This window comes from Streptomyces sp. NPDC006294, assembly GCF_042870895.1.
GTDB lineage: Bacteria > Actinomycetota > Actinomycetes > Streptomycetales > Streptomycetaceae > Streptomyces.
The window spans coordinates 170,007-398,636 of sequence record NZ_JBIAHV010000001.1 but is presented as its reverse complement, the minus strand read 5'-3'; the positions used below and the strand labels follow the sequence as shown (position 1 = coordinate 398,636).

The window sequence follows — 228,630 nt, the reverse complement described above, 5'->3', positions numbered from 1 at the left end:
GATCGACGGGTACGCCCGCTGGGGCTCGCCCAGCACGTCCATCAGCGCCTCGATCCGGGCGACGGAGGGCTCCAGCTTGGTCTCGCCCCAGCGCGTCGCCAGATCGGCCTCGACCTCCCGCAGCGCCTTGTCCACCTCCGGGTCCGCGGGCCGGGCGGGCACGTGGTCGGCCTGCGGCATCCCGGCCTGTGCGCGCAGCGTGCGGCTGCCGGCCTCGATCACCGCCAGGTCGGGGTCGCGGTCTCGCCCCGCGGCAGCGGATGATGTCTCGCCGGCGTCGACGATCTTGTCGAAGGTGTCGGACGCGTGGGACTCGTCCTGGTCGTTCTGCTCGTCGAAGGCGTCGGACTCGTCGAAGGGATCGGGGTGCTCGCTCACGGCTCCAGTCTACGGACGGGCACCGACAGAAAAGGCCGAGGCCCCGGGGAGTCCCCCGGGGCCTCGGCCGCAGCCGTCCGTCAGCTCGCGGGCAGACTGCCGAGCTGGCTGTTGATCCGCGCGATGTCCTCCTCGGCCTTGGCGAGCCGGGTCCGGATCTTGTCGACCACCTGGTCCGGGGCCTTGGCGAGGAACGCCTCGTTGCCGAGCTTGGCGGTCGCCTGCGCGACCTCCTTCTGCGCCGCGCCCAGGTCCTTCGTCAGCCGCTTGCGCTCCGCCTCGACGTCGATCGTGCCCGACAGGTCGAGCGCCACGGTCGCACCGGCGACCGGGAGGGACGCGGTGGCGTGGAAGCCCTCGCCCTCCGGCTGCAGACGCAGCAGCTGACGGATCGCGGCCTCGTGCGGCGCGAGCGCCGTGCCGTCCAGGGTGAGCCTGGCCGGGACCTTCTGGCCGGGCTGCAGACCCTGGTCGCTGCGGAACCGGCGGACCTCGGTGACGACCTGCTGGACGAGCTCGATCTCCCGCTCCGCGGCCGCGTCGCGGAAGCCGCTGTCGGCGGGCCAGTCGGCGACGACCAGCGACTCGCCGCCGGTCAGCGTCGTCCACAGCGTGTCGGTGACGAAGGGGACGACCGGGTGCAGCAGTCGCAGCATCACGTCCAGGACCTCGCCGAGGACCCGGCCGGACACCTTCGCCTGCTCGCCGCCCGCGAAGAAGGTCGTCTTGGACAGCTCGACGTACCAGTCGAAGACCTCGTCCCAGGCGAAGTGGAACAGCGTCTCCGAGAGCTTCGCGAACTGGTAGTCCTCGTAGTACGCGTCGACCTCGGCGACCGTCGTGTTCAGCCGCGACAGGATCCAGCGATCGGTGGACGACATCTCCTCGGGCGTGGGCAGCGGGCCCTCGACCGTGGCGCCGTTCATCAGCGCGAAGCGGGTGGCGTTCCAGATCTTGTTCGCGAAGTTCCGCGAGCCCTGGACCCAGTCCTCGCCGATCGGGACGTCGACGCCCGGGTTGGCGCCGCGGGCGAGCGTGAACCGCAGCGCGTCGGAGCCGTACTTGTCCATCCAGTCCAGCGGGTTGACCGCGTTGCCGAAGGACTTGGACATCTTCTTGCCGAACTGGTCCCGGACCATGCCGTGCAGGGCGATGGTGTGGAACGGCGGGGTGCCGTCCATCGCGTACAGGCCGAACATCATCATCCGGGCGACCCAGAAGAAGAGGATGTCGTAGCCGGTGACCAGGACGGAGTTCGGATAGAACTTCGCGAGGCTCTCGGTCTGCTCGGGCCAGCCGAGCGTGGAGAACGGCCACAGGCCGGAGGAGAACCAGGTGTCGAGGACATCGGTCTCCTGGTGCCAGCCCTCGCCCGTCGGGGGCTGCTCGTCGGGGCCGACGCAGACGGTCTCGCCGTTCGGGCCGTACCAGACCGGGATGCGGTGGCCCCACCAGAGCTGGCGCGAGATGCACCAGTCATGGAGGTTGTCGACCCAGTCGAAGTACCGCTTCTCCATCTCCTGCGGGTGGATCGTGACCCGGCCGTCGCGGACCGCGTCGCCGGCGGCCTTCGCCAGCGGACCGACCTTGACCCACCACTGCATGGAAAGACGCGGCTCGATGGTGGTCTTGCAGCGCGAGCAGTGGCCGACGGAGTGGACGTACGGGCGCTTCTCGGCGACGATCCGGCCCTCGGCGCGCAGGGCGCCGACGATGGCGCTGCGCGCCTCCAGCCGGTCCAGGCCCTCGAACGGGCCCGGGACGGTGATGACGGCGCGCTCGTCCATGACCGCGAGCGACGGCAGGTCGTGCCGCTGCCCGATCTCGAAGTCGTTCGGGTCGTGGGCGGGCGTCACCTTGACGGCGCCGGTGCCGAACTCGGGGTCGACGTGCGTGTCCGCGACGACCGGGATCGTACGGTCCGTCAGCGGCAGCTTGATCCGCTTGCCGATCAGGTGCCGGTAGCGCTCGTCGTCGGGGTGGACGGCGACGGCGGTGTCACCGAGCATCGTCTCGGCGCGAGTTGTGGCGACGACGATGGTCTCGTCGCCCTCGCCGTACGTCATGGAGACGAGCTCGCCGTCGTCGTCCTGGTACTCGACCTCGATGTCCGAGATGGCGGTCAGACAGCGGGGGCACCAGTTGATGATGCGCTCGGCGCGGTAGATCAGCTCGTCGTCGTAGAGCTTCTTGAAGATGGTCTGGACGGCCTGGGAGAGCCCCTCGTCCATGGTGAAGCGCTCGCGCGACCAGGCGACGCCGTCGCCGAGGCGGCGCATCTGGCCGGAGATCTGACCGCCGGACTCGCCCTTCCACTGCCAGACCCGCTCGATGAACGCCTCACGGCCCAGATCGTGGCGGGACTTGCCCTCCTTGCCGAGCTCGCGCTCGACGACGTTCTGGGTGGCGATACCGGCGTGGTCCATGCCCGGCTGCCACAGCGTCTCGTAACCCTGCATCCGCTTGCGGCGGGTGAGGGCGTCGATCAGCGTGTGCTCGAAGGCGTGGCCCAGGTGGAGGCTGCCCGTGACGTTCGGCGGCGGGATGACGACGGTGAACGGAGGCTTGTCGCTCTTCGCGTCGGCCTCGAAGTAACCCCGTTCTACCCAGCGCTCGTACAGCGGCCTCTCCACCTCGGCCGGCGCGTACTGAGTCGGCAGTTCGGAAGGGGGCGCTGTCTGCTGCTGAGTCTTCTCGGTCACCCGGCCAGTTTAGAGGTGTCACAGTGCCGTACTGAAACCCGATTCTTCCGTAACGGTGTGGGCCCCCGCCGCCCACCAGGACGCGGCCTTGGGACAGGATGTTCGCAACACGTAAACATCACGAGGGGACCACCCGTAATGAGCTACAACCAGCCGGGCCCGTACGGCGGGCAGCAGCCGCAGCAGCCCGGACCGTACGGCCAGCCGGGGCCCTACGGCCAGCAGCCGCAGGGCCAGCCGGGCCCTTACGGCCAGCAGCCGCAGACCCCGCAGCCCGGTTACGGGTACCCGCAGCAGGCCCCGCAGGGCGTGCCGCCGCAGCAGCAGCAGCCGCCCTACGGCTACCCGCAGCAGCCCGGCCAGCCCGCCCCGTACGGCCAGCAGCCCCAGTACGGCGCGCAGCAGCCGGGCGGCTACCCGCCCCCGCCGCCGGCCCAGGGCGGTGGCGGCAAGAAGACCGGCCTGATCATCGGCGCCGTGGTCGTCGCCCTGGCGGTCATCGGCGGCGGCGGTTACCTCCTGCTGGGCGGCGGTGGCGGCCTGGAGGACGACGGCCCGCACAAGCTGACGGCACCGGCGACCATCATCGGCGGCGAGTACAAGCGCGCCGTCAAGGACGAGCCGAAGCCGCAGCCGGCGGACAAGGACAGCAAGACGATCCTGGCCGCCAGCGGGGTCACCGACCCCATGTCGATCGGCAGCACGTACTCGACCATCGACCTGACCGGCATCACCCCCGGCGATCCCGAGGCCGCCGAGAAGGTGTCGAAGGCGAAGAACCTCGTCTTCATCGGCGTCTACGGCAAGATCGAGGACCCGGAGAAGGTTCTCGACGCGACGATGGCCGAGTTCAAGAAGAACACCAAGGGATCCGAGACGAAGATGATCGGGGACCCCAAGGAGGTCGAACCCGACGGTCTGAACGGTGCTGTGATGAAGTGCCAGCAGGCCGAGAGCAAGAACAAGCTCACCGGGGTCGTGCAGAACACGCACATGTGCCTCTGGGCGGACTACAGCACGATCGGCATCGTCGAGCCGATCCAGGGTGCGGCCGGCACCTCGCTCGACGAGGCGGCGAAGCTCGCGGCCGACGTCCGCAACGAGGTCCGCGTCAAGGCGTAACACCGCCCGTCACGCGAAGGGGCGCCCGGTCAGTGACCGGGCGCCCCTTACGTGTTCACGCGGCGAGCGCTACGCGCTCTTCTCGTGGCGGCCGTTGCCGTCGTCCTTGACGATGCGCGGGACCAGCGTCGGGTTGACGTTGTTGCGGACGACGTCGCGCGTGATGACGACGCGGGCCACGTCCTTGCGGGACGGGACCTCGTACATCACCGACTGGAGGACCTCCTCCATGATGGCGCGCAGACCGCGCGCGCCGGTGCCGCGGAGGATGGCCTGGTCGGCGATGGCCTCCAGGGCCGGGAGGTCGAAGTCCAGCTCGACGCCGTCGAGTTCGAACAGGCGCTGGTACTGCTTGACCAGCGCGTTGCGCGGCTCGACCAGGATCTTGAGGAGGGCCTCGCGGTCCAGGTTGTGGACCGAGGTGATGACGGGGAGGCGGCCGATGAACTCGGGGATCATGCCGAACTTGACCAGGTCCTCCGGCATGACCTCCTGGAACTGGTCGCTCGCCTCGATCTCGCGCTTGGAGCGGATCGTCGCGCCGAAGCCGATCCCCTTCGCTCCCGCGCGCGACTCGATGATCTTCTCGAGGCCGGCGAAGGCGCCGCCCACGATGAAGAGCACGTTCGTCGTGTCGATCTGGATGAACTCCTGGTGCGGGTGCTTCCGGCCGCCCTGCGGCGGGACCGAGGCGGTGGTGCCCTCAAGGATCTTGAGGAGCGCCTGCTGGACACCCTCGCCGGAGACGTCCCGGGTGATCGACGGGTTCTCGCTCTTACGGGCGACCTTGTCGATCTCGTCGATGTAGATGATCCCGGTCTCGGCCTTCTTGACGTCGTAGTCGGCCGCCTGGATCAGCTTGAGCAGAATGTTCTCGACGTCCTCGCCGACATAGCCGGCCTCCGTGAGCGCCGTCGCGTCCGCGATGGCGAACGGGACGTTCAGCATACGGGCGAGGGTCTGCGCGAGGAGCGTCTTGCCGGAGCCCGTGGGGCCCAGCAGAAGGATGTTGGACTTGGCGAGCTCGATCGCGTCGTCCCGGCCCTGCGCTCCGCCGTTCTCGCCGGCCTGGACGCGCTTGTAGTGGTTGTACACCGCGACCGAGAGGGCCTTCTTCGCGGGCTCCTGCCCGACGACGTACCCCTCGAGGAACTCACAGATCTCGCGCGGCTTGGGGAGCTCCTCCCACCGCACCTCGGAGGTCTCGGCGAGCTCCTCCTCGATGATCTCGTTGCAGAGGTCGATGCACTCGTCGCAGATGTACACCCCGGGGCCTGCGATGAGCTTCTTCACCTGCTTCTGGCTCTTTCCGCAGAACGAGCACTTGAGCAGGTCGCCGCCATCACCGATGCGTGCCACGAGGTGCTTCCCCAATCGCCTGGGAGCGGCTTGGTTCAGCCGGCTCCTGGTGCCTCATATTCGACGGTACCTTGCCGAGCCCTCGGTTCGGGCCCCCCTTGGCGCGGTTCACACATTGTCGTGTACCGCGCCAAGGGCCGTCGTACGTCAGGCGGCCGCTCCGGCCGCGCTCTTACGCGTCGAGACGATCTGGTCCACGAGGCCGTACGCGAGCGCGCCGTCGGCCGTGAGGATCTTGTCCCGCTCGATGTCGTCCCGGATCTTCTCCAGCGGCGTGGTGGAGTGCTTCGCCAGCATCTCCTCCAGCTGCTCACGCATCCGCAGGATCTCGTTGGCCGCGATCTCCAGGTCGGAGAGCTGCTCGCGGCCGGTCTGCGAGGACGGCTGGTGGATCAGGACACGGGCGTGCGGCAGGGCCATCCGCTTGCCGGGCGTGCCGGCGGCGAGGAGCACGGCCGCGGCGGACGCCGCCTGGCCCATGCAGACCGTCTGGATGTCAGGCTTCACGAACTGCATCGTGTCGTAGATCGCCGTCAGCGCGGTGAAGGAGCCACCGGGGCTGTTGATGTAGATCGAGATGTCACGGTCCGGGTCCATCGACTCCAGGCACAGCAGCTGCGCCATGACGTCGTTCGCGGACGCGTCGTCGATCTGCACGCCGAGGAAGATCACGCGCTCCTCGAAGAGCTTCGCGTACGGGTCGTACTCGCGCACGCCCTGCGAGGTGCGCTCGACGAAGCGCGGGACGACGTAGCGGCTGTCCGGCTGCGGGCCGGTGTAGAGGCCGCTCGCGGAGAAGTTGCTCATGTGGGTGTTCACCATCCTGGTGGCGTTCTGCGGGCTCGGGAGGGGGCTCGGTGCGGTGCGGCTCAGGCGCCGGTGCCGCCACCGCCCGGGACGCCCGAGGCGGCGGAGATGATCTCGTCGATGAGGCCGTACTCCTTGGCCTCTTCGGAGGTGAACCAGCGGTCGCGGTCGCCGTCGCGGATGATCGCCTCGACGGTCTGGCCGGAGTGCTGGGCGGTGATCTCCGCCATGCGCTTCTTCGTACGGAGCAGGTACTCGGCCTGGATCTTGATGTCCGAGGCGGTGCCGCCGAGGCCGGCCGAACCCTGGTGCATGAGGATGTCGGTGTTCGGCAGCGCGAACCGCTTGCCGGCCGCACCGCCGGTCAGCAGGAACTGGCCCATGGAGGCGGCCATGCCCATGCCGATCGTCACCACGTCGTTCGGGATGTACTGCATGGTGTCGTAGACCGCCATGCCCGCCGTCACCGAACCGCCGGGGCTGTTGATGTAGAGGTAGATGTCCTTGTCCGGGTCGGCGGCAAGGAGCAGCATCTGCGCGGTGATCTTGTTGGCGATGTCGTCGTCGACCTGCTGGCCCAGGAAGATGATGCGTTCACCGAGCAGCCGGCTGTAGACCTGGTCGCCGAGGCCACCACCGATGGAGGGCTCGCCGGCGGCTGTAGGCATCAGATTCGTCACGTATTCCACCTGCTCGTCTCTGACGGCTTCGGCCGTCTCAGCGTCTTCGTACCGGGGGCGGGGGACTCCCCTGCCCTCGTATTCATGGACCCTAACGCGCAGGTCGGACAGAGCCATCCCGCTTCCCGAACTGTTCGCTCGGAGCGCAAGGTCCACACCGTCCGCCCCGCCGTCCCCAGCGGGTCCACGGCGGCCGGGAACGGGCCTGTGGGGCTTGCGGTGGTACGCGTACGGGCTCCGGGCGCCGCAGTGGCGTCCGGAGCCCGTAGCAGGGTCAGCGCGAGGCTCAGGCCTCGGTCTTCTCCTCGCCGTCACCCTCGACGGCGGCCTCGACCGTCTCGACGGCGGCAGCGCTGTCGGAGGGCTCTTCCTCTTCGTCCTCGAGGTCGACGACCTCACCGTTGGTGTCGAGGACCTTGGCGGCCTCGACGACCACGGCCAGCGCCTTGCCGCGGGCGACCTCGCCGACGAGCATCGGCACCTGGCCACCCTCGACGACGGCCTGGGCGAACTGGTCGGGGCTCATGCCGGAGGACTGGGCACGCCGCATGAGGTGCTCGGTGAGCTCCTCCTGGTTGACGTTCAGCTTCTCCTTGTTGACCAGCTCGTCCAGAACGAACTGGGTCTTGATGCCCTTGACCGCCTGCTCCTTGGTCTCGGCATCGAACTCTTCCTCGGTCTTGCCCTGGATCTCCAGGTACTTGGCGAGGTCGAGACCCATCTGGCCCAGCTGGTGGTTGACCAGGTTGTGCTTGCGGGTGTTGATCTCGTCCTCGAGCAGCTTCTCGGGGACGGGGACCTCGACCAGCTCGAGCAGCTTCTCGAGGACACGCTCCTGGGCCTGCGTGGCCTGGTCGTACTGCTTCATGTTCGCAAGGCGCTTGCGGCTGTCCGCCTTCAGCTCCTCGAGAGTGTCGAACTCGCTCGCCATCTGGGCGAAGTCGTCGTCCAGCTCGGGGAGCTCCTTGGCGGCCACGGCGGTGACCTTGACGCTGACCTCGGCGTCCTTGCCCTCGGCGGAGCCGCCCTTCAGCTGCGAGGTGAAGGTGGCCTCGCCGCCGGCCTCCAGGCCGGTGACGGCCTCGTCGATGCCCTCGAGGAGCTCGCCGGAGCCGATGGTGTACGAGACACCCTCGGCGACACCGTCGGGCAGGACCTCGCCGTCGACCTTGGCCTCGAGGTCGAGCGTGACGACGTCGCCGTCGGCGGCGGCGCGCTCGACGGGGTTGGTGGAGGCGAAGCGCTCACGCAGCTCCTCCACCGCCTTCTCGACGTCCTCGTCGCTGACCTCGACGGCGTCGACGGTGACCTCGATACCGGAGTAGTCCGGGATCTGGATCTCGGGACGGACGTCGACCTCGGCCGTGAAGGCCAGCGTCTCGCCGTCCTTCAGCTCGGTGATGTCCACCTCGGGCTGGCCCAGCGGGTTCAGCTCAGCCTCGTTGACCGCCTCGGTGTAGAGCTTGGGAAGCGCGTCGTTGACCGCTTCCTCCAGCACCGCACCACGGCCGAACCGCTGATCGATCACTCGGGCAGGGATCTTGCCCTTACGGAAGCCCTTGACCGTGACCTGCTGGTTGATCTTCTTGTACGCCGCGTCGAGGCTGGCCTTGAGCTCCTCGAAGGGCACCTCGACAGTGAGCCGAACCCGGGTCGGGTTCAGGTTCTCCACGGCGCTCTTCACGGTTCGGTCTCCTTGGTGGCTGACATCTTGGGGTTCTGCTGCACCGAAAACGGCGATTCAGCGGATCGAGCCCGGCACATCAGACACACGGGCACGCAGCTTGCATAGTAACGGCAAGCGGGAGGCGCCTCACAACGTGATCTTGCTGGTGGTCGGGGTGGCCGGATTCGAACCGACGACCTTCCGCTCCCAAAGCGGACGCGCTACCAAGCTGCGCCACACCCCGTCGGTGCGAACCGTAGGGTACATGCCCGGCGGGCGGGCGCCGCGCGTTTTACCGCGCGACGGAAGGGGTGTGCGCCGAGCGCCCCGGACCCGCTACGATGCTTCTCGTGCCGCGGGCCACGTGACCTGCGGTGCGAGCGTGCGGGCGTAGCTCAATGGTAGAGCCCTAGTCTTCCAAACTAGCTACGCGGGTTCGATTCCCGTCGCCCGCTCCACACGGCTCAGGGCCAGGCCGGAGGTTCGTCCTCCGGCCTGGCCCTGACGCGTTTCCGGTCCTCGCCGCCGTCCGCGCACCCGCACGTGTGCGCGGGCTCGCTCTTTCCCTCACGCGCCAGGTGCGCGCCCGGCGGCGGGGCGGGTCAGAAGCTGATGCGGTTGATCGTCTCGGCTATCGAGTTCATGAACCTCTCGATCGACGGCGCCATGCCCGTCGAGGCGACGAAGAAGCCGAAGAGGGCCGCCACGATGGCGGGCCCGGCCTTGATGGAGCCGCCGCGGATCAACACCACGAGGACGATCGCCAACAGAAGCACCACTGACAGTGAAATGGCCACAACTGATCACACCCTCGGTCGGTCCGCCTACCGGCCCGGAGCGCGCGGCCCAGCACGCTCCCGCCCGCACCATCGTGCCATCAACCCCCTTGCCCCTGTGGCCGGCTGACGAACCGTCCTGGACAAGATCACGCCATCACGGATGCGGGGCGCGGCGGTTGCCGTCGCGTCTGCGGGGCCGCCCGGGTGAAATGCGAAAAGGAATTACCCTTGATCGTTTCACTGTCCCCACACTTCTGTCACGAGAAATTCGAAGCGCCTTCGTGAGGTAATTCACGCGACCGTGACGTGTGGGCGATTTGCACTGTTCAAGCGGGTCCAACCCGGACATATCGGCCCGTCGGTGCGGGCGTCGTATTCGAATGAGCCAGGTGTGCGGCATGTTTTGCGCAGCGAATTGCGGGGGCTAGTGTGCCTTGAATGTTCCACGCTGCGCATGGGTACGAGAGGACGCCTGGGCCCGAGGTCAAGGAGTCGGAGACCACCCCGGAGAACCGGACGGCGACCGCTGTCGCCCCGGCCGCGAGTGGCCTGAAGTCCGCCCCTCAGGGGGCTGCCAAGGCCACCGGTCGGGACGCCTACTTCGACAACGCGAAGTATCTGGCCATCGTGCTGGTGGCGGTGGCGCACGCCTGGGAGCCGGTGATGGAGGGCAGCAGAGCAACGCGTGCCCTGTACATGCTGATCTACACCTTCCACATGCCGGCCTTCATCATCGTCTCCGGCTACTTCTCCCGGAGTTACCGGGGCAAACCGCATCAGCTCAGACGACTGCTGACGGGCATCGCCCTGCCGTACGTCGTCTTCGAGGTGGCCTACTCGCTGTTCGCCCGGTACGCGAACGACGATCCGTCGCGGTCGATCAGCCTGCTCGACCCGTTCTATCTGACCTGGTTCCTGGCCGCGCTGTTCATCTGGCGGCTGACCACCCCGCTGTGGCAGACGGTGCGGTGGCCGATGTCGATCGCGCTCGCCATCGGTCTGCTGGCGTCGCTCACCCCGGGCATCGGGGCGGACCTCAACCTCACGCGGGTGCTGCAGTTCCTGCCCTTCTTCGTGCTGGGCCTGTGTCTGAAGCCGGAGCACTTCCAGCTGCTGCGGCGGCCCGAGGCGCGGCTGCTGGCCGTGCCCGTCCTCGCGGGGGCGCTGCTCTTCGCGTACTGGGTGGCCCCCCGTATGAACCTGAGCTGGTTCTACCGTTCCGGCAGCGTGCAGGAGCGGGGCTGGCCGTGGTGGTCGGGCCTGGTGGTGGTCGTCGCGCTCTTCGGGTGCGCGCTGGTGCTGAGCGCCGCGTTCCTCGCGCTGGTGCCGAGCCGCCGGACCTGGTTCACGGCCCTGGGCGCCGGGACCATCTGCGGCTACCTGCTGCACGGCTTCGCGGTCAAGGCCGGTGACTACTGGGGGCTGTTCGAGAGCCAGGCGTGGCTCGGCGGCCCGGTCGGTCTGGTGGTGCTGACGCTGGGCACGGGCGCCATGGTGACGCTGATGTGCTCCCCACCCGTACGCCGGGCCCTGCGGTTCGTCACGGAGCCCGAGATGAAGTGGGCGTTCCGCCAGGACGCGACCGAGTCGAGCCCGCGCCGGTGAGCACCCGGCCGGGCCGGCTCTAGTCGGCGGTCAGGCCCAGCAGTTCGCGGGTCCTGGCGTACTTGGCGGTCAGCCTGTTCCGCGTCGCCTCGTCGAGCACGGCGAGGCGCGCGGGATCGGCGTTGTGGGCCAGGTCGGCCTGTTTGACGAGCAGCGCGCCGGGGGTGTCCAGGATGCGCCGCGTATAGACCTCGAGGTCCTCGTCCTCCCCTTTGGTGAGGGCGAGGACCATGTCCTTCACGTGCCGCGGCAGAGCGGCGTCCTCGAGCCAGGCGCGGCTCAGCACGCCGTCCTCGACCGCGTCGTGGAGCCAGCCCGCGGCGATCTGGTCGTCGCTGCCGCCCCGGGCGCGCACGCCCTCGGCGACGGCCGCGATGTGTTCCGCGTACGGGCGGCCTGCTTTGTCCTGCTGTGCGGCGTGCGCCTCGCGGGCGATCGCCTCCACCTCGGCCAGGGTCAGCCTCTGCTCCGACATGGGACGACTGTACGCGCGTGCAGCGGTGTCAGACCTGGCGGCACAGCAGCAGCAGCGCCCGGTCGTCGTTGACGTCCTTGGCCACCGCCTCGATCAGATGCCAGGCCGCGCCCTCGAACCCGGACGCGACATAGCGGTCGGCCTCGCCGGTGAGCCGGTCGATGCCCTCGCTGATGTCGCGGTCCGACGCCTCCACCAGCCCGTCGGTGAACAGCATCAGCACGTCGCCGGAGCGCAGGGAGCCCTTGACCGGGTCGAACTGCGCCGCGTCGTAGACGCCGAGGAGCGGGCCCTCGGCGGACTTCTCCTCCCAGCGCCCGCTGCCCGCGTGGAGCTGGAGCGCGGGCAGATGCCCGGCGGAGAACAGTTCGTAGTCGCCCGAGTCGAGGTCGAGCACGAGGTGGATGGACGTGGCGAAACCCTCGTCCCAGTCCTGGCGCAGCAGATAGCCGTTGGCCGCGGGCAGGAAGCCGTGCGGCGGCAGCGAGCCCAGCAGCCCGCCGAACGCCCCGGACAGCAGCAGTGCCCGGGACGCCGCGTCCATCCCCTTGCCGGAGACGTCCGTGAGGACGACCTCCAGGGTGCGGCCGCCGTTGGTGCGGGCGGCGACCGTGAAGTCGCCGGAGAAGGACTGGCCGCCGGCCGGGCGGAGCGCCATCTCCTGGTGCCAGCCCTTCGGCAGCCGCGGCAGGGCGCTCTGCACCCGGATGCGCTCGCGCAGGTCGAAGAGCATGGTGCCGCCGCGCCGCCACGGCACGCCGACCCTCGCCCTGAACTGGGCGATGAGCAGCCCGAAAAGACCGCATGCCGCGACGACGAGGACCGTGCCGGGGGTGACCCTGGCCGGGCCCTCCAGATACGGGCCGAGCACCAGGGACTCGACGATCAGGGCGCCCGCGGCGGCCGCGTAGAGACCGAGCAGGCTCGCGGGCCGCAGCAGCAGCCCGCCGGCGACGATCGGCAGGACCAGCGCCACCGGTGAACACCACACCGGGGCGGCGATCGTTCCCCAGGTGATCGCGGGGACCGTGAGCAGCAGTCCGACCAGGGCGAGCCAGTCGGAGCCGTCGCCGCGGAAGTAGTCGACGGCGGATCGGCGCAGCGTCGTACGGGCCCGGTGCACGGCTTTGCGCATCCGGGCCGTGAACGAGTCTGCTGCAGAGCCGTGGGCCATTGCGGGGACCTTATCCACCCGCCGCCCCGCCGTGCAGGGGGACCCCACGACATTGCGTTCGAAATCGGGTCGCGAAGCGCCGTGAGCGGCTGGTAGGGATGGCATATGACGACAGATCTGAGGGTGCTGCGGCAGTCCGAGTGGGACCGGTGGTACGCGAGTCTCGAACGCGCCTTCGGAGGGGTCGCGGAGACCCGGCCGGAGCGCGAGCTGTGGGAGTCGCTCACCGAGACCGAGCGCTCGATCGGCGTCTGGGAGGGCGAGGACTGCGTGGGCACCGCCGGGGCGTTCACCTTCTCGGTGTCCGCGCCGGGCGGCACGTTCGTGCCCGCGGCGGGAGTGACCATGGTCAGCGTCGCGGCCACCCACCGGCGGCGCGGCATCCTCACGTCCATGATGCGCCGTCAGCTCGACGACGTCCGTTCGTGGGGTGAGCCGCTCGCCGTGCTGACGGCCTCCGAGCCGGAGATCTACGGCCGGTTCGGCTACGGCATCGCCACCCGTCAACTGTCCGTCGAGATCGACTCCTCACGGGTGCGCATCGCCGTGCCGGCGGGCGGCGAGGACGTCCGGCTGCGGTTCGTCCCGGTCGCCGAGGGCGCAGAGGCGTGCGAGGAGGTGTACCGGCGCACGATCAGCGCGCGGCCGGGGATGCTCGCGCGCCGTCCGGGGTGGGAACGGCTGCCGCTGCTCGACCCGCCGAGCGAGCGGCAGGGCGCGTCCCCGATGCAGTGCGTGCTCGCCGAGCGGGACGGGCGGGTCGTGGGCTACGCCCGGTTCCACAACAAGCCGGACTGGACCGCGGCCGGTCCCGACGGCTCGATCTCGGTACGGCACATCGACGCGCTCGACCCGGTGGCGTACGCGGTGCTGTGGCGGTTCCTGTGCGACATCGACCTGACGTCGGCCGTCCGGTCCCGCAACCGTCCGGTCGACGACCCGCTGCTGCACCTCGTCAGCGACATCCGCCGCTGCGACGTGCGGGTGCGGGACTCGCTGCACGTCCGGCTGGTCGATGTCGGCGCTGCGCTGGAGGCCCGGAGGTACACGGCGCCGGTGGACGTGGTGTTCGAGGTCGACGACGCGTTCTGCCCGTGGAACGCGGGGCGCTGGCGGCTGACCGGCGACGCGAAGGGCGCGACGTGCGCGCGGACGCGGGACGCGGCGGATCTGGAGCTCGGGGTGGGCGAGTTGGGCGCCGCGTATCTCGGAGGCGTGTCGCTGACGTCGCTGGCGGGGGCGGGACGGATACGGGAGATGCGGGAGGGGGCGCTGCGGGAGGCGTCGGTGGCATTCGGGTCGGATGTGGCGCCGTGGTTGCCGCACGGGTTCTAGCGGGAGCGTCTCGAGGGGGCGGGGGCGCCTGCGGCGGGCTTGTTCCCCTACCCTCCCCCTCCCCGTCCCCCTGCGGCCTGGCGGCCGCGGTGGGACCCCCGCCTTCCCGTAACGGGGGCTCCGCCCCCGAACCCCCGCGCCTCAATCGCCGGCGGGGCCGGATGTGCCCGGCGCCGTAGCATTCAGCGCTGCGGCTGGCAGGTGGGGCACCAGAAGAGGTTGCGGGCCGAGAGCGGGGCCGTGCGGATCTGCGTCGTGCAGATGTGGCACGGCATGTTCGCCCGGCGGTAGACGTAGACCTCACCGCCGTGGTCGTCGACGCGCGGTGGGCGGCCCATCGCCTCGGGCAGGTGCTCCGGGCGGACGGTGTCGATGCGGTTGTTGCGTACGCCCTCGCGCATCAGGGCGACCAGATCGTCCCAGATGGCATCCCATTGGGCGCGTGTGAGGTCCCTGCCGGGTCGGTAGGGGTCGATGCCGTGGCGGAAGAGGACCTCAGCGCGGTAGACGTTGCCGACGCCCGCGACGATCTTCTGGTCCATCAGGAGCGCGGCGATCGTCGTGCGGGAGCGGGAGATCCGCGACCAGGCCCGGTCCGAGGTGTCGGACGGTCGGAGCGGGTCGGGGCCGAGGCGGTCGTGGATCGCCTGCTTCTCGCCGTCGGTGAGCAGCGCGCAGGCCGTGGGGCCCCGCAGGTCGACGTAGGACGTGGCGTTGGCGAGACGCAGCCGGACCGTGTCGGTGGGCGGCGGCGCCGGCGCGTCGCCGAAGGTGACCTTGCCGAACAGGCCGAGGTGGATGTGGACCCAGCCGAGCGGCCCGAACCCGAGGAAGAGGTGCTTGCCGTGGGCGTCGGCGTACTCGAGCGCCTGGCCGTCGATCAGCGCCGCGCTGTCGGAGAACTTCCCCTGCGGGCTCGTCGCACGCACGGACCGGCCGCCGAACCTCTCGCGGTGGTCGGCGGCCAGCCGGTGGATCGTGTGCCCCTCGGGCATTAGCCCTGCTGCGGGTGGTGGGCCGGGATCGGGGGCAGGTCGCCGGTGGTCTCGTACGCGGAGAGCATCTCGATGCGGCGGGTGTGGCGCTCCTCGCCCGAGTACGGGGTGTTCAGGAAGATCTCGGCGAACTTGGTGGACTCCTCCAGGGAGTGCATCCGGCCGCCGATCGCCACCACGTTGGCGTTGTTGTGCTCGCGGCCGAGGGCCGCGGTCTGCTCGCTCCAGGCGAGCGCGGCACGCACGCCCTTGACCTTGTTCGCGGCGATCTGCTCGCCGTTCCCGGAGCCGCCGATCACGATGCCGAGGCTGCCCTCGTCCGCGGCCGTCCGCTCGGCGGCGCGCAGGCAGAACGGCGGGTAGTCGTCCTGTGCGTCGTAGATGTGGGGACCGCAGTCCACGGGCTCGTGGCCATGGGCCTTGAGCCACTCGACGAGGTGGTTCTTGAGTTCGAAGCCGGCATGGTCGGAGCCGAGGTACACGCGCATGGTCCGAGTGTGGCATGTGGGACCGGAGCGATCCGGCTCGGGGCGGGAAAACGGGCGGCGCGGGTCGGCGGCGGCAGGGAGCAATACCTGACGGCGTCTGTCGGGTATTGCGGGGAGGCTCGCCGGGACGTCCGCAGAGGAACGAACGGAGAGCTCCCCCATGTTTTCCACCGCCACCACCGTCCTGCGCCCCGGCGACGAGGGGTACGAGGGTGAACTGGCCGGATTCCAGACCGGTTTCACCCGGCGCCCGGACCTCGTCGTCGCCGCACGCGACGCCGAGGACGTGCGCGCGGCGGTCGCGTACGCGGCCGCGCACGGTCTGCCGGTCCGGGCGCAGGCCACCGGGCACGGCACCCCCGGGCCCGTCGCGGGCGGGGTGCTCGTCAGCACCCGCCGGATGGACGGCGTGGCGGTGGACGCCGCGGCCCGCACCGCGCGGGTGGCGGCCGGCGCCCGCTGGGGGCAGGTCGTCGCGGCGGCCGCCGGGCACGGGCTCGCGCCGCTGAACGGCTCGGCGCCGGGCGTCGGCGCCGTCTCGTACACCCTCGGCGGCGGTCTGGGCATTCTGGCGCGGGAGTTCGGGTACGCCGCCGATCACGTCCGCTCGCTGGAGATCGTCACGGCGGACGCCGGGCTGCGGAACGTCACCGCCGGCAGTGACCCCGAGCTGTTCTGGGCGCTGTGCGGCGGCGGGCACGGTTTCGGTGTGGTGACCGCCATGGAGATCGATCTGGTGCCGGTGGCGCGGCTGTACGGGGGCTCGCTCGTCTTCGACGGGGACCTGGTGGACCGGGCGCTGGAGGTCTGGCTGCGCTGGACGGCCGGTCTGCCGGACCAGGTGACCTCGTCGGCGGCGCTGGTGCGGTTCCCGGACCTTCCCGTGGTGCCGGAGCCGATGCGGGGCCGCTACACCGTGTCGGTCCGGGTCGCCTTCACCGGGGACGCGGAGGAGGGCGGGCGGCTGGTTGCCCCGCTGCGGGAGATCGGGCCCGCCCTCGCCGACTCGCTGCGGGACATGCCGTACGCCGAGAGCCACACCATCCACAGCGACCCGGACTTCCCGCACGCCTACTACGGGGACAGCGCGATGCTCGGCGGTCTCGACGCGGGCCGGGCGCGCGAGGTGGTGCGGCTCACCGGGCCGGACGCGCCGGTCATGTCGGTGGTCCAGATCAACCACTTGGGCGGCGCGACGGCCAAGGAGCAGCGGAACGCGGTGCCGTTCCGTTCGGCCCGGTATCTGCTGCGGGTCCTCAACCCGCTGGGCCGGGACACGCAAGCGGGCGTCGTGGAGGCCCTGCACGCGCGGGTGTTCCAGGTGCTGGAGCCGCTGACGCTGGGCCGCTCGGTCAACTTCGCCTTCGGCTGCGGCAGCCGTACGCGAGGGCTGCACGAGCCCGGGACGCACAAGAGGCTCGCCGGTCTGCGGTCGGCGTACGACCCGGCGAGCCTCTTCCGCGATCGGGACGATCGGGACTGAGTGTCAGCCGCGGCGGCCGAGGAGCTTCCAGGTGGCGGGCAGCACGCCCATCGCCAGGGCGGCCTTCAGCGCGTCGCCGATCAGGAACGGCAGCAGGCCCGCGGCGACCGCTTCGCCGAGGGACATGCCGGTGGCGAGCGCCAGGTAGGGCACGCCGACCGCGTAGATGACCGCCGAACCGGCCGCCATGGTGCCCGCCATGCGCAGCACCGAACGGTCGCCGCCGCGGCGGGCGAGCTGACCGACGACGCCCGCGGCGAGCAGCATCCCGAGGATGTATCCGAAGGACGGCATCGCATAGCCGGAGGCGCCCTGGGCGAACCACGGCATGCCGGCCATGCCGGCCACCGCGTAGAGGGCGAGCGACAGCAGACCGCGGCGGGCGCCGAGCGCGGTGCCCACGAGGAGGGCGGCGAAGGTCTGGCCGGAGACGGGGACCGGGGAGCCGGGGACCGGGAGGGCGATCTGCGCCGCGATGCCGGTGAGAGCGGCGCCGCCGACGACCAGGGTGATGTCCCGTACACGGGAGGCGGGGAGCAGGTCGGCGAGGACGAGCCCCGGTCGGACGGGGGCGGCAGCAGTGCTCATCGGGACTCCGCGAGGGTGTGGGCGGTTCGGGACACGGCGACGGTAGCCCACGGGAGATCGCCGGATCACGAGCAGCCGCCCACAAAGCGACGGTTGACGGCTTGGTGGGGTTCGCACAAAGAGCCGGGATCATGCGACGGATGACGTGATGCTTGTCACTGAGGTCCGGGGCGCAGCGGGCGTTTTGCACAGTGGGCCCCCGCTCAGGGAGACTGTAGGGAATCCATAACTCGCACCGGGTGAACTGCGCACTGGAACCTCGGCGCGAGGAGGCATGTGACCGGCGCCACCGAGAGGTGGAGCTCGTGTGCACGGCCCCTGACCTTGTGTGAGCATCGTGACCGTATAGCGGACATCCGTTCCTTGTGAGCGGTGCCATGACCACACTTGGTCACTCCCCCGTCTCAGCTCAGAACAGGGCACGCCCATGTCTCGGACCACCGCGCCCGCGAAGGCCGACCAGCAGGCCGACGCCGCTGCGGACGCCACGCTCACGCACGGCCTCAAGCAACGCCATCTGTCGATGATCGCCCTCGGCGGTGTCATCGGCGCCGGGCTCTTCGTCGGCTCCGGGGCGGGCATCGCCGCGGCCGGCCCGTCGATCGTCGTCGCCTATGCGCTCTCCGGTCTGCTCGTCATGCTGGTGATGCGCATGCTGGGCGAGATGTCGGCCGCGAACCCGGCCTCCGGCTCCTTCTCGGTGCACGCCGAGCGCGCGATCGGGCCGTGGGCGGGATTCACCGCCGGCTGGGCGTTCTGGTTCCTGCTCTGCGTGGCCGTCGGCCTGGAGGCGATCGGCGCCGCCGGGATCATGACGGGCTGGTTCCCGGGCACGCCCGAGTGGGCCTGGGTGGCGCTGTTCATGATGGTGTTCTGCGGAACCAACCTGGCGGCGGTGAAGAACTTCGGCGAGTTCGAGTTCTGGTTCGCCGCTCTCAAGGTCGGCGCGATCGTGCTCTTCCTCGGCATCGGCGTGCTCGCCATCGCCGGCGGCCTGCCGGACGTCCAAGCCCCCGGCACCGCCAATCTGACCGGCGACGGCGGATTCATGCCCAACGGCGCCGAAGGTCTGATCGTGGGTCTGCTCGCCTCCGTCTTCGCCTACGGCGGTCTGGAGACGGTCACCATCGCCGCCGCCGAGTCGGAGCACCCGGTGCGGGGCGTCGCGAAGGCCGTGCGCACCGCGATGTGGCGGATCGCCGTGTTCTACATCGGTTCGATGGCGGTCATCGTCACGCTGGTGCCCTGGCACGACCCGGCGGTCGAGAAGAAGGGCCCGTACGTCGCGACCCTGGACCACCTGGGCATCCCCGGCGCGGGCGGGATCATGAACGTCGTCGTGCTGGTCGCCCTGCTCTCCGCGATGAACGCCAACATCTACGGCGCCTCCCGCATGGCCTGCTCGCTGGTCGCCCGCGACCAGGGTCCGAAGGCGCTGGGCCGGATCTTCGGCGGCGTGCCCCGTGTCGCCGTCGTCGTCTCCTCTCTCTTCGGGTTCCTGTGCGTGCTGCTGTCGTACTGGCGGCCGAACGACATTTTCATGTGGCTGCTCAACACGATCGGCGCGATCATCCTGGTCGTCTGGTTCTTCATCGCCGTCTCCCAGCTCGTCCTGCGCCGCCGCACCGAGCGCGAGGCGCCCGAGAAGCTGGTCGTGAAGATGTGGCTGTTCCCGGGCCTGACCTGGGTGGCGCTGGCGGGCATGGCGGCCGTGTTCGTACTGATGGCGCGCGAGGAGGGCACCCGGGTCCAACTGCTGTGGACGGGCGGCCTGACGCTGCTGCTGGCGGCGCTCGGCCACCTGATCCAGCGGGGGCGCGGCGCCCGCGCCCCGCTCGACTGAACCGCGCCGCACGACGACGGAGGGACCCCTGGGCCGTCATGGCCCGGGGGTCCCTCCGTCGTTCGGTGCTGTCGTTCGGTGTGTCCGGGAACCGCTCAGTCGAAGATCGGGCCCGTCGTCCGGGTCCGCTTGATCTCGTAGAAGCCCGGGATCGAGGCGACCATCAGCGTGCCGTCCCAGAGCTTGGCCGCCTCCTCGCCCTTGGGGGCGGGGGTGACGACCGGGCCGAAGAAGGCGATCTGCTCGCCGTCGGCGCCCGGGACCGCGATGACCGGCGTGCCGACCTCCTGGCCGACCTTGTCTATGCCCTCCTTGTGGGAGGCGCGCAGCTGGGCGTCGTACGTGTCCTTGTCCGCGAAGTCGGCAAGGGACGCCGGCAGACCGGCCTCCTCGAGGGCGGCGACCACGGCCTCGCGGACGGGGCCCCGGCCCTCGTTGTGGAAGCGGGTGCCGAGGGCGGTGTAGAGCTTGCCGACCACCTCGTCGCCGTGCTCCTGCTGGGCGGCGACGACGACCCGCACCGGACCCCACGCCTGGTTCTCCAGCATGTCCCGGTACTCCTCCGAGACCTGGTCGAGCTTGTCCTCGTTGAGTACGGCGAGGCTCATCACATGCCAACGCACCTCTACGTCGCGGACCTTCTCGACCTCGAGCATCCAGCGGGAGGTCATCCAGGCCCAGGGGCACAGCGGGTCGAACCAGAAGTCCACGGGCGTCTTGCCGTCGTGCGACATATCACTCCTCGGAAAAGGGGCGGCGCCCTGCGCGCCTGCCGTGGCAACGCCGTCGAGGGCCCCGTCGATTCCCGTGGGAGGATCACTTCTGTTCGAACGAGACACGAAGGAGTGCTTGTGCCCGGTGAGAATCTGTCCCGCGACGAGGCCCGGTCCCGGGCCGGACTGCTGTCCGTCGACGGGTACCAGGTGGCCCTCGACGTGCGTTCCGCGGTCGGGGAGCCCGAGAACTCCTCCGGGACGCGTACGTACCGCTCCGTGACCACGATCCGGTTCCGTGCCGCGGAGCCGGGCGCCTCGACGTTCGTGGACCTGGTGGCCCCGGCCGTGACGGCCGTCACCCTCAACGGCAAACGGCTGGACCCGGCCGCCGTCTTCGACGGCTCACGCATCACGCTCGACGGCCTGGCCGCGGAGAACGTGCTGGTCGTCGACGCCCAGTGCGCCTACAGCCGCACCGGCGAGGGCCTGCACCGCTTCGTCGACCCCGAGGACGGCGAGGTCTACCTCTACACCCAGTACGAACCGGCCGACGCGCGGCGGGTCTTCGCCAACTTCGAGCAGCCCGACCTGAAGGCACCGTTCCGCTTCGAGGTGACGGCCCCCGAGGGCTGGACGGTGTGGAGCAACCGCGAGGGCGCGCGCGCCGAGGACGGGACGTGGCGGTTCGCCGAGACCGCGCCCATCTCGACGTACATCACCGCGATCGTCGCCGGTCCGTACCACTACGAGACCGATGTGTACGAGCGCGAGCTGGCCGACGGCACGGTGCTGCGGATCCCGCTGGGCGCCATGTGCCGCAAGGGGCTCGCCCGGCACTTCGACGCCGACGACATCTTCCTCGTCACCAAGCAGGGCCTGGACTTCTTCCACGAGCACTTCGACTACCCGTACCCCTTCGGAAAGTACGACCAGGCGTTCGTGCCCGAGTACAACATCGGCGCGATGGAGAACCCGGGCTGTGTCACCTTCCGCGAGGAGTTCGTCTTCCGCGGCAAGGTGACGCAGGCGTCGTACGAGCGCCGGGCCAACGTCATCCTGCACGAGATGGCGCACATGTGGTTCGGCGACCTGGTCACCATGCAGTGGTGGGACGACCTGTGGCTCAAGGAGTCCTTCGCGGACTTCATGGGCTCGTTCTCGATGGTGGAGGCCACCCGCTTCACCAATGGCTGGGTCACCTTCGCCAACAACCGCAAGGCGTGGGCGTACCGGGCCGACCAGCTGCCGTCGACGCATCCGATCACCGCCGACATCCGTGACCTCGAGGACGCCAAGCTCAACTTCGACGGCATCACGTACGCCAAGGGCGCGTCCGTCCTCAAGCAGCTCGTCGCGTACGTCGGTCGGGACGCGTTCCTCGAAGGCGCGCGGCGCTACTTCAAGCGGCACGCGTACGGGAACACCCGGCTCGGCGACCTGCTGTCCGTGCTGGAGGAGACCTCCGGGCGCGACATGAAGACCTGGTCGCGCTCCTGGCTGGAGACGTCCGGCGTCAACTCGCTGACCCCCGAGGTCGTCCTCGGGGACGGCGGCCGGATCGCGGAACTGGCGATCGCCCAGGACGGCGCGACGCTGCGGCCGCACCGGGTGGCGGTCGGCCTGTACCGCCTCCAGGACGGCGAACTGGTGCGGTACGCGCAGACGGGAGTGGACGTCACCGGGGCGCGGACGGTCGTCGCCGGGCTCGCCGGCGAGGAGCGGCCGGGGCTGGTCCTGGTCAACGACGAGGACCTGACGTACTGCAAGCTCCGCTTCGACGAAGGGTCACTGGAGACGCTGCGGGCGTCCCTCGGCGACATCACCGACCCGCTGGCGCGGGCGCTGTGCTGGTCGGCGCTGTGGAACCTGACGCGGGACGCGCTGATGCCGGCGCGGGACTTCGTCGGCCTGGTGCTGAAGTTCGCCGGCCGCGAGTCCGACATCGGCGTCCTGCAGATGCTGCACGCGTGGACCCGTTCGGCCCTCGTCCACTACGTCGCGCCCGACTGGCGCGAGGAGGGCGGCCGGCTGGCCGCGGAGGGCGCGCTGCGGGAGCTGCGGGACGCCGAGCCGGGCAGCCAGCACCAGCTGACGTGGGCGCGGTTCTTCGCGTCGGTCGCCGCGTCCGACGCGGACCTGGGGCTGCTGGGCGGTCTGCTGGACGGCACCGCGAAGATCGACGGGCTGGACGTCGACCAGGAGCTGCGCTGGTCGTTCCTCGAACCGCTGGCCGCGCACGGCGTCGCCGACGAGTCCGCGATCGCGGCGGAACTGGCGCGCGACGACACGGCGTCGGGCAAGCGGCACGAGGTGCGCTGCCTGGCGTCCCGGCCGTCGGCGGCGGTCAAGGACCAGGCGTGGGCGGCGGTCGTCGAGTCCGACGCCCTCTCCAACGCGCTGGTCGAGGCGACGATCTCGGGCTTCGTCCAGCCGTCGCAGCGTGCGCTGATCGCGCCGTACACGCAGAAGTACTTCGAGGCGATCGAGCGCGTGTGGGCGCAGCGGTCGATCCAGATCGGGATGGACGTGGTGCGGGGCCTGTACCCGTCCCTGCAGGACTCCCCCGCGACGCTCGCCGCGACGGACGAGTGGCTCGCCGCGCACCCGTCGGCGGCGCCGGCGCTGCGGCGGCTGGTGGTCGAGGCACGGGACGATTTGGCGCGGGCGCTGGGGGCGCAGGGGCGGGACGGGGGCTGACGGCTCCGGGGGCGGGGGCGGGGGCCGCTGCGCGGAGCTGTCCCCCACCCCGCCCCTTCCCGAAACCGGGCTCCGCCCGGACCCAGACCGCCCGGTGGGCGGGGGGCCGGGCTCCGCCCGCGCCCGGTACCGCGCTCCGCGCGGTGGCCTCAAACTCCCCCTACGACCTGGCGGCCGTGGGAACTTCCCCCAGGCCGGGCTGGAAATGCCGCTGCGCGGCACCCACCCCAAGCCGGGCAACTCCAGCCCCGCCGGCGATTGAGGCGCCGGGCTCGGGGCAGCGCCCCGACAAGCGGCAGGCTCCCGGCGCGCGGGACGCGGTGTCGGCAGTCGAACGGACGTACTTTAGGGCAGGGTCGTCCCGAATTGTCGACGAGCTTGTAACAGCGGTTAGGCCGGTCCGGGGACGCGGGCACATCATCGGCATGAGTCAGCCCGACGCTTCCCTCTCCTCTCTTCCGCTCCCTCTCCCCTCCGCGTCCCACCGCGTCGTGTCCGGCGCCCAGTTGCGGACGCACGGTGTGACGCCCTCGCGGGTCGCGGAGCAGTGCCGGCCCGGTGGGGCGTGGCAGATGCTGCTGCCGGGGGTGTACCTGCTGCACCCGGGGCCGCCCACCGGGACCGAGCGGCTGCACGCCGTGCTGCTGTACGCCGGCCGGCCCGTCCTGCCGGCGCAGCGGCAGGAGCGGCACGACTCGGCGCCGTACGGCGACGCCATGGTCACCGGACTCGCCGCGCTCGCGCTGCACGGGTTCTCGGCCGTGCCGTCGCTGACGGCGCTCGAGGTGATCGACGTGCTGGTGCCGCGGACACGGCGGCTGCGGTCGGCGGGGTGCGCCCGGCTGCTGCGAGGGCACGCGCTGCCGCCGGCGGAGGACATCGGCGGCCTGCCCGTCGCCCCCGCGCCCCGTGCCGTCGCCGACGCGGTGGCACAACTGGACGACGCGCGGCTGGCCGGCCGGCTGCTGACGGAGGCCGTGCGCGGCGGGCACTGCGAACCGGCCGCGCTGGTACGCGAGTTGAACGACGCCGGACTGCTGGACCGGCCGCACGTCGTCAGCGCCGTCGACGACCTGCTCGCGGAGCGCCGCGCGCTGGCCGAGGGCCGGCTGTACCGGCTGGTGCGCGACGGCGGTCTGCCCGACCCGTTGTGGAACGTGGAGCTCCGCCTGCCCGGCGGGCCGCGGCTCGGCGGGGTCGACGCGTACTGGCCCGAGCAGGCCGTCGCCGTGGAGCTGGACACCCGCACCCCGCGCCGGGACGAGGACGCCGAGTGGTCGCGGTACGCCCGCAAGCGGGACCACCTGGAGCGCCTGGGCGTCACGGTCGTGCACCTCACGCCGCGCAAACTGCGCGACGCCCCCGAGCAGCAGGCGACCGTGGTGCGTACGGCACTGATGGCCGCGGCCGACCGCGATCCCGCCGCCTACGTGGTGGTCCTGCCCCGCTGAACCGCCCTGCCGAGCGCGGGCCTGGAGCGCCACAGTTCCAGGCCGACGTCGACGAGTTCCACCCGGTCGAGGCCCGGCACCGCCGCCAGGGGGTGCCAGGCGGCCAGGTCCGTCGAGCCGTTGACCTCGTTGCGCAGCTCGCCGCCGGTGATCCGGCCCTCGTACACGATGCGCAGGCCCTGGAAGTCGGCGAACGCGCCGAGTCTGCGCGGGTAGCGGCGGCTCAGCGAGTCGAGTCCGAGCAGGGCCGTCATCTCGGAGACGTACCCGGTCTCTTCCGCCACCTCGCGCACGACGGTGTCGAGGGGGTCCTCGCCGTGGTCCATGCCGCCGCCGGGGAGCGTCCACTTCTTGGTTCCGTCGCGCGCGACCCAGCGGGCCAGCAGGATCTGCTCGTCCCGGACGCACACGGCGTACGCCGCGACCCTCAACTCCTTGTTCATCCGGTGAGATTACCGGCGCGCCGGGCGGACGAGGGAGATACGCACCGATTCGTTCCCTGTGGCGGACTGTGCACGGTGGCGGATGTGCGCCATGCGCAGATCCGCCTCGATCAACCCTCCACAAACCCCTGTCATTTACGAAAGGCTGAGCGGTCATCCGGCACCGTATTCCGGACCCTCTCTTTCACGAACAGGGATACTGATGACCCCCCAACCCGAGAGCTCCGCAACAGGACGCTCGACGCCAGGGCACAGACGCGTGGCGCGCGTCGCGGCCGCCGCCTCCATGGTGGCCGCGCTCGTCGCCGCCGGCATCGCCCCGGCTGTCGCCTCCACACCCGCCGACGACCCGGCGGGCACCAAGGAGATCAAGGCCGCCAAGTCCTCCGACAAGATCGGCAAGGCCGACGAGGAACTGCTGGCGGAGGCCGAGGCCAAGGGCGAGAAGAGCGTCACCGTCATGGTGGCCACCGCCCCCGGCAAGACCGAGCAGGTCACGGACCGGCTGAACGCCGTCGAGGGCGCAGTCGTCGGCCGGACCTTCGACGAACTCGGCTATGTGAGTGCCACGCTGCCCACGGACAAGGCGAAGGCGGCCCTCAACTCGGCCGCCAAGCTGTCCAGCGTGCAGGGCATCGACCTCAAGCACGAGATCAAGCTGGACGACCCGACCCCGGCAGCGGACGCCGTCGCGTCCGCAGGGACTGCCGAGGCCCAGGTCGAGCAGTACCCGGCGCCCGGGGAGGGGACGCCGGCCAAGAACCCGTACAACCCGTCGTTCGAGACGGGAGCGGTGGACTTCGTCAAGAAGAACCCGAAGGCCGACGGTCGCGGCGTGACCATCGGAGTCCTCGACTCCGGTGTCGACGTCGCTCACCCGGCGCTGCAGAAGACCACCACCGGCGAGCGCAAGATCGTCGACTGGGTCACCGCCACGGACCCGGTGGCCGACGGCGACCGCACCTGGCTGCGGATGAACACGGCCGTCTCCGGCCCGACGTTCGCCGTGAACGGGCGCACCTACAGCGCCCCGGCAGGCGACTACCGCTTCAACCTGTTCGCCGAGGCCGCCACCAAGGGCGGCGACATGGCGGGCGACCTGAACCGGGACGGCGACACCACCGACGTCTGGGCGGTCCTCTACGACGAGGGCACCCGCACGGCGCGGGTGGACCTGAACAACAACGGCGATTTCGCCGACGACACCCTGATGAAGCCGTACAAGAACGGCTTCCAGGTCGGCTACTTCGGCGAGGACGACCCGAAGACCGCGATCGCCGAACGCATCCCGTTCGTCATCGAGGTCCGTACCGACGTCGTCTACAACAGCGCGGGCGCGACCGCCGACTTCGTCAACATCGGCGTCATCGAGGGCTCGCACGGCACGCACGTCGCCGGCATCACCGCCGCCAACAGCCTCTTCGGCGGCCGGATGAACGGCGCCGCGCCCGGCGCGAAGATAGTCTCCTCGCGCGCCTGCACCTGGAGCGGCGGCTGCACCAACATCGCGCTCACCGAGGGCATGGCCGACCTGGTCATCAACCGCGGCGTGGACATCGTCAACATGTCCATCGGCGGTCTGCCGGCGCTGAACGACGGCAACAACGCGCGCGCCGCGCTCTACAACCGGCTCATCGACACCTACGGCGTCCAGCTGGTGATCTCCGCGGGCAACTCCGGCCCCGGCATCAACACCCTCGGCGACCCGGCCGTCGCGGACAAGGTGATCTCCGTCGGCGCGTCCATCTCCAAGGAGACCTGGGCCGCCAACTACGGCTCCGGCGTCGAGAAGAAGTACGCGATGCTGCCCTTCTCCTCGCGCGGCCCGCGTGAGGACGGCGGCTTCACGCCGACGCTGACCGCCCCGGGCGCGGCCGTCAACACCACCCAGACCTGGGCGGCCGGCGGACCGGTCAAGGAGGCCGGCTACGCGCTGCCGCCCGGCTACTCGATGATGCAGGGCACCTCGATGTCCTCGCCGCAGGCCGCCGGCGCGGCCGCGCTGCTGCTCTCCGCGGCGAAGCAGCGTGACATCGAGCTCACCCCGGCGCAGCTGCGCACCGCCCTGACCAGCACCGCCGACCGCATCAGCGGTGTGGCGGCACACGAGCAGGGCGCGGGCCTGATCGACGTCGTGGACGCCTGGAAGCAGATCCGGCGCGGCGTCGCCGCCCACGAGTACACGGTCAAGGCGCCGGTCGACACCTCGATCGACTTCGCGCTGAAGACCCCGGGCTTCGGCACCGGCCTCTACGACCGCGAGGGCGGTCTGCAGGTCGGCAAGAGCCGGACGTACGACGTCACCGTCACGCGCACGACCGGCCCGGACCGGGCGGTCGAGCACACGCTGCGCTGGAAGAACAACGACGGCACCTTCCGTCTGCTCGGCGGCTCCAAGGTCAGGCTCCCGCTGAACCAGCCGGTCACCGTCACCGTCCAGGCGCGGCCGAAGACGGCCGGCGTGCACAGCGCGATCCTCGAGGCGAACGACCGCCGCACCGTCGGCGTGGACAAGCAGATCCTGGCCACCGTGGTCGTCTCCGACGAGCTCGCGAAGCCCGGGTACACCGTCTCGAAGTCCGACTCGGTGCAGCGCAACAGCCACAAGTCGTACTTCGTCACGGTCCCCGAGGGCGCCAAGAACCTCGAGGTCGCGATCGGCGGGCTCGACGAGGGCAGCCAGACCCGGTTCATCGGCATCCACCCGTACGGACTGCCGGTCGACCCGACCTCGACGATCAACTGCTACCCGAACTACGACAACCCGGCGAACACCTGCCGTCCGGACGTCCGGTCCTACGAGAACCCGCAGCCGGGCGTGTGGGAGATCGAGGTCGAGTCGCGGCGTACGTCCCCGCTGCTGGACAACCCGTTCAAGCTGGACGTGACGGTGCTGGGCGCCACCTTCGACCCGGCGGTCAAGACACTCCCCGAGGCGAAGATCGGCACGCCGACGGCCGTCGAGTGGGACGTCACCAACGGCTTCGGCGCCATCGACGGCAAGCTGGCCGGCGGTTCGCTCGGCTCGGCGAAGGTCGCCCGTCCGTCCATCGCGGACGGTGAGTCGCAGGAGTCCACAGTCACCATCGGCGAGGGCGTGGAGCGCCTCGACGTGGCGATCGGCGCGACCTCCGACAACGGCGCCGACCTGGACCTCGTGGTCCTCAAGGACGGCGCGGTGGTCGGCCAGTCCGCGGACGGCGACTCGGAGGAGGCGGTGAGCCTGATCAAGCCGGCCGCCGGCACCTACACGATCGTGGTCGACGGCTACTCGGTCCCGGCCGGGACCACCGAGTACGACTATCGCGACGTGTTCTTCTCCTCGTCGCTGGGCACCGTGAAGGTCGACTCCAACAAGTCGATCAAGCTCGCGAACGGCGCGTCGGCGCAGGTCAGCGCCGAGGTCCTGGTGAGCGGCGCGGCTCCCGAGGGACGTCAGTTCTTCGGTGAGGTGCAGCTGCTGAACGGCCGCGGCACCGTCGCGGGCGCGGGCAGCGTGGTGATCGGCAAGGTCACCGAGTAGCACCTCGGCGCTGGACGGTACGGGGCGGGGATCCGGTGCGGGTCCCCGCCCCTTCTTTATGTCCGTGCAGGTCAGACGGCATGAGGAGTCTCACATGTCCCGCCACTCGGACAACCGATTGGACAAGCCGAGTGGGGACATACGCATCATGGAGCGGCACAGGGCCGCAAGAACGTACGGAGGAGTCCCCGTGAAGGTCGGAATCGTCGGAGCCACCGGGCAGGTCGGCACGGTCATGCGCAAGATCCTTGCCGAACGGAAGTTCCCGGTGGACGAGCTGCGGCTGTTCGCCTCGGCCCGGTCCGCGGGTTCCACCATCGAGTGGGAGGGCCGGGAGATCACGGTCGAGGACGCCTCCACCGCCGACTACACCGGCCTGGACATCGCGATCTTCTCCGCCGGCGGCGCGACCTCCAGGGCGCTCGCCGAGAAGGTCGCGGGCCAGGGCGCGGTCGTGATCGACAACTCCTCCGCCTGGCGCCGTGACCCCGAGGTGCCGCTGGTGGTGTCCGAGGTCAACCCGCACGCGATCAAGGACCGCCCCAAGGGGATCATCGCCAACCCGAACTGCACCACGATGGCCGCCATGCCGGTCCTCAAGCCGCTGCACCGGGAAGCGGGCCTGGTCTCGCTGGTCGCCACCACCTACCAGGCGGTCTCCGGCTCGGGCCTCGCGGGCGTCGCGGAGCTGGACGACCAGGTCAGGGCCGCGGCGGACCGCGCCAAGGAGCTCACCCACGACGGCGAGGCCGTCGCCTTCCCCGAGCCCGGCGTCTACAAGCGCCCGATCGCCTTCAACGTGCTGCCGCTGGCCGGTTCGATCGTCGACGACGGCTCGCACGAGACCGACGAGGAGCAGAAGCTCCGCAACGAGTCCCGCAAGATCCTCGAGATCCCGGAGCTCAAGGTCTCCGGCACCTGCGTCCGCGTCCCCGTGTTCTCCGGTCACTCGCTGCAGGTCAACGCCCGCTTCGCGAACCCGCTGGCCGTGGAGCGCGCCTACGAGCTGCTGAAGGACGCCCCGGGCGTCGAGCTCTCCGAGATCCCGACGCCGCTGCAGGCGGCCGGCAAGGACGTCTCGTACGTGGGCCGCATCCGGGTGGACGAGACCGTGGACAACGGTCTGGCGCTGTTCCTGTCGGGCGACAACCTGCGCAAGGGCGCGGCGCTGAACGCCGTGCAGATCGCGGAGCTCGTCGCGGAGGAGCTGCGCGGCTGAGCAGGATCTCCTGGGGGCGGGCGCCGGTGCGGCGCCCGCCCCTTCGGCGTGCTCGAGGTCCTCGCGGGGGCGGGGCCGCGGTGGCGGATTCTCCCGGGCGGGTGGCGCACCCCGCGTGGAAGGATGTGCCGCAACCATCACATACCGAGGAGATGACCGGGTGCCTGGCACAAACCTGACCCGTGAAGAGGCGCAGCAGCGCGCGCGCCTGCTCACCGTTGACTCGTACGAGATCGACCTCGATCTCTCCGGGGCGCAGGAAGGCGGGACCTACCGGTCCGAGACCACTGTGCGTTTCGCGTCCGCGGAGGCGAACGCGGAGACGTTCATCGACCTCGTCGCACCGGCCGTGCACGACGTCGTACTCAACGGCAAGCCGCTGGACGTCGCCGAGGTCTTCAGGGACTCGCGGATCGCGCTGAAGCGGTTGCGCGAGGGCGACAACGAGCTGAAGGTCGTCGCCGACTGCGCTTACACCAACACCGGCGAGGGGCTGCACCGCTTCGTCGACCCGGTGGACCAGCAGGCTTATCTGTACACGCAGTTCGAGGTGCCGGACGCGCGGCGGGTCTTCGCCAGCTTCGAGCAGCCCGACCTGAAGGCGACGTTCGCCTTCACCGTGAAGGCCCCCGAGGGCTGGACGGTCGTCTCGAACTCGCCGACGCCGGAGCCCGACGGCACCATCTGGCGCTTCGAGCCGACGCCGCGGATCTCCACGTACATCACGGCGCTGATCGTCGGTCCGTACCACGCCGTCCACAGCTCGTACGAGAAGGACGGCCATTCCGTCCCGCTCGGCATCTACTGCCGCCCGTCGCTGGCGGAGTTCCTGGACGCGGACGCGATCTTCGACGTCACCCGGCAGGGCTTCGAGTGGTTCCAGGAGAAGTTCGACTACGCGTACCCGTTCGCCAAGTACGACCAGCTCTTCGTGCCGGAGTTCAACGCCGGCGCGATGGAGAACGCGGGCGCCGTCACCATCCGCGACCAGTACGTCTTCCGTTCGAAGGTGACGGACGCGGCGTACGAGGTGCGGGCGGAGACGATCCTGCACGAGCTCGCGCACATGTGGTTCGGCGACCTCGTCACCATGGAGTGGTGGAACGACCTGTGGCTGAACGAGTCGTTCGCCACCTACACCTCGATCGCGTGCCAGGCGTACGCGCCGGGCTCGAAGTGGCCGCACTCGTGGACCACGTTCGCGAACTCGATGAAGACGTGGGCGTACCGGCAGGACCAGCTCCCGTCGACGCACCCGATCATGGCCGAAATCCGTGACCTCGACGACGTTCTCGTGAACTTCGACGGCATCACGTACGCCAAGGGCGCGTCGGTCCTCAAGCAGCTCGTCGCGTATGTCGGCATGGACGAGTTCTTCCGCGGTGTGCAGGCGTACTTCAAGGCGCACGCGTACGGCAACACCCGTCTGTCCGACCTGCTCGGCGCGCTGGAGGAGACCAGCGGACGGGATCTGAGGACCTGGTCGAAGGCATGGCTGGAAACAGCCGGTATCAACATCCTGCGTCCCGAGATCACCACGGACGGCTCCGGCGCCGTCACCGCCTTCGCGGTACGCCAGGAGGCCCCGGCGCTTCCCGCGGGCGCCAAGGGGGAGCCGGTGCTCCGCCCGCACCGGATCGCCATCGGCCTGTACGACCTGGACGGCGCCGGCAAGCTGGTGCGCCGCGAGCGGATCGAGCTGGACGTCGACGGCGAGCTGACGGACGTGCCGCAGCTCGTGGGCACGGCGCGTCCGGCGGTCGTGCTGCTCAACGACGACGACCTGTCGTACGCGAAGGTCCGCCTCGACGAGGAGTCCCTGCGCAACGTCACCGCGCACCTGGGCGACTTCACCGAGTCCCTGCCGCGCGCGCTGTGCTGGGCCTCCGCGTGGGACATGACCCGCGACGGCGAGCTCGCCACCCGCGACTACCTGGCGCTGGTCCTGTCCGGCATCGGCAAGGAGTCGGACATCGGCGTCGTCCAGTCGCTGCACCGCCAGGTCAAGCTCGCCCTCGACCTGTACGCGGCGCCCGGGTGGCGCGAGGCCGGCCTCACCCGGTGGACGGACGCCACGCTGGCGCACCTGCGGGCGGCGGCCCCGGGCAGCGACCACCAGCTCGCCTGGGCGCGGGCGTTCGCCGCGACGGCCCGCACCCCGCAGCAGCTCGACCTGCTCCAGGCGCTGCTGGACGGCACCGAGACGATCGAGGGCCTGGCCGTCGACACCGAGCTGCGCTGGGCCTTCGTCGAGCGGCTGGCCGCGACCGGCGTCCTCGACGAGGACGACATCGCGGGCGAGTACGAGCGGGACAAGACCGCCGCGGGCGAGCGCCACGCGGCGACCGCGCGGGCCGCGCGCCCGACCCCGGAGGCGAAGGCGGAGGCGTGGGCCTCCGTCGTCGAGAGCGACAAGCTCCCGAACGCCGTGCAGGAGTCGGTGATCGCGGGCTTCGTCCAGACCGACCAGCGTGAGCTGCTGGCGCCGTACGCGGACAAGTACTTCGCGGCCGTCAAGGACGTCTGGGAGTCGCGCAGCCACGAGATGGCGCAGCAGGTGGCGATCGGTCTCTACCCGTCGCTGCTCGTCTCCCAGGACACGCTGGACGCGACGGACGCGTGGCTCGCCTCCGCCGAGCCCAACGCGGCCCTGCGCCGCCTCGTCTCCGAGTCCCGCGCGGGCGTCGAACGCGCCCTCCGCGCCCAGTCGGCGGACGCGGCGGCAGCCTGACGCCCTGGCCGGTCCCGGCCCCACGCTCGGCAGGGGCCGGGACCGGCCACCGGGCCGTCGCCGCCACGGTGGCGGCGACGGCAGCGGACCACGCCACACCCGGTGCCGACCGGACCGCCGGCCACCGGTGCACGCCCGGCCGCCCACGACCCGGGGGCCGGGCCCTCACTGGCCCGCCCCACACGTCGCCCCACGGTGGCGGTCCCATGCCGCGTCGGCTGCCGGCCCGGGCCCTCGCCGCGCCCACGGCAGCCACCCGGACCCGCGCCAGGGGCAACGGCTCCTGCCCCACCGGTGCCGGCCGGCCTGCCCGTCACCGGCACACGCCGCGGCACGTCACCGCCACCCATCGCCCGGGCCCGGACCCGTCAGTGGCGGCAGCGGCATGCCGACCGATTCCGCCGGCACACGCCCCCGCCGCGCCGGCTCCCACCGCCCATGCCCGAACCCGGGCAACCGGCGGTGGCGGTGGCGGTGGCCGTCCATACCGCGCCGGCTCCCAACGCACCCACGGCAGCCCACCCCGGCCCGCGCCACCGGCGGCAGCGGCCATGCCGCCCGGCCGCGCCGGCGGCGGATCGCCCGCCCCGGGCAAGGGGCGAAGCCCGCGAGGAGCACCGCGCCCACGCACGCTCCCACTCCCACAACGCCGCCCAAGTGCGGGCATGACCCGTCGCGGGACCGCAGCTCCCCGAACCGGGGGCGGGCGGGTGCCGCCCTGCCCCGGCGGCCCGGCGGCCCGGCGGCCCGGCGTGCGCGCGACCAGTCGCCGGACCACAGCTTCTCCGACACGCGTGCGGGCGCAGGTGCCTGTGCCGGGCGGACCACCGGAGCCCGCCACCGTGCGGACGAGCCGCGGGCTCCGCCGCAGGAGCGGGACGGAGCGCCGCCCCGCCCCGGCCGGTCCAGCGGCCGAAGCCACCTGCGTGTGCCCGACCGGTTCGCCTGCCCCACGGGTGGGTGGGTTCATGTTCTTTGTGTGAACACGGCGCGTCGGGTTGCCATTTCAGTCGCATACGTCACCCCGAACTCATGACCCACCGTCAAAAGCCTCTGGGGAAACGGGATATGCTCCCGATTGTCTTATGATCTTGCACGTTCGATTCTGAGGATGCCGATGGTTCGACAGGGAACGTCGACCGGAAGTCCGCGGCCCCCGGCCGGCCGCCTCTGGCAGCTGCCCGTAGTGGCGACCCTCGCGGTCGCGGTCGCGGCCGTGTTCCTGGTCCCGGCTTCGGCCCGCAACCCCGTGGCCCTGATCGGCGTGGTCGCGGTCGCCGCGGTCGCCGCCGCCTGCGCCGAGGTCGTACGGCGCGGCAGAGTGGTGGCCCGGCTGCGCCGCACCGTCGCCGACCAGGACGCGACGCTCGCCCGGCAGGCCGCCGAGAGCAGCCGTCTCGCCGGTGAGCTGCTGCCCCAGGTGGTGGAGCGGCTCCGCAAGGGCGAGTTCCCCGAGGACGTGCTCGCCTCGATCGACGCCCCGGCCGAGCACCGCGCGGTGCTCCGCTCGGTCGTCGAGGCGGTCAGCGCCGAGGAGGATCTGCGCGAGTCCGCCCAGCGCGCCTTCGTGAACATCGCCCGCCGTGTGCAGGCCATCGTCCACCAGCAGGCGCAGGAGCTGCGCGAGATGGAGGACCGGCACGGCCAGACCCCCAGCGTCTTCGGCGACCTGCTGCGGATCGACCACGGCACGGCCCTGATCGGCCGTCTCGCGGACTCCATCGCGGTGCTCGGCGGCGCCCGACCGGGCCGTCAGTGGAGCAGGGCGGTGCCGCTGTACAGCGTGATGCGCGGTGCCATGTCGCGGATCCTGGACTACCAGCGGGTGGAGCTGCACTCGGTCTCCGAGGTCGCCGTCGTCGGCACGGCCGTCGAGCCGCTGATCCACGCGCTGTCGGAGCTGCTCGACAACGCCACCCGCTACTCGCCGCCGCAGACCAAGGTCCATCTGACCGCGGTCGACGTACAGTCCGGCATCGCGATCGAGATCGAGGACGGCGGCGTCAGCATGAGCGAGGAGGCACGCCTGCGGGCCGAGCGCATGCTCCGGCAGGCGCAGCAAGGCATCGATGTCAACGACCTCGGCGAGACCCCCCGGCTGGGTCTCGCGGTGGTCGGCCGGCTGTCGCAGGCGTACGGCTTCCAGGTCTCGCTGCGCTCGTCGGCGTACGGCGGCGTGCGGGCCGTGCTGGTCGTGCCGCAGGACCTGATCACCACGGTCTCCTCGGCGACCGGCCTGGCGCACGGCATCGGCACCGCTTCCGGTCCCCGCGCCGCCGGTTCGGAGACCCACGAGCGGCTGCCGAGGCCGGTCACGGGTCCGACGGCCCCGGCCGGCGACGACGTGCCGGAGGTGACCGAGCGGACCCCGACCGGTCTGCCGCAGCGGCGCCGCAAGGCCCGCGCGGTCGCGCCTTCCGCACCGGCCGCGCCCGCCACTCCGACCGCTCAGGCGGCGCAGGCCGCACCCGAGACCGGCGAGGCGGGCTCCGCGACCGCCGCCGGGACGGCGTCCGCACCGGCGGTGCAGCCCGGGATGTGGCTGGCCGCGTTCCAGAGCGGCCTGTCCGGTGACACCACCCAGCCAAGCAAGGGGAACAAGCAGCCATGATTCAGCGGCAGTCCAACCAGACCAACATGGACTGGATGCTCAAGGACCTCGCGGAGGGTGTTCCGCAGACCCGTAACGTCGTCGTCCTGTCCGCCGACGGTCTGCGCATGGCCCAGTACGGTGCGGACACCGACACCGCGGACCGGCTGGCCGCCGCCTGTGCGGGGCTGCAGAGCCTGGCGGCCGCGGTGGCCTCCGAACTCCCGCAGGGCGACGGGCGGATGCGGCTGGTCGTCATCGAGATGGACGGCGGCTTCTTCTATCTGATGGCGGCCGGCGAGGGCGCGTACCTCGCGGTGCTGGCCGACGAGGGAGTCGACGCCGGGCTGATGGGCCAGCGGATGCGGGACCTCGTGCTGCGGATCGGCGAGCACCTGAGCACGCCGCCGCGGCACGACGGGCAGACCGCGTGAGCGACGCGGGCGGGGACTGGGAGGAAAACAGTCCCGAGCGGCTCTACGTCATCACTGGCGGCCGCAGCGGCTCGTCCGCGCCCGCCACGCTCGATCTGGTCACGCTGATCGTGGCCAGATCGGGCCCCGCGCCCGGCATGCAGCCGGAGCACGCGGCGATCGTCCGCATCTGCCAGGCCCCGCTGTCGGTGGCCGAGATCTCCGCCTACCTGGGCCTCCCGGTGAGCGTCGTGACCGTGCTGCTCAGTGACCTTCTGGCCGAGGACAAGGTGCTGGCACGCGCACCCGTCCAGGCCGCCCGTCTCCCCGACCGCGCTTTGATTGAGGCAGTGATCGATGGACTTCGAAAGCTCTGAGCAGGCCGTCGGGCCCAGGAGCGAGGACGTGCTGCCCGGGACGGCCACGACCGCCGTCAAGGTGGTCGTCGTGGGTGGTTTCGGCGTCGGCAAGACGACACTCGTCGGCTCGGTGAGCGAGATCCGGCCGCTGACGACGGAAGAAACGATGACCCAGGCCGGGGTCGGCGTCGACGACACCCAGGGCGTGGAACGCAAGACCTCCACGACCGTCGCGATGGACTTCGGCCGCATCAGCATCAACGAGGAGCTGGTGCTGTATCTGTTCGGCACCCCGGGCCAGGAGCGTTTCTGGTTCCTGTGGCGCGGCCTGTTCGAGGGCGCGCTGGGCGCCGTGGTGCTCGTCGACACCCGCCGGCTCGAAGTCAGCTTCGACGTGATCGGCCGGCTCGAGGAGCGCGGCGTGCCCTTCGTGGTCGCCGTCAACACCTTCCCCGACGCGCCCGAGCACCCTCTGGAGGAGCTGCGCGCCGCGCTGGACCTGCCGGCGGCGGTGCCGATCGTGCAGTGCGACGCACGGCTGCGCGGCTCCAGCCGGGACGTGCTGATGACGCTGATGCGCTATCTCCAGACTCTCGCCACGACGCAGGAGGCGTCATGACCACCACCCCCGGCCCGACCGGCCCCGTCCCCCCGACGGGCTGCCCCGCCCACGGCATGGCGCCGGAGGCGCTGCGCCGGCTGTACGGCGCGCAGGCGGAGGCGGACCCGCGCGCCCTGTACGAGCTGCTGCGCAAGGAGCACGGCCCGGTGGCGCCGGTGCTGCTGCACGGCGATCTGCCGGCGTGGCTCGTCCTGGGGCACCGGGAGAACCTCGAGGTGATGCGTTCGCCGGCCCGGTTCTCCAACAACTCCCGGCTCTGGTCGATGTTCCAGCAGGACCAGGTCGGCCCGGACTCCCCGCTGCTTCCCATGGTGGGCTGGCAGCCCATCTGTGTCTTCGCCGACGGCGCCGACCATGAACGGCTGCGGTCCGCGGTGCGGGACGGACTCGAGCAGTTCGACCGACGCGGCATCCGGCGCTATGTGATCCGGTACACGAACCAGCTGGTCGACTCCTTCGCGACGAACGGGCAGGCGGACCTGATCGGCCAGTTCGCGGAGAAGCTGCCGATGCTGGTCATGACCCAGCTCTTCGGTATGCCGGAGGAGTACGGGCCGCAACTGGTGGACGCCGCGCTGGACCTGATGAAGGGCAGCGAGACCGCGCTCGCGAGCAACGAGTTCGTGGCCGGCACCCTGCGGACGCTGGTCGAGCGGAAGAAGATCCAGCCCGGTCACGACTTCACGAGTTGGCTGATCACTCATGAGGCCGGCCTCTCCGACGACGAGGTGATGGAGCATCTGCGGCTGGTCCTCGTCGCCGCGAACGAGACAACGGTCAACCTCATCGCCAACACGCTGCGCATGGTGCTGACCGACAGGCGGTTCCGCGCGAACCTGGCCGGTGGTCACATGACGCTGCCGGACGCCCTGGAGCAGGTGCTGTGGGACCAACCGCCGCTCTCCGCGATCACCGGCCGCTGGGCCACCGGTGACACCGTGCTCGGCGGCAAGCAGATCAGCGGGGGCGACATGCTGTTGCTGGGCCTGGCGGCGGGCAATACGGACCCTGCCATCCGGCCCGACCTGAACAAGCCGTTGCTGGGGAACCGGGCCCATCTCGCCTTCAGCAGCGGTCCGCACGAGTGCCCGGGGCAGGACATCGGCCGGGCCATCGCGGACACGGGGATCGACACGCTGCTCGCCCGGCTGCCCGACCTGCAGCTCGGTGTCCCGGAGACGGAGCTGCGCACCAGTGCCTCATGGCTGTCACAGCGTCTGGAGTCGCTGCCGGTGCGGTTCAGCCCGCCGTTCAAGAGGGGGGCCCCGTCGCGGCCCGAGGAGCTCGCCTCGACCATGCCGGGACCCCTGCCGGCCACCGTGCCTGTCGTCTCCCGAGCCGAACCGGAGGCCGGACCGGCGGGTGAGGCGGGGCGGACGCCGTGGTGGAAGTCACTGCTCCGTTCCTGACGGAGGCTGTCGCGGAGGACCGATGTGGCCGGATTGCCAGCAGATGATCCTATTGGATCAGCCATTGCGGCTGAGTACTATGCGCAATAGTTGATCATTTCTGGGGTGCGTGTTGCCCATGTGGCAGTGGCATTGCCCCACGGCACCCGACATCGAGAGGCAGGCCTGAGTGGAGCCCGAGCTGTCCGTTCCGCCGATCTTCTCTCCCATCCCGCCGGCGATCCATCCCCGCCACGCCGACATCGATGTCCAGACGGCGGCCTGGGCGGAAACGTTCCGCATCGGCTCGGAAGAACTGCGCGGAAGGCTCGTCACCCAGGAGGTAGGCACCTTCTCCGCGCGCATCCTGCCCGAAGGGCGGGAGGAAGTCGTCTCACTCCTCGCGGACTTCGTCCTGTGGCTCTTCGGCGTAGACGACGGGCACTGCGAGGAGGGCGAGCTCGGACACAGACCGGGCGACCTGGCCGGTCTCCTGCACCGCCTGATCCGCGTCGCGCAGAACCCCGAGGCCCCGATGATGCAGGACGACCCCCTGGCCGCGGGCCTGCGCGACCTGCGGCTGAGAGTCGACCGTTACGGCACCGCCGGCCAGCGGGCCCGCTGGGTGGACGCCCTGCGGGAGTATTTCTTCTCCGTCGTGTGGGAGGCCGCGCACCGGCGCGCGGGCACGGTCCCGGACCTCAACGACTACACCCTGATGCGCCTCTACGACGGCGCCACGTCCGTGGTGCTGCCGATGCTGGAGATGGGGTACGGCTACGAACTCCAGCCCCACGAACGCGATCGTACGGCGGTACGTGCGGCGGCCGAGATGGCGTCGTTCATCATCACCTGGGACAACGACATCTTCTCCCACCACAAGGAACGCAGGTCACCGGGTTACTACCTCAATGCCCTGCGGGTGCTGGAGCAGGAGGGGCTGTCCACCGAGGAGGCCCTCGGCGTGGCGATCGCCCAGCGCGACCGGGTGATGTGCCTCTACATGCGCCTGACCGAGCAGTTGTCGGCCGACGGCAGCCCACAACTGCGGCAGTATCTGAGCAGTCTCTCCAGCTTCATCCGTGGCGCGCAGGACTGGGGCATCAGCTCCGTCCGCTACACCACGCCGGACGACCCGGCGAACCTGCCACCGGTTTTCGGCGACACGCCTACGGACGACCGGCACGAACCGCTCGACATCCCGGCCGTCGCCTGGTGGTGGGAGCTCGTCCCCGCGCCCGCCGAGCGGATCACCGCACGCCGGCCCGTCAAGCAGACCGTCTAGGGCCTTTCGTTCGGACCAGGCCGCATCGGCGAGCGGGGTCGGTGAGGGCACGCGAGCCCGGCAGGATCCGAACCCCTGGATCCGCCTGCAGCACCCAGACCCGCCTACAGCAAAGGATTGTCCGGTGTCAGTCGGTACGCAGTCAGCCGCCTCGCGGTCGGTGCCCGTCGCCCCCGGTGCGATACCGCTCCTCGGCCACGCCCTGAAGCTGTGGCGCGACCCGCTCGGCTTCCTCAAGTCCCTGCGCCTGAGCGGCGACCTGGTCCGGGTGAACCTGGGCACCATGCCGATGTATGTGGCCACTTCGGCGGAGCTGATCCATGAGGTCACCGTGCGTCAGGCCCGGAGTTTCGAGAAAGGCCGCTTCTTCGACCGCCTGCGTCCGCTCGCGGGCGACGGTCTCGCCACGGCCAACGGCGAGGTCCACCGCAGACACCGTCGGCTCATCCAACCGATGTTCCATCCGCATCGGATCACCCTCTACGCGGAGGCGATGAGTTCCAACGCCCTTTCCCTGGCGGACTCCTGGACGGCGGGGCAGGAGATCGAGATGGAACAGGCGATGGCGCAGTTCGCCATCGAGACGCTCGCGACGACGCTGTTCTCCACCGACATCGGGCAGCCCGCGGTGGTCGCCATCCGGGAGAACCTGCCGGTGGTCCTGGAGAATCTCCTGATACGGGCGGCGTCCCCCAAGTTCCTGGACCGTCTCCCGATCCGCCCCAACCGCGAGTTCGACGCTGCGGCGGCCCGACTGCGCTCAGTGATCGACGAGGTCGTCGCGACCACCCGCAGCTCGGGCCCGAGCGAACACAACGACCTGCTCTCCGTGCTGCTCGACGCCCGGGACTCGGAGACGGGAGAGTCCCTCTCCGACAGGGAGGTGCGGGACGAACTGAGCACCATACTCTTCGCCGGCGCGGAGACCACGGCATCCACGCTGTCCTGGACGTTCCACCAGCTGGCAGAGCACCCGCACGTCGAGGCGGAGCTGGTGGCCGAGATCAAGACCGTGGTCGGGGACCGCCCGGTCACCATCGAGGACGTCCCGAAGCTGGAGGCCGTGCGGCGCGTCCTCGACGAGGTGATCCGCCTGCACGGCGTCACCATGCTGATGCGGCGGACCACGGCGCCCGTCGAACTGGGCGGCCATCTCCTGCCCACGGGCGCCGAGGTCGGCTTCAGCCTCTACGCGATGCACCGGGACCCTGCGCTCTACGACGACCCGGACCGCTTCGACCCCGACCGCTGGCTGCCGCATCGGCGTGGCGACATCACACGCCAGGCGTACATACCGTTCGGCGCGGGCAACCGGAAGTGCATCGGAGACGCCTTCGTGTGGACCGAGGCGACCATCGCCCTCGCGACGGTCCTGACCCGCTGGCAGCTGCGTCCCGCGCCGGGCCACACGCCGAAGGAGGTCGCCTCCGCGGTGGCCCATCCGGACCGTATGCCCATGATCGTGACGCCCCGGGGCTCCTGACCGCTCGCAGCGCCCGCACCGCGGCGTCACCCCTCCCGCTCCGCCGCCTCCGCCCGCAGGGCGGCCAGCACCCCGGAGACGCCGGGGGCCGACTCCGAGCCGCGCCGGACCGCCGCCACCACATGGCGGCGGGGCCGGTCGGCACCCAGGGCGCGCATCACCACTCCGGAGCGCCGCTCGGCCGCCATCCGGGGCACCAGCGCCACGCCCATCCCGGCCTCCACCATCGCCAGGATCGCCGCCCAGCCCGCTGCGGAGTGCGCCTGCTCGGGCACGAAACCGGCCGCTTCGCAGGCGGTGAGGGTGATCTCGGACCACGGCCCGCTGCCGCCGAAGATCCACGGCTCGCCGGACAGATCGGCCAGCCGCAACTCCGGGGAGCGGGCCAGCCGGTGACCGGCGGGCAGCGCCACGTCCAGCGGGTCGGCCAGCAGCGGCACCAGGGCGAACCGCGGATCGCGCGCCGTCGGGGCGTGCGCGGCGAGCGACAGGGCCAGGTCCACCCGGCCCGACGACAGCAGTTCGTACGCCTCCGCGGCCTCCGCCTCCCGGATGCGGACGTCGAGCCCCGGGTGGCCGTCGCGCAGCCGTCGCAGGGCCGGTACGACGAGCGCGGGCACGGCCGTGGAGAACGCCCCGACCCGCACCAGCCCCACCTCGCCCCGCACGTACTGCGCCAGCTCGGCCTCCGCGCGCTCCAGTTGGGCGAAGACGGCCTCCGCGTGCCGCAGCACCAGATGCGCCGCGTCCGTGAGCCGCACCCGCCGCCCATGGGACTCCAGCAGCGGCACCCCGAGCTGTCTGGCCAGGTTGGAGAGCTGCTGGGAGACGGCCGACGGGGTCATCAGCAGCGCCCCGGCCGCGGCCGTCACGGTCCCGTGCTCGCCGAGAGCACGCAGGATCCGGAGCTTCTTGATGTCCCAGTCGGTCATGGGCCGCACGTTATCCGGCCGACCTCCCGCGCGGCGCCGGCCGGTCCCCGCCCCGCTGGACGGACGCCAGGACCACCCCGCCCAGGATCAGCGCCATGCACCCGACCTGGACGGCGCCCATCGTCTCGCCCAGCAGCGCGTAGGAGAGCAGCGCGACACAGACGGGCTGCAGGTAGTACACGATGCCCGCCCTGGCCGCGCCGATCAGGGCGATCGCCCTGTTCCAGGCGAAGAACGCGAGCGCCGAGGAGAACACGCCGACGTACACCAGCGGTCCGACGGTGCCGGCCGTCGCCGGGAAGCCGCCCTGCACGGCCACGCTGACCAGATGCGCGGGCAGCAGCATCAGCGCCCCGAGCAGGAACGTGGTGAACAGCAGGGCCGGTCCCCCGAGTTCTGCCGGGCGGCGGCGCAGCAGCGCGGTGTACGAGGCGAAGCTGAGGGCGGCGCCGAACATCCACAGGTCGCCGGGGGCGAAGTCGAACGTCGGCGACCCGTCGCCGACGAGGAGCAGGACGCCGCAGCAGGCGGCGGCCGTTCCGAAGGTACGGCGCATCCCGAGCCGGGCGCCGCCCACGCGCTCGTACGCCGCCATCACGACGGGCGAGGCAGCCATGATCATGCCCATGTTGCCCGCGGAGGTGGTGAGGCCGGCCTGGTTGACGAGGGTGTTGTAGACGGTGACGCCGAGGAGGGAGGCGGCGGCCAGAAAGCCGAGGTGGCGGCGGATCAGGGCCCGCTGCCGCCAGGTCTGCCGCAGGGCGAAGGGGGCGACGGCGGCGATCGCGACGATCCAGCGCCAGAACGCCGCCTGCACGGGCGGCACCGAGTCGTGCAGCGCACGGGAGGTGACGAAGCTCCCCGACCAGACGACGGTCGCGACGGCGGCGAGCAGCAGCCCAGGTCCCACGGCGCCGCGCGCCCAGCGGGCCGTCTCTCTTCCTTCGGTCGGATCCGCGTCTCGCGCCTTCGTCGTCACGGCCATCCTGTGTCTCCTCCGCCCTCAGTGGGCCTCGCCGGCAGTGGGCTCAACCGTCACACGGGAGGAAACATCAGGTCCATCGAATGTTTTCGACGGATCTTTGAAGGAGAACTGAACGATGCACGTGGGCAGCGGGCGGGCATGACAAAGGCGCCCCGGATGCGATGTGCACCCCGGGCGCCCTCAGGACGGGTCAGTCCTGTGTCAGCTCTGCTTCCTGGACTTGTCGAGCACCATCACCAGGCCGGCGATCACCACGAAGAGGGCGATCGGTGCCACCACGTACAGGCCGAGGGTCTCGGCCACGCTCAGGCCCGGACCCGGGTCGTCGCCGTCGTCCGGGGTGAGCGCGAGGGCCGGGGACGACATGAGCAGCATCATCAGCGTCGTACCGGCCGCGACGGCGCCGGCGCGCAAGGCGTTCTTCTTGTCCACGGTCCCCAACGTAGCGAACGGCTATGACAGCCGCGCGTCCGGGGGTGCCGTACGGGACGTGAAGACGTCCAGCAGGCGGTGCAGCCGCGGCGAGGCGGCCAGCTCCTCCAGGCTCGTCGGGCGCCCCTCGGCGTCGGACACGGGCAGCCGCCAGTTCGGGTACTGGTCCCAGGTGCCCGGCAGGTTCTGCGGGCGGCGGTCGCCCACGGCGTCCGGCAGCCAGATGCCGACCATCCGGGCCGGTGTGCGCAGCAGATACCGGTACACGGCCCGGATCGCGCCCTCCTCGTCGTCCGGGCCCTCCGGGAGCAGGCCGAGGCCGCCGAGCAGACCCAGCCATTCGGTCACGTCGGCCGCGTCCTCGGTGCGCTCCTCCTCCAGGGGGCGGGCCAGCAGTCCGAGCCGGTGGCGCAGCTCCACATGGCCGCCGGTCAGCCGGGCCGCCGTGGAGGGCAGGTCGTGCGTGGTGGCGGTGGCGACACAGCCCTCGCGCCACTTCCCGGGCGGCAGCGGGCGCCCGTCGCGGTCCCAGTCCCGTTCGAACCAGAGCACGGAGGTGCCGAGCACGCCCCGCCGGGAGAGGGCCTCCCGCACGCCGGGCTCCACGGTGCCCAGGTCCTCGCCCACGACGACGGCCCCCGCGCGGTGCGCCTCGAGGACGAGCACCGCGAGCATCGCCTCCGCGTCGTACCGGACGTAGGCGCCTTCGGTGGGCGGGCTGCCGGCCGGCACCCACCAGAGCCGGAACAGACCCATCACATGGTCGATGCGCAGCGCCCCCGCGTTGCGCAGGATGCCGCGCAGCAGGCCCCGGTACGGGGCGAACCCCGACGCGGCCAGGGCGTCGGGCCGCCAGGGCGGCAGGCCCCAGTCCTGGCCGTGGGCGTTGAACGCGTCGGGCGGGGCGCCGACCGACATCCCCGCTGCGAACGCGTCCTGCTGCGCCCAGGCGTCGGCGCCACCGGGGTGCACGCCGACCGCGAGGTCGTGGACGATCCCGATCTCCATGCCGGCCTCGCCCGCCGCGCGGCCGGCGGCCGCCAGCTGCTCGTCGGTCAGCCACACCAGCCGGCTGTGGAAGTCGATCCGGTCGGTCAGCTCGGTCCTGGCCGCCGCGGTGAGCGGTGAGCGCGGGTCGCGCAGCGCGGCCGGCCAGTCGTGCCACTGAGGGCCGTGCACCTCGGCGAGCGCGCACCAGGTGGCGTGGTCCTCCAGCGCGCGGCCCTGTTCGGCGAGGAAGGCGCAGTAGGCGGCGTGGCGGCCGGGCCCGAGAGGGACGCGGTGCAGGATCTCCAGCGCCTCCCGCTTGAGCTCCCAGACGGCGTCCCGGTCGATCAACGCCCCCTTGGCGAGCACCGACTCACGCAGCTCGGCCGCCTTGTCGCGCAGCTCCTCCAGCCGCTGCCGGGCCGCCGGGTCCGCGTACGCGTACTCGGGGACGTCCTCGACGCGCAGATGGACGGGGTCGGGGAAGCGCCGGGAGGAAGGGCGGTACGGGGACGGGTCGGTGGGGGCGCCCGGCACTCCCGCGTGCAACGGATTCACCTGGACGAAGGACGCGCCGAGGGACCGCCCGGACCAGGCGGCCAGCTCGGCGAGGTCGCCGAGGTCGCCCATGCCCCAGGAGCGGGCGGTCAGGAGCGAGTAGAGCTGCACCAGGAAGCCGTGCGAACGCCCTTCCGGGACCGGCGCGCGGTCCGGGGCGACGACGAGGGCGGCACGGGCGGAGCGCCCGTCCGGCGCCTCGGCGTGCAACCGGTGCACACCGAGCGGCAGTTGCCGCCACGGCGCGGTGTCCGCGCCGTCACCGGGGCCGGCTTCCCGCCCGGTCCGTTCCTGACCGGCCGGGGCGGCGGCGCCCGGTGGAGACGGGGGCGTCGCGGCCGTCCGGTACCGGTCCGCCGGCGGACGGGCGGAGGCCGTGTCCGGGGACGCGGGGGCCGTGTCCGGGGGCGCGGGGGCCAGGTCCGGGACCGCGGGGGCCGTCCAGTCGACTTCCTGGCCCGACTCCATGGTCAGCCAAAGTCGCGTGCCGGCGGGGAGGCCGGCCAGGTCCGGCGGGATCGCCGGCCCTCCGCCGTCGGGGCCCCGCCATACGACCACCGTCGGCGGCAGCAGCCGCTCCGCGGCGGCCCGCTCGGCGCGCTCCAGCGCGGCGCGTACCGCCTCCGGCGTGGACGCGTCGATGTCCAGCGCGGCGAGAACAGCCACGACGGTGGCATCCGGGACTGCGGCGGTGACGCCCCTGGCGGGCGAGAACGCGGTGGCGACTCCGTGCAGCTCGGCAAGCCGGGCAAGACCCATGCGGACTCCTTAGACCCCTGGCGACTCCGCACCGCCTGCCGTGCCGTGGGCGGTCGGCTCGCTCGTGAGGGGCGCGATGTCGGCGAGCGGGGGCTCGCTGGTGAGGGGGGCGGCGTGAGCGAGCGGCGGCTCGCTCGTGAGAGGAACGTCATAGGCGAGCGACGGCTCGCTGGTGAGCGGCGCCTCGTGGTCGAGCGGACAGGCGGTCGGTGCCGGTTTCGACGGGCCAGGGAGCTGTCCCGAAACCTGTTTGGACAGGGCGGAGAGCAGCAGGTGAGCGGATGCGGCCACGGTGATCACTCCAAGCAGACATGAGGGGTCACAGCAGCCCTACCCAGCGGGCGGAACCGCAGACGTACCCGATCGGCCGACGTGTTCCGTGTCACATTCCGCTCCCCGTCCGGCAGTCGTCTCCGATCATTCACCACATCCGGCAAAACACCCACAACGGCCACGCACATTGACACTCCGACGGTGGTGGTGGTGGGCTCGGGCCGACCGGAACGGCAGTGGCGCGACGAGGGGAGAAAGCCGTGCGGCTCGGGGCCAGGAGACGTACCGCGGCAGCCGTCGCTGTGGCCGTCATCGGCGGCCTGCTCGGCGGAGCGGGAGCGGCACACGGCGCGACCCTCCAGCCGCAGGAGCCGGGCTCCCCCGCAGGCACCGCGCAGGACCCTCAGGGCTCCGTCGCCACCCCGGCGGTGTGGCCACGCCCGCAGTCGCTGCGCGCCCAGGGAGAGGCGGTACGGCTCGGCGACGAGGTGACCGTCGCCGCCGGACCCTCCGCCGACCCGCACGCGGCCGCGCTGCTGACGGAACTGCTGCACGCCGCGGGCGTGCGGACCGTGCACACCGCGCTGCCGGGACGCGGCCCCGTGGTGCACCTCGGCGGTGGCGAGGCCGCGTCGGCGCTGCGCGCCCTGCGTGCGCCGGAGCGTGCCGACCTCCCCTCCGGGGGCTACCGGCTCGCCGTCGGCCGCGTCGCGGGCCGCGACACCGTCGCCCTCGACGGGGTCGGGGACGACGGCCTCTTCCACGGGGTGCAGACCCTGCGCCAGCTCATCGAACGGGGGACCGTCGCGGGCGTCGTCGTGCGCGACTGGCCCGGGACCGCCGTGCGCGGCACCACGGAGGGGTTCTACGGGCAGCCCTGGAACCGCGAGCAGCGGCTGGCGCAGCTCGACTTCATGGGCCGCACCAAGCAGAACCGCTATCTCTACGCCCCCGGCGACGACCCGTTCCGGCAGGCCCGCTGGCGCGACCCGTATCCGGCGGCCCAGCGGACCGAGTTCCGCGAACTGGCCGAACGGGCGCGCCGCAACCACGTCACCCTGGCCTGGGCCGTCGCGCCCGCGCAGTCGATGTGCCTGGCCGACGACGCGGACGTGAAGGCGCTCACCCGGAAGATCGACGCCATGTGGGCGCTCGGTTTCCGCGCCTTCCAGCTGCAGTTCCAGGACGTCAGCTACAGCGAGTGGCACTGCTCGAAGGACGCCGAGACCTTCGGGTCCGGCCCCCGGGCGGCGGCGCGGGCGCACGCGCGGGTCGCGGGCGCGGTGGCGCGTCACCTGGCGGAGCGGCACCCGGAGGCGGAACCGCTGTCGGTGATGCCGACGGAGTTCTACCAGGAGGGCGCGACCGACTACCGGCGCGCGCTCGCCGAGCAGCTGGACGGCGGCGTCAGCGTGGCCTGGACCGGCGTGGGCGTGGTGCCGCGCACCATCACCGGCCGCGAACTGGCGGGCGCGCGGGACGCCTTCGAGCATCCGCTGGTCACCATGGACAACTATCCGGTCAACGACTACGCGCAGGACCGGATATTCCTCGGCCCGTACACCGGCCGGGAGCCCGCCGTGGCCACCGGTTCCGCCGCGCTGCTCGCCAATGCGATGGAACAGGCCGCGGCCTCCCGTATCCCGCTGTTCACCGCCGCCGACTACGCCTGGAACCCGAAGGGTTACCGGCCCGAGCCGTCCTGGCAGGCCGCGCTGGACGACCTGTCCGGCGGCGACGCGGACGTACGGGAGGCGCTGCACGCCCTCGCGGGCAACGACGCGTCGTCGATCCTGAGCCCCGACGAGGAATCGGCGTACCTGCGGCCGCTGCTGGACAGGTTCTGGCGCTCCCGTACCGCGTCCGACGCCAAGGAGCGGGACCGTGCCGCGGCCGCCCTGCGCGCCGCCTTCACGGTGATGCGCCAGGCCCCGGACCGGCTGGCCGACACCGCGGACGGCCGGCTGGCGGCGGAAGTACGGCCGTGGCTGACCCAGTTGGCCCGTTACGGACGCTCCGGCGAACTGGCGGTCGACATGCTCCAGGCGCAGAGCCGGGGCGACGGCGAGGCAGCGTGGCGCGCCTCGCTGGCGCTGGAGCCGCTGCGTGCGCAGGCCGCGGCCGGCCGGGCCACGGTCGGCAAGGGCGTGCTGGCGCCGTTCCTGGACCGGGCGGTGAAGGAGTCGCAGGCCTGGACGGGCGCCACCCAGGCGGCGGCGGGCAAGCCCGGCGAGGACGTCGTACGCCTGGACCGGCCCCGGCCGCTCACCGCCGTCACCGCGATGACCGCGCCCGTCAACGGCTCCTCCCGGTCCGCCGAGTCGGCGGGCCGGCTGGAGGTGCACGTCCCCGGCGAGGGGTGGCGTTCGCTCGGGCCGCTGTCGGCGGGCGGCTGGACGCAGGCCGACGCCAAGGGGCTGCGGGTGGACGCCGTACGCGTCACGGCGGGCGGCGACCTGCCGGCCGTACGCTCCCTGGTGCCGTGGTTCGCGGACGAACCGGCGGCCGGACTGGACCTGGTCCGCGACACGACCGACGCCGAGATCGGCGGCAAGCCGCAGCGCGTCGGGGTCCGGCTGACCGCGCAGCGGCCCGGCGAGGTCCGCGGCGAGCTCACCGCGAAGGCGCCGGCGGGCATCGAGGTCACCCTCCCCGAGCGGACGACGGTGCCGCGCGGGCAGCGCACCACGGTGCCCGTCGAGGTGACCGTGCCCAAGGACACGCCCGCGGGCGAGTACCGGGTGCCGCTCTCCTTCGCCGGCCAGGAGCGCACGCTGACCGTGCGCGCCGTCCCGGCGACCGCGGGCGGCGACCTGGCGCGCCAGGCGGGCGCACGGGCGTCCTCGTCCGGCGACGAGACACCCGACTTCCCGGCCGCCGCCGCGATCGACGGCGACGCCGGCAGCCGCTGGTCGTCCCCGATCGGCCCGAGCGCGTGGTGGCAGGTGGAACTCCCCCGCTCGGCCCGGGTCGGCCAGGTCAGACTCCACTGGCAGGAGGCGTACGCGACCCGCTATCGCGTCCAGGTCTCCGCCGACGGCAAGGTCTGGCGCACGGCGGCGACGGTCACGGACGGCAGGGGCGGCCGCGAGTCGGTCGGCATGGACGCGAAGGACACGCGTTTCGTCCGGATACAGGGGGACGAGCGGGCGACGGAGTTCGGGTACTCGCTGTTCTCGGTCGAGGCGTACGGGGTGGCCCCAGCGTCCTGAGGTGCCGGGGGCTCTGCCCCCATGCCCCCGCGCCTCAATCGCCGGCGGGGCTGGAACTTGCCCCTCCCGGCGGTGCTCCGCCCCCAACCCCGCGCCTCAAACGCCGGCGAGGCTGAAGCTGCCCGTCCTGACGGACTCGCCCGGCCACCTGCCCCCCCGCCTCAGCCGCCGGGGGCTTGGGCACCCGGCCGAGCCGGCTCCCCCGGTCCAGCGGAAGCCGGCCCGGGCCGGGGGCGGTTTGCCGCGCGGCGGGATTCTCAGCCCGGCCTGGGGCCGGCAGGCCGTAAAGGGGAAACCGAGGCCACCGCGCGGAGCGGTACCGCGCCAGGGAGGAGCCCGGACCGCCCAGCCACCGGCACGGAGCCGACGGCCCGGTCGCCCACCGACGCACCACGGCCAGACCCCGCCGCCCGGCGGGCCCGGCGGGCCGTCACGCCGAGATGCCGTCGATCCGGGTGATCGCGTCGTCCGCCCCGTACGGCTGGAGGTACGGCAGCCACCGCGGGTCCCGGTGCCCCGTGCCGATGATGCGCCAGGCGAGCCCGCTCGGCGGAGCCGGCTGGTGGCGCAGGCGCCAGCCGAGTTCCCGCAGGTGACGGTCGGCCTTGACGTGGTTGCAGCGGCGGCACGCGGCGACCACGTTGTCCCATGCGTGCTGCCCCCCGCGGCTGCGCGGGACTACGTGGTCGACGCTGGTTGCGATGCCACCGCAGTACATGCAGCGCCCGCCGTCGCGGGCGAAGAGCGCTTTGCGGGTAAGAGGAACGGGCCCCCGATAGGGGACCCGCACGAAACGTTTGAGTCGCACGACGCTGGGCGCGGCGATGACGCGGGTCTCACTATGCATGAAGGCGCCGGACTCCTCGAGGCAGAGAGCCTTGTTCTCCAGTACGAGGACGAGCGCGCGGCGGAGCGGTACGACGCCGAGGGGCTCGTACGACGCGTTGAGGACCAGGACGTGCGGCACGGGGATGCCTCCTTGTACGCCGGCGGCGCGTGGCTCGCGCCGGGACGATCTGCCATCAGTTTCTACTCATCGCCGCTTTCTGCGCCACCACGTATGCGTAACGGGCTCGAGGTGTTTTCCGCCACAAGGGTGACGCGCCCCCTTGAAACCGGCGGTGGTGAGCCGCGTCTCTCGCGTCCGGAAGAGGCCGGAGGAGCCCGGATGCCCGGTTAATGTTATTGGTCTGTCACCGCAAGCTGGAGGTTCCTTCCCGTGACCGCCTTCTGGTCCTCCTGGTCGTCCCCGCTGCTGGAGAACGACCCCTCGCCGAGCCCCGTCACCCTCGACGAGGCCGCGAAGCGTGCGGAGAGCGCGGCCGGCTGGGTGGAGGAGAACTGGTCCATCTGGCTGAACACCGGGCTGCGTATCGTGCTGATCCTCGTGGTGGCGCTGGCGCTGCGGGTGCTGGTGCGCCGGGCGCTGACGAAGCTGATAGCACGGATGAACCGTTCCGCGCAGGCCGTGGAGGGCACGACACTCGGGGGACTGCTGGTCAACGCCGAGCGGCGGCGCCAGCGATCCGAGGCCATCGGGTCCGTGCTGCGATCGACCGCCTCGTTCCTGATCCTCGGCACCGCGGGTCTGATGATCCTCGGCGCTTTCGAGATCGATCTGGCCCCACTGCTGGCCTCCGCGGGTGTGGCCGGCGTCGCGATCGGTTTCGGCGCGCGCAATCTGGTGACCGACTTCCTCTCCGGCGTTTTCATGATCATGGAGGACCAGTACGGGGTCGGGGACTCCATCGACGCCGGTGTCGCCTCCGGAGAGGTGATCGAGGTGGGGCTGCGGGTCACCAAGCTGCGGGGCGAGAACGGCGCGATCTGGTACGTGCGCAACGGCGAGATCAAGCGGATCGGCAATCTGAGCCAGGGCTGGGCGACCGCGGCCGTCGACGTCACGGTTCGCCCCTCCGAGGACCTGGACCGCGTGAAGTCGGTCATCGCCGACGTCGCGGACGGCCTGGCGAAGGACGAGCCGTGGAACGAGCAGCTGTGGGGCCCGCTCGAGACGCTGGGCCTGACCGAGGTGCTGCTGGACTCCATGACGTTCCGGGTCTCCGCGAAGACGATGCCGGGCAAGGCGCTCGGCGTCGAGCGGGAGGTCCGGTGGCGGATCAAGCGGGCGTTCGACGAGCGGGGCATCCGTATCGTCGGCGGGCTGCCGCAGCAGGCCGAGGAGTCCCCCGCCGACCCGACCGCCGGAATGGCGGCCCCGTCGGCCTTCGCGTCGGAACGGTCGCCGCAGTCGATCGCCGCCTCGCCGATCACTCCGCCCGCCAACCTCACGAAGTGAGCCCGGGCCGGGGCCGGCCCGCCGGGCGGTTCCCCGCAGGCAGGTCGACCGGTCGGAACGGATGACACACCACGCCCCTCGGGTAACGCTTTGGTTGCCCGAGGGGTGTTTGCCATTGACGGGCACCCGACCTGCGGCTTACTTTCGTCCCAGGCCGATAGGAAACTTTCCTAACAGTCCAGGTCCGAGAGGCCGCTCCGAGAGGCAGGTGCAACCGTCGTGGCCGGAACCACGCCCGGTACTCCGCGCGTACTGCGCGCCATGAACGACCGGGCCGCGCTCGATCTCCTGCTGGAGCACGGCCCGCTCTCCCGGACCAGGATCGGCAAGCTGACCGGACTGTCCAAGCCGACCGCCTCCCAGCTGCTGGCCCGGCTGGAGGCCGCCGGTCTCGTCGTCGTCACCGGCACCACGGAGGGGCGGCCCGGCCCCAGCGCCCAGCTGTACGCGATCAACGGACGCGTGGCGCACGCCGCCGGTCTGGACGTCACCCCCGAGCGCATCCGGGCCGCCGTCGCCGACGTGGCCGGGGAGACCGTCGGCGAGTTCGAGCTGCCCACCCCGGGGCGCCGCGCCGACTCCGTCGTACGGCAGGTGACCGACGCGCTCGACGGCGCGGTCAAGGCCGCCGGTCTGACCCGCGCGGACGTCCACCGCCTCGTCATCGGCACTCCCGGCGCCTTCGATCCGTCCACCGGACGGCTGCGGTACGCCTCCCACCTGCCCGGATGGCACTCCCCCACGCTCCTCGGCGAGCTGGCGGCCGCTCTGCCGATGCCCGTCGAGTACGAGAACGACGTCAATCTCGCCGCCGTCGCGGAGCAGTGTCTCGGCGCGGCGCACGGCCACGACAACTTCGTCCTGCTGTGGAACGAGGACGGCCTCGGCGCCGCTGTCGTCATCGGCGGCAGGCTGCACCGCGGCTTCACCGGCGGCGCCGGCGAGGTCGGTTTCCTCCCCGTGCCCGGCACCCCGCTGGTGCGCCAGGTGACCAAGGCGAACAGCGGCGGCTTCCAGGAACTGGCGGGAGCCCAGGTGCTCCCCCGGCTGGCCCGCGAGCTGGGCCTCGCCCCCGAGGACATCGGCAGCGGCGCGCACGCCGAGGTCGCGACCGCGCTGGTGGCCAGGGCCGCGGAGAACGACTCCGGGGCGTACGGGCAACTGCTCGACGCGTACGCGACAGGGCTGGCGACCGGTCTGGCCTCCATGGTGGCCGTCCTCGACCCGGAGCTGGTGGTGCTGTCCGGCGAGGCCATCGTCGCGGGCGGCGAGCCGCTGCGGGCGCGCGTCCAGGCGGAGCTGACCGAGCTGGCCGCGTCCCGGCCGCGTCTCGTGCTCGGGTCCGTACGCCGGCAGCCGGTGCTGCGCGGCGCGCTGGAAAGGGCCCTGGCCATCACCCGCGACGAGGTCTTCGACACCTCCCACTGATCCAGCGACTGCCCTCCCCCACCTGCACCCCCGCGTTCTGTTTCTCCCCTTCCCCCGACCCGTCCTTGTCACAGGGAGACATCGTCATGCCCAAGAACAGCCGGACCACGGGTGTCGCGCTGGCCGCGACCGCCGCGATATCGCTTCTCGCCACGGCCTGCACGGGATCCGCCGACAGCGGTGCCACGGACGATCCGAACGCGCGGACCACGCTCACCTTCTGGCACGGCTGGTCCGCGCCCAGCGAGGTCGAGGCGATCGAGGCGAACATCAGGTCCTTCGAGAAGAAGCACCCGAACATCAAGGTCAAGACCGTCAAGGGCATCACGGACGACAAGCTCAACCAGGCGCTGCGGGCGGGCGGTTCGAACGCGCCGGACGTCGTCTCCTCCTTCGCCACCGACAACCTGGGCCGGTTCTGCACCACGGGCGCGCTCGCCGACCTGAAGCCCTTCCTGGCGAAGTCGGGGATCGACCCGGCGAAGACCTTCCTGCCGCAGATGGCCAAGTACACCGAGCACGAGGGCGACCGGTGCGCGGTGCCGCTGCTGGGTGACGCGTACGGCCTCTACTACAACAAGAAGGCGTTCAAGGAGGCCGGGATCACCGCGCCGCCGAAGACGCTCTCCGAGTTCGACGAGGTCGCCGAGAAGCTCACCAAGACCAGGGGAAGCGGCTACGAACAGCTCGGATTCATGCCCGACTTCCAGGGCTACGAGACGACGTTCGAGCACTACGCGGCGCAGTTCGGCGTCCAGTACTTCGACGCGCGGGGGAAGTCGAACCTGTCGAAGGACCCGGCCGCGAAGGCCCTGTTCACCTGGCAGAAGAACCTGGCCGACAAGCTCGGCGGGTTCCAGAAGCTGGAGAAGTTCCGCACCGGCCTGGGCGACGAGTGGGGCCCCAAGCACCCCTTCCACACCGGCCAGGTCGCCATGCAGCTCGACGGCGAGTGGCGCGGCAAGATGGCCAAGGACGCCGGTCTGGACTTCGAGATCGGCGCGGCGCCCTTCCCCGTCCCCGACGAGCAGGCCGCCGACTACGGCAAGGGCTGTCTGTCCGGCACGATCCTCGGCATCGCCCAGGTCAGCAAGGTGCAGAACGCGGCCTGGGAGCTGGTGAAGTACCTCTCCACCGACACCGACGCGGTCGTCTCCTTCGCCAACGCCATCCACAACGTGCCCTCCACGGTGGCGGCGCTGAAGTCGCCGGAGCTGAACGACGACCCGCTGTACCGCACGTTCGTGGACATCGCCCAGCACCCGAAGAGCGCCCACGCCCCGTCCTCCGTCAACGGCGGCGCGTTCCTGCTGACCGCGCAGGACCTGGGAGTTCGCTACGAGGCCGGCCGGGAGAAGGACCTCGACGCCGGACTGCGCAAGACCGACACCCAGGTCGACAAGGACAACGAGCAGGCCCGCTGATGGCAGCCACCGCGCTCCACCCGGCCGTCCGCGCGCTGCGGTCCAAGCGCCGCAGGTCCGCGCTGCGGACGCTCGGGTTCCTCTCCCCCTGGCTGATCGGCTTCACGGTCTTCTTCGTCTATCCGCTGGTCTCGACCGTCTACTTCTCCTTCATGAAGTACGACGGGTTCGCCCCGCCGACGTGGGTGGGCCTCAAGAACTGGTCGTACGTCTTCAACGACTACCCGCATCTCTGGCCGGCGCTGCGCAACACGCTGTGGCTGGTGGCCGTCATGGTGTCCCTGCGGGTCCTGTTCGGCATCGGCATCGGGCTGCTGATCACGAAGATCAAGACGGGACCCGGGGTCTTCAGGACCTTGTTCTACCTGCCGTACCTGGCCCCGCCGGTCGCCGCCACCATGGCGTTCGTCTTCCTGCTCAACCCCGGTACGGGACCGGCGAACACGATCCTCGAGGGGATGGGGCTGCCGGCCCCCGGCTGGTTCAACGACCCGGCCTGGTCCAAGCCGTCCCTGACGATCCTGGCCCTGTGGGGCATCGGCGATCTGATGGTGATCTTCATGGCGGCGCTGCTGGACGTGCCGAAGGAGCAGTACGAGGCGGCGGAGCTGGACGGCGCCAGGGCCTGGCACCGGTTCCGTTACGTCACGCTGCCGAACATCTCGCCGATCGTCCTCTTCGCCGTCGTCACCGGGGTGATCGCCACGATGCAGTACTACACGGAACCGCTGGTGGCGGCGAAGGTGGCGAGCGGGGTGATCGGCGGCTCCGGTCAGCAGTTCGAGCCCGGATACCCGGACAGGACGACGCTCACCGTCCCGCAGACCGTCTACAACCTCGGCTTCCAGCGCTTCGACACGGGCGCCGCCTGCGTGGTCGCACTGGTGCTGTTCGCCCTGGCCATGACGTTCACGGCGTTCCTGATGCGCCGGCGTTCCGGCTTCATGTCGGCGGAGGACTGAGCGATGACCACCATGACACCCAGCCCGGCCCGCACGTCCGTCCGCGAGGCGGCCGCCCCGGGCAGCGGGAGCACCGCTGCCCGGCGGGCCGCGCGGCGGCGGGCCGCGCTGGAGTGGATCGCGGTCCACTCGCTGGCGATCGCCGCCGCGCTGTTCTTCCTGCTGCCGTTCGTCTTCGTGTTCCTGACCGCGGTGATGAGCGACGACCAGGCCCTGACCCGGGATCTGTGGCCGCGCACCTGGGAGTGGGACAACTTCGCCACCGTGTGGAACACCCCGGGGTTCCTCGTCTGGTGGCGCAACACGCTGCTCTACGCGGGGCTCGGCACCGTACTCGCCGTCGGCTCCAGCATCCCGGTGGCGTACGCGCTGGCCAAGTTCCGTTTCCGCGGCCGGAATCTGGCGATGATGCTCGTCATCGCGATGATGATGCTGCCGCCGCAGGTCGTCATCGTGCCGATGTACCTCTTCTGGGCGAAGCAGCTGGACCTGGCGGGCACGCTCTGGCCGCTGATCATCCCGTTCGCCTTCGGCAACGCGTTCACGATCTTCCTGCTGCGCCAGTTCCTGCTGACCATTCCCAAGGAGTACACGGAGGCGGCCAGGATCGACGGCTGCGGCGAGTTCCGCACGATGGTGCGGATCGTGCTGCCGATGGCCAGGCCGGCCATCGCGGCCGTGGCCCTCTTCCATTTCTTCTACTGCTGGAACGACTACTTCGGTCCGCAGATCTACGCCTCGGAGAATCCGGCCGCCTGGACCCTGAGCTACGGCCTGGAGTCCTTCAAGGGCGCCCATCAGACCGACTGGAACCTGACCATGGCCGCCACCGTGATGATCATGGCGCCGGTGATCGTGGTCTTCTTCTTCGCGCAAAAAGCCTTCATCGAAGGCGTCACCCTGACCGGAGTGAAGGGCTAGAAAGGCAGTTCATGAAGCTCGCTGTCGTAGGGGGCGGTTCCACGTACACCCCCGAACTCATCGACGGTTTCGCGCGGATGCGCGACACCCTGCCGATCGAGGAACTCGTCCTCGTCGACCCCGCGGCCGACCGGCTCGAACTGGTCGGCGATCTCGCCCGGCGAATCTTCGCCAGACAGGGCCACCCGGGCGAGATCGTCACCACTTCGGACGTCGACGCCGGCGTCGCGGGCGCCGACGCCGTCCTGCTGCAACTGCGCGTGGGCGGGCAGGCCGCCCGTCAGCAGGACGAGACCTGGCCGCTGGAGTGCGGCTGCGTCGGTCAGGAGACCACCGGCGCGGGCGGTCTCGCCAAGGCGCTGCGGACCGTGCCGGTCGTCCTCGACATCGCGGAGCGGGTGCGCCGCGCCAACCCCGACGCCTGGATCATCGACTTCACCAACCCGGTGGGCATCGTCACCCGTGCGCTGCTGCGCGCCGGGCACCGGGCCGTCGGGCTGTGCAACGTCGCCATCGGCTTCCAGCGGAAGTTCGCCGCGCTGATGGACGTGGCGCCGGCCGAGATCCATCTCGACCACGTCGGGCTCAACCACCTCACCTGGGAGACCGCCGTCCGCCTCGGCGGCCCGGAGGGCGAGGACGTCCTGCCGCGGCTGCTCGCCGACCACGGTGACGCCGTCGCCGGCGATCTGCGGATGCCGCGGGAGTTGATCGACCGCCTCGGCGTCGTCCCCTCGTACTACCTGCGCTACTTCTACGGCCACGACGAGGTCGTACGGGAGCTGCGGACCAAGCCGTCACGGGCCGCCGAGGTCGCGGAGATGGAGCGCCGGCTCCTGGAGATGTACGGCGATCCGCAGCTCGACGAGAAGCCGGAGCTGCTCGCCCGGCGGGGTGGCGCCTTCTACTCGGAGGCGGCCGTGGACCTCGCCGCGTCGCTGCTCGGCGGTGCGGGCTCGCCGTACCAGGTGGTCAACACGTACAACAACGGCACGCTCGACTTCCTGCCGGACGACGCCGTCATCGAGGTGCAGGCCGCCGTGGGAACGAAGGGCGCGACCCCGCTGCCGGTGGGCGGCCTCGACCCGCTGTACGCCGGGCTGATCGCGAACGTGACCGCCTACGAGGACCTGGCGCTGGAGGCGGCGCTGCGCGGTGGGCGCGAGCGGGTCTTCAAGGCGCTGCTGGCGCATCCCCTCGTCGCGCAGTACGAGTACGCCGAGAAGCTGACCGACCGCCTGATCGCGCACAACCGGGAGCACCTCGCGTGGGCGTGACCGAGTCCTCCGGGGGGAACCGCGCGAGGACCGCCGCGGCCGTCCTCGCCGTCGACGCGGGGAACAGCAAGACCGACGTGGCCTTCGTCGGCGCCGACGGCTCCGTGCTGGCCTCGGCCCGCGGGCCGGGCTTCCAGCCGTCGAAGGCCGGTGTCACGGCGGCGCTCGACGCCCTCGCGGCCACGGTCGACAAGGCCAGGGCCCAGGGTGGGATCACCGGCGCGGTCGAGCATGTCTCCGCGTGCCTCGCCAACGCCGACCTGCCGGTGGAGGAGCGGCAGTTGACCGACGCCCTGCGCGAGCGGGGCTGGGGGCGCACCACTCAGGTCTACAACGACACGTTCGCGATCCTGCGGGCCGGGGTGGACGAGCCGCGGGGCGTGGCCGTCGTGTGCGGCGCGGGCATCAACTGCGTCGGCATGCTGCCCGACGGCCGCACCGCCCGCTTCCCCGCGCTCGGGAAGATCTCCGGGGACTGGGGCGGCGGCGGGGGCCTCGCGGACGAGGCCCTGTGGCACGCGGCGCGGGCCGAGGACGGGCGCGGGGAGCCGACGGCACTGGCCACGGCCCTGCCCGCGCACTTCGGGGTGGACTCGGTGTACGCGCTGATCGAGGCCCTGCATCTGGGCCGTATCCCCGCGGGGCGCAGGCACGAAATGGCTCCCGTGCTCTTCGCGACGAGCGCGGACGGCGATCCGGTGGCCCGGTCGCTGGTCCACCGGCAGGCGGAGGAGGTCGTGGCGATGGCGACCGTCGCCCTGGAGCGGCTCGGACTCCTCGACGAGGAGGCCCCGGTGCTGCTCGGCGGCAGTGTGCTCGCCGCCCGCCACCCCGAACTCGACGGGCGCATCCGCGAACTGCTCGCGGTCCGGGCGCCGAAGGCGGTCGCCGAGGTGGTGACGACAGCGCCGGTGCTGGGGGCGGTGCTGCTGGGACTGGACCGCGTCGGGGCGCCGCCCGAGGCGATGGCGGCGCTGCGGGAGCACTACGCGTAAGGGTGCCGATACGGGACGACGCCGCTGCGCCCTCCGGGGAGACGGGCGGTGTCGTCCCGTGCCCCTCATGACGCTGTGGGGCCGGGGCGGCTGTCGTACCGTCATGACGCTGTGGGGCAGGGGCGGCTGCCGTACCGTCACGGCTCACTTCTCACACCGGTGCCCCGCGAGGGAACCGATCAAGGCCGGGAAACGTATTCATGGTGGGGACACTGTGGGGAATGTGCGAAGAGGGCGACGGCCTGGCGTCCGGCCAGTAGCAAGATCGCGTCAATTGTGGTGTGAGAGAGTCCCCTGCGGCCATACTTCTGGCCGGGAGCAGTCCCAGGACCCGCCGGAGGGGGGCGGGCCGACGTCAGCGACCAAGGGGGAGGTCACGTGACACACCCGCCGAATGTGCGCACAGCGCCTCAGCCGGCTCGGCAGCCTGCGCCGCCCGCGCAGCCGCCGGCCCAGCCGCCCCTGGCGCGTGGCGCCTGGGACGAGGGCCGACGCAGGCTGCGTGCCGCGGCGACGACGGAGCCGGGGCGGCTGCAGATCATCGGCGCCGTTCTCGCGGTGCTGGTGGTGGCGTTCGGTGCGGTGACGGCGTTCGAGATCTCCGCCCGGGCGGACGCCGCGGACGACGTGGTGAGCCGCAGTCAGCCCCTGAGCGCCGACGCCGCCTCGATCTACCGCTCGCTGGCCGACGCGGACACGGCGGCCTCCAGCGGCTTCCTGGCCGGCATCGAGGAGCCGCCCGAGGTGGCGAAGAGGTACGACGACGACATCGCACTGGCATCCAGGCTGCTTGTCAAGGCGGCGACGAACACCGGCAGTTCGAGTGAATCCGGACAGCAGATAGCCCTGCTGAACGAGGCCCTGCCGCGCTACACGGGACTGATCGAGAGCGCCCGTGCCAACAACCGGCTCGGCCGGCCGCTGGGTGGCGCCTATCTCCGCTTCGCCAACGACCGCATGTCCAGGGACCTGCTGCCCGCCGCCCAGAAGCTGTACGACGCGGAGACCGCGAGGCTCGAGCAGGACGACGAGGACGCCCGGTTCTGGCCCGTCCTCTCCCTGGCGGCCGGCGTGGTGGCGATCGGCGTCCTGGTGTGGGCGCAGCGGCGCAACTACCGCGCCACCAACCGGGTGTTCAACCACGGCCTGGTCGCGGCGACGGCGGGTTCCATGGTCCTGCTGCTCTGGCTCGCGGTGGGGCACACGGTCGCCCGCGCCCAGCTGGACGACGCCGACCTGCACGGACAGCGGTCCCTCAAGGTCCTCGGCGACGCCCGGATCAACTCGCTCAAGGCCCGGGCCAACGAGAATCTGACCGTGGTGGCCCGCGGCGCGGTGCTCACCAACGACGGCAAGAGCGACAAGTACGAGACGGACTACGCAACCGGCATGAAGCAGCTCGGCGAGCAGCTGCACCGGGCGGAGCTGCTGGCCGACGACGAGGACGGCCGCGCGCCCGTCAGGGCCGCGATGTCGGCGGTGTCGGAGTGGCAGGAGCGTCACCAGGACGTCACCAGGACCGACCGGGCCGGTGACTACGACGGCGTGCTCCGCAAGGTCATCGGCGCCGAGGGTTCCACCGGCGAGTCCTTCGACAAGGTCGACGCCGCGCTGAAGAAGGCGCTGGCGCACGAGCAGCGCGAGTTCACCGAGGCGGCCGAGGACGGCCGCGGGGCGCTGTCCGGGCTGCCGGCCGGGGCCGTCGCCCTGGGTGTGCTCGGCGCGGCGGGAGCTGTGCTGGGCATCAACCGCAGGCTTTCGGAGTACCGGTGAGAGGAGGAGCGATGTCGGACACGAAGGCACGTCCGAGCGGCCGGCGCGGCCCGCGCGCTCCGCGCCGGCTGCGCGGCTGGGGCGGCGTCGCCTCCATGGCCGCCGCCTGCGCACTGACCGCCGCCGTGACCCTGCTGCCGCTGTCGCGCGGCGGCGCGGACGTCCTGACGGAGGGCACCGGCCCGGCCGTCACCTCCGCCGTGTCCGCCAAGGCGGACAGCTGCGAGGACCCCGAGGCGTCCCTCACCCCGTCGAGCGCCGACGGGCCCACCGTCGACGCGATCAAGAAGCGGGGCAAGCTGATCGTCGGGGTCGACCAGAACAGCTACCGCTGGGGTTACCGCGACCCGGTCACCAAGAGCCTCGAGGGCTTCGACATCGATCTCGCCCGCGCCATCGCCGACGAGATCGTCGGCAGCCCGGACGCCGTCATCTTCCGCGCCATACCCACCAACCAGCGCATCCCGGCCCTCGAGAACGGCACGGTGGACATCGTGGTGCGCACGATGACGATCAGCTGCAGCCGTATCGAGCAGGTCGCCTTCTCCACCGCCTACTTCCAGGCGGGCCAGCAGGTGCTGGCCCCCAAGAGCTCGAAGATCACCGGGTACGACGCGTCGCTCACGGGCAAGCGGATCTGCTCGGCGGAGGGCTCGACCGCGTACGAGGCGCTGGAGAAGAACAGCTTCGGCGCGACGTTCAAGGACAAGCACGACGGCCTGCCCGACGACGAGGACCTGTTCACGGTGCCCAACCAGCTGGACTGCCTGGTGAGGCTCCAGCAGGGCCTGGTCGACGCGATTGTCACCGACAACGCGCTGGCGGCCGGTCAGGCCGCTCAGGACCCGGCGGTGGAGCTCAAGGGCGACAAGCCCTTCACCACCGAGTACTACGGCGTGGCCGCCAGACTCGGCCACGACGACCTGGTCCGCCGCATCAACAAAGTCCTGGTCGACTACCGCAAGAGCGCCTGGAAGAAGGCGTACGACCACTGGCTCTCGGCCGACCTGCCGGGCATAGCCGGGCCGCCGCAGCCCAAGTACCGGGCGGACTAGGCGGGCAGGTGCAACGCGCCGGACAGGTGTCCACGGCGAGCAGGTTTCCAGCACGACTCGGGCGACGAGAAGAACGGAGAGGTGATCGATGGGCGTCGCGGGACCCTTCCCCGGCTCGGCGGGGAGTCCGCACGGGCCGGTGATGGACCGGGACGAGGTGGACCGTGCGCTGGCGCGGCTCGGGGCCGAGCACGAGGCGGTGGAGACGTCGCTGCTGGCGCTCCAGGACCACGCGGGCCGCAGGCTGCTCGAGGGCGCCGAGCTGACCGGTGTGACGAAGGACCGCTGGGCCGCCGCGGACCGGCAGATCACCCTGCTCTGGTTCTACTTCGACGCCTACACGGCCGCGTTGAACGACATCCGTGAGCTCCGTGCCCGCAGGCGCTGGTCCAGCCGCGAGGACCTGGCCGCGCTGACGGAGCGGCTGCGCGGCCGCAGTGTCACCGTGGCGAGCCCGCCCGGCCACCTGGGGCCGCAGCTCGCCGGCCCGGTCAAGCTGGCGGAGGAGTTCACCCTCGATGAACTCGTCAGCCGGATGAACGAGCTGTACGCGTCGTCCCTGGACATGGTGGTGGCCGCCGACGCGGTGTGGTCGGCGCTGCCCGCCCGTATCGACCTGCTCTCCGCCGAACTGCGGCGCACCCGCTCGCTCGCGCACTCCGTGGGCGTGCGGCCCGGGGAGCACCCCTCCGGCGACGAACTGGAGTCCATCACCCACGAACTGGCCACGCTGCGGGCGCAGGTGGTGTCCGATCCGCTCGCCTTCTGGCGGCCGGGACCCGGCAGCGCCGCGCCCGGAGGCGGCCGGCCGGACACCGAGCGCTACGACCGGGCGGCGCGTGCCCTGGAGGACGTGCGCCGCGAGATCGAGGCGGTGCTCCAGGTCCGGCAGGACTCGGAGGAGCGGCTGATGCGGCTGCGCGACCTGCTCTCCCGCGCCGACCGGACGCTGACGGAGGCCCGCGCCGCCCGCGGGGAGGTCCTCGCCAAGATCGCCGCGTCGGAGGTGCCCGCCGTCAGCGGCCCGCCGACCGCGCTGCAGGAGCGCCTCGCCACGGCCGCCGAGTACCGCAGGCACGCGAAGTGGCACCGGCTCTCGCCGCTGCTGGAGTCCCTGGAGCAGGAGGCGGAGGACGAACTGCGCCGCGCGCGGGAGTCGTTGACGGCCGTCACCGCGCCCCTGGCGGTCCGCGCCGAGCTGCGCGGCCGGCTGGACGCCTACAAGGCCAAGGTCGCACGCCACGGCATGGCGGAGGACTCCCTGCTGATCGAGCGGTACGACGCGGCGCGCCGGATGCTGTGGAGCGCGCCGTGCGATCTGCGCGCCGCGGAACAGGCCGTGCTGCGGTACCAGCACGCGGCGGCGGAAGTCCTGGTGCCCAGGCAGGCCGCGCCGGAGTCGGGGCCTGCCGACCGCGGAGAGGGTTCATGAGCGAGATCAGAAACTGCCAGCGCCCCGGCTGTGACGGCGCGTACGAGGACATGGGCGGCGGCGAGCTGTACTGCGGCACCTGCGGCCTCGCCCCGGTGGTGTCGTCCACCGGCATGGTCTCGTCGCCGCCCACCGGCATCGCCGCCGACGGCCGGGACTCCTCGTCGGCGCGCAGCAGTGCGCGCTCCTCACGGGCGTCCGCGCGTTCTTCTTCGTCGCGCCGGTCGGTGTCGGGGCGGCTGTCGCGTTCGCTGACCGGCGGCAGCACCTCGGCCCGGTCGGTCTCGGTCCGCAGCTCCGGCTCGTCGACGGGGTCGTCGGCGCGCAACCGGCTGGGCGCCGGGCTGGTGACCGTGCCGGACGTGCCGCGGCCCGACCCGCGGTCCGCCGTCATGGCGAACCCCGAGGTGCCCGAGCGCAAGCGGTTCTGCTCACGCTCGGACTGCGGCGCCCCGGTGGGCCGGGCGCGCGGCGACCGGCCGGGACGCACGGAGGGTTTCTGCACCAAGTGCGGCCACCCCTACTCGTTCGTGCCCAAGCTGGGCGGCGGCGACATCGTGCACGGCCAGTACGAGGTCGTGGGCTGTCTGGCCCACGGCGGTCTGGGCTGGGTGTATCTGGCCGTGGACCGGGCGGTCTCCGACCGGTGGGTGGTGCTGAAGGGCCTGCTGGACACGGGCGACCAGGACGCGATGGCGGCCGCGATCTCCGAACGGCGTTTCCTCGCCGAGATCGAGCACTCCAACATCGTCCGGATCTACAACTTCGTCGAGCATCTCGACCAGCGCACCGGCTCCCTCGACGGGTACATCGTCATGGAGTACGTGGGCGGCAAGTCGCTCAAGGACCTCGCCAACGAGCGGCGCGGGCCGGACGGGCGGCGCGACCCGCTCCCGGTCGAGCAGGCCTGCGCGTACGGCATCGAGGCGCTGGAGGCGCTCGGTCATCTGCACAGCAGAAACCTTCTGTACTGCGACTTCAAGGTCGACAACGCCATCCAGCAGCAGGACCAGCTCAAGCTGATCGACATGGGCGCGGTCCGCCGGATGGACGACGACGAGTCCGCCATCTACGGCACGGTGGGCTACCAGGCCCCGGAGGTCGCGGATGTCGGCCCCTCGGTGGCCTCCGACCTCTACACGGTGGCGCGGACGCTCGCCGTGCTGACGTTCGACTTCCAGGGCTACACGAACGTGTTCGTCGACTGTCTGCCGGACCCCGAGAACATCGAGGTCCTGCGGACGTACGAGTCGTTCTACCGCTTCCTGGTGCGCGCCACCGACCCCGATCCGGCACGGCGGTTCGCGTCCGCGCAGGAGATGAGCGAGCAGCTGACGGGCGTGCTCAGGGAGGTCGTCGCCATGCAGACGGGCCGCCCGCGTCCGGCCGTGTCGACGCTGTTCGGCCCGGAGCTGCGGGTGACGGACACGGGCCTGTTCGCCGAGCACGCGGGGGACGTCTCCCGGCTCGGCGCCCGGACCGCCACGGGACGCGGCGGACGTCTCGCCCCGGCCGCGGCCGCCCCGCCGATCCCTCCCGCGCAGACCCCACCCGCGCCGCCGGCCGCCGGTGCGTACGGGGCGGTGCCCGCACCCCGTACGGCCGGCGCCACCGCGCCTGACGCGCCGCCGGCGGGCCCGGCCCCCGCCCCGTATCTCGCCGTCCTCGACACGCGGGCCCACGCGCTGGCGCTGCCCCTGCCCAGGGTCGACCCGAGCGACCCCAACGCGGGCTTTCTCGCCGGGCTGATGGCCGCCGCGCCCGCCGAGCTGATCGCGGCACTGCACACGGCGGCCACGAGCTCCCCCGAGACCAGGCTGCGCGAACTGCGTGCCCGGCTGGAGGCGGGCGACCTGCTGTCCGCGACGACCGCGCTCGCCACCATGGAGACGCAGCAGCCCGACGACTGGCGGGTGGTCTGGTACCGGGGCGTCACCTCGCTGGTGACCGGCGATCACGCGGCCGCGGCGGTGTCCTTCGACGCGGTCTACGACGCGTTTCCCGGCGAGCCCGCGCCGAAACTGGCCCTCGGACTGTGCGCGGAGGTGCTCGGCCAGCTGGACAACGCCGCGGACTACTACCGCCTGGTGTGGACGACCGACCCGAGCCATGTGAGCGCGGCGTTCGGTCTCGCCCGGGTCCAGCTCGCGGCGGGCGACCGCACCGGAGCCGTCCGGACCCTGGAGTCGGTGCCGGAGGCCTCGATCCACTACACGGCGGCGCGAGTGGCGGCCGTACGGGCGAGGTTGCGGCGACGCGCCGTGCACGAGCCGCTGCTGGCGGACCTGTCGGCGGCTGCCGCGCAGGTCGCCGCCCTCGAGCAGCTCGGTCTCGACGCGGTGCGGCGCGAGCAGTTGTCCACAGAGGTACTCGGCACCGCGCTGGACTGGGTACTCTCCGGAAGTCCCGGAAGCGGGCCGTCCGTTCCGCACGCACCGAGCGCACTGCTCGGGAGCGCGCTGGACGAACGCGGTCTGCGCTTCGGGCTGGAACGCTCCTTCCGGGTGCTCGCCCGGCTCGCCCAGCGCGGCGAGGAGCGCATAGAGCTGGTGGAGCGGGCCAACCGCTACCGCCCCCGGACGTGGGTGTGATTGATGGCGCAACAGCACCAGCCGGCCGTCGGGTCGACCTGCCCCGGCTGCGACGAACCTCTGGAGCCCGGTGACCGGTTCTGCGGGGCGTGCGGATACGACCTGTCGGCCGTGCCCGCCGCGGCGCAGGACCGCCCGACCGTGGCCATCAGCACCCCGGTCGACTGGCCGGCGGCCACCGGCACCGACACGACGGGCACCCCTACCCCGACGCAGCGTGCCGCCGACGTTCCCGGCACCGACTCCGACGGCGGAGACCTGCCTCCGACGACCGGTCCCGCCACGGCCGGCCCGGCCGCTCATGTCGACAGCTCCGGCCCGGCCGCCCATGTCGGCACCTCCGGGAGCGCCGAACCCGGGCCGGGGCACGTTCCGGCCGCCCGTCCGGCGGGGCACGGCGAGCACGAGCGGGCCGGTGAGGGCGTGACCGCCGCCGGCGGCCCCGCCGTCCCCGACGGTCCCGGCGCGGGCCCCCCGCCCGCCCCGGTCGTGCGGTTCGACAACCCGCCCTCCGGCGACTTCGAGCTCGCCGCGCCGACCCCGGCGGCCGCGCCCGCTCCGTCCTCCGTGTCCGCTCCCGTCCCGTCCCCCGCCGCCGATCCGCGTGCGGCGGCCGCGACCGGGGCCGCCGTCGCACCGCCCGGCACAAAGGTCTGTGTGGCCTGCCGGGCCGGCCGTGTCGACACGGACGGCTACTGCGAGAACTGCGGCCACGCCCAGCCCCGCGAACGCGACCACATGGAGGCGGAGATCGGTCCCGTCGCCGCGGTCAGCGACCGGGGGCTGCGGCACCACCGCAACGAGGACTCGTTCGCCGTCTCGTCCACCGCCCTGCCGGACGGCTCCCCGGCCGTCATCGCCGTGGTCTGCGACGGGGTGTCGTCGGCGACCCGCCCCGACGAGGCGTCGGCCGCCGCGGCGACCGCGGCCAACGAGCGGCTGCTGGAGGCGCTGCCCCGGGGCACGCACCCGCAGCAGGCCATGCACGACGCCATCGTGGCCGCGGCGGAGGCGGTCAACGCCCTGGCCCAGGAGCCGGAGCCCGGCCCCGGCGACGAACCGCACCGGCACCAGAACGCGCCCGCCTGCACCATCGTCGGCGCGGTGGCGGCAGGGGAACTGCTGATCGTCGGCTGGGTCGGCGACAGCCGCGCCTACTGGGTCCCCGACGACCGTTCGGGGCCGCCCGCCCGGCTGACCGAGGACGACTCGTGGGCCGCGCAGATGGTGGCGGCCGGCCTGATGAACGAGGCGGAGGCGTACGCGGACGAGCGGGCCCACGCGATCACGGGCTGGCTCGGCGCCGACGCGTACGAACTGGAGCCGCACACCGCCGCGTTCAAGCCGGACCGCTCCGGCGTGGTCGTGGTCTGCACGGACGGGCTGTGGAACTACGCGGAGGGGGCCGAGGACATGGCCCGGGCCATCCCCGCGGACGCGTCCGAACGGCCCCTGCACAGCGCGCAGATGCTGGTCGGCCATGCCCTCGACGGCGGCGGCCACGACAACGTAACAGTGGCGGTGCTGCCGTTCGCCGTACCGCGGCAAGGGGCAGGATCGGCCTACGACATGGCTTGACCCGCCCGAGAGGCCGGCCCCGGCCCTCCCGTCGGGGCCCCGGCCGCCTCTCGTCCGCCGCCCGTCAACCTGCCCACCATGCCAACCCCGCCCGCGCAGCCGCTGCCCGCTGCCCGGGCGGAGTCACAAGGAGCCGATCGGATGGCCGTTTTCTCCAAGTCCCAGGTGCCGCAGTTCTCGGTCGAGGTGTACCAGAACGAATACCTCCCGGAGGGCGGCCGCGAGGTCAACGCGATCGTCACGGTCACCTCCACCGGCGGTGGCACCACCGGCGGGGTTCCGCTGCGGGACGCACCGGCGCGGCCGGCCGCCGGGTCGGACCGGGGACCGTCCGCCGGCGTGGTGATCATGGTCGACTGCTCGGGCTCCATGGACTACCCGCCGGAGAAACTGCGCAACGCGCGGGACGCGACGGCCGCGGCGGTCGACACCCTGCGGGACGGTGTCGCCTTCGCGGTGGTCGCCGGCACCCACAAGGCGCTCGAGGTGTACCCGGGCGGCGGGCGGCTCGCCGTCGCGGACCCGGCCACCCGGGCACAGGCCAAGGACGCGCTGCGGAGGCTCACGGCCGGCGGCGGCACCGCGATCGGCACCTGGCTGCGTCTGGCAGACCGGCTGCTGTCCTCCGCCGACCTGGCGATCCGGCACGGCATTCTGCTCACCGACGGGCGCAACGAGCACGAGTCGCCCGAGGATCTGCGCGCCGCTCTCGACGAGTGCGCGGGCCGTTTCACCTGTGACGCCCGCGGGGTCGGCACCGACTGGGAGGTGAAAGAAGTCACAGGCATCGCCTCCGCGCTGCTCGGCACTGCGGACATCGTCGCCGATCCGGGCGGCCTGTCCGCGGACTTCACGCGGATGATGGAGGACGCGATGGGCAAGGAGGTCGCGGATGTCGCGCTGCGGCTGTGGACCCCGGTCGGCGCCGAGATCGCCTTCGTCAAGCAGGTCGCGCCGACCGTCGAGGACCTCACCGGGCGGCGTACGGAGGCGGGCCCGCGCGCGGGCGATTATCCGACCGGCTCCTGGGGCGACGAGTCCCGCGACTACCACATATGTGTGCACGTCCCGCAGGCCGGAATCGGTCAGGAGATGCTGGCGGCACGGGCCTCGCTGATCATTCCGGCCGCGGACGGCGGCACTCCCCAGGTCCTTTCGCACGGGCTCGTACGGGCGGTGTGGACGGACGACGCGGTCGCCTCGACGGCGATCAATCCGCAGGTCGCGCACTACACGGGCCAGGCGGAACTGGCGCAGGTGATCCAGCAGGGCCTCGAGGCCCGGAAGTCCGGTGATCTCGGCGGGGCCACCGCGAAACTGGGCCGCGCGGTGCAGCTGGCGGCACGTTCCGGGAACGAGGACACTGCGAAACTGCTTTCGAAGGTGGTGGACGTCGTCGATGTGGCGACGGGTACTGTGCGACTGAAGGCGAAGGTCGCGGACGCGGACGAGATGACTCTCGAAACCCGCTCCACCAAGACCGTTCGCGTCAAGAAGTAACCACGCACGGACACGAAGTGAACGGCCCTCGGGCCGGATGAGGAGAGGGGGAAGCGCCGACATGCCGACCTGCCCGAACGGACACCAGTCGGGTTCCGACGACTGGTGCGAGGTCTGCGGCCACCGCATGGCTCCTCCCGGCGCTCCCTCGGGAGCCGTACCGCCGCCTCCACCGCCGCCGCCCGGCTACGGCTATCCCGGCCCGGCCGATCCGAACGCGACGGCACAGGCGGAGCTCTGCCCGCAGTGCCGCACCCCGCGCGAGGCCATGGCCCCGTTCTGCGAGGAGTGCCGGTACAACTTCCTCACCCACACGGCGACGTCGTACACGCCGGCGGCGCCGCCCCAGCCGCAGGGCGGGCTCAACCTCCCGCCGGGGTTCCAGTCGCAGCCGGGTCCGCCCGCACCGCCGGCCCAGCAGGGCCCTCCTCCGCCGCCGCCTCACCAGCAGCAGCAACAACAACGTGATCCTTTCGATTACCAGGGTTCGCGGCCCTCGCAGATGAACCGGCCCGCGGAGCCGCTGGGCCAGGAGCAGCCCGGCGACCACCGGCAGCAGCAGCCCGGGGCCTTCCAGCCGCAGGGCGGTCCGCCGCCTCCGCCGTCACCGTTCCAGCAGCAGCCCGGACCTCCGGCCCCGCCCGCCTTCCAGCAGCCGGCGCCGCCCGCGCCGCCGCAGCCTCAGCAGACCGGCGGCGACGACTGGATGCTGCCCCCGCCGTCCCGTACCCAGTCGCCCCCGCCCCCGCCGGGACCGCGGGATCACGGACAGCACGGCCAGGGACCGCAGGGCCAGGGACCGCAGGGTCAAGGTCCGCAGGGTCAAGGCCATCAGCAGCCACAGGGGTACCAGGAGCCGCAGGGGTACCAGGGGCAGCAGGGCCACCAGGGACCGCCGCCGTTCCCGCAGCAGTCGGCGCCCGGCCGGCACCAGCAGGACCCGGGCATGCAGGGCACGCACCCCGGCCAGCCGCAGGCGCCCCGCCACGACGCCGCACCGGCGGGGTGGACTGCCGTGGTCGGGCCGGACCGTGAGTACTTCATGGCGATGATGCAGCGCAGCGGCCCCGAGGCGACCGGGCTCAATCTGCCCGCGTACTCCCCCGAGCAGCATCTGCCGCTCACCGGGGGGCAGATCACCATCGGCCGCCGCCGGCAGTCGACGGGCGAGTCGCCGGACATCGACCTGTCGGTGCCCCCGGAGGACCCGGGTGTCTCGCACCAGCACGCGGTGCTGGTGCAGCAACCGGACGGCTCCTGGGCCGTCGTCGACCAGAACTCGACCAACGGCACCACGCTCAACGGCGCCGAGGACCCGATCCAGCCGTATGTCCCCGTGCCGTTGAACGACGGCGACCGGGTGCACGTCGGCGCCTGGACGACGATCACCGTCCGCCGCGGCTGAGCCCAGCCGCGGCGGCGGCGATCCTGCTGCCGACAACCATGGATACGCGGCCCGCGCCGCGAGCGTTCAGACGCCGGACAGCCCGAGGGGCCAGACGTAGGACCCCTCGGGATCGTCCAGCCACGCCCACTGCCGCTCGCCGCGCACCGTGACCCCGAAGCGCTCGCGCCCGGGCCGGTGTTCCCGCTCCCACAGGGACAGCGCCTCACGAGGGTCGAGCGAGCCCGCGCTCAGGCTCAGCAGGAAGCGGAAGAGGTCGTCCTCGGCCACTCCCCTGGGCAGGCCGCCGGTCCGCACCTGCTCGGGCAGGGCTCGGCCGCGCAGCGGCACGAAGTACGCCGAGGTGGGCAGGAAACGCCCCTCGGCGAAGCGGGCGCCCGCGCCGTGGCCCACCCGCAGGGCGATGATCCCGGTGGACAGCGGCGTGACGATACGGGCGCCGTCGGTGCACTGGGCGGGCCATGCGGAGGGCACCGACGTCAGGGCGCACGTCGCGATGACGCCGTCGAAGGGGGCGCGCTCGGGACACCCACGCGCCCCGTCGCCGGTGACCACGGTGGGGTGGTATCCGGCGGCCGACAGGTGCACACGGGCGGACTCGGTGATCTCCGGGTCCAGGTCGACGGTCGTGACCGCCGCGTCGCCGAGCCGGTGCGCGAGCAGTGCCGCGTTGTAGCCGGTGCCCGCGCCGATCTCCAGCACGCGGTCCCCGTCGGCGACCTCGAGCGCGTCCAGCATCAGGGCCATCAGGGACGGCTGGCTGCTCGACGAGACGAGATCGCCGTCACGCAGCCGTGTGGCCAGCGGCTCGTCCTTGTACGCGCCGCGCAGCCATCCGGCCCGGCGCCCCGGGTCGGGGTCCTCGCACCACAGGCGCTCGTAGGCGCCGGCGCGGGCGGTGAAGTAGTAGGGCACGAACAGATGCCGGGGCACCTCCTCGAACGCCGCCCGCCAGGCCGGATCGGCCAGCTCTCCCGCGGCCGCGATCTCGCGCACCATGGCCCGCCGCGCCTTCGCGGCGGGCTCGGCGAAACGGTCCACGGCCTGTCCCATACGCCCACTTTCCTGCGCAGTCGCCCGGGAAGCGAGCCACCGTGCCGTACGGGACGGGGAGTCCTAGGCCCTCGGTCCTCGGCCGGTGGGTCTGAGAGCATGGGGTGCGTGAATGAGATTCCGCGCGGAACGCTTCAGGAGCAGACCTTCTACGAGCAGGTCGGCGGCGAGGAGACCTTCCGGCGCCTCGTCCACCGCTTCTACGAGGGCGTCGCCGAGGACCCGCTGCTGCGGCCGATGTATCCGGAGGAGGACCTGGGCCCCGCCGAGGAGCGGCTCGCGCTCTTTCTGATGCAGTACTGGGGCGGGCCGCGCACCTACAGCGACCGCCGCGGGCACCCCCGGCTCCGGATGCGCCACGTCCCCTTCACCGTCGACCGCGCCGCCCACGACGCCTGGCTGCGGCACATGCGTACGGCGCTGGACGAGCTGGGCCTCGCCGAGGAGCACGAGCGGCAGCTGTGGGACTACCTCACGTATGCCGCGGCCTCGATGGTGAACACACCCGACTGACCGACCGTCCCTCTGCCCGTACCGCCCCACGCCACAGCGGCCACCTGTCCCATGCCGCCCGCCGCGTCACGAGGCCGACGCGACGGGCGCGGAATCCGGCGATCGGTCGCCGGATAACGGTCACGATCGGGTCAAGGTCCTGCCGCAAGCGGTTTCCACGAACGGGTGTGCTCTGAAAGCATCCGGGGACAGTGGGGCGTCCGGGGACGCCGCCGGGCGGTCCGGGTGGGGGATGGGTGACGGGGTTCGTACTACTGCGCGTCAGAGCGCACCGGCTGCTGCTCGCGGCGGCGCTCCTCGCCGTGCTTCTCACGACGTGTGTGCTCGCCTCGCTCGCCGCGTTCTCCGGTTCCGTCGGGGACGCCGCGCTGCGGCACACTCTCGGCGGCCGGGACGCGGCCGCCGCCGCGCTGACCGTCACCGCCAAGGTCCCGCCGGAGCGCCGCGAGGCGGCCGAGGAGGCCGTCGTCCGAGGGGCCGAGCGGTCCTTCGACGGGCTGCCCGTGACGGTGCGCGGCCTCCAGCGCTCCGGGCCGTACGCCCTGCCTCGGTCCCTCCAGGACCCGGCTGCCCGCAAGGGCGAGCCCGACCTCACCCATTTCGCCGCTCTCGACGCGACCCGGGTCACGATGGTGTCCGGGACCCGCCCGGGTCCCGCGGACGCCGGGGCGGTGCCGGTCGCACTGCCGGAGGTGGCCGCCCGGCAGCTGGACCTGAGGCCCGGCGCCCGCCTGACCCTCACCGACCGGCTCTCCGACAAACCGATCGCCGTCCGACTGACCGGCCTCTACCGGCCGGCCGACACCACGGATCCGTACTGGCAGCTCGACAGCCTCGGCGGCCGCGGCGTGCGGTCCGTGGTCTTCACCACCTACGGACCGCTCCTCGCGCATCCCTCGGTCCTCACCTCCGGCCGAGTCGCCGCGGGAGACACGGCGTGGCTGGCCACCGCCGACTTCCGCACCGTCACCACCGACCGCATCGGCGCGCTGCGTGCCACCGCGACGAGCGGCCCCGAATCACTGACGAAGGAACCGGCGTTCGCGTCCGGCGCGACCGTGCGCACCTCGCTGCCGACCGTGCTGGCCCAGAGCGAGCGGGCGCTGCTGGTCGCCCGGTCCACCCTGCTGATCGTCGCGGTGCAGCTGGTGCTGCTCGCCGGGTACGCGCTGCTGCTGGTGGCCCGGCTCCTCAGCACGGAACGGTCCGGCGAGACCGATCTGCTGCGCGCCCGCGGCGCGTCACGCGGGCGCATCGTCTCGCTGGCCTTTGTCGAGGCGCTCCTGCTCGCCCTTCCGGCGGCTCTCTGCGCGCCGCTGCTCTCGGGGCCGTTGACGCGGCTGCTCGCCGAGCACTCCGCCCTCGCCAGGAGCGGTCTGCGGCTCGGCGAGGCGCCGACGGCGCAGGTGTGGCTGGTGGCCGCGGGCGTCGCGGTGTGCTGCGCGGCAGCCGTCGTGGCACCGGCACTGGCCGCCGCGTCCGGCGCGCTGCGGCTGCGGCGTGCCCGCGGCGGCGCACTGCCGGCGCCGGTCCGGGCCGGGGCCGACGTGGGGCTGCTGGCCGTCGCGGCCGTCGCGTACTGGCAGTTGGACCGGCAGACCGGTTCAGCCGGCGGCGGGGCGATCAGCGGTGACCGCGAGGGCGACCTGGGCATCGACCCGCTGCTGGTCGCCGCTCCGGCCCTCGCGCTGCTCGCGGGCACGGTCCTGACGCTGCGTCTGCTGCCGCCGGCGGCCCGGCTCGCGGAGCGCCGCGCCGCAGGCGGCCGGGGGCTGCCCGCCGCGCTCGCGGGCTGGCAGTTCAGCCGCCGCCCGTTGCGCGGCGCCGGGCCCGTGCTGCTGCTGGTGCTCGCGGTGGCGATGGGCATGCTGGCGATCGGGCAGAGCGCCTCCTGGGACCGGTCGCAGAGCGACCAGGCCGACTTCCGGACAGGCGCGTCGGTGCGGGTGGCGGACAACGGGACGGGCCGGCCGGGAGACATCGGCCTGTACGCGTCCGTGCCCGGGGTGCGGGAAGCGGCTCCCGCCCACCGCGCTCCCCTGGTGCTGTCCGGCAACCGGACCGCGACCGTGCTGGCGATCGACACGGCCCGCGCGGACGAGCAACTCCTGCTGCGGGACGATCTCGCGGACGAGCCGCCCGGCTCGCTGCTCGGGGCGGCCACCGCCGCGAAGACGGTCCGCCCCGGCGTGGTGCTGCCCGACGACGCCCGCCGGCTCGCCCTCGACCTGCGGATCGCCGACGAGACCCCCTCCGATGGGTCGCTCCCGGGGGTGGCGCCGCAGGTCACGGTCATCGTCGAGGACCGCTACGGCCTGGCGTACCGGATGCCGGCCGGGAGGGTGGCCGCCGACGGCCGCGTCCGCACGGTGACCTTCGCCCTGGACCAGTCCTCCTCCCGAGGACCCACCGCACCCGCCGGCCCGCTGGCCCTGACCGGACTGCGCCTCGACGGCGAGATCCCGGACGGACCCCGCAGGACGCACCGCCTGACCGTCGAGCGGCTGCGCACCACCGGCGCCGACGGGACCGTGCGCACCGTCACGGCACCGGCCGACCCGCGCTGGGAGGGCGGCTACACCGAGATCCCGGACGGCGAGCCGGGGACCTCCCGGCCGCTGCGCCCCACCGCTTCCGGATCCAGGCCGCTGAGCCTCGGCTACGGCATCGGGCCGGCCCCGAATGCGGTGAACGCCTGGGGCCACCCCGTCCCTTCCGATTTCAGCGTTCTCGTCAGCGCCACGCGGCCGGCCCCGCCCCCGCAGATCGCGGCCGTCGCCACCGACGCGTTCCTGCGCGCGTCCGGAGCCGAGCGTGGCGACGTCATCGACGTGACGCTGGCGGGTGAGTCGCTGAAGGCCGAGATCGTCGGAACCGCGCGGGCCCTGCCGACGACCGGACCGGGTGTCACCGGCACCGTGGCCGCGGACGGCGAAGAGACCGCGGCCGACCGGCAGAACGCCGACGGCGGAGCCCTCCTGCTGGACCTGCCGACGGTCAACACCGCGATCGCCGCCCGGGGAGGTTCGTCGCTGAGGCCCACCGAATGGTGGCTGAGCACCGAGCCCGGCAAGGCCGGGGAGGTCGCGAAGGCCCTGCGTGAGCGACCCGACGCCGACCCCGGTGAGGTGCTCGTACGGGACGAGGCCGCGGACGAACTGCTCGGCGACCCGCTCGGCGCCGGGCCCCGCTCCGCGCTGATGGCGGTGGCCCTGGCCGCGGCGGCGCTCGCCGCAGTCGGGTTCGCCGTCAGCGCGGCCGGTTCGCTGCGGGAACGGAGCGCCGAACTCGCCGTACTGCGCGCCCTGGGCGCACCGCGCCGTCAGCTCGCCCGGCTGGTCGCGGCGGAGCAGAGCGTGTTGATCGGCATCGCGCTGCTGGTGGGCATCGCCCTGGGGGCCGTGCTGACCCGGGCCGTGGTGCCGCTGATCGTCCTGACCGGACAGGCCACCCAGCCCCTTCCGCGGGTGCTGGTCGAACTTCCCGTGGACCAGGTGGGTCTGCTCCTCGCCGGGGTCGCCGCACTGCCGCTTCTGATCGTCGCCGTCATCGCCCTGCGTCGCGCGGACCCCGCGGTGACTCTGCGCCACCGGGGGGACAACTGACATGAACCCGCGCTCCAGCAACCCCGGCGGGCGTGCCCGTACGGTGGCCCCGTGGGTCAGGACCCGGCTGCGCACGGCACCCGGGGCGGCCGTCGCGTTCGGTGTGCTCGTCCTGCTCACGTCGTTCCTCGCTGCCGCGTTCCCCCGCGCCGTCGACGCGTACGAGAACCACGGCCTGCGGTACGACCTGACCGACGCCTCCCCCTCCCGCAGCGTGCTGGAGGTGAGCACACCGCAGCCACCGCTCGGGATCCCGGAAGCCGCCAGGGAGGAGTCGCTGCGCCCCAAGCGGCTCGCCGACGCCCACCGGGCCGTGGCCGGGATGTTTCCGGAGCCGCTGCGCGTGGACCCCGCGCAGTCCGCGCACGGTGTGGAGACCGCCAAGCCCCTGGAGGGGATGGACCCCTGGCTGCCGCGCCCCCAGGGCGCGTCGCCCGAGTTCGCGCTCGTGGCGCAGAACGGGCTCGCGGCGCACTCCGCCGTACGTGAGGGCCGGCTGCCGAAGGCCGACGGCCGGGTCACGTCCGCCACCAAGGACCTCGAGGCCGCGGTCACCGCTGAGACCGCGAAGGCGCTGGGCCTCGAGGCCGGCTCCGTGCTGCATCTGGGGGAGCCCGGGCCCGCCGCGCTGACCGTACGGATCACGGGCATCGTCGACCCGCGCGACCCGCGGGGCAGTTACTGGTCCGCCGACCCCCGGCTGCGCGCCCCGGGGCTCCTGGTCCAGCCCGGGAGCAGCCCGCCGACGGTCTACTGGAACGCCTCCCTGCTGATCGCGCCCGCCGCCGCCCCCGCGCTGCTGGGCACCCTCGGCGAGCCCCAGCCGTACTGGCGCTTCGCCCCGGCCACCGGGCACCTCACCACACACGACGTCCCGGCCCTCACCGACCGGATCGCGTCCCTCGAAGGCGGCCCCGCGCTGCTCGAGATCAAGGGCGCCGTCGACGTGAACGCCGCCCTCACCACCGACATGGACGGCATCCTCGCCTCCTACACCACGATGCGCGACGCCATCGCACCGGTCGTCGCCGTCGCCGCCGTCGGGATCGGCGCCGTCGCCGCCGTCGTGCTGGCCATGACGGGCGGGCTGTTCGCCGCCCGGCGCCGGGCCGAACTGGCCCTGCTGCGCTCCCGCGGCGGCTCGCTGCGCGGCATCGGCCGCCGACTGCTGGCCGAGACCGCCGTCGTCGCCCTGCCCGCCGCGGCGGCCGGCCTGGTCCTCGCGGTCCTCGTCGTCGGCGAGGCGAGACTGCTGCCCGCGGTGACCGGAACGGGTGCCGTCGCGGTCATGGCCTGCGCCGTGCTGCCGGTGCGCGCGGTCACCCGGCACCGCAGACCCCGCGTGCCCGGCGAACGCGACGACGTGGTGCTCGCCAGACCGTCCACGCGCCGCACGGTCGCCGAACTCACCCTGCTGATACTGGCCGTCGGCGCGGTCGTCGCACTGCGGCGGCGCGGCACCTCCGACGGCGCCGACCATCTCGTGAGCGCCGCGCCCGTGCTGGTCGCCCTGATCGCCGCCGTCGTCCTCGTACGGCTCTACCCGCTGCCGCTGAGGTGGGCCGCGCGGCCCGCCGGCCGGCTGCGCGGGGCGGTCGGCTTCCTCTCCCTCGCCCGTACCGGGCGCTCCTCCGCCGGCGGCGCCCTTCCGCTGCTGGCCCTGCTGGTCGCGCTCAGCACGGCCGCGTTCGGCGGCTCGGTCCTCGCGGGTGTCGCGGACGCGCGGGACCGGGCGTCGATTCTGGCGACGGGCGCGGACGCACGCGTCTCCAGTCCCGGTGACACGGTGCCGCTCCCGAAGGGAGCGGAACGGGCCGTGGCGGGGGTTCCCGGCGTCCAGGACGTGACAGCGGTCCAGATCGAGCACGCGCTGACCCTGCCCGCCCGGAACCAGGCCGACCGGTCCACCCCGCTCGCCGTCTCACTCGTCGGCGCCGACCCCGGCGCCTACGCCCGCCTCGCCCGGGACCTGGGCCTCGGGGCCTTCCCCGCCGACGCGCTCAGGACCGCACCGGCCGGCAGCTCCGGGGGCGAGCCCGTCCTGCGTGCAGTCGCCTCACCCGGCGTCGCGGAAGTGCTCGGCAAGGGGACGCACCGCATCGACTCGATCGCCGGCGCCTTCACCGTCCGGATCGCCGCCGTACGGCCCAGGACCCCGGCCGTGTCCTCGGCGGAGTTCCTCGTCGTCGACGGCTCACAGCTCACCCACCGCGCGCCGACCGCACTGCTGGCCACCGGCACCGGCATCAACGGCAAGGCACTGCGCGCGGCCGTCCGGGGCATGGACGACGACCTCACTGTCCGGCTGCGCACCGAGGCACGGGCAGCCTTCACCGACTCGCCGCTGCAGTCCGGCGCCGAACGGATCTACGCGGCCGCCGTCGCCGCCGGCGCGGGCTACGCCGTGCTCGCCCTGCTGCTCTCGCTCATGCAGGCCGCGCCCGAACGCGCCACCCTGCTGGCCCGGCTGCGCACCATGGGCCTCACCACCCGGCAGGGCCGCCAACTGCTCGGCCTCGAAGCGCTCCCCCAGGCGCTGCTCGCCGCGGTGGGCGGCGTGCTCGTCGGCTGGGCCACGATCCAGCTCCTCGCGCCGGGAGTGGACCTGGTACGGCTGGCACTCGCGGCCGCGCCCGGTCTCGCCCCCGTGGACAGCGCGTCGCTGCGGGCCGACCCGTGGTCCCTGGCGGTCCCCGCGGCCGCCGTGGTGCTGCTCGCGGGAACGGTCGCCACCGTGCAGGCCTGGTGGGCGGGGCGCCGCGGATCGATCACCGAACTCAGGGCAGGAGACACGCGATGACCGACACCACCCTGGAGCAGCTGGAGAAACGCGCCGCTGCCCACCGCGACCGGCCCTCCTACGGGCACGACGCGCTGATCACCTGCGACCGCCTGGTGCGGATCTTCGCCTCCGACGGGGTGGAGGTACAGGCCCTTCAGGGCCTCGACCTGCTCGTCAAGGACGGCGAACTGATGGCCCTCGTCGGCGCGTCGGGCAGCGGCAAGTCGACCCTGATGAACATCCTGGCCGGCCTCGACGTCCCCTCCGCGGGCGCCGCGAGGGTTGCCGGCTGCGACCTGCTCACCATGGACGCCAGGGCCCGGCTGCGCTACCGCCGCGAGGTCGTGGGCTTCGTCTGGCAGCAGACCGCCCGCAACCTGCTGCCGTACCTGACGGCCGCGCAGAACGTCGCCCTGCCCATGCAGTTGCGCGGCGGCGTCGACCGCCGGCGCAAGGCCGAACGCGTCCAGGAACTGCTCGCCATGCTCGGCGTCGCCGACTGCCGCGACCGGCGCCCCCACCAGATGTCCGGCGGCCAGCAGCAGCGCACCGCCATCGCCGTCGCCCTCGCCAACTCGCCCGCCGTGCTACTCGCCGACGAGCCGACGGGCGAACTGGACTCGGCCACCGGCGAACAGGTCTTCGCCGCCTTCCGCCGCGCCAACGAGGAGCTCGGCACGACCATCGTGATCGTCACCCACGACCAGGCGGTCGCCGGCGAGGTCCGCCGCACGGTCGCCATCCGCGACGGCCGCACCTCCTCCGAGGTCCTCCGGCGCACCGAGATCGACGCCGAGGGCCAGGAGTCGGTGGTCGCCCGCGAATACGCGATGCTGGACCGCGCCGGCCGCCTCCAGCTGCCCGCCGACTACACGGCGGCCCTGGGCATGGAACACCGCGTGATGCTCGAACTCGAACAGGACCACATCGGCGTCTGGCCCGACGACGCCCCCGACCGCTGAGGCGCTTTGGCGGGGCCGGTGGGCGGTGCGGCGCCCCCGCGGGGCCGGTGGGGGGTGCGGCGCCCCCGCGGGGCCGGTGGGGGTCCGGCGCCCCAGCGGGTCCCTGCCGGGTGGGTGGTGCGGGGGGGCGGGGGCCCGGGGGGGTGTCCGGACACCGAACGACACGGACCGGGCAGGGCCCGCAAGCACAACCAGGCCGGCCCGCGCCCGGACACGCAACCAGGACCGTCCGGGCCACGCCCCGGAGACGTACTCCGGAGCCGGGGCCCGCCCGGAAACGCCGGGACCGCTACCCGTGACTCGGGCTGAGCGTGAGCCCGCCGAGCGGCCCGCCCGTGCGGACCGCGACCGACCCGAACGGCGTGCGCAGCCTCAGCCACGTCCCCGTAGACAGCAGCTCCACCGGCGCCCCGGCCCGCAGGAACCCGAGCGACTGCGCCGCGTGGACCGCACGCAACGGCAGACCCGTCCCGCCGACCGTGCGCGACCAGATCTCGCGGCCGATGCGGTCCCGCTCCGCACGGGTGCGCCGCTCCGCGGGAAGCGCCTCGTCCCGCTCGCGGAACTCGGCGACCGCCGCCGCGACCGCGCCCCGCATCGCGGAGGCGTCCGGCAGTCCGGGCACTGCGCGCCAGCCGCCGCGCGGCGGGAGGACGCCCGCCCACGGCGGGCCGGTGACCGCGCCCGGCACGGCGAACTCCGCGCCGCCCAGCGACTCCAGCAGTTCGCCCGCGGAGACGGTGACGTCCAAGTGGGCCGCCTCCACGAGCCGCGCCGTGCGAATGGCGAGGACCTCGAAGGACGGCGGACGCCCGAACACCGCGAGCGCCGGCCCCTGGGCCTGCAGCCGCACCGCGGCGGCGCGGTCGTAGTGGATCAGCCGGGCGAGGAAGGCGGAGAGGTCCTCCGCCTCCCTCTCGTCGGCGAGCCGCAGACTCTGCACGGGTACGGACATGGGCGTGCTCATGCGACGAGGGCGGCCTTGCCCGCGTCGTCGAGGTACTGCTCGAGGAAGGACTTCTCCTCGGCGGTGATCCGCCGGGGCCGCTGCGCCTCGAGGTCGAACGGCACGACGACGGTCGAGGCCCGCACATACACCTGCGCGGGATCCGCCTTCGCGGGATCGTCCGCTTCCTTGACCTCGTACGCGATGGTCAGGGACGCGGCGTTGATCTTGGTCACCCACGACTCGATGATCACCGGCTCGTGCCGATGGACCAGCGGCCGCACGTAGTCGATCTCGTGCCGCGCGACCACCGAGCCGCCGGAGAACGACGGCGAGCCGTCCCCCGGCGCCAGCCGGAACATGAAGTCGATCCGCGCCTCTTCCAGATAACGCAGGAAGACGACGTTGTTGACGTGCCCGAAGGCGTCCATGTCCGACCAGCGGAGCGGGCAGCGGTAGATGTGACGGGCCATGCTCGGCATCAGCCCCGGGTGAGCTTCTTGTAGGTGGCGCGGTGCGGACGGGCCGCGTCGGCGCCGAGGCGGTCGATCTTGTTCTTCTCGTACGACTCGAAGTTGCCCTCGAACCAGTACCACTTGGAGTCGCCCTCGTACGCCAGGATGTGGGTGGCGACCCGGTCGAGGAACCAGCGGTCGTGGGAGATGACCACGGCCGCGCCGGGGAACTCGAGCAGCGCGTTCTCGAGCGAGGACAGCGTCTCGACGTCGAGGTCGTTGGTGGGCTCGTCGAGGAGCAGCAGGTTGCCGCCCTCCTTGAGCGTCAGCGCGAGGTTCAGGCGGTTGCGCTCACCACCGGAGAGGACACCGGCCGGCTTCTGCTGGTCCGGGCCCTTGAAACCGAACGCGGAGACGTACGCGCGGGACGGCATCTCGACCTGGCCGACGTTGATGTAGTCCAGCTCGTCCGACACGACGGCCCAGAGGGTCTTCTTGGGGTCGATGTTGGCGCGGGTCTGGTCGACGTAGGAGATCTTGACCGTGTCACCGATCTTGATCTTGCCGGAGTCCGGCTCCTCGAGGCCCTGGATCATCTTGAACAGCGTGGTCTTGCCCGCGCCGTTCGGACCGATGATGCCGACGATGCCGTTGCGGGGCAGCGTGAAGGACAGGTCGTCGATGAGGACCTTGTCGCCGAAGGCCTTGCTGAGGTTCTCGACCTCGACGACGACCGAGCCCAGCCGCGGGCCCGGCGGGATCTGGATCTCCTCGAAGTCCAGCTTCCGCATCTTGTCCGCCTCGGCGGCCATCTCCTCGTAACGGGCGAGACGGGCCTTGGACTTGGACTGGCGGCCCTTGGCGTTGGACCGGACCCACTCCAGCTCTTCCTTGAGCCGCTTGGCGCGCTTCTCGTCCTTGCGGCCCTCGACCTTGAGGCGGGTCGCCTTCTTGTCGAGGTACGTGGAGTAGTTGCCCTCGTAGGGGAGCGCGCGGCCGCGGTCGAGCTCGAGGATCCACTCGGCGACGTTGTTCAGGAAGTACCGGTCGTGAGTGACGGCGACGACGGCGCCCGCGTACTTCGACAGGTGCTGCTCCAGCCAGTTCACCGACTCGGCGTCGAGGTGGTTGGTGGGCTCGTCGAGGAGGAGCAGGTCGGGGGCCTCGATCAGCAGCTTGCAGAGCGCGACGCGGCGCTTCTCGCCACCGGAGAGGTTGACCACCGGCCAGTCGCCGGGCGGGCAGCCCAGGGCGTCCATGGCCTGCTCCAGCTGGGCGTCGAGGTCCCAGGCGCCTGCGTGGTCGAGGTCTTCCTGGAGCTTGCCCATCTCTTCCATGAGCGCGTCCGAGTAGTCGGTCGCCATGAGCTCAGCGACCTCGTTGAAGCGCTTGAGCTTGCCCATGATTTCCGCGGCGCCGTCCTGGACGTTCTCCAGCACGGTCTTCGACTCGTCCAGCTTCGGCTCCTGCATGAGGATGCCGACGCTGTAGCCGGGCGAGAGGAACGCATCGCCGTTGGAGGGCTGCTCCAGTCCGGCCATGATCTTCAGCACGGTGGACTTACCGGCGCCGTTGGGGCCGACCACACCGATCTTCGCACCGGGCAGGAAGCTCAGCGTCACGTCATCGAGGATGACCTTGTCGCCGTGCGCCTTGCGCGTCTTGCGCATCGTGTAGATGTACTCAGCCAAGAGAAACCGTCCGGCAGGAAGTGGGTGGGCAGATACACCCATCTTGCCGTACGCCGCCCCTCGGACGGAAACCGCGCCCACGGCCCGCCGGCGCCCCGCCGCCGTACGCGCAGGCCGGGGACGCGCCGACGGGCCCGGACCTCGGGTCCGGGCACGGCAGAGGGCCCGGCACACCCGTGCCGGGCCCTCTTCTCAGCCTGTTGTCACTGTGCGCGGCACAGCCGTCACGCGCCGGTCGTCGTCTTCTTCTTACGGAGGAAGAAGACCGCGCCGCCACCGGCCAGCATCATGGCGATCGCGATACCCGCGATCATCGGGGTGGCGCCGGAGCCGCCCGTCTCCGCGAGGTCGCCCTGCATGCCCCCGGAGGTGCCGCCCGCCGAGGCGGGGCTGGGCTCGGACGACGGAGTCTCGGTGCCCGGCTCCTGCGGCGCGCTCGACGTCTTGCAGTCCAGCACGCCCTTGAAGTTCTTCTCGAAGCCGCCCGGTCCGGTGATCGTGAAGTCGTACGCCTGGTCCTCGGCGACCGGGACCGTCACGGTCCGCGACTCCCCGGCCCCGATGGTGTGCTCGAAGCCGGCCAGCGAGAAGGTGAACGGGGCGTCGCCCTTGTTGCTCGCCGTGACGTCGACACCGCCCTTGGCGCAGTTCTTCTCGACGGAGACCGCCGGTATCGCGCCCTGCTTCGCCCAGGTCGCCGTGGCGGTCGCGGAGACCGTGGACTCGCTGGAGCCGGCGAGGATCTGCGTCTGGCTCTTGGTCGCGCTGGCGAAGGCGCGGCCCACCGGCACGGACATGCCCGCCTGGACGCTCAGGGCGGCCGTGCCGTCCGCGGCGTCCTCGGGGACGTCGAAGTACAGCTTGGCGCCGTCGGTGGCGGTGGTGACCGGCTTGCCGGCCTCATCCGTGATCTTGATGCCGCTGGCCACCGCGTCGGCGGGCGGCGTCACCGCGACCTCCCCGGCGTCGGTGCGGACCGTGACCGGGCCGAGCCGGCTGCCCGGCTTGCCGGAGACGGCGCTCGGCTCCAGGCTCAGCGACGCCTTGGGCTCGGCCAGGTTCTCGGCGGACTTCTCCAGCCAGTCGGCGAGCTGCTCGGCGGCCGGATCGGAGGCCGTCACGTCCGCCTTGTCGGAGAAGCGCCAGATGGCCACCTGCGTGCCGGCGGCCGCGGTCCTGTCCGTCAGCGTGCCGTCGAGCTCGGCGCTCTTGGCGAGCGCGGCGAGGTCGTTGACCTGAGGGAACGAGTTCTGCAGGATCCAGCGGATCTTGCCCGCGTTCGCGTTGTCGTTCAGCGACGTCTGTGCCCAGGGGGTCTCCAGGTACTTGGCCTGCTCCTGGGTCGGGTTGTGGATGTCGATGCAGTAGGTCTGCAGCTGACCGCCGCCGTCGACCGTCATTTCGAAGAGACCCGCGAGGATCTCCTGGTCCTTGCCATTGGTGTGCAGCACCGCCTGGTGGTACGTCTGCAGACCGTCGAGCGTGGCGACTGCGCCACCCTGGTGCTGGATGGCGTCGTCGGCGACGGCCGCCCCGGCGCCGGCTATGGAGCCGGCGGCCATCAGGCCTGACGCCACCGCCACTGCGGCAAGGCGTCGAACAGCGCGCCGCCTGCGTACGACAGACGCAGAGAACACAGCAAACACAGCAGAATTCCCCTCCGGGCGAGACCTTTCGCGTGCGACGCGTGGGGGAAGTGTCTCGCCAGCAGACTCAAGTGCCCCGTGAGTACCCGGGAATCCTATGGAGGGCGCGCAGCCCGATCCCCGATCATGCCGTCAGATAACCGTTCCGACTCAAAATCGTTATCCCGGCCGGTCAGTTCACCCCCGATCGCCGCTTTCACCCCGGCTCCGGCGTGCGGCGAAATCGCCCCGGTTTCCCCAACTCCCCATCACCGCACGGCTCCTGCCGGCTCCGGACGGACTCCGGCCTCACCGCCTTCCGCGGCCGGGCTCCCTTCCGCGGGGTCCGGCCGGCTTCTGGCCACCCGACGGAAAGCCGAGGTCCCGCGGGTCAGATCGTGTCCCACCGCCAGCGCGTCGATGTCGACGAACGTCCGCCGTCTGCCGTCCGCTTCCTCCTCGCGCACCTTCAGCCGGCCGTGCACGAGAAGCGGTTCCCCCACCGAAACGGAACCGGTGAGATTCTGCGCGAGCGACCGCCAGGCGAAGACCGTGTAGAAGCTCGTCGGCCCGTCCGTCCAGTTACCGCTCCGGCGGTCCCAGCGCCGCGACGGCACCGCGAAACGGAATCGCGCCATCCCTCCCGTGGCCGTTTCCCGGTACTCCACATTCGTGGCGACATTCCCCACCACCGTCACCATGGTGTCGTTCATGACAGTCACCTCCCCGTCCGGCTGTGTGCTCCCGGTCGCTGTCGACCGGTCTCCATGCTGGACCGGACGGCGGAATCCCGCCGACGCCTGTGGACGAGCCCGCCGTTGTGGAAAACCCCCTCACCCGATACGGGTACGCGTCCTTCCCGGCACCGCCCCGGGCCCCGGCTTCGCCGAGCCGGAGACCGCCGCGTACTGCTCCCGCACCTCCCGGTAGCGCATGAGCTCCGCCGCGACCGGATCGAGCACCTTGGCCCGCCCGCACCCGGCCGCGGCCTCGTGCAGGCGGCGCCGGGCGTCCTGCCCGTACCGCCGCGCGGGCCCCTTCGTCGCCGCCGCGCACGCCCACTCGACCAGCGGGCCGCCCACGATTCCCGCGAGCATCACCAGCACCGGCGGGATGAGACCCGGCTCCAGCACCCCGACGATCTGGCCCACCAGCCACAGGCCGCCGAAGATCTGCAGCAGCGTCATCGACGCCTGCGTGAGCACCGCGGCCGGCCACCACGCGGGCCGCAGCGGCCGCCCCCTGGTCTCCGCGGCCTCACGCGCCGCGAGCTCGTCCAGTGCCTCCGGGAGCCCTTGGGCCCCCCGCGCGGCCGCCTCCCGTACCGCCTGCGCCCATGGCGCGGGCAGACCGCGCGCCGCCTCGCCCGCGACGGTGCGGACCGCCTGCTCGACCCGCTGGCGGGCCGTCGGCTCTTCCTCCGTGGGCGCCGGGGGCTCCTCCGACGCGGCCCCCGGCATGCGCTTGGACTCGTACCAGCGCCACAGCCGCAGCCACGGAGTGCCGCACGCCCGTCCGGCGTTCCTGCGCCACTCGCGCTCCGCCGCCTCACCGGCCGCGGTCGCCCCGATCGCCTCCGCGAGACGCGCCGAGAAGTCCTCGCGGGCCCGCTCGTCCAGACCGGTCCGCCCGTCGGCGACGTACACGGACCGCAGTTTCGCCGCCGCCGCGTCGACGTCGGCGGACAGCCTGCGCGCCGCGGCGCTCCGCTCCTGCACGAACGCGCCGACCATCTCGCGCAGTTCGCCCACGCCCTCCCCGGTGAGCGCCGACACGGCCAGGACGGTGGCGCCCGGATCGCCGTGCTCCCCCAGCGCCATGCCGTCCTCGTCCAGGAGCCGCCGCAGGTCGTCCAGGACCTGGTCGGCTGCCTCGCCGGGCAGCCGGTCGATCTGGTTGAGCACGACGAACGTGATCTCGGCGTGTCCGGCGAGCGGCCGCAGATAGCGTTCATGCAGGGCCGCGTCGGCGTACTTCTCCGGGTCCACGACCCAGATCACCGCGTCGACCAGCGCGAGCACCCGGTCCACCTGCTCCCGGTGCCGTACGACGGCCGAGTCGTGGTCCGGCAGGTCGACCAGTACGAGACCGTGCAGCTGCTCGTCGCCGTCGCCGCCCGCCAGCGGCTTGCGCCGCAGCCGGCCGGGGATGGCGAGCCGGTCGAGCAGCCCCGCCGACCCCTCCGACCAGGTGCAGGCGATCGGCGCGGACGTGGTGGGCCTGCGCAGCCCGGTCTCGGCGATGCGGACCCCGGCGAGCGCGTTGAACAGCGTCGACTTGCCGCTCCCCGTCGCCCCGGCGATGGCCACGACGGTGTGGCGCGACGACAGCCGCTGCCGCGCGGCGGCCTCGTCGAGCACGCGCCCCGCCTCCGCGAGGGTCTTCCCGTCGAGCCTGGTCTGCGACAGGCCGAGCAGCTCGCGCAGGGCGTTGAGCCGGTCGCGCAGCGGTCCGCCGTACGTGCCGCCGATGGGCAGGTTGTCGTCGCCGGCCTGGACGCTCCCGTCGAGCCCCCGGTCGGCCCCGCCTTCCGCCGCCGCGCCCGCTCCGTCGCCCGTCTCCGGCGACTCACCGGCCCGGCGGGCGATCAGACCGTCGTCCCAGCGGCCACCGGTCTCGTTCTGGTCGTCCGTGATGGCGGTCACCCGCGTCACCTCTCCTTCTGCAGTAGGGACAGCGCGGCAATCAGCTCGGCCTGCGGTTCCGGGCTCACCTCGAGCCCGTCGAGGGGCGCGAGGCGGCGTTCGCGCTCGCCGTTCAGCACATCGTCGATGTACGTCGTCGCCAGCTCGCTGCCCTTGTCGCGCAGCCGCAGAGCGCTCTGGGCGCCGATCCGTTCGGCGAGCCGTTCACCCGCACTGCGCGCCCGCCGGCCGCCCAGGAGCGAGGCCGCGAGAAGTGCGGCCACCGTCTCCGGGTCGGGTGCGGCATTGCGCTCCATGCCCCGCACCTCTTCCTCCGCGAGTTCCTCCAGGACCCGCCGCCAGCGCCGTACGGCCATGCCGATCCGCTCCCCCACCTCCAGGTCGCGCCGGCGGCCCGGCGTGACGGCGGCGGCCGCGGGCTCACGCCGCCAGGCGTTCTCGACCTGCTCGTCGGCGGCGGCGACGGCGCACTGCAGCAGGGCGGACAGACTGGCGACGAGGGAGTCCAGCAGCTCGCCGGCCGAACTGTCGCGCGGATAGCCGCGCCAGCGCGTCCGCGCGTCACCGGCCAGCACCGCGCCGGCCCGCAGCTGCCTGCGCACCCGCTCGCGCTCCGCCTCGTACGCCTCCTCCACCGCGCCCGTGAGCCGTACGGCGGCCGCGTACTGGGCGGCGACGGCGCTCGCGAGCTCCGGCATCCGCACTTTGAGTGAGTCGATCACACCACCGGCCGTACGACCCATGGCCTGCTGACGTGCCGCCGGGTCCTGCGCCCGGTGCGCGAGCCAGGAGAACAGGCTTGCCACGGCCGTGTTCGGCAGCAGTCCGTGCGCGCCGCCTGCCGACTCCGGGAGCTCGGGGATCGTGAACCGCGGCACCTCGCCGAGCCCCGCCTTCGTCAGCAGCGCCGCGTACTGCCGCGACACCTCCTCGATCACCTGGTGCGGCACCCGGTCGAGCACGGTGACCAGCGTGGCGTTGTACTCCTTGGCCGTACGCAGCAGGTGCCACGGCACGGCGTCGGCGTAGCGGGAGGCCGTCGTCACCATCACCCACACGTCGGCGGCGCAGATCAACTCCCCCGCCAGCAGCCGGTTCTCGACGACGAGGGAGTCGATGTCCGGCGCGTCGAGCAGCGCGAGCCCGCGCGGCAGGGAGGACGCCGTCTCGATCCGCAGCGCCTTCTCGTCGGCCGCGCCCCCGCCGCCCGTCCTGCGCGTCAGGTGTTCCTCCTCCGCCTCCTCCTGGGGCGGCAGCCAGATCCGGGTCAGCCGGGGCAGTACCCGCATCCCCGCGAACCAGTGGTGGTCGTCGGGATGGCACACCAGCACCGGCGTACGGGTGGTGGGCCGCAGCACCCCGGCCTCACTGACCCGTCGCCCCACAAGGGAGTTGACGAGCGTGGACTTCCCGGCACCCGTGGACCCGCCGATGACGGCGAGCAGGGGGGCTTCGGGCTCTTTGAGGCGGGGCACCAAATAGTCGTCGAGCTGCGCGAGCAGTTCGGCCCGTGTCTGCCGCGCTCTTGACGCCCCCGCGAGGGGGAGCGGCAGACGCACGGCGGCGACACGGTCGCGCAGGGCGGAAAGTGCGTCGATGAGCTGAGGCCGTGCATCCAAGGTCACCACAAGCGAAGAATGCCCAATTTTGGAGGCTTTTTGAAGCGTATGGGGATCTCTGCGCGCCGATCTTGCATACGGGACACACGGGACGAGTGGGACGCAGGCATAACGAGTGCACAACACCCGCGACGTGAGACGTCAAAAGCGATGCACGAATCGCGCCTGCCTGCGATTATCGGTTCGCTTCACTGAACCTCCACATCGTGCCACGCAGGTGAAGCAACCGGGCCAAGGGGATCGGAGCCCTATCCTTGTGCCCGGCAAGGTCACGGACCACCCGAGTGGGGCTCCAGGCCACCGGCCGCCACACCGGCCCCCGTAGCTCAGTGGATAGAGCAGGCGCCTTCTAAGCGCTTGGCCGCAGGTTCGAGTCCTGCCGGGGGCGCATACCGCGCACCACCGTCAGGCCCTCCTACCCGGAGGGCCTTTTCGCTGGTCAGCGGCACATTAGCGGGTGGCGCGTAGAGAACGCGTAAGCACCGGACCGGCCTGGCGCCGCGCGCCGGCCGCTGTGCCAGACTCCCGCGCATGGGACTCGACCAGGAACTCGTGGACGCAGCCATGACCCTGCTGAACCGACGCTGGCCCGCGGAGGAACCCGGCGGAGCAGCGGCCGTACGCCTCGCCGACGGAGGAATTCTCAGCAGCATCGGCCTGGACAACATGAATGGTTCCGTCACGCTCTGCCACGAGACCGGGGCCTTCATCCAGGCGTACACCCAGGACCGGGCCGTCACGGCATCCGTCTGCGTCTGCCGGGACCTGGATCACGACAGGGTCCTGATCCTGCCACCCTGCGGCATCTGCCAGGAGCGGCTCGCGCTCTGGGGGCCGGCCGTCGAGGTCGCCGTCCCGAGGGAGGACGACCCGACCCGCTGGGAGCCGCGCACCCTCGCGGAGGTCAATCCCCATTACTGGGGCAGGCAGTTCGCCGACGGCACATGGCCCACGACCGCGCAGCACAGCGAATGACGTACGCGACGGGAGCCCTGTCGCCATGCTGAACCTCGACGCGCAGGACCCGCTCGCCGTCGCCGTGACTCACGCCGTCCGGACCGGCGATCTCGACACCCTCAGGCGGCTGCTCGACGAGAATCCGGGGCTGGCGCGGGCCCGGATCACCGAGTCTCGCGAGGGGTGCGGGCCGGGCGGGCGGAGCCTGTTGCACGTCGTGGCCGACTGGCCCGGGCACGTGCCCGGCGGGCCGCGGACGGTCGCGGTGCTGGTGGCCGCCGGGGCGGACCCCGACGCGCGGTTCAGCGGCGTGCACGCCGAGACGCCGCTGCACTGGGCCGCCAGCAGCAACGACGTCGCGCTCGTGGACGCCCTCGTCGGAGCCGGGGCCGGCATCGAGGCGGCCGGGGCCGTCATCGGGGGCGGCACGCCGCTCGCCGACGCCTGCGGCTTCGGGCAGTGGGACGCCGCGCACCGGCCCGTCGGACTCGGGGCGCGCACGACGCTCGGGGAGGCCGCGACGCGCTGGACGACACGCGGGTACTGGCGGGCGTACTGCGCGGCTCCCTCCAGGAGGCCGCCCGGCTGGACCTGCCGCTGCCGTTCGTGACCTGCCCGCCCCGGCAGAACGCCCAGTTCACGCCGAGCCCCCGAAGACACCGTGCGGCTACCGCAACCCCGGGCGGATGGCGGCCGGCGGCCCGCTGGTGCAGGGCATGAAGATCGCGCCGAGTTGTACCGCCGGGGCTCCCGGTGGCGCTTCCGTGCCGTCGGGCAGGGCTACGACCACGGGCTCGCGGCGCTGGCACGCGGTTACGGGGGTCGATGTCGCGGACTGATCCCGCTCCATGGCACGACTCGGCCAGGGCCCCCGTACAACCGGGCGCGGGGCCCTGCGCGTTGTCCGGCCCGGGCACGTACAGCGGTGCCTGGCACCTCCGTTGCGAGGGCGCGTTGAACAGTCCGGCTCCCACGCCCGTACTGACCCCTGTGTGCCGTGCCAGCCGCCACAGCAGCTCCCCGAGTGCCGTACAGCAACTGATTTCTCAATGCCGAGCCGGGAGGCATCCATGCATTCGAACCGACGCGCAGCACGTTCCGGGATCTCCATGCGGATCGTCGCAGTCGTCACGGCCGCCACGGCCGCGATCGCCCTTGTGGTCGTTCTGCTCCAGACGGGCAGCGGAGAGGCCACCGCCGGGACCACGGCGGCGAACGGGTCCGCGCAACACGGGGCCGGTCACGCGGGCGCCGCGACGGCCGCGGAGGTTCAGGGACCGCAGAAGGTCACCGAGATCGACCGGACGTTTCTCGTGAAGGTGCGCCAGGCCGGGCTGTGGGAGATCCCCGCCGGCCGGCTCGCTCAGACACACGCCTCGAGCGAGGCCGTGAAGCGTGCCGGACTGCACCTGATCGACGGTCACAGCAAGCTCGACCAACTGGTGCGCGAGGACGCCAAGATCCTGGGCGTCGAACTTCCCAACGAGGCCACCGAGGAGCAGCAGGGCTTCGTCCGGCAGATGGAGAACGCCCAGGGCGCGGAGTTCGACAGGATCTTCGCGAACCTGCTGCGCTCGTCGCACGGCAAGATCTTCGCGACGATCGGCGAGGTCAGGGCCGCCACCCAGAACGACCTGATCCGCCGTCACGCCCGTCAGGCGAACCAGACCGTGCTGGACCACCTCGAGGTCCTCGAGGACACGGGGCTCGTCGACGAGGCGACGTTCACCGAGGTCGAGGCCGCGGTGACGCCCAAGTAGTCCGCGCCCGCCGCACCGCACGGGCCATGCCGCACCGTGCCGGACCGCCGCGGACCGCCGCGGACCGACCGACCGGCCGACTCGACACGGATCGGTCGGACCGGCACGGATCGGCACGGGCCGGACCGGATCGACGCGGGCCGGGAACACACGGCCCGGCAGTGGGGCACAAAATCCCTTGCACTGTGCAATGCTTCCCGTGGTGGAGGACCCGGCTCCCCGCCGGCCTCTGTCCGGGAGCGGCACTGGCACGGTGACGCAGCTCGACCACCACATGCCGGCGATGTCGACCGGGTCCTCCCCGTCCTGCCTCGCCCCGCCGCACCAGGGCGGGCGGCTTCAGCGCGTGGAGCCCGGACCCCGGTCCGACCAGCCGAGCGGGTACAGCCCGCCGTCCTCGTCAGGGACCGCCGGTTCGCCGCCGGCTTCAGTGAAGGCCGCCAGGGCGTCGACGAGTGCGGCCCGCTGGGCCGGACCGAGCCGTTCGACGATGTCCGCGATTTCCTTGCGGCGCTGGGCGGTGACATCCTCGACGATGCGCCGGCCCTCCTCCGTGAGCCTCAGCACCGTCTCCCGCCGGTTCTCCGGGTTGACCTGCCGGTCCGCGAGGCCCGCGGCGATCAGCCGGTCCACCATCCGCATGGCGGTCGACGGGTTCACCCCGAGCCGGTCGGCGAGAGCGACGAGCTTCGCCGGCCCCTCCAGCGAGAGCACGACGAGCAGCCGGAACTGCGGCAGCGTGACCTTGTCCTCGACCGCCGCGAGCGAGCGTGCGGAGAGGGCGACGAGCAGTCGGGACGCGGTCAGCACCGCGCGGGTCACGGCGTCGACGTCGTCCATCCCTCGTGCGGAGTACGAGGAGTTCGCTGGTTCGGTCATTTCTTCTTTGTACCGTGCGCCGGCCGCACATCGTGCGCCGGCCTCGCGGCAGCGCCCCGCCCGTCGCGTGCCCGTCGCCGGCCGTGCCGCGGGCCTTCGTCCGTCTTACGCCCGGCGGTGGCGGATCAGCAGCATCGCGGCGTCGTCGTGCGGTGGCGCCTGCGCGTACTCCTCCAGGTCCGCGCGCAGCGCCCCGAGAGCCGCTTCCGGGTCGTGGGTCTTGAGCAGGTGGCCGCGTTCACCGAGGGGATAGAAGCGGCCGGCCGGGTCGCGGGTCTCCGTGACGCCGTCCGTGTAGAGGAACATCTGGTCCCCCGGTGCGAAGTCCGTCACGAACGGCTCCGGGCCGCTGGTGCCGTGGATGCCCAGCCCGAGCGGCAGGGCGCGCCGGGGCGGCTCCGCGAAGGTGACCGTGGCGTCGGCGCGCACCACCATCGGTGCCGGGTGCCCGTAGTTGAGCAGAATGACCTCTCGGTCCGCCGCCAGTTCCGCCAGGACCGCTGTGACGAACTTCTCCCCGCCCTGGAGCTCGCGTTCGAGTGCTCTCTCCAGCCGCTCGCCGACGCCCGCGAGCTCGTCCTCCTCGTGGGCGGCCTCGCGGAACGCCCCGAGGACGACGGCCGCCGTCTCGACCGCTTCGAGGCCCTTCCCCTGGACGTCGCCGACGATGACCCGTACACCGCCGGGCGAGATGACCACCTCGTACAGGTCGCCGCCGATCCGGGCCTCCGCGAGCGCCGAAGTGTACGAGACGGCCACCCGCAGATGGCCGGCCGTGCGGGGCACGGGCCGCAGCAGTACGCGCTGCGCGACCTCCGCGATGGAGCGCATGCTGGCGAGCTCGGCCTCCCGCCGCTGCCGCATCACGGCCGCCGCGATGCCCGCGCCGGTCACGCCGGCGACGGAGGCCATGGCGGAGTACCAGCGGCGGTCGCCGAGCACGTCGTCGTAGATCCCGAGGCCGATGCAGGACACCAGGGACAGGACGCCGATCAGGGCCGTGCGCCGCCAGCCGCCGACCAGTCCGGCGAAGGCGGGGCCGAGGGAGACGAGCGCCAGGTATCCGACGCCCGGTCCGGCCGTCACGTCGACCACGACCACGATGCCCATCACCAGGAAGGGCAGGGCGGACAGCAGTCCGAACCGTGACTGCTTCTCGTCGGCCACATCGGACTCCGGCGGTTGATCGGGCCGGCATCGGGCCGGCAGGGGCGGGAACGGGGCCCCGCCTGCGGCGCTGCCGCACACTCGGCCGGGCGAGCGGTCGGACGGTCGGGCGAGGGCCGGTGGGCGGCGACGGTCAGCCTCCCCGTCGGCCTGGCCACCACTTTTAGACTATGCAAAGGTTGCACAGTCGAATCGTCCTGTTCCGCCCCCGTTACCGAATCGAAGCCGCTCTCGGCGAACTCGTCGCAGGATTTCTCCGCTCGCTCCCGCCCCCGGCCGACGCCCCCTCACCACCGCACACGAGAGGCAGGTCCGTGACCCGTCCGCACTCGGCGCCGCAGCGCCCCCCGCTCCCCCGCGGCTGGAAGCGCTCCGTGGCCCGCCTTCCGGTCCATCTGTACCGAATCGGTCTCGGGCCCCTGTTCGGCCGGCGTCTGCTTCTGCTGATCCACACCGGCCGTATGTCCGGTCTGACCCGCAAGACGGTCATCGAGGTCGTGGAGCACGACCGCGTGGGCGGCTCGTGGACGGTCGCCTCGGGCTTCGGACCCGAGGCGCAGTGGTACCGCAATCTGCTGCACACGCCGCAGGCCACCATCCAGGTCGGCCGCCGCTACTACCCCGTGACCGCGCAGCCGGTCACCGCGGAGGAGGGCGGCCGGCTCATGGCCCGCTACGCGCCCCGCCACCCCTTCGCCGCCCGGCAGCTCTGCCGGTTCATGGGATACGACGTCGACGGCAGCGAGGCGGACTACCGGCGGGCGGGCGAGTCCATCCCGTTCCTGCGCCTGGAGGCGGCGCCGGGCAGCTACTGAGGCGGCCCGGTCGCCCGTCGTCGCCCTCACACGGTCGCGGCACACACCAGAAGCACGAAGGCGGCGAGGGCGAGCACGGTACGGACCAGGTGGAAGGCGTTCCACCGGGACTCGAAGGCCGCCCGCGCCTCGCGGTCGGACACGGACGGCGCGGAGGTCCCGGGGGCCGCGGTGCCCTCCGACGCCGCCAGGGCGTTGTTCAGCGGGACGTTGCCGGCGACGGTGACGAGATGGCCGGCGACCGCACACACGAGCGCGGCGACGACCAGCCACCGCTCGGTCGCCGTACGGTCGTCGACCGGGACGAAGAGGGCGGCGGCCGGAAAGCCGACGCTGCCGAGGAAGACCAGCAGGAACGTGGCGCGCGGCACCTTCTCGTTGATGCGCCGCATCGCGGCCGTGAACTGCTCGTCGGACAGGCGCGCGAGCGCCGGCATGATGCCGGTCAGAAAGATCAGGTAGAAACCCGCGTACAGACCTGTGGTGACGACGGCGAGCATGAACAGCAGGGTGGCCATGCCGTTCATGATGACGTGACGGGAATCCTGACGCGTCGTCTTTTCGTACGCGGAGACGGCGCGGGGCGGTACCGGACCGGCTCGCATCGACCCCGTACCGCCCCCGTACCGCCCGTCCGCGGTGCTCAGTCGCGCGAGCGCCGCTGCGCCTGGCCGATCGCGTCCGCCAGTTCGCGGACCGCGCTGTCCTCCGTCGTCGCGGCCAGCGCCCGTGCCCGCTCCTCCAGCGCCGCCAGTCCCGGCGCGCCCGGCATCGAGCCGCCGCGCAGCGACTCTGCGAAGTACGCGGCGACCGCTGTGATCTGAAGCCGCTTCGACGGCGCGTCCCACAGGGCGCCGTCGACGGCGTCGGTCTCGACCGAGCCGCTCGCCTCGTGCGGCGCCCGTGTCCTCGGGTCGAGCCAGCGCACGGTCGCGGTCGCGACATGACCGCTCGCGCCGTCCCGCAGCCGTACGGCGTAGAGCGCGGTGACGGCGTGGCCGGGGCCCACCTCGCCGCCGTCCACCCGGTCGTCACGGAAGTCCTCGTCGGCGACCTCTCGGTTCTCGTAGCCGATGAGCCGGAACTGCTCGACGGTCTGCGGGTCGAACGCGACCTGGGCCTTGGCGTCCCGCGCCCGCAGTTCCAGGTGACGGGGGAGCTGCTCGACGAAGACCTTGCGGGCCTCGGCCTCGGTGGACACGTAGGTGGTGTGGCCGTCGCCCTTGTCGGCGAGGCGTTCCATCAGGTCGTCGCCGAAGGAGCTGCCGACTCCGACGCCGAACAGGGTGATGCCGTGGTCCCGGCGGGCGTCCTCGATCCGTTCGAGGATGGCTTCGGCCTCCGTCTCGCCGGTGTTGGCGAGGGCGTCCGACAGGAGCACCACGCGGTTGGTGGCGCCCTTCCTGCGGCCTTCCACCGCCTCTTCGTAGCCGGTGGTGACGCCCGCCTCCACATTGGTGGAGTCGGAGGGCTCCAGCTCGTCGATGATGGAGTGGATGCGGTCGCGGTTGCCGTCGACGCGGGTCATCGGCAGCCTGGTCTCCGCCTCGCCGCTGAAGGTGACGACGGCGATCGAGTCGTTGCCGCGCAGCTGCTCGGTGAGGGTGCCGAGGGACTTCTTCACGAGGTCGAGCCGGCCGGGCTCCGCCATGGAGCCGGAGATGTCGATCACGAACGTGAGGGCGGCGGGAGGCCGTTCGGCCTCGCGGTCGGTGGGCCTGGTGGAGAGCCCGACCCTGACGAGGGACCAGTTGCCGTCCTCGTACCCCTCCGTGCCGCCCCCGGAGGCCTTGATCTCGCCGTCGGCGCCCCCGTTCGGGCGTGCTCCGTCGACGGTCACCGAGAAGCCGTCGCCCTTGGGGCGCGGGTAGTCCTGCCGGAAGCTGTTGACGAACTCCTCCGGGCGGACCTGCCGCGGCGCCGGTGCACCGCCCTCTTTGAGGAGGCGGCGCGTGTAGTCGTAGGAGGCGGTGTCCACGTCGAGGGCGAAGGTGGACAGATAGTCGGCGGGCGGCGCGAAGTCCCGTTGCGCCTCCCCGCTCCGGTCGCCCTCCTGGCTCGGTGCGCCCTTGCCGCCGTCCGGCACGACGGGCGCGGGCGCGCCGTCGGGCCGCCCTCCGTCGTAGCGCGAGTCGGTGGCCCGGCGCTCCGAACCGCTCCCGCAGCCCGCGGTCAGGAGTACTCCGCCGGCCAGGGCCGCCGCCACGACCGCCCTGCCCATCCTTGAACCGGCGCCTGCACCCGCACCTGTACGGAACGTCATCCGGTCTCCCCCCTCGGGTCGTCGGCATGTGTGCATGTGACGTCCCAGTCGGCGGGAAGGAGCCGTCCGTGGAGTTGCGGAAGGGTCTCGATGCGGCAACAGGACCGCTCGTCGACCGTTATGACCCACGATGTCCGGCAGCGAGACTGTCGGCGCTGCCCTACGACACGATGTCCTTGCGGGCGAAGTTGCGGAACGCGAGCGCGAACAGCACCAACGCGTAGGAGACGGAGACCGCCGCCCCCTTGAGCATGCCGCTCCACTCCAACTGCGGCTGCAGCGCGTCGATCCAGGCGAACTGCCAGTGCGCCGGCAGCACCTCGCGCCAGTCGCCCAGTGCCGTCACCGCGTCGAGCACATTGCCGATGATGGTCAGGCCGACGGCCCCGCCGACCGCGCCCAGCGGGGCGTCGGTCTTGGTGGACAGCCAGAAGGCCAGTCCCGCGGTGACCAGTTGGGAGACGAAGACGAAGGCCACGACGAGACCGATACGGGCCAGGGTGTCACCCGCCGCCAGCGAACCGCCGGCCGGCAGCTTCAGCGGCCCCCAGCCGTAGGCGATGGTTCCCGAGACCAGCCCGACCAGCGGCAGCAGCAGCATCGCCGCCGCGCTGAAGCCGAGCGCCACGGCGAGCTTCGACCACAGCAGCCTGGTGCGCGGCACGGGCGCGGCCAGCAGATAGCGCAGCGAGGACCAGTTGGCCTCCGAGGCGACCGTGTCGCCGTGGAAGAGGGCCACCGGCACCACCAGGAGGAAGCCGGCGGACACGAACAGGCAGGTGGCGGCGAAGTTCGCGCCAGAGGCGGTGGCGGTGTCCATCAGGTTGATCCGGCCGCCTTCGCGGCCGCCCGGGGAGCCGCCGATCGCGAAGGCCACGATCAGGATGAGCGGCAGCGCGCCCAGCATCCCGGCCATCACCAGTGTCCGGCGGCGTTTCAACTGCCGTACCGCCTCGACCCGGAGCGGCAGGGTGTGCCGGGCCCGGTAGCCGGGGGCGGACTCGACGAGCACGGCGGTCGACGTGCCGGTCTCCACGGGCGCGCTCATGCGGAGCCTCCGATCAGGGTGAGGAACGCGTCCTCCAGGCGGCGGTGCGGGCCGACGCCCGTCAGGGGCACGTCCAGCCGCACCAGTTCGGCGATGAGGGCTGTGGCGGTGGCTCCGTCGAGCCGTACGAGCAGTCCGTCGTCCGTACGCGCCGCCGAGCCGATCCCGGGCACCGCCGCGAGCTTCTCGACGACCGCTTCCGGCACCTCGCCGTCGGTGGTGACGAGCAGGGTGTCGCTCCCGCCGGTGATCTCGGCGACCGGCCCGGCCTGCACGAGCCGGCCCTGGTCCATGACCACCAGGTGGGTGCAGGACTGTTCGACCTCCGAGAGGAGGTGGCTGGAGACGATGACGGTCCGGCCGCCGGCGGCGTAACGGATCATCACGTCCCTCATCTCGCGGATCTGCGGGGGGTCGAGCCCGTTGGTCGGCTCGTCGAGGATCAGCAGGTCCGGCATGCCGAGCATGGCCTGCGCGATGGCGAGCCGCTGCCGCATGCCCTGCGAGTACGTGCGCACGGCGCGGGCCAGCGCGTCCCCGAGGCCCGCGATCTCCAGGGCCTCCTCGATGTGCGCGTCGGCCGCGGGGCGGCCGGTGGCCCGCCAGTACAGCTCCAGGTTGTCGCGCCCCGAGAGGTGCGGCAGGAATCCCGCGCCCTCGACGAACGCGCCGACCCGCGAGAGCACCGGCGCGCCGGGCCTGATCGCGTGGCCGAAGACCCGGATCTCGCCCTCGTCGGGCCGGATCAGGCCCATCAGCATCCGCAGCGTGGTCGTCTTGCCGGCGCCGTTGGGACCGAGGAGGCCGAGCACCTGGCCCTTCTCGACGCGGAAGGACAGGTCCCGCACCGCGTACCGGTCGGCGGACCTGGCGTACCGCTTGGTCAGCCCGGTGATCTCCAGCGGCACGTCGGCGCGCTCCGGATCGGGGGCGGGCGCCACGGTGCGGCGGTGAGCGGTCAGCAGCAGCGCCGCGGCCACCAGCACGCCCGCGGCGGGCAGCCCCCAGACCCACCACGGCAGACCGGCCGCCTGGGTCCGCACGTCGGGCGCGGTGGGCACGGAGAGCGGACCCGCGAGGGAGACGGTGTAGGTGGCGGGGGCGGCGGGAGAGGCGTAGCCGAGGTCGGTCGCCGAGAGCACGAGACGCAGCCGGTGCCCGGCGTCGACCTCGTGGTCCACGGCCGGCAGGGTCAGTTCGACCTCCTTGCCGCTCTTGGCGTCCTCGACGAGGACCGGGGCGACGAGCTGGGCGGGCAGCACCTGCTGCCGCCCGTCGGGGCCGACGTCGTAGACCTTGCCGAACAGGACGGCGTCACCGCTGTCGGAGGCCACCTTCACCCTGACCGTGGGCGAGCCGGTGATCCGGGTGGAGGCGCCGAGCGGCTCGGACTCGAAGCTCGCGAACTGGCCGGGAAAGTCGAGGGACAGACCGACGCCGAGCGAGGAGAGGGTCCCCGCGCCGCCGCTGAGACCGGGGACCGCCGAGATGGCGGGTGGGGTGCCGCCGGCCGGGTTGGAGAAGCGCTGCTCGCGGCCGGCGAGCGTGAACTCGCGGGCGCCGGCGGTCAGACCGGGGTAGGCGGGACCGGTCGCGCCGCGCAGCAGCGCCTGGCCGTCGGTGGAGTCGACACCTCCGGTACGGCTGACGCGGAAGGCGGGGCCGGTGCCGGCGCTCTCGTCCTGCTTCAGATACCGGTCGAACCAGTCGCCGATACGGGCCTCGACCCGGGCGGTCTCGCGGTCGCCGCCGTCGTGGCCGCCGGCGATCCAGTCGACGGCGACGGGTGCGCCGTTGGCGCTGATCGTCCGCGCCATGGCGTCGGCGTGGGTGAGGGGGAAGAGCGAGTCGGACTGGCCCTGCACGACGAGCGCGGGCACCTTGATCCGGTCGCCGACGGCGGAGGGGCTGCGGCTCTCGAGGAGTTTCCGTGCCTCGGCGTCGGGCTCGCCGGCGACGGCGACACGCTCGTACATGGCGCACAGCACGGGCTGGAACCGCCCGCATCCCTCGGGGTTCACGGGCGCGGCGGTGCGGCCGGAGGCCGCGGTGGTCCGTGTGCCGCTGCCGGCGGCGGCCGGCGCGTCCGAGGCGCCCGGGTCCGCGCCGTCCTCGACGCCGCCCGAGCCCGGCGCGGGAGCGCCGGATGCGGCGACGGAGGCACCGGTCCAGGCACCGGAACCGGCCGGGGCGGGCGCGTCCGCGCGATCCTCACCGGCCGCGCGGTCCTGGCCGGCCGCGCGATCCTGGCCGGCCGCGCGATCCTGGCCGGCCGGGGCTTCGCCCGCGGGCGGTTCGGCCGGCTCGCCGGGGTCGGCGGGCGGGCGGCCTCCCGGGGCGGTGCCGCCCATCGAGGCCGTCGAGCCGGTCGAGAAGAAGATGCCGGCCCAGAGCTTCTTGAAGACGCCGTCGGGGAAGAGCGCGTCGGCGAGGTTCCAGTAGGTGATCTGGGGCGCGATCGCGTCGACCCGCCGGTCGTACGCCGCCCCCAGCAGCGAGATCGCGCCACCGTAGGACGAGCCGCTCATGCCGACCCGCGGGTCGCCGTCCGCGTCGAGCTGCACCTCGGGGCGCTTCGCCAGCCAGTCGATGAGCCGGGAGACGTCCCTGACCTCGTGGTCGGGATCGTTCAGCCCGATCTGCCCGGTGGACCGGCCGAAACCGCGGGCCGACCAGGTGAGCACGGCGTACCCGTCGCGGGCCAGCTGCTCGGCCTGCGCGCGGACGTCGTCCTTGCTGCCGCCGAAGCCGTGGCCGAGCAGCACGGCGGGCCGGCGGCCGTCGCCGCCGCCGGTGAAGTAGGAGGTGTCGATCTTCGCCCCGGGCATGTCGTGCACCCGGTCCTCGCGGTGCACGGCGGGCGCGGTGTCGTCGGCGACGGCGGTCCACGTGCCGGCGCCGGCGAGGACGGCGAGGGCGGCGGCGCCCGCGAGCCAGCGGCCCCGCGGCCGGGGAAGTCGGATCTGCATGAGGGAAACCCTATGCGCCCGGCCGCCGGACGACGGCTGCCGCCAGGCGGAGCCGGTACGCCTCCCCGGGTAGTACGACGCCGCGGCGCCGTACACCAGGCGCGGTATCCGCCGCGTCCCGAGACGGGAACGGCGGCCGTGGCAAAGGCCGTGACGGGGGTGGGGAAGGACCGGGAAGAAGGGCGGATCAGGGGCCGGTCCTGAGGGCCGATCAGAGGCGCGGCGAACACCGGACATTCCGGACCGTGACGGCGGACACACAAGATCCACACGCAATGAACGCCTCTCAGAACGGGTATGTTTCCGGCCAGTTACCCACCAGTCGCCCACCTGTGGCGCAGGTCACATCCCCCGGCCCTGGCTCTCATAGCCGCACGTCCTGGCACCATGCACGCCCGTACTTGCCCGTAACAACCGGTCAACGAAAGGTCAGGTGCACGAGATGAGAGCCACTGCCCGTCGCGCCGGGGCGCTGATATCAGCAGTCGCCGCCGCGACCGGTCTCCAGTTCGCCGTATCCCCCACCGCGCACAGCGCGTCCGTCGGCGACATCCGTCTCGCTCCCACTGCAACTGCCGTCCCGGGCAGCTGGATCGTCGTCCTCAAGGACGGCACGACCCGCGCCGCCGACCTCGGAGTCGCACCCAGGCACACCTACCGCAGCGTCCTCTCCGGCTTCTCCGCCGCGATGTCGTCCGCCAAGGCGAAGGCGCTCGCGGCCGACCCGCGGGTCGCCTACGTCGAGCAGAACTCCACGGTCCGGCTGAACGACACCCAGCCGAACGCGACCTGGGGCCTCGACCGCATCGACCAGCGCGACCTGCCGCTGTCGAAGACGTACACCTACGACACGTCGGCGTCGAACGTGAACGCCTACATCATCGACACCGGCATCCGCACCTCCCACAGCGATTTCGGCGGACGCGCGAGCGTCGGCACGGACACGGTGGGCGGCGGTCAGAACGGCCAGGACTGCCAGGGCCACGGCACCCATGTCGCGGGCACCGTCGGCGGCAAGAACCACGGCGTCGCCAAGAGCGTCAACCTCATCGCCGTACGGGTCCTCGACTGCGACGGCTCCGGCACCACCGCCGGTGTGATCGCGGGCGTCGACTGGGTCACCGCCAACGCTCAGATGCCCGCCGTGGCCAACATGAGCCTGGGCGGCAGCGCGAGCGCGTCGCTGGACGACGCCGTGAAGAAGTCCATCGCCTCCGGCGTCAGCTACTCCGTCGCGGCGGGCAACGGCCTCCCGATCCTGGGCATCCCGGCGAACGCGTGCAACTACTCGCCCGCCCGCGTCCCCGAGGCGATCACGGTCGGCGCGACGGACAGCTCCGACCGCAGGGCCTCGTTCTCCAACTACGGGACCTGCCTCGACCTGTTCGCACCGGGCGTGGACATCACCTCGGCCTGGAAGGACAGCGACACCGCCACGAGCACCATCTCGGGCACCTCGATGGCGGCCCCGCACACCGCGGGCGCTGCCGCGCTCTATCTCTCGTCCCACCCGACGGCGACCCCGGCGCAGGTCCGGGACGCCCTGGTGACGGGCGCGACGAGCGGCAAGGTGGTCAATCCGATGTGGGGGTCACCGAACAAGCTGCTGTACTCGCGGTTCTAGGGAGGCAGGGACACCTGACGCACGGCGCGGTGCGCGGCCCCCGGCCGCGCACCGTGTCGTGCGCCGTGTCGTGCGGTGTGTCGCGTCAGTGGTTCCGGGGGAAGCCCAGGTCCACACCGGCCGGGGCGTCGGCGGGGTCGGGCCAGCGGGTGGTGACGACCTTGCCGCGGGTGTAGAAGTGCACGCCGTCATTGCCGTAGATGTGGTGGTCGCCGAAGAGCGAGTCCTTCCAGCCACCGAACGAGTGGTAGCCCACCGGCACCGGGATCGGCACGTTCACCCCGACCATGCCGGCCTCGATCTCCAGCTGGAAACGGCGCGCCGCGCCGCCGTCCCGCGTGAAGATCGCCGTTCCGTTGCCGTACGGGGAGCCGTTGATCAGCGTCACGCCGTCCTCGTACGTCTCCGCGCGCAGTACGCACAGCACCGGGCCGAAGATCTCGTCGCGGTAGGCGTCGGAGTCGGTGGAGACCTTGTCCAGGAGGGACAGGCCGATCCAGTGGCCGTCCTCGAAGCCGTCGACCGTGTATCCGGTGCCGTCGAGGACGACGTCCGCGCCCTGGGCGGCGGCCCCCTTGACGTACGAGGCGACCTTGTCGCGGTGGGCGGCGGTGATCAGCGGACCCATCTCGGACGCCGGGTCGTCGCCCGGACCGATCTTGATCTTCTCGGCGCGCTCGCGGATCTTGTCCACCAACTCGTCGGCGATCGCGCCGACCGCGACGACCGCGGAGATCGCCATGCACCGCTCGCCCGCCGAGCCGTACGCGGCGGAGACCGCCGCGTCGGCGGCAGCGTCCAGGTCGGCGTCGGGCAGCACCAGCATGTGGTTCTTCGCGCCGCCGAGCGCCTGGACCCGCTTGCCGTTGGCGGAGGCGGTGGTGTGGATGTACCGGGCGATCGGGGTCGAGCCGACGAACGAGACAGCGGCGACGTCCGGGTGCTCCAGCAGCGCGTCCACGGCGACCTTGTCGCCGTGGACGACGTTCAGCACACCGTCCGGCAGACCGGCCTGGGAGGCCAGCTCGGCGAGGAGGTTGGCGGCGGACGGGTCCTTCTCGCTCGGCTTGAGGACGAAGGTGTTTCCGCAGGCGACGGCCAGCGGGAACATCCACATCGGCACCATCGCCGGGAAGTTGAACGGGGTGATGCCGGCGACGACGCCCAGCGGCTGGCGGATCGAGGCGACGTCCACCCGGTTGGAGACCTGGGTGGACAGCTCTCCCTTGAGCTGGGTGGTGATGCCGCAGGCGAGCTCGACGATCTCGAGACCGCGGGCGACCTCCCCGAGCGCGTCGGAGTGCACCTTGCCGTGCTCGGCGGTGATCAGGGCCGCGATGTCGTCACGGTGCGCGTCCAGCAGGGCGCGGTAGCGGAAGAGGACCGCGGTGCGCTGCGCGAGCGACGAGGCGCCCCAGGTCGTGTACGCCTCGCGCGCCGCGGCCACGGCCGCGCCGACCTCGTCGGCTGAGGCGAGGGCGACACGCGTGGTGACGGCTCCTGTCGCCGGGTCCGTGACCGGCCCCCAGTTGCCCGACGCACCCTCGACGGTCCTGCCACCGATCCAGTGGTTGACGGTCTTCGTCATGACGAAATACTCCTTCACAGATGGCGGCGTCGGGCTGCGGCCTGCCGGTCGTACTCCTCCCGGGCCTTGACCGCCGACGGACGGGTCGCGGTCTCGGCCACCGGAACATCCCACCACGCCTGTGCTCCGGGCGGGCCCGACACTGTGTCTGCCGTTTCGGTCTCGACGTAGACACATGTGGGCACGTCGGCGGCGCGTGCCTCGGCCAGTGCTTCACGCAGGTCACGCACGCTGCGGGCGCGGATCACCCGCATGCCGAGGGAGGCGGCGTTGGCCGCGAGGTCGACGGGCAGCGGGGCGCCGGTGAAGGTGCCGTCGGCGGCCCGGTGGCGGTAGGCGGTGCCGTAGCGCTCGGAGCCCACCGACTCGGAGAGGCCGCCGATGGAGGCGTAGCCGTGGTTCTGCAGGATCACCATCTTGATCGGCACGCCTTCCTGGACGGCGGTGACGATCTCGGTGGGGTTCATCAGATACGTGCCGTCGCCGACGAGGGCCCACACCGGGCGGCCGGGGGCCGCCATGGCGACGCCGATCGCGGCCGGGATCTCGTAGCCCATACAGGAGTAGCCGTACTCGACGTGGTACTGGTCGGCGGAGCGGGCGCGCCACAGTTTGTGCAGGTCGCCGGGGAGGGAGCCGGCGGCGTTGATCAGGATGTCGTCGTGCGTCACCAGGGCGTCGAGCGCGCCGAGGACCTGCGACTGGGTGGGCGGCAGCCCGGGGTCGGGGGCGGTGAACGCCGCGGTCACCCGCTGTTCCCAGGCCGCTTTGGCCTCGCCGTACTCCGCCGCGTACGCGGCGTCGACGCGATGGCCCCCGACGGCGGCGGTGAGCTCCTGGAGCGCCGCACGGGCGTCGGCGACGAGGGAGAGGCCCGACATCTTGTGGGCGTCGAAGGCGGTGACGTTGATGTTGACGAAGCGGACCTGTTCGCCCTGGAAGAGGGTCGAGGAGGCGGTGGTGAAGTCGGACCAGCGGGTGCCGACACCGATCACCAGGTCCGCGGTGCGGGCCAGGTCGTCGGCCGTGGCGGTGCCGGTGTGGCCGATACCGCCGATGTCGCACGGGTGGTCGTACGGCAGCGAACCCTTGCCGGCCTGGGTGGAGGCGACCGGGACGCCGGTCGCCTCGGCGAAGGCCCGCAGCGCGTCCTCCGCCTCCGAGTGGTGGACGCCGCCGCCGGCGACGATCAGCGGGCGGCGGGCCTGGCGCAGGGCGGCCGCCGCTTGCGCCGTCGCCTCGGCGTCGGGGCGGGAGCGGGGGACGTGCCAGACGCGCTCGGCGAAGAAGTCCTCCGGCCAGTCGTACGCCTCCGTCTGGACGTCCTGCGGCAGCGCGAGGGTCACCGCACCCGTCTGGGCCGGGTCGGTGAGGACGCGCATCGCCTGGAGCGCTGCGGGGACGAGGGCCTCCGGGCGGGTGATCCGGTCGAACCAGCGGGAGACGGGGCGCAGGCAGTCGTTCACCGACACGTCGCCCGCGTACGGCACCTCGAGCTGCTGGAGAACGGGGTCGGCGGGGCGCGTGGCGAAGGTGTCGCCGGGGAGCAGCAGGACGGGCAGATGGTTGATGGTGGCGAGGGCGGCGCCGGTGACGAGGTTGGTGGCGCCGGGACCGATGGAGGTGGTGACGGCCTGGGCGGCCAGCCGCCGGGACTGGCGGGCGTGTCCGACGGCGGCATGGACCATGGCCTGTTCGTTGCGGCCCTGGAGATACGGCATGTCCGTCGCGGACTCCAGCAGCGCCTGGCCGACGCCCGCCACGTTGCCGTGGCCGAAGATGCCCCAGGTGGCGCCGATCAGGCGGTGACGCCGGCCGTCGCGCTCGGTGTACTGGCGGGCGAGGAAGGCGACGAGGGCCTGGGCGGTCGTCAGCCGCCGGGTCGTCAGCTGCCGGGCCGTCGGCGGCGGTGAGCCGGCCGGGCGCGGGGTGGTCACCGGTATCCCTCCGTGTGGTCGGGGTGGAAGCGGATCAGCCACGCGCGCTCTGCGCCGGGGCCCGCCATCACATTGAGGTAGTACATGGTGTGGCCCGGCTCCGCGATGGACGGGCCGTGCCAGCCGTCGGGCACGAGGACGGCGTCGCCGGTGCGGACCTCGGTGAGGAGGTCGGCGCCGCCGGGCCGGGACGGGGAGATGCGCTGGTAGCCGAGGCCGCCGCCGTCGATCTCGAAGTAGTAGATCTCCTCCAGTTCGCTCTCCTCGCCGGGACGGTGCTCGTCGTGCTTGTGCGGCGGGTAGGAGGACCAGTTGCCGCCGGGGGTGAGCACTTCGACGGCGATCAGCCGGTCGCAGGCGAAGGCGCCGGCCGCGGCGAAGTTGTGGACCTCACGGGCCTGGCTGCCGCTGCCGCGGGCCTCGACGGGTACCTCCGGCGCGGGGCCGTAGCGAGCGGGGAGTCTGCGCTCGCACCTCGCTCCTGCCAGGGCGAAGCGGCCTCCCGCGCCGGAGGCGATCTGGGCATGGGCGTCGCGCGGCACATAGGCGAAGTCGCTCACTCCGCCGAACACGCTGTCCCGCCCCTGCAGTTCAAAGGTCTCGCCCTGCGTCCGCACGGTGCAGCCGCCGGTGAGCGGCAGCACGATCCACTCGCTGTCACCCGCGGTCAGCGAGTGCGAGGCGCCCGGCTCCAGCTCGAGCACCCGCAGGGCGCAGTAGTCCCAGCCGGCCTGCTCCGGGCTGATGCTCACGGCGTACGGCGCGCTCGCGGCGCTGCCCGCGGGGACGTGGAGACCCTGCGGCTCGTCGTTGTCTTCCATGCTGTGTCCGTACCCCCTAGAGCAGTCCGACGGCCGTGTCGACCGCCGCCGCGACGTCACCGTCGGCCGGATAGAGCAGTGAGCGGCCCACCACCAGACCCTGGACGGTGGGCAGTCGCAGCGCGCCGCGCCATTTCTCGTACGCGCGGTCCTGGTCGTCTCCTATGTCGCCGCCGAGCAGCACCGCCGGGAGGGTGGAGGTCTCCATCACCGCCCGCATGTCGTCCGCGTCGTCGGTGACGGGCACCTTCAGCCAGGTGTACGCGGACGTGCCGGCCAGTCCTGAAGCGATGGCGATGGACCGGGTGACGGCCTCGGCGCTGAGATCGTTGCGGAGCCGGCCGTCGGTCCGGTGACAGATGAACGGCTCTACGAAGACGGGAAGACGGCGCTCGGCCATCTCGTCCACGGCGCGGGCCGCGGCGGCCAGCGTGTCGAGGGATGCGGGATCGCCGTAGTCGATCCGCAGGAGCAGCTTGCCCGCGTCGAAACCGAGCCGTTCGAGGTCGCGGGCGCGGTGGCCGGTGAACCTGTCGTCCAGCTCGAAAGCGGCCCCGGCGAGCCCCCCTCGGTTCATGGAGCCCATCACGACCTTGTCGTCGAGGGCGCCGAGGAGCAGGAGGTCGTCGAGGATGTCGGCGGTGGCGAGGACGCCGTCGACGCCGGGGCGGGACAGCGCGAGGCAGAGCCGTTCCAGCAGGTCGAGGCGGTTGGCCATGGCGAGAGGGCGGTCGCCGACGCCGAGGGCGCCGCGCGCGGGGTGGTCGGCGGCGATGACCATCAGCCGTCCGCTGTCGCCGACCAGCCGGGGCCGCCGCCGCCGGCGGACGGCCGCCTCCGCGACCGCTTCCGGGTGCCGGGCCCGGATCCCGACGAGCTCGGAGACGTCGACCCGGCTCACGACGACTCCCCGGGGGCGCCGGGGGCCTGGTCGGCGGGGGCGGGCTCAGCCCGGTCGGGAGCGGCCGGGCCGCGGGCGCGGCCCGCGGCGGGGGCGCGGCCCGCGGCGGGGGCGCGGCCCGCGGCGGGGGCGCGGCCCGCGGCGGGGGCGCGGCCCGCGGCGGGGGCGCGGCCCGCGGCGGGGGGCGGCGCGGCGGGGGGCGGCGCGGCCGGGTCCGAGCCCGGGGCCCGGTCCGGACGTGCGCCGCCGTCCGGTGGCGCGCTCGGGTCCGGCGGGGGCGGGCCGCCCGCGAGGACGGTCTCCACCTCCTCCGCGTACGGCATCGCCGTCGAGCACGCGAGCCGCGACGCCACGATCGCGCCCGCCGCGTTGGCGTACCGCATCGTCTGCTCCAACTCCCGTCCGGCCAGCAGCCCGTCGCACAACGCGCCGCCGAACGCGTCCCCCGCGCCGAGGCCGTTGACGACGTCGACCGGCACGGGCGGCACCACTGCTTGCGTCCCGTCCCGGTGCAGGGCGAGCACCCCCTTGGGGCCCTGCTTGACGACCGCGAGCTCGACTCCGGCCGCCAGCAGGGCGCGGGCCGCGGCGTACGGATCGCGCTCGCCCGTGGCGATCTCGCACTCCTCGAGGTTGCCCACCGCGACGGTGGCGTGGGCCAGCGCCCGGGCGTAGTACGTCCTCGCCTCCTGCGGGTCCGGCCAGAACATCGGCCGCCAGTCGAGGTCGAACACGGTGATCCCCGACCGGTCCCGGTGGGCCAGCGCCGCGAGCGTCGCCGACCGGCTCGGCTCGGCGCACAGGCCCGTACCGGTCATCCAGAAGACCCGTGCGTCGCGGATGGGCGCCAGGTCCAACTCGTCTTCCCGGATCTCGAGATCGGGCGCCTTCGGCAGCCGGTAGAAGTAGAGGGGGAAGTCGTCCGGCGGAAAGATCTCGCAGAAGGTGACCGGGGTCGGGTACGCCTCCACCGCGGTGACCCAGCGGTCGTCGACGCCGAACTCACCGAGCGCCTGGTGGAGATAGTCGCCGAAGGCGTCCCGTCCGGTCCTGGTGATCACCGCGGTCCGTCTGCCGAGCCTGGCCGCGGCGACGGCGACGTTCGTCGCCGAACCGCCCAGGAACTTCCCGAACGTCTCGACCTGCGCCAACGGGACCCCGGCACGCAGCGGATAGAGGTCGACCCCGATCCGGCCCATCGTGATCACGTCATACGGCTGAGGCATGCGCGTCCCTTCGGTTCGAACCCGCCGGTGCCGGCTGACACAAGGTCTAGCCCTCCCCGACGAACCCTGTCAACATTTTGTCCTTACATTCGGACCAAGTCTTGACACCCTTCTCCGGCGGCCGGAAAGCTGGCCGGCATGACCTCATCCGCCCCCGCCCTGAACCGCATCCGGGTCGGCTCGGCCCCCGACTCCTGGGGGGTGTGGTTCCCCGATGATCCCCGCCAGGTTCCCTGGCAGCGCTTCCTCGACGAGGTCGCCCACGCCGGTTACGAGTGGATCGAACTCGGCCCGTACGGCTATCTGCCGACCGACCCCGCCCGCCTCACGGAGGAGACCGCGCGGCGTGGCCTCAAGGTCTCGGCCGGGACCGTCTTCACCGGCCTGCACCACGGTCCGGCGGTGTGGGACGAGACCTGGGCGCATGTCTCCGGCATCGCGGCGCTGACCCAGGCGATGGGCGCGTCCCACCTGGTCGTGATCCCCTCCTTCTGGCGCGACGACAAGACGGGCCGGGTGCTCGAGGACCGCACCCTCACCCCGGAGCAGTGGCGCGATCTGACGGAGCAGACGGAACGGCTCGGTCACGAGGTGCGCGAGCGCTACGGCCTGGAGATCGTCGTCCATCCGCACGCAGACACCCATATCGACACCGAGGAGAACGTCACCCGCTTCCTCGACGCCACCGACCCCGACCGCGTCTCGCTCTGTCTGGACACCGGGCACTACGCCTACTGCGGCGGTGACAGCGTCAAGCTCATCGAGACCTACGGGGAACGGCTCGGCTACCTCCATCTCAAGCAGGTCGATCCCGAGATCCTCGCCCAGGTCGTGGCCGACGAGGTGCCGTTCGGGCCCGCGGTGGGCCGGGGCGTGATGTGCGAACCGCCGGCCGGCGTGCCCGCGCTCGAACCGGTGCTGACCGCTGCCCAGTCGCTCGGCGTCGACCTCTTCGCCATCGTCGAGCAGGACATGTATCCCTGCCCGCCGGACAAACCCCTCCCTATCGCCGAACGTACGCGCGGTTTTCTGCGCTCCTGCGGCGTCTGACGCCCTGCATCACGTCTGTCACTGTTGTCACCCGCACATCACACATGTCGCCATTACTCGGGCTTTTCGTCACAGACCCTCAACAGACGCCCCCCTCCGGCCACTCCGTGTCGTTCAACGGGCAAACGCTCAGTGATCGCCAGCGTCCGCGCGGCAGCTCCCCCGACGGCATACCGACCGCCTCTGCTGCGCGCGCAGGGAGGTGCCACCCATGACGGACAGAAGGCTCTGGTCCTACAAGGACATCGCCGCGCACATCAAGGTGCAGCCGGACACCGTGCGCTCCTACCGCAAGCACGGCCTGTTGCCGTCCCCGGACCATGTGGAGTCCGGGAAGCCGTACTGGTACGCGGACACGATCCGCCGCTGGGTGGCCAACCGGCCCGGGAACAGAGGCCGTAGAGAGTGAGGCACAGCGCGCCGTGAGCGCGGCGGCCCCGCACCGGAGGACGGTGCCGGGGCCGCCGCCTCACGTCGTGGGGCCACCGCCCTGTCAGACCGTGACCCCGTCCCGCTCGGCCTCGTCCCGGTCAACTCCACCCCGCTCGGTCCCGTCCTTCTCCGCCCCGGCCGAAGCAGCGCCCGCAGATGGTGCGCCGGCCGGCGAACCGCCCTTGGGCGGCGGGGGTATCTCGCCCTCGCTCAGGCCGAACCGCTCGTGGAAGCGGCGCAGCGGCCGCGGCGCCCACCAGGTCGCGGCACCGGTCAGTTTCATCACCGAGGGGACCAGAAGGCTGCGCACCACCATGGCGTCCATCAGAACGGCGAGCGCGATCCCCAGGCCGAGCATCTTGGTGTTGGTCACCCGGGACGTGCCTATGGCGACCATCACGACCGCGAGGATCACGGCCGCGGCGGTGATCAGTCCACCCGTGCGCTGGAGCCCGAACCGTACGGAGTGCTCGTGTTCGCCGGTGCGGTCGTGCTCCTCCTTGATCCGGGACAGCAGGAACACCCCGTAGTCCATGGAGAGCCCGAAGGCGATGCAGAACATCAGCACCGGCAGAGTCGTCTCGATGTCTCCTGTGGAGGTGAAGGAGAGCAGCCCGGACAGGTTCCCGTCCTGGAAGACCCAGACGACCGCACCGAACATCGCGGTGAGACTCAGGGCGTTGAGCACGACGGCCTGGACGGGAATGAGCACGCTCCCGGTCAGCAGGAAGACCAGCAGCAGGGTCGCCACGGCGATGATTCCCAGCGCGAGCGGCAGCCGGTCGGCTATGGCGGACTTGGAGTCCTCCAGGACCGCCGCCCTGCCCGTCACCGACGTCTCGAACGGGGCCGGGACGTCGCGCAGTTCATGGACGAGCCGCTGCGCCCGCTCCCCCACCGCCTCCCCTTCGGGCAGCACCGTGAAATACGCCGAGCTGCCCGCGGTGACGGGGCCGTCGACCCTCAGGACGTCCGGGAGGGCGGCGATCCGGTCTCGGTACTGCCCGTACTGGGCGGGCGTCGGCCCGGACGCCGCGCCCGCGGCCGGCTCGGCGAACACCTCAAGGCCGCCGGTGGGGCTGCCCAGGAAGCCGTCCCGTATCTGCTGCTGGACGACGTGGGACTCGGCGGTCGACGGCAGCTGACGGTCATCGGGCGTACCGAACTTCACGCCCAGGAAGGGCAGTCCGAGCAGCATCAGGCCGGCGACGGTGGCGAAGGCGAAGAACGGGGCCCGGCGCATCACCAGCCCGGCGACCCGCCCCCATCCGGCGCCCTCCTCCGCGGCCGTGTCCCGGACTCCGGGCGCGTCCCCGGCTCCGGGCACGGCATCGACGGCGCCGCGGCCTCGACGGGAGGGGCCCCGGCGGAAGAGGCGCCGCAGATCCAGGGAGTTGACCCGGTGGCCGAGGATCATCAGCGCGGCGGGCAGCAGGATCAGCGCGGCAGCGGCGGCGAGCAGCACGACCGCGATTCCCGCGTAAGCGAAGGAACGGAGGAAGTACTGCGGGAAGACCAGCATCGCGGCCAGCGACACGGCCACGGTCAGGGCTGAGAAGAGGACGGTGCGCCCCGCAGTGCGCAGCGTCGCGCCCACCGCCCCACGTACGTCCGCGCCGCCCGCCAGTTCCTCCCGGAAGCGGCGGACGATGAACAGCGCGTAGTCGATGGCGAGCCCGAGGCCGAGCGCGGTGGTGAGGTTCTGGGCGAAGACGGAGACGTCGGCGAATTCCGTGATGCCGCGCAGCACCGCGTTGGTCCCCAGGATGGCGACGATGCCGACGCCGAGCGGCAGGAGCGCCGCCACCGCACTGCCGAACACCATCACCAGCAGCACCAGCGTCACGGGCAGGGCGATCATCTCGGCGCGGAGCAGGTCCTCCTGAATGATCGTCGTCATCTCGTGCTGCACGGCGACCGGGCCTCCGAGGGCGACCTCCACGGGGCCGTGCCCACCCCGGTAGGTGGGCGCGATCCGGTCCAGCACCTCGGCCGCGGTCTTCTCGTCACCCTCGATCCGGGCCGCGATCAGCGCCTGCGTCCCGTCCTCCGCGCGCAGGGCGGGCGCCTTGCTCTGCCAGTACGAGCCGACTCCCGTGATGCCGTCCTCGGCGGCGAGCCGCTGCGCGAGGCGGGCGGCCTCCGCGCCGACCGCCGGGTCGTCGACACCGGCCTCGCCGGCGTCGACGAGCAGCAGCAGGTTCGCCTGCGAGCCGGGGAACACCCGCTCCAGGGCCTCCGTCGCATACGTCGACTCGGCGGCGGGGTCCTCCCAGCCGCCGCTGCCCATGCGGTCGGCGACGCCGCCGCCGGCGAAGACGGCCAGGGCGGTCAGCACGAGAGCGGCCAGCAGGGCGAGGCGCGGCCGCGCGGTGACGAGGCGAGTCCATCCCCCGACGCTCGCCGCGCCGCCGGACCCGTCCCCGCCCTGGCGCCGCGTGCCACCGCGGGCGGGCCCGCCGGACCCGGACGAACCATCCGCGCCGGACGAGACGCCAGGGCCGGCCGGGCTTCCGGCGCCCGCCGGACCGCCGTCGCGGGAGACCCCCGCAGGGCGGAGTGGGCCGTTGACTTCGGACATGGTGCGGTGTCCCCTTCACCGTGACCCGTGCGCAGGCTTCCCGGCAGGCAGCATGGGTCGACCATTGCCATAGACTGGCAAACACGAGTCATCACTCGCGTTAATCAAGAATGCGAGTGAGTGCTCGCGTTTGTCAACCGCGTCAGGAAGCTGGGGACAACACGTGCCGGAGCAGACCAAGCCGGAGCCCGCGAACACACCGGGAGGCGAGTTGCCGGAGCCCTCGAACACACCGGAAAGCGAGTCACCGGAGGGCGAGTCGCAGAACGCCCGGCCGCGCCGCCGCCAGGCCCGCGGGGAGCGGCGCATCGCCCAGCTGCTCGACGCCGCGGCCAGCGTCTTCTGCACCACCGGCTACACCGCGGCCAGCACCAACGCGATCGCCCGCGAGGCCGGCGTGTCCCCCGGCACGCTCTACCAGTTCTTCCCCAACAAGGAAGCCATCGCGATCGAGCTGGGCGACCGCCTCCTCCACCAGTGGCGCGACTCCCACGGCGCCGCCCTCGTCGCGGCGGACCAGGACCTCCCGCTGGAGCAGCTCCTCAAAGCCGTGCTCGATCCGCTGATCACGTTCAACGAGGAGAATCCGGCCTTCGCCGTACTGATGCACGGCCCGGACATCCCCGGGCGCATCACCCAGGAGTTCGACACCGTCCACGCGGGCCTGCTCGAAAGGATCGAGGAGATCCTCGCGGGCTACCTCCCCGACGCCCCCGCCGAGGAGGTCCACCGGGTGTCGACCATGACCTTCGCCGTCTTCAAGGCCGGCCTCGACCTGATCCTCGCCCACGAGGGGGCGGAGCGCGTGGCGTACAGCCAGGAGCTCAAGACGATCATGTTCCGCTATCTGCATCCCGTCATCGACGGGGCGGACACTCCGATTCATACCCCCTAGGGGTATAGTGGGTTGCACGGCAGGAGGATGCGGTCGCCCGCAGCCCCCTGGCGCACCGTGCCCGGACCCGCGTACGCGTCACCCACGTACGCGTCGAACCCCTCGAAGAGGAGAACGCCATGACCGCGGAGACGAACACCGCCATCGAGATCGAGGACACCAAGGCGGCCGGTTCCTGCTGCTCGCCCACCGGCTCCTGCCACGACACCGCCGCGGCCCCGCAGGACGGCGTGACCACCGTCTACCAGGTCACCGGCATGACCTGCGGCCACTGCGAGGGGGCCGTCAGCAGCGAGATCTCCGGGATCGCCGGCGTCACCTCCGTGACCGCCGTCGCCGCCACCGGCCAGGTGACCGTGGTCTCCGACGCGCCGCTGGACGAGGACGCGGTGCGCGCGGCCGTCGACGAGGCCGGCTACGAGCTCGCGGGCAAGGCCTGAGCGGCACCCGGGAACGGATGCCCGGACCGAGCGCGGGCCGGGCCGTACCCCATCGCAGGAAACCGGCGGGGTACGGCCCGGACCGGCCGCGTGGAGCCCTGAAGCGGAAACGCCCGGGGCAGAGCCCACCATCGGTGGCATGACCTGCGCGGCTCGCGTCGAGAAGAAGCCGAACCGCATGGACGGCGGCAGCACCCACGGCCGACCACGCGAACGAGAAGCCCCACGCCTCCCGCCCGGCGGACCTCCGGTCGCGAACCTGATCGCGACCGTCGTGGAGACCGGCCATACGGGCGAGGACCCACCGAGGCCGGTGTAAACGAGGTGTACGCCGAGGTCCCGCCCGAGCAGACGGTCCCGGGTCGCCGAACGGCTGCGGGCCGGCGCCGCACTGCCGCGATGCTCGGCGACGGGATCAACGACGCCGCCGCACGGGCGATCGCCGATCCGGGGCTGTCGATGCGCACCGGTACCGATGCGGCGATCGAGGCGGGAGACCTCACGCTTGTACGGGGTGATCTGCGTGTCGCAGCCGTCGCGATCCGTCTCGCAAGGCGGGCTCCGGCCACGACCAAAGGCAATCTTTACTGGGCCTTTGGCCAGAACGTCGCCGCACCACCGCCGACGGCATCAGGCCTGCTCAACCCCATGATCGCCGGTTTTATCATGGCCTTATCGTCCGCATTTGCGGTACTCGACAGCCTGCGCCCGCGCTCCTTCTCGTGACTACAAACAGGTCACAAGACCTTCACAACGAGACCTAGATCACAGATATTTGGGGGTAACCATTCAGGCTCGCCGCGAGTCTAGATGGGCGATGCCGAGAACGTCTTGGGGGACGTTCATGGGATGTCTTGGGGGACGTCCCAGGCAAGCGTTGGCCGGGGCACGTGCACCGGGGAGCTTTGAGCGGCCCTCCCGTACGTACCCCGGCATACCGCGGTGAGGTTTCCGCGGTTCACAGACGCCCGGCCGGATCCCGTGGGGGGAATCCGCTGTCGGGGAAATGGGAAGCGCCCCGCCCGCCGACCCGTGGGGGGATCGGCAGCGGGGCGCTTTCCACTGCTCTGTGTTCCGGGGCCGAAGCGGCCCCGGAACAGGCGGGCCGAGCCTCAGCGGCCCGGCCCGGACGGTGAGCGGCTCAGCGGGCCTCCACCGGAACGAAGTCGCGCAGGACCTCGCCGGTGTAGATCTGGCGCGGGCGGCCGATGCGGGAGCCGGGCTCCTTGATCATCTCGTGCCACTGGGCGATCCAGCCGGGCAGCCGGCCGAGCGCGAACAGCACGGTGAACATCTCGGTCGGGAAGCCCATGGCGCGGTAGATCAGACCCGTGTAGAAGTCCACGTTCGGGTAGAGGTTGCGCGAGACGAAGTAGTCGTCGGAGAGCGCGTGCTCCTCGAGCTTCAGCGCGATGTCGAGCAGCTCGTCGGACTTGCCGAGGGCCGAGAGGACATCGTGCGCCGCCGCCTTGATGATCTTCGCGCGCGGGTCGAAGCTCTTGTAGACCCGGTGGCCGAAGCCCATCAGCCGGACGCCGTCCTCCTTGTTCTTCACCTTGCGGATGAAGGACTCGACATCGCCGCCGTTGGCCTGGATGCCCTCGAGCATCTCCAGCACCGACTGGTTGGCGCCACCGTGCAGCGGGCCCCACAGGGCGCTGATGCCGGCGGAGATCGAGGCGAACATGTTCGCCTGCGAGGAGCCGACCAGGCGCACGGTGGAGGTGGAGCAGTTCTGCTCGTGGTCCGCGTGCAGGATCAGCAGCTTGTCGAGCGCGGAGACAACGACCGGGTCGAGCTCGTACTCCTGCGCCGGGACCGAGAAGGTCATGCGCAGGAAGTTCTCGACGTACCCGAGGTCGTTGCGCGGATAGACGAAGGGGTGACCGATCGACTTCTTGTAGGCGTACGCCGCGATCGTCGGCAGCTTGGCCAGCAGCCGGATCGTCGACAGATGGCGCTGCTTCTCGTCGAACGGGTTGTGGCTGTCCTGGTAGAACGTCGACAGCGCGCTGACCACGGACGACAGCATGGCCATCGGGTGGGCGTCGCGCGGGAACCCCTGGAAGAAGCGCTTGACGTCCTCGTGCAGCAGCGTGTGCTGCGTGATCTCGCCCTTGAACGACGCCAGCTCGTCGACGGTCGGCAGCTCACCGTTGATCAGCAGCGACGCGACCTCGAGGAAGGTGGAGCGCTCGGCAAGCTGCTCGATCGGGTACCCGCGGTAGCGCAGAATGCCCTGCTCGCCGTCGAGGTAGGTGATGGCGGATTTATAGGCGGCGGTGTTGCCGTATCCGCTGTCCAGGGTGACCAGACCGGTCTGGGCTCGGAGCTTCCCGATGTCGAAGCCCTTGTCGCCGACGGTGCTATCGACCACCGGGTAGGTGTATTCACCGTCCGCGTACCGCAGTACTACAGAGTTGTCGCTCACGTCATCCCTCACCGACGTAGTGCCTCTTCTTCGAGGTGCCCTGACTGTCTCTACCATCCCCCATTTGGCTCAGGAGAGTGCACTCGGGGTCGACCATTGGGCCTATCGGCGGCACTCAGTGCCGCCAACCTGCTCATCTTGCCCCGTTCGCCCCGGTTCCGGAAGCCGGGGTGGGGTCGAGGTGGTGTTTCCCACCCCCGAGGGTGCCCCAATCGTCGCGTCGGCGGGCGGTACGGGCCGGCGGCGGTCAGCCGGCGAGCCGGTGCGCGAGGGCGGTGCACCGTCTGCCTGCGGAAACGGTCCGGACCGCCTGGGCTATCGCCTTGCGTGACCCGACGAGGACCACGAGCCGCTTGGCCCGGGTGACCGCCGTGTAGAGCAGATTCCGCTGAAGCATCATCCAGGCTCCGGTAGTGACAGGGATCACCACCGCCGGATACTCGCTGCCCTGCGAGCGGTGGATCGTCACCGCGTACGCGTGTGCCAGTTCGTCCAACTCGTCGAAGTCGTAGGCGATCTCCTCGTCCTCGTCGGTCAGGACGGTGAGCCGCTGGTCGTCCGCGTTCAGCGAGGTGACGACGCCGACCGTGCCGTTGAAGACGCCGTTGAGCCCCTTGTCGTAGTTGTTGCGGATCTGGGTGACCTTGTCGCCGACACGGAAGACCCGGCCGCCGAACCGCTTCTCCGGGAGCTCGGGCCGGCCCGGCGTGATCGCCTGCTGAAGCAGCCCGTTGAGCGTCCCGGCGCCGGCCGGGCCACGGTGCATGGGCGCCAGCACCTGCACATCGCGACGCGGATCAAGACCGAATTTCGCGGGGATTCGGCGCGCCGCCACATCGACCGTCAGCCGGCCCGCGTCCTCGGTCTCCTCCTCCACGAAGAGGAAGAAGTCCTCGAGCCCCGTGGTGACGGGCTGCAGCCCGGAGTTGATCCGGTGGGCGTTGGTGACGACACCGGACTGCTGGGCCTGCCGGAAGATCCGCGTGAGACGCACGTTCGGTACGGGCCCGCCGTCGGCGAGCAGGTCGCGCAGCACCTCACCGGCGCCGACGCTCGGCAGCTGGTCGACATCCCCCACCAGCAGCAGGTGTGCGCCCGGTGCCACGGCCTTCACCAGCTTGTTCGCCAGCAGCAGGTCGAGCATCGAGGCCTCGTCCACGACGACCAGGTCGGCGTCGAGCGGCCGGTCCCTGTCGTACGCCGCGTCGCCGCCGGGCTTCAGCTCCAGCAGCCGGTGCACGGTCGACGCCTCCGCCCCGGTCAGCTCGGCGAGACGCTTCGCGGCGCGCCCGGTGGGAGCGGCGAGCACCACCTTGACCTTCTTCGCTCGCGCCAGCTCCACGACGGAGCGGACGGTGAACGACTTGCCGCAGCCGGGTCCGCCGGTCAGAACGGCGACCTTGCTGGTGAGCGCCAGCCGCACCGCCGCCTGCTGCTCGGGCGCGAGTTCGGCCCCCGTACGCTCCGCGAGCCAGGCCAGCGCCTTGTCCCACGCCACGTCCTGGAAGGCCGCCATGCGGTCGTCCTCCGCCGTCAGCAGCCGCCTCACCTGCCCGGCGAGGGACAACTCCGCACGGTGGAAGGGGACCAGATACACGGCCGTCACCGGCTCGCCCCCCTCCGGGCCGGGCACCCGCTCCCGTACGACGCCCTCGTCGTCGGCAGCGAGCTCGGCAAGGCAGTCGATGACCAGGCCCGTGTCGACGGCGAGCAGCTTCACGGCATCCGAGATCAGCTGCTCCTCGGGCAGGAAGCAGTGCCCCTGGTCGGTGGACTGGGACAGGGCGTACTGCAGCCCGGCCTTGACCCGCTCCGGGCTGTCGTGGGGTATGCCGACCGCCTGGGCGATCCGGTCGGCGGTCAGGAAGCCGATGCCCCACACGTCGGCCGCCAGGCGGTACGGCTGGTTCTTCACGACGGAGATCGAGGCGTCACCGTACTTCTTGTAGATCCGCACCGCGATGGATGTCGACACGCCCACGCCCTGGAGGAAGACCATGACCTCCTTGATGGCCTTCTGCTCCTCCCAGGCCGCGCCGATCATCCTGGTCCGCTTCGGTCCCAGACCCGGCACCTCGATGAGCCGCTTCGGCTCCTGCTCGATGACGTCGAGCGTTCCGGTGCCGAAGTGGTCGACGATCCGCTCGGCGATCTTCGGCCCGATGCCCTTGATCAGCCCGGAGCCCAGATACCGCCGTATGCCCTGGACGGTGGCCGGGAGGACCGTCGTGTAGTTCTCCACGGTGAACTGCTTGCCGTACTGCGGGTGGGAGCCCCAACGGCCCTCCATCCGCAGCGACTCGCCGACCTGCGCGCCGAGCAGTGAGCCGACGACGGTGAGCAGGTCACCGCCGCGCCCGGTGTCGACACGCGCGACCGTGTAGCCGTTGTCCTCGTTGGCATACGTGATCCGCTCGAGGACGCCCTCGAGCACGGCGGGTTGGAAGACGGGCGGATTGGACATGACCCGACGTTATCGCCACGGTCCGACACCGCGGCGGGCCTGTGGAAAACCCGGCCCCGGCAAGCCAAGGGGGCCCGATCGACGACCGGGCCCCTCGCGCTCCCCCACCGTCAGGTCCGGTGCCCTCCCCCCGGATGGCCCCCCGTGGACCCGACGACACATACGACACCGGTCACGCAAATATGGTTGCACGATCGCGGGGAGTAGTTTTCGCCATGTTTCCCGCACACTTCCGGCCACCGGCCGTGCAACCCGTGCTACCCCTGCCGGATCGGGCGCCCCCGCCGGGCCGGCGTCACCGCCCGAAGCCGTCCATTCCCTCGAAGTGCTGTTCCACCAGCACGGAGCCGTCGCCCGCGTACGCCGTCACCGTCCAGCCCCCGAGCTCATGGTCCACGTCGCCGAAGGCGTAGTACGTACCCCAGTCCACGTCATCCGGCAGACGAAGGGCGGAAGTCGAAAGCCGCTCGCCCGATGCGAGGCGGACCTGGACCCTGGCGGGGACCGTGTCCGTACGAAAGGCGCCCCAAAAGAGGGGGCGTCCGTCTCCGCTGTTCAGTCCCGAACTGACGCTGTTCGGCCGGATGCTGTCGCCCGCGTACTGCCTCTTCTCCTCCACGGCCTGGCGGAGATCGCCCGTGTCCACTACGTAGTTCTGCCTGCCCTCCGGCAGCAGCGCCATGCTGTACCCGTCACCGAGCGGCACCGGTTCGTACGGCCGCACCGTGCGAACTGCCGGCGGTGGGGCGGGCTCCGGCGGCGGCGTCGGGGCCGCCGTGGCCGGGGGCGCCGCGTCCTGGGCCGGAGACCGGCCGCCGAGGGTGCCGAGGGTCAGCAGCGCGGCCACCGCCGTGGCCGTCCCTGCCAGCACGGCCGTGCGCCGGCGGCGCGCCGTACGCCCCCGGCGCACCACGTCCTCGACCGGCGGCGAACCGTGCGGCACCGTGTCCGCCTCGCGGCGCAGCGCGTCCCGCAGTCGCATGTCGTCGTTCACGGCCGCCGCTCCCCCATCGCACTGACCGGTACCAGCCCCGGCTGCTCCCGCAGCTTCTTCAGCGCCCGCGCCGTATGGCTGCGTACCGTACCCACGCCCGTACCCAGCAGCCGTGCCACCTCGCTCTCGCTGCGGTCCTCCAGATAGCGGAGCACGACCACCGCGCGCTGTTTCGCGGGCAGTCGGGCGAGCGCGGCGAGAACGGCACTGCGTTCGGCGCTCCGTTCGGCGACGGCGTCGGCGCGTTCCGGCCCCGGCGAATCCGGGAAGCGGGTGGTCAGCCACTCGCGCAGCCGCATCCGCCGCAGCCGGTCCACATTGGCGTTGATCATGATGCGCCACACATAGGAGTCGGGATCGTCGGCAGTCTGTATGCGCTCCCACTTCACATACGCCTTGGCGAGGGCGGCCTGCACCAGGTCCTCCGCGTCGTGGTGATGTCCGGTCAGGAGATGGGCGGTCCGCAGCATCCGCGGCCAGCGGCTGACCACGAACGCCCGGAACTCCGCCTCCGTGCTGCTCTTCAATCGAGTCCTCGGGTCCGCCGTCCCGTCAGGCCCACGCCACGCTGTCGTGCCGCTCCCTCGTCGCCGGCACGACAGCGTGACATGACCGCGCTCGGGCGGCTGTGTCGTCTGTCAGCGGCCGGCGAGGAAGGGCTTGAACGACAGCGTCGCGAGCACCGCGCCGTCGGCGCCGTACGCGGTGATCTCGGTGCTCTCCTGCGGGGCTCCGGCCCCGGCTGCGTCGAGGTGGTACGTGCCCCAGCCGGGCTCGCCCGGCAGCATGAGCACGCCGGCGTCCCGCTCCGGGCCGGCGTCGACGCGGACGGTGATGCGCGCCGGCGCCGTGTCGGTACGGAACGCGCCGGTGAACAGGGCGTCGTCACCGTCGGTGTGCAGCCCGCCGCTGAGGCTGTTGGGGCGGATGCTGTCCCCCACGTACTTCTTGGCCTGGGCGACCGACTCCGCGAAGCCGTCCCCCCAGGCCACCACATAGTTCTGCCTGCCCTGCGGCAGCAGCCCCATCCTGGCGCCCTGGCCTATCTCCACGGGTTCGTACGGCTGCACGACGCGCGGCCCGGACGCCGCGGCATCGGCGGCCTCGGCCGGTGCGGCATCGGTGTCCGCCTCCGACCCGGTAGTGGCGCTGTCGGTCGCGGCCTCGGGGGCCCCGGCCGCAGCCTCCGCCGGCTGGGCCGGGCCGCCGAGGGCGAGCGCCGTGCCGGCGCCACCCGCGAGAGCCGTCGCCATGACCCCTGCCATGACGAGCCTCTTGGTCTTCATGTGTCCTCCGCTGATCGGGGCTTGCCTTCACGTCTCAGACGACGGGCTGCCCGCGGATCTATGTCAGCGGCGGGGAACTTCTTCGCGGAGAACTTCTTTTCGGGTCACGAAGCGGCGGCCGCCGGTGCTCAGAACACCTCCGACACGAACCGCTCCGCCGTCTCCTCCAGCACCCCCACCCCATCCCGCGCCCACAGCCCGTCGTTGAACAGCTCCACCTCGATGAAGCCCGTCCAGCCCGTGGCCTGCACCCGCTCCCGCCACTCGCGCATGTCGATCGCGCCGTCGCCGAGCTGGCCGCGGCCGTTCAGGACGCCGGCGGGCAAGGGGGTGGTCCAGTCGGCCAGTTGGAAGGAGTGGATGCGGCCGGCGGCTCCCGCGCGGGCCACGGCCGCCGGGGCCCGGTCGTCCCACCAGATGTGGTAGGTGTCCACGACCACGCCCACCTGGTCGGCCGGGAAGCGCTCCGCCAGGCCGAGGGCCTGGTCCAGGGTGGAGACGACGCAGCGGTCGGACGCGAACATCGGGTGCAGGGGCTCGATGGCGAGACGGACCCCGCGTTCGGCCGCGTAGGGCGCGAGCGAGGCGAGGGCGTCCGCGATGCGTTCGCGGGCCGCGACCAGGTCGCGGCTGCCCGGCGGGAGGCCGCCCGAGACCATGACGAGCGTGTCCGTGCCCAGGGTCGCCGCCTCGTCGATCGCGGCCCGGTTGTCGTCCAGCGCGCGGGCCCGGCCGGCGGCGTCCTGCGCGGTGAGGAAGCCGCCCCGGCACAGGGACGTGACGGTCAGGCCGGCGTCCCGTACGAGCTTGGCCGCGGCGTCCAGCCCGTACGCGGCGACCGGTTCGCGCCACAGACCCACGGCCGGGACGCCGAGCCGGACGCACGCCTCGGCCAGTTCGGGCAGGGACAGCTGCTTGACCGTCATCTGGTTGATGCTGAAGCGGCTCAGGTCAGGGCTCACCGGGGGACTCCGTACACGTCGAGCAGGGACTTCATGCGCTCCTCGGCGAGCGCCGGGTCCGGGAACAGACCCAGGCCGTCGGCCAGTTCGTACGCCCGGGCCAGGTGGGGCAGCGAGCGCGCCGACTGGAGGCCGCCGACCATCGTGAAGTGGGACTGGTGGCCCGCCAGCCAGGCGAGGAACACCACGCCCGTCTTGTAGTAGCGGGTCGGCGCCTGGAACAGGTGGCGGGACAGTTCGACGGTCGGGTCGAGGAGCTTGCGGAAGCCTGCCGTGTCGCCCGTGTCCAGGCCGCGTACGGCCTCAGCCGCCAGCGGGCCCAGCGGGTCGAAGACACCCAGCAGGGCGTGGCTGAAGCCGCGTTCGTCGCCCGCGATCAGCTCGGGGTAGTTGAAGTCGTCGCCGGTGTAGCAGCGCACGCCCTGCGGCAGGCGGCGGCGCAGCTCCACCTCGCGTCGCGCGTCCAGCAGGGAGACCTTGATGCCGTCGACCTTGTCGGGGTGCGCCGCGATGACCTCGAGGAAGGTCTCCGTGGCGGTGTCCAGGTCGGACGACCCCCAGTAGCCCTCCAGTGCCGGGTCGAACATCGGGCCCAGCCAGTGCAGGACCACCGGTTCGGCCGCCTGCCGCAGCAGGTGCCCGTACACCGCGAGGTAGTCGTCCGCCGAGGCCGCCGCAGAGGCGAGGGCGCGGGAGGCCATCAGGATCGCCTGCGCGCCGGTGGACTCGACCAGGGCGAGCTGCTGCTCGTAGGCGTCACGCACCTGGTCGAGCGAGGCCGGCCCGGTGAGCTGGTCGGTGCCCGCGCCGCAGGCGATGGCGCCGCCGACGGCCTTCGCCTCCGCCGCCGAGCGACGGATCAGTTCGGCCGCGCCCGCCCAGTCCAGCCCCATGCCGCGTTGCGCCGTGTCCATGGCCTCGGCCACGCCGAGTCCGTGCGACCACAGGTGGCGGCGGAACGCGAGCGTGGCGTCCCAGTCGACGGCTGCGGCCGCGTCGGGGCTGGTGTCGGCGTACGGGTCGGCCACCACATGGGCGGCGGAGAAGACCGTACGGGAGGTGAGCGGGGCGCCGGGAGTGAGGCTCAGGGGCTCGGCGCGCGGCTCGTACGAGAACAAGGACCCGTCGGCGCGCGGCAGTCCGATCGTCACAGCGTCAGCTCCGGTACGTCGAGGCGCCGGCCCTCGGCGGAGCTGCGCAGGCCGAGCTCGGCGAGCTGCACGCCGCGCGCGCCCGCCAGCAGGTCCCAGTGGTACGGCTCGTCGGTGGCGACGTGGCGCAGGAACAGCTCCCACTGGGCCTTGAAACCGCCTGGGAACTCGGCGTTGTCCGGGATCTCCTGCCACTGGTCGCGGAAGGACTCGGTGACGGGCAGGTCCGGGTTCCACACCGGCTTCGGCGTGGCGGAGCGGTGCTGGACACGGCAGTTGCGCAGCCCGGCGACGGCCGAGCCGTGCGTGCCGTCGACCTGGAACTCGACGAGCTCGTCGCGGTTGACCCGTACGGTCCAGGAGGAGTTGATCTGGGCGACGGCGCCGCCCTCCAGCTGGAAGATGCCGTACGCGGCGTCGTCCGCGGTCGCCGCGTACGGCTTGCCCTGCTCGTCCCAGCGCTGGGGAACGTGCGTGGCGATGTGCGCGTTGACAGAGGTGACGCGGCCGAACAGCTCGTGCAGCACGTACTCCCAGTGCGGGAACATGTCGACGGTGATGCCGCCGCCGTCCTCAGCGCGGTAGTTCCAGCTCGGCCGCTGGGCCTCCTGCCAGTCGCCCTCGAAGACCCAGTAGCCGAACTCGCCGCGCACGGAAAGGATCTCCCCGAAGAAGCCGCCGTCGATGAGGCGCTTCAGCTTCAGCAGGCCGGGCAGAAAGATCTTGTCCTGGACGACGCCGTGCTTGATGCCCCCGCTCCGGGCGAGGCGGGCCAGCTCGAGCGCGCCGGCGAGGTCGGTGGCGGTCGGCTTCTCGGTGTAGATGTGCTTTCCGGCCGCGATGGCCTTCTTCAGCGCCTCGACGCGGGCCGAGGTGACCTGCGCGTCGAAGTAGATGTCGATGCTCTCGTCGGCGAGGACGGCGTCGAGATCGGTGGAGACCTCCGTCAGCCCGTGCCGCTCGGCGATCTCGCGCAGCGCGTGCTCGCGCCGTCCGACGAGCACCGGCTCCGGCCAGAGCACGTCGCCGCCGCCGAGGTCGAGACCGCCCTGTTCACGGATCGCGAGTACGGAGCGCACCAGGTGCTGGCGGTAGCCCATCCGACCGGTGACGCCGTTCATGGCGATCCGCACTGTCCTGCGTGTCACGAAGTGCCTCCATCTTTCATCTCGGTTCTCCCGAGTTCCCTCGATACGAGCGTAGCAAGCGCTTTCTACGCGATATGAAGCTAGCCTGCCGACAGCGGCCCGGACAAGGGGGTCGCCCCATCTCCTGCGGAGGAAAGCGATGACAGTCACCCTGGCGGATGTGGCGGCCCGCGCCCGGGTGTCCCCGGCGACGGTCTCGCGCGTGCTGAACGGCAACTATCCGGTCGCCGCGTCCACGCGTGAACGGGTGCTGCGCGCGGTGGACGAGCTCGACTACGTCCTCAACGGCCCGGCCAGCTCGCTCGCCGCCGCGACGTCCGATCTCGTCGGCATCCTCGTCAACGACATCGCCGACCCCTTCTTCGGAATCATGGCCGGCGCGGCGCAGACCGAGATCGGCGGGCAGGAGGGCACGGGCCGGGGAGGTGGCGAGAAACTCGCCGTCGTCTGCAACACGGGCGGTTCACCCGAGCGTGAACTCACCTATCTCACCCTGCTCCAGCGGCAGCGCGCCGCGGCCGTCATCCTCACCGGCGGCGCGCTGGAGGACCCCGGCCACCTTCAGGCCATGACCGTGAAACTCGGCAGGCTCGCCGACGCGGGGACGCGGATCGTGCTGTGCGGTCGCCCGCCGCTGCCCGGCAGCGACGCGGTCGTCGCCTCGCTCGCCTTCGACAACCGGGGCGGCGGACGGCGGCTCACCGAGCATCTGATCTCGCTCGGCCACCGGCGCATCGGTTACGTCGCCGGCCCCGCGGAACGCACCACGACCCGCCACCGGCTGGAGGGCCACCGGGCCGCGATGGCCGCGGCCGGGCTCGGCGGGGACGCCGCCGAGCAGGAACGGCTGACCGTGCACGGGCCGTACGACCGCCGGTCCGGCTACGACGCCACCCTCGAACTGCTGCGCAGGGATCCGGACCTGACGGCGATCGTCGCCGCGAACGACACCGTCGCGCTGGGCGCGTGCGCCGCGCTGCGCGACCAGGGCCTGCGGATACCCCAGGACATCTCCGTCGCCGGTTTCGACGACCTCCCCTTCTCGGCGGACGCGGTCCCGTCGCTGACGACGGTCCGCCTCCCTCTTTTCGAGGCGGGCGCGCGGGCCGGGCGCCTGGCCATGGACAACGAGACGCCCCCGCCGGGGGGCATCGCCACGATCGCGGCGGAACTGATGGCCCGGGACTCGACGGCGGCGCCGCGCGAGCGGTGACGGGGCCGCGGGGCCGGGCGGGCTGTGACGCGCCGGGGACCGGCCCGGCACGGGGCGGGCGCCGGGCCGGGCCACGGGGCCACGGGGCCTCGGCGCCTGTGGGAAGGCGGTGACCGGGCGACGTTACGGGCACGGGCAACGGGGTCGAGCGCGTGGCCCTCGGTCCCGTCCGGGCGGGGCCCGGGGCACCGGCGGGGTGGGCGCGGCGCCCCGCGCGGTAGCGGGCGGGCGCACCGGCAGCCATCCGCGCGGTGACCGGGCGTCGGGGCGCCTTGCGGGAAGCAGCCGAAGTCCCGCTGCGCAGGCACGGCACCTGCGCCTGCGCCTGCGACGGGACCGGGCGGGCTCGCCCGGACCTCGCCCCGGCGACGACGGCCACGGTTCGGGGCACCGACGGGACCGGGAGCCACGCCGGGGTCGCCCTGGGAACAGCCGGGTATGCCGGTTCGGTCGGGCACGACGCCTGCCACTGCCACGCTCACCCGCCGACGTGGCGGACTACCGCGCCGACTCCGGAGTCGGGTCACGCCGCGCGCCCTGCGCGTAGGCCGGTGCGTCCCACCGGGCGGGGCCCGCGGGGCGACGGCCCCGCCGACGACAGCCACGGGCCCGGTCCGGTACGACGCCCGGACGGTATCGGGCGGTGCGCACCTGGCGTGGCGCCCGGTGACGGACACGCCCCCGCCCACCACCGCGCCGGCGCGGCGCCGGCGCGTCACCCCATCGGCCCGTACCCGGTCGCCGCCCCTGGGGCCCGAACGCACGCTGGAGCCCTTGCTCCGCGAGGACGGAGCCGGAAGGACGGAGAACGGACATGGCCAACGCAACCCGAGGCTCCCATCACACCGCGGACACGGGAGGCGCCGGGCGCGCCTGGGCGTCCGGCGGCACGGTGTTCGCCGGCGTCCTGCTGCTGATGGAAGGCATCCTCGGCATCGTGGCCGGGATCGCCGCCATCGCGGAGGACGACGTGTACACGCGGGTCGGCGACTACGTATTCGAGTTCAACCTCACCACGTGGGGCTGGATCCATCTGATCCTCGGTGTCCTGCTGGCCGTCACCGGCTGGGGCATCCTTCAGGGCGCCGCCTGGGCGCGGGGGCTCGGCGTGGGACTGGCCGCGCTGGCCGTCGTCTTCCAGTTCATGTGGCTGCCGTACCAGCCGGTGTGGGCGGTCGTGTCCATCGCGATCGGCGTGTTCGTCATCTGGGCGCTGTGCACCGACCGCGGCCCCACGGGCGCGCGCTGACCCGGCGCCGTCGGTCGACGGGGCGCGAGCCGGGCGCGGCCAGGGCCAAAGCCAAGGGCCCCGGGCCGTGCCGCCCGTCGTCCCCCGTCGCGTGAGGGAGCCATGACGCGCGAAGCACCGCCACCCGGCCCGTCCGCCGCCGTGTCGCACGGGCGGCTCTGGCCGCGGCAGGCCCGCGCTCTCGTCCCGCTCGTGCTGCCGGCGCTGCTCGGGACTCGTACTCCTCGGCGTCAGCCGACTCGCGGAACGGGTCCAGCACTGGCTCTGGCAGGAGCTGCCCCACGACCTCGGCGTCTCCCCCACCTCGGCGCTCTGACGCTGTCGGTCCTCACCGCGGCCGGGCCGGCCGCGGGCCTGATCGTCTGGAGGTTCCCCGGCGGCACCGGTCCCGACCCCGCCACCCGCGGCCCGTGGTGACGCCGCGCCGCCGGAGCCGGTGCTGCGCGGGCCCGGCCCGGGTGACCTGGGGTGGAGGGTCCAGCGGCACGGCGCGCTGTACGCCGCGGAGTACGGGTGGGACGCCGGCTTCGAGGGCCTGGTCGCCCGCATCGCCGCGGATTTCGCACAGGACCACGATCCGCTCCTGGAGCGGGTGCGGATAGCCGAACTGGACAGCCGGCCGGTCGGCTCGGTGATGTGCGTACGGGACGAGGCCCCGGCCACGGCCCGGCTGCGGCTGCGGCTGCGGCTGCGGCTGCGGCTGCGGCTGCGGCTGCGGCTGCGGCTGCGGCTGCGGCTGCGGCTGCGGCTGGTCGAACCCGAGGCGCGCGGACACGGGCTCGGCGACCGGCTGGTGCGCACGGCGGTGGATTTCGCGCGCGAGGCCGGGTACCGGGACATGGTGTTGTGGACCAATGACGTACTGACCGCGGCCCGCCGGATCTACGAGCGGGCCGGTTTCACCCTCGTCGCCGAGGAGCCGCCTCGCTCGTACGGAGCGGATCTGATCGGTCAGGATTGGCGGCTGGAGCTACAGGAAGGAACGGATCGATGAAATTCGCCTTCTCGACCCTGGGCGTGCCGGGCAGGCCGCTGAGGGAGGTGGCCCGTCTCGCCGCCGACAGCGGATACCAGGGCGTCGAGCTGCGGGCCCACCCGGAGGAGCCGGTGCATCCGGGCATCGGCACGACGGAACGGGCGGAGGCGATCCGGGAGTTCGAGCGCGCTGGCGTCGAGATCCTGACCGTCGCCGGGTATGCGCGGGTCGCGGCGGCCGGCGACGACGGCCCCGTGATCAAGGAGATGGAGGGCCTCTGCCGACTGGCCAAGGACCTCGGCGCCTCCTTCGTCCGCGTCTTCCCCGGCGGCGGCGACCTGGACCAGGCGGAGGCCGACGCGATCGCGGCCCGCCGGCTCGGCGCCGCCGCCGAGACCGCGGCCGGTCTCGGCGTACGGATCCTGCTGGAGACGCACGACTCGCACCGCAGGGGCGCCGACGTCAGCCGGGTCCTCGGCCTGGTCGGCCACAAGCACGCGGGCGCGCTGTGGGACGTGATGCACACCTGGCTCGGCGGTGAGGAACCAGAGGTGAGCCACGCGGCCCTGAGCCCGTTCCTCGGCTGCATACAGGTCAAGGACGTGGCCTCGCGGGACGACCTGACACCGCTCCCGCTGGGCCGGGGGGTGCTGCCGCTGGCCGAGTGCCTGGCCCTCGCGGACCCGGACGGCTGGGTCTGCTGGGAGTACGAGAAGCGCTGGTACCCCGCGGCGCAGGAGCTGCCGGGCCTGCTGACGGCGGGCCGGGAGCATCTGCTCGCGGTGACCTGAGGGCGGGGCGCCAGGGCGGTGCGTCGGCCGCCGAACCGCCCGGCGCGCGGCGGCCGCACCCGTCCCCGGTACGAGCGCGAGCCGGCGGCCCTTCGGGTCGCCCAGTACGGCCAGCTGGGCGCTGACACGGGCCTCGTCCGCCAAGGACATCGGGCGGTTGCCGTTGCCCTTTCGGGATGCCCTGGGATCGGCCCGCACGCGGTACGGCCGCTGCGCTTCCGCGGGACGGGCCCTCGCCCACACGGCGCCGCGCCTGCCGCCGCGGCCGGCCGGCCGGTACGGCGAGGTCATCGCCGCAGCGAGCGGCCCCGGGAGGGATCAGACCCGGCCGGCGGTCGGCGGCTCCTGCCGTACGGGGCCGCCGTTACGGCGGCGGTCCGCCAGGGGCGCGAGGGCGACCCCGCCCACCAGCAGCGCCGCCGCGCACCACCGCAACGGGCTCACTGGCTCATCAAGGATCAAGAACCCGCCGACATGCCGAAGGCCGTATGAGGAGGGCGAACAGGGCCACCGAGGACGCCGGGTGGCGCCGGAAGCAGCCACCCCCTGGGGACGTGGAGGACGACACCGGCCGCCCGTCCGGTCGAGCCGGGACCGGGACGGTGCTGACCCACACCATGAAGTTCAGGGGTCCGGCGGGGATGCCTTGCGGGGCGGGACGGTGGAGACCGCCTCGGCGACGAGTCCGGGACGCCCTCGACAGCGGCGCCGATCCGATACGGCCATGCCCGCGAACCTCGCCCGCCCCGGCTGTTCGCCGAGTGCGGCGAACGCGGACAGCGCCCAGCCGGCGGCGACCCGGGCGGCGGGGCAATACGACATCGTGTAGCACCGGGCGTATTCGTTCATGGTTGGATGAAGCGACGCTAATGGAATGCTGGTGAAGACGCGTCGAAAGGAGAGCGGCCATGCTCGACCTCGGCCGGCTGCGCGCTCTGCACGCCGTCTCCGTCCACGGCACGGTCGGCGCGGCGGCCGCCGCGCTCGGCTACACGCCCTCCGCGGTCTCGCAGCAGATCGCCAAGCTCGAGCGCGAGACGCGCACCACGCTCCTCGAACGCGAGGGCCGCGGCGTCCGGCTGACCGACGAGGCAACGCAATTGGCGGCCACCGCCCAGCAGTTGCTGTCCCTGGTCGAAGAGGCGGAGGTGCGTCTCGAGGAGCGGCGCGGCGAGCCGGCCGGGCGGCTGTCCATCGCCTGTTTCGCCAGCGCCTCCCGCGGGCTGATGCCGCGCGTGCTCGCGGATCTCGCCCGCCGCCACCCCGAGCTGGACGCCCGGCTCCACGAGGTCGACCCGCACCTGTCCGTCGATCTCGTCGCCCGCGGCGCGATCGACCTGGCGGTCGCGCACGACTGGGACATCGCCCCGCTGCCGGCCCCGCCCGGCGTGGAGCAAGCCGTCATCGGCGACGACATGTGCGACGTACTGGTCCCGGCGGACCACGCCCTCGCCGCGGCCGACTCCGTGCGGCGCGAAGACCTGACGGACGAGCGGTGGATCACCCAGCCGCCCGGCACGGTCTGCCACGAGTGGCTGCTGCGGACCCTGCGCGCGGCCGGCTGTGAACCACTGATCGCGCATCAGGCGGAGGAGAACCACACCCAGGTGGCTCTCGTGGCCGCCGGGCTCGGCGTGGCGCTGGTCCCCCGGCTGGGGCGCGGGCAGCTACCGCCGCAGGTCGTGGCCGTACGACTGGCCCCCGTGCCGACCCGCCGGCTGCACGCACTGTGGCGTACGGGGGCGGCGAGGCGGCCCGCGATCACCGAGACGGTACGGACGCTGCAGAAGCTCTGGCCGGAGGTCGCCACCGCCACGTGAGCGCGCCCCGCGCGAGCCTGCCGTGCCCGCCCGCGCCCCACAGGTCGGCCGCTCCGCGCAGCCACGGCCCATACGCCCGCCACAGCCCGCCGGTGACGGCCCCTCAGCGCGGACCGTACGCCCGCCACTGACAGCGTCCGGGCGCAGCGCCCGAGCGCTGCCCCGAACCCCACGCTTCCAACTCCCCAGCAGGCTGACGGCCGTGGGAGGCGCCCCGGCGAGGCTGGATGGGCCCGGCTCGGGCTGGTCGCCGCGCAGCGGCATTGCCGGCCCCGCCGGCGTTTGAGGCCCAGCGCGCGAAGCGCGGTACCGGGCCTGGGCGAAGCCCTGCCCGGTACCCGGAGGGCGGTACGGGTCCGGGCCCTGCCCGCCGCGCTTGCGGAGCCGCACATCCGGTACAGCGGGAAGGGGCGCGGGCACGGCCTCGGCCTCCGGCGCGGGCTTTGGCACGGCCGCCGGGCACGGGTTCCGCCCCCGGGCAACGGTTCCGGGGACCCGCTCCGCCCCGCCGGTCCGGTGATGTTTGTGCGCGGGGCCTTGACCTGGCAGTTAGTTTCCGGATATCCGTGACACCTTGGAAGTTTCCTTCAACTCCCTTGTGCAACGCCCCTGTCGAGCATGTCCAGCAAGGCCCGGAAGGAGCACCAGTGCACGACCGGAACCTCTCCAGACGCACCCTTCTCACCGCGACGGCTGTCGCCGCAGGCGCGATCGCCACGGCAGCGCCCAGTTCGGTGGCGGCCGCGGCGGCCGCCACCGCGTCCCACGGCACACGGCACCGGCTCGAGCGGATCATCTCGGGGATGAGCCTCGAGGAGAAGGTCGGCCAGCTCTTCGTGATGAGGGTCTACGGCCACTCCGCCACCGACCCCGACCAGGCCGACGTCGACCTCAACCTCGCAGAGATGGGGGTGCGCAACGCCGCCGAACTCGTCGCCGAGTACCACGTCGGCGGCATCATCTACTTCGCCTGGGCCCACAACACCCGCGATCCGCACCAGATCGCCGGGCTCTCCAACGGCATCCAGCGTGCCGGGCTCGCCCAGCCCACCCCGTTGCCGCTGCTGATCTCCACCGATCAGGAGCACGGCATCGTCGCCCGGGTCGGCAGGCCGGCGACCCTGATGCCGGGCGCGATGGCGCTCGGGGCCGGCGGGTCGGCCTCGTCCGCCCGCAAGGCCGCGCAGATCGCGGGCGCCGAGCTGGCGGCGATGGGCATCGTCCAGAACTACGCGCCCGTCGCCGACGTGAATGTCAACCCGGCCAACCCGGTCATCGGCGTACGCTCCTTCGGCGCGGACCCGGCCGCGGTGGCCCGGATGGTCGCCGCGCAGGTCAAGGGCTACCAGAGCGCGGGCATCGCGGCGACGTCCAAGCACTTCCCCGGGCACGGCGACACCACGGTCGACAGCCACACCGGCATCCCGGTCATCTCGCACACCCGCCAGGAGTGGGAGGAGATCGACGCGCCGCCGTTCAGGGCGGCGATCGCGGCCGGGATCGACTCGATCATGACGGCGCACATCCAGTTCCCCGCCCTCGACCCCAGCAACGACCCGGCGACGCTGTCCCGCCCCATTCTCACCGGCATCCTGCGCGAGGAGCTGGGCTACGACGGCGTGGTGGTCACGGACGCCCTCAACATGCAGGGCGTGCGGGAGAAGTACGGGGACCACCGGGTGCCGGTGCTCGCGCTGCTCGCGGGCGTGGACCAGCTGCTCAACCCGCCGGACCTGGCGGTCGCCTGGAACGGCGTGATGGACGCGGTCAGGAGCGGTGAGGTCAGCGAGGCCAGGCTCGACGAATCGATCCTGCGCATCCTGCTGCTCAAGGAGAAACTGGGCCTGTTCCGCGACCCGTTCGTCTCCGGGCGGGAGGTGGACCGCACCGTCGGCGCACCCGCGCACCTGGCCGCCGCCGACCGGATCGCCGAGCGCACGACCACGCTGCTGGCCAACCCGGACGGGCTGCTGCCGCTGAGCCGCCGCAGCCACGGCGACGTCCTGGTCGTCGGCCCCGATCTCGCGTCGCCCAGCGGGACGACCGGGCCGCCGACGGCCGTACTGGCGGACGCCATGGGCGAGTTGGGCTTCCGGGCGACCGCCCTGCCGACCGGGACCGCGCCGAGCAGCACGAAGATCGCGGAGGCGGTGGCCGCCGCAGAGGGCAAGGACGTGGTCGTCGTCGGCACGTACAACGTCTCGGCGACCAGTTCGCAGCGCACGCTGGTGGCCCGGCTGGTCGCGACGGGCGTGCCGGTCGTGGCGCTGGCCCTCCGCAATCCGTACGACATCGCACGGCTCGACGGGGCAGCGGCGGCGCTCGCGGCCTACGCGTGGACGGATGTCGAACTGCGCGCGGCGGCGCGGGTGATCGCGGGCAGCGCGGAGCCGGAGGGACGCCTGCCGGTGCCGGTGCAGCGGGCGGACGACCCGTCGCAGGTGCTGTTCCCGGTGGGCCACGGGCTGTCCTACCGCTGACGAAGGCCGACGGGACCGTGCCCCGCCACTCGTGACGAGCGGCGGGGCACTGTCAGGGGAGCACGGCCGGCAGAGCGCACGGACAGTGGCACGTCAGCACAGGATCCACCCGGTGGAGCGGGAGACCCCTGAGACCGAACCGGTGGCTCGGACACAGCGGTTGAGGGAGTGCACGGTGACCGGTCCGGCCTGCCGGGTGAATCTGCCGCTGTCGTTGGCGGCGCGGCCGCCGCGGGGCTGGAGGGACACCGCCATGGAGCGCCTGACGCCGGGCCGCTTGGCGAGGGTGACGGCGCAGGCGTAGTCACCGCGCTCGTAGACGCGCAGCTCACCGGTCGAGAAGGAGACCGTCTTCGCCAGCCGGCCCGGGCAGGGCGACGCCGCCTCTGCCTGCGGGACGGCGGGGGCGGCCACGGTCAGCGCCGCGACCGCCGCGACCAGCGCCAGCCCGCGCGCCGCGCGCCCCGGCCACCCTGTGCTCCTGCTCCATGCCCCACCGAACACACTCGCCCCCAACTGCCACTGCTCCGTACATGCGTACGACGCGAAGGAGCCGTGATTGGTTGCGCCCCCACCCGCGGCCGTGCGCCCCGCGCCCCGGCCACCGACCCGCGGACCGCGACCGCCGATCCGCCGCGCCCCCACCGCTCCGGGCCCCCGCCGTCACACCGCCGCCGGTTCGTCCTCCCCAAGCCCCTCTATGCCCTCGCCGATGAAGGTGCGCCACAGCGCGGCGTACCGCCCGTCCAGGGCGAGCAGTTCGTCGTGGGTGCCGTCCTCCGCGACCCGGCCGTGGTCCATCACGACCACCCGGTCGGCGCGGGCGGCGGTGGTGAGCCGGTGGGCGACGACCAGGGTCGTACGCCGGCCGGTCAGCCGGTCCGTCGCCTGGTTGACCTGCGCCTCGGTGGCCAGGTCGAGCGCTGCCGTCGCCTCGTCGAGCAGCAGCACGTCCGGGGCGACGAGTTCGGCGCGGGCCAGGGCGATCAGCTGCCGCTGGCCGGCCGAGAGGTTCCGGCCGCGCTCGGCGACCTCGTGGAGGTAGCCGCCTTCGAGCGTGGCGATCATGTCGTGCGCGCCGACGGCCCGTGCGGCGGCCTCCACCTCGGCGTCGCTCGCGCCGGGGCGGCCGTAGGCAATGGCGTCACGGACGGTGCCGGGAAAGAGGTACGCCTCCTGCGGGACGACGCCGAGCCGGTGCCGGTACGCGGTCAGGTCCAGGTCCCGCAGGTCCTTGCCGTCGACGGTGACCCGGCCGCCGGTCGGGTCGTAGAAGCGCGCCACCAGTTTGACGACGGTCGACTTGCCCGCGCCGGTCTCGCCGACGAAGGCGACGGTCTGGCCGGCGGGGATGCGCAGGTCGACGCCGGTCAGGGCCTCCTCGTCGTCGCCGTAGGCGAATGACACGTTCTCGAAGGCGATGTCGCCGCGCAGTGCCCGCACCTCTTCCGGCTCGCGCGGCGCGACCGTCGAGGGCGGCTCCTGCAGCAGTTCCTGCACGCGGCGCAGCGACACCGCCGCCTGCTGGTAGCCGTCGAAGACCTGGGAGAGCTGCTGCACCGGTGCGAAGAACAGCTCGATGTAGAGCAGATAGGCGACGAGCGCGCCGGTGGTCAGCGTCCCCGCCTCGATCCGGCCCGCGCCCACGATCAGCACGAGGGCGGTCGCGATCGCCGCGAGCAGTTGGACGAAGGGGAAGTAGACCGAGATCAGCCACTGGCCGCGGACCCGGGCCTGGCGGTAGCTGTCGCTGCGGGCCGCGAAGTTCTCGCGCCCGGCGCGTTCCCGCCCGAACGCCTGCACGATCCGCAGCCCGGCGACGGACTCCTGGAGGTCGGCGTTGACGACGCCGATGCGCTCGCGCGCCAGCTCGTACGCCTTGACGCTCTGCCTGCGGAAGAAGTAGGTGCCGAAGATCAGGACGGGCAGGGTCGCGAAGACCACGAGGGCGAGCCCCACGTCGATGACGACGAGGGCGACCATGATCCCGAAGAAGGTGACGACCGAGACGAAGGCGGTGACGAGACCGGTCTGCAGGAACGTCGACAACGCGTCCACGTCCGTCGTCATCCGGGTCATGATCCGGCCGGTGAGCTCGCGCTCGTAGTAGTCGAGGCCGAGCCGCTGGAGCTGCGCGAAGATCTTCAGGCGCAGGGAGTACAGGACGCGTTCGCCGGTGCGGCCGGTCATCCGCATCGCGCCGATCTGACCGGCCCACTGGACGACGACGGTGACCAGCGCGAGGGCGGAGGCCGCCCACACGGCGCCGAGCGCCATCTGCTCGACGCCCTCGTCGATGCCGTGCCGGATCAGCACGGGCAGCAGCAGCCCCATGCCGGCGTCGACCGCGACCAGGGCGAGGCTGAGCAGCAGCGGCAGCCCGAAGCCGCGGAGCACGCCCCGCAGCCGTCCGCTCTCGCCGGCCGCCGCGCCCGCCGGTTCGCGGCGCGTCGCCGCTGCCTCGTCGATGTCGGGGGTGTCGGTGGCCGGCGGCAGGGCTTCGACCTGCGCGAGCAGTTCGGGGGTGGCCCCCGTGTCCTCCTTGGCCTCCTCGGCCCGCTCGTCGCGGACCCACAGCCGGGGTGTGATGCCGCGCTCCACGTCGAACTCGGCGTCCAGCTCGTCCCGTACGGTCCGGTCCTCGTCCGGCTCGCGACCGGTGGGCGGCAGGATGTGCCCGGGCGAGACGCCGCCCAGCTCGTCCGGGTCGGTCAGCAGCCGCCGGTACAGGGCGGAACGCCGCTCCAGCTCCTCGTGCGTGCCGATGTCGGCGAGCCGGCCGCCGTCGAGGACGGCGATCCGGTCGGCGAGGTTGAGCGTCGAGCGGCGGTGCGCGATGAGCAGCGTCGTACGCCCCGCCATGACGCGCGCCAGCGCTTCGTGGATCTCGTGCTCGACCCGGGCGTCGACGGCGGAGGTCGCGTCGTCGAGCAGCAGCAGCCGCGGGTCGGTGAGGATGGCGCGGGCGAGGGCGATGCGCTGGCGCTGGCCGCCGGAGAGCGTGAGCCCGTGCTCGCCGACCCTGGTGTCGTAACCCGCGGGGAGATCGGCGATGAAACCGTCGGCCTGGGCGGCGCGGGCCGCAGTCTCGATCTCCTCCTGGGTGGCGTCGGGGGCCCCGTAGGCGATGTTCGCCCGGACCGTGTCGGAGAAGAGGAAGCTGTCCTCCGGGACGAGGCCGATGGCAGCCCGCAGCGAGTCGAAGGTCAGCTCGCGCACATCGTGGCCACCGACCAGGACGGCGCCGCGGGTGGCGTCGTAGAAACGGGGCAGCAGCATCGACACGGTGGACTTGCCGCTGCCGGACGCGCCGACGACGGCGACGGTCTCGCCGGCGGCGATCTCCAGCGAGAAACCGTTCAGGACCGGCTTGCCGTCCGCGTACTCGAAGCCCACGTCGTCGAACTCGACGGTGGCAGGGGCGTCCGCCGGAAGCTCCTTCGTCCCGTCCTTGATGCTCGGTTCGGTGTCGATCAGCTCCAGGACCCGCTCCACACCGGCCCTGGCCTGCTGGCCGACGGTCAGCACCATCGCGAGCATCCGGACGGGACCGACGAGCTGTGCGAGATAGGCCGAGAAGGCGACGAACGTGCCGAGCGTGATGTCGCCCTTGGTGGCCAGCCAGCCGCCCACGGCGAGCATCGCGACCTGGCCCAGGGCCGGCACCGCCTGCAGTGCGGGGGTGTACACGGCATTGAGCTTGATCGTCCGGAGCCTGCCGGCGAAGAGCTTCCTGCTGACCTCTCGCAGCTTCCCGGTCTCCTGCTCCTCCTGCCCGAAGCCCTTCACCACACGCACGCCGCTGACGGCTCCGTCGACGACGCCGGCGACGGCCGCGGCCTGGCTCTGCGCGTACCAGGTGGCGGGGTGGAGCCGGGTGCGGCTGCGCTTGGCGATGATCCACAGGGCCGGGGCGACGGCGAGTGCGATCAGGGTCAGGGGCATGGACAGCCAGGCCATGACGGCAAGAGAGATGGCGAACAGGAGGAAGTTCCCGATCGTCATCGGGAGCATGAAGAGCAGGCTCTGGATCAGCTGGAGGTCGCTGGTGGCCCGGCCGACCACCTGACCGGTGGACAGCTCGTCCTGCCGCCGGCCGTCGAGCCGGCTGATCGTCCCGTACATGTCGGTGCGCAGGTCGTGCTGCACATCGAGGGCGAGCCGCCCGCCGTAGTAGCGGCGGATGTACGTCATGACGTAGACGGCCACGGCGGCGGCGACCAGCAGCCCGGTCCACGTGGTCAGCGACCGCGTCCCTGCGGTGATCACATCGTCGATGACGACCTTGATGATCAGCGGCACGAGCGCCATGACGGCCATGCCGCCCAGTGACGAACCGAGCGCGAGCACGACGTTCGTCCGGTATCGCCATGCGTACCCGGACAGCCGCCGTGCCCATCCCTGCGCTGCTGGCTCCGCCACCACGTGGTTCCTCCCCGTCGGTTCTGCGTACGGCCCGTCAAGACCTGATCTTCCGGAATGAACCAACACGGCCGGCCCCGGATTTCATCCCGCCACGGCCAAGACCGGCAAAGACCGGACCCCAGACCCAGGACCCAGGGGCCGGTCCGGTCCGGTCCCGGTCCGGGCCGGTCCGCGGAGGGCACCGGGTCGCCGGACACCGAGTCTTCACTTCTCCTCCACACGGACACCCTTCGGGCGCTACGGTTCACAGCGTGCGCACCAAGAGTGCGAACGACGTCACAGATGACGCATGGGGGCCGCTTCGGCGTGCCCGGATGCGGCCGAGCCTGGGGGCTTCCATGCAGGAAATGGCCAAGGGATCCAACGTCGGCCTGGCGGCCCTGAGCGAAGACACCGACTCGGTGGTCGTGAGCCTGCGCTGGAACAGTTCGACCGGGGACGGCGACGCCGACGTCTCGGTCCTGCTCGTCGACCGCGACGGCAAGGTACGCGGCGACGCGGACTTCTTCTTCTACAACAACCCGGCCGCGCCCGACGGCAGCGTGCAACTGCTGGGCAAGAAGCCGACCGACGACGGCAACGAGGACCGCATCAGCCTGGATCTGACGGCTGTGCCGGCCGACGTCGACCGGATCGTCGTCGCCGCGAGTCAGTACGGGGGCTCGACCTTCGGGGAACTGAACGACCTCAGGGTGACCGTCGCGGACCGAACAGGGGAACCGCTGCTCGGCTTCTCGATCACTGACGCGACCGTGGAGAGCGCGTTCATCTTCGGTGAACTCTACCGGCGGGCGGAGGACTGGAAGTTCCGCGCGGTCGGACAGGGTTACGAGACCGGACTGGCGGGCCTGGCGACGGACTTCGGCATCACCGTGGACGAGGAGGAGGCGGCGGAGGAGCTCACGGAGGAACCTCCCGCCGCCTCCGACCCCCCGCCGGCCGCCGAAGCAGCGGCCGAGCCACCAGTGGTCCTCCCGGAACAGGCCGGTTCAGCGGCCCGGCCGGCCAAGGAGGCCACACCGACGCGGGCCCGCGGCCCCCGTACGAGCAAGAAGAAGGTCACGCTGCCCAAGACGGTCAGGCCGTCGCTCGCCGAGAACGACTCGTGGAGGACCGCCCGGCTGTTTCCGGCGTCGTCGCTCAAGAGCGACAAGGAGCGTGAGACGCGGGCCACGTCGGTGCTGCTGTCGGTCATGGCCGAGGTCCCCGAGCTGGGACGCCGGCTCACCGCCGCGTTCGGTGCGCCGGCCGGGCGCACGCAGACGTTCACCGAAGTCTCCCTTCCGCACGGGGACGCCCCGAAGCGCCCGGATGGCGTCATTCGTGTGGAGCGTGCCGGCAAGCTCTGGACGGCACTGGTCGAGACCAAGACCAACGGGAACGCGCTCAAGTCCGAGCAGGTCCAGAACTACATGGACATCGCCGCACGGCGCGCGTACGAAGCAGTGATCACGCTGTCCAACGACGTGGCGCTGGAGGGCCGGCCGCTCGTCGAGGTGCGGACCGACGGGCGGCGCAAGCACAAGGTCGCCCTCTGGCACCTCTCCTGGGCGGAGGTGGCCCACCAGGCGCAGCTGCTGATCCGCCACGAGGGAGTCGGCAACGCCACGCACGCGTGGCTCCTCCAGGAACTGCTGCACTACCTCCAGCACGAGAACTCGGGCTGCCACGGCTTCCAGAACATGGGCCGCGCCTGGGTGCCCGTACGCAACGGCATCGACACGGAGACGCTGTGCCAGGGGGACCAGCGGGCGCTCGAAGTCGTGGAGAGCTGGGAGCAGCTCGTACGGCAGGTTTGTCTGCGCCTCGGCGGCGAACTCGGCCGCAAGGCCCTTCCCGTGCAGCGCGCCAAGCGCGGCGCCGATCCGCAGGCGCGACGGCTCGCGCTGGCGGACCAACTGTGCGACGACGGCCGGTTGACGGCCGAGCTGCGCATCGAGGACACCCCGGGGGTCCTCGCCGTCGTCGCCGACCTGAGGACCGGCAAGCTGCGCACGTCAGTCGATGTTCAGCCGCCGGAGGGCGGCTCCCCCCTCACCTCGGCCAAACGCCTCGTCCGCGCGCTGTCCGAGGCCCCGGCTGACCTCCACGTGGAGACCCTGGTCGAGGACGGCAAGGGCCCGCGCGGCACGCTGGAGCGTCTGCGTCCCGAGCCGGGCGACCTCGTCCCCAGGGACGGATCACGCATCACCGGCTTCCGGCTCTCCCTGTTCAAGGGCATGGGCGCCACGCGCGGGAACACCGAATCGGGGTTCATCCGCAGCGTGGACGACGCCGTCGACCGGTTCTACGCCACGGTCGTGGCGCAGGTCTCCACCCTCGAACGCCGGGCGGCGAACCGGTCCGGGGGCGCGCGCCCCGGGGCCGTCGCCTGACCGCCTCGGTTACGCCGGCGAAGGGGCGACTGCCCGGATGCCTTGACCTCAAGCGAACTTGAGGTATCAGGCTTGCAAGCATGGACCCCCACACCTTCGCCGGAACGACACCAGACATCGGACGGATGCGGCAGGAGCTGCGCGCCCTGACCGACCGCGCCGAGATCACCGACCTGTTGGACCGCTATCTGTGTTCCTTGGACGAGGGAGAGCTGAACGAGCAGTGGGCCCGGTCCTTCCATACTGAGGACGTCACCGCCGAGATGCCCGTCGGCACCGTCAGCGGGCGGGACGCCCTCCTTGTGACCGTCCGGCGCGCGATGGCGCTGTTCGACCAGACCGTGCACCTGGGCACCAACCCGGTCATCGAGCTCGACGGCGACCGGGCCACCGCTCGCGGGGCTCAACTCAGCACTCATGTCCTGGCGGACGGCTCGGGAGAGGTATTCGTCTCCGCCGGCCGCACCGACACCCACCTCCGCCGGACCCCCGACGGCTGGCGCATCTCGGCGACATCGCTGCGTGTGGTGTGGACCCAGGGCACGCCCCCGCAGCTGCCGGCGCGCGATGAGTCCGGGCCGGCGGGAGAGTCCTGCCTGTAGGCAATGTCCACGAGACGACCCGGTGCCGGGGGCCATGGCCGACGACGAGAAGCAGATCCGCGGCCTGATCGAGCGCTGGACCGCGGCGGTGCACAAGGGCGACATGGAGGGCGTCCTCGCCGACCACACCGATGACATCGTGATGTTCGACGTGCCTCCTCCTCATGAGGCAGTCCTTGGCATCGACGCCTACCGCGCCACCTGGCCGCCGTTCTTCGAGTGGCAGGCGCAGGGCGCCGTGTTCGACATCCTCGCCATCGATGTCACCGCCGGCACCGACGTGGCCTTCGCTCACGCCCTGTTGCGCTGCGGAACTCCGCAGGAGCTCACCGACCACCCGGAGAGCCGGCTGCGGCTCAGCACCGGGCTACGCAAGGAAATGGGCCGTTGGGTCGTCGCACATGAGCACCATTCGTTCGCGGACACGACCACCGGGGGTGGCGGCTGAGGGGCGTCCCGCGGTCGCCGCCGCACGCGGTCAGGCGTCCCGTCGTATCAGTCGACGGCCGCCCACCCACAGCGCTGCCGCCACCCACAGGCCCAGGACGACCGTCCCGGTCCAGGCGTTCAGGGGGCCGTCCGGGTGCTGGAGCAGTATCTGCTGGCCCGCGCGGTCCGGGAGAAAGTCGACCCAGCCCCCGCCTTCGGAGACATCCCCGAGCACGAACGACAGCATGAGCAGGAAGGGAATCAGGATGCCCATGACTGCGGGCGCGCTGCGCAGCGCCACCGCGAGACCGGTTGCGAACAAGGTGATCAGCGCCAGGTAGAGCCCGCACCCGACCACGGCACGCAGTGCGCCCGGCGCTCCTATGCTCACGCCCCGGTCGCCCAGGGCCGCCTGGCCGAGGACGAAGCACGTCGCGCTCGTGACCAGACCGACGCCAAGCGCCAGCATGCCCACGACAGCGAGCTTGCCCGCGTAGAAGACGCCCCGGCGCGGCACGGCGGCCAGCGAGACACGAATGGCACCTGCCCGGTACTCACCCGCGACGGCGATGGAGCCGAAGCAGATCGCGGCTATCTGGCCGAAGTTGAGGCCGAAGAACGAGGCGCGAACAGGGTCGAAGCCTGCTTCGGCGGCCTCATCCGCGCCGAGGGTCGCGCACATCAGGACGGAGAACACGACAGTCGACATGAAGACGGCCGCGAGCGTGGCGCTCTGGGAGCGCACGGAGCGGATCTTCAGCCACTCGGAGTGCAGGACGGGAACGACAGATGACATGGTCAGACCTCCTGTACTGCCGCGGCGGGCCGGGCGGTCGTGTACTCGGCCTCGTCGGCCGTGAGACCGAGGTACGCGTGTTCCAGCGAGGGCTCCTCGCCGGCCAGTTCGAGGATCGGGATGCCGGCTTCGGCGGTGAGGGGTCCGATGTCCTCGACACGGGCGCCCTCGACGGTCCAGCGGCCGTCGTCACCCACCACGGAACGGAACCCCTTCTCCACGAGGACGGCGCTCAGCCGGGCGCCGTCGGTGGTGCGCAGACGGACGCGGGGCGTCGTCCATGCGTCGATGAACTCCCGCATTCCGGTGTCGGCAAGCAGCCGGCCCCGGCCGAGCACCACCAGCTGGTCGGCGAACGAGGCCGTCTCGCTCATCAGATGACTGGAGAGGAGGATTGCCCTGCCCTCGCCGGCCAACTCCCGCACGAGCTCCCGGATCCAGATGACGCCCTCGGGGTCCAGCCCGTTCGACGGCTCGTCGAGCATCAGCACAGCCGGGTCACCGAGCAGGGCCGCCGCTATACCGAGCCGCTGGCGCATGCCGAGCGAGTACGTCCGGATCCGCCGGCCCGCAGCGCTCGCGATGCCCGCCTGTTCCAGCACCTCGTCGACGCGCCGCACCGGTATCCGTGCCGCTGCGGCAAGGATGCGCAGATGGTCCCGGCCCGTACGCGAACCCATGGCTGCCTGCGCGTCGAGCAGGGCGCCCACGTGGCGCAACGGCTCGTCGATCTCCGCGTACGGGCGGCCGCCGATCGTGGCTCTGCCGGATGTGGGCCGGTCCAGGCCGAGGACGAGGCGCATGGTGGTCGACTTCCCGGCGCCGTTCGGCCCGAGAAAACCGGTGACCTTGCCGGGGCGGACGCTGAACGTGATCCCGTCCACCGCGCGCCTGCCGCCGTACTCCTTCGTGAGTTCTGTGACGTCGATGCTGGTCATGGCATCAAGCCTCGTCGTCGGACCGGCGCGGCGGCCTCCCCCGCCGGCGGGAATCCGTTCCCCCGTGAGAGGGAGCCGCCACGGGCTGCGCTGCTGGCACGATGACGGAATGTTCCGCTTTCTGCATCCGCTGACCCGTCGGATCACCCGCCGTGTCACCTACACCCGCTGGCTGCACCTGCTCATCGGCACCGTCGCCATGGGCGTGTGGCTGTTCATCGACACGTCGCGGTTGTGGGTGCCTCTGCTGGTGCTCGGTCTGCTCGGTTTCGTCCCGGCGATGCGGCTCGTCGAAGGGCTGCAGGCCCGGCTGCTGCTGTCCCCGTACGGATACAAGGACGAGTCCTCGGGCATCGCCGTCACTTCCTCGGCCACGTGGGCCGACCGCTGGCGGACGGCCCTGTGGATGGAGATACGACTCGGTCTCGGCCTGCTCACGGGCAGGTTGACGGTGTATCTGCTCGGCATGTCGGCCGACCTGTGCTTGCTCGCGTTCGGTGAGCAGCCGGATTCCGGCTCCCTCGTGCCGCTGCCTGCTGGCGACGGCCACTGGTGGTACGCGCTGCTGGTGCCCCTGCCGCTCGCGGTCCTGCTCGCCGCGGTCGTCGGGCTCGGGGAGCTGATCACGGCCATCGCCCGGCGGCTGCTCGGCACGTCCGCGGCGGAGCGGCTCACCGCCTTGGAGGGGCGCACCGAACAGCTGGTGGAGCGCAACCGCATCGCCCGGGAGCTGCACGACTCGATCGGGCACGCGCTGACCGTGGCGGTGGTGCAGGCCGGCGCTGCGCGGGCCGCAGGGAACCAGGAGTTCACCGAGCGGGCGCTGGCGGCGATCGAGGAGACGGGCCGTGCGGCGCTGGACGACCTCGAGCGTGTGCTGGACGTACTCCGCGAGTCCGGGCAGCCGGTCGGCAGCCGCCCTACGCTCGCCGACACCGACCGGCTGCTGGAGTCGGCACGGGCTTCCGGCGCCGAGGTGGAGGCGGAGTTGACGGGCCCGTTGACGCTCGTGCCGGCGCCGGTGTCCCGGGAGGGGTACCGCATCGTCCAGGAGGCCTTGACGAACGTGCTGCGGCACGCGGGCCCGGTGCCCACTCGAGTACGGATCGCCGTCGCGGACGGCCGGCTCGACCTGGAGGTGGTCAACTCGCTGACGTCGCCGGTCACTCCCGCCGCCCGCGGCAGCGGACTGCGCGGCATACGCGAGCGTGCGGCCCTGCTGGGCGGCAAGGCGACGACCGGCCCGCACCAGGACGGCTGGAGAGTCAAGGTGGGGCTGCCGCTCGACGGCCTACGCTGAACGGGTGCCGATCACCGTGCTGCTTGTCGACGACGAACCTCTCGTACGGGCGGGGCTGCGCGCCGTGCTGGAGGCTCAGCCTGACATCGAGGTGGCAGGCGAGGCCGCCGACGGGGCCGCGGTGATCCCGCTGGTGCGGCAACTGCGGCCGGACGTCGTGGCGATGGACGTACGGATGCCGCTGATGGACGGCATCGAGGCGACGCGTGCCGTGCTCCGCACGGTCGACGACCCGCCGAAGATCCTGGTGGTCACGACCTTCGAGAACGACGAGTACGTGTACGAGGCACTGCGCGCGGGAGCGGACGGCTTTCTGCTCAAGCGGGCGCGTCCGGCGGAGATCGTGCACGCCGTGCGGCTGGTCGCAGAGGGCGAGTCGCTGCTGTTCCCCGCGGCCGTAAGGTCGTTGGCGGCCGAGTACGGCAACTCGGTGGCGCGCACGGCGATGGAAAGGGCAGCGCTGACCGAGCGGGAGGCGGCGGTTCTGCGGCTGATGGCACGCGGGCTGTCCAACGCGGAGATCGCGGCTCAGTTGTTCGTCGGCACGGAGACCGTCAAGACCCATGTCAGCGCGGTGCTGGCCAAGCTGGGCGCGAGGGACAGGACGCAGGCAGTCATCGCCGCATACGAGTCTGGCTTCGTCGCACCGGCATGACCGGCCCGGGCGGGCGGGGCGGACGGGGCGGGGCGGACGGGGCGGCCTGCCCCGGCGCCGGCTGCCGCGACGGCCCCCGCCGCCTCAAAAGTCCGACCCGACCCCACCGGGCCCGCGGCCGCACTGTAGGAAGCCGGCCCGGCCCACATCGGCCCGCCGCCCGCCGCAGCCACCCATCGGCCCCGTGCCAAGCCGACCTGGCCGTCTCGGACCCGCCCGTCGGCCGTAGATTCCGCTGCCCTGGAACAGAGAGGGCAGCGGGACCGGGCACTCACCAGAAGGGAGAGGCGTCACACATGAACCGGGGAGCCACAGGCGCACCCGCCCCCCCACGGACCTGGCCCCCGCGCGTCACAGATGCGTCGGGGCGAACATCCGCAGGAGGGCCGGGAGGACGACCACCGAAGGGCCCGGTCCGGCGAACGCCTTCGCCAGGTCCTGGGCGAGCGATTCGGGGCTCGTGCGGACCGCCGGGACGCCGAAGGACTCGGCGAGGGCGACGAAGTCCGGGCGGGACAGCTCGGTCGCCGTGGCCTCGCCGAAGGCGTCCGTCATGTACTCGCGCAGGATGCCGTACCCGCCGTCGTCGACGATCAGCCAGGTCACCGGCAGGTCGTACTGGCGGGCGGTGGCGAGCTCCGCGATCGAGTACATCGCGCCGCCGTCGCCGGAGACGGCGAGCACCGGACGGGTGGGGTCGGCGACCGCCGCGCCCAGCGCCGCCGGGAAGCCGTAGCCGAGGCCGCCCGCGCCCTGCGCCGAGTGCATGGTGCCGGGGCGGCGGGCGTCGAACGCCGACCACGCCCAGTACGCCAGGATCGTCATGTCCCAGAAGCTGGGCGAGTCGTCCGGCAGGGCCTCGCGGACCGAGGCCAGGATCTGCTGCTCCAGGGTCAGTTCCTGGGCGTCGATCCGGGCCCGTACCGCGCTCAGGACGTCCCGTACCGACTCGGCGGCCGACGGGTCCTCGCGGTCCGGCACCGTCTCCAGCAGGGCGGACAGCGCGAGGCGGGCGTCCGCGTGGATACCGAGCGCCGGGTGGTTGGACTCCAGTTTGCCGAGGTCCGCCTCGATCTGGATCACCCGGCCGCGCGGGGCGAACGTGTGGTAGTTCGAGGAGAGTTCGCCGAGCCCGGACCCCACGACGAGCAGCACGTCGGCCGACTCCAGGAAGTCGGTGGTGTGGCGGTCCTCGAGCCAGGACTGGAGGGAGAGCGGGTGCTCCCACGGGAAGGCGCCCTTGCCGCCGAAGGTGGTGACGACCGGCGCGTCGAGCCTCTCGGCGAGCGCGAGCAGCTTGCCGGACGCGTCGGAGCGGACGACTCCGCCGCCCGCGATGATCGCCGGCCGGGCGGCGTTCGACAGCAGGTCTGCGGCGACGGCGGTCAGCTCGGGGCGCGGCACGACGTCCTCGGGCGCGGCGTCCATGGCGGTGACCACCGGCAGCGTCGTCTCCGCGAGGAGGACGTCCTGCGGGATCTCCACCCACACCGGCCCGTGCGGGGCGGTCAGCGCCGATTCCCACGCGGCCGCGATGGCGGACGGGATCTGCGAGGCGGCGCGCACGACGTGCACGGACTTCACGATGTCGCGGAACGACGCCTGCTGGTCGCGCAGTTCGTGCAGATAGCCGTGGCGGCCGCCGCCGAGCCCGGCCGTGGGGACCTGGCTGCCGATCGCCAGCACGGGCGCGGACGCGGCGGCCGCCTCCTGGAGCGCGGCCAGGGACATCAGCGCGCCGGGCCCGGTCGACAGGAGCAGCGGCGCGGCCTCGCCGGTGACCCGGCCGTACGCGTCGGCGGCGAAGCCCGCGTTGTTCTCCACGCGCAGTCCGACATACCGCAGGGGCGAGCGGCGCAGCGCGTCGAACATGCCCAGCGCGTGCTGGCCGGGCAGGCCGAAGACGGTCGTCGCGCCGAGCCCGGAGAGGGTCTCGACGACGAGGTCGCCGCCGTTGCGGCCCGCCGGAGGGTTCAGCGCGGCCTCGGTCTGGGCGGCGGTGGGGCGCAGCACCAGGTCGTGGTCGTGGGTCACTGCGACGTCCTCGCGTCCGCGATCTGGCGGGACATGATCGTGGTCAGCTCGTACGCGGTGTGCGAGGCGGCGACCGACGTGATCTCGGCGTGGTCGTAGGCCGGGGCGACCTCGACGACGTCGGCGGAGACCAGGTTGCAGGACGCGAGGCCGCGCAGGATCTCCAGCAGCTCGCGGGAGGTCATGCCGCCCGCCTCGGGGGTGCCGGTGCCGGGGGCGTGCGCCGGGTCGAGGCAGTCGATGTCGATGGAGACGTAGAGCGGGCGGTCGCCGATGCGCTGGCGCAGCTGGTCGGCGACCTCGTCGGCGCCGCGGCGGTACACGTCAGCGGACGTGACGATGCCGAAGCCCATCTTCTCGTCGTCGGTGAGGTCCTGCTTGCCGTACAGCGGGCCGCGGATACCGACGTGGGAGAGGGCGGAGGTGTCGAGGATGCCCTCCTCGACGGCCCGGCGGAACGGGGTGCCGTGGGTGTACTCCGCGCCGAAGTAGGTGTCCCAGGTGTCGAGGTGGGCGTCGAAGTGCAGCAGCGCGACCGGACCGTGCTTCTTGGCGACCGAGCGCAGCAGCGGCAGCGCGATGGTGTGGTCGCCGCCGAGCGTCATCAGCCGGGCGCCGCTGCCGATCAGGTCGTCGGCGGCGGCCTCGATGGTGTCGACGGCCTCGTTGATGTTGAACGGGTTGGCCGCGATGTCGCCCGCGTCCGCGACCTGGGCGAGCGCGAAGGGCGAGGCGTCCTGCGCCGGGTTGTAGGGGCGCAGGAGCCTCGACGCCTCGCGGATCGCGTTGCCGCCGAAGCGCGCGCCGGGGCGGTAGGAGACCCCGGAGTCGAAGGGGACGCCGACCACGGCGACGTCGGCGCGGCCGACCTCGTCGAGCCTGGGCAGCCGGGCGAACGTGGCGGGTCCGGCGTACCGCGGGATGCGGGAGGAGTCGACGGGGCCGCGCGGCTGCTCGTTGCTGCTCATGTGAAGATGCCTTCTTTCCTACGCTTCATGGCGCTTCATTGCGCTTCACTGCACTTCAGTACGGTTATACGACTTTAGCTGTGTACGGCTCAGCTGTGTACGTGCCGCCGTAGCGGGCGACCTTGTCGCTGCGGGCGGTGAACACCCGCTGCCAGATGTCCTGTCCGATCAGCATCCCGAAGGTGTAGATCAGGACGTAGGTGAAGATCGTCTCGCCGCCGATGCCGAGCGGGGTGAAGTACTCGGTGGGCAGCGCGGCCTTCATCTCGCTGAAGCCGCCGGCCTTGACGACCGCCATCGGCAGCAGGAGCAGCAGCACGCCGATCGTCTTGACGACGAACTGCACCATGTCGGTGAGGGTGATCGACCACATGCCGCCGAGCGTCGAGTACGCGACGACGATGGCGCCGCCGAGGACGATCGCGGCCATGGTCCCGGAGTACATCCAGGGGCCGAGGCGGCGGCCCGCCACCAGGAACTCGCTCTTGGACTTGGCGCGGCGCACACCCCACCAGCCCATGCCGAGCATGCCGGCCGGATAGACGACGATCACTGCGTAGTCGACAGCCATCGGCTTTCCTTCCGTCTCGTCCCCCGGAACAGTCCGAGCAGTCCCTGGTCGCCCAGCCCGTGGTCGCGTGGTCCTCGGCGGCCGGTGACGCGGTCCTTGGTGACGCGGTCCTTGGTGACGCGGTCCTTGGTGACGCGGCCCTTCGTGGCGCTGGTGAGAGTCGACGGTAGGTGGCCGGAAAGCGGCGTTGAAGTGTACGTTTTATCCATTCTTACCGCCATCGATGGATGGAACGTCCATGCCGGAGCCCGCAGCGGCCCCACCCACCCCGCCGATCCCGCTGGCCGCGCTCCTCGCCGACCGGGAGCTGGGTCTGCGCCAGCTCGCGGGCCCGCCCGCCGCCGACGGCGCGGTCCTCCACATGGTCCACACCTCGGAGATGGCCGACCCGTACCCCTATCTGCTGGGCGGCGAGCTGCTGCTCAGCGCGGGCGTGCTGCTGAACGACGCGGACCGCTACGTCTCACGCATCGTGGAGGCGGGCGCGGTGGCGCTCGGCTTCGGCGTGGCCCCCGTCCACGACACGGTGCCCGCCGAGCTGGTCGACGCGTGCGAGCGCCACGGACTGGCGCTGCTGGAGGTGCCGCCCGCGACCACGTTCACCGCTGTCGCGCGAGCCGTGTGGCGGCTGATGGCGGAGGCCCGCCACCGCGAGCTGCGCCGGGTGACCCGCGCCCAGCAGGGCCTGGCCGCCGCGGCGGCCCGCCCCGACCCCGTACCGGCCGTGCTGCACCAGCTCGCGGTACGGCTCGAGGGCTGGGCGGTCCTGCTCGGCCCGGACGGCACCCGGCTCTACGCGGCGGGCCGCGAACCGGCGGCCGACGTCGCGGCGGGCGTGGCCCGGCTGGCGCGCGTGGTGAGCCCGGGTGCGTCGCCGCGCCCCGCCCCGGCCTCCGCGACGGACCGGGTCGCCGACGCGCACCTCGCCGCGTACGTCCTCGGCGGCAGCCAGGGCCTCGCCCTCGGGCTGGCCACGCCCGCCCGCGAGCCGGGCGACCACACGGTCGCCGGGGTCGCCGTCGTGCTCCTCTCCCTGCTCACCGCCCCGCACCAGGGCGCCGACGCCGCCGGACGCAGCGCCGCGCTCGTACGGCTGCTGCTCGGCGCATCGCCCGGCGAGACGGCCCCGCTGCTCGGTCCTGGCCCGTGGACGGTGGTCCACGCCCGCGGCGACCGCTCCCCCTTCGCGGCCGCCGCGCTCGGCGCGGCCCTCGGCAGCGCGCTCGTCGACCCCGACGCGGACGGCGCCGTACGGGTCCTCCTCCCGGCCGGCCCGGAACCCACGCCGCAGCCCGGCTGGACGCTCGGGGTCAGTGCCCCCGCCGGCCCCGACGAACTCGCGGCCGCCGACGCCCAGGCGGCCCGGGCCGTCCGCCACGCGGTGGCCACCCGCAAGGACCTCGTCCACCACCGGGCCGCCGGCCCCCTCTCCCTCGACGCCGCCCGCCTGCGCCTGGCCCCCCTCGCGGACTCCCCCGCGCTCGTCGAGACGCTGCGCACCTGGCTCTCGCTGCACGGCAGTTGGGACCGCACCGCCGCTGCCATGGACATCCACCGCAACACCGTCCGCCAGCGCATCGGCCGCTGTGCGGCGCTGCTGGACGCCGATCTGGACGACGTGGACGTCCGGATGGAGCTGTGGTTCGCGCTGCGGCACGCGTGAGGGCGGGCACGGTGTCAAGGCGTCCGGCTGCCGTGGTTCCGTGGGAAACCGACGACTGTCACCACAGAAGGCTGTGGCCACGCACCAATCCCCTTGGCCCGCCCGTGTGTTGGAATTCGCGCATGGTGACTCCCGCTGACGGAACCCTGCTTGCGGAACCGGGCGAACCCGCGCGTCGTCTGCGCACCGAGATCGAGCGGATACGGGACGAGGCGACACGCCGGAAGGTCCTCGCCGACCGGCGGGCCGAACGCTGGAACAAGGCCAACATCCTCCTCGGTTTCCCCGCCGCACTGCTCGCCGGCACGGCCGGCGCGGCGGGCCTCGCCTCGGCCGACGCCCGCATCCCGGCCGCGCTGCTCGCCCTCGCCTCGGCCGGTTTCGCGGCGGGCGCGGGCTTCCTCCGCGGCGACGTCCGCTGCCGCGCCAACAAGCGCGCCCGTCACGCGTGGGCGGCGGTCGAGGGCCGGGCGACGCTGAAGCTGACGCACGAGCGCCTGACGCCCGAGGACCTCGGCGAACTGCTCGACTGCCGCCAGGCCGCGCTGTCCGCCTACGACGCCGAGGACCCGCCGCCGACTCCGCCCGCACCGCCCCCGGCCTGAACGGGCCCGAGACGCGCGCCCCGGCTCCGCGCGATGCGGTGCACGTCCCGCAGACTCTCCGCCATCCGCGCCACGACGTAACGGAGTTGGTCGGGGGTGGCCCGGCGGTCACCGAGCAGGTCGTCCACGTGGTCGAGCAGATCAACGGCCATGCCGAGTTGCACGCTCTCGACGTTGTCCGCGACCCGCGAGACGTAACCGGTCCCGTCACCGAGCACGTAACAGGGCTTGCCCTCCGGCGTGGCCCAGGGAAGAAGCCGGCCCGTGCCGGCCCCGGTCACGCGGTCACCTCCACACCGTGGATCAGCCGGGGCCCGATGTCGATCCCGTGCACCGCCAGCCACAGGGCACGCCGCCGGACCCGCTGCCGACGGGCCTCCTCGCGCCGCTCGTGCGCGACGAGATACGGGCGGACGAGCGGACTGTCCTCGCCCCGCACCACCGGATCGGGGGCGCGGGTCGGCCTGGGCGGTGGCACAGCCACCGCGGTCCGCGCCCGATGACGCCCCGGCGGGGGCCACATGAGCCGCAGCAGCGGCTCGAGAATACGCGCGATACGGTGCAACACGTCGTCAACTCCAGTGTGGTTGATGGCCACGCCCCCGGACCGGTCACTCGGTCGCGGGGGTCCTGCCTTCTTCGGCATCGCTGTGTAGCGATCCACTCACAGAGTGAGACGTCCCGGACTACGCTGACCAGGGGGTACGAGGTGACAGCACCTTTGTCGCATGGGAGTTGACGATGAGTAACACCTATGGGGAATGGCTCCGCGCCCAGCGCGAGTCGGCCGGCCTGACCCAACAGGAACTGGCCGACTCGGCGATCATGACCCGCTCGCACATCGCCCACATCGAGGCGGGCCGCCGTATGCCGTCCAAAGAGGACGCGCGACGGCTGGACAGGGCGCTGAACACGGGAAACGTGCTGAGCAGCTTCCTCCCGCAGGAGGACGTGGCGGTCGCGGACTACTTCGAGGCGGCGCGCCAACTCGAACAACAGGCGACGGTGATCCAGGAGTTCGCACTGTCGTACGTGCCCGGCATCCTCCAGACCGAGGCGTACGCACGTGCCGTTCTGGCCCCATGGTTCCCTCTCCGGAGTGAAGGGGAGTGTGACAGGCTCCTTGTCACACGGCTGGAGCGCGGCAAGGTGCTCAGCGACCCGGTCACTCCGCTGTTCTGCGTCCTCCTGGACGAAGCAGTGCTGCACCGCCATGTCGGGAGCCCGAAGGTCATGGCCGAACAGCTCACCCACATCGTTCACATGGCCGAGCGGGGCCGCATCCGCGTGCATGTACTCCCCTTCTGTGTCGGCCACCACCCGCTCCTACAAGGAATGTTGTCGCTCATGGCGTTCGACGACCAGCCTCCCGCCGCCTACGGCGAAGGAGTACTCATGGGCAGGCTGCACGACTCCCCTGCCCTGGTTGAGACGCTGCAGCGCACATACACTCTCGCCCTGGGCGATGCACTGACCCGCAAGGAATCGATCGCGCTTCTACGGGCGAAAGCAAAGGAATACGAGCACCATGACTGAGCGCACCTTCCCGAACGGGGCGGAGTTGCGCAGCTGGCGCAAGTCGTCCTACAGCGGCGGCGACGGCGGCAGCTGCGTCGAGATCCTCGACGGCCACCCCACCGACGTCCCCGTACGCGACTCCAAGAACCCGCACGGCCCCGCACTCGCGTTCCAGCACGCGGCCTGGTCCGCGTTCATCACGGACCTCAAACACCCCGGCCGCTGACGCGACCCGCTCAACCGCCCGCGCCCACCCCGTTGTTCGGCGCGCCGTCGCCCTCCGGGGGCAGGTCGCCGCGTTCGACCGGTTGGCCCGCGTTCTCGCGCGCCGGGGGCAGGACGTCGTCCAGTTCCGCGTCGCTCGCGGCGTGCGCGGCCTCGGCCGCCTGGCGGAGGGTGGCCCGGTCGACCGCCGCCGTGTCGGCGTTGAGGCGTACCAGGCGGCTGTCCACCTCGGTCGCGTACTCGTGCTCGGTGCCGCTCATGCGATACCAGCTCTCGCCGTCCTGCACGCAGTCGACGGCGCCGCCCATGCCGCCGGTGCCGACGCCGACGGGGATCTTCGGGCAGGTCGCGGCGTCCATGGAGCCCCGGTCGACGCCAAGGCGTATCTGCGCGCCCGCGCCCTGCTTCACGTACGTCGCGGAGAAGCCGTCGCCGCCGAGGACGCCCACGGACTGCTTGGCGAGCTCGTAGCCCGGCACCTCGGTGACGTACACGTTCTCGATCGCCACCTGGGCGGCGCGGGCGCGTGACTCCAGCTCGGCCCGGTCGGCTCCGCTCCCGGCGGTGTCCGTGCCGCAACCGGCCAGCACAACGGCCACTGCGCCGGACATCGCGGCAGTCACTGGCAACAGAGGGCGCGGCAGACGCGCAGCAGGCTTCATGGGGATCATGGTGTCGCACGACGTTCGCCGCCGTGGGGACCGTGTCCCGTTCGTTGTCATGCCGGGGTCGTGCCGAGGTCGTGCCGGGACCTCGCCGGACGCCGGCCCCGGCCACACGTTGACCGGTCGGGCAGATCCGCCGTAACGTGCGTCACACCAGCGGACAATCTTGCATTGGTCGGACTATGGGTACTTTGCGCGAAAATCCCCGCAGGGGTGGCATATTCACCGGAACCGCCGTACTCGCGGCACTCCTGCTCTCCACACTCACCGCCTGCGGGGCGCAGAGTTCCGCGTCCGAGCCCGCGGCCGACCGCGCTCCGCAGATCGCCTTGCAGGCCGGGACGTCCTCACTGAAGACGGCCCTCGCGGCCCAGGCCACGGTCCAGCACACAGCGGCCGAGAAGGCCGCCGCCCAGCCGCGCGACGCCCGGCCCGCCACCGCCTCCACATCCACCTCCACCCCCACCGGCAGCGAGGGCCTCTGCACCACGGACCCCGCCGACCGCCAGAACTGCCGCAACCCCGGTGGCGCGATCGATCCGGACGGCGGCGATCTCGACGGCGATGGTGTCTTCGAGGCGCACGAGCCGGTCGGCCCCGGCTACAAGGACCCCCGCGCGTACGACGGCGGCAGGACGTCCGGGGAGACGCAGTGCGCGTGGCTGCGCTCGCAGGGAATCGCCTGCTGACAGCGGTCCCGGCGCTCGCGACACCGACGCCCGAACGAGGGCCCCGTCATGTGACGGGGCCCTTGTCACATGACGGGCGTGGGCAGCATCACTATGGACACTTTCAACAACCGCCCGGTAACTTTGACTGAGCAAGCGCTTAGAAATTGTGGCGATTGCAGCGTATCCACCCAGTCACTGACTCAGTCACGAGGAGGCGTCCGTGCGCCGTACCGTTTTCAACGAGGACCACGAGGCGTTCCGGGACACCATCCGCGCCTTCATCGAGGCCGAGGTCGTCCCCGTCTACGACGAGTGGTTCGCTGCGGGCCAGGCGCCGCGCGACTTCTACTACAAGCTCGGTGAGCTGGGCGTCTTCGGCATCAACGTGCCCGAGGAGTTCGGCGGCGCGGGCCTGGACACGCACAAGTTCGAGGCCGTGCTCTACGAGGAGACCGCGCGCGCGGGCGTCAACTTCGGCGGCTCCGGCGTGCACGTGCTGCTCGCCCTGCCCTACATCAAGGCGCTCGCCACCGACGAGCAGAAGAAGCGCTACCTGCCGAAGTTCGTCTCCGGCGAGGAGATGTGGGCGCTGGCGATGACGGAGCCGGGCACCGGCTCCGACCTCGCGGGCATGAAGAGCACCGCCAAGCTCTCCGAGGACGGCACGCACTACGTCCTCAACGGCTCCAAGACCTTCATCACCGGCGGTGTGCACGCGGACCGCGTGATCGTGTGCGCCCGTACGGCCGCGCCGACCGCCGAGGACCGTCGCCACGGCATCTCGCTCTTCGCCGTGGACACCAAGTCCGCGGGCTACTCGGTCGGCCGCAAGCTGGACAAGCTCGGCCTGAAGACCTCGGACACCGCCGAGCTGGCCTTCGTCGACGTCAAGGTCCCGGTCGAGGACCTGATGGGCGAGGAGAACAAGGGCTTCTACTACCTCGGCCAGAACCTGCCGTCCGAGCGCTGGGGCATCGCGTTCGGCGCGTACGCCCAGGCGAAGGCGGCCGTCCGGTTCGCCCAGGAGTACGTGCAGGACCGCACGGTCTTCGGCAAGACCGTGGCGTCCTTCCAGAACACCAAGTTCGAGCTGGCCGCCTGCAAGGCCGAGGTGGACGCGGCGGAGGCCGTCGTCGACCGCGCCACGGAGGCGCTGGACGCCGGTGAGCTGACCGCCGCCGAGGCCGCGTCCGCGAAGCTGTTCTGCACCGAGGTCGCGCACCGCGTCATCGACCGCTGCCTCCAGCTGCACGGCGGCTACGGGTTCATGAACGAGTACCCGATCGCCCGCCTGTACGCCGACAACCGCGTGAACCGCATCTACGGCGGCACCAGCGAGGTCATGAAGATGATCATCGCCAAGGACATGGGCCTGTAGGCACGACCCGAACCAGTACGTTCCTTCCATGAGTTCAGCACTCGACGAGCTGCTCGATCTGCTCGACCTCGAGCAGATCGAGCAGAACATCTTCCGCGGCAGCTCCCGGTCCGCCGTCGTCCCCAGGGTCTTCGGCGGGCAGGTCGCGGCCCAGGCGCTGGTCGCCGCGGGCCGCACGGTCCCGGCGGACCGCACGGCGCACTCCCTGCACTCGTACTTCCTGCGCATGGGAGACCCGGGCGCGCCGATCGTCTACACGGTCGACCGCATCCGCGACGGCGGCTCGTTCACGACCCGCCGCGTGGTCGCGGTCCAGCACGGGCAGCCGATCTTCCACCTCTCCGCGTCGTTCCAGACGTACGAAGAGGGTCTGGAGCACCAGGCGGAGATGCCGGCCGCCCCGGCGCCGGAGACGCTGCCCACGGCGGCCGAGCTGCTGCCGCGCTACGCGGACCGGTTCATGGATCCGGGCGTGGTGGACCGGCTCCTCGAAGCACGGGCGGCGGTGGATCTGCGGTACGTGGACGAGCCGCCGTACGCCACGGCGGGCCGGCCGCGCGAGCCGCGCTCCCAGGTGTGGTTCCGCGCGAACGGCAAGCTCGCCGACGACTCCCTGCTGCACGTCTGCCTGGCGACGTACGTCTCCGACATGACCCTGCTCGACTCGGTGCTCCTGGCGCACGGGCGGGGCGGCTGGGCGGTCGGCGACGTGGTCGGTGCGTCGCTGGACCACGCGATGTGGTTCCACCGGCCGTTCCGCGCGGACGAATGGCTGCTGTACGACCAGGAGTCGCCGTCCGCCTCCGGCGGCCGCGGCCTGGGCCAGGCCCGCATCTGGACCCAGGACGGACGCCTGGCGATCACGGTCATCCAGGAGGGCGTGGTCCGCGTCCCCCGCCGCTGAGAAGCACCCGCACCCGCACGCCCGCACGCCCGCTGCTCAGGCAGCGGGCGTGCGGGCGTTGAACACCCGGCGAGGTGTCACCGTCCGCCGGCCGCTCCTGTGCGGCGCACCGCCCCGCCTCAGCGCCCCGCCTCAGCGCCCGCCGTCGGGACCGGCAGGAGGGCCGACAGGAGGAAGCCGCCGTCCGGCGTCGGGGTCGTGATCAGGGTGCCGCCGAGGGCCGCCGCGCGGGTGCGGAGGCCGGGGAGGCCGTGGCCGCCCTCGTCCGGCGCCGGGCAGGGGGACGGCGGCGGGGCGTTGCTGACGGTGATGCGCAGGCCGTCGCCGGCGCGGCGGACCGAGACCTGTGCCGAGGCGCCCGGGGCGTGGCGGCGGATGTTCGTCAGGGCCTCCTGCACGATGCGGTACGCGGTGTGCTGGACGGCCGGCGGGCAGTCGCCCGGATCGAGGTGCGCCGAGTGGACGATGTCGCGGGCCGCTTCGAGCAGTTCCGGCAGCCGGTCCAGGCCGGGGCCGTCGTGGCGGATGGCCCGGCGCAGGTCGGCCGCGGCCCGGCGGCCGAGTTCCCCCAGGGCGGCCGCCTCCTCCCGGTACGGGGCGGACTCCGCCGTCGCGGCGAGCGCGCCGCAGCGCAGGCTGATCAGGCTCAGATGGTGGGCGGCCGTGTCGTGCACGTCGCGGGCCAGCCGCTCCCGTTCCCGCAGCGCGGCCTGCTCGGCGGCGTAGCGGCGCTCCCGCTCGCGGGAGAGGGCCAGCTCGGCGAGGCGGCCGGCGAGTTCGGCGCGGGCGCGGCCCAGCAGGCCGAGGGCGGCCGGGGCGACACCCAGCAGCCCGGCGAGCATGACGCCGAGGACGGTGTCGGGAAGCGTCCAGACGTACCCCCCGAGGTCCCGCCACGGCACGAACGCCACGACGGCGACGGCCGCGGACCCGGCGGCCACCTCGCCGCGGCGGCGCTCCGAGGCGGCGAGTGCGTGGAGCGCGCACAGCGTCGGCAGCCACAGCACGCCGGTCGCGAGGGTGGGCAGCGCGAGGGCGAGCACGGTACGGGGGAAGCGCCTGCGCAGGACGAGAACGCCGGCGACGACGAGCCCGCCCGCGGCCATCCAGTCGGCCAGCCAGGCGCGGGTCGCCAGGACCTCGGCGACGACCAGGGTGACGACGAGGGCTTCGACCGCCCGGGATCGGGGGGTCATCCCTGGTTCCCTCCGTTCCTGGCCCGGTGGACGACGGCCGCCAGACCCACCCGGCTGGTGACGGCGAGCTTCCGCTTCAGCGCGCCGATGTGCGTCTTAACCGTGGTCACGCCCATACCGAGGTGCGTGGCGATGTCCGCGTTGGAAAGCCCGGCCGCGATCAGCTCGAGGACGTCGCGCTCCCGGTCGGTGAGGCCGGACAGCTCGTCGGGGCCGGCGGGCGCGGCGGCCGGGGCGGAGCGGGTCCAGCGGCCGAGGACCGCGGCGCTGCCGGGCGGCGTGCAGATCACCCCGCCGGCGGCGAGCAGCCGCACCGCTTCGACGAAGAGGCGCGGCTCCGTCGTCTTGAGCAGAAAGCCGGACGCGCCGCCCCGCAGCGCGCGCTCCACGTGGTCGGCCCGGTCGAGGGCCGTGAGCATGGCCACCACGGGCGGCTCGGGCAGCGCCCGCAGGTCGCGCAGCACGTCGAGGCCGCCCGCGCCCGGCATGTCGATGTCGAGCAGCACCACGTCGGGGGCGAGCCGCCGGGCGGCGGCGACGGCGTCGGGCCCGTCGCAGGCGGCGGCGACGGTCACGGCGTCGGCGGAGTCGAGGATGCGGTGCAGCGCGGTACGTACGAGTTCCTCGTCGTCGACGAGGAGCACACGCACCGGCGGCCTCAAGTCGTAGAGCAAAGGTCGTCCTGTGGTGTGAGCGATGCGGTGCCTGCTGCTGCGAGCCTGGATGCAGATCCTAGGACGCCACAAGCGCCCGCCCGGATCCCCGGGGGCCCGACCATCCCCGGGACCGCCACGCCGCCCGGGCAGCCGGGCCCGTCCCGGGAAGGGAACCGATGGGTGCGGTACCCCCGGCCGAGGAGGAACCGTCGCACGCCGCAGAACCGGCGCGTGACGCGGCCGGGACCGACGGATGGGCGCAGGCGTCCCCCCACGCCCGGGCGGCGTGGACCACCGGTGGCGCCGTGCTGATCGCCGCGGCGGTGGCGCTGTTGTTCGTTCTGCGCGAGCACGTCGTCGAGCTCGGCACCGGCCCTCGTTACGCCGCCGGCCCGGCCCTGCGCGGCGCCCTGTCCCTGACGCTGCTGGCGGGCACGTACTGCGTCGTGCGCGGCCGCCGGCACGCCTGACTCCGGCGCCGTCCACCGGCGCGGCCGGCACCGGCCGCCCGCGCCGTCACTCCTGGGCCGTGAGGCCCGCCGCGTCCAGCAGGTACGCCGTCATCGGGTCGTAGAAGCGCGGGTCGGTGACGTGGTCGTCCAGCGGGACGGTCACCTGGAGGGTGCCCTCGGCCTCGCCGATGAACAGCGCCGGATCGTTGCAGTCCGCGTAGCCGATGGAGTCCAGCCCCCGCTGGCCCGCGCAGCCCGCCCAGCCGTGGTCGGCGACGACCAGGTCCGGCAGGGGCCGGTGGTCCCGCGCCAGGCCGTCGAGGATCGCGGCCATCGGGGCCGGCGAGTGGGTGTGCCAGAGGGTCGCGCCGCGCTCCAGCATGGCGACGTCGGCGAACTGGAAGACCATGCCCTCGTCGGCGAAGAGCCCGCCCGGAATCCGCACGATCTCGCAGCCGGCCGCCCGCAGGGCCGCCGCGGTCTGCCGGTGCACGTCGAGCAGCCCGCCGGGGTGCCCGGTCGCGAAGAGCACCCGCTCCTTGGCGGCGGCCGCCTTGCGCAGCCGCGCGGCCATGCGCTCGAGCGCGTCGACGGTGAGCTCCGGGTCGATGGTGTCCTGCCCCTGCCGGTGCTCCGGGTCGTCGTTGACGCCGCACCGCTCGGCCATGACGGCGAGCACGTCCTGCTCGTCGCTCCAGCGGTCGCCGAACTCCAGCCCGAGCCAGTAGTGCCGGTCGCCGTTGGCCAGCTTGCGGTAGTGGGAGAGGTTGTTGTCGCGTGGTGTGGCGACGTCTCCGGCGATACGTGAGCGGACGAGGTGGTCGACAAGTGCGGCGCGGCTGGGTATCGGCATGGACCCATTGTGCCGTGGGGTGCGCGGAGCGTGTCGACCGTATTGGCCCGTGGGACGCGTGGCGCCGCCCAGGGCGCTTCCGGGCCGCGTGTGCGCCTCAGGCGTCACGACAGCGGGGAAGCGGCCCGGACGTGCCTACCGCGTCGCGAGCGAGGCGAACGCGCCGTGCGCGAGGCGCCTGAGCAGCTCCTCCGTCGCCGTGCGGCGCAGCGGGCCGCCGCCGCCCGCCTGGAGGTGCGGGGTCGAGTTCAGCAGGCCGAAGACCGCGTGCACGGCCGCCCGCGCCTCCGACTCGGCGACCTCGGGGTACAGCTCCCGGACCACGGTCACCCACAGCTCCACGTACTGGCGCTGGAGCCGGCGCACCCGCTTCCGGTCGCTGTCCCGGAGGCGGTCCAGCTCGCGGTCGTGCAGGGTGATCAGCGGGCGGTCGTCCAGTGCGAAGTCGATGTGGCCGTCGATGAGCGAGGAGAGCAGGGCCTCGGCCCCGGTTCCCGCCTCCTCGACCCGCAGCCGCCCGCCGTCGAGGAGGCGCTCACTGATACCGACCAGCAGCTCCGCCAGCATCGCGTCCTTGCCCGCGAAGTGGCGGTACAGGCCCGGGCCGCTGATGCCGACCGCGGCTCCTATCTCGTCGACCCCCACGCCGTGGAAACCGCGCTCCGCGAAGAGGCGGGCGGCCTCCTTGAGGATCTGCTCGCGGCGGGTCGGCGCCGCGGTCCTGGTGCTCATGAACATTCATTCTAGACAGAGCGGTTAGCGGTCGTTAACCTGGACGCAACACGTTAACGCTCATTAACCGAGCAAGGGAGCTCGATCGATGCAGCAGGCACCAGTGCTGACGAGCGCTGGGGGTACCTCCCAGCGAAGCGAGGGGGAGGACCCGGCGTCCGAGGCCTGGCAGGCCAATGAGGCGGCACACCAGGAGCTCGCCGAAGGCTTGCGGTCACGCCTCGCGGCGGCCCGCCTCGGCGGCGGCGAGAAGGCGCGCGCCCGGCACACGGCGCGCGGGAAGCTCCTGCCGAGGGACCGGGTGGACACCCTGCTCGACCCCGGCTCGCCCTTCCTGGAGCTGGCGCCCCTCGCGGCCGAGGGGATGTACGAGGGGCAGGCCCCGGCCGCCGGGGTGATCGCCGGCATCGGCCGGGTCAGCGGCCGCGAGGTCGTCGTCGTGGCGAACGACGCGACCGTCAAGGGCGGCACGTACTACCCGATGACGGTGAAGAAGCATCTGCGGGCCCAGGAAGTGGCGCTGGAGAACCGCCTTCCCTGTGTCTATCTGGTCGACTCGGGCGGCGCGTTCCTGCCGATGCAGGACGAGGTCTTCCCCGACCGGGACCATTTCGGGCGGATCTTCTACAACCAGGCCCGGATGTCCGGCGCGGGCATCCCGCAGATCGCGGCGGTCCTCGGCTCGTGCACCGCGGGCGGGGCGTACGTCCCGGCGATGAGCGACGAGGCCGTGATCGTGCGCAACCAGGGCACGATCTTCCTCGGTGGCCCGCCGCTGGTGAAGGCCGCGACCGGCGAGGTCGTCACCGCGGAGGAGCTCGGCGGCGGCGAGGTGCACTCCCGCGTCTCCGGCGTCACCGACCACCTCGCGGAGGACGACGCGCACGCGCTGCGGATCGTGCGGAACATCGTCGCGACGCTGCCCGCGCGCGGCCCGCTGCCCTGGACGGTCGAGCCGGCCGAGGAGCCCAAGGTCGACCCGGCCGGACTGTACGGCGCGGTGCCGGTCGACTCCCGCACTCCGTACGACGTCCGCGAGGTCATCGCCCGGATCGCGGACGGCTCGCGCTTCGCCGAGTTCAAGTCGGAGTTCGGCCAGACGCTGGTCACCGGCTTCGCCCGGATCCACGGCCACCCGGTCGGCATCGTCGCCAACAACGGCATCCTGTTCGCCGAGTCGGCCCAGAAGGGCGCGCACTTCATCGAGCTGTGCGACCAGCGCGGCATCCCCCTCCTCTTCCTGCAGAACATCTCCGGCTTCATGGTCGGCAAGGACTACGAGGCGGGCGGCATCGCCAAGCACGGCGCCAAGATGGTCACCGCCGTGGCCTGCACCCGGGTGCCGAAGCTGACAGTCGTCGTCGGCGGTTCGTACGGCGCGGGCAACTACTCGATGTGCGGCCGGGCGTACGGTCCGCGCTTCCTGTGGATGTGGCCCAACGCCAAGATCTCGGTCATGGGCGGCGAGCAGGCCGCGTCCGTGCTGGCGACCGTCAAGCGGGACCAGTTGGAGGGCCGCGGCGAAGAGTGGTCCGCCGAGCAGGAGGAGTCCTTCAAGGACCCGATCCGCGCCCAGTACGAGACCCAGGGCAACGCCTACTACGCGACGGCCCGCCTGTGGGACGACGGTGTGATCGACCCGATGGAGACCCGGCAGGTGCTGGGGCTCGCTCTGACCGCGTGTGCCAACGCCCCGTTGGGGGACGCCGGCTTCGGCGTCTTCCGGATGTGAGGGACCTCAAGACGATGACGATGTTCGACACCGTTCTGGTGGCCAACAGGGGCGAGATCGCCGTACGGGTCATCCGCACCCTGCGGTCGCTCGGCGTGCGCTCCGTGGCCGTCTTCAGCGACGCGGACGCCGACGCCCGCCATGTGCGCGAGGCGGACACGGCCGTCCGCATCGGCCCCGCGCCGGCCGCCGAGAGCTATCTCTCGATCGACCGGCTGCTGGACGCCGCGACCCGCACCGGCGCGCAGGCCGTCCACCCCGGCTACGGCTTCCTCGCGGAGAACGCGGGCTTCGCCCAGACCTGCGCGGAGGCCGGGCTGGTCTTCATCGGCCCGCCCGCCTCCGCGATCTCCCTCATGGGCGACAAGATCCGCGCCAAGGAGACCGTGAAGGCGGCCGGTGTGCCGGTCGTGCCCGGCTCGTCCGGCAGCGGCCTGAGCGACGACGAACTGGCGGCCGCGGCCCGGGAGATCGGCATGCCGGTGCTGCTCAAGCCCTCGGCGGGCGGCGGCGGCAAGGGGATGCGGCTCACCCGCGTCGAGTCGGCGCTGATGGAGGAGATCGCGGCGGCCCGGCGCGAGGCCCGTGCCTCCTTCGGCGACGACACGCTGCTGGTGGAGCGCTGGATCGACCGCCCCCGGCACATCGAGATCCAGGTGCTGGCCGACGGCTACGGCAATGTGGTCCACCTCGGCGAGCGCGAGTGCTCGCTGCAGCGCCGCCACCAGAAGATCATCGAGGAGGCGCCGTCCGTCCTGCTCGACGAGGCGACGCGCGCCGCGATGGGCGAGGCGGCCGTGCAGGCGGCCCGCTCCTGCGGCTACCGGGGCGCGGGCACGGTGGAGTTCATCGTCCCGGGCACCGACCCCTCGCAGTACTACTTCATGGAGATGAACACGCGCCTCCAGGTCGAGCACCCGGTGACCGAGCTGGTCACGGGCCTCGACCTGGTGGAATGGCAGCTGCGGGTCGCGGCCGGCGAGCCGCTGGCCTTCACTCAGGACGACATCACCCTCACCGGACACGCGGTCGAGGCCCGTGTCTGCGCCGAGACTGTGTCCTTCAAAGCGGGCGCTCGCGGCTTCCTGCCGTCCGGCGGCACGGTCCTGCGGCTCCAGGAGCCGCAGGGCGACGGCGTGCGCACCGACTCCGGCCTCACCGAGGGCGCGGAGGTCGGCAGCCTGTACGACCCGATGCTCTCGAAGGTCATCGCGTACGGCCCCGACCGCCCGACCGCCCTGCGCAAGCTGCGCGCCGCCCTCGCGGACACCGTCACGCTGGGCGTCCCGACCAACGCGGGCTTCCTGCGCCGCCTGCTCGCCCATCCCGCGGTGGTGTCCGGCGAGCTGGACACCGGCCTGGTGGAGCGCGAGGCGGACACCCTGGTGCCGGACGGCGTCCCGGAGGAGGTCTACGAGGCGGCGGCCGCGGTCAGGGCGCAGGCGCTCGCGCCGGACGCGGGCGGCTGGACCGACCCGTTCTCGGTGCCCAGCGGCTGGCGGATGGGCGGCCGGCCGGTCCCGCTCGTCTTCCCGCTGCGCGTACCGGGACTTGAACCCGTCACGCACGCCGCGGGCCGGCAGACGGCGCCCCGCGTCGAGGAGCACACCGTCTCCGTCGAGATGCACGGCGTCACCCACACCTTCCACCGCGCGGGCGACTGGCTCGGCCGGGACGGCGACTCCTGGCATGTCATGGACCACGACCCGGTCGAGGCGTCGCTCAGCGGGGCCGCCCGCTCCGGCGTGGACACCCTGGCCGCGCCGATGCCGGGCACGGTCACCGTCGTCAAGGTCGCCGTCGGCGACGTGGTGACGGCCGGACAGAGCCTGCTGGTGGTCGAGGCGATGAAGATGGAGCACGTCATCTCCGCCCCGCACGCCGGGACGGTCACCGAGCTCGACGTCACCGCCGGCTCGACCGTCGCCATGGACCAGGTGCTCGCCGTGGTCGTACCGGACGAGACGCCCGCACCCGACGGAACGGCCGCACCCGACGCGACGGCTGTACCCGACGGGACGGAAGAGGAGGCCCCGCGATGACCGGCACAGAAGGACTGCCCATGGCCGTGCGTGCCGAGGGCCTGCCCGCCCGGGTGCGCATCCACGAGGTCGGCCCCCGCGACGGCCTGCAGAACGAGAAGGCGGTGGTGCCCACCGAGGTCAAGGCGGAGTTCGTCCGCCGCCTCGCCGGCGCCGGGCTGACCACCGTCGAGGCGACCAGTTTCGTCCACCCCAAGTGGGTGCCCCAACTGGCCGATGCCGAGAAGCTGTTCCCGCTGGTCAGCGACCTCGTCGGCGTACGGCTGCCCGTGCTGGTCCCCAACGACCGGGGACTGGACCGGGCGCTGGGCCTCGGGGCCCGCGAGGTGGCCGTGTTCGCCAGCGCCACGGAGTCGTTCGCCAAGGCCAACCTGAACCGCACGGTGGACGAGGCGCTCGCCATGTTCGAGCCGGTGGTGACCAGGGCCGTCGAACACGGGCTGCGGGTGCGCGGCTATCTCAGCATGTGCTTCGGCGACCCGTGGGAGGGCCCGGTCCCCGTCGAGCAGGTCGTCCGGGTGACCCGCCGCCTCGCCGACATCGGGTGCGACGAGCTGAGTCTCGGCGACACGATCGGCGTCGCCACCCCCGGCCATGTGGCCGCCCTGCTCACCGCGCTGAACGAGGCGGGCGTGGGGAGCGACCGGCTCGCGGTGCACTTCCACGACACCTACGGCCAGGCCCTCGCCAACACCCTCGCCGCGCTCCAGCACGGCGTGAGCGTCGTCGACTCCTCCGCGGGTGGCCTCGGCGGCTGCCCGTACGCGAAGAGCGCGACGGGAAACCTGGCCACCGAGGACCTCGTCTGGATGCTTCACGGCCTCGGCATCGAAACCGGGGTCGATCTCGGCCGGCTCACCGCCACAAGCGTGTGGATGGCCGAACAGCTGGGCCGCCCCAGCCCTTCCCGTACCGTCCGCGCCCTCTCCCACAAGGAGTGACTCCTGATGTCCCTTGACCACCGGCTCTCCGCCGAACACGAGGAACTCCGCCGTACGGTCGAGCAGTTCGCGCACGATGTGGTCGCCCCCAAGATCGGCGACTTCTACGAGCGGCACGAGTTCCCGTACGAGATCGTCCGCGAGATGGGCCGGATGGGCCTGTTCGGGCTGCCGTTCCCCGAGGAGTACGGCGGCATGGGCGGCGACTATCTCGCCCTCGGCATCGCCCTGGAGGAACTGGCCCGCGTCGACTCGTCCGTGGCCATCACCCTGGAGGCCGGCGTCTCGCTCGGCGCGATGCCGGTCCACTTGTTCGGCACCGAGGAGCAGAAGCAGCAGTGGCTGCCCCGGCTGTGCTCGGGCGAGCTCCTCGGAGCCTTCGGTCTGACCGAGCCGGACTGCGGCTCCGACGCGGGCGGCACGAAGACCACCGCCGTGCGGGACGGCGACGAGTGGGTCATCAACGGCTCCAAGTGCTTCATCACCAACTCGGGCACCGACATCACCGGCCTGGTGACGGTCACCGCGGTCACCGGCCGCAAGGCGGACGGCCGGCCGGAGATCTCGGCCATCATCGTCCCCTCCGGCACACCGGGCTTCACGGTCGCCGCCCCCTACTCCAAGGTCGGGTGGAACGCCTCCGACACCCGTGAGCTGTCCTTCGCGGACGTCCGGGTCCCGGCCGCCAACCTGCTGGGCGAGGAGGGCCGCGGGTACGCGCAGTTCCTGCGCATCCTCGACGAGGGCCGCGTCGCCATATCGGCGCTGGCGACCGGCCTGGCGCAGGGCTGTGTGGACGAGTCCGTGAAGTACGCCCACGAGCGGCACGCGTTCGGCAGGCCGATCGGGGCGAACCAGGCGATCCAGTTCAAGATCGCCGACATGGAGATGAAGGCCCACATGGCGCGCGTCGGCTGGCGTGACGCGGCGTCACGGCTGGTGGCCGGCGAGCCGTTCAAGAAGGAGGCGGCCATCGCCAAGCTGTACTCGTCGACGGTCGCGGTGGACAACGCCCGCGAGGCGACCCAGATCCACGGCGGCTACGGCTTCATGAACGAGTATCCGGTGGCCCGCATGTGGCGCGACTCCAAGATCCTGGAGATCGGCGAGGGCACGAGCGAGGTCCAGCGGATGCTGATCGCACGGGAGTTGGGCCTCCCCGGCTGATCGTTGAAGCGAACGGCGCGCGGTCCCCGGCAGGGGGTCGCGCGCCGTCGCGCGTTCGAGGCCGCGTGCGCTGCCGGGCCGCTCCCCCGGCCCCCCGCTGGACAACTCGTAAGGTTAGGCTAACCTGCCTTCAACCTTGCCAGTGGCCTGTGCGGCACGTACGAAAGCGGACTCACCATGCCCAACGCCCGAGCATCCCATCTCACTCGACGCGGCCTGCTCACGGCCGGCGGCGCCCTCGGGCTCGGCGTGGCGCTCGCCGCCTGCGGCCAGGAGAAGAAGGACGGCACGAAGGACGCCGCCGGCAAGTCCGCCGCGGAATCCGGCCCCTGGTCCTTCAAGGACGACCGCGGCAAGACGGCAGAGGCGAAGTCCACCCCGAAGAACATCGTCGCCTTCACCGGCGCCGCGGCGGCCCTGTACGACTACGGCATCGAGGTCACGGGCGTGTTCGGCCCGACGAAGACGGCCGACGGCAAGGCCGATGTCCAGGCCGGCGACATGGACGTCACCAAGCCCGAGATCCTGGGCAACGTCTGGGGCGAGTTCAACGTCGAGAAGTACGCGGCGCTCGCGCCGGAGCTCCTGGTGACGGACATGTGGGAGAAGGACGCCCTCTGGTACGTGCCGGACCAGTCCAAGGACAAGATCCTGGGCCTGGCCCCGAGCGTCGCCCTGTGGGCGGCCCGGATCAACATGCCGGGCGCCCTCCAGCGCCGCGCCGACCTCGCCGGCTCGCTGGGCGCCGACCTGAAGGCCAAGAAGGTCACGGACGCCAAGGCCCGCTTCGAGAAGGCCGCGGAGCGGCTGCGCCGGGCGGCCAAGTCCAAGCCGGACGTGAAGGTCCTCATCGGCTCCGGCAGCCAGGACCTCTTCTACGTCTCCGTGCCGAAGACGTCCGCGGACACCCTCTACTTCCAGGAGCTCGGCGTGAAGTTCGTCGAGCCCCAGGCGAACGCCCAGGGCTTTTTCGAGGAGCTGAGCTGGGAGAACGCCGGCAAGTACGACGCCGACGTCATCATGCTGGACAACCGCACCGGCACCCTCCAGCCCGACACCCTCAAGGCCAAGCCCACCTGGGCCGGGCTGCCCGCGGTGAAGGCCGGTCAGGTCGTCCCGCGCGTCACCGAGCCGATCTACTCGTACGACAAGTGCGCGCCGATCCTGGAGGATCTCGCCGAGGCCATCGAGAACGCGAAGAAGGTCTCCTGACGATGGCGGCATCGGCCGAGCCCGCCCCGTTCCGCTTCTTCGGCCTCCGGGTGGCGCGGACGCGGCGGCTCGGCCCGTCGCTGGTCCGGGTCACCTTCACGGGCGCCGAGGACGGCGCCGGCCTGCGGGACTTCACGGCCGGCGGGCGCGACCAGTCCCTGTCCCTGTTCCTGCCGCACCCGGGCCAGGACGAGCCCGTCGTCCCCGTCGACGCGGGCGACCTGTACGCGGTGCTCGGCGCCTACCGGGCGCTGCCCGAGGACGTGCGGGCGGTGATGCGCTCGTACACGGTCCGGGAGCAGCGGCCGGCAGCGGGCGAGGTGGACATCGACTTCGCCGTGCACGAGGACGGCGGTCCGGCCTGCCGCTGGGCGCTGGCCGCGGAGCCTGGGCACCGGGTGACGGTGCTCGGACCGGCCGTCTCGGACAACAGCGGGGTGCGCTGCCGGCCGCCCGAGGACACCGACTGGGTGCTGATCTGGGCGGACGAGACGGCGCTGCCCGCCGCCGCGGCGATCCTCGAGTGGCTGCCGCCCGGGCAGAAGGCCAGGGTCTGGATCGAGGTGCCGTGCTCCGGCGACCGGCTGCCGCTGAGGACCGACGCGGACGCCGACGTCACCTGGCTCGTCCGCGGCCAGGACGCGCCGCCGGCCGTGGAGGCCGTCGCCGCCGCCGAACTGCCCGGGGGCGTCCCGTACGCGTGGATCGCGGGAGAGTCGGCAAGCGTCAAGGCCCTGCGGCGCCATCTGGTGAACGACCGCGGGTTCGACCGGCGCCGGGTCACGTTCGTCGGCTACTGGAAGCGCGGGCTGAGCGAGGACGGCCTGCGCGAGGAGGCCGAGCAGTAACGGACCCCGAGACGGGCGCGTGCCGCCCCGGGACGGTCCCCGGGGCGGCACGCGTCAGTGTCCTGGAGCGGGCTACCGGACCCGCTCCGCCGGCCACGGCACCTGCGGCGAGCGGTAGTAGTCGATCCCGAGCGCCGACAGCCGCGGCCCCTGCGCCGCGAGCCGCACCTTGTAGGCGTCCCAGTCGTGCGTGGCCGCCGGCGACCATCCGAGCTCGGCGACGCCGGGCAGCCGCGGGAACGCCATCTGGTCGATGTGCGCGTCGCTCGAGATGGTCTCCGTCCACAGCGGTGCCTCGACGCCCTTGATCGCGCTCGCGGGCGCGCCGGGCAGATAGGTCGCCGGGTCCCAGTCGTAGGACCGCCGCACCTCGACGTAACCGGCCCAGGCGAGGCCCAGCTTGGTGTTCCTGTCGTACTTCATGTCGAGGTAGACCCGGTCGGCCGGCGAGAGGATCAGCCCGGTGCCGTTCCTGGCCGCCCGCGCCACCTGCTCCTTCTCGGCCTGCCGGGTGCCGTCGAGGCCCCAGTACTGGGCGAGCGCCCCCCGCTGCGGGGTCGCGCCGGTCAGCTGGTGCCAGCCGATGACGGTCTTGCCGTACTTGGCGACGACCGGCTGCACCCGGTTCATGAACGCCACATAGTCCTCATTGCTGGTGGAGTGCGCCTCGTCGCCGCCGATGTGGATGTACCGGCCGGGGGTGAGCGCGGCCAGCTCGCGGATCACGTCGTCCACGAAGTCGTACGTGAGCTCCTTGTCCACGCACAGCGAGCTGAAGCCGACGGCCGTGCCGGTGTAGAGGGGCGGGGCGACGCCGTCGCAGTTGAGCTCGGCGTACGAGGCGAGGGCGGCGTTGGTGTGGCCGGGCATGTCGATCTCCGGCACGACCTCCAGATGGCGGGAGGCGGCGTAGCGGACGATCTCCCGGTACTGGGCCTTCGTGTAGTGGCCGCCGGGGCCGCCGCCGACCTCGGTGGAGCCGCCGTAGGTGGCCAGCCGCGGCCAGGAGTCGATCGCGAGGCGCCAGCCCTGGTCGTCGGAGAGATGCAGATGCAGCGTGTTGATCTTGTAGAGGGCCAGATGGTCGATGTAGCGCTTGACCTGGCCGACCGTGAGGAAGTGCCGGGAGACGTCGAGCATCGCGCCGCGGTGGGCGTAGCGGGGGCTGTCGGTGATGGTGCCGCCCGCGATCTGCCAGGGGCCGGTCTGCCGGGTGTCCGACTCGACGGCGGCGGGCAGCAGCTGACGCAGTGTCTGCACGCCGTGGAAGAGACCGGCGGGCCGGTGGGCGGTGACGGTGACACCGCTGGGCGCCGAGCGGAGCCGGTAGCCCTCCTCCCCCAGGCCGCTCTCCTCCGCCGCCAGCCGGAGCCTGATGGAACGCGCCGCCGGCTCGGTGGTGACCGGCAGGACATAGCCGGTCGACGGACGCAGCACCTCGGCGAGGCGTTCGCCGACGGCCCGCGCCTCCGGTGAGGCGTCGGTGCGGATGCGGGTGGCGGCGGTCAGGGTGAAGGGCGCGCCGCCGGGGCTGACGGAGGCGGGGGCGGGCACGATCTGGCCGAGCGGCCGGACGGCCGGGGCGTGTTCCGCGCCGGAGGCGGCGGCCGCGGGGACGGAGCCGGAGAGGGCGGCCACCGTGACGAGCAGGAGCGAACCGAGCAGTCGGGGAATCGGTCGGGGCTGACTCACAGGCTGGGGTCCCTTCGACGGGGTGTCTCGTCTGTGCGCAGAGCAACCGGACTGTCACCATGCGTACCGTGCGCCTCAACTGCGGTCAAGGTGTAGACCACTTACTCGTTCCGCCGGTGAAAGAATCCCCTCGTGGCGGAAATCATCCAGAAGGACGGGACCTGGACGTTCGACGGGGACACGGTGCGCATCGTGCCGGGCAGCGACAAGAGCGTGAGCGCGCTGCGCCGCACGCTCGGGGAAGTCGCGGTGCCGCTGAGGGCGTTGGCGGGGGTCTCGTTCGAACCCGGCAAGAAGGCGGGCCGGCTGCGGCTGCGGCTGCGTGACGGCGCGGACCCGCTGCTCCAGATCACCGCCGGCAGGCTGGAGGACGCCTGGGACCCGTACCGGCTGAGCGTGGAGCCGGGGCGCACCGGGGTCGCCGAGTACTTCGTCGACGAGGTCCGCCGGGCGCTGTTGCTGGACCAGGTGGAGTCGGGCCCGCTGGACGCCTACGCGCTGCCGGGGCCGCCGCTGCCGATCACGGTCGGCGCGGGCGACGGGACGGTCGCGTTCGACGGGGAGCGGATCCGCCTGGAGTGGAACTGGAAGACGGAGGAGTCCAAGCAGTCCGGCGGCCCGCGCACGCTGGCGCTCGACGACGTCCGCGCGGTGGAGTGGCTGCCCGCCGCCGGACTGGAGAACGGCTATCTGCGCTTCCGGATCACCCCTGAGCCGGTCCGGACGCCGCCCAAGCACGATCCGCACGCGGTGGAGCTGTGGGGCTTCCGCAAGGATCCCCTCATGGCGCTGGTCGCGGCGGCGGTCGTGGCGCGTATGCCGCACCCGTACGTGGCGGACGCGGCGCGGCCGGCGCCGGCGCCCACGGGACCGACCCACGAGACCGCCGGCTCTGATGGTTCCGGCGGTTCCGGCGGTTCCGGCGGTTCCGGCGGGGCGGACGATCACGATGTGCTGCTGCGGCGACTGCGCGAACTGGGCGAGCTGCATCAGGCCGGGATACTGACCGACGACGAGTTCAGCACCGCGAAACAGGCCGTCCTCAGAGGAATGTGAGCTATCTCCTGCCCGATACCGGGCAGGATTCTTGCAGACAGGAGCTCCCGCCCGCCAATATCAACGGGTGCTCGAACCTCGCCAGTCAGTGCGCACGTCGCACGACGACCTCATCGACCACCTGGTGCGCAGCACCGCGCTCCAGCGCGGGGAGGCCGCCCGGGTGATCCTCGACGTGCTGGCGTACTTCGACGAGACGACCGAGGAGTTCGTCCGCCGCCGCCACCGCGAACTGCAGTCCGGCGGCGCCGTGAACTCCGCGATCTTCGAGCGGATCGCGGCCGAACTGCCGCACCGCGCCGTGGCGCCGCCGGAGCTCTCGCTCCGCCAGCTGCGCCGCATCGTCTACGGCTGAACAGCCTGCCGGGCCGGGCACACCCAGGACTATGGAGGGGCAGAAAACCGTATGTGCGGAATCGTCGGATACATCGGCAGGCGTGATGTGGCTCCGCTGCTGCTGGAGGGCCTGCAGCGGCTGGAGTACCGGGGTTACGACTCCGCGGGCGTGGTGATCAACAGCCCCCGTTCCGCCGGGCTGAAGATGGTCAAGGCCAAGGGCCGCGTCCGCGACCTCGAGGCCCGCGTACCGAAGCGCTTCGCCGGCACCACCGGCATCGCGCACACCCGCTGGGCCACCCACGGCGCCCCGAGCGACGAGAACGCCCACCCGCACCTGTCGGCCGACAACCAGGTCGCCGTCGTGCACAACGGCATCATCGACAACGCCACCGAGGTACGCGCCAGGCTCGAGGCCGACGGCGTGGTCTTCGCCTCGGAGACCGACACCGAGGTGCTCACCCACCTGATCGCGCGCGCCCAGGCCGACACCCTCGAGGAGAAGGTCCGCGAGGCGCTGAAGCTGGTCGACGGCACGTACGGCATCGCCGTCATGCACGCCGACTTCCCCGACCGCATCGTGGTCGCCCGCAACGGCTCCCCGGTCGTCCTCGGCATCGGCGAGAAGGAGATGTTCGTCGCCTCCGACGTCGCCGCCCTCGTCGCCCACACCCGCCAGGTCGTCACGCTCGACGACGGCGAGATGGCCACCCTCAAGGCCGACGACTTCCGTACGTACACCACCGAGGGCTCGCGCACGACGGCCACGCCGACCACCGTGGAGTGGGAGGCCGAGTCGTACGACATGGGCGGCCACGACACGTACATGCACAAGGAGATCTCCGAGCAGCCCGAGGCGGTCGACCGCGTGCTGCGCGGCCGGATCGACGACCGGTTCAACACCGTGCACCTGGGCGGTCTGAACCTGGACGCCCGCGAGGCCCGCTCCATCCGCCGCGTGAAGATCCTCGGCTGCGGCACCTCGTACCACGCCGGTCTGATCGGCGCCGGGCTCATCGAGTCCCTCGCCCGTATCCCGGCCGACGCGGAGCCGGCGTCCGAGTTCCGCTACCGCAACCCGGTCGTGGACCCCGACACCCTCTACATCGCCGTCTCCCAGTCCGGCGAGACCTACGACGTCCTCGCGGCCGTCCAGGAGCTGAAGCGCAAGGGCGGCCGGGTGCTCGGCGTCGTCAACGTCGTCGGTTCGGCGATCGCCCGCGAGGCGGACGGCGGCACGTACGTCCACGCCGGCCCCGAGGTCTGTGTCGTCTCCACCAAGTGCTTCACCAACACGGTCGTCGCCTTCGCGCTGATCGCCCTGCACCTGGGCCGCATCCGCGATCTGTCGGTCTCCGAGGGCCGCCGGATCATCGACGGTCTGCGCAGGCTGCCCGCCCAGATCAGCGAGATCCTGGAGACCGAGGCCGAGATCAAGAAGCTCGCCGAGCAGTACGCGGACGCCAAGTCGATGATGTTCATCGGCCGGGTGCGCGGCTACCCGGTGGCGCTGGAGGCGTCCTTGAAGCTCAAGGAGATCTCCTACATCCACGCGGAGGCCTACCCGGCCTCCGAGCTCAAGCACGGCCCGCTCGCGCTCATCGAGCCCGCGCTGCCGACCGTCGCGATCGTGCCGGACGACGAGCTGCTGGAGAAGAACCGGGCGGCGCTGGAGGAGATCAAGGCCCGCAGCGGCCGGATCCTCGCGGTCGCCCACAGCGAGCAGGAGAAGGCGGACCACACCATCGTGGTGCCGAAGAACGAGGACGAGCTGGACCCGATCCTGATGGGCATCCCGCTCCAACTGCTGGCCTACCACACCGCGTTGTCCCTCGGCCGGGACATCGACAAGCCGCGCAACCTCGCGAAGTCGGTCACGGTCGAATAGAACGACTTCGCACGAAGACGCCCCCTGTGTGCGGCCCGCGCACAGGGGGCGTCTCTTTCCGCGCGGGCGTCGAACCGGACGACCCCGCCGGCCCACTGGACTCATGGCGAGTGAGCCGAAGGGGCGCGCGGCCCGCGGCCGGAGGCCGCTGTGGACACAGCGAAAGGGAGTGGGGGTACCTCCCGGCGCAGGCAGGGGGAGCGCGGAGATCCCGAGGAACGGGGGGGCGTCTCCCGGACGGAGTCTGGGGGGAGGTTCGAGCACGGTCGACCGTCGACACACCCCCAGAGCGCCCGGTGGGAGTCCCCCGGCGAAGCCAGGGGGAGAACCGAGCCCGGAGGACAGGGGGCCGGTGCGAGACCCCGGAGCACCGGCCCCCTCATGCTGCCGTGAGGCCGCGGGCCTCAGCCGGTGGCCGTCACTCCCCGGCGGCCGGCAGCGCGTCCGGTGAAGGTGGGCCACTTGGCGAGCGCCGCCGTCGCGCCGTACCAGGCCACCAGGCCCGCCACCGCGCCGACCCAGCCGCCGGCCTTGGCCAGCCCCTCGTTGCCCGCGAAGGCGGCTGTGCCGCCCAGCAGCAGCGCGAGGGTCAGCAGCCCGTACACACCCTGGTCCAGCACGCCGCTGCCGGAGGCCGCGGCGGTCAGTGTCAGGGCGAGCAGCGCCCACAGGAGCATGAAGAGTCCTGCCGCCTCGGCCGAGGTCTCCGCGCCGACGGCGGTGCCCCAGGTGAACCAGAACGCGCCCAGACCGGCGAACGCCGTGCCCGAACCGCCGTTCCCGGCGCGGAACTCGAGCAGGCCGACGACGAAGAGCGCCACGCCGCCGACCCAGGTGGCGAGCGCGGCCGTGTCGGCCGCGGTCACGTTGTCGATCACGCCGGTGTTGCCGACGCCGAACGCCAACAGGGTCAGACCGAGGGCGAGACGGCCAAGAGTCGAAGTAGAACCAGCGCTTCCCGCAGAGACGTCGTTGTCCACGGCGGGCTCCCTTCCTGTCCTGTGCAGTTGTGCTGCAAGTGCTGCAGTTCCCAGGACCGGTATGTACCCTTCACAAGCGCACAATCCACCTGCTACGGACGGGTAGGTTCCGCGGAGTCGAGAGGAAGTCGGGGAGCCGCGCCGGAAGTTGACGCGAACTCAGCCGGAGGCCGACGGCTCCTGCTACGGGATGACGACCACCGGACGCTGCGCGCGCTTCGCGAGCCGCCCCGCGACCGAGCCGAAGAGCCGGCCCACGATCCCGTGCGTGGAGCCGACCACGATCGCGTCGGCCGAGTACTCACGGCCGACCTCTTCCAGTTCATGACAGATGTCGCCGCCGCGCTCGACCAGGATCCAGGGCACCTCTGCGAGATAGTCCGCGCAGGCCAGCTCCAGGCCGAGGACCTCGGTGCGATGGTCGGGCACATCCACGAAGACGGGCGGCTCGCAACCGGCCCAGACGGTGGTCGGCAGCCGGTTGGCCACGTGGACGATGATCAGCCCGGACCCGTTCCGGCGTGCCATGCCGATGGCGTAGGCGAGCGCACGCTCACTGGAGGTGGACCCGTCGAAACCGACGACGACTCCGTGCCGGAAGGCGGGATCGCATGAATGGCGTGCTTCTTCCGCCGCCCGCAGGTCCGACAGAGGATCGGCTACCTGCTTGCGGTCCGCGGGTTCGGGGATTTCGTGACCGGCCATCGGTGTCTCGGCGAAGGAGGTCCTCTTCGGAGGAATCGACTGGGGGGGTGCGTCGGCGGAGCGGCGGAGCTGTGTCCGGGAAACATCTTCCCAACCCCATACCCCAAGGGTACGGCGACACTCCTCTCCTGCCCAGGGCCTGCTGCCCCCATGCGCGACGTTCCAGGGAGCATGCCCGAGCGCGCCCGGGATCGCAATGCCGCTTGGCCACTACAGCCGTCTGCGCGCCGCCCGGTGACCGGATGGCCGCGGTCCTCGTTGCCCACTGAGCCACCCCCGCCACGCCGCCGCCCTGCCGCCACGTCACCCCCTCCGCCTCACCTCCGCGCCGCCCCAGGAGCTCCCGTGCCCGCACGACCGCCCCGCCCCGCCCGCTCACCCCGCCGCGCCGCCGGCCCCTCCCCCTCGCGGCCGCCCTCCTCGCGGCGCGGCCCCTCCCGGCCGCCGTCGGGCCGGGCGTCGGACCCGGCGAGCGACGTCGTCCGCTGGGGGGCGTTCAGCTGTCTGCTCGTACCCGTCGTGCTGGTCGTGTACGGGACGTCCGTCGGCGGCGCGGCCGCCGCCGCCCTCGGTCTCGCGGCGGTCACCGGGGCCTGCCGGGTCCTGCTGCGCCACTCCGAGCGGACCGCGGCGCGGGGCCGTACGGCGCCGGAGCCGGCGCTCACCGGAAGCCAAGACTCCGGTACCGTCCCGAGGGCGCACCGCGGCGCACGGCACGGATCGAGGCGCACGCCGGGCGGCTGACGGTTTCGCACACCGCCCCACCGTATGTTTTCAGCCAACTTCACCGCACAGGCCGAACCTTGCCGAAATGGCCTGCCAACCCCCTTGTCACCAGGGAAGAAAGGGCTGAGGGCGGCCTCCGCACCCTACGGGGACGGGCCATGCCCGTCCCGTGCACTTCCCTGCGGGCCCCCCTGAGTGGAACGCTTCGTGATCGAATGCATCGCGCCAAGTTGCCATGTCGACATAGCGGGGCATCCCGAACGTGTCACACCGACACCATGGGACGCAGTAGATTCGATCATGAGTATCGACGGCCGGGGGACTCGTGCAGAACCGAGGGGAAACGTGCAGGAGCGAAAGGCCCGAAACGAACGGGGAGACGCGCACTTCGAGGGGGGTTTAGCGTCATGAGTCAGGACTCCGCCGCGCCGGAGACGGCACGGAAGCTGTCCGGGCGCCGGCGACGCGAAGTCGTCGCCGTGCTGCTGTTCAGCGGCGGCCCTATATTCGAAAGTTCCATCCCGCTCTCGGTGTTCGGAATTGACCGTCAGGACGCCGGAGTTCCTCGCTACCGATTGCTGGTGTGCGGGGGCGAGGACGGACCACTGAGGACCACGGGCGGTCTGGAACTGACCACACCGTACGGCCTCGAGGCGATCAGCAGGGCAGGCACCGTCGTGGTGCCCGCCTGGCGCTCGATCACCTCGCCGCCACCGCCCGAGGCGCTCGACGCGCTGCGCCGGGCCCATGAGGAGGGCGCCCGCATCGTCGGCCTGTGCACCGGGGCGTTCGTCCTGGCCGCGGCCGGCCTGCTCGACGGGCGCCCGGCAACCACCCACTGGATGTACGCGCCGACGCTGGCCAAGCGTTACCCGTCCGTCCATGTGGATCCGCGTGAGCTGTTCGTCGACGACGGCGATGTGCTCACGTCCGCGGGCACGGCGGCCGGAATCGACCTCTGCCTGCACATCGTGCGCACCGACCACGGCACGGAGGCGGCCGGGGCACTCGCCCGCAGGCTCGTCGTCCCACCGCGGCGCAGTGGCGGCCAGGAGCGCTACCTCGACAGGTCTTTACCCGAGGAAATCGGCTCCGACCCGCTGGCGGAGGTCGTGTCCTGGGCGCTGGAACACCTCCACGAGCAGTTCGACGTGGAGACGCTGGCGGCGCGTGCGTACATGAGCAGGCGCACCTTCGACCGGCGGTTCCGCTCGCTGACCGGCTCCGCCCCGCTGCAGTGGCTGATCACCCAGCGGGTGCTGCAGGCGCAGCGACTGCTCGAGACCTCCGACTACTCGGTCGACGAGGTCGCGGGCCGCTGCGGCTTCCGCTCCCCGGTGGCACTGCGTGGGCACTTCCGGCGACAGCTGGGGTCCTCCCCGGCCGCCTACCGGGCCGCGTACCGGGCCCGCCGGCCGCAGGGCGATCCGGACCGGACACCGATGATGGACGCCGTGGTGCCCGCGCAGGCGGGCCCCGGGGTCAGGCGTGCACCGGCCGGGGCATCCGCCCTCGCGTCGGCCGCCGACCTGGGTAAACCGGCCGCGGAGGCGTACGCGGCAGGTCACAGCCGCCCGAGCATGCCCGGACCGCGCAGCGCACCGTAGGCCGCGCGGCCCACAGCCCGACCCGGCCCGGCCGGGACGCCCCTCGCACAGGGCGGCGTCCCGGCCGGGCCGGCGGCGTTCACGGGCCGGGCCGCACAACGCCGGGAACGCGACGCCGACACCCCCGTAAGGTAGGACGCATGAACGACCGCATGGTGTGGATCGACTGCGAGATGACCGGGCTCTCGCTGACGGACGACGCACTCATCGAGGTGGCCGCGCTGGTCACCGACTCGGAACTGAACGTACTCGGCGAAGGTGTGGACATCGTGATCCGCCCGCCGGACGAGGCGCTCGAGACGATGCCGGACGTGGTGCGCCGTATGCACACCGCCTCCGGCCTCCTCGACGCCCTGGCGGGCGGCACGACCCTGGCGCAGGCCGAGGAGCAGGTCCTCTCCTACGTCCGCAAGCACGTCAAGGAGCCCGGCAAGGCCCCGCTGTGCGGCAATTCGGTCGGCACCGACCGCGGCTTCCTGCTGCGCGACATGCCGACGCTGGAGGGCTACCTGCACTACCGGATCGTCGACGTCTCCTCGGTCAAGGAGCTGGCCCGCCGCTGGTATCCGCGGGCGTACTTCAACAGCCCGGAGAAGAGCGGCAACCACCGGGCGCTGGCCGACATCCGCGAGTCCATCGCCGAACTCCGCTACTACCGTGAGGCGGTCTTCGTCCCGCAGCCCGGACCCGACTCCGAGACGGCGAAGGCCATCGCCGCCAAACACGTACTGCCGGCCCAGTAGCGGACGGGCTCCGCGCCCGCCGGAAAACGTGGGCGCGAGCACCCTCTCGGACCCTGTACACTTTTTCTCGGCCGGTCAGGAAAGCGACCGGTCGTGGTGGGTATAGCTCAGCTGGTAGAGCACCTGGTTGTGGTCCAGGATGTCGCGGGTTCAAGTCCCGTTACTCACCCTGAGGGCAAGGGCCCCGGTCTTCGGACCGGGGCCCTTGTCGTGCGCCCGCCGTGGCGGCGCACGGTCACGACGAGTCGCGCACCACCAGCTCCGTCGGCAGCACGATCTGGGGCCGCTCCGGCGACGGCTGCGCGATCTCCTGGAGCAGGACGCCGGCCATGGTGCGGCCCATCTCCTCCGTCGGCTGGCGCACGCTGGTGAGCGCCGGGTCCATGTGGCGGGCCACCGCCGAGTCGTCGAAGCCGATGAGGGCCACGTCGTCGGGTATGCGGCGGCCCGACTCGCGCAGCACGTGCCGGGCGCCCGAGGCCATGACATCGGAGGCGGCGAAGACGGCGTCGAGGTCGGGGCGGGCCTCCAGCAGTGCGCGCATCGCGAGCCGGCCGCCCTGCTCGGTGAAGTCGGCGACCGCCGTCAGCCGCGGATCGGCGTCCAGGCCGGCCCCGGCGACGGCGGAGCGGTAGCCGTCCAGCCGGCGCTCCGCGCCGTACACGTCCAGCGGACCCGCGATGGTCGCGACGGTGCGGCGGCCCCGGGCCGCCAGATGGTCCACCGCCTCCCGCGCGCCGCCGAAGTTGTCCGAGTCGACCGCGGCGAGCCTCTCGTCCGCCGAACGGCGGCCGCTGATCACCACCGGGATCGACAGCTGCTCCAGCAGGTCCGGCAGCGGGTCGCCCGCGTGCATCGAGACCAGCAGCACACCGTCGACCCGGTGCGCGGCCAGGTACTGGGCGAGCGTCTTGCGCTCCCGGTCGTTGCCGGCGAGCGTCAGGAGCAGCTGCATCTCGGTGTCGGCGAGCGCCGCCCCGACCCCGCTCACCATCTCGGAGAAGTACGGCTCCGCGAAGAAACGGTCCTCGGGCTCGGGCACGACGAGCGCGATCGCGTCCGTACGGTTCCCCGCGAGCGCACGGGCCGCCCGGTTCGGTACGTAGCCCAGCTCCGCGACGGCCGCCTCGACCAGGGCCCGGGTCTCCTGGCTGACCCGCGGCGAACCGTTGATCACCCGGGAGACGGTGCCGCGGCCGACGCCCGCGCGTGCGGCCACCTGCTCGAGCGTGGGCAGGCCGGTGGCCCGTCCCCCGCCGTTCCCCTCGCGGATGGTCCGAGACATCGCGTCCGCCTCCCCAGGCTGCCCAGGCGGAGAACATAACGTGTCCGGGGCCCTCGGCACCCCCGTTCCCGGACGACGATCCGGCCGATTCGCGCATGGGAGCGCTCCCATGCTCCGGTGTGCCATGTCCCACAGAATCCGCAGGTCACCGGCCTGCCGCGGGCGGCCGTCGGCGTGCTAAAAGTACGGTTCCCGAACAAAAGCGGCCGTGGTCGGCCGCCGGGTGCGCCCCCGCACACGCCTCTCAGGCCTCGTACCCCGCACCCCCCGCACCCCGCACCCCGCACCCCGCGAAGGAGGACACGATGCGCAGGACGGAAATCCGCGCGGTCGTCGCCGCCGTCGTCACCGCGCTCTGCGCCGGGTTGCTCACGGGCTGCGCCGGAGACGGCGAAGGCGCGGGCGGCGACGGCAGGACCACCCTCACCGTCGGCGTCTTCGGAGCCTTCGGCCTCGAGGAGGCTGGACTGTACGACGAGTACATGCGGCTGCACCCGGAGATCAGGATCGAGCAGACCTCGATCCAGCGGAACGAGAACTACTACCCGCAGCTCCTCACCCGCCTCAGCACCGACAGCGGCCTCGCCGACATCCAGGCCGTCGAGGTCAACAACATCGCGGAGATCACGGCGACCCAGGCCGACCGCCTCGTCGATCTCAGCGGCGTCGCGGGCGTCAGCGAGGACTCCTTCCTGGACTGGAAGTGGGCCCAGGCCACGACCGAGGACGGCAGGACGGTCGGCCTCGGCACCGACATCGGCCCCCAGGCCGTCTGCTACCGCAAGGACCTGTTCCGGAAGGCCGGACTGCCCACCGACCGGAAGGCGGTCGGCGAGCTGTGGGCCGGGGACTGGCGCGCGTACCTGGAGACGGGCAGGAGATACCGGGCCGGGGCGCCCGCGGGCACCTCGTTCGTCGACTCGGCGTCCGGAGTGCTGTCAGCGGTCATCGGAAGCAGCCGCAAGCGCTTCTACGACGAGAACGGCGAGATCGTCTACAAGACCAACCCGGCCGTGCAGGATGCCTGGGACATCGCCGCCGAGTTCGCCACGGAGAAGCTGACCGGCAGGCTCCAGCAGTTCACCGCGTCCTGGGACCAGGCCATGGCCAACGGCGCCTTCGCGACCGTCTCCTGCCCCGCCTGGATGCTCGGCTACATCCAGGACAAGGCCGGACCGGCCGGCCGGGACAAGTGGGACGTCGCCGCCGCGCCGAAGCCGGGCAACTGGGGCGGCTCGTTCCTGGTCGTCCCCGAGAAGGGCAGGAACAAGAAGGAGGCCGCGCAGCTCGTCGCCTGGCTGACCGCCCCCGAGCAGCAGGCGAAACTCTTCGCCGAGCGCGGCAGCTTCCCGAGCGCCGAGGCCGCCCTTCCGCTGCCCGCGGTCGCGGACGCCGCACACCCGTACTTCGGCGACGCCCCCATCGGCCGCATCTTCGCCGAGGCCGCCCGGGACATCCCCGTACAGATCGTCGGCCCCAAGGATCTGATCATCGCGCAGAACCTGGCCGACATCGGCATGCTCCAGGTCGACCAGAGGGGCCGCTCCCCCGAAGAGGGCTGGGACGCGGCGGTGAAGTCGATCGACAACGCACTGGATCTGTGAGCCGTGCCGTACAAGCACGTGGACGAGGCCCCGGCGGCGGGCCCGGACGGGGCCGGTGAACGGCGCGGGGCCGACCGGCGCGGGGCCGACCGGCGCGGGGCCGACCGGCGCTCCCGCCGCTATCGGCGCGACGTGAAGTGGAGCCCGTACGCCTTCGTCGCCCCGTTCTTCCTCTTCTTCCTCGCCTTCGGCCTCTTCCCCCTGCTCTACACCGGCTGGGCCTCGCTGCACCGGGTCGAGCTGACCGCGCCCACCGAGATGGAGTGGGTCGGGCTGCGGAACTTCTCCCGGCTCCTCGAGGACGAGTTCTTCTGGAACGCGCTCAAGAACACGGTCACCATCGGGCTGATGTCCACCGTGCCGCAGCTCCTGATCGCGCTCGGCATCGCGCACCTGCTGAACTACCGGCTGCGCGGCTCCATGTTCTTCCGGGTCGCCGCGCTCACCCCGTACGCGACGTCCGTCGCCGCCGCGACGCTCGTCTTCGTCCTGCTCTTCGGACGCGACTACGGGATGGTCAACTGGGCGCTCGGGCTGGCCGGCATCGACGGCGTCGACTGGCAGAACGGCACCTGGAGCTCGCGGCTGGCCGTCTCCACCATCGTGATCTGGCGCTGGACCGGCTACAACGCCCTGATCTACCTGGCCGCCATGCAGTCGATCCCGCACGAACTCTACGAGTCGGCCGCGCTGGACGGGGCCTCGCGGTGGCAGCAGTTCATCCACGTCACGGTGCCGTCCCTGCGTCCCACGATCCTGTTCACCGTGGTCGTCTCCACGATCGGCGCGACCCAGCTCTTCGGCGAGCCGCTGCTCTTCAACGGCGGGGCGGGCGCGACGGGCGGCTCCGACCACCAGTTCCAGACGCTCGGTCTCTATCTGTACGAGCAGGGCTGGGTGAATCTGCACCTGGGCAAGGCGGCGGCGATCGCCTGGGCGATGTTCCTCATCCTGCTGATCATCGGCGCGGTGAACTGGCTGGTCGCGCGCCGCCTGGGCGGGAGCGGGCGGGGGGCGACGGGATGACGGTCGCGAAGCGGGCCGGGCGGTTGCGGTACGGGGGGAAGTACACGTACGCCGCGCTGATCGTCTTCACGGCCGGGTCCCTCTTCCCGCTCGTCTGGACGGCGATCGCGGCCTCCAGCACCACGACGCGGCTCGCGCAGACTCCCCCGCCGTTCCTGTTCGGCGGGAACCTCCTCAAAAACCTCGAGATCGCCTGGACCGACGCGAACATGGGCACCGCCCTGCTCAACACGACGGTCGTCGCCGGTTCGGTCGCCACGGGCACGGTCGTCTTCTCCACGTTCGCCGGGTTCGCCTTCGCCAAGCTGCGGTTCCGGCTGAAGAACGCGCTGCTGCTCCTCGTCATCGGCACGATGATGGTGCCGCCGCAGCTGAGCGTCGTGCCGCTGTACATGCTGATCGCCGAGCTCTCCTGGACCGACCAGCTGCAGTCGGTCATCCTGCCGACGCTGGTCAGCGCGTTCGGCGTGTTCTTCATGCGCCAGTACCTGATCGGGGCGCTGCCGACCGAACTCATCGAGGCGGCGAGGGTCGACGGCGCGAGCAGTCTGCGGGTGGTGTGGCACATCGTCTTCCCGGTGGCGCGGCCGGCGATGGCGGTCCTCGGGATGCTGACGTTCGTAATGGCCTGGAACGACTTCTTCTGGCCGATCCTCGCGCTGACCCAGAGCGGCAACCCGACGGTCCAGGTCGCCCTCACGGGCCTCGGCCGCGGCTACATCCCCGACCAGTCGGTGATCATGGCGGGGGCGCTGCTGGGGACGCTGCCGCTGCTGATCGCGTTCGTGGTCTTCGGGAGGCGGATCGTGGGCGGGATCATGGAGGGCGCGGTGAAGGGGTGACGGGGGTGGCCGCTGCGCGGGGGCTCCGCGCGGTGTGTTCGGGGCTTCTCCTCGAACCCCATACCGCCCTGCGGGCAGCGGGCCCGGCTCCGCCCCAGGGCTCGTCGCCCGGGTGGGCGGGCCGGGCTCCGCCCGGGCCCGGTACCGCGCTCCGCGCGGTGGCCTCAAACTCCCCCTACGGCCTGGCGGCGTTGGGAGGTACCGCCACCCACGGCCACCAGGCCGTAGGGGGAGATCGTGGCGCAGCGACTCGGGGCAGCACCCCGACGAGACCGGCCGACTCCCAGCCCCGCGGGCGCATGAGGCACAGGGGCGTGTGGCCCGGCAACTCCAGCCCCGCCGGCGATTGAGGCGCGGGGCTCGGGGCAGAGCCCCGACGAGACCGGCAAGCCCCCGCCCGCGACCGGGCGCAGCGCCCCGACGAGACCGGCGCGCGCCCGTGCAAGACGACGGCGTGGCGCCGCCCCGGCCGGTGGGGCGGCGCGGGGCGGCGCCCGTGGGGGGCGGGAGGGGTGGCTACTTGTAGGTGGCGAAGGCCTTCGTGAAGGCCAGCGGCTGCTGCAGGACCGAGCTGCACGTCGCGTCCGCCGCCGGCTTCTCCCCGCCCGCACACTGCTTGTCCCGCGTCGAGGACCACATCGACAGCCACGCCAGGTCCTTCGACTCGGCGAACGCCACCAGCTGCGTGGCGTCCTCCACCGTGAAGATCTCGGTCACGACGTCGTTGACGCCGATCATCGGCGTCACCGCGACCGTCTGCCACGCGGCCGTGTCGGAGAGCCCGAGCACGCCCTTGAGTTGTGCCTGGGTCGCGGTGGCCGCGGAGATCGCGTACTCGCCCATGTCGGCGCTGTACGCCGGGCCGTAGTCCATCGCCATGATGTTGACCGCGTCGACCCGGACGCCGTTCCGCTTCGCGTCGGCGATCAGGTCGACGCCCGGCTGGGTGAGGCCCTCGGGCATGACGGGCAGGGTGAAGGAGACGTCGAGGTCCGGGTGGGCCTTCTGGAGCCGCGTGATCGCCTGCGAGCGCCGGGTGTTGGCGGCGGTGTCGGGCAGCGCCGCGCCCTCGATGTCGAAGTCGACCTTGGTGAGCTCGTAGGTGTCGACGACCTTGCCGTAGGCCGCCGCCAGGTCGGCGGCGGAGGAGCAGTTGAGCGCCAGCTCGTGGCCCGCCGCGCCGCCGAAGGAGACGCGGACGTCACCACCCTTGGCGCGCAGGGCGCCGATCTGGGACGCGACCTTGTCGTCGGCGAGGTCCGTGACGCCGCCCCACAGCGGGGCGCAGCTGCCGCCGGAGGTGATGAAGGCGAGGTTGAAGTCCTTGACGCCGGTCTTCGCGGCCGTGTCGAGCATGTCGTACGCGGGGTAGAGGGAGGTGTCGATGTACGGGGCGTAGCGTGCGGCCGCCCCCGGCTTCGGCGTCTCCGAAGCGGTCGGCGTCGGCGGGACCGTCGGCGTCGACGTGGGCGGGACCGTCGGCGTCGACGTGGGCGGGACCGTCGGCGTCGGCTGCGGCGTCGCCCCGCCGTCGGCCGCGCACATGACCTCGTTGATGAGGCACGCCGTCGGGTCCGCGGCCTCCCCGCTCGCGGAGGTGACGAAGCCGACGGTGACCGACGCGCCCGGCACCAGGCTCTTGTTCCAGCTCGTGGGCCTGACCGTGACGTGCCGGCCGTCCACGGTGTGCTCGCCGTTCCACAGCAAGCCGATCTTCGTACCGGCGGGCAGGTCGAACTCGAGGGTCCAGTCCGTCTGCGCCGTGCCGGTCTCGTTGGTGATGACGTACTGACCGGTGTAACCGCCGTCCCAGGCACTGGTCCTGGTGTACGCGGCGCCCACCGAGGCGGCCTGGGCGGTGCCGGTGAGGAAGATCGCGGCGCCGCCGATCACCGCGGCCACGACGACCGCGCCGACCGCCTTGGTCCTGACGCTCGCCCTGCGCCGGTGCGTGCTGCTGCCCATCGCGTGCCTGCCTCTGCGTTACGGAGTCGGGGGGTGGTGCGCTGCACGCTAGCGGCCCCGAACCGGACAAATGGCCGATCAGGGACCCCGGTCGGGCTTCTTAGGGCGCGCTTAAGGGAGGCATCGGAAGCCATTAATGCCGGCCGGCGGCCAAGGACAGAACGGCTACCGCGGCGCTGTCCTCCGCCGGCGCTGCACCCGCCCGCGCCGCCGTCCCCGCCGGCCCTCCGCGGCCGCCTCGCGCGGGTCGAGGCCGATCCAGATCCGCACCTCCGTGCCGCCGAGCACCGAGCTGCCGATGCGTACGTCGCCGCCGGTGGACTCGGCGACCCGGCGCACGATGTCCAGCCCGAGCCCCGTCGAGCCCTCCCTGGCCCCGCTGTTGCCGCGGGCCATCGCGGCCGCCGGGTCGGCGATGCCGGGGCCCGCGTCGGAGACGAGGACGATGACCGCGTCGTCGCCGTTGTGCACGTCGACGGAGAAGGCCGTGCCCTCGGGCGTGTGGCGGAAGACGTTGCCGAGCAGCGCGTCGAGCGCGGCGGCCAGTTCGGGGCGGGCGACCGGGATGCGTACGGGCCGGTCGACCCCGGCGAGCCGGACCTTGCGGCCCTCGTCCTCAGCGAGCGCCGACCAGAACCCCATCCGCTCGCGGACGACCTCGGAGACGTCGCAGCCCGCGCCGGGACCGGCCGCCGCGGTCTGCGGCTTGGCCTCGCGGGCGGTGCGGATGATGGTGTCGACCTCGCGCTCCAGCTGGGCGACGGCCGCGCGGGTCTGCTCGGCGGCGGCGCTCTCGCCCAGCGACGCCGCGTTCAGCCGCAGCACGGTCAGCGGGGTGCGCAGCCGGTGCGACAGGTCGGCGGCCAGTTCGCGTTCGTTGGCGAGGAGTTGGACGACCTGATCGGCCATCGAGTTGAACGCGACGGCCGCGGACCGCAGTTCGGGCGGGCCCTCCTCGGGGACGCGCGCCCCGAGCCGGCCCTCCCCCAGGTCGTGCGCGGCGCCCGCGAGCCGCTGCGCCGGCTGCACCATCCGTACGCCCAGCCGGTCGGCGACCGCGACGGAGCCGACGATCAGCGCGATGCCGACGCCCGCGAGGACGAGCCAGGCGGTGTCGACGCCGTTGGAGACCTCGCCCTCGGGCACGAAGATCTCGACGACGGCGATCTGGCCGGTGCCGATCGCCGTCGGCTGCAGCAGCACGGACCCACCGGACACCTCTGCGATCGAGGCGCGGCCGATCAGTTCGACGGTGGCCAGGTCCCTCTTCGCCGCACGCCGCTTGCCGATCTCCAGCGGCAGGCTGCCCGGTTCGCCGGACGCCGGGATGTGCACGGCCATCCGGCCGGCCGCGCCGGCGGGCGTGGACTCGACGGCCCGCTCCAGCATGCGGCGTTCGGTGGTGACGGTCAGCGTGGGGCCGATGGTCGCCGCCTGCCGCTCGGCGTTGGAGAAGGCGCGGTCGCGGGCCATCTCCTTGATGACGATGCCCAGGGGGAGCGCGAAGGCGATCACGACCATCACCGTGACGGCCAGCGCGACCTTGACGAGCGCCCATCTCATGCCCGGTGTCCTTCGCTCATGGCCGCCGTCCTGCGCTCATGGCCGCTGTCCGTTCGGCGGTTCGAGCTTGACTCCCACTCCGCGCAGCGTGTGCAGATAGCGCGGCTGCGCGGCCGTCTCGCCCAGCTTGCGGCGCAGCCAGCTCAGATGGACGTCGATGGTCTGGTCGTCGCCGTAGCTCTGCTGCCAGACCTCGGCCAGCAGTTCCCTGCGGGGCACGACGACCCCGGGCCGGCCGGCGAGGAAGGCCAGCAGGTCGAACTCCCTGCGGGTGAGATCCAGTCGGCCGCCGTCCAGCTCGGCCTGGCGGCGCAACGGGTCGATGGACAGTCCGCCGACCTGGATGACCCGCGAGGGCGGCGCCTCGCCGGCCGCGCGGGAACGCCGCAGTACGGCCGCCATCCTGGCCGACAGGTGCTCGACGGAGAACGGCTTGGTCAGATAGTCGTCGGCGCCGTCGTTGAGCAGCCGTACGATCTCCGTCTCGTCGTCCCGCGCGGTCGCGATGATCACGGGCACGTCGGTGATGCCGCGGAGCATCTTCAGGGCCTCCGCGCCGTCCAGATCGGGCAGTCCGAGATCGAGAATGACCACGTCGAACCGGAAATGGGCCACCTCGCGCAGCGCCTCGAGGGCCGTGCCGACGCTCCGTACCGTGTGGGAGGCCTCGGTCAAGTGCCTGATGAGGGCGGAGCGCACGAACTGGTCGTCCTCGACCACGAGCACACTTGCCATGGGCGGCACCGTACGCCATCCGGGGGACACCGGTCTCGCCCCTCCCATCCGGGACAACGCCGGTGCGGGTGGTGCACTATGGCCCGGATGCATCGAGGACTCGTACATGCCATGGCGTGGTCGCTGTCCACCGGCGCGGCGGTCACGCTGTCGTGGTGGGGCGTCCACACGGTCATGGCCGGAACCGCGTACGACCGGCCGCGCGCACTGCCCATCACGGCACAGACCCCGACGACCCCGGCCGCCGAGCCGCAGGCGGCGTCGACGGCCCGGCCGCCGAGCCGCTCCCCCTCCCCGTCGCCGTCGCGTCCGCCGAACAGGAAGCCGGCGACCACGCCGCCCCCGGCGGCGAAGCCCGTCCCGCCCGAGGACTCCCCCGCGACGGCAGAGCCGGAGTCGGGGGACGTGAAGGGCTACAACGTCAAAGGCGGCCGGGTCGTCTTCGACATCGGCGAGAACTCCGCGGAGCTGGTCTCCGCCACCCCGGCGGCGGACTGGCAGATGCAGGTGTGGAAGCAGCCGACGTGGATCCGGGTCACGTTCACGCGGGACGGGCACGAGGTGTCGGTGTTCTGCACCTGGAACGGGCATCCGCCGATGGTCCAGTTCGACGAACGCTGAGGCGGGCGGACGGCGCTCAGCGGAAGACGGCCGGCGGCGGCGCGGGGGACGGCTTGGCGCTCGCGTCGGTGACGGGCACCGCCCCGCCCGTGAAGTCGGCCAGCGCGCGCCCGTGTTCGACCCGGCCGGCGAACGGGTCGCTCGCCACGCGACGGGTGAACTCGGCGACCGGCAGCGCGGCGTCCGACGCCAGCAGCACCGCGTTGCCGAAGCGGCGGCCGCGCAGCACGGTCGGGTCCGCGGCGAGCGCGAGCTCCGGGAAGACGGCGGCGACCGTGGCGATCTGGGCCCGCAGATACGTGAGCGGCGGCCCGTCGGCGATGTTGGCGGCGTAGCAGCCGCCGGGCCTCATCGCCCTGCGCACCTCCGCGAGGAACTCCGTGCTGGTCAGATGCGCCGGGGTGCTCGCACCGCTGAACACGTCCGCGATCACCACGTCCGCCCAGCCGTCCGGCACCTTCGCCAGCCCGGCCCGGGCGTCGAGCGACCGCACCCGTATCCGGGCGCCGGGGTCCACGGGGAGCCGTTCCCGTACGAGTTGGACGAGAGCCGCGTCGAGCTCGACGACCTGCTGGGTGGAGCGGGGGCGGGTGGCGGCGACGTAACGGGCCAGGGTGAAGGCTCCGCCGCCGAGGTGCACGACGTGCAGCGGCCGTCCGGCGGGCGCGGCGAGATCCACGGCGTGACCGAGCCTGCGCTGGTACTCGAAGGACAGGTGGGCCGGGTCGTCGAGATCGACGTGCGACTGCGGGGCGCCGTCGACGAGCAGCGTCCAGCCGCGCGGGCGGTCGCGGTCGGGTACCAGCTCCGCGAGCCCGGCGTCCACGGCCGCGACGACGGCCTCCGCGCCACCGCCCCCACGCCGCCTGTTCTTCGCCACGCGTCCATTATCGCCCGGCCGCCGGAGTGCCGCGTCCGGGCGGCCCGCCCTGGCCTCCCCGGGGGAAGCGCGGGTCCGGTGGTCAGCGGCAGTTGTCCGCCGCCTCGATCAGCCGGGCCGCCTCGCCGAGCGCCTTCCGCAGGACAGCCGGGTCCGTGACCGCGTCGGCGTCGTCACCGGGGGGCAGCAGCCACCCGGAGCCGGTGACGGGCGGCTCCGGGGGAATGCGCAGGCCCCGGCCGGACGTCTGCGTGCACGCGCTGCCCGGCATGTCCCAGGCTTCGGCGGTGCCCGGCGGGACGAGGAAGCCGAGGGTGTCGCACGCCCCGTCGTGGAGCACCGGGCCGACCGCGGGCGCGGCGGCGCGGCGCAGGATGTCGACCGCCTCGAGGCCCTGCCGGGCGGGGACGGTCACCAGGTCGCACGGTTCCGCGGCCCCTGCCGGGCCCGCCCTCCCCACCGCGCCGCACGCGGGCGGTGCGCTGCGGTCGGGGCTGGGCAGGTGTCCGGCCGTGGTCGCGGGCGTCGCACTGGCCTCCATGCCGACCTCCAACAAGGGGATCCCCTCCTCGCTCGAGTGGAGACACGTGACGCGCCTCCGTACGGTTCAACGCCCGTGCGCGTCAACGGCTACGGCGGCACGCCGCCGCAAAGGATGGCAGTTCATGGCAGATCGCCGATGAGATGTCCCTTTTGTTGCCAAACCCCGTGTGAGGGACCTCTCACAGCAGGTACGTTCTTGCCCGCCGGAATCCGGCCGCACCAAGAGAGGGCTCGGCCATGGCGTCATCGTCCAAGGCATCACGGGCAGTTGCCCCTCCCGTCCCCAACCTGGCCTTCCGCCGGCTGCGGGGACACCGCTCACCGAACGAGTTCGCGACGGTCGTCCGCAGGGCCGCCCGCGAGATCGGCGAGCAGGTCTCCTGCGACGCGCGGTACATCGGGCGCGTCGAGTCCGGCGAGATCCGCTGCCCGAACTACGCGTACGAGCGGGTGTTCCTGCACATGTTCCCCGGCCTCGCGCTGACGGACATGGGCTTCACGGCCCGGGAACAGGTGCGGGGGCGCGGTGCGCGCGGCCGGGCGGCGTCCGGGCCCGCGGGGGAACCGGCCGCCCATCCGAACCACCATCCCTGCTGCCCCGTCCCCATGGGCAGTGGCGCACGTGACAGCGACGAGGAGAGCGACGTGCTGCGTCGCGCATTCATGACGAGCGGCTCCACCACGGTGGCGGCCGCGTCCCTGGGCCTGGGGCCCGTGCCCGAGTCCGTGTCCGGCCGGCCACGGGTCGGCGAGAGCGAGGTCCGCGCCGTCGAGGAGGCCGTACGCCGGATCCGCCTCATCGACGACCGGCACGGCGCCGACGGTCTGTACCGGCAGGCGGCGAAACCCCTGCGGGCCGCCTACGCACTGCTCGACGCGGGCACGGCGGCGCGCAGATCGACGGAGCAACGGCTGCACGCGGGCGCCGGCGAACTCGCCATCTCGGTGGGCTGGCTCGCCCACGACTCCGGCCGCTTCGAGGACGCCCGCTCCCACTACGCCGAAGCGCTGGCCACGGCCCGCGTGGCCGGCGACCCGGGCCTGGAGGCCCACGCGTTCTGCAACACGTCGTTCCTGGCCAGGGACGCGGGGCGGCCGCGGGAGGCCGTACGCACCGCGCAGGCCGGCCAGCGGGCGGCCCGGCGGGTGGCCTCGCCCCGACTGCTGTCCCTGCTCGCGCTGCGGGAGGCGGGCGGCTGGGCGGGGCTCGGTGACAGGGCGAGCTGCGAGCAGTCGCTGGCGCGGGCGCACGCGTACTTCGCGCGGGGCGCGTCGGGCGCGGACCCGGAGTGGATGTCCTTCTTCGCCGAACCCGAACTGGAGGCCCTCCAGGCCCAGTGCTGGTCCACCCTCGGCGAATGGTCCCGCGCGGCCCGCCACGCCCAGCGCGCGGCGACGCTCCAGGACCGCCGCTTCACGCGCAACCTCGCGCTCTACCGGGCCGAACTGGCGGCGGACCTGGCGCGGGCGGGGGCGCCGGAGGAGGCGGCGGTGGCGGGCGAGCAGGTGCTCGATCTGCTGGGCGAGGTGCGGTCGTCGCGCATCGAGTCGATGCTGACGAGCACGGCGCACGTCTTGCGCCCGCACAGCCGGACGCCGGCGGTGTCGTCGTTCCTCCACCGGCGGGCGACGCCGCACCCGGCGTGACGCACGCGGATGCGCTGCGCCGGGCGGCGAGCGTGTTCCCCTCCCCTCCCCGAACCGGGCTCTGCCCGGACCCGCGCCTCAAACGCCGGCGGGCGGGATTGGCCGGTCCTGTCGGGGGCTCCGCCCCCGAACCTCGCGCCTCAACCGCCCTACGGCCCGGCGGCCGTGGGTGGGGGTACGTCCCACGCCGCCCGGCGTAGGGGGAGTGCCCTCAAGCGGGGCTGAAGTCGCCGGGTTCCGCCCGGTCCGGGCGCCTTGAGCGCCGGCGGGCTGGTTGCCGTGCAGCGGCATTTCCAGCCCCGGCCTGGGGGCATCTCCCACGGCCGCCAGGCCGTAGGGGGAGATTGAGGCCACCGCGCGGAGCGCGGTACGGGGTCCGGGGCCTGCCCCGGTTCGGGAAGCTGGGGGTCCCCCCGCGGCCGCCAGGCCGCAGGAACGCGCAGCGGCCCCGCACCCGCAGCACACCCCCCGTCACCCCTCCTGATGCCCCGTGTCGTTCCAGCGCTCGATCGCCGGCTCCCCGTACGCCCACCCCAGCACCGACAGGCTCGTCGGGTCGAGCCGGATGCGGCCTCCGAAGGAAATGTCCTCGCCCAGCCACCGCGCCCCGAGGGAGCGCAGGATGTGGCCGTGGGCGAAGACCAGGACGTCGCGGTCGGCGGAGCGGGCCCATTCGACGATCTCGTCGACGCGGGACGAGACGGCCGCGAGGGTCTCGCCGCCGGGCGCGCCGTCGTTCCAGAGCAGCCACCCCGGCTGAAGCGCGTGGATCTCGGACGGGGTGAGGCCCTCGTACGCCCCGTAGTCCCATTCCATCAGCGCGTCCCAGGGTTCCGCCCGCTCCCCGAAGCCCGCGAGCGCGCAGGTCTCGCCGGCCCGTACCAGCGGGCTGGTGCGGACCTCGACGCCTTCGAGGCCGGACCACGGCGCGCGGTGCAGCCGCTCACCGAGCAGTTTCGCGCCGCGCCGGCCCTCTTCGAGCAGGGGGATGTCCGTCCTGCCGGTGTGTTTGCCGAGCAGTGACCATTCGGTCTGGCCGTGCCGGGCGAGCAGGATCCGCGGTGCCATGGGTGGCTCTCCTGAGGTTCACGATCGGATGTCGCCCCATCATCGCGCACATGAACGACAGGCAACCTCCCCGACGATCTCGGCGTCCCCACTCCCGTACGCCTGATCACGACCACGAGCCACGACCACTGAGACGGAGACCGACGGATGCCGCAGACCGCACCGCACCACCGGCCCCGCTGGTGGACCGAGCTGCTGCTGATCGCCGTCGTCTACGCCGCGTACTCGGCCGGCCGTCTGCTCGCCCGCGGCGACGTCGCGACGGCGGTCGACCACGGTCTCGCGATACTCCGGGCCGAGAAGGCACTCCTGCTCAACGCCGAGCATCCGCTGAACCGTCTCTTCACCGATGTCCCCGCTTTCGGCATACCCGCCGACTTCGTCTACGCCTCCCTCCACTACGTGGTCACCCCGGCCGTGCTGGTGTGGCTCTTCCGCCGCCGGCCGCTCCGCTATCGCGCGGCCCGCACCTGGCTGATGGTCTCCACGCTCCTCGGGCTCGTCGGCTTCACGCTGATGCCGACCTGCCCGCCCCGGCTGCTGGACGCCGCGCACGGCTTCGTCGACACGATGGCGCAGTACAGCTCGTACGGCTGGTGGGGCACGGAGGCGAGCGCGCCGCGCGGGCTCGGCGGGATGACGAACCAGTACGCGGCGATGCCGAGCCTGCACGTCGGCTGGGCCCTGTGGTGCGGTGTGATGCTGTGGCGGCACGGCCGTACGCCGCTGCCGCGGGCCCTTGCCGTCGGCTATCCGCTGCTCACCACGATCGTGGTGATGGGCACCGCGAACCACTACTTCCTCGACGCGGTCGGCGGCGCGGCCGTCATGGGCGTCGGCGCGCTGCTGACCAGGCCCGCGATGCGGCTCGCCGACCTCACGCGGCAGCGGTCCGGGTTCGCTGCGACGGCATCGAGGTCCACCGTTGTCGGTGGCGGATGCGAGACTTCCGCGGGTGAGCGAATCCCTGGGCAGCGGACCCCCTCCGCAGGCGCCGACGACAGCACTCCGGCAGCGGCTCGCTGAGCTGCGCGGTCCTGCCGCGCAGCCCCATCCGCTCGATGCCCGCGCCCTGGCGGCGCTCGCCGCCAACCCGGGGTGCGAGCGCCGGGCGCTGCTGGACGGCGCCGGGGTGGACAAGGCGGCGCTGGCGTCCGCGCTCGGTTCGCCGGGGACGTTCGGGCAGTCGCAGTTCGCGTTCATGCGGGGCAACGCCTTCGAGGCGAAGGTGAAGGCGGACGGCGGCAAGGAGCTGCTGCGTCTGCTCGGTCTGGAGGATCCGGCCGGCGCGCTGGTGCCGGACCTGGCGGCGGCCGGGCCCGAGGGCCGCGCGGCGCGTACGGCGCTGGCGCTGCGCGAGGCGACGGCGGCCGGGGCGTGGACGCTGCTCGACCATCCGCTGCTCGCCCTGGAGGTGGCGGGCTCGCCGGCGTATCTGGAGCCGGACGCGGTGGTCGTGGCCCCCGACGGCCGGTGGACGGTCGTGGAGATCAAGTCGTTCCCGATGATCGACGCGTCGGCGGACGCGTCGAAGGTCGGCGCCGCCGCCCGCCAGGCCGCGGTGTACGTACTGGCCCTGGAGCGGGTCGCCGCCGTCACGGACGACGCGCGGGTCGCGCACAGCATTCTGCTGGTCTGCCCGAAGGACTTCTCCAATCTGCCGACCGCGTCGGTCGTGGACGTGCGCAAGCAGCTGTCCGTGACCCGCCGTCAGCTGGCGAGGCTGACCCGCGTCGAGGACATCGCCGCCGCGCTGCCCGAGGGGCTCACCTTCGACCTGGAGGCGTGCTCGGCGGACGAGCTGACGGCCGCGGTCGAGTCGGTGCCGCACGCGTACGCACCCGAGTGCCTGGCGGCGTGCGAGCTGGCGTTCCACTGCCGTGACCGGGCCAGGCAGGACGGTGCGGTGGAGGCGCTGGGCCGGTCGGTCCGCGGCGAGCTGGGCGGGCTGACGACGGTGGGCGGCGTGCTGGCGGCCGCCCGCGGCGAGGCCGGTGACCCGGCCGACCCGGCGGTGGCGGCACTCCGGCGGGCCGCGGCCCTGCGATCGGAGGCACTGGCCGACGCGGCCATGACGCGGGAGGCCGACGCGGCCATGACGCGGGAGGCCGACGCGGCCGTGGCACGGGAGGCGGGCGGATGTCGCTGATCGCCACACTGGCCCGGCTGGAGGCCGTCGAGACGGGCCGCGCCCAGCCGCTGGCGACGGTCCGCCACCGGCGGGTGTCGGCGCGCCCGATGGTGTTCGTACCGCTGACGACCGCGGGCGAGGCCGGGGCGCCGCTCGGCGCGCTGGTGGGCACGGACCGCGAGGAGCCGCGGCTGCTGGTCGTGGCACAGCCCCGCGACCGCGACCTGCGCTCGGCGTTCCTGGCCGAGCTGGCCGATGTGCTGCTGCCGTATCTGGACGGCTTCGGTGACGACGTCGAGCTCGTCGAGCGCAAGGAGACCGACGCGGAGACCGGCAAGAAGGTCACCGTCGAGGTGGAGCTGTGCGCGGACGCCCCGCAGCTGATCGTGCCGAGCCGCGCCGGCGTGGAGTTCGTACGGCTGCTGGGCCGCTCGATGCGGTTCCGGCGTACGGCGGAGCAGGACCCGGACACGCCGTATCCGGCGCCGCCGCGGGTGCCGCTGCTGGGCCGCTGGCTGACCCACTACGGCGAGCGCGCCCGCGTTCCCGGCTCGTCCCTGCTGCTCGCCGCGACGGACCTGCTGAACCGGCACTGGGCGACGGGCCAGTCCTCTTTGGAGGACCAGCATCTGGGCGCGCTGCTCGCCTGGATCGACGCGGCGGAGGGCGAGTCGGGCGCCGAGGCGGCGCTCCGGGCCGAGCTGGGCCGCGACCGGGAGGGCCTGCTGCGCTGCCCGCCGGCCGGGCCCGCGACCGATCCCGTCTTCGACAACCGGCGTCTCGCACCCGCGATGGAGCGCTACGACCGGGCCCGGCAGCTCCTCGCCGCCGCCGAGGACGGCGAGAGCGCCGACGAGCGGCTGGGTGAACTGCACCGTGCGGAGCGGGAGGTCAGGCGGCTGGTCGCGAACCAGATGCGGCCCACCTGGCAGGCGGTGTGGCGGGCTCTCGATCTCGTACGCGGGCTCCCCGAGGGCTCCCGTGTCGAGGAGCGCTGGACCCGCGACCGCTGGTCGTTCACCGCCCACCGCGACCGGGTCCGCGCCGGCGAACCGCCGCAGCCCCGGCGCGACGACGCCGTGACCGCGGCGCAGAAGCTCGCCGCGCGGGAGACCGCGCAGGCGCAGCTGGAGGCCCAGGAGGCACTGGACGATCCGCTGGTGCTGGCGGGCCGCCGCCTCGCCGGCGAGGCGTTCGTGTCCGAGGTGATCGACGTGGAGATGGCCTGGTCCGAGTCGAAACGGCCGAGCCCCCGCCCCCTGCTGACCGTGCGCACGGACGACCGCCCGCACCTCGGCGGGCACGGCGCGACGGGAGCCCCGCCGGCCGGGGGCGAGAGCCGGATCAAGGTGTACCGCTCGCTGGACGGCAAGCCGCAGACGGCGGAGTTCGTACGGTACGAGGACGACGGGACGCTGGTGCTGCGGGTCACCGACCGGATGGGCCGCGCCAAGGTCCCCGCGGAGGGCTCCGTGCCCGTCAAGGGCGACCGGATCGCCTGGACCCTGTTCGAGCACGACCAGCGGGGCGGGCCGAAGCTGCCGGACCCGGAGGAGACGCCGTGGACGCACGGCGGCCCCCCGAGGTCCGACACCGCCGAGATCCCCGACCGCGTCACCCCGGATGACCTGCTGTGACGTCCGCCCGTGAGCTGCCCGCGCCCGGCCGCCCGGTGCCCGATCCCGGCGCCGAGGCGGCGCGCGCGACCGCCGGCATCCTGCACGACACGCTCCACGGCTCCGCCAGGGGCGTCGTCGTCGACTCGCCGCCGGGCGCGGGCAAGTCCACCCTCGTCGTGCGCGCCGCGCTCGAACTGGCCGCCGCGGGGCGCCCGTTGATGGTCGTCGCGCAGACCAACGCGCAGGTCGACGACCTGGTGCTGCGGCTCGCGGAGAAGGAGCCGGAGCTGCCCGTCGGCCGGCTGCACTCGAACGACTCCGACCCGTACGACAAGGCGCTCGACGGGCTGGACAACGTCCGGAAGTCGGCGAAGGCGGGCGACCTCGCCGGTCTGGACGTCGTCATCTCCACGGCCGCCAAGTGGGCTCATGTGCAGGGCGTCGAACCCTGGCGGCACGCCATCGTCGACGAGGCGTACCAGATGCGCTCCGACGCCCTGCTCGCCGTCGCCGGGCTGTTCGAACGGGCCCTGTTCGTCGGCGATCCGGGGCAGCTCGACCCGTTCTCGATCGTCGGCTCCGAGCAGTGGGCGGGGCTCTCGTACGATCCGTCGGCCAGCGCGGTGTCCACGCTGCTGGCGCACAACCCGGACCTGCCGCAGCACCGGCTGCCCGTCTCCTGGCGGCTGCCGGCGTCGGCGGCGCCGCTGGTGTCCGCCGCGTTCTACCCGTACACGCCGTTCCGGAGCGGCACCGGCGACGGTGACCGGCGGCTGGCGTTCGGTGTGCCGTCGGACGGGTCGGGGCCCGACCGGGTCCTCGACGAGGCCGCGGAGTCGGGGTGGGGTCTGCTGGAGCTGCCCGCGCGCCACACCCCGCGCACCGACCCGGAGGCGGTGCGGGCCGTGGCCCTGGTCGTGCGCCGGCTGCTGGACCGCGGCGGCGCGGCGGTCTCCGAGCGGTCCGCGGAGCCGGTGCCGCTCACCGCCGACCGGATCGCCGTCGGCACGGCCCACCGCGACCAGGCGGCGGTGGTGCGCGCCGCGCTGGCGGAGCTGGGGGTCGCGGGCGTCACGGTCGACACCGCCAACCGTCTCCAGGGCCGGGAGTACGACGTGACGGTCGTGCTCCACCCGCTGTCGGGGCGGCCGGACGCGACGGCGTTCCATCTGGAGACCGGGCGCCTGTGCGTCCTCGCCTCCCGCCACCGGCACGCGTGCATCGTCGTGTGCCGGGAAGGCGTGGAGGAGCTGCTGGACGAGCACCCGTCGACGGAGCCGGTGCAGCTCGGCGTGACGGTCAGGTTCCCGGACGGCTGGGAGGCGAACCACGCGGTGCTGGCGCATCTGGCCGAGCACCGGGTGCGGTGGGATCCGGGGACGGCCTGAGACGGTCTTGCGCGGAGCGGGACAATGGAGGGCGGTCCGGCAGTGCGGACCGCGACGCGAGGAGGAGTACGGACATGGCGGAACCGGAGCGGACGACCGAGCGCAGGGTGCGGCCTGCCCCCCTGCTGTTCGAGCCGTCGGAGGCTGCCGCCGACCCGGAGCACTTCTTCGACCTGGAGTCCATGGAGGACCCGCGCGAGCTGCTGGACCGGTCGACGGAACTGGCGCTGGCCTTCCGGGCCGCGACCGACCGCGCGGTCGAGTTCCAGGCCCTCGCGGCGGCCCAGCTCGCCGACCCCCGCCGCTTCGACCGGCTGACGCCGGCGGACATCGGCGAGCGGGCGGGCTGGACGGAGGACTACGCCCGCAAGATGATCGACTTCGGCAGGGACCTGCTGCGCGGGGGCCACTGACGCACCGTCGGCCGGGGGACCATGGCGGCTGAGCCTCGCCGTCCCTGGCGTCACTCGGCGCGGGCCTCCTCGTCGAGACGGTCCACGAACTTGGCGAGCAACGCGGCGAACCGGTGCATCTCGTCGGCGGACCAGCCGTCCGGCACCCGGCCGTAGAAGGACTGCCGCGTCCGGTGCGCCTCGGCGACGGCCGCCCGGCCCGCGTCGGTGAGCACCAGGCAGCTGCGCCGGCGCAACGCCCGGCCGGCCGGGGCGGGGAGCCCGCCCGCCGCGGTCCGGGTGACGGCGCGGACGCGCCTCTCGGACCGGTCCAGTGAGCCTCCACCCACCCGTCCGTCATATGCCAGTCGAAGATGGCGGGGCGAAAGATACCCCTCTCCGCCCCGCCCTGTCCCCGTTTCGCGGAACGAAGTGAAATTGCAGTATCACTCGCGGTAAGCATGAGTGCATGACCGCATGGCTGCGAGACCCCGCCCCCCTGACGGACGCCGTCCCCGACGGCCAGGACCACACGGCGGCCCGGGTGACGCCCCCCGGCGCCGGCTGGCTCGCCTCGGCGGAGGCGTATCCCCGATCGGCGCTCGCGCAGTGGGAGAAGCGGCCGACCGCGCCCGCCGTGCTGCCGTGCGGTTCGGTGTTCGACGTGGTGAACGTCCCCACGATGTTCGGGCGCCGGATGCTCGACCGGCTGTGGTCGCAGGGCCCCGGATCCGGGCCCGTGGCGATGCACCGGGGCCGGATGATGCTGTTCGCCGCGCCCGGCACGGCCCGGCGGCTGCCGTCGCTGCTCGACTGGGAGGAGTGGGGCGACGCCGTGCCGCCCCTGCTCTGCCATGGCGTGGGCGACGCGGTGACCGTACCGCCCCTGACCCCCACGGAAGACGCCTCCGAGCCCCGCTGGCTGGTCGCGCCCGACACCCGTCAGCCCTGGCTGCCCGGGCCGGAGGTCCTGCTGTGGGCGTGTGTGCGGGCGGTGCGCGCGAAGGCCTCCGGAGGAGCGGCTTTATCGATTTTTCCTCCCGCCGATCAGGATGCTAAGGTCTACGACGTCAGCAGGCGCCGCTAGCTCAGTTGGTTAGAGCAGCTGACTCTTAATCAGCGGGTCCGGGGTTCGAGTCCCTGGCGGCGCACAGACGGAAGAAGGCCCCTCGCGCAAGCGGGGGGCCTTCTTCGTGCCGCCTAGGCGGTGGTGACCTTCACCGTCCACGACCCCGCCCGGGTGCGTTCCGAGACCTCCACCCGCACCCGCCCTCCGGGCGGCCCCGGCATGGTGAACGTCTCCCCGACCCGCAGCGGCGCGTCCGCGAGCGGCGGGTAGACCGAGTCCTCCCGGCAGGCCTCCGTCTCCGGATGCGTGTCGACGACCTCGATGGGACCGCCGCCGGACGCGGTCTCGCCCTCCACGCGGTAGAGCAGCACGCCCTCGGTGCAGGTGTAGGCGTCGTTGCCGGTGGCGCCGCGTGCCTCGATCGCCAGCGCGCTGTGCGGCCCCGTCCGTACGACCGCCAGCCGGGTGCCGACGCTGCCGCCGCGCGCGGGCGCGGCGGCGACGGGCTCGAGGGTCACCGGGTCGCCGCCGCGCTCGGCGTTGACGCACCGCACCTCGGACCTGCCGAGCCAGCCGAGCTTCCACTTGTGCCAGGCGAACAGGTCGGGGGCCAGACCGAACTGGCTGCCCATGACGTCCCAGTCCCCGACGTGGGTGTCCCAGTCGCCGTGGCCGTCCACCGGCCGGTGGTAGAGATCCGGCAGGTCGAAGACGTGACCGGTCTCGTGGGCGAGGACGTTGCGGTCCGGCGGATGGCGTTCGAAGACGGTGACGACGCGGCGGATGTCGGTGCCGTCGGCGCGCAGCGGCCGGTCGAAGTTGACGACCTTGGTCGCGTCGGAGTCGACGCCGGGCGCGTCGGGGTCGGCGACCAGATAGACGATGTCGTACGCGGAGAAGTCGACCCGGTCGTCCGCCACGGCGACGGCGTCCCGCAGATAGGCGGCCCGGTGCTCGGGCTCCCAGTCCCGCTGTATGCCGTAGGCGACCGAGGGCTTCGGCATCGGCAGCCATTCGGTCAGCGGGTGGGCGCGCAGGGAGAAGGCGCCGTAGGACGCCCGCCGGAAGAAGTCGCTGGTGGCGGGGAAGTGGTCGGCCGCCAGCTCGTGGGGCCGGTTCAGCGGCACGGAGTCCGGAAACGACAGGAAGATCATGACCGCGTCGAGCTCGGTGACCGGCCGGGTGTACGCCGCGTTCCAGGTGTCGAGGCCCAGCGAGTGGTGAGCGGCCGTCCGGGGCAGCGCGCACGGGCCGCCCATCGTGTCGGCGACCGCGGGGCCGGCCACGAGGGAGGCGGCCGTGAAGGCCATGAGCGAAGTGAGCGCGGCCGCGGCATTGCGCAGTCGTTCCACTCTCCCGGGTGCTCCCCCGGGCGACTGCTGACCCTCCACGTGGACCTCCGGCAGCGGAATACGGGATGCGCCACCCACCCTGTGATGTTTTCTGGTGATACGCCCTGTTCCGGTGCCCCACTCGGGTGACCGACCCGACACCGGCCCGAACCCCGTCGCCAGACGGCGACACTCCGATGGCTCACAGAAAGTCACAAGTGGTCAGCAGTCGGCAGACCCCGCTCCCGACCCGCGCAGAAACGATCGACCGCTCCCTCAGGAGGCCCTGTCACATGATGGTCACGCTGGAACGGCCGGCTCCGCTGGCTCTATGATCGGCACACTTTCCCCGAGTTCTTGCTGGATTTCTTCGTCGAATGCCTTGGCGGGCCATCCCCCGACCACATTTGTACGACCCTGTACGACACAACTGCACTGCGGGAGTGAGCGGTGAGCGGAACCTCCGAAGGACAAGGGCCCGCGGGCGTCGCAGTCCCCGGACGCATCCGACCCACGGTCACTGAGCGTCACACCTTCGGCCGGAAGTACTCCGAACTGCGCGACTACCGTGCCGCCTTCAACGCGGCGCAACTGGCCATGGCCGTCGTCGACCCCCAGGGCGTGGTGATCAGCGCCAACGAAGCGCTCGCCGCGCTGCTCGGCACCCGCCCCGTCGAGCTGCGCGACCAGTACGCGGCCGACCTCATCGACCTCGCCTCCGACGCCCGCACCTGGCACGCCTACCGCGAGGCCCTGCGCGGCCGCCGTTCGCGCTTCCGCTGCACCCGCCGGCTCAAGCACCCGGACGGGCGGGTCCTGTGGGCCGAGGTCACCGTCGCGCCGGTGCCCGACAGCACCACCGTGCTGCTGTCGGTCGCGGACATCAGCGACCGCCGGGAACTGCGGGCCCGGCTGCGGCACCTCCAGATGCACGACCCGGTGACCCGGCTGCCCAACCGGACGCTGTTCTTCGAGCGGCTGACCGCCGCGCTCGAATCGTCCCCGTACGACCAGGGCTCCACCGGCCGGATCGGCCTGTGCTACCTGGATCTCGACGGGTTCAAGGCCGTCAACGACACTCTCGGGCACCGCGTCGGCGACCGGCTGCTGGCCGCCGTCGCCGCCCGGCTGACCGAGTGCGCGAGCGGGCACCTGGTGGCCAGGCTCGGCGGCGACGAGTTCGCCGTCCTCGTCGAGGACTCCACCGGCACCGAGCAGGTCGCCGACCTCGCCAGGTCGGTACTGGCCGCGCTCCAGGAGCCGTTCGACCTCGCCGGACAGCGGCTGTCGGTGTCCGCGTCGATCGGCGTGGTCGAGCGCGCGGTGACCGGCACGAGCGCCACGGGGCTGATGCAGGCCGCGGACACGACGCTGGACTGGGCGAAGGAGGACGGCAAGTCCCGCTGGACCCTCTTCGACCCCGAGCGCAACGCGCACCGGATGGCCCGCCAGGTGCTCTCCTCCATGCTGCGTCCCGCCGTGGAGCGGGGGGAGTTCACGCTCGAGTACCAGCCGCTGGTGGGCATGGCGGACGGGGTGACGCGGGGCGTGGAGGCGCTGGTGCGCTGGAACCACCCCCGGTTCGGCACGCTCACGCCGAATCGGTTCGTCGCCATCGCGGAGGAGGACGGCTCGATCGTGCAGCTCGGGCGGTGGGTGCTGCGTACGGCGTGCCGGCAGGCGCGGCAGTGGCAGCTCGACCACCCCGGCGTGCCGCCGCTCTTCGTCAGCGTCAACGTCGCCGTACGCCAGGTCTGGGACTCCGACCTGGTCGCGGACGTCGCGGAGATCCTTTCCGAGACGGGGCTGGCCCCGCACCTGCTCCAACTGGAGCTGACCGAATCGGCGGTGATGGGCTCCGCGGGACGCCCCCTGCAGGCCCTGCAGGCGCTCCGCGACATGGGCGTCCACATCGCGATCGACGACTTCGGTACGGGGTACTCGAACCTGGCGTACCTGAGCCGGCTGCCGGTGTCCGTACTGAAGCTCGACGGAACGTTCGTCCGCGGCTTCCAGGACGAGACCCCGGCCAACCCGGCGGACGAGACGATCGTCCAGGCCCTGGTGGAACTGGCCCACCGGCTGGGCCTCACGGTCACCGCGGAATGCGTGGAGACGCCCGGCCAGGCGACGCGCCTGCGACGCATCGGCTGCGACACGGGCCAGGGCTGGCTGTACTCCCGGGCGGTGGCGCCGGAACGCATCGGGGAGATGCTGGGGACGGGCGCGGCGACGTCGGCCGCGGGCACGTGTTCCCCTACCCGCCCCTTCCCGTAACCGGGGGCTCCGCCCCCGGACCCCCGCGCCTCAATCGCCGGCGAGGCTGATTTCGCGGAGCGAAATCCAGCCCGGCCGGCGATTGAGGCCACCGCGCGAAGCGCGGTACGGGGTCCGGGGCTTGCCCCGGTTCGGGAAGGGGCGGGTAGGGGAACACACCCGCCGCAGGCGCCACGCCCCCGCACCCCGCTGCTCAGCCCGGCAACCCGTACGCGTCCGCGATCAGCTCGAAGCTCCGTACCCGCGCCACCCCACCATGCGCGTTCGCCGTGAGCATCAGCTCATCCGCGCCCGTCCGCTTCTGAAGGTCGTCCAGGCCCGCCCGGACCGCCCCCGGTGTGCCGTGGACGATGTTCGCCAGCCAGCTGTCGACGAACTCGCGTTCCATCGGGCTGAAGTGATACGCCTCCGCCTCCTCCGGCGTCGGGACGAGCCCGGGCCGGCCGGTGCGGAGCCGGAGCATGGACAGGGCGCCGGTGAGGACCTGGCGGCGGGCCTCGTGCTCCTCGTCCGCGGCGAGCGCCGCGACGCCGATCAGGGCGTACGGGGCGTCGAGCACGGCGGACGGCCGGAAGGACTCCCGGTAGAGGTCGAGCGCCGGGATCGTGTTCTTCGCCGAGAAGTGGTGCGCGAAGGCGAACGGCAGACCGAGCACCCCCGCGAGCCGCGCGCTGAAGCCGGAGGAGCCGAGCAGCCAGACGGGCGGGCGGGCCGGGGACTGGACGCCGCCGGCCGCGGTGGCCTGGACGGGTCCGGGGACGGCGTGGATCCGGGCGTACGGGTGCCCGTCGGGGAAGTCGTCGTCGAGGAAGCGGGTGAGTTCGGCGAGCTGCTCCGGGAAGTCGTCGGCGCCCGAGTGAATGGGGGCACCCCCACGCCCGGAGGGCAGTGGGGGACGGTCGGTGCGCCGCAGCGCCGCCGCCGTCGCGCCGTCGGTGCCGGGCGCCCGGCCGAGGCCGAGGTCGATGCGCCCGGGGGCGAGCGCCTCCAGCGTGCCGAACTGCTCGGCGATGACGAGCGGCGCGTGGTTGGGCAGCATGACGCCGCCCGAGCCGAGGCGGATGCGCTCGGTGTGGGCGGCGAGGTGGGCGAGGATCACGGCCGGGGACGAGGAGGCGACGCCGGGCATGGAGTGGTGCTCGGCGACCCAGTGCCGGTGGTAGCCGCGGCGTTCGGCGAGGCGGGCGATGTCGACGCTGGTGCGCAGCGCGTCGGTGGCGGTGCGTCCACTGCCGACGGTGACGAGGTCGAGCACGGAAAGGGGTACGGGTGCGGTGCCGGCCGCCACGCCCCGGATCTCGTGAGCCGCGTCCTGTGCGTCTGCGTTGTCCTCTGCGCCTGCGTTCACCGCTGGGCCCTCCTGCGTCCGTCGTTCCTGGCAGGCAGTTAACAGGAGGGCGTCTCCGGTTATTCCCGGGCCCTGCTCCAAGGGGGCCTACCCCGGAGGCTCGGGCCGGGCGAAGAGCTTGCCCAGCTTGTCTCCCCAGGCGCGGCGGTCCGCGAGCCGGAGACCTTCCCACACGGTCACCTGGTTGGCGGTGACGACCGGCTTGCCGAGCAGGGACTCCAGATCGGCCAGATGCGCCGCGGTGTGCAGCGCGGTGTCCGGCATCAGCACCACGTCGGCGTTGGGATGGTCGGCCGAGCGCGCCAGTTCGAGGACCTCTTCGCGGCCCCAGGTGCCGACCTCCTCGGCCGTCAGGATGCCGGCGTCCCGGCCGGAGACGATCACGGCGCCGGACTTCTCGAGGAAGGCGGCGAAGTGCTCGGTGACGTCCGCCGGGTAGGTCGCGGCGATCGCGACCTTCGGCGTGCCGAGGTGCCGTACGGCGTGCACGAAGCCGAACGAGGTGCTGGACGCCGGCATCCCCGCCACCCGGGCGAGTTCGCGGACCTGCTCGTGGGCGCCTTCCCAGCCGAAGACGAAGCTTCCGCTGGTGCACGCCCACACGACCGACTCGGCGCCCTCCAGGCGCAGCGCCTCGACACCGGCGGCCAGCCGCTCGGGCGAGCCGATCTTCAGCAGCGCGTCGACGCGGTGCGCGTCCTCGCCGATGTCGGTGTGCACGAGGGGCAGCCTGACGTCGCTGTCGAGCAGCACCTCGAGCCGTGGGTAGTCGTCCTCCGCGGAATGTCCCGGGTAGAGAAGTCCGACCGTCGTCATGTCCAGCCTTCCTGTTCTTCGGGCAGCGTCTCCGGACCCGCCTCGGTCGCGGATGCCGTCGCCGGCGACACTCCGGGCAGCGTCCCCGCGAGCGCCTCCGGCTCCATCAGCAGTGCCTGGTAAGGACCGACGGCCTTGGCGCCGATGGCGTGCAGCGCCGCCCACATCGTCACCTGGTTGGCGGACAGCACCGGCATCCTCAGCTCCGCCTCGAGCTGCGGGATCGCGTCGTACGTCGGCAGGTTGGTGCAGCTGATGAACAGCGCGTCGGCCGCGCCGATCACCGCCTCGCGCGCCATGTCGACCACCGCCCGGTAAGGAACTCTCCAGATGTGCCGGGTCAGTCCCAGAAAGGCGCGGCCCGTCACCGTCACTCCAGCTTCCCCCAGATACGCCTCCAATGAGCGGGTGACCGACTCCGTATAGGGCGTGAGCAGGGCGATGCGCGTGGCGCCCAGCTCCGTGAGCGCCTGGAGCAGCGCTCCGGAGGTGGTGAGGGAGGGCACCTCGCCCGCGGTGTTCATCACCTCGCACATGGCGCGTTCCCCGGCGATACCCCCCACGAAACTGCCCGAGGTGCAGGCGTAGGCGACGACCTCGGGCTCGGACGCCCCCAGGGCTCGTACGGCCTCGCGCAGCGTCTCGTGCTCGCTCACCAGACGGGCCAGGTCGAGGGAGACCCCGACCGGCACGAAGGGGGTGCGGGTGAGCCGCAGCGAGACGTCGTCGGGCACCCAGCGCCACAGCTCACGGTCCAGAGCGAAATCGAACGGGGCGACCACGCCGACACCATGCTGCGGCTGTGGTCCACCGATGAAGGAGACGTCCATCGCAGGCCCCCTTGGTGTCTTGTTGACGACGGTAGGTTGGGGTGCGAGCGTGGTCAATCCGTATATGTCAGACGTCAGGAAGCGATTTCCGACCGATGTCCGAACCGACACTTCTCGTACTGAGCGCGGACCCTCCTCCGCGGCTTGGCCGGCTGACCGGACAGGTCCGTGTGACATACGCGGACGAGGCCACGCTCGCCGATCAACTCCCCTCTGCGGACGCCCTGTTGGTATGGGACTTCACATCGGACGCGGTCCGTCGCGCCTGGCCGGGTGAAGGTCCGCGGCCACGCTGGGTGCACACCCCGAGCGCCGGAGTGGACCGGTTGCTCTGTCCGGAACTGGCTGAATCCGACACCGTCGTGACCAACGCCCGCGGCATCTTCGAGGCGCCGATCGCCGAATACGTGGCGGCGCTCGTTCTTGCCATGGCCAAGGATCTGCCCGGCACCCTCGAACTGCAGCGGCAGCGGCGCTGGCACCACCGGGAAGGACTGGCGGTCGCCGGGACGCGGGCCGTGGTCGTCGGCGCGGGGCCCATCGGCCGCACGGTGGCCCGCACGCTCCGGGCGGTAGGGGTCAGAACCGCGGTCGTCGGACGGACACCGCGCGACGGCATCCACGGCACGCGCGACCTCGATCCGCTGCTGGCGCGCGCCGACTGGGTGGTGTGCGCGGCGCCGCTGACCGACGACACACGTGGCATGTTCGACGCCCGGCGCTTCGACCTGATGCAGCCCTCCGCGCACTTCGTCAACGTCGGCCGCGGCCCCCTCGTCGTCGAGAAGGACCTGGCCGCCGCGCTCGAGAAACGGTGGATCGCCGGCGCGGCGCTCGACGTGTTCGAGCACGAGCCGCTCGCCGCCGACAGCCCGCTGTGGGACGTGCCGGGGCTGATCGTCTCGCCGCACATGAGCGGCGACACCGTCGGCTGGCGCGACCGGCTCGGCGAGCAGTTCGTCGAGATGTACGAACTGTGGTCCTCCGGAAAGCCCCTGCCGAACGTGGTGGACAAGAAACGTGGGTACGTCCCCATGCATGACGACTCGCCTGACTGACCTCACCGCACGTCAACTGCTGGCCGGCTACGAGAAGGGTGACTTCTCCCCCGTCGACGCGACCCGCGCGGCGCTGGAACGGATCGAGGCCGTCGAACCACAGGTCAACGCCTTCGTCCGGGTCGACGCGGAGGAGGCCCTGGCCCAGGCGGAGGCGTCGGCGCGGCGCTGGCGGACGGGTGAGCCGCAGGGCCTGCTCGACGGGGTGCCCGTCACGGTCAAGGACCTCCTCCTCCAACGGGGCGGCCCCACGCTGCGGGGCTCCCGGACGATCCGCGAGGACGGCCCCTGGGAGGAGGACGCCCCGTCGGTGGCCCGGCTGCGGGCGCACAACGCGGTGTTCCTCGGCAAGACGACGACGCCCGAGTTCGGCTGGAAGGGTGTCACCGACTCGCCCCGGCACGGCGTGACGCGCAACCCCCACGACCCGTCGCGCACGGCGGGCGGCTCCAGCGGCGGGAGCGCGGTGGCCGTCGCCCTCGGCGCGGGCGCGCTGTCGCTCGGGACGGACGGCGGCGGCTCGGTGCGCATCCCGGCCTCCTTCTGCGGGATCTTCGGCATGAAGCCGACGTACGGGCGGGTGCCGATGTATCCGTCGAGCCCGTTCGGGACGCTGGCCCACGTCGGGCCGATGACGCGGGACGCCGCGGACGCGGCGCTGATGCTCGACGTGATCAGCGGCGACGACTGGCGGGACTGGTCCCACCTCGGCCCCGCGCAAGGCGTCCGGGCGGGGCTGGCCGAAGGGGTGAAGGGCCTTCGGATCGCGTACTCGCCCACGCTCGGCGGCCAGGTCGCGGTTCAGCCGGCGGTGGCCACGGCGGTCCGGCGGGCGGTGACCGCGCTGGCTGAGGCCGGCGCGTACATCGAGGAGGCCGACCCCGACTTCACCGACCCGGTCGAGGCCTTCCACACCCTGTGGTTCAGCGGCGCGGCCCGGGTGGTGGAGCACCTCGCCACGGACCAGCGCGAGCTGCTCGACCCCGGACTGCGGGAGATCGTCGAGGCGGGCGCGCGGTACAGCGCGCTGGACTACCTGGCGGCGGTCGACACCCGGATGGCGCTGGGCCGGCGCATGGGCCGCTTCCACACGTCGTACGACCTGCTGGTCACGCCGACGCTGCCGATCACCGCGTTCGAGGCGGGCGCCGAGGTCCCGGCGGGCTCGCCGCACCACCGCTGGACGGGATGGACCCCGTTCAGCTACCCCTTCAACCTGACGCAGCAGCCGGCGGCGACGGTGCCGTGCGGGGCCGACGGGGACGGTCTGCCGATCGGCGTCCAGCTGGTGGGCGCGCGGCACGCGGACGGGCTGGTGCTGCGGGCCGCGGAGGCGCTGTACGCGGCGGGCGTCCCGACGTAGGGGCACGGTCCATGTCCTGCGGACCCGACGCAGACCACAGCACGGGGCGGTGTCCGACCATCACAGGTCGGTACCGCCCGCGTGCGTCGAGGCGCCGCGGGACTGCGTCCGCAGGACGGCCTTCATGACGCTGCGGGCGATAGCGACTACGGCTCCCCGCGCGCCTTCCCGATCCGTCAGCCCTTCACAGGCCGCTTTCTGCGCCCTCGGATCGATGGTGGTGACCACGGACCCCGTGCCCGGTCATGGGCCCGTTGGCGTAGGTGCGCTTGTACGTGAAGTCCCTGCCCGGTACGGCCTCGGACCCGGTCACGGCCTGACCGCCGACAATGATGTCGCCCCGCGGCGAGGCGAACCTGTCGGTCTGCACCCGCCGGTCGTTCTCGTTCGACGCCAGTTCTTCGGCGTCCACGTACTGCAGTCAGTTCGCTCGCACCAGCAGGGCCGGCATCAGCAGACCGGAGAAGACGGCCACCGCCCGCAACGGCCGGTTCATCGCCGGTCCGGCAAGGAACCCTCGGCCGGCCGACGCCAACTGGGCGGACGGTGCTTCCGGGGCTCCGCCCCGGACCCCGCTCCTCGATCTCCCCCTACGGCCTGGCGGCCGACGATCGAGGCACCGCGGGAAGCACGGTACGGGGTCCGGGGCTTGCCCCCTACGCTCTGCGGAACGACAGCGTCTCCCCCGCCGCCCCCGTGCGCCACAAGTCCTGGCAGGCGTCGGCCATCGCGTCCAGGCCGTCCACCACCTCGCCCCAGACGATGCCCGGGACCCAGCCGGTGTCGCCGTTCAGGAGCAGGTTGTTGCGTTCGTAGAAGAGCGCGAGGTCGACGACCGTGGTGCGGCCACGGTGCGCTGCGGCGGACTCGTAACCGTAGGAGTCCGTGCCCAACTGCACGTCCGTGAAGGTGAAATAGCACAGATCGCCGGGGATGGGCGTCACCGTCGGGTTCTCCAGCGGAGGCTCCTCCTCGGCGAAGGCCGGCAGGAGCGCATAAATCTCGTTTCGGGCATACTTCGCGTGATACACATCTCCGGCGAGAGGCAGCGCATGCCAGACAGCGGCGCAGGTCAGGGGGGCTTTGTCGACGAGCAGGCGGGCGGTGCACTCCACGCCGCGCCTGCTCAAGGCAACGGTCAGGTATCGGTCGGCCATCCGCTACGCATACCCCACGAGCGCCCGGGTAGCCGCGCGCCCATGGCTCGTACAAGAGAACCAGGATCGATGAGCAGACGCGCCCTGCTGCTCGGCACGGCGGCCGCAGGCGCGCTGACCGTCGCCGGTGCCGCGGGGTGCAGTCGTGTGCCGTCGGGCGACGCGCTGGCCCGGCTCAAGTCCCAGGGCACCGTGCGCCTGGGCATCGCGGGCGAGGTGCCGTACGGCTATGTGGATGACCAGGGCGAGTTCACGGGTGAGGCCCCTGAACTGGCCAAGGTCATCTTCAAGCGGCTCGGGATCGACAGCGTCCAGCCCGTCGCGACCGACTTCGCCTCCCTCATTCCGGGACTGAACTCGCAGCAGTTCGACGTGGTCTCGGCCGGGATGTACATCAACAAGGAACGGTGCCAACAGGTCATCTTCTCGGACCCCGAGTACCAGATGCTCGACGCCTTCATCGTGCGCAAGGGGAACCCGCTGAACCTGCGCAGCTACGAGGACGTCGTCGAGAAGAACGCGAAATTCTCCACCGGAACGGGCTACGCCGAGATCGGCTACGCGATTGCCGCCGGGGTTCCCGAGGAGAAGATCGTGATCCTGCGGGACCAGGTGGCCGGGCTGAACGCCGTCGAGTCCGGGCGCGTCGACGTCTTCGCCGGCACCGCGCTGACCACCCGCGAGGTGGTGAGGAAGAGCACGAGGGCCGAGTCGACCGAGCCGTTCGCCGCGGTCGTCGACGGCGAGAAGCAGGTCGACGGCGGCGGCTTCGCCTTCCGCCCCACCGACACGGAACTGCGCGACGCGTTCAACGTCGAGATCCACAAGATGAAGAAGAGCGGTGAGCTGTTCCGCATCCTGAAGCCGTTCGGCTTCACGAAGGACGAGATGACCACCCTCACTGCCGAGGAGCTGTGCCGATGACAGCCGGACTCTGGCAGAACTGGGTACTGCCCGGTATCTGGATCACCATTCAACTGCTGGTCTACAGCGCCGCCCTCGCGGCCGTCGTGGCCTTCACGGTCGGCATCGCACGCACCCACCACTCGCGGGTCGTCCGTTTCCTGGCCGGCTTCTACACCGAGATCTTCCGCGGCACCTCCGCTCTGGTGCTGATGTTCTGGCTGTTCTTCGTACTGCCGCTGCTTCTGAGCTGGCAGCTGGTTCCCATGTACGCGGCCGTTCTCGCACTCGGCCTCTCCTACGGCGCGTACGGCGCCGAGATCGTGCGCGGCGCGCTGAACTCGGTGGCCCCCGCCCAGCGCGAGGCGGGCATCGCGCTCAGCTTCTCCCCTTGGCAGCGGATGCGGCTGATCCTGCTGCCGCAGGCCGTGCCGGAGATGATGCCGTCCTTCTGCAACCTGCTGATCGAGCTGCTCAAGGGCACCGCCCTGGTGTCGCTGCTCGGTGTGGGTGACGTCTCCTTCGCCGCGAACCTCGTGCGGCTGGCGACGCAGGAGAGCGCCCAGATCTACTCGATCAGCCTGGTGATCTACTTCGTCATCGCCCTGGTCCTGACGCGCTCGATGAAGGCGCTGGAGCGCAAGACGAAACTGAACATCGGCTCTGAACCGGGGCCCGGCTTCTTCGGCGGGATCCTGAACGGACGCGCCCAGGACAAGGTCGCCGGCACTACCATTCCGGGAGGTGCGTCCTGATGCAGACCTGGGACTGGTCCGCAGTGGCGGACTTCATGCCGGACTTCTGGGCCGGCCTCCTGGTCACGCTCCAGGTGCTGGTGCTCGGCTCGCTGCTCTCCTTCACGCTGGGCCTGGTGTGGGCGCTCCTCTTCCGGGCGCCGACCCGCTTCGTGCGGTGGCCGGTGAACCTCTTCACCGAGTTCATCCGCACCACCCCGCTGCTGGTGCAGCTGTTCTTCTTCTTCTTCGTGCTGCCCGAGGCGGGCATCCAGTTCTCCGCGCTGACCACGGGCACACTCGCCATCGGGCTCCACTACTCGACGTACACCGCTCAGGTCTACCGGGCCGGCATCGAAGCCGTGCCGAAGGGCCAGTGGGAGGCGGCGACGGCGCTGAGCCTGCCCACCCACCGCACCTGGATCGCGGTGATCCTGCCGCAGGCCTTCCGCCGGGTGATGCCGGCTCTCGGCAACTACGTCATCGCGATGCTGAAGGACACGCCGATCCTGCTCGCCATCGGCGTGCTGGAGATGCTCAACGAAGCACGCCAGTTCGGCGCGCAGACCTTCCAGTACACCGAGCCGCTGACCGTGGTCGGTATCGCCTTCATCCTCATCGCCTACCCGGCTTCCCTTCTCGTACGAGCCCTGGAGCGCCGTCTTGTCCGCTGACACCACTTCCGACGCACTGATCCGGTTCGACAACGTCACCAAGAGATTCGGTGACCACACGGTCCTGGACGATTTGTGCTTCTCGGTCCGCCCGGGCAAGCACGTCACGCTGATCGGCCCGTCCGGCTCCGGAAAGACGACGATCCTGCGGTTGCTGATGACCCTGGAACGCCCTGAAGAGGGCACGATCACGGTGAACGGGAAGAAGCTCTTCCCGGCCGACGAGAAGGAGCGCCGTGAGGCGCGCAAGCAGATCGGCATGGTCTTCCAGCAGTTCAATCTGTTCCCGAACATGACCGTGCTGCGCAATCTCACAGAGGCGCCGGTGCGGGTCCTCGGAATGTCCAAGGACGAGGCGGAGGCGCGCGCCAAGGATCTCCTGGAGATGGTCGGGCTGGCCGATCGCGCGGGCGCCAAGCCGACGCAGCTCTCCGGTGGTCAGCAGCAGCGGGTGGCGATCGCCCGGGCGCTGGCCATGCGGCCGCAGGTGCTGCTGCTGGACGAGGTGACCTCGGCGCTCGACCCCGAGCTGGTCGCCGGGGTGCTGGACCTGCTGCGTGACATCGCGCGCACCACGGACATCACCATGCTCTGCGTGACCCATGAGATGAATTTCGCCCGGGACATCTCGGACGACGTGCTCATGTTCGACGCGGGGAAGGTCATCGAGTCCGGCCCGCCGGAGAAAATCTTCTCGGATCCGGAGCACGAACGTACTCGCGAGTTCCTCGGCGCGGTGCTCTGACCTCTCACTCCGTCGGTCAAGAATTCCCCTGGCATATGCCAATGAGAAGCGCCCCAGCTTATACGGCTGGGGCGCTCATCATTTACACCAACAGCCGCCCCTGAAAGGGCGCTTGGCCGCTATCGTGGTAAAGAAGCTGGCGGTAACAACCTGCTAGGGGGGAAACCGTGGCGCTGAAGCCCGAGCCGACCGCGCCGTTCCACTCGGTGCACTACGTCCTGCGTGTCCTCGAGACGATCTCCAAGCACGGTGGTGGGGTCACCGACGCCCAGATCGCACGGGAGACCGGTCTGCCGACCGGCCATCTCGCCCCCATGCTGGCCATGCTCCGCCGCGAGGGATATGTGGAGCAGGTCGCCGACGGCGCCTATGTGACGGGTGACTCACTGGTCCTGCTCGGCTCGGGCGCCACCCGCAAGGAGGCGCTGTCCGCCAAGCTCCAGGAGATCCTCACCGAGCTGCGCGACTCGGTCGGCGCCGCCGTCTACATCAGCCGTTACATCGACGGCGAGGTCAAGATCACCCAGTTCGCCGACGGCCCGCGCACCCCGAAGGTCAACGAGTGGGTGGACTTCCGCTCCGCGGCCCATGCGAGCGCGGTCGGCAAGTGCCTGCTGACCCAGCTCGACGTGAACGGGCGCCGCGACCACCTCTCCCGCCACCGGATCGCCCGGCTGACGTCCCGCACCATCACCAGTGAGCGGCTGCTCTTCTCCAAGCTGGACAGCCAGCCGCCGACGGTCCCCGTCCTCGATCTCCAGGAGTACGCGGTGGGCACGGTCTGCGCGGCCGTGCCGCTGACAGCCGGCTCCTCGGTGGGCTGCCTGGCACTGTCGCTCCCGATCGAGCACGCACACCGGCTGCGCTCGGCCGCCGACACCCTGAACCGCCGCGCCGCCCCGGTGGTGCTGTCGCTCGCGATCTAGGACCTGACGGCCCCCGCCCGCACCTGGTCCGAAGCACCCCCGTGGACCAGGTACTATTGACGCGTCGGCCGCCGAGCGGCAGACGAAAGAGGCGCCGCTAGCTCAGTTGGTTAGAGCAGCTGACTCTTAATCAGCGGGTCCGGGGTTCGAGTCCCTGGCGGCGCACCACCTCACCTTGCGGGCTCTCCGGTCTTCCGGAGAGCCCGCAAGGTTTTTCGCATGGCCGGACGCGACGACCCCCAGGCGGAAGAGGGTCGCCGCGTCCATGACAGGCAGCTGTCAGAACTGAACGTCGGAGCAGGCGTAGAACGCGTTCGCCGTGTCGTGCACCGTCCACACCGCCAGGATCAGATGGCGGCCCGACCGCTGGGGAAGGCTGCCGGAGTGGGACAGCGTGGCCGGCGGCTGCTGACCGCCGTACGGGATGGTGAGGAAGGGCTGCGACTCCAGGTCCGCCCTGGTCAGCGGGTTGGTGGGGTTCCAGCCCTGCTTGGTGATGAAGTACTTGAAGTCGGTGGTGCGGTGCCGGGCCGTGAACTGCCACCGGAAGGTGTAGTTCTGGCCCGAACTGACCCTGGTCGCCGGCCACGCTCCACCGCGCGGGTTGTCGAGCTGCGCGAACTGGCCGTTGCCGCCGGCGCAGATCTGGCCGTCGGCGGGACCGGCCGCCGGGAAGCCCTTCGGGCCCTCGACGCTCTGGGGCTCCCACTGGATCTGGCCGCAGTTGCTCACCGTCTTGTTGGCGCAGAGCTTCTGGCGGCTGATCGGCGAGTCCGTGTAGCCGTGGCTGCTCGCGCTGCCGGTGGCGACCAGAGTCGCCCCTGTCACGGCGAGGCCGACCACGACCGCGCCTATCTTCTTTCGCATGCTGGGCTCCTGGGAGAACGTGGGGGAGTTCAGAGGCACTTGCTGCACGCGTGCGGTACTGCCTGTTCCGGTCTAGACCAAGTTCCAATGTATTGACGCCGGTTGACGTTGTCCAGACCAATCACGGAGCCTCGACGGCCCCCGCCCGACCCGTGTAGAAGGCAACGGTCAGGTCCTTGACCAATGCCTTGCGCTCGTAGTCCTCCAGCTCGACCAGGCCGCGCTCGGTCAGCCTGCCCACCGTCTCGTCGACCGCGTCCACCACCGATGTCAGCACGGTCTCCCGGTGCTTGGCGTCGATCGCCGCGACCCGGCGCCGCTGCATGGCGGCCGCCACCTCGGGCGCGTAGTCGATGACCACGGGCTGTGCGGAGAAGACCTCGATCCCGACGACGGCGCACTCCGCCGCCAGCGTCCGCGTCAGCCGGTCCCCGACCGCCTCCGCGTCGCGCAGGGTCGCGGCCCCCGGGAGGAACGCGTCGGCGGGAAGCTGCGAGAGGACCCGCGCGGTGGCCGCCTCCACCTGCTCGCGCAGGTACGCCTCGTGGTCCGCGACGCCGAGCGCCGCGCGCACCGTGTCCTTGACCCGCCACACCACCAGCACCACCGCGCGCAGCGGCGTGCCCTCGGCGTCGACCACCGGCATCGGCCGGCTGCGCCAGTGCCGCACCCGTACGTCGATCCGCCGGCGCAGCACCAGTGGGCTCACCCACACCAGGCCCGTGCGCCGCACGCTGCCCCGGTAGTCGCCGCAGAGCGTGAGCACCCACGCCCGGCCGGCCAGGCCGCGGCCGAGCCCGCCGAGCGAGAACAGGGCGAGGATCACCCCGAGGGTGAGCAGGCACCACAGCCAGATCCCGATGCCCCGGTACGGCGGCGGGGTCAGTCCGAACATCCCCGCGAGCGTGCCCGGCACCGCGCCGGTCCCCCAGAGCACCGCGCCGATCCCGGCGAGCGAGCAGCCGCCGGCGACGAGCGCGGTCCAGCCGGGCAGCACGGGCCCGGGGCGCTCGGTCAGCTCGGGGTCGGGCGGCGCGGGGCGGGTACGGGCGGCCGGCAGCCGGTCGCCGGACCGGTCGGAATTCTGTCGGTCTCCTTCGCCGGGGTGCGGTTTCCCGGTGGTGGCGGACGGTTCGTGCTGGACGACCTTCGGCTGCTCCCCCGTGCCCTGCCGCCGGGCCACGACGGCGGGCCGCAGTGCGCGGGCGCCCGTGTCGTCCCGGAACAGCAGATGGACCGGAATCTCGGTCGTCGTCTCGCTGGCGATGACGAAGTTGCGCCGCGGGCTCTCGGACGGCACCGTGCCCTCCGGCTCCGACGTCGTGGTGTTCATGCCTGCCGCCTTAGCTGGTCGCTCTGTTCTGTCGTCGTGCGTTTTCGAACCACCGGACCGGGCCCGGAATCCGCCGGGCCCGGCCCGGAGCCGGCCTAGGAGAAGAGGCGCCTCCAGGTCTCCGGACCCGGATAGCCGTCGGCCGCCGCGCCCCGCCAGCCCTGGGCCCGCTGGAACGCCTGGACACCCAGCCGGTCCGCCTCGCGCCAGCGCGGGCCCGGCCCCACCCGGTAGTGCTTGCCGTAACCGCGCGCCACCAGCCGCTTGCCGAGCTGGGTGACGTACGTGTTCGACCGGCCGGGCCGGAAGTGGTCGCGGCCGGGGAAGGCGGGAACCCGGGTCTTGGCCTTGGTGTCCGAGGGCTGTGCGGCCGGGATGTCCTTGCCCTGCTTGTTGACCAGCAGCCGCCAGGTATGGGGGCCGGGCAGGCCGTCCGCCTCTTTGCCGCGCCAGCCCTGGGCGCGCTGGAAAGCCTCGGTGGCGCGGCGGTCGGCCTCGGTCCAGCGCGGGCCGGGGCCCTGCCGGTAGAAGCGCTTGCCACCGCGCGCCACGAGCATCTCCCCGAGGCGGGTGACGGACGCGTCGTCCGCGCCCGGGCCGAAGGCGGCCGCGCCGGGGAAGGGCGCCGCCTCCCGCTCACCGCCGCCGGCGCCCCCGCCGGTGCTGCCGGCGAGGCCCTTGTAGCGGTAGGCGACATAGGAGGCGGAGTGGTTCCAGTAGGCCAAGGGCGTGGCCTGTCTGCGGGTGTGCGGCTTGGTCTGCTCGTAGGCCGTGTAGTAGGTGTGCGTGTAGTCGGTCCAGCCGCCGAAGATGGTGACGTGCGATCCGCCTCCCGGATCGGCCGGGTTGTGGAAGAGCAGGATGTCGCCGGCCTGCAGGTCCTCGCGGGCGATCCGGTCGCCGAACGCGGCGAGGCTTCCGGTCCACTCGTTCTTCGGCAGGTTCCAGGCCATCGACACATAGCCGGAGCAGTCCTGGCGGTAGCCGTCGGACCAGTACTTCGTCATGCTGTACGGCACCTTGGCGTTCACCCACGCCTTGGCCCGGTTGATGATCTCGGCCCGGGTGGCGGCGCGCAGCGATGTCTGTGCGACGGCGGGCCTGCCGCCGGGTCCGTGCAGCGGCGCGGTGCGGCCCTGCTCGGTGGGCGGCGGTCCCGGCTCCACGGCCGGGCCGTCGAGCCGGGTGGAGGGCGGGTCGGCGCCGGCGGCCGCGGCGCCCGTCGCCGTGGCGCCCAGCACCACGCCCGCGGCGGTGACCACGGCCAGCGCTCTGCGGCGGCCCTGGGCGGCGGGGTACTCGCCTGCGGCCAGCGCGCGGCGCCGGTGTGCGCAGCCCGCGCAGCAGCAGTCGGGGGCGGGTTCGAACTCCTCGAAGACCGGTACGGCAGCCATGCGGGACTCCTCCGCACTCAGCAAGATCTTCTGACGACGTTTCACGGGCGTCAGCGTCCCAGCGGTATGGACATAACGCATTTTGACGGATCAAAGGGTAAAAACGATGATCTGCCCGACCGTGGCGCGTCACCGGGAAAGGCGCACCGCGGCGGCGGCGTGACGGCACCGCGCACAGAGCACTCCCGGCCGTCGGGTAAAGTTCTCCGGGTCAGCAGGCGCCGCTAGCTCAGTTGGTTAGAGCAGCTGACTCTTAATCAGCGGGTCCGGGGTTCGAGTCCCTGGCGGCGCACGCGCAATCCAGGCCCCCTCGCCACAGGCGAGGGGGCCTCGGTCGTTCCCGCCGCAGCCGCCTCTACACACACGGTCGTTCGTACGATCATTTTCGGCCAGTGGTTACCGACCAGGAACTGACGAAACAAGCAGGTCATAATTGGCTCGTACGACCGGTTAACAGGTCATGTCAACCTTGCGATCATGACTGGGCTCCGAGAACCTATGCTGAAGCCGGTGGCCCAAGGGGACGCCTGTTTTGTGCAGTTGGCAGCAGTTCGGGGGAACCTGCCGACGGGGAAAGCCAGGGGGCGGGGGCCCGGACACGAACCGGACACAGAGCGGGCATCGTGCAACCGAAAGGTGACCGTTTCATGTCTGTAGGGACGGTGGCGAGCCGCCACTGACACGCCCGGGACAGCAGGTACAGGGGATCCTGCCGGCCCGGGTGACACGACCGACCACAGCACGCCTTGACCCGCGTGCGGGGGGATGATCAATGACGTCGACGCCGGACGGCGCCGGGCAGCCGGAAGACTCGTCGCGGACCACCCAGCTACGGGTGCCCGCGCATCTGCGCGCCGCCACCGCGAGACTGCGCCCCAAAAAGGCGCTCCCGCGCTACGACTACGAGCACTACAGCCGGCTGGCGGGCCCCCTGACCCAGCCCGACCCGAACCGGCCGTACACAGTCCGGTACCGCTCGCTGCTCTCGCAGGAGCCGCACCGCATCCGCGCGGCCCTGCTGCTGTGCGCCGCGCCGCTGCTCTCGCTGGGCCTGTTCGCATGGCTGATGCAGCCGCAGCACTGGACCGAGCGCGACCCGAACCTGCAGAACGACCTGCTGCTCGCCCTCGACATCGTCATGCTCGTCTCGATCGGCCTGATCGAGCTCTTCCGGACGATGAACGTGCTGTCCAACGCGCACGCGACGCTGGTCGCCCGCGACCCGGTGCCCGTGGTGCCGGAGACCGGCACCCGCGTCGCCTTCCTCACCTCCTTCGTGCCGGGCAAGGAGCCCCTGGAGATGGTGACGAAGACGCTCGAGGCGGCCGTCAAGATCCGTCACCGCGGGCTGATGCACGTCTGGCTGCTCGACGAGGGGGACGACCCCGCCGTCAAGGAGGTCTGCGCCCGCCTCGGCGTCCACCACTTCTCCCGCAAGGGCATCGCGAAGTGGAACCAGCCGAAGGGCGCCCACCGGGCGAAGACCAAGCACGGCAACTACAACGCCTGGCTCGACGCGCACGGCGGCGACTACGACTTCTTCGCCTCCGTCGACACCGACCACGTCCCGCTGCCCAACTACCTGGAGCGGATGCTCGGCTACTTCCGCGACCCCGACGTCGGCTTCGTCATCGGCCCGCAGGTCTACGGCAACTACGACACCTTCGTCACCAAGGCCGCCGAGTCCCAGCAGTTCCTCTTCCACGCCCTGATCCAGCGCGCGGGCAACCGCTACGGCGCCCCGATGTTCGTCGGCACCTCCAACGCCGTACGGATCAGGGCCATCAAGCAGATCGGCGGCCTGTACGACTCGATCACCGAGGACATGGCCACCGGCTTCGAGATGCACCGGGCCACCAACCCCGCCACCGGCAACAAGTGGCGCTCGGTCTACACCCCCGACGTGCTGGCCGTCGGCGAGGGCCCGACCGCCTGGACCGACTTCTTCACCCAGCAGCTGCGCTGGTCGCGGGGCACGTACGAGACGATCCTCAAGCAGTACTGGAGGGGCTTCGGCACCCTGCCGCCCGGCAAGCTCTTCAACTACACGATGATGATCATCTTCTATCCGATGTCCGCCCTCAACTGGATCCTCGCCGCACTGAGCTGCGCGCTGTTCCTGGGCATGGGCGCCTCGGGTGTGCAGATCGACCCGGCGATCTGGATGATGCTCTACGGCAACGCCTCCGCCCTCCAGATCGGGCTCTACGTCTGGAACCGCCGGCACAACGTCTCGCCGCACGAGCCCGAGGGCTCCGGCGGCCTCGCGGGCATGGTGATGTCGGCACTCTCCGCCCCCGTCTACGCCCGCTCGCTGATGGACGCCGTGCTGCGGCGCAAGAGCTCGTTCGTGGTGACGCCCAAGGGCGACTCGTCCAGTCCGGACACCCTGTTCGGGACGTTCCGCATCCACCTGTTCTTCATCGCCGTCTTCGGCGGCTCGCTCGCCTCGTCGTTCTGGTTCGGGCACAACCACCCGGCGATGATCACCTGGGCCTCGCTCGCGCTGCTGATCACGGCCGCGCCCATCTTCGCCTGGCGGTACGGCATCGCCGCACAGAAGAAGAAGGCCGGGCGCGGACCCGCGGCAGGCGGGCCGCCGGCCGGACCCGGTCCGGGCGTACCGCCCGTGCCCCGGCAGAACCCGCGACCCGCGGCAGGCGCACCGACCGGCGCCACGGAACAGACCATGCAGATCGCCCTTGGGGGACGTAACAAATGAGCACGATGCCCGCGCGGCCGAACCACCGCAGGAACCGCGCACGCCGGATAGCCGTCGGCGCCGCGGTGATCGTGGTGATCGCCGGCTTCAACGGCCCCGCCATCTGGCGCTTCGGCTCGGAGCAGTACCACGAGTACAAGATCAACAAGCCTGAGTACAAGGCGGAGAACGGCCACTGGGACTTCCTCGACGTCCCCGCGGAATTCCGGATCAACACGATCCACGCGGCGCTGCTGCACACCGGCAAGGTGCTGCTGATCGCCGGGTCCGGCAACAACCAGAAGAACTTCGACGCGAAGAAGTTCGAGTCGGTGCTGTGGGACCCGAAGACCGACACGTTTAAGAAGATACCCACGCCCAAGGACATGTTCTGCGCCGGGCACACCCAGCTGCCCGACGGCAAACTGCTGGTCGCGGGCGGCACCAAGCGGTACGAGAAGCTCGAGGGCGACGTCACCAAGGCCGGCGGCCTGATGATCGTCCACAACGAGGATCCGGAGGAGCCGAAGACCCTGCCCGCGGGCACCAGGTTCACCGGCAAGAAGAACGGCAAGACGTTCGTCTCCAAGGACCCCGTCCTGGTGGAGAAGGCGCAGAAGGTCTTCGACCCGAAGACCGGGGCGTTCCTGCGCACCGAGGCCGGCCTCGGCCGGATCTACGTCGAGGCCGAGCAGTCCGGCAAGCAGCACGAGACCGGCACCGAGGACAACTACCGGGTGGCGGGCCTGAAGGGCTCCGATGCCCGCAACATCTACGGCATCGCGCAGAAACTGGCGCTCGACAAGAAGGACTTCCAGGGCATCAAGGAGGCCTTCGAGTTCGACCCGGTCGCGGAGAAGTACATCCCCGTGGACCCGATGAACGAGGCCCGCTGGTACCCGACGCTGACCACTCTCGAGGACGGCAGGGTCCTCTCGCTCTCCGGCCTCGACGAGATCGGCCAGATCGTCCCCGGCAAGGACGAGATCTACGACCCGAGGACCAAGACCTGGGAGTACACCGGCGTCGTCAGAAAGTTCCCCACCTACCCGGCGATCTTCCTGATGGACAACGGCAAGCTCTTCTACTCCGGCTCCAACGCCGGCTACGGGCCCGCCGACGTCGGCCGCGATCCGGGCGTCTGGGACCTGGACACCAACAAGTTCACCAAGATCCCCGGCCTGTCCGACCCGGACCGGATGGAGACCTCGGCGACCGTCATGCTCCCGCCCGCCCAGGACCAGAAGTTCATGGTCATCGGCGGTGGCGGGGTCGGCGAGTCGGAGAAGTCGAGCGAGAAGTCCCGGCTGGTCGACCTCAAGGCAGACGACCCGCGCTTCAAGGACGGTCCCGCGCTGGAGAAGGGCACCCGCTACCCGAGCGCCTCGCTGCTGCCCGACGACACCGTGCTCGTCACCGGCGGCTCCGAGGACTACCGCGGCCGCAGCGGCTCCAACGTGCTCCAGGCCCGCACGTACGACCCGAAGACCCAGACCTACAAGCGGGTCGCCGACCCGAACGTGGGGCGCAACTACCACTCGGGCTCGCTGCTGCTGCCCGACGGGCGGGTCATGATCTTCGGCTCGGACTCGCTCTTCTCCGACAAGGAGAACACCAGGCCCGGCGTCTTCGAGCAGCGCATCGAGATCTACACCCCGCCCTACCTCTACCGTGACGCCCGGCCGCGGGTGACCGGCGGCCCGAAGACCGTCGAGCGCGGTGAGAAGGACGCCTTCAAGGTCAAGAGCGACAAGCCCCTGAAGTCGGCGAAGCTGATGCGGCCGAGCGCCGTCACCCATGTCACCGACGTCGACCAGCGCACGATCGCCCTGGAGATGAAGAAGACGCCGGACGGCGTGGAGATCACGGTGCCCGGCAACAGGGCGCTCGTCCCCTCGGGTTACTACATGTTCTTCGTGACGGACGAGGCGGGCACCCCCTCGGAGGCGGTGTGGGTCGAGGTCCCGTAGACCCCGGAAAGGGCGAGGGCCCGGCAGCGCGTCCCCGCGTCCCCGGCTGCCGGGCCCTCGTCGTCCGTCCGCGCTACTCGGTGTTGCGGGCCAGCTCGAGCGCGTACTCGGGCCACCAGTCGCCCGCCTTGGGGCCGCCCTTGCAGTCGCCGTCGGACTCACCGGGCCGCTTGACCCACAGATAGGCGTCGACGAGCGGATCGCCGGTCTTCGTGGTCGGGGGCTCGCCCAGCGCGCGGCCGGGCGGGTTGCACCAGTTCTCCGCCGGATCGCCCTCGGTGTAGGGGCCGTTGCCGTTGCGGCTGGTGTCGATGACGAAGTGCTTGCCGCCGAACTTCTCGGACAGCTTCTTGCCGAACTGCTTGCCGGCGTCGGTCGGATAGAAGTTGGAGACGTTCACCGCGAACCCGTCGGCCTGCTCCACCCCGGCCCGCTTCAGCGGCTCGTACAGCGCGTCGGGGTTGGACCAGCCCGCGTTGCCCGCGTCCAGGTAGACCTTGGTGTTCGGCTGCTGCTTCAGCCGTTCGACGGCTCCCTTGAGCAGGTCGTACCGCTCCTCGTGGAACTCCTGCGGGGTGCAGCTGTCCACCAGGTGCAGCACCGCGTCCGGCTCCAGGACCACCGTCGCGCGCCGGTCACCGATGCCCTTGGCGACGCCGTCGACCCAGGCCCGGTAGGCGTCGCCGTCGGCGGCGCCGCCCTTGGAGAACTGGCCGCAGTCGCGGTGCGGGATGTTGTAGAGGACGAGCAGGGCGTCGCGGTCCGCCTCGGCGGCGGCCCGGGTAACGCCCTCGGCCTCCGCCTCCGGGTCGTCGGGGCTGATCCATTCGCCGACCGGCTGCTCCGCGAGCTTCTTGATCAGCTCGGCGTTCTCCGTCTCGCCCTTCTCACGGTATGCGGCGACCTGCCCCGCCGCCTTGCTGTCCGGGTTGACCCAGTAGGGCGCCCGCGCCTTGGGCTGCTGGCCCACGACCGGCCCGGCGTTCTTGTCTCCGCCGTCGCCGCCGGAGGAGCACCCCGCCGTCAGCAGGACCACTCCCGCGGCGGCCAGTCCCGCCCCCGTCCGGGCACGGCGGCCGACCAAACTGCGGTACATCCACTCCCCCTTGGTGCACTGTGCTTTCGGCCCGGCCCTGTGGACTCCCCCCGGACAAGACCGGTCGAACCATCCTGGCACACCCTCGCCGGGCGTCCCGGAGTCGCCGGGTGTTCGTAGGGGTACTGTGACGCCGCCCCGGAAGCCGGCGGTCGGGCCGCCCTCTGGCCGCCCTCAGGCCGCCGAGACGTCCGTCAGATACGCGTAGACCACGACGTTCGCCGTGTAGCTCCCGCTCGCCCGGTCGAAGGTGCCGCCGCAGGTGATGAGGCGCAGTTCGGCGCGGCCGGTCCGGCGGGGGCCGTAGACCTCCTGGGCGTCGAACCGGTCCCTGGGGAAGACCTGGACGTCGTCGACGGTGAACTCGGCGACCGAGCCGTCCGCCCTGGTCACCTCGATGCTCTCGCCCGGCCGGGCGGCGCTCAGTCCGTAGAACACCGCCGGCTGCGTCTCGGTGTCGACGTGCCCCACGAGCAGCGCCGCGCCGGGCTCACCGGGCACGGTGCCGTCGCCGTACCAGCCGACGGTCCGCGGCGTCTCCAGCGGGGGCGGGTCCACCGCTCCCGACGCGTCGAGGCCGCGCGGGACGACCGGCGCGGCGATGCCGAGGGAGGGAACGGACACGCGGCGCGGCTCGGCGGCGCCGTGGAGCGGTGCGTGAGCGGGCGGCAGCGGGACGCCGGGCGGCCGGCCCACCGCGGCGATGTCGCCGGTGGTCGGCGCGGACGAACCGCCGCCGTGGGCGCCGGGCGCCTCGCTCCCCCAGAGCCACAGCATCAGGACCAGCACCGCCCAGACGGTTCCGGTGATCAGCCGGCCGTTGCCGGGGCTCGCGGCGGGGGCGGTGGAGACGTCGGCGGACGGCATGTCAGTCGGAGTCCGTACGACGCCGGCGGCGGGAACTGCGTACGGCCACGGCGACCGCGGCCGCACCGGCGAGGACCAGGCCGGTGACGGTCTGCGAGGTGCTCGGCCCGGTCTCGTCGGCGTCGACGGTGGAGACCGGCGCCGCCAGCACGGCGGTGCCGCCGCCGCCCGCCTGCACGGGGGCCACGGGCGACGCGTGGGACTGCGGCGCGGACGGGCGCGGGGCGGAGGGGTGCGACAGGCCCGGCTCGTCGTGCCGGGAGGTCTTCGAGGGCGCGGGCTCCGGCGGCGGGTGGGGCTTCGAGTGGTGCCGGGTGACGTCGACGCTGCCCGCTCGGGGGTGCTCGCCCAGATCGCACCGCACCCGGACGTCGTACGTACCCGGCTTCACGTCGGACCTGATCCTGGCCTTGCCGACGAGCCAGCCGTCCCGGCCGTTCGGCGACAGCGCGGCCTCCGCGGCGAAGGCCTCCGACCGGGCGCCGCCGGATCTGTCCCGGCAGCCCACGACGCGGATCTCGACCTCGCCGCCGGGCGCGATCGCGGCCGGGCTCATCGTGGCCTTCACGGAGCTGCCGGCCCATGCGGCGGTCGCGGGCGCCATGACGAGAACGGCGGCCGCCCCTGCCACACGGAAAGCTATGGAACCAGTACGCATCGTGAACCTCCTGATACCGCAAGAGTCACGCGCTTGGCCCGTTCCCGCATCCGCAGAGCCGGCCGCCGGCGCCCGGCGCCGCCGCTGAGCTGCGCGGACGCGCTCGACGAGATCCGCGATCGGGTAACGGCCGCGGGTGGCAGGCCCGGGCCGGCTCCGGTGTGCCGTCCGAGGGCCGAACCGTCTGAGCCGTGCCGACGGCGATTGCATAGCATGGCCGTCCCATGTCCGCTGACGGCAGGAGCCCACGCATGACAGATCGCAAGCCCATCGAGTCGTGGCTCACCGACATGGACGGCGTACTGATGCACGAGGGCGTGCCCGTACCCGGCGCCGACGCCTTCATCAAGAAGCTGCGCGGGTCCGGCCGGCCGTTCCTGGTTCTGACGAACAACTCCATGTACACGGCGCGCGATCTTCAGGCACGGCTGCACCGGATCGGTCTGGAAGTCCCCGCGGAGAACATCTGGACCTCGGCACTTGCGACAGCCAAGTTCCTCGACAGCCAGCACCCGGGCGGTACGGCCTATGTCATCGGTGAGGCAGGGCTCACCACGGCGCTGCACGACGTCGGCTACGTGATGACCGACCATGAGCCCGATTTCGTCATCCTCGGTGAAACGCGGACCTATTCGTTCGAAGCGCTGACGAAGGCGATCCGTCTGATCGACAACGGGGCCCGGTTCATCGCCACCAATCCCGACAACACGGGGCCCTCTCCCCAGGGCGCCCTCCCGGCGACCGGCTCTGTCGCCGCGCTGATCACGAAGGCGACGGGGAAGGACCCGTACTTCGTGGGCAAGCCCAACCCGCTGATGATGCGGACCGGGCTGAACGTCATCGGGGCGCACTCCGAGACCTCCGCCATGATCGGTGACCGCATGGACACCGACGTACTCGCGGGCCTCGAGGCCGGTATGCAGACGTTCCTGGTGCTCACCGGGCTGACGCGGGTCGAGGACCTGGAGCGCTACCCGTACCGGCCGACCGAGGTCGTGGACTCGATCGCGGACCTGGTCGACCTCATCTGAGGCCGTCGCGCCCTGAGCCGCAAGCAGGCGGGCGCCCAGGAGGGAGCAGGACCCGGCCGCGCCCGGACGACCGTTCAGCGACGGCCGGTTCCGGGGCGCAGCCGGCGGGCGACGAGTACGAGGAGTCCGGCGCTGAGCAGGATCACGGTGGCGCCGACGCCGACCCGGGTGAACGAGCCGGAGCCGGTGGTGGCGAGCTGCTCGTGGGTGCTGGGCGACGGATTCTCGACGGGCGCGGTCGGGGGCGCGGTCGGGGGCGCGGTCGCCGGCTGTCCGGCGGAGCGTGCGGGGGTGGGCGACGCGGACCGTGCGCCGTCGTCCTCGCCCTCCCGCTCCTCGTCCCCCTCGCTCTCCAGCACGGCGAAGCGGTAGTCGCCCGACTCGCCGACCCAGTCGCCGTCGTCCCCCTTGCGCTGCACGATCGCGGCGTTGACGGTGACCCGGTTCGCGGCCGTGCCGGCCGCGACCGAGAGCCTGGTCCGTACGGTGACCGTGCCGCCGGCCGGTACGACGAAGCCCTGGAAGCCGTCGTCGAAGACGCCGACGAACTCGTCCTCCGTGGTCCGTTCCAGGGTGACCGGCCGCCAGCGGTCCGCCTCCTCGTCGTGGAACGCGACCGTGACGCGGTCCGCGGTGAGCGTCCGGTCCTCCGCGGTGAGGACGAGCACCGGGTGGATCCGGTCGCAGCCCTCCCGGGTTCTGTTGGTCAGCTCCACCGACCAGGTGTGGAAGCCGGAGCCGGCGCGGACCGTGGCGGGGCCGCCGCGGATACGGGTCTTGATCGGGAAGTCGGGGTCGGTCGCCTTGCCGCAGGTGGGCGCGGGCGCCGCGGGGGCTGCGGGAACCGCGAGTGCGACGGTCCGCGCGGAGAGGACCGCATGGGGTGCGGCACGGGAGGCCACCGCGGCGGCCGTATCGCTGATGGCCGCGGGCGAGACGAGCGCCGCGGCGGCTGTGAGGGCGAGGGCATTGCGCGTTCGCATGAGAGGCCTTTGATCGCTCGCGTACTGCCGGGTCGCCCCGGAACACGCCCGGGGCCCTCCCATCTGTGCCCGGCGGCCCTGCCCGCGCCCGGCCCGGTACCGCCGGTCGGCGGCGCAACGTCCCTCGTGTCAGCGTATTTCCGGGTCCTCGCGACCGGCGGCGAGACCGGTGTGGGACGCGCCGAGACCGGCGTCGTCCTCGACGAGATCGTCCACGGCCAGCGCGGCGAGCGGGGCCGAGTCGGCTTCGGAGCGGCCGAAGACCGGGGCGAGCACGAGCTGCGCGGCGCCGTCGGCGACGGTGTGCTCGCCGCCCCGTGCGGCGGCCACCGGGATCTCGTTGCGTTCGGCGAGCACCGCGCCCACTCCCCGTACGAACTCGTCCTCCGCGGCGGCGACGACGCGGCCGCCGAGGAGCACCCGGTCGATGTCGAGCAGTTCGACGAGGTTGGTGGCGCCGACCCCGAGGACCCGGGCGGCCTCCGCCAGGTCGCCCCGGGCGACGGCCCGCAGGCAGAGCGCCTCGATGCAGCCGCGCTTGCCGCAGCCGCACTCGGGGCCGTCGAGCTGGATGACCTGGTGCCCGAACTCCCCGGCGCCGGTGCGCTCGCCCCGGTAGAGCGCGCCGCCCAGGACGAGGCCGGCGCCGAGCCCCGTACCGAGGTGGAGATACGCGAAGGACGCCATGGGTCCGTGCAGGGCGAGGCCGAGGGCGGCGGCGTTGGTGTCCTTGTCGAGGACGGCGGGCAGCCCGAGGCGTGCGGAGAGCACGTCGCGCAGCGGGAAGCCCTCCCACTGGGGGAAGCCGGTGACCTTCCGCGTCACCCCGCTGAAGTGGTCGAGCGGTCCGGGCATGGCGATCCCGAGGCCGAGCACCCGCAGCCCGCCGCCGAGGGCCTCCGGGGCCGGTCCGGTCAGCAGGGTCTCGACCTCCCTCGCGGCCGTCGCGACGACCGTCTCCGCGCCGGCGCCCAGGTCGAGGGGGACGGTGCGGGTGTCGACACGGGTGCCGGCGAGGTCGAGGAGGACGACCGTCAGCTCGTCGCGGTCCAGATGGAGGCCGATGGCATGGCCGGCCGAGGGCACCAGCCGCAGCACGGTGCGCGGTTTGCCGCCGGTCGACGCCCGGTGGCCCGCCTCCTCGACGAGCCCTTCCTCCCGCACCCGGGCGACAATCTTGCTGACGGCCTGCGGCGTGAGCCCGGCCGCGTCCGCCAGCTCGAGCCTGCTTATGCCGCCCTCACCGGCGGTCCGCAGCAGGTCGAGGACGAGCGCCGCATTGTGGCTGCGCAGCGCGGGCAGATTGGCTCCCATTCCCGCCATGCTCCTGTTCACCCTCCCATTCTCACCACCGCTTGCACTTTGGCAACACCGTTGCTTAAGTGGTCGGCATGACTGGTACCGGCTCTCCCCTCCGCGTCGCCCTCGTCGGTTACGGCCTGGCGGGCTCCGTCTTCCACGCCCCGCTGATCGCCGCCACCGACGGTCTCGTACTCGACACGGTCGTCACCTCCAGCCCGGAGCGGGCGGAGCAGGCACGGTCCGAGTTCCCCGAAATCCGGGTCGAAGCCTCGCCCGACCGGCTGTGGGCCCGCGCGGACGAGCTCGATCTCGTCGTCATCGCCTCGCCCAACAAGACGCACGTCCCGCTCGCCCGCGCCGCCCTCGAAGCGGGGGTCGCGGTCGTCGTCGACAAGCCCATCGCCGGCACCGCCGCGGAGGCCCGCGCGCTGGCGAAACTCGCCGCCGAGCGCTCGCTCGTGCTCTCCGTCTTCCAGAACCGCCGCTGGGACAACGACTTCCTCACCCTGCGGCGGCTCGTCGAGTCCGGTGGCCTCGGCGAGGTGCAGCGCTTCGAATCCCGCTTCGAGCGCTGGCGTCCGCAGCTCAAGGGCGGCTGGCGCGAGTCGGGCGACCCGGCTGAGATCGGCGGCCTGCTGTACGACCTGGGCAGCCATGTCGTCGACCAGGCGCTGACCCTCTTCGGCCCGGCGGCGCGCGTGTACGCCGAGTCGGACGTACGCCGCGCCGGCGCGCAGGCCGACGACGACACGTTCATCGCGATCACCCACACCAACGGCGTCCGCTCACATCTGTACGTCAGTGCCACCACCGCACAGCTCGGGCCGCGTTTCCGGGTTCTGGGCTCCACGGGCGGGTACGTGAAGTACGGCCTGGACCCGCAGGAGGACGCGCTGCGCGCCAGCCGCCGTCCGGGGGACGGCGAGCCGTGGGGCGTGGAGCCCAAGGCGCTGTGGGGCCGGGTGGGTGCGGGAGAGTCACCGCTGACCGGCGGCGGCGTTCCCGTGGAGACCGTGCCGGGCGACTACCCCGCGTACTACGCGGCGGTCGCCGCCGCCGTGCGCGGCAGGACCGCCCCGCCGGTCACCGCGGAGGAGGCGGCCGCGGCACTGGACGTGCTGGAGGCCGCCCGTCGCTCCGCCCGTGAAGGGATCACCGTCACCGTGGAGGTCACCGCATGAACACGCTGGACACGATGAAGCCGGTCCCCCACCTGAGCGTCGACGAGATCGTCGAGCAGGAGCGCCGGCTCACCCTCCGCCGGTTCACGTACTCGGACGCGTGGGCGCTCGGCAGCATGCTGGTGGAGATGGCACATCTGCGGGAGGCGCCGGTGGCCATCGACATCCACCGCGGCGCCCAGCAGCTGTTCCACGCCGCGCTGCCCGGCTCCAGCGCGGACAACGACGCGTGGATCGACCGCAAGCGCCGGGTCGTCGAGCGGTACGGCGAGAGCTCGTACCTGGTCGGGGCGCGGCACCGCGCCAAGGGCACCACCTTCGAGGAGTCCTCCCGCCTGGACCCGGCCCGGTACGCGGCACACGGTGGCTCCTTCCCCCTCACGGTCGACGGTGCGGGCGTGGTCGGCTCGGTCACGGTCTCGGGTCTGCCGCAGGCGGAGGACCACGCGATGGTGGTGGAGGCGCTGGAGCGGTTCATCGCGAGGTGAGGTGAGGGGGCGGGCGTGCCGGCCCGCCGCCGGGTGGGCCTGACCCGCGGCCGGGCGAGCCTGACCCGCGGCCGGGGCGAAGGCCGGATTCCGTCCGGCGGGGCGGCCGTCGGACCCGCTGGCGGGCCGCCCGGCCGGCACTGCGTGCGGGCCCGCCGGCCCGAGCGCCGCCCGGGTCGGCGGGCCGCGCCGCCAACCTCCCGCGCGTCCGCGTGCTACGCGTCCTTGAGCTCCTGACGCTGGCGGCCGAGGCCGTCGATCTCGAGCTCGACCACGTCGCCGGCGCGCAGGTACGGCTTCGGCTCGGGTTGGCCCATGGCGACACCAGCGGGCGTACCGGTGTTGATGACGTCGCCCGGGTGGAGCGTCATGAACCGGCTCAGGTAACGGACGACCTCGGCGACCGGGAAGATCTGGTCGGCGGTCGTCCCGTTCTGCTTCAGCTCGCCGTTGACCCAGAGCTTCAGACCGAGGGCCTGCGGGTCCGGCACCTCGTCCGCGGTCACGAGCCACGGCCCGAGCGGGTTGAACGTCTCGCAGTTCTTGCCCTTGTCCCAGGTGCCGCCGCGCTCGATCTGGAACTCGCGCTCCGAGACGTCGTGGGCGACCGCGTACCCGGCGACGTACGAGAGCGGGTCCTCGTCGGGCTCGATGTAGCGCGCCGTACGCCCCACGACGACCGCGAGCTCGACCTCCCAGTCGGTCTTGCGGCTGCCGCGCGGTACGAGCACGGTGTCGGCGGGCCCGACCACGGTGTCGGCGGCCTTGAGGAAGACGACGGGCTCGGCCGGTACTGCCGCTCCGGTCTCGGCAGCGTGGTCGTGGTAGTTCAGCCCGATGCACACGACCTTCCCGACCCGGCCGACCGGCGGCCCGACGCGGAGCCCGGTCGCGTCCAGTACGGGCAGTTCACCGGCGGCGGCCGCGGCCCTGATCCGGTCGAGGGCGGCGGCGTCCGCGAGCAGCGTTCCGTCGATGTCCGCGACAAGGCCGGACAGGTCGCGCAGCGTCGTCCCGTCCTGGTCGAGCAGCGCGGGGCGTTCGGCGCCTGCCGTTCCGACACGCAGCAGCTTCATGGTCTTCTCTCCTCTGGTCGAGTGCGAGCCCGGCCCGGCCCGACAGGTGCGGCCGTCGGAGGATCGGAGGATTGGCCGATCCTCCAAGGTGGCCGACCACTCCGCAAGACCCTGTTCACAACCTGGACCGTTACGCACCAGTAGGCGGCCACCCGGGGCGCGTTCACATCTGTGCCGCCAGCGGTACCGGCGTGTCCCGGTAGAGGAAGACCCGCTCGACCGCGGCCCAGGTGGTGGAGGTGACGACGTACAGCGCGGCGGCCAGCGGCACGACGGCGACGGTGGCGAGCGTGAGGAACGACATCAGCGGCATCACCTTCGTCATCGCCCCCATGCCCGGCAGCTGCTCGCCGACGGCGGGCGTGGCAGGCGCGGCGGCCATCTGCTGCTTGGTGCGCCGGTAGTTGGACGTCGCCACGGCGGCGACGGTCACGAAGAGGGCCAGGTAGACGAGCCCGGCGCCGCCGAGCAGCCCGCCGTGCGCCAGGGCGTCGGTCCAGCGGTCGGCGAGCGGCGCGTCGAGGAGGGAGTGGCCGAGGAGCCCGTTGGGCTCACCGCCGATCTCGGCGCTGGAGAACAGGTGGTACAGCAGGAAGAACGCCGGCACCTGGAGCAGGCTCGGCAGACAGCCGGCCAGCGGCGACACCTTCTCCTTCGCGTACAGCTCCAGCGTGGCCTTCCGCAGCCGCTCCGGGTTCTTGCCGTGCTTGGCGCGCAGTGCGGCGAGCTGCGGCGCAAGGCGGGTGCGGCCCTTCTGGCCACGGGCGGCGGCGCGGGAGAGCGGATGTACCGCGAGCCGTACGAGCGCGGTGAAGACGACGATCGCGGCGGCGGTGGCGGACGCGGCGAACAGCGGCTGGAGCAGATCGGCGAGCTGCTCGACCAGGGTGGCGAAAACGGACATGGGTGAGCCCTCCGGGGGGTCTCGTCGTGCCGGGAGAAGAAGACATGACGGCATGACGACCCGCGGGGGCGGTGCGTGGCAGTGCTGAGGGGCAGCGCGCCTACGGGGCCGTCGGGAGGAGACGGCCGGGCGCTCGGGGGCGCCTGCGGCCCCGGGCGTCGGGGTCGCGCTGTGGCAGGAAGGCGGTGCGTTTCTCGCGGTCGCGCAGGGCCGTGCGGACGCGGGTCCGTGGCACGGCGGGGGCGCAGCGCGCGCTGATGACGGCGCAGACGACGAGCGCGGACCCGGCCGCGGCGGTGGCCGTCGCGGCGAGCGCGACGGCGGCGGAGAGGCTGCCGCCGTCGACGAGGAGGATCTCGACGAGCAGGAGGAGCAGCAGCGCGGCGGGCCGGAGCAGCCGTGCCGTACGACCGGCCATGCGCCCCTCCCCTGTCACGAACCGCCCACCCGTTCCACCGGTCCCTCTGGTGCGCCGTGGGAAACCACGTGGCGCCGGACACCGAGTATACGAGCGGCCCCCCGCGCGGAGTTCCCGTTCCGCGCCCCCTGAAAGGGACTTGCG

Annotated in this window: 192 protein-coding genes, 7 tRNA genes and 4 pseudogenes (1 of these 203 cut by a window edge); 110 read left to right on the top strand and 93 right to left on the bottom strand. The window is 72.2% G+C overall.

Going from position 1 to position 228,630, the window contains the following annotated elements; all coding sequences use genetic code 11:
* Together ACFYOP_RS01770 and ACFYOP_RS01765 are read right to left on the bottom strand one after the other, a co-directional pair.
* Positions 1-378, bottom strand: partial view of a bifunctional folylpolyglutamate synthase/dihydrofolate synthase gene (locus ACFYOP_RS01770; protein WP_388450615.1) — the start only. Its footprint begins 1,200 nt before the window's first position; 378 of the gene's 1,578 nt are visible here — the first part of the coding sequence; its start codon is at positions 376-378; its stop codon lies off the left edge, out of view.
* 80 nt (positions 379-458) lie between these two features.
* Positions 459-3,080: a valine--tRNA ligase gene (locus ACFYOP_RS01765; protein WP_356889812.1), complete on the bottom strand. Its 2,622-nt coding sequence runs from the start codon at positions 3,078-3,080 to the stop codon at positions 459-461.
* Positions 3,081-3,218: 138 nt separating this feature from the next.
* Between ACFYOP_RS01765 and ACFYOP_RS01760 the strand changes: the two genes are divergently transcribed.
* On the top strand, positions 3,219-4,202 hold the full coding sequence (locus tag ACFYOP_RS01760) for a hypothetical protein (protein ID WP_356889810.1): 984 nt from the start codon (positions 3,219-3,221) through the stop codon (positions 4,200-4,202).
* A gap of 69 nt (positions 4,203-4,271) precedes the next feature.
* Here the strand turns inward: ACFYOP_RS01760 and clpX are convergent, their stop codons facing one another.
* The 5 genes from clpX to ACFYOP_RS01735 form a co-directional block, all read right to left on the bottom strand.
* Positions 4,272-5,561: an ATP-dependent Clp protease ATP-binding subunit ClpX gene (gene clpX, locus ACFYOP_RS01755; RefSeq protein WP_356889808.1), complete on the bottom strand. Its 1,290-nt coding sequence runs from the start codon at positions 5,559-5,561 to the stop codon at positions 4,272-4,274.
* Between the two features lie 147 nt (positions 5,562-5,708).
* Positions 5,709-6,383, bottom strand: coding sequence for an ATP-dependent Clp protease proteolytic subunit (locus ACFYOP_RS01750; RefSeq protein WP_356889806.1), 675 nt, complete (start codon positions 6,381-6,383; stop codon positions 5,709-5,711).
* Positions 6,384-6,430: 47 nt separating this feature from the next.
* Complete coding sequence (locus ACFYOP_RS01745) at positions 6,431-7,036, bottom strand: ATP-dependent Clp protease proteolytic subunit (RefSeq protein WP_356890239.1); 606 nt, start codon at positions 7,034-7,036, stop codon at positions 6,431-6,433.
* A gap of 298 nt (positions 7,037-7,334) precedes the next feature.
* A complete protein-coding gene (gene tig, locus ACFYOP_RS01740) occupies positions 7,335-8,732 on the bottom strand; it encodes a trigger factor (protein WP_356889804.1) in 1,398 nt (465 codons plus the stop codon).
* A 149-nt stretch (positions 8,733-8,881) separates the two neighbouring features.
* A tRNA-Pro gene (locus tag ACFYOP_RS01735) sits at positions 8,882-8,958 on the bottom strand.
* Positions 8,959-9,098: 140 nt separating this feature from the next.
* Here ACFYOP_RS01735 and ACFYOP_RS01730 point away from each other — a divergent pair.
* Positions 9,099-9,172: transfer RNA gene (locus tag ACFYOP_RS01730), tRNA-Gly, on the top strand.
* 144 nt (positions 9,173-9,316) lie between these two features.
* Here ACFYOP_RS01730 and ACFYOP_RS01725 read toward each other — a convergent pair.
* On the bottom strand, positions 9,317-9,511 hold the full coding sequence (locus ACFYOP_RS01725; protein ID WP_356889802.1) for a hypothetical protein: 195 nt from the start codon (positions 9,509-9,511) through the stop codon (positions 9,317-9,319).
* A gap of 420 nt (positions 9,512-9,931) precedes the next feature.
* On the opposite strand from ACFYOP_RS01725, the gene ACFYOP_RS01720 reads away from it, so the two are divergent.
* The gene (locus ACFYOP_RS01720) at positions 9,932-11,098 is read left to right on the top strand and encodes an acyltransferase family protein (protein WP_356889800.1); all 1,167 of its coding nucleotides are present in this window, start codon (positions 9,932-9,934) and stop codon (positions 11,096-11,098) included.
* 19 nt (positions 11,099-11,117) lie between these two features.
* Here the strand turns inward: ACFYOP_RS01720 and ACFYOP_RS01715 are convergent, their stop codons facing one another.
* Both ACFYOP_RS01715 and ACFYOP_RS01710 read right to left on the bottom strand, forming a co-directional pair.
* Positions 11,118-11,573 (bottom strand): HD domain-containing protein, encoded by a 456-nt coding sequence (locus ACFYOP_RS01715; RefSeq protein ID WP_356889798.1) that lies wholly within the window; start codon positions 11,571-11,573, stop codon positions 11,118-11,120.
* A gap of 28 nt (positions 11,574-11,601) precedes the next feature.
* Complete coding sequence (locus ACFYOP_RS01710; RefSeq protein ID WP_356889796.1) at positions 11,602-12,747, bottom strand: PP2C family protein-serine/threonine phosphatase; 1,146 nt, start codon at positions 12,745-12,747, stop codon at positions 11,602-11,604.
* Between the two features lie 105 nt (positions 12,748-12,852).
* Here ACFYOP_RS01710 and ACFYOP_RS01705 point away from each other — a divergent pair, with 105 nt between their 5' ends.
* Positions 12,853-14,082, top strand: a complete 1,230-nt coding sequence (locus ACFYOP_RS01705) for a GNAT family N-acetyltransferase (RefSeq protein WP_356889794.1) — start codon at positions 12,853-12,855, stop codon at positions 14,080-14,082.
* A gap of 182 nt (positions 14,083-14,264) precedes the next feature.
* On the opposite strand, the gene ACFYOP_RS01700 is transcribed toward ACFYOP_RS01705, so the two are convergent.
* Together ACFYOP_RS01700 and ACFYOP_RS01695 are read right to left on the bottom strand one after the other, a co-directional pair.
* Complete coding sequence (locus ACFYOP_RS01700) at positions 14,265-15,077, bottom strand: DNA-formamidopyrimidine glycosylase family protein (protein ID WP_356889792.1); 813 nt, start codon at positions 15,075-15,077, stop codon at positions 14,265-14,267.
* Positions 15,077-15,565 (bottom strand): ribose-5-phosphate isomerase, encoded by a 489-nt coding sequence (locus ACFYOP_RS01695; RefSeq protein ID WP_356889790.1) that lies wholly within the window; start codon positions 15,563-15,565, stop codon positions 15,077-15,079. The genes ACFYOP_RS01700 and ACFYOP_RS01695 overlap by 1 nt, the downstream gene beginning before the upstream one ends.
* A 160-nt stretch (positions 15,566-15,725) precedes the next feature.
* On the opposite strand from ACFYOP_RS01695, the gene ACFYOP_RS01690 reads away from it, so the two are divergent.
* Entirely contained in the window at positions 15,726-17,048 is a 1,323-nt protein-coding gene (locus tag ACFYOP_RS01690; protein ID WP_356889788.1) for an FAD-binding oxidoreductase, read from the top strand.
* Positions 17,049-17,051: 3 nt separating this feature from the next.
* On the opposite strand, the gene ACFYOP_RS01685 is transcribed toward ACFYOP_RS01690, so the two are convergent.
* A complete protein-coding gene (locus ACFYOP_RS01685) occupies positions 17,052-17,636 on the bottom strand; it encodes a biotin transporter BioY (protein WP_356889786.1) in 585 nt (194 codons plus the stop codon).
* 427 nt (positions 17,637-18,063) lie between these two features.
* Between ACFYOP_RS01685 and ACFYOP_RS01680 the strand changes: the two genes are divergently transcribed.
* Positions 18,064-19,479, top strand: a complete 1,416-nt coding sequence (locus ACFYOP_RS01680) for an amino acid permease (protein WP_356889784.1) — start codon at positions 18,064-18,066, stop codon at positions 19,477-19,479.
* 95 nt (positions 19,480-19,574) lie between these two features.
* On the opposite strand, the gene ACFYOP_RS01675 is transcribed toward ACFYOP_RS01680, so the two are convergent.
* Positions 19,575-20,213 carry a DsbA family protein gene (locus ACFYOP_RS01675; protein WP_356889782.1) on the bottom strand — a complete coding sequence of 213 codons (639 nt, stop codon included), beginning with the start codon at positions 20,211-20,213 and terminating at the stop codon, positions 19,575-19,577.
* Between the two features lie 117 nt (positions 20,214-20,330).
* On the opposite strand from ACFYOP_RS01675, the gene pepN (ACFYOP_RS01670) reads away from it, so the two are divergent.
* Together pepN (ACFYOP_RS01670) and ACFYOP_RS01665 are read left to right on the top strand one after the other, a co-directional pair.
* Positions 20,331-22,892 (top strand): aminopeptidase N, encoded by a 2,562-nt coding sequence (pepN, locus tag ACFYOP_RS01670; protein ID WP_356889780.1) that lies wholly within the window; start codon positions 20,331-20,333, stop codon positions 22,890-22,892.
* 425 nt (positions 22,893-23,317) lie between these two features.
* Positions 23,318-24,343 (top strand): hypothetical protein, encoded by a 1,026-nt coding sequence (locus tag ACFYOP_RS01665; RefSeq protein ID WP_356889778.1) that lies wholly within the window; start codon positions 23,318-23,320, stop codon positions 24,341-24,343.
* Here the strand turns inward: ACFYOP_RS01665 and ACFYOP_RS01660 are convergent.
* Positions 24,319-24,786 carry an NUDIX hydrolase gene (locus tag ACFYOP_RS01660; protein ID WP_356889776.1) on the bottom strand — a complete coding sequence of 156 codons (468 nt, stop codon included), beginning with the start codon at positions 24,784-24,786 and terminating at the stop codon, positions 24,319-24,321. The genes ACFYOP_RS01665 and ACFYOP_RS01660 overlap by 25 nt on opposite strands.
* 202 nt (positions 24,787-24,988) lie before the next feature.
* Between ACFYOP_RS01660 and ACFYOP_RS01655 the strand changes: the two genes are divergently transcribed.
* From ACFYOP_RS01655 to ACFYOP_RS01610, 10 genes are all read left to right on the top strand, one after another.
* Positions 24,989-28,309, top strand: coding sequence for a S8 family serine peptidase (locus ACFYOP_RS01655; RefSeq protein ID WP_356889774.1), 3,321 nt, complete (start codon positions 24,989-24,991; stop codon positions 28,307-28,309).
* Between the two features lie 190 nt (positions 28,310-28,499).
* Positions 28,500-29,528 carry an aspartate-semialdehyde dehydrogenase gene (locus ACFYOP_RS01650; protein WP_356889772.1) on the top strand — a complete coding sequence of 343 codons (1,029 nt, stop codon included), beginning with the start codon at positions 28,500-28,502 and terminating at the stop codon, positions 29,526-29,528.
* A 160-nt stretch (positions 29,529-29,688) separates the two neighbouring features.
* Positions 29,689-32,259, top strand: coding sequence for an aminopeptidase N (gene pepN, locus ACFYOP_RS01645; protein ID WP_356889770.1), 2,571 nt, complete (start codon positions 29,689-29,691; stop codon positions 32,257-32,259).
* Positions 32,260-33,376: 1,117 nt separating this feature from the next.
* Positions 33,377-34,870, top strand: coding sequence for a sensor histidine kinase (locus ACFYOP_RS01640; RefSeq protein ID WP_388450606.1), 1,494 nt, complete (start codon positions 33,377-33,379; stop codon positions 34,868-34,870).
* Positions 34,867-35,283 (top strand): roadblock/LC7 domain-containing protein, encoded by a 417-nt coding sequence (locus ACFYOP_RS01635; protein ID WP_356889766.1) that lies wholly within the window; start codon positions 34,867-34,869, stop codon positions 35,281-35,283. Before ACFYOP_RS01640 ends, ACFYOP_RS01635 begins: the two co-directional genes overlap by 4 nt.
* Complete coding sequence (locus tag ACFYOP_RS01630; protein WP_356889764.1) at positions 35,280-35,639, top strand: DUF742 domain-containing protein; 360 nt, start codon at positions 35,280-35,282, stop codon at positions 35,637-35,639. The genes ACFYOP_RS01635 and ACFYOP_RS01630 overlap by 4 nt, the downstream gene beginning before the upstream one ends.
* Complete coding sequence (locus tag ACFYOP_RS01625) at positions 35,620-36,240, top strand: ATP/GTP-binding protein (RefSeq protein ID WP_356889762.1); 621 nt, start codon at positions 35,620-35,622, stop codon at positions 36,238-36,240. The genes ACFYOP_RS01630 and ACFYOP_RS01625 overlap by 20 nt, the downstream gene beginning before the upstream one ends.
* The gene (locus ACFYOP_RS01620) at positions 36,237-37,652 is read left to right on the top strand and encodes a cytochrome P450 (protein ID WP_356889760.1); all 1,416 of its coding nucleotides are present in this window, start codon (positions 36,237-36,239) and stop codon (positions 37,650-37,652) included. The genes ACFYOP_RS01625 and ACFYOP_RS01620 overlap by 4 nt, the downstream gene beginning before the upstream one ends.
* Before the next feature lie 169 nt (positions 37,653-37,821).
* Positions 37,822-38,916 (top strand): selina-4(15),7(11)-diene synthase, encoded by a 1,095-nt coding sequence (locus tag ACFYOP_RS01615; protein ID WP_356889758.1) that lies wholly within the window; start codon positions 37,822-37,824, stop codon positions 38,914-38,916.
* Between the two features lie 124 nt (positions 38,917-39,040).
* Positions 39,041-40,399 (top strand): cytochrome P450, encoded by a 1,359-nt coding sequence (locus ACFYOP_RS01610; RefSeq protein WP_356889756.1) that lies wholly within the window; start codon positions 39,041-39,043, stop codon positions 40,397-40,399.
* Between the two features lie 26 nt (positions 40,400-40,425).
* Here the strand turns inward: ACFYOP_RS01610 and ACFYOP_RS01605 are convergent, their stop codons facing one another.
* From ACFYOP_RS01605 to ACFYOP_RS01585, 5 genes are all read right to left on the bottom strand, one after another.
* On the bottom strand, positions 40,426-41,331 hold the full coding sequence (locus ACFYOP_RS01605) for a LysR family transcriptional regulator (RefSeq protein WP_356889754.1): 906 nt from the start codon (positions 41,329-41,331) through the stop codon (positions 40,426-40,428).
* A 10-nt stretch (positions 41,332-41,341) separates the two neighbouring features.
* Complete coding sequence (locus ACFYOP_RS01600) at positions 41,342-42,316, bottom strand: DMT family transporter (protein ID WP_356889752.1); 975 nt, start codon at positions 42,314-42,316, stop codon at positions 41,342-41,344.
* A 201-nt stretch (positions 42,317-42,517) separates the two neighbouring features.
* Positions 42,518-42,748 (bottom strand): hypothetical protein, encoded by a 231-nt coding sequence (locus tag ACFYOP_RS01595; protein WP_177150869.1) that lies wholly within the window; start codon positions 42,746-42,748, stop codon positions 42,518-42,520.
* A gap of 21 nt (positions 42,749-42,769) precedes the next feature.
* Positions 42,770-45,052: a 4-alpha-glucanotransferase gene (gene malQ / locus ACFYOP_RS01590; protein WP_356889750.1), complete on the bottom strand. Its 2,283-nt coding sequence runs from the start codon at positions 45,050-45,052 to the stop codon at positions 42,770-42,772.
* A 9-nt stretch (positions 45,053-45,061) separates the two neighbouring features.
* Complete coding sequence (locus ACFYOP_RS01585; protein WP_356889748.1) at positions 45,062-45,343, bottom strand: hypothetical protein; 282 nt, start codon at positions 45,341-45,343, stop codon at positions 45,062-45,064.
* 242 nt (positions 45,344-45,585) lie between these two features.
* Between ACFYOP_RS01585 and ACFYOP_RS01580 the strand changes: the two genes are divergently transcribed.
* Positions 45,586-48,537 (top strand): beta-N-acetylglucosaminidase domain-containing protein, encoded by a 2,952-nt coding sequence (locus ACFYOP_RS01580; RefSeq protein ID WP_356889746.1) that lies wholly within the window; start codon positions 45,586-45,588, stop codon positions 48,535-48,537.
* Positions 48,538-48,967: 430 nt separating this feature from the next.
* Here ACFYOP_RS01580 and ACFYOP_RS01575 read toward each other — a convergent pair whose 3' ends face one another.
* Positions 48,968-49,504: an HNH endonuclease gene (locus ACFYOP_RS01575; protein ID WP_356889744.1), complete on the bottom strand. Its 537-nt coding sequence runs from the start codon at positions 49,502-49,504 to the stop codon at positions 48,968-48,970.
* A gap of 252 nt (positions 49,505-49,756) precedes the next feature.
* On the opposite strand from ACFYOP_RS01575, the gene ACFYOP_RS01570 reads away from it, so the two are divergent.
* The 14 genes from ACFYOP_RS01570 (at position 49,757) to ACFYOP_RS01505 (ending at position 69,177) form a co-directional block, all read left to right on the top strand.
* Positions 49,757-50,836, top strand: coding sequence for a mechanosensitive ion channel family protein (locus ACFYOP_RS01570; RefSeq protein ID WP_356889742.1), 1,080 nt, complete (start codon positions 49,757-49,759; stop codon positions 50,834-50,836).
* A gap of 219 nt (positions 50,837-51,055) precedes the next feature.
* Positions 51,056-52,264, top strand: a complete 1,209-nt coding sequence (locus tag ACFYOP_RS01565; RefSeq protein ID WP_356889740.1) for an ROK family transcriptional regulator — start codon at positions 51,056-51,058, stop codon at positions 52,262-52,264.
* 86 nt (positions 52,265-52,350) lie between these two features.
* Positions 52,351-53,688, top strand: coding sequence for an ABC transporter substrate-binding protein (locus ACFYOP_RS01560; protein WP_356889738.1), 1,338 nt, complete (start codon positions 52,351-52,353; stop codon positions 53,686-53,688).
* The gene (locus ACFYOP_RS01555) at positions 53,688-54,650 is read left to right on the top strand and encodes a sugar ABC transporter permease (protein ID WP_356889736.1); all 963 of its coding nucleotides are present in this window, start codon (positions 53,688-53,690) and stop codon (positions 54,648-54,650) included. Before ACFYOP_RS01560 ends, ACFYOP_RS01555 begins: the two co-directional genes overlap by 1 nt.
* A 12-nt stretch (positions 54,651-54,662) precedes the next feature.
* On the top strand, positions 54,663-55,571 hold the full coding sequence (locus tag ACFYOP_RS01550; RefSeq protein ID WP_388450695.1) for a carbohydrate ABC transporter permease: 909 nt from the start codon (positions 54,663-54,665) through the stop codon (positions 55,569-55,571).
* An 11-nt stretch (positions 55,572-55,582) separates the two neighbouring features.
* Positions 55,583-56,848, top strand: a complete 1,266-nt coding sequence (locus ACFYOP_RS01545) for a 6-phospho-beta-glucosidase (protein WP_356889732.1) — start codon at positions 55,583-55,585, stop codon at positions 56,846-56,848.
* A complete protein-coding gene (locus tag ACFYOP_RS01540) occupies positions 56,839-57,843 on the top strand; it encodes a BadF/BadG/BcrA/BcrD ATPase family protein (RefSeq protein ID WP_356889730.1) in 1,005 nt (334 codons plus the stop codon). Before ACFYOP_RS01545 ends, ACFYOP_RS01540 begins: the two co-directional genes overlap by 10 nt.
* A 378-nt stretch (positions 57,844-58,221) precedes the next feature.
* On the top strand, positions 58,222-59,616 hold the full coding sequence (locus ACFYOP_RS01535) for a hypothetical protein (protein WP_388450591.1): 1,395 nt from the start codon (positions 58,222-58,224) through the stop codon (positions 59,614-59,616).
* Between the two features lie 11 nt (positions 59,617-59,627).
* Positions 59,628-60,671 (top strand): glutamate ABC transporter substrate-binding protein, encoded by a 1,044-nt coding sequence (locus ACFYOP_RS01530; RefSeq protein ID WP_356889728.1) that lies wholly within the window; start codon positions 59,628-59,630, stop codon positions 60,669-60,671.
* Positions 60,672-60,759: 88 nt separating this feature from the next.
* The gene (locus tag ACFYOP_RS01525; RefSeq protein WP_356889726.1) at positions 60,760-62,103 is read left to right on the top strand and encodes a hypothetical protein; all 1,344 of its coding nucleotides are present in this window, start codon (positions 60,760-60,762) and stop codon (positions 62,101-62,103) included.
* A complete protein-coding gene (locus tag ACFYOP_RS01520; RefSeq protein ID WP_356889724.1) occupies positions 62,100-64,694 on the top strand; it encodes a tetratricopeptide repeat protein in 2,595 nt (864 codons plus the stop codon). The genes ACFYOP_RS01525 and ACFYOP_RS01520 overlap by 4 nt, the downstream gene beginning before the upstream one ends.
* Positions 64,695-64,697: 3 nt before the next feature.
* The gene (locus tag ACFYOP_RS01515) at positions 64,698-66,272 is read left to right on the top strand and encodes a PP2C family serine/threonine-protein phosphatase (protein ID WP_356889722.1); all 1,575 of its coding nucleotides are present in this window, start codon (positions 64,698-64,700) and stop codon (positions 66,270-66,272) included.
* 141 nt (positions 66,273-66,413) lie between these two features.
* Positions 66,414-67,772 carry a VWA domain-containing protein gene (locus ACFYOP_RS01510; RefSeq protein WP_356889720.1) on the top strand — a complete coding sequence of 453 codons (1,359 nt, stop codon included), beginning with the start codon at positions 66,414-66,416 and terminating at the stop codon, positions 67,770-67,772.
* 61 nt (positions 67,773-67,833) lie between these two features.
* Positions 67,834-69,177 carry an FHA domain-containing protein gene (locus ACFYOP_RS01505; RefSeq protein WP_356889718.1) on the top strand — a complete coding sequence of 448 codons (1,344 nt, stop codon included), beginning with the start codon at positions 67,834-67,836 and terminating at the stop codon, positions 69,175-69,177.
* Positions 69,178-69,243: 66 nt separating this feature from the next.
* Here the strand turns inward: ACFYOP_RS01505 and ACFYOP_RS01500 are convergent, their stop codons facing one another.
* The gene (locus ACFYOP_RS01500) at positions 69,244-70,230 is read right to left on the bottom strand and encodes a methyltransferase domain-containing protein (RefSeq protein WP_356889716.1); all 987 of its coding nucleotides are present in this window, start codon (positions 70,228-70,230) and stop codon (positions 69,244-69,246) included.
* A 108-nt stretch (positions 70,231-70,338) separates the two neighbouring features.
* On the opposite strand from ACFYOP_RS01500, the gene ACFYOP_RS01495 reads away from it, so the two are divergent.
* From ACFYOP_RS01495 to ACFYOP_RS01480, 4 genes are all read left to right on the top strand, one after another.
* Positions 70,339-70,743, top strand: coding sequence for a globin (locus ACFYOP_RS01495; RefSeq protein WP_356889714.1), 405 nt, complete (start codon positions 70,339-70,341; stop codon positions 70,741-70,743).
* Positions 70,744-70,979: 236 nt separating this feature from the next.
* Positions 70,980-74,348 (top strand): ABC transporter permease, encoded by a 3,369-nt coding sequence (locus ACFYOP_RS01490; RefSeq protein ID WP_356889712.1) that lies wholly within the window; start codon positions 70,980-70,982, stop codon positions 74,346-74,348.
* 1 nt (position 74,349) lies between these two features.
* Positions 74,350-77,148: an FtsX-like permease family protein gene (locus tag ACFYOP_RS01485; protein ID WP_356889710.1), complete on the top strand. Its 2,799-nt coding sequence runs from the start codon at positions 74,350-74,352 to the stop codon at positions 77,146-77,148.
* On the top strand, positions 77,145-78,092 hold the full coding sequence (locus ACFYOP_RS01480) for an ABC transporter ATP-binding protein (RefSeq protein ID WP_356889708.1): 948 nt from the start codon (positions 77,145-77,147) through the stop codon (positions 78,090-78,092). The genes ACFYOP_RS01485 and ACFYOP_RS01480 overlap by 4 nt, the downstream gene beginning before the upstream one ends.
* 289 nt (positions 78,093-78,381) lie before the next feature.
* Here ACFYOP_RS01480 and ACFYOP_RS01475 read toward each other — a convergent pair whose 3' ends face one another.
* From ACFYOP_RS01475 to ACFYOP_RS01445, 7 genes are all read right to left on the bottom strand, one after another.
* Positions 78,382-79,047, bottom strand: coding sequence for a hypothetical protein (locus ACFYOP_RS01475; protein ID WP_356890235.1), 666 nt, complete (start codon positions 79,045-79,047; stop codon positions 78,382-78,384).
* A gap of 8 nt (positions 79,048-79,055) precedes the next feature.
* Positions 79,056-79,511 carry a thioesterase family protein gene (locus tag ACFYOP_RS01470; RefSeq protein ID WP_356889706.1) on the bottom strand — a complete coding sequence of 152 codons (456 nt, stop codon included), beginning with the start codon at positions 79,509-79,511 and terminating at the stop codon, positions 79,056-79,058.
* 8 nt (positions 79,512-79,519) lie between these two features.
* Positions 79,520-81,184 (bottom strand): energy-dependent translational throttle protein EttA, encoded by a 1,665-nt coding sequence (gene ettA / locus ACFYOP_RS01465; RefSeq protein ID WP_356889704.1) that lies wholly within the window; start codon positions 81,182-81,184, stop codon positions 79,520-79,522.
* Between the two features lie 224 nt (positions 81,185-81,408).
* On the bottom strand, positions 81,409-82,821 hold the full coding sequence (locus tag ACFYOP_RS01460; protein WP_388450582.1) for a Cys-Gln thioester bond-forming surface protein: 1,413 nt from the start codon (positions 82,819-82,821) through the stop codon (positions 81,409-81,411).
* A 257-nt stretch (positions 82,822-83,078) separates the two neighbouring features.
* Positions 83,079-83,522 carry a single-stranded DNA-binding protein gene (locus ACFYOP_RS01455; protein ID WP_356889702.1) on the bottom strand — a complete coding sequence of 148 codons (444 nt, stop codon included), beginning with the start codon at positions 83,520-83,522 and terminating at the stop codon, positions 83,079-83,081.
* A 120-nt stretch (positions 83,523-83,642) separates the two neighbouring features.
* Complete coding sequence (locus ACFYOP_RS01450; RefSeq protein ID WP_356889700.1) at positions 83,643-85,454, bottom strand: GTPase; 1,812 nt, start codon at positions 85,452-85,454, stop codon at positions 83,643-83,645.
* A 5-nt stretch (positions 85,455-85,459) separates the two neighbouring features.
* On the bottom strand, positions 85,460-87,073 hold the full coding sequence (locus ACFYOP_RS01445) for a dynamin family protein (RefSeq protein ID WP_356890231.1): 1,614 nt from the start codon (positions 87,071-87,073) through the stop codon (positions 85,460-85,462).
* A gap of 315 nt (positions 87,074-87,388) precedes the next feature.
* Here ACFYOP_RS01445 and ACFYOP_RS01440 point away from each other — a divergent pair.
* The 6 genes and pseudogenes from ACFYOP_RS01440 to ACFYOP_RS01415 all read left to right on the top strand — a co-directional run bounded on the left by ACFYOP_RS01440 (position 87,389) and on the right by ACFYOP_RS01415 (position 89,790).
* Positions 87,389-87,461 (top strand) — tRNA-Arg (locus ACFYOP_RS01440).
* Between the two features lie 143 nt (positions 87,462-87,604).
* Entirely contained in the window at positions 87,605-88,048 is a 444-nt protein-coding gene (locus tag ACFYOP_RS01435) for a cytidine deaminase (protein WP_356889698.1), read from the top strand.
* 25 nt (positions 88,049-88,073) lie between these two features.
* Positions 88,074-88,640, top strand: a complete 567-nt coding sequence (locus tag ACFYOP_RS01430) for an ankyrin repeat domain-containing protein (protein WP_356889696.1) — start codon at positions 88,074-88,076, stop codon at positions 88,638-88,640.
* Positions 88,550-88,758 (top strand): annotated as a pseudogene (locus tag ACFYOP_RS01425) (DNA polymerase III); the annotation flags it as partial. The gene ACFYOP_RS01430 and the pseudogene ACFYOP_RS01425, both read left to right, overlap by 91 nt.
* A complete protein-coding gene (locus tag ACFYOP_RS01420; RefSeq protein ID WP_388450577.1) occupies positions 88,692-88,988 on the top strand; it encodes a TerD family protein in 297 nt (98 codons plus the stop codon). The pseudogene ACFYOP_RS01425 and the gene ACFYOP_RS01420, both read left to right, overlap by 67 nt.
* A gap of 151 nt (positions 88,989-89,139) precedes the next feature.
* Complete coding sequence (locus tag ACFYOP_RS01415) at positions 89,140-89,790, top strand: DUF4142 domain-containing protein (protein ID WP_356889694.1); 651 nt, start codon at positions 89,140-89,142, stop codon at positions 89,788-89,790.
* A 339-nt stretch (positions 89,791-90,129) separates the two neighbouring features.
* Here ACFYOP_RS01415 and ACFYOP_RS01410 read toward each other — a convergent pair whose 3' ends face one another.
* Both ACFYOP_RS01410 and ACFYOP_RS01405 read right to left on the bottom strand, forming a co-directional pair.
* Positions 90,130-90,630, bottom strand: a complete 501-nt coding sequence (locus tag ACFYOP_RS01410) for a MarR family transcriptional regulator (protein ID WP_356890229.1) — start codon at positions 90,628-90,630, stop codon at positions 90,130-90,132.
* 144 nt (positions 90,631-90,774) lie between these two features.
* Positions 90,775-91,779, bottom strand: coding sequence for a PP2C family protein-serine/threonine phosphatase (locus tag ACFYOP_RS01405; RefSeq protein ID WP_356890227.1), 1,005 nt, complete (start codon positions 91,777-91,779; stop codon positions 90,775-90,777).
* Positions 91,780-92,210: 431 nt separating this feature from the next.
* Between ACFYOP_RS01405 and ACFYOP_RS01400 the strand changes: the two genes are divergently transcribed.
* Complete coding sequence (locus ACFYOP_RS01400; protein WP_356889692.1) at positions 92,211-92,651, top strand: nitroreductase family deazaflavin-dependent oxidoreductase; 441 nt, start codon at positions 92,211-92,213, stop codon at positions 92,649-92,651.
* Positions 92,652-92,677: 26 nt separating this feature from the next.
* On the opposite strand, the gene ACFYOP_RS01395 is transcribed toward ACFYOP_RS01400, so the two are convergent.
* From ACFYOP_RS01395 to ACFYOP_RS01380, 4 genes are all read right to left on the bottom strand, one after another.
* Positions 92,678-93,169, bottom strand: a complete 492-nt coding sequence (locus tag ACFYOP_RS01395; RefSeq protein WP_356889690.1) for an anthrone oxygenase family protein — start codon at positions 93,167-93,169, stop codon at positions 92,678-92,680.
* 125 nt (positions 93,170-93,294) lie between these two features.
* Positions 93,295-94,914: a von Willebrand factor type A domain-containing protein gene (locus ACFYOP_RS01390; protein ID WP_356889688.1), complete on the bottom strand. Its 1,620-nt coding sequence runs from the start codon at positions 94,912-94,914 to the stop codon at positions 93,295-93,297.
* Between the two features lie 160 nt (positions 94,915-95,074).
* Positions 95,075-95,962 carry an ABC transporter permease gene (locus tag ACFYOP_RS01385; RefSeq protein ID WP_356889686.1) on the bottom strand — a complete coding sequence of 296 codons (888 nt, stop codon included), beginning with the start codon at positions 95,960-95,962 and terminating at the stop codon, positions 95,075-95,077.
* Positions 95,959-98,931, bottom strand: a complete 2,973-nt coding sequence (locus tag ACFYOP_RS01380) for an alpha/beta fold hydrolase (protein ID WP_356889684.1) — start codon at positions 98,929-98,931, stop codon at positions 95,959-95,961. The genes ACFYOP_RS01385 and ACFYOP_RS01380 overlap by 4 nt, the downstream gene beginning before the upstream one ends.
* A 442-nt stretch (positions 98,932-99,373) precedes the next feature.
* Here ACFYOP_RS01380 and ACFYOP_RS01375 point away from each other — a divergent pair, with 442 nt between their 5' ends.
* Positions 99,374-100,555: a S8 family peptidase gene (locus tag ACFYOP_RS01375; RefSeq protein ID WP_388450571.1), complete on the top strand. Its 1,182-nt coding sequence runs from the start codon at positions 99,374-99,376 to the stop codon at positions 100,553-100,555.
* Between the two features lie 85 nt (positions 100,556-100,640).
* On the opposite strand, the gene mmsA is transcribed toward ACFYOP_RS01375, so the two are convergent.
* The 5 genes from mmsA to iolC are packed head-to-tail and all read right to left on the bottom strand — an operon-like array spanning position 100,641 to position 107,028.
* Entirely contained in the window at positions 100,641-102,143 is a 1,503-nt protein-coding gene (mmsA, locus tag ACFYOP_RS01370; RefSeq protein ID WP_356889680.1) for a CoA-acylating methylmalonate-semialdehyde dehydrogenase, read from the bottom strand.
* Positions 102,144-102,157: 14 nt separating this feature from the next.
* A complete protein-coding gene (gene iolD, locus ACFYOP_RS01365) occupies positions 102,158-104,080 on the bottom strand; it encodes a 3D-(3,5/4)-trihydroxycyclohexane-1,2-dione acylhydrolase (decyclizing) (RefSeq protein WP_356889678.1) in 1,923 nt (640 codons plus the stop codon).
* Positions 104,077-104,901 carry a 5-deoxy-glucuronate isomerase gene (gene iolB / locus ACFYOP_RS01360; protein WP_356889676.1) on the bottom strand — a complete coding sequence of 275 codons (825 nt, stop codon included), beginning with the start codon at positions 104,899-104,901 and terminating at the stop codon, positions 104,077-104,079. Before iolB ends, iolD begins: the two co-directional genes overlap by 4 nt.
* A 16-nt stretch (positions 104,902-104,917) precedes the next feature.
* Entirely contained in the window at positions 104,918-105,802 is an 885-nt protein-coding gene (locus ACFYOP_RS01355; protein WP_356889674.1) for a deoxyribose-phosphate aldolase, read from the bottom strand.
* Positions 105,799-107,028, bottom strand: coding sequence for a 5-dehydro-2-deoxygluconokinase (gene iolC / locus ACFYOP_RS01350; protein WP_388450565.1), 1,230 nt, complete (start codon positions 107,026-107,028; stop codon positions 105,799-105,801). The genes ACFYOP_RS01355 and iolC overlap by 4 nt, the downstream gene beginning before the upstream one ends.
* Before the next feature lie 138 nt (positions 107,029-107,166).
* Between iolC and ACFYOP_RS01345 the strand changes: the two genes are divergently transcribed.
* Positions 107,167-108,078 (top strand): sugar phosphate isomerase/epimerase, encoded by a 912-nt coding sequence (locus ACFYOP_RS01345; protein WP_356889670.1) that lies wholly within the window; start codon positions 107,167-107,169, stop codon positions 108,076-108,078.
* A gap of 211 nt (positions 108,079-108,289) precedes the next feature.
* Positions 108,290-108,487 (top strand): MarR family transcriptional regulator, encoded by a 198-nt coding sequence (locus ACFYOP_RS01340; protein WP_356889668.1) that lies wholly within the window; start codon positions 108,290-108,292, stop codon positions 108,485-108,487.
* 84 nt (positions 108,488-108,571) lie between these two features.
* Here ACFYOP_RS01340 and ACFYOP_RS01335 read toward each other — a convergent pair whose 3' ends face one another.
* Complete coding sequence (locus ACFYOP_RS01335; protein ID WP_356889666.1) at positions 108,572-111,091, bottom strand: MMPL family transporter; 2,520 nt, start codon at positions 111,089-111,091, stop codon at positions 108,572-108,574.
* A gap of 211 nt (positions 111,092-111,302) precedes the next feature.
* On the opposite strand from ACFYOP_RS01335, the gene ACFYOP_RS01330 reads away from it, so the two are divergent.
* The 4 genes and pseudogenes from ACFYOP_RS01330 to ACFYOP_RS01315 all read left to right on the top strand — a co-directional run.
* Positions 111,303-111,986: a TetR/AcrR family transcriptional regulator gene (locus tag ACFYOP_RS01330; protein WP_356890226.1), complete on the top strand. Its 684-nt coding sequence runs from the start codon at positions 111,303-111,305 to the stop codon at positions 111,984-111,986.
* A gap of 119 nt (positions 111,987-112,105) precedes the next feature.
* The gene (locus ACFYOP_RS01325; protein ID WP_356889664.1) at positions 112,106-112,426 is read left to right on the top strand and encodes a heavy-metal-associated domain-containing protein; all 321 of its coding nucleotides are present in this window, start codon (positions 112,106-112,108) and stop codon (positions 112,424-112,426) included.
* 139 nt (positions 112,427-112,565) lie between these two features.
* The gene (locus ACFYOP_RS01320) at positions 112,566-112,745 is read left to right on the top strand and encodes a hypothetical protein (protein ID WP_356889662.1); all 180 of its coding nucleotides are present in this window, start codon (positions 112,566-112,568) and stop codon (positions 112,743-112,745) included.
* Positions 112,739-113,152 (top strand): annotated as a pseudogene (locus ACFYOP_RS01315) (heavy metal translocating P-type ATPase); the annotation flags it as partial. The gene ACFYOP_RS01320 and the pseudogene ACFYOP_RS01315, both read left to right, overlap by 7 nt.
* A 415-nt stretch (positions 113,153-113,567) precedes the next feature.
* Here the strand turns inward: ACFYOP_RS01315 and ACFYOP_RS01310 are convergent.
* From ACFYOP_RS01310 to ACFYOP_RS01275, 8 genes are all read right to left on the bottom strand, one after another.
* Positions 113,568-114,857, bottom strand: a complete 1,290-nt coding sequence (locus ACFYOP_RS01310) for a citrate synthase (RefSeq protein ID WP_356889660.1) — start codon at positions 114,855-114,857, stop codon at positions 113,568-113,570.
* Positions 114,858-115,104: 247 nt separating this feature from the next.
* On the bottom strand, positions 115,105-117,321 hold the full coding sequence (locus tag ACFYOP_RS01305; RefSeq protein WP_356889658.1) for an ATP-dependent RecD-like DNA helicase: 2,217 nt from the start codon (positions 117,319-117,321) through the stop codon (positions 115,105-115,107).
* Between the two features lie 295 nt (positions 117,322-117,616).
* Complete coding sequence (locus tag ACFYOP_RS01300) at positions 117,617-118,315, bottom strand: hypothetical protein (protein WP_356889656.1); 699 nt, start codon at positions 118,313-118,315, stop codon at positions 117,617-117,619.
* Positions 118,312-118,842 (bottom strand): SigE family RNA polymerase sigma factor, encoded by a 531-nt coding sequence (locus tag ACFYOP_RS01295; protein WP_356889654.1) that lies wholly within the window; start codon positions 118,840-118,842, stop codon positions 118,312-118,314. The genes ACFYOP_RS01300 and ACFYOP_RS01295 overlap by 4 nt, the downstream gene beginning before the upstream one ends.
* 111 nt (positions 118,843-118,953) lie before the next feature.
* On the bottom strand, positions 118,954-119,601 hold the full coding sequence (locus tag ACFYOP_RS01290) for a hypothetical protein (protein WP_356889652.1): 648 nt from the start codon (positions 119,599-119,601) through the stop codon (positions 118,954-118,956).
* 128 nt (positions 119,602-119,729) lie between these two features.
* Positions 119,730-120,527 carry a sugar phosphate isomerase/epimerase family protein gene (locus tag ACFYOP_RS01285; protein ID WP_356890224.1) on the bottom strand — a complete coding sequence of 266 codons (798 nt, stop codon included), beginning with the start codon at positions 120,525-120,527 and terminating at the stop codon, positions 119,730-119,732.
* Between the two features lie 32 nt (positions 120,528-120,559).
* Positions 120,560-121,714 carry a dihydrodipicolinate synthase family protein gene (locus ACFYOP_RS01280; protein ID WP_356889650.1) on the bottom strand — a complete coding sequence of 385 codons (1,155 nt, stop codon included), beginning with the start codon at positions 121,712-121,714 and terminating at the stop codon, positions 120,560-120,562.
* Complete coding sequence (locus ACFYOP_RS01275) at positions 121,711-122,862, bottom strand: Gfo/Idh/MocA family oxidoreductase (RefSeq protein ID WP_356889648.1); 1,152 nt, start codon at positions 122,860-122,862, stop codon at positions 121,711-121,713. The genes ACFYOP_RS01280 and ACFYOP_RS01275 overlap by 4 nt, the downstream gene beginning before the upstream one ends.
* A 139-nt stretch (positions 122,863-123,001) precedes the next feature.
* On the opposite strand from ACFYOP_RS01275, the gene ACFYOP_RS01270 reads away from it, so the two are divergent.
* From ACFYOP_RS01270 to ACFYOP_RS01255, 4 genes and pseudogenes are all read left to right on the top strand, one after another.
* Positions 123,002-124,075 (top strand): LacI family DNA-binding transcriptional regulator, encoded by a 1,074-nt coding sequence (locus ACFYOP_RS01270; protein ID WP_356889646.1) that lies wholly within the window; start codon positions 123,002-123,004, stop codon positions 124,073-124,075.
* Positions 124,076-124,889: 814 nt separating this feature from the next.
* Positions 124,890-125,324 carry a hypothetical protein gene (locus ACFYOP_RS01265; protein ID WP_356889644.1) on the top strand — a complete coding sequence of 145 codons (435 nt, stop codon included), beginning with the start codon at positions 124,890-124,892 and terminating at the stop codon, positions 125,322-125,324.
* A gap of 415 nt (positions 125,325-125,739) precedes the next feature.
* Positions 125,740-126,318 (top strand): annotated as a pseudogene (locus tag ACFYOP_RS01260) (GNAT family N-acetyltransferase); the annotation flags it as partial.
* The gene (locus ACFYOP_RS01255; protein WP_356889642.1) at positions 126,315-127,091 is read left to right on the top strand and encodes a sugar phosphate isomerase/epimerase family protein; all 777 of its coding nucleotides are present in this window, start codon (positions 126,315-126,317) and stop codon (positions 127,089-127,091) included. The pseudogene ACFYOP_RS01260 and the gene ACFYOP_RS01255, both read left to right, overlap by 4 nt.
* A 318-nt stretch (positions 127,092-127,409) precedes the next feature.
* Here ACFYOP_RS01255 and ACFYOP_RS01250 read toward each other — a convergent pair whose 3' ends face one another.
* On the bottom strand, positions 127,410-127,535 hold the full coding sequence (locus tag ACFYOP_RS01250; RefSeq protein ID WP_356889640.1) for a hypothetical protein: 126 nt from the start codon (positions 127,533-127,535) through the stop codon (positions 127,410-127,412).
* A 180-nt stretch (positions 127,536-127,715) separates the two neighbouring features.
* On the bottom strand, positions 127,716-127,940 hold the full coding sequence (locus ACFYOP_RS01245; protein WP_356889639.1) for a hypothetical protein: 225 nt from the start codon (positions 127,938-127,940) through the stop codon (positions 127,716-127,718).
* A 59-nt stretch (positions 127,941-127,999) separates the two neighbouring features.
* Between ACFYOP_RS01245 and ACFYOP_RS01240 the strand changes: the two genes are divergently transcribed.
* Positions 128,000-128,911: a LysR family transcriptional regulator gene (locus tag ACFYOP_RS01240; RefSeq protein ID WP_356889638.1), complete on the top strand. Its 912-nt coding sequence runs from the start codon at positions 128,000-128,002 to the stop codon at positions 128,909-128,911.
* A gap of 647 nt (positions 128,912-129,558) precedes the next feature.
* Positions 129,559-131,391 carry a glycoside hydrolase family 3 protein gene (locus tag ACFYOP_RS01235; protein ID WP_356889636.1) on the top strand — a complete coding sequence of 611 codons (1,833 nt, stop codon included), beginning with the start codon at positions 129,559-129,561 and terminating at the stop codon, positions 131,389-131,391.
* Positions 131,392-131,484: 93 nt separating this feature from the next.
* Here the strand turns inward: ACFYOP_RS01235 and ACFYOP_RS01230 are convergent, their stop codons facing one another.
* Positions 131,485-131,895, bottom strand: a complete 411-nt coding sequence (locus ACFYOP_RS01230; RefSeq protein WP_388450551.1) for a hypothetical protein — start codon at positions 131,893-131,895, stop codon at positions 131,485-131,487.
* A 159-nt stretch (positions 131,896-132,054) separates the two neighbouring features.
* The gene (locus ACFYOP_RS01225; RefSeq protein ID WP_356889634.1) at positions 132,055-135,813 is read right to left on the bottom strand and encodes an ABC transporter ATP-binding protein; all 3,759 of its coding nucleotides are present in this window, start codon (positions 135,811-135,813) and stop codon (positions 132,055-132,057) included.
* A 341-nt stretch (positions 135,814-136,154) separates the two neighbouring features.
* Here ACFYOP_RS01225 and ACFYOP_RS01220 point away from each other — a divergent pair, with 341 nt between their 5' ends.
* From ACFYOP_RS01220 to ACFYOP_RS01210, 3 genes are all read left to right on the top strand, one after another.
* A complete protein-coding gene (locus ACFYOP_RS01220; protein ID WP_356889632.1) occupies positions 136,155-138,191 on the top strand; it encodes a TerD family protein in 2,037 nt (678 codons plus the stop codon).
* Positions 138,192-138,271: 80 nt separating this feature from the next.
* Positions 138,272-138,793 carry a nuclear transport factor 2 family protein gene (locus tag ACFYOP_RS01215; protein WP_356889630.1) on the top strand — a complete coding sequence of 174 codons (522 nt, stop codon included), beginning with the start codon at positions 138,272-138,274 and terminating at the stop codon, positions 138,791-138,793.
* A gap of 34 nt (positions 138,794-138,827) precedes the next feature.
* Positions 138,828-139,241, top strand: coding sequence for an SgcJ/EcaC family oxidoreductase (locus tag ACFYOP_RS01210; protein WP_356889628.1), 414 nt, complete (start codon positions 138,828-138,830; stop codon positions 139,239-139,241).
* Between the two features lie 30 nt (positions 139,242-139,271).
* Here ACFYOP_RS01210 and ACFYOP_RS01205 read toward each other — a convergent pair whose 3' ends face one another.
* Together ACFYOP_RS01205 and ACFYOP_RS01200 are read right to left on the bottom strand one after the other, a co-directional pair.
* Entirely contained in the window at positions 139,272-140,018 is a 747-nt protein-coding gene (locus ACFYOP_RS01205) for an ABC transporter permease (protein ID WP_356889626.1), read from the bottom strand.
* Between the two features lie 2 nt (positions 140,019-140,020).
* Complete coding sequence (locus ACFYOP_RS01200) at positions 140,021-140,956, bottom strand: ATP-binding cassette domain-containing protein (protein WP_356889624.1); 936 nt, start codon at positions 140,954-140,956, stop codon at positions 140,021-140,023.
* A 109-nt stretch (positions 140,957-141,065) separates the two neighbouring features.
* On the opposite strand from ACFYOP_RS01200, the gene ACFYOP_RS01195 reads away from it, so the two are divergent.
* Positions 141,066-142,256 carry a histidine kinase gene (locus ACFYOP_RS01195; protein ID WP_356889622.1) on the top strand — a complete coding sequence of 397 codons (1,191 nt, stop codon included), beginning with the start codon at positions 141,066-141,068 and terminating at the stop codon, positions 142,254-142,256.
* Between the two features lie 4 nt (positions 142,257-142,260).
* The gene (locus ACFYOP_RS01190; protein WP_356889620.1) at positions 142,261-142,911 is read left to right on the top strand and encodes a response regulator transcription factor; all 651 of its coding nucleotides are present in this window, start codon (positions 142,261-142,263) and stop codon (positions 142,909-142,911) included.
* A 351-nt stretch (positions 142,912-143,262) separates the two neighbouring features.
* Here the strand turns inward: ACFYOP_RS01190 and ACFYOP_RS01185 are convergent, their stop codons facing one another.
* The 3 genes and pseudogenes from ACFYOP_RS01185 to ACFYOP_RS01175 all read right to left on the bottom strand — a co-directional run.
* Entirely contained in the window at positions 143,263-144,945 is a 1,683-nt protein-coding gene (locus ACFYOP_RS01185) for a thiamine pyrophosphate-binding protein (RefSeq protein ID WP_356889618.1), read from the bottom strand.
* Entirely contained in the window at positions 144,942-145,913 is a 972-nt protein-coding gene (gene speB, locus ACFYOP_RS01180) for an agmatinase (RefSeq protein ID WP_356889616.1), read from the bottom strand. The genes ACFYOP_RS01185 and speB overlap by 4 nt, the downstream gene beginning before the upstream one ends.
* Before the next feature lie 100 nt (positions 145,914-146,013).
* Positions 146,014-146,484 (bottom strand): annotated as a pseudogene (locus ACFYOP_RS01175) (hypothetical protein); the annotation flags it as partial.
* A 238-nt stretch (positions 146,485-146,722) separates the two neighbouring features.
* On the opposite strand from ACFYOP_RS01175, the gene ACFYOP_RS01170 reads away from it, so the two are divergent.
* Positions 146,723-148,147, top strand: a complete 1,425-nt coding sequence (locus ACFYOP_RS01170) for a PucR family transcriptional regulator (protein WP_356889614.1) — start codon at positions 146,723-146,725, stop codon at positions 148,145-148,147.
* Between the two features lie 122 nt (positions 148,148-148,269).
* Positions 148,270-148,752 carry a hypothetical protein gene (locus ACFYOP_RS01165; RefSeq protein ID WP_356889612.1) on the top strand — a complete coding sequence of 161 codons (483 nt, stop codon included), beginning with the start codon at positions 148,270-148,272 and terminating at the stop codon, positions 148,750-148,752.
* Here ACFYOP_RS01165 and ACFYOP_RS01160 read toward each other — a convergent pair.
* Both ACFYOP_RS01160 and ACFYOP_RS01155 read right to left on the bottom strand, forming a co-directional pair.
* The gene (locus tag ACFYOP_RS01160; protein ID WP_356889610.1) at positions 148,701-149,033 is read right to left on the bottom strand and encodes a hypothetical protein; all 333 of its coding nucleotides are present in this window, start codon (positions 149,031-149,033) and stop codon (positions 148,701-148,703) included. The genes ACFYOP_RS01165 and ACFYOP_RS01160 overlap by 52 nt on opposite strands.
* Positions 149,030-149,236, bottom strand: a complete 207-nt coding sequence (locus ACFYOP_RS01155; protein ID WP_388450541.1) for a hypothetical protein — start codon at positions 149,234-149,236, stop codon at positions 149,030-149,032. Before ACFYOP_RS01155 ends, ACFYOP_RS01160 begins: the two co-directional genes overlap by 4 nt.
* Positions 149,237-149,493: 257 nt before the next feature.
* Between ACFYOP_RS01155 and ACFYOP_RS01150 the strand changes: the two genes are divergently transcribed.
* Both ACFYOP_RS01150 and ACFYOP_RS01145 read left to right on the top strand, forming a co-directional pair.
* Positions 149,494-150,288 carry a helix-turn-helix transcriptional regulator gene (locus ACFYOP_RS01150; RefSeq protein WP_356889606.1) on the top strand — a complete coding sequence of 265 codons (795 nt, stop codon included), beginning with the start codon at positions 149,494-149,496 and terminating at the stop codon, positions 150,286-150,288.
* Positions 150,281-150,496: a DUF397 domain-containing protein gene (locus tag ACFYOP_RS01145; RefSeq protein ID WP_356889604.1), complete on the top strand. Its 216-nt coding sequence runs from the start codon at positions 150,281-150,283 to the stop codon at positions 150,494-150,496. The genes ACFYOP_RS01150 and ACFYOP_RS01145 overlap by 8 nt, the downstream gene beginning before the upstream one ends.
* A gap of 10 nt (positions 150,497-150,506) precedes the next feature.
* Here ACFYOP_RS01145 and ACFYOP_RS01140 read toward each other — a convergent pair whose 3' ends face one another.
* On the bottom strand, positions 150,507-151,106 hold the full coding sequence (locus ACFYOP_RS01140; protein ID WP_356889602.1) for a hypothetical protein: 600 nt from the start codon (positions 151,104-151,106) through the stop codon (positions 150,507-150,509).
* A 245-nt stretch (positions 151,107-151,351) separates the two neighbouring features.
* On the opposite strand from ACFYOP_RS01140, the gene ACFYOP_RS01135 reads away from it, so the two are divergent.
* The 3 genes from ACFYOP_RS01135 (at position 151,352) to tesB (ending at position 154,113) form a co-directional block, all read left to right on the top strand.
* Complete coding sequence (locus ACFYOP_RS01135) at positions 151,352-151,849, top strand: hypothetical protein (RefSeq protein ID WP_356889600.1); 498 nt, start codon at positions 151,352-151,354, stop codon at positions 151,847-151,849.
* Positions 151,850-152,051: 202 nt separating this feature from the next.
* Positions 152,052-153,209 (top strand): acyl-CoA dehydrogenase family protein, encoded by a 1,158-nt coding sequence (locus tag ACFYOP_RS01130; protein ID WP_356889598.1) that lies wholly within the window; start codon positions 152,052-152,054, stop codon positions 153,207-153,209.
* Positions 153,210-153,237: 28 nt separating this feature from the next.
* On the top strand, positions 153,238-154,113 hold the full coding sequence (gene tesB, locus ACFYOP_RS01125) for an acyl-CoA thioesterase II (RefSeq protein WP_356889596.1): 876 nt from the start codon (positions 153,238-153,240) through the stop codon (positions 154,111-154,113).
* 119 nt (positions 154,114-154,232) lie between these two features.
* On the opposite strand, the gene ACFYOP_RS01120 is transcribed toward tesB, so the two are convergent.
* Together ACFYOP_RS01120 and ACFYOP_RS01115 are read right to left on the bottom strand one after the other, a co-directional pair.
* Positions 154,233-155,309 (bottom strand): histidine kinase, encoded by a 1,077-nt coding sequence (locus ACFYOP_RS01120; protein WP_356889594.1) that lies wholly within the window; start codon positions 155,307-155,309, stop codon positions 154,233-154,235.
* Positions 155,306-155,983, bottom strand: coding sequence for a response regulator transcription factor (locus tag ACFYOP_RS01115; RefSeq protein WP_356889592.1), 678 nt, complete (start codon positions 155,981-155,983; stop codon positions 155,306-155,308). The genes ACFYOP_RS01120 and ACFYOP_RS01115 overlap by 4 nt, the downstream gene beginning before the upstream one ends.
* A gap of 158 nt (positions 155,984-156,141) precedes the next feature.
* Between ACFYOP_RS01115 and ACFYOP_RS01110 the strand changes: the two genes are divergently transcribed.
* Positions 156,142-156,435 (top strand): hypothetical protein, encoded by a 294-nt coding sequence (locus tag ACFYOP_RS01110; protein ID WP_356889590.1) that lies wholly within the window; start codon positions 156,142-156,144, stop codon positions 156,433-156,435.
* Between the two features lie 46 nt (positions 156,436-156,481).
* Here the strand turns inward: ACFYOP_RS01110 and ACFYOP_RS01105 are convergent, their stop codons facing one another.
* Both ACFYOP_RS01105 and ACFYOP_RS01100 read right to left on the bottom strand, forming a co-directional pair.
* On the bottom strand, positions 156,482-157,270 hold the full coding sequence (locus tag ACFYOP_RS01105) for a phosphatase (protein ID WP_356889588.1): 789 nt from the start codon (positions 157,268-157,270) through the stop codon (positions 156,482-156,484).
* A 135-nt stretch (positions 157,271-157,405) separates the two neighbouring features.
* Positions 157,406-158,002 (bottom strand): TetR/AcrR family transcriptional regulator, encoded by a 597-nt coding sequence (locus ACFYOP_RS01100; protein WP_356889586.1) that lies wholly within the window; start codon positions 158,000-158,002, stop codon positions 157,406-157,408.
* Between the two features lie 88 nt (positions 158,003-158,090).
* Between ACFYOP_RS01100 and ACFYOP_RS01095 the strand changes: the two genes are divergently transcribed.
* The 6 genes from ACFYOP_RS01095 to ACFYOP_RS01070 all read left to right on the top strand — a co-directional run bounded on the left by ACFYOP_RS01095 (position 158,091) and on the right by ACFYOP_RS01070 (position 165,944).
* Positions 158,091-159,734: a carboxyl transferase domain-containing protein gene (locus ACFYOP_RS01095; RefSeq protein ID WP_356889584.1), complete on the top strand. Its 1,644-nt coding sequence runs from the start codon at positions 158,091-158,093 to the stop codon at positions 159,732-159,734.
* 20 nt (positions 159,735-159,754) lie between these two features.
* Positions 159,755-161,776: a biotin carboxylase N-terminal domain-containing protein gene (locus ACFYOP_RS01090; protein ID WP_356890220.1), complete on the top strand. Its 2,022-nt coding sequence runs from the start codon at positions 159,755-159,757 to the stop codon at positions 161,774-161,776.
* Positions 161,773-162,717 carry a hydroxymethylglutaryl-CoA lyase gene (locus ACFYOP_RS01085; protein ID WP_356889582.1) on the top strand — a complete coding sequence of 315 codons (945 nt, stop codon included), beginning with the start codon at positions 161,773-161,775 and terminating at the stop codon, positions 162,715-162,717. Before ACFYOP_RS01090 ends, ACFYOP_RS01085 begins: the two co-directional genes overlap by 4 nt.
* Positions 162,718-162,723: 6 nt before the next feature.
* Entirely contained in the window at positions 162,724-163,884 is a 1,161-nt protein-coding gene (locus ACFYOP_RS01080; RefSeq protein ID WP_356889580.1) for an acyl-CoA dehydrogenase family protein, read from the top strand.
* 177 nt (positions 163,885-164,061) lie between these two features.
* On the top strand, positions 164,062-165,096 hold the full coding sequence (locus ACFYOP_RS01075) for an ABC transporter substrate-binding protein (RefSeq protein WP_356889578.1): 1,035 nt from the start codon (positions 164,062-164,064) through the stop codon (positions 165,094-165,096).
* A 2-nt stretch (positions 165,097-165,098) separates the two neighbouring features.
* Positions 165,099-165,944, top strand: coding sequence for a siderophore-interacting protein (locus tag ACFYOP_RS01070; RefSeq protein ID WP_356889576.1), 846 nt, complete (start codon positions 165,099-165,101; stop codon positions 165,942-165,944).
* A 72-nt stretch (positions 165,945-166,016) separates the two neighbouring features.
* Here ACFYOP_RS01070 and ACFYOP_RS01065 read toward each other — a convergent pair whose 3' ends face one another.
* The gene (locus ACFYOP_RS01065) at positions 166,017-167,636 is read right to left on the bottom strand and encodes a beta-N-acetylhexosaminidase (protein ID WP_356889574.1); all 1,620 of its coding nucleotides are present in this window, start codon (positions 167,634-167,636) and stop codon (positions 166,017-166,019) included.
* A gap of 132 nt (positions 167,637-167,768) precedes the next feature.
* Here ACFYOP_RS01065 and ACFYOP_RS01060 point away from each other — a divergent pair, with 132 nt between their 5' ends.
* The 3 genes from ACFYOP_RS01060 (at position 167,769) to glmS (ending at position 170,916) form a co-directional block, all read left to right on the top strand.
* Positions 167,769-168,692, top strand: coding sequence for a DUF4429 domain-containing protein (locus ACFYOP_RS01060; RefSeq protein ID WP_356889572.1), 924 nt, complete (start codon positions 167,769-167,771; stop codon positions 168,690-168,692).
* Between the two features lie 88 nt (positions 168,693-168,780).
* Positions 168,781-169,047 (top strand): hypothetical protein, encoded by a 267-nt coding sequence (locus ACFYOP_RS01055; RefSeq protein ID WP_264243534.1) that lies wholly within the window; start codon positions 168,781-168,783, stop codon positions 169,045-169,047.
* Between the two features lie 51 nt (positions 169,048-169,098).
* Positions 169,099-170,916, top strand: a complete 1,818-nt coding sequence (gene glmS, locus ACFYOP_RS01050) for a glutamine--fructose-6-phosphate transaminase (isomerizing) (RefSeq protein WP_356889570.1) — start codon at positions 169,099-169,101, stop codon at positions 170,914-170,916.
* Positions 170,917-171,320: 404 nt separating this feature from the next.
* On the opposite strand, the gene ACFYOP_RS01045 is transcribed toward glmS, so the two are convergent.
* Both ACFYOP_RS01045 and ACFYOP_RS01040 read right to left on the bottom strand, forming a co-directional pair.
* Positions 171,321-171,896 (bottom strand): acetate uptake transporter, encoded by a 576-nt coding sequence (locus ACFYOP_RS01045; RefSeq protein ID WP_356889568.1) that lies wholly within the window; start codon positions 171,894-171,896, stop codon positions 171,321-171,323.
* A gap of 183 nt (positions 171,897-172,079) precedes the next feature.
* A complete protein-coding gene (locus ACFYOP_RS01040; protein WP_356889566.1) occupies positions 172,080-172,601 on the bottom strand; it encodes a universal stress protein in 522 nt (173 codons plus the stop codon).
* A gap of 345 nt (positions 172,602-172,946) precedes the next feature.
* On the opposite strand from ACFYOP_RS01040, the gene ACFYOP_RS01035 reads away from it, so the two are divergent.
* From ACFYOP_RS01035 to ACFYOP_RS01020, 4 genes are all read left to right on the top strand, one after another.
* A complete protein-coding gene (locus ACFYOP_RS01035; RefSeq protein ID WP_356889564.1) occupies positions 172,947-173,345 on the top strand; it encodes a hypothetical protein in 399 nt (132 codons plus the stop codon).
* A 389-nt stretch (positions 173,346-173,734) separates the two neighbouring features.
* On the top strand, positions 173,735-174,934 hold the full coding sequence (locus ACFYOP_RS01030) for a helix-turn-helix domain-containing protein (protein ID WP_356889562.1): 1,200 nt from the start codon (positions 173,735-173,737) through the stop codon (positions 174,932-174,934).
* 140 nt (positions 174,935-175,074) lie between these two features.
* Positions 175,075-175,677 (top strand): oligoribonuclease, encoded by a 603-nt coding sequence (orn, locus tag ACFYOP_RS01025; protein WP_356889560.1) that lies wholly within the window; start codon positions 175,075-175,077, stop codon positions 175,675-175,677.
* 96 nt (positions 175,678-175,773) lie between these two features.
* Positions 175,774-175,846, top strand: a tRNA-His gene (locus ACFYOP_RS01020).
* A gap of 66 nt (positions 175,847-175,912) precedes the next feature.
* On the opposite strand, the gene ACFYOP_RS01015 is transcribed toward ACFYOP_RS01020, so the two are convergent.
* A complete protein-coding gene (locus ACFYOP_RS01015; protein ID WP_356889558.1) occupies positions 175,913-176,962 on the bottom strand; it encodes a LacI family DNA-binding transcriptional regulator in 1,050 nt (349 codons plus the stop codon).
* Between the two features lie 305 nt (positions 176,963-177,267).
* Here ACFYOP_RS01015 and ACFYOP_RS01010 point away from each other — a divergent pair, with 305 nt between their 5' ends.
* From ACFYOP_RS01010 to ACFYOP_RS01000, 3 genes are read left to right on the top strand one after another with little or no spacing between them, the layout of a single operon-like run.
* Positions 177,268-178,566, top strand: a complete 1,299-nt coding sequence (locus tag ACFYOP_RS01010; protein ID WP_356889556.1) for an extracellular solute-binding protein — start codon at positions 177,268-177,270, stop codon at positions 178,564-178,566.
* Positions 178,567-178,569: 3 nt separating this feature from the next.
* On the top strand, positions 178,570-179,592 hold the full coding sequence (locus tag ACFYOP_RS01005; RefSeq protein ID WP_356889554.1) for a sugar ABC transporter permease: 1,023 nt from the start codon (positions 178,570-178,572) through the stop codon (positions 179,590-179,592).
* Complete coding sequence (locus tag ACFYOP_RS01000) at positions 179,499-180,434, top strand: carbohydrate ABC transporter permease (RefSeq protein ID WP_388450691.1); 936 nt, start codon at positions 179,499-179,501, stop codon at positions 180,432-180,434. The genes ACFYOP_RS01005 and ACFYOP_RS01000 overlap by 94 nt, the downstream gene beginning before the upstream one ends.
* Positions 180,435-180,950: 516 nt before the next feature.
* On the opposite strand, the gene ACFYOP_RS00995 is transcribed toward ACFYOP_RS01000, so the two are convergent.
* From ACFYOP_RS00995 to ACFYOP_RS00985, 3 genes are all read right to left on the bottom strand, one after another.
* Positions 180,951-182,399: a cellulose binding domain-containing protein gene (locus ACFYOP_RS00995; protein WP_356889550.1), complete on the bottom strand. Its 1,449-nt coding sequence runs from the start codon at positions 182,397-182,399 to the stop codon at positions 180,951-180,953.
* A gap of 165 nt (positions 182,400-182,564) precedes the next feature.
* Entirely contained in the window at positions 182,565-183,962 is a 1,398-nt protein-coding gene (locus ACFYOP_RS00990) for a HAMP domain-containing sensor histidine kinase (RefSeq protein ID WP_356889548.1), read from the bottom strand.
* Positions 183,963-183,998: 36 nt separating this feature from the next.
* Positions 183,999-184,697: a response regulator transcription factor gene (locus ACFYOP_RS00985; RefSeq protein ID WP_356889546.1), complete on the bottom strand. Its 699-nt coding sequence runs from the start codon at positions 184,695-184,697 to the stop codon at positions 183,999-184,001.
* A gap of 78 nt (positions 184,698-184,775) precedes the next feature.
* Between ACFYOP_RS00985 and ACFYOP_RS00980 the strand changes: the two genes are divergently transcribed.
* Positions 184,776-185,318, top strand: a complete 543-nt coding sequence (locus ACFYOP_RS00980) for a hypothetical protein (RefSeq protein WP_356889544.1) — start codon at positions 184,776-184,778, stop codon at positions 185,316-185,318.
* 16 nt (positions 185,319-185,334) lie between these two features.
* Here the strand turns inward: ACFYOP_RS00980 and ACFYOP_RS00975 are convergent, their stop codons facing one another.
* Positions 185,335-186,198 (bottom strand): fused MFS/spermidine synthase, encoded by an 864-nt coding sequence (locus ACFYOP_RS00975; protein ID WP_356889542.1) that lies wholly within the window; start codon positions 186,196-186,198, stop codon positions 185,335-185,337.
* 82 nt (positions 186,199-186,280) lie between these two features.
* Positions 186,281-186,739, bottom strand: coding sequence for a hypothetical protein (locus tag ACFYOP_RS00970; protein WP_356889540.1), 459 nt, complete (start codon positions 186,737-186,739; stop codon positions 186,281-186,283).
* Between the two features lie 239 nt (positions 186,740-186,978).
* Between ACFYOP_RS00970 and ACFYOP_RS00965 the strand changes: the two genes are divergently transcribed.
* Positions 186,979-188,388: a tetratricopeptide repeat protein gene (locus ACFYOP_RS00965; RefSeq protein WP_356889538.1), complete on the top strand. Its 1,410-nt coding sequence runs from the start codon at positions 186,979-186,981 to the stop codon at positions 188,386-188,388.
* Positions 188,389-188,859: 471 nt separating this feature from the next.
* Here the strand turns inward: ACFYOP_RS00965 and ACFYOP_RS00960 are convergent, their stop codons facing one another.
* Complete coding sequence (locus tag ACFYOP_RS00960) at positions 188,860-189,456, bottom strand: histidine phosphatase family protein (RefSeq protein WP_356889536.1); 597 nt, start codon at positions 189,454-189,456, stop codon at positions 188,860-188,862.
* A gap of 147 nt (positions 189,457-189,603) precedes the next feature.
* On the opposite strand from ACFYOP_RS00960, the gene ACFYOP_RS00955 reads away from it, so the two are divergent.
* The 5 genes from ACFYOP_RS00955 (at position 189,604) to ACFYOP_RS00935 (ending at position 195,007) form a co-directional block, all read left to right on the top strand.
* The gene (locus tag ACFYOP_RS00955) at positions 189,604-190,482 is read left to right on the top strand and encodes a phosphatase PAP2 family protein (RefSeq protein WP_356889534.1); all 879 of its coding nucleotides are present in this window, start codon (positions 189,604-189,606) and stop codon (positions 190,480-190,482) included.
* The gene (locus tag ACFYOP_RS00950; protein WP_356889532.1) at positions 190,412-191,605 is read left to right on the top strand and encodes a hypothetical protein; all 1,194 of its coding nucleotides are present in this window, start codon (positions 190,412-190,414) and stop codon (positions 191,603-191,605) included. The genes ACFYOP_RS00955 and ACFYOP_RS00950 overlap by 71 nt, the downstream gene beginning before the upstream one ends.
* Complete coding sequence (locus ACFYOP_RS00945; protein ID WP_356889530.1) at positions 191,596-193,224, top strand: hypothetical protein; 1,629 nt, start codon at positions 191,596-191,598, stop codon at positions 193,222-193,224. Before ACFYOP_RS00950 ends, ACFYOP_RS00945 begins: the two co-directional genes overlap by 10 nt.
* The gene (locus tag ACFYOP_RS00940) at positions 193,221-194,594 is read left to right on the top strand and encodes an AAA domain-containing protein (RefSeq protein WP_356889528.1); all 1,374 of its coding nucleotides are present in this window, start codon (positions 193,221-193,223) and stop codon (positions 194,592-194,594) included. Before ACFYOP_RS00945 ends, ACFYOP_RS00940 begins: the two co-directional genes overlap by 4 nt.
* 74 nt (positions 194,595-194,668) lie before the next feature.
* Positions 194,669-195,007 (top strand): hypothetical protein, encoded by a 339-nt coding sequence (locus ACFYOP_RS00935; RefSeq protein ID WP_356889526.1) that lies wholly within the window; start codon positions 194,669-194,671, stop codon positions 195,005-195,007.
* A 50-nt stretch (positions 195,008-195,057) separates the two neighbouring features.
* On the opposite strand, the gene ACFYOP_RS00930 is transcribed toward ACFYOP_RS00935, so the two are convergent.
* Positions 195,058-195,336, bottom strand: coding sequence for a hypothetical protein (locus ACFYOP_RS00930; protein WP_356889524.1), 279 nt, complete (start codon positions 195,334-195,336; stop codon positions 195,058-195,060).
* Between the two features lie 119 nt (positions 195,337-195,455).
* Between ACFYOP_RS00930 and ACFYOP_RS00925 the strand changes: the two genes are divergently transcribed.
* Together ACFYOP_RS00925 and ACFYOP_RS00920 are read left to right on the top strand one after the other, a co-directional pair.
* Positions 195,456-196,073, top strand: coding sequence for a bifunctional DNA primase/polymerase (locus tag ACFYOP_RS00925; protein WP_356889522.1), 618 nt, complete (start codon positions 195,456-195,458; stop codon positions 196,071-196,073).
* Positions 196,064-196,137 (top strand) — tRNA-Lys (locus tag ACFYOP_RS00920). Before ACFYOP_RS00925 ends, ACFYOP_RS00920 begins: the two co-directional genes overlap by 10 nt.
* Positions 196,138-196,186: 49 nt before the next feature.
* On the opposite strand, the gene ACFYOP_RS00915 is transcribed toward ACFYOP_RS00920, so the two are convergent.
* The gene (locus ACFYOP_RS00915) at positions 196,187-197,446 is read right to left on the bottom strand and encodes a M6 family metalloprotease domain-containing protein (protein WP_356890218.1); all 1,260 of its coding nucleotides are present in this window, start codon (positions 197,444-197,446) and stop codon (positions 196,187-196,189) included.
* A 390-nt stretch (positions 197,447-197,836) separates the two neighbouring features.
* On the opposite strand from ACFYOP_RS00915, the gene ACFYOP_RS00910 reads away from it, so the two are divergent.
* Positions 197,837-199,663: an EAL domain-containing protein gene (locus ACFYOP_RS00910; protein ID WP_356889520.1), complete on the top strand. Its 1,827-nt coding sequence runs from the start codon at positions 197,837-197,839 to the stop codon at positions 199,661-199,663.
* A gap of 193 nt (positions 199,664-199,856) precedes the next feature.
* Here the strand turns inward: ACFYOP_RS00910 and ACFYOP_RS00905 are convergent, their stop codons facing one another.
* The 3 genes from ACFYOP_RS00905 to ACFYOP_RS00895 all read right to left on the bottom strand — a co-directional run bounded on the left by ACFYOP_RS00905 (position 199,857) and on the right by ACFYOP_RS00895 (position 202,657).
* Entirely contained in the window at positions 199,857-201,011 is a 1,155-nt protein-coding gene (locus tag ACFYOP_RS00905; RefSeq protein ID WP_388450517.1) for an LLM class flavin-dependent oxidoreductase, read from the bottom strand.
* A gap of 87 nt (positions 201,012-201,098) precedes the next feature.
* On the bottom strand, positions 201,099-201,827 hold the full coding sequence (locus tag ACFYOP_RS00900; RefSeq protein WP_356889518.1) for a decarboxylase: 729 nt from the start codon (positions 201,825-201,827) through the stop codon (positions 201,099-201,101).
* A complete protein-coding gene (locus ACFYOP_RS00895) occupies positions 201,824-202,657 on the bottom strand; it encodes a decarboxylase (RefSeq protein WP_356889516.1) in 834 nt (277 codons plus the stop codon). Before ACFYOP_RS00895 ends, ACFYOP_RS00900 begins: the two co-directional genes overlap by 4 nt.
* Positions 202,658-202,752: 95 nt before the next feature.
* Here ACFYOP_RS00895 and ACFYOP_RS00890 point away from each other — a divergent pair, with 95 nt between their 5' ends.
* The gene (locus ACFYOP_RS00890; RefSeq protein ID WP_356889514.1) at positions 202,753-203,715 is read left to right on the top strand and encodes a D-2-hydroxyacid dehydrogenase; all 963 of its coding nucleotides are present in this window, start codon (positions 202,753-202,755) and stop codon (positions 203,713-203,715) included.
* Positions 203,696-205,078 (top strand): amidase, encoded by a 1,383-nt coding sequence (locus tag ACFYOP_RS00885; protein WP_356889512.1) that lies wholly within the window; start codon positions 203,696-203,698, stop codon positions 205,076-205,078. The genes ACFYOP_RS00890 and ACFYOP_RS00885 overlap by 20 nt, the downstream gene beginning before the upstream one ends.
* Positions 205,079-205,262: 184 nt before the next feature.
* Here ACFYOP_RS00885 and ACFYOP_RS00880 read toward each other — a convergent pair whose 3' ends face one another.
* On the bottom strand, positions 205,263-205,490 hold the full coding sequence (locus ACFYOP_RS00880) for a hypothetical protein (RefSeq protein WP_388450512.1): 228 nt from the start codon (positions 205,488-205,490) through the stop codon (positions 205,263-205,265).
* A gap of 244 nt (positions 205,491-205,734) precedes the next feature.
* Positions 205,735-206,235 carry a DUF3830 family protein gene (locus ACFYOP_RS00875; RefSeq protein WP_356889510.1) on the bottom strand — a complete coding sequence of 167 codons (501 nt, stop codon included), beginning with the start codon at positions 206,233-206,235 and terminating at the stop codon, positions 205,735-205,737.
* A 69-nt stretch (positions 206,236-206,304) separates the two neighbouring features.
* On the opposite strand from ACFYOP_RS00875, the gene ehuB reads away from it, so the two are divergent.
* From ehuB to ACFYOP_RS00845, 6 genes are all read left to right on the top strand, one after another.
* Complete coding sequence (gene ehuB / locus ACFYOP_RS00870; protein WP_356889508.1) at positions 206,305-207,159, top strand: ectoine/hydroxyectoine ABC transporter substrate-binding protein EhuB; 855 nt, start codon at positions 206,305-206,307, stop codon at positions 207,157-207,159.
* Complete coding sequence (gene ehuC, locus ACFYOP_RS00865) at positions 207,156-207,893, top strand: ectoine/hydroxyectoine ABC transporter permease subunit EhuC (protein WP_356889506.1); 738 nt, start codon at positions 207,156-207,158, stop codon at positions 207,891-207,893. The genes ehuB and ehuC overlap by 4 nt, the downstream gene beginning before the upstream one ends.
* Positions 207,893-208,546 carry an ectoine/hydroxyectoine ABC transporter permease subunit EhuD gene (gene ehuD, locus ACFYOP_RS00860; RefSeq protein WP_356889504.1) on the top strand — a complete coding sequence of 218 codons (654 nt, stop codon included), beginning with the start codon at positions 207,893-207,895 and terminating at the stop codon, positions 208,544-208,546. Before ehuC ends, ehuD begins: the two co-directional genes overlap by 1 nt.
* A complete protein-coding gene (gene ehuA, locus ACFYOP_RS00855; protein ID WP_356889502.1) occupies positions 208,536-209,291 on the top strand; it encodes an ectoine/hydroxyectoine ABC transporter ATP-binding protein EhuA in 756 nt (251 codons plus the stop codon). Before ehuD ends, ehuA begins: the two co-directional genes overlap by 11 nt.
* Before the next feature lie 167 nt (positions 209,292-209,458).
* Entirely contained in the window at positions 209,459-210,217 is a 759-nt protein-coding gene (locus ACFYOP_RS00850; protein ID WP_356889500.1) for an IclR family transcriptional regulator C-terminal domain-containing protein, read from the top strand.
* 91 nt (positions 210,218-210,308) lie between these two features.
* A tRNA-Lys gene (locus tag ACFYOP_RS00845) sits at positions 210,309-210,385 on the top strand.
* 111 nt (positions 210,386-210,496) lie between these two features.
* Here the strand turns inward: ACFYOP_RS00845 and ACFYOP_RS00840 are convergent.
* From ACFYOP_RS00840 to ACFYOP_RS00830, 3 genes are all read right to left on the bottom strand, one after another.
* The gene (locus tag ACFYOP_RS00840) at positions 210,497-211,084 is read right to left on the bottom strand and encodes a lytic polysaccharide monooxygenase (RefSeq protein ID WP_356889498.1); all 588 of its coding nucleotides are present in this window, start codon (positions 211,082-211,084) and stop codon (positions 210,497-210,499) included.
* A 121-nt stretch (positions 211,085-211,205) separates the two neighbouring features.
* On the bottom strand, positions 211,206-212,417 hold the full coding sequence (locus ACFYOP_RS00835; protein WP_356889496.1) for an SPFH domain-containing protein: 1,212 nt from the start codon (positions 212,415-212,417) through the stop codon (positions 211,206-211,208).
* Between the two features lie 95 nt (positions 212,418-212,512).
* A complete protein-coding gene (locus ACFYOP_RS00830; RefSeq protein WP_356889494.1) occupies positions 212,513-213,811 on the bottom strand; it encodes a peptidoglycan-binding protein in 1,299 nt (432 codons plus the stop codon).
* A gap of 218 nt (positions 213,812-214,029) precedes the next feature.
* Between ACFYOP_RS00830 and ACFYOP_RS00825 the strand changes: the two genes are divergently transcribed.
* The 3 genes from ACFYOP_RS00825 (at position 214,030) to ACFYOP_RS00815 (ending at position 218,482) form a co-directional block, all read left to right on the top strand.
* Positions 214,030-214,103 (top strand) — tRNA-Lys (locus ACFYOP_RS00825).
* A 480-nt stretch (positions 214,104-214,583) separates the two neighbouring features.
* Entirely contained in the window at positions 214,584-216,533 is a 1,950-nt protein-coding gene (locus ACFYOP_RS00820; RefSeq protein WP_356889492.1) for a cellulose synthase catalytic subunit, read from the top strand.
* A complete protein-coding gene (locus ACFYOP_RS00815; protein WP_388450503.1) occupies positions 216,530-218,482 on the top strand; it encodes a galactose oxidase-like domain-containing protein in 1,953 nt (650 codons plus the stop codon). The genes ACFYOP_RS00820 and ACFYOP_RS00815 overlap by 4 nt, the downstream gene beginning before the upstream one ends.
* 73 nt (positions 218,483-218,555) lie before the next feature.
* Here ACFYOP_RS00815 and ACFYOP_RS00810 read toward each other — a convergent pair whose 3' ends face one another.
* The 3 genes from ACFYOP_RS00810 to ACFYOP_RS00800 all read right to left on the bottom strand — a co-directional run bounded on the left by ACFYOP_RS00810 (position 218,556) and on the right by ACFYOP_RS00800 (position 221,103).
* On the bottom strand, positions 218,556-219,578 hold the full coding sequence (locus ACFYOP_RS00810) for a glycoside hydrolase family 6 protein (RefSeq protein WP_356889490.1): 1,023 nt from the start codon (positions 219,576-219,578) through the stop codon (positions 218,556-218,558).
* Positions 219,579-219,752: 174 nt separating this feature from the next.
* On the bottom strand, positions 219,753-220,445 hold the full coding sequence (locus ACFYOP_RS00805) for a class F sortase (protein WP_356889488.1): 693 nt from the start codon (positions 220,443-220,445) through the stop codon (positions 219,753-219,755).
* A gap of 1 nt (position 220,446) precedes the next feature.
* Positions 220,447-221,103 carry a hypothetical protein gene (locus ACFYOP_RS00800; RefSeq protein WP_356889486.1) on the bottom strand — a complete coding sequence of 219 codons (657 nt, stop codon included), beginning with the start codon at positions 221,101-221,103 and terminating at the stop codon, positions 220,447-220,449.
* Between the two features lie 251 nt (positions 221,104-221,354).
* Between ACFYOP_RS00800 and ACFYOP_RS00795 the strand changes: the two genes are divergently transcribed.
* The gene (locus tag ACFYOP_RS00795) at positions 221,355-222,134 is read left to right on the top strand and encodes an HAD-IIA family hydrolase (protein ID WP_356889484.1); all 780 of its coding nucleotides are present in this window, start codon (positions 221,355-221,357) and stop codon (positions 222,132-222,134) included.
* Between the two features lie 74 nt (positions 222,135-222,208).
* Here ACFYOP_RS00795 and ACFYOP_RS00790 read toward each other — a convergent pair whose 3' ends face one another.
* Positions 222,209-223,117: a hypothetical protein gene (locus ACFYOP_RS00790; protein ID WP_356889482.1), complete on the bottom strand. Its 909-nt coding sequence runs from the start codon at positions 223,115-223,117 to the stop codon at positions 222,209-222,211.
* 129 nt (positions 223,118-223,246) lie between these two features.
* Complete coding sequence (locus ACFYOP_RS00785) at positions 223,247-224,431, bottom strand: ROK family transcriptional regulator (RefSeq protein WP_356889480.1); 1,185 nt, start codon at positions 224,429-224,431, stop codon at positions 223,247-223,249.
* A 77-nt stretch (positions 224,432-224,508) separates the two neighbouring features.
* On the opposite strand from ACFYOP_RS00785, the gene ACFYOP_RS00780 reads away from it, so the two are divergent.
* Positions 224,509-225,600: a Gfo/Idh/MocA family oxidoreductase gene (locus tag ACFYOP_RS00780; RefSeq protein WP_356889478.1), complete on the top strand. Its 1,092-nt coding sequence runs from the start codon at positions 224,509-224,511 to the stop codon at positions 225,598-225,600.
* Complete coding sequence (locus ACFYOP_RS00775) at positions 225,597-226,088, top strand: heme-degrading domain-containing protein (RefSeq protein ID WP_356889476.1); 492 nt, start codon at positions 225,597-225,599, stop codon at positions 226,086-226,088. The genes ACFYOP_RS00780 and ACFYOP_RS00775 overlap by 4 nt, the downstream gene beginning before the upstream one ends.
* Positions 226,089-226,303: 215 nt before the next feature.
* Here ACFYOP_RS00775 and ACFYOP_RS00770 read toward each other — a convergent pair whose 3' ends face one another.
* From ACFYOP_RS00770 to ACFYOP_RS00760, 3 genes are all read right to left on the bottom strand, one after another.
* On the bottom strand, positions 226,304-227,164 hold the full coding sequence (locus ACFYOP_RS00770) for a fumarylacetoacetate hydrolase family protein (protein WP_356889474.1): 861 nt from the start codon (positions 227,162-227,164) through the stop codon (positions 226,304-226,306).
* Between the two features lie 163 nt (positions 227,165-227,327).
* On the bottom strand, positions 227,328-228,068 hold the full coding sequence (locus ACFYOP_RS00765) for a YidC/Oxa1 family membrane protein insertase (RefSeq protein WP_356889472.1): 741 nt from the start codon (positions 228,066-228,068) through the stop codon (positions 227,328-227,330).
* Between the two features lie 100 nt (positions 228,069-228,168).
* Complete coding sequence (locus ACFYOP_RS00760; protein WP_356889470.1) at positions 228,169-228,486, bottom strand: DUF6412 domain-containing protein; 318 nt, start codon at positions 228,484-228,486, stop codon at positions 228,169-228,171.
* Positions 228,487-228,630: the final 144 nt, after the last annotated feature.

Excerpts from the sequence above, each read along its gene's own strand:
- ACFYOP_RS01220 (WP_356889632.1), top strand. The coding sequence starts at position 136,155 with ATGCAGGAAATGGCCAAGGGATCCAACGTCGGCCTGGCGGCCCTGAGC.
- ACFYOP_RS01105 (WP_356889588.1), bottom strand. The coding sequence starts at position 157,270 with ATGCCGATACCCAGCCGCGCCGCACTTGTCGACCACCTCGTCCGCTCA.
- ACFYOP_RS01655 (WP_356889774.1), top strand. The coding sequence starts at position 24,989 with ATGACCCCCCAACCCGAGAGCTCCGCAACAGGACGCTCGACGCCAGGG.
- ACFYOP_RS01030 (WP_356889562.1), top strand. The coding sequence starts at position 173,735 with ATGAGTCAGGACTCCGCCGCGCCGGAGACGGCACGGAAGCTGTCCGGG.
- ACFYOP_RS00890 (WP_356889514.1), top strand. The coding sequence starts at position 202,753 with ATGTCCGAACCGACACTTCTCGTACTGAGCGCGGACCCTCCTCCGCGG.
- ACFYOP_RS01145 (WP_356889604.1), top strand. The coding sequence starts at position 150,281 with ATGACTGAGCGCACCTTCCCGAACGGGGCGGAGTTGCGCAGCTGGCGC.
- ACFYOP_RS01305 (WP_356889658.1), bottom strand. The coding sequence starts at position 117,321 with ATGTCCAATCCGCCCGTCTTCCAACCCGCCGTGCTCGAGGGCGTCCTC.
- ACFYOP_RS00935 (WP_356889526.1), top strand. The coding sequence starts at position 194,669 with ATGGCGGAACCGGAGCGGACGACCGAGCGCAGGGTGCGGCCTGCCCCC.
- ACFYOP_RS01010 (WP_356889556.1), top strand. The coding sequence starts at position 177,268 with ATGCGCAGGACGGAAATCCGCGCGGTCGTCGCCGCCGTCGTCACCGCG.
- ACFYOP_RS01240 (WP_356889638.1), top strand. The coding sequence starts at position 128,000 with ATGCTCGACCTCGGCCGGCTGCGCGCTCTGCACGCCGTCTCCGTCCAC.
- ACFYOP_RS01560 (WP_356889738.1), top strand. The coding sequence starts at position 52,351 with ATGCCCAAGAACAGCCGGACCACGGGTGTCGCGCTGGCCGCGACCGCC.
- ACFYOP_RS00810 (WP_356889490.1), bottom strand. The coding sequence starts at position 219,578 with ATGTACCGCAGTTTGGTCGGCCGCCGTGCCCGGACGGGGGCGGGACTG.
- ACFYOP_RS01375 (WP_388450571.1), top strand. The coding sequence starts at position 99,374 with ATGAGAGCCACTGCCCGTCGCGCCGGGGCGCTGATATCAGCAGTCGCC.
- ACFYOP_RS00985 (WP_356889546.1), bottom strand. The coding sequence starts at position 184,697 with ATGGCAAGTGTGCTCGTGGTCGAGGACGACCAGTTCGTGCGCTCCGCC.
- ACFYOP_RS00765 (WP_356889472.1), bottom strand. The coding sequence starts at position 228,068 with ATGTCCGTTTTCGCCACCCTGGTCGAGCAGCTCGCCGATCTGCTCCAG.
- ACFYOP_RS01165 (WP_356889612.1), top strand. The coding sequence starts at position 148,270 with ATGGTGACTCCCGCTGACGGAACCCTGCTTGCGGAACCGGGCGAACCC.
- ACFYOP_RS00895 (WP_356889516.1), bottom strand. The coding sequence starts at position 202,657 with ATGGACGTCTCCTTCATCGGTGGACCACAGCCGCAGCATGGTGTCGGC.
- ACFYOP_RS00820 (WP_356889492.1), top strand. The coding sequence starts at position 214,584 with ATGACGTCGACGCCGGACGGCGCCGGGCAGCCGGAAGACTCGTCGCGG.
- ACFYOP_RS01285 (WP_356890224.1), bottom strand. The coding sequence starts at position 120,527 with ATGACGGTCAAGCAGCTGTCCCTGCCCGAACTGGCCGAGGCGTGCGTC.
- ACFYOP_RS01435 (WP_356889698.1), top strand. The coding sequence starts at position 87,605 with ATGGGACTCGACCAGGAACTCGTGGACGCAGCCATGACCCTGCTGAAC.
- ACFYOP_RS00945 (WP_356889530.1), top strand. The coding sequence starts at position 191,596 with ATGTCGCTGATCGCCACACTGGCCCGGCTGGAGGCCGTCGAGACGGGC.
- ACFYOP_RS00795 (WP_356889484.1), top strand. The coding sequence starts at position 221,355 with ATGACAGATCGCAAGCCCATCGAGTCGTGGCTCACCGACATGGACGGC.
- ACFYOP_RS01095 (WP_356889584.1), top strand. The coding sequence starts at position 158,091 with ATGCAGCAGGCACCAGTGCTGACGAGCGCTGGGGGTACCTCCCAGCGA.
- ACFYOP_RS01195 (WP_356889622.1), top strand. The coding sequence starts at position 141,066 with ATGTTCCGCTTTCTGCATCCGCTGACCCGTCGGATCACCCGCCGTGTC.
- ACFYOP_RS01635 (WP_356889766.1), top strand. The coding sequence starts at position 34,867 with ATGATTCAGCGGCAGTCCAACCAGACCAACATGGACTGGATGCTCAAG.
- ACFYOP_RS01680 (WP_356889784.1), top strand. The coding sequence starts at position 18,064 with ATGTCTCGGACCACCGCGCCCGCGAAGGCCGACCAGCAGGCCGACGCC.
- ACFYOP_RS00960 (WP_356889536.1), bottom strand. The coding sequence starts at position 189,456 with ATGGCACCGCGGATCCTGCTCGCCCGGCACGGCCAGACCGAATGGTCA.
- ACFYOP_RS00990 (WP_356889548.1), bottom strand. The coding sequence starts at position 183,962 with ATGAGATGGGCGCTCGTCAAGGTCGCGCTGGCCGTCACGGTGATGGTC.
- ACFYOP_RS00770 (WP_356889474.1), bottom strand. The coding sequence starts at position 227,164 with ATGAAGCTGCTGCGTGTCGGAACGGCAGGCGCCGAACGCCCCGCGCTG.
- ACFYOP_RS01270 (WP_356889646.1), top strand. The coding sequence starts at position 123,002 with ATGACAGTCACCCTGGCGGATGTGGCGGCCCGCGCCCGGGTGTCCCCG.
- ACFYOP_RS01085 (WP_356889582.1), top strand. The coding sequence starts at position 161,773 with ATGACCGGCACAGAAGGACTGCCCATGGCCGTGCGTGCCGAGGGCCTG.
- ACFYOP_RS01215 (WP_356889630.1), top strand. The coding sequence starts at position 138,272 with ATGGACCCCCACACCTTCGCCGGAACGACACCAGACATCGGACGGATG.
- ACFYOP_RS01290 (WP_356889652.1), bottom strand. The coding sequence starts at position 119,601 with ATGAAGACCAAGAGGCTCGTCATGGCAGGGGTCATGGCGACGGCTCTC.
- ACFYOP_RS01170 (WP_356889614.1), top strand. The coding sequence starts at position 146,723 with ATGCCGGAGCCCGCAGCGGCCCCACCCACCCCGCCGATCCCGCTGGCC.
- ACFYOP_RS01470 (WP_356889706.1), bottom strand. The coding sequence starts at position 79,511 with ATGGCCCGTCACATCTACCGCTGCCCGCTCCGCTGGTCGGACATGGAC.
- ehuD (WP_356889504.1), top strand. The coding sequence starts at position 207,893 with ATGCAGACCTGGGACTGGTCCGCAGTGGCGGACTTCATGCCGGACTTC.
- ACFYOP_RS01245 (WP_356889639.1), bottom strand. The coding sequence starts at position 127,940 with ATGAACGAATACGCCCGGTGCTACACGATGTCGTATTGCCCCGCCGCC.
- ACFYOP_RS01665 (WP_356889778.1), top strand. The coding sequence starts at position 23,318 with ATGAGTCAGCCCGACGCTTCCCTCTCCTCTCTTCCGCTCCCTCTCCCC.
- ACFYOP_RS00785 (WP_356889480.1), bottom strand. The coding sequence starts at position 224,431 with ATGGGAGCCAATCTGCCCGCGCTGCGCAGCCACAATGCGGCGCTCGTC.
- ACFYOP_RS01205 (WP_356889626.1), bottom strand. The coding sequence starts at position 140,018 with ATGTCATCTGTCGTTCCCGTCCTGCACTCCGAGTGGCTGAAGATCCGC.
- ACFYOP_RS01530 (WP_356889728.1), top strand. The coding sequence starts at position 59,628 with ATGTCGGACACGAAGGCACGTCCGAGCGGCCGGCGCGGCCCGCGCGCT.
- iolB (WP_356889676.1), bottom strand. The coding sequence starts at position 104,901 with ATGGAAGACAACGACGAGCCGCAGGGTCTCCACGTCCCCGCGGGCAGC.
- ACFYOP_RS01545 (WP_356889732.1), top strand. The coding sequence starts at position 55,583 with ATGAAGCTCGCTGTCGTAGGGGGCGGTTCCACGTACACCCCCGAACTC.
- ACFYOP_RS01390 (WP_356889688.1), bottom strand. The coding sequence starts at position 94,914 with ATGACGTTCCGTACAGGTGCGGGTGCAGGCGCCGGTTCAAGGATGGGC.
- ACFYOP_RS01410 (WP_356890229.1), bottom strand. The coding sequence starts at position 90,630 with ATGGACGACGTCGACGCCGTGACCCGCGCGGTGCTGACCGCGTCCCGA.
- ACFYOP_RS00790 (WP_356889482.1), bottom strand. The coding sequence starts at position 223,117 with ATGCGAACGCGCAATGCCCTCGCCCTCACAGCCGCCGCGGCGCTCGTC.
- ehuC (WP_356889506.1), top strand. The coding sequence starts at position 207,156 with ATGACAGCCGGACTCTGGCAGAACTGGGTACTGCCCGGTATCTGGATC.
- ACFYOP_RS01015 (WP_356889558.1), bottom strand. The coding sequence starts at position 176,962 with ATGTCTCGGACCATCCGCGAGGGGAACGGCGGGGGACGGGCCACCGGC.
- ACFYOP_RS00830 (WP_356889494.1), bottom strand. The coding sequence starts at position 213,811 with ATGGCTGCCGTACCGGTCTTCGAGGAGTTCGAACCCGCCCCCGACTGC.
- ACFYOP_RS01705 (WP_356889794.1), top strand. The coding sequence starts at position 12,853 with ATGACGACAGATCTGAGGGTGCTGCGGCAGTCCGAGTGGGACCGGTGG.
- ACFYOP_RS01605 (WP_356889754.1), bottom strand. The coding sequence starts at position 41,331 with ATGACCGACTGGGACATCAAGAAGCTCCGGATCCTGCGTGCTCTCGGC.
- ACFYOP_RS01660 (WP_356889776.1), bottom strand. The coding sequence starts at position 24,786 with ATGAACAAGGAGTTGAGGGTCGCGGCGTACGCCGTGTGCGTCCGGGAC.
- ACFYOP_RS01625 (WP_356889762.1), top strand. The coding sequence starts at position 35,620 with ATGGACTTCGAAAGCTCTGAGCAGGCCGTCGGGCCCAGGAGCGAGGAC.
- ACFYOP_RS01395 (WP_356889690.1), bottom strand. The coding sequence starts at position 93,169 with ATGGCCACCCTGCTGTTCATGCTCGCCGTCGTCACCACAGGTCTGTAC.
- ACFYOP_RS01340 (WP_356889668.1), top strand. The coding sequence starts at position 108,290 with ATGACGGACAGAAGGCTCTGGTCCTACAAGGACATCGCCGCGCACATC.
- ACFYOP_RS01685 (WP_356889786.1), bottom strand. The coding sequence starts at position 17,636 with ATGAGCACTGCTGCCGCCCCCGTCCGACCGGGGCTCGTCCTCGCCGAC.
- ACFYOP_RS01485 (WP_356889710.1), top strand. The coding sequence starts at position 74,350 with ATGAACCCGCGCTCCAGCAACCCCGGCGGGCGTGCCCGTACGGTGGCC.
- ACFYOP_RS01640 (WP_388450606.1), top strand. The coding sequence starts at position 33,377 with ATGGTTCGACAGGGAACGTCGACCGGAAGTCCGCGGCCCCCGGCCGGC.
- ACFYOP_RS01720 (WP_356889800.1), top strand. The coding sequence starts at position 9,932 with ATGTTCCACGCTGCGCATGGGTACGAGAGGACGCCTGGGCCCGAGGTC.
- ACFYOP_RS01675 (WP_356889782.1), bottom strand. The coding sequence starts at position 20,213 with ATGTCGCACGACGGCAAGACGCCCGTGGACTTCTGGTTCGACCCGCTG.
- ACFYOP_RS00805 (WP_356889488.1), bottom strand. The coding sequence starts at position 220,445 with ATGCCGTCCGCCGACGTCTCCACCGCCCCCGCCGCGAGCCCCGGCAAC.
- ACFYOP_RS01380 (WP_356889684.1), bottom strand. The coding sequence starts at position 98,931 with ATGCAGATCCGACTTCCCCGGCCGCGGGGCCGCTGGCTCGCGGGCGCC.
- ACFYOP_RS01430 (WP_356889696.1), top strand. The coding sequence starts at position 88,074 with ATGCTGAACCTCGACGCGCAGGACCCGCTCGCCGTCGCCGTGACTCAC.
- ACFYOP_RS01210 (WP_356889628.1), top strand. The coding sequence starts at position 138,828 with ATGGCCGACGACGAGAAGCAGATCCGCGGCCTGATCGAGCGCTGGACC.
- ACFYOP_RS01345 (WP_356889670.1), top strand. The coding sequence starts at position 107,167 with ATGACCTCATCCGCCCCCGCCCTGAACCGCATCCGGGTCGGCTCGGCC.
- ACFYOP_RS01750 (WP_356889806.1), bottom strand. The coding sequence starts at position 6,383 with ATGGTGAACACCCACATGAGCAACTTCTCCGCGAGCGGCCTCTACACC.
- ACFYOP_RS01090 (WP_356890220.1), top strand. The coding sequence starts at position 159,755 with ATGTTCGACACCGTTCTGGTGGCCAACAGGGGCGAGATCGCCGTACGG.
- ACFYOP_RS01100 (WP_356889586.1), bottom strand. The coding sequence starts at position 158,002 with ATGAGCACCAGGACCGCGGCGCCGACCCGCCGCGAGCAGATCCTCAAG.
- ACFYOP_RS01475 (WP_356890235.1), bottom strand. The coding sequence starts at position 79,047 with ATGTCCGTACCCGTGCAGAGTCTGCGGCTCGCCGACGAGAGGGAGGCG.
- ACFYOP_RS00925 (WP_356889522.1), top strand. The coding sequence starts at position 195,456 with ATGACCGCATGGCTGCGAGACCCCGCCCCCCTGACGGACGCCGTCCCC.
- mmsA (WP_356889680.1), bottom strand. The coding sequence starts at position 102,143 with ATGACGAAGACCGTCAACCACTGGATCGGTGGCAGGACCGTCGAGGGT.
- ACFYOP_RS01715 (WP_356889798.1), bottom strand. The coding sequence starts at position 11,573 with ATGTCGGAGCAGAGGCTGACCCTGGCCGAGGTGGAGGCGATCGCCCGC.
- ACFYOP_RS00875 (WP_356889510.1), bottom strand. The coding sequence starts at position 206,235 with ATGGCCGACCGATACCTGACCGTTGCCTTGAGCAGGCGCGGCGTGGAG.
- tesB (WP_356889596.1), top strand. The coding sequence starts at position 153,238 with ATGAGTTCAGCACTCGACGAGCTGCTCGATCTGCTCGACCTCGAGCAG.
- ACFYOP_RS01075 (WP_356889578.1), top strand. The coding sequence starts at position 164,062 with ATGCCCAACGCCCGAGCATCCCATCTCACTCGACGCGGCCTGCTCACG.
- ACFYOP_RS01255 (WP_356889642.1), top strand. The coding sequence starts at position 126,315 with ATGAAATTCGCCTTCTCGACCCTGGGCGTGCCGGGCAGGCCGCTGAGG.
- ACFYOP_RS01405 (WP_356890227.1), bottom strand. The coding sequence starts at position 91,779 with ATGGGCATCGTGGTCGTGGTCGACGTGACGGCCGGACCGGGCGTCGGA.
- ACFYOP_RS01040 (WP_356889566.1), bottom strand. The coding sequence starts at position 172,601 with ATGGCCGGTCACGAAATCCCCGAACCCGCGGACCGCAAGCAGGTAGCC.
- ACFYOP_RS00760 (WP_356889470.1), bottom strand. The coding sequence starts at position 228,486 with ATGGCCGGTCGTACGGCACGGCTGCTCCGGCCCGCCGCGCTGCTGCTC.
- iolC (WP_388450565.1), bottom strand. The coding sequence starts at position 107,028 with ATGCCTCAGCCGTATGACGTGATCACGATGGGCCGGATCGGGGTCGAC.
- ACFYOP_RS01520 (WP_356889724.1), top strand. The coding sequence starts at position 62,100 with ATGAGCGAGATCAGAAACTGCCAGCGCCCCGGCTGTGACGGCGCGTAC.
- ACFYOP_RS00840 (WP_356889498.1), bottom strand. The coding sequence starts at position 211,084 with ATGCGAAAGAAGATAGGCGCGGTCGTGGTCGGCCTCGCCGTGACAGGG.
- ACFYOP_RS01120 (WP_356889594.1), bottom strand. The coding sequence starts at position 155,309 with ATGACCCCCCGATCCCGGGCGGTCGAAGCCCTCGTCGTCACCCTGGTC.
- ACFYOP_RS01480 (WP_356889708.1), top strand. The coding sequence starts at position 77,145 with ATGACCGACACCACCCTGGAGCAGCTGGAGAAACGCGCCGCTGCCCAC.
- ACFYOP_RS01455 (WP_356889702.1), bottom strand. The coding sequence starts at position 83,522 with ATGAACGACACCATGGTGACGGTGGTGGGGAATGTCGCCACGAATGTG.
- glmS (WP_356889570.1), top strand. The coding sequence starts at position 169,099 with ATGTGCGGAATCGTCGGATACATCGGCAGGCGTGATGTGGCTCCGCTG.
- ACFYOP_RS01690 (WP_356889788.1), top strand. The coding sequence starts at position 15,726 with ATGTTTTCCACCGCCACCACCGTCCTGCGCCCCGGCGACGAGGGGTAC.
- ACFYOP_RS00970 (WP_356889540.1), bottom strand. The coding sequence starts at position 186,739 with ATGGAGGCCAGTGCGACGCCCGCGACCACGGCCGGACACCTGCCCAGC.
- ACFYOP_RS01600 (WP_356889752.1), bottom strand. The coding sequence starts at position 42,316 with ATGGCCGTGACGACGAAGGCGCGAGACGCGGATCCGACCGAAGGAAGA.
- ACFYOP_RS01265 (WP_356889644.1), top strand. The coding sequence starts at position 124,890 with ATGGCCAACGCAACCCGAGGCTCCCATCACACCGCGGACACGGGAGGC.
- ACFYOP_RS00885 (WP_356889512.1), top strand. The coding sequence starts at position 203,696 with ATGACGACTCGCCTGACTGACCTCACCGCACGTCAACTGCTGGCCGGC.
- ACFYOP_RS01385 (WP_356889686.1), bottom strand. The coding sequence starts at position 95,962 with ATGAGCGCGCCCGTGGAGACCGGCACGTCGACCGCCGTGCTCGTCGAG.
- ACFYOP_RS01200 (WP_356889624.1), bottom strand. The coding sequence starts at position 140,956 with ATGACCAGCATCGACGTCACAGAACTCACGAAGGAGTACGGCGGCAGG.
- ACFYOP_RS01525 (WP_356889726.1), top strand. The coding sequence starts at position 60,760 with ATGGGCGTCGCGGGACCCTTCCCCGGCTCGGCGGGGAGTCCGCACGGG.
- ACFYOP_RS01700 (WP_356889792.1), bottom strand. The coding sequence starts at position 15,077 with ATGCCCGAGGGGCACACGATCCACCGGCTGGCCGCCGACCACCGCGAG.
- ACFYOP_RS01320 (WP_356889662.1), top strand. The coding sequence starts at position 112,566 with ATGACCTGCGCGGCTCGCGTCGAGAAGAAGCCGAACCGCATGGACGGC.
- ACFYOP_RS01110 (WP_356889590.1), top strand. The coding sequence starts at position 156,142 with ATGGGTGCGGTACCCCCGGCCGAGGAGGAACCGTCGCACGCCGCAGAA.
- ACFYOP_RS01080 (WP_356889580.1), top strand. The coding sequence starts at position 162,724 with ATGTCCCTTGACCACCGGCTCTCCGCCGAACACGAGGAACTCCGCCGT.
- ACFYOP_RS01620 (WP_356889760.1), top strand. The coding sequence starts at position 36,237 with ATGACCACCACCCCCGGCCCGACCGGCCCCGTCCCCCCGACGGGCTGC.
- ACFYOP_RS01500 (WP_356889716.1), bottom strand. The coding sequence starts at position 70,230 with ATGGGACAGGCCGTGGACCGTTTCGCCGAGCCCGCCGCGAAGGCGCGG.
- ACFYOP_RS00980 (WP_356889544.1), top strand. The coding sequence starts at position 184,776 with ATGGCCCGGATGCATCGAGGACTCGTACATGCCATGGCGTGGTCGCTG.
- ehuB (WP_356889508.1), top strand. The coding sequence starts at position 206,305 with ATGAGCAGACGCGCCCTGCTGCTCGGCACGGCGGCCGCAGGCGCGCTG.
- ACFYOP_RS01515 (WP_356889722.1), top strand. The coding sequence starts at position 64,698 with ATGGCGCAACAGCACCAGCCGGCCGTCGGGTCGACCTGCCCCGGCTGC.
- ACFYOP_RS01140 (WP_356889602.1), bottom strand. The coding sequence starts at position 151,106 with ATGTCCGGCGCAGTGGCCGTTGTGCTGGCCGGTTGCGGCACGGACACC.
- ACFYOP_RS00815 (WP_388450503.1), top strand. The coding sequence starts at position 216,530 with ATGAGCACGATGCCCGCGCGGCCGAACCACCGCAGGAACCGCGCACGC.
- ACFYOP_RS00835 (WP_356889496.1), bottom strand. The coding sequence starts at position 212,417 with ATGAACACCACGACGTCGGAGCCGGAGGGCACGGTGCCGTCCGAGAGC.
- ACFYOP_RS00780 (WP_356889478.1), top strand. The coding sequence starts at position 224,509 with ATGACTGGTACCGGCTCTCCCCTCCGCGTCGCCCTCGTCGGTTACGGC.
- ACFYOP_RS01070 (WP_356889576.1), top strand. The coding sequence starts at position 165,099 with ATGGCGGCATCGGCCGAGCCCGCCCCGTTCCGCTTCTTCGGCCTCCGG.
- ACFYOP_RS00965 (WP_356889538.1), top strand. The coding sequence starts at position 186,979 with ATGGCGTCATCGTCCAAGGCATCACGGGCAGTTGCCCCTCCCGTCCCC.
- ACFYOP_RS01325 (WP_356889664.1), top strand. The coding sequence starts at position 112,106 with ATGACCGCGGAGACGAACACCGCCATCGAGATCGAGGACACCAAGGCG.
- ACFYOP_RS01510 (WP_356889720.1), top strand. The coding sequence starts at position 66,414 with ATGGCCGTTTTCTCCAAGTCCCAGGTGCCGCAGTTCTCGGTCGAGGTG.
- ACFYOP_RS01555 (WP_356889736.1), top strand. The coding sequence starts at position 53,688 with ATGGCAGCCACCGCGCTCCACCCGGCCGTCCGCGCGCTGCGGTCCAAG.
- ACFYOP_RS00955 (WP_356889534.1), top strand. The coding sequence starts at position 189,604 with ATGCCGCAGACCGCACCGCACCACCGGCCCCGCTGGTGGACCGAGCTG.
- orn (WP_356889560.1), top strand. The coding sequence starts at position 175,075 with ATGAACGACCGCATGGTGTGGATCGACTGCGAGATGACCGGGCTCTCG.
- ACFYOP_RS00775 (WP_356889476.1), top strand. The coding sequence starts at position 225,597 with ATGAACACGCTGGACACGATGAAGCCGGTCCCCCACCTGAGCGTCGAC.
- ACFYOP_RS01415 (WP_356889694.1), top strand. The coding sequence starts at position 89,140 with ATGCGGATCGTCGCAGTCGTCACGGCCGCCACGGCCGCGATCGCCCTT.
- ACFYOP_RS01335 (WP_356889666.1), bottom strand. The coding sequence starts at position 111,091 with ATGTCCGAAGTCAACGGCCCACTCCGCCCTGCGGGGGTCTCCCGCGAC.
- ACFYOP_RS01150 (WP_356889606.1), top strand. The coding sequence starts at position 149,494 with ATGAGTAACACCTATGGGGAATGGCTCCGCGCCCAGCGCGAGTCGGCC.
- ACFYOP_RS01550 (WP_388450695.1), top strand. The coding sequence starts at position 54,663 with ATGACACCCAGCCCGGCCCGCACGTCCGTCCGCGAGGCGGCCGCCCCG.
- ACFYOP_RS01710 (WP_356889796.1), bottom strand. The coding sequence starts at position 12,747 with ATGGCCCACGGCTCTGCAGCAGACTCGTTCACGGCCCGGATGCGCAAA.
- ACFYOP_RS00900 (WP_356889518.1), bottom strand. The coding sequence starts at position 201,827 with ATGACGACGGTCGGACTTCTCTACCCGGGACATTCCGCGGAGGACGAC.
- ACFYOP_RS00800 (WP_356889486.1), bottom strand. The coding sequence starts at position 221,103 with ATGCGTACTGGTTCCATAGCTTTCCGTGTGGCAGGGGCGGCCGCCGTT.
- ACFYOP_RS01745 (WP_356890239.1), bottom strand. The coding sequence starts at position 7,036 with ATGCCTACAGCCGCCGGCGAGCCCTCCATCGGTGGTGGCCTCGGCGAC.
- ACFYOP_RS01760 (WP_356889810.1), top strand. The coding sequence starts at position 3,219 with ATGAGCTACAACCAGCCGGGCCCGTACGGCGGGCAGCAGCCGCAGCAG.
- ACFYOP_RS01695 (WP_356889790.1), bottom strand. The coding sequence starts at position 15,565 with ATGCGCGTGTACCTCGGCTCCGACCATGCCGGCTTCGAACTCAAGAAC.
- ACFYOP_RS00995 (WP_356889550.1), bottom strand. The coding sequence starts at position 182,399 with ATGGGCAGCAGCACGCACCGGCGCAGGGCGAGCGTCAGGACCAAGGCG.
- speB (WP_356889616.1), bottom strand. The coding sequence starts at position 145,913 with ATGAGCAGCAACGAGCAGCCGCGCGGCCCCGTCGACTCCTCCCGCATC.
- ACFYOP_RS01505 (WP_356889718.1), top strand. The coding sequence starts at position 67,834 with ATGCCGACCTGCCCGAACGGACACCAGTCGGGTTCCGACGACTGGTGC.
- malQ (WP_356889750.1), bottom strand. The coding sequence starts at position 45,052 with ATGGGTCTTGCCCGGCTTGCCGAGCTGCACGGAGTCGCCACCGCGTTC.